Genomic DNA, 192,703 nt, shown 5'->3' on the forward strand with positions numbered 1-192,703 from the left:
CCGGCTCGTTTCCAGCCACCGCCGAGCTGATGAAAGCCGTGCTGAGCTTGGAAAACGGAGCCCTTGTCCTCCCCGCCCTCGATAGGGGCATGGATGAAGAAAGCTGGCAGGCCCTCGGCACCCCGTCAGACCCGCAACGTATTCCCGGTCATCCACAATACAGCCTCCGCCAACTGCTCCTCGCACTGGATATCAAGCGAGAACACGTCACCCCGCTGGGCAAGCCGGAAAGCGAAGCCCTGCGCCTGCGCTGCGAGATCGTCAACGAAGCACTCCGTCCGGCAGAAACAACGGAAGAGTGGCAAAACTTCTTCACCTCCCAGCTGGCAGAGCACAGAGAGACCGCCTTCGCAGGCACGCAGCTGATCACAGCGCGAAACGAATCCGAAGAAGCACTCTCCATCGCCCTGCTGCTGCGTGAAGCAGTGGAAGCAGGCAAAACAACCGCGCTGATCTCACCCGACAGAACACTGGCTCGCCGCGTGGCATCAGAGCTGACCCGCTGGGGCATCATCGTGGATGACACCGCTGGCCGCCCGCTGGAGCAAACACCGCCCATGGTGCTTGCCATCCTCACCGCAAAGCTCGCCCTGCAAGGCCTCGATCCGGTCAACCTGCTGGCCCTGCTCAAACATCCGCTCGCCTTCCTCGGCATGAAGGCCAAGGAAGTCCGCTCCGCCGCCCGCGCTCTGGAACGCGGTGTCCTGCGCGGCCCGCATCCAAGGCCGGGCCTCAGTGGCCTGCGGGAAGCGGTGGCCGCAGCTCATGATCTGGCTATGGAGAAGGCCGACAGACCAGTTTCCCGCTGGCGCAAGCTAGTGGAAGAAGACTGGAACGCCATCAACACCTTGCTGGACCGTCTGGAACAAGCCCTCGGCCCACTGGAAGCCCTGCTGCAAAACCCAAATGAGATCCCGGTCGAAGACATCATCAAAACCCACGTGGATGCAGTCCTGCTGCTTGGGGCTGATGAAAACGGCTCCACGGAAGAGCTGTTCAGCGGCGAAAACGGTAAGGCGCTCGCCGAAACCCTGACGTCCTTGCTGGAAGCTGATGCAGCTGGCCTCTGCGTGCCTGCCAATGAATGGCCCGGCGTGTTCGGCGCTCTCATCACCGGTGGAGCCGTCCGCTCTCGTACACCAGCCGACCCACGCATCCACCTGCTCGGCCCCATGGAAGCCCGTTTGCAGCGCTATGACCTCGTTGTCCTCGGCGGACTGAACGAAGGCACATGGCCGCAGCGCACCCGTAACGACCCATGGCTCAACCGCCCCATGAAAGGCCAGATCGGCCTCGATCCGCCGGAGCGTAAAATAGGTACCTCCGCCCACGATTTCCTCTGGAACCTCGGCGCGCCGGAAGTAGTGCTCTCCCGCTCAGAGCGTGTGGATGGGTCCCCAACTGTGGCCTCCCGCTGGCTCCAGCGCATTGTCACGTTGGCAGGCCAAAGCGTAGAGCAGCAAATGCGCGCCAAAGGCAAGCGCTACACCGAGCTTGCCCTTGTGCTCGACCGCTCAGAAACACCAGTCCGCCCTGCCAAACGCCCTGAGCCAAAGCCTCCAGTGGAAGCTCGTCCGGTTCAGCTCTCCGTGACCGCCATCGAAAACCTGATCCGCGATCCGTACCTCATCTACGCCAAAAACGTCCTGAAGCTGGATGAGGTTGACCCAATCGGCGGCGAACCCGGCGCTGCCGACAAAGGCAACATCATCCACGATGCCCTCGCAAACTTCCTTGAGGATTGGGATGGGCCATTCGACGACAACGCAGTTCGAGCACTAAAAACTGAAGGTGGCCGACTGTTCCGCCCGCTGGATGCTTTCCCTGCCATCCGCGCCCTGTGGTGGCCGCGCTTTGAGCGCATTGCAGAAGAGTTTGTTGCGTACGAAGGTGAAGTCGCACCCAAAATCTATGACCGTTTCCTTGAGGAGTACGGCAAAGTGGAAATGCAACGTCCGGAGCGCAACTTTACGCTCACAGGTCGTGCAGACCGCATCGATCAGATGAAAGACAACAGCTTGCGCGTGGTGGACTACAAAACCGGCCAGCCGCCCTCTGCCAAACAGGTTGAAGCGCTGCTCTCACCACAGTTGCCGCTGGAAGTCGCCATGATCCGCCGTAAGGGCTTTGAGGATTTGCCCCACGACATGCCCATCTCCGACATGCTCTACATCCAGCTTAAAGGTGGCAGCGATGCCGTGAAGCTGGAGAGCCGTGTGCCAAAGGAAAGCACCGCTGAAGAATTGGCAGAAGAAGCATGGAAACGCTTGGAACAGCTCGTCGCCGCCTATGAGAACCCGAGGAAAGGCTATCTCTCAAGAGCACGTGTGCTGAAGGAAAGGGAATGGGCCGCCTCCTATGACCATCTTGCTCGCGTGCAGGAATGGTCCCTTGGAGAAGACGGGGAGGATGCATAATGGATATTCCGGCAAAAACCCTCGACAGCCAGCAACGCGCAGCGCACCCTGAAAATTCCGCATGGGTGAGTGCAAACGCAGGCTCCGGCAAAACCTTCGTGCTCGCCCGCCGCGTGGTTCGCCTGCTGCTGTCCGGCACTGACCCATCCCGCATCCTCTGCCTCACCTTCACCAAGGCAGCCGCGGCAGAGATGGCAACCCGCGTATTCGATTCCCTCGCCAAGTGGACACAGCTGAGCGATGCCGAACTGTCTGCTGAGATTGAGGATATCGAAGGACGTCCAACCTCTACCAAGCAGCTGGCAAACGCCCGCCGCCTCTTCGCCAAAGCACTGGAAACACCGGGCGGTCTGAAGATCCAGACCATCCACGCGTTCTGTGAAGCGCTGCTGCATCAGTTCCCGCTGGAGGCCAACGTTGCAGGCCACTTCTCCGTATTGGATGATCGCCTTGCCGAAGAGCTGCTCAATGAGGCCCGCGCCAGCGTTCTGCACAGTGCAGAGATTGAGCCGGACTCCGACATCGGGTCAGCTCTGTCCCAGCTTATCGAGCTATTACCGGATTCAGGCGTTGAGAAAGCTCTCTCCGAGTTGATCAGCCGCCGCGATGCATTCTATCGCTGGGTTGCTCCTTATGGAGACTTGGAAAGCGCTGTTTCCGCGCTATACGCTGATTTCTCCGTCATGCCGGCTGATGATATATCTGGCTTTGCATCTGCGTTGCGACGGAATTCTTCTCTCAGTGACGACGAAGTAAAAGCGTTTGCAGAAGCCTTACGCGTCGGTTCCAAGACAGATCAGGACCGCGCGGCTGCTCTGGATCAGGCCATCACGCACAAAAACGATGAAGCCTGGCGCATTGCTTGGTTGAAGATCTTCCTCACTGGAACCCTCAGCCCACGCAAGTCTCTCGCCACCAAGAAGGTCCAAACAGCCTTCCCGGAAGTGATCGAACGCTTGTTCGCCGAGCAAATGCGCGTATTGGAGGCTCTGCAGCACCTGAATGCCGTCATAACGGTTTCTGGAACCAAAGCGATCCTCACCCTATCAGATGCGGTTCTACGCTATTACGAGACGGAAAAACTCCGTCGCGGTTACCTCGATTTTGAAGATCTGGTGGTCAAATCTGCGCAGCTCCTCTCCAGAGCTGAAGCCGCTCAATGGGTGCAGTACAAACTGGACCAAGGCCTCGACCACATCCTCGTTGATGAAGCACAAGACACCAGCCCACGCCAGTGGGAGGTAATCCGCGCGCTGGCAGAAGAATTCTTCGCTGGAGACAGTGCGCGAGAGAAAGTCCGCACCATCTTCGCGGTGGGGGATGAGAAGCAATCCATCTACTCCTTCCAGGGCGCTGTTCCGGCCTACTTTGCCGAAATGCGCAAGTTCTTCGCCCGTCGGGCTGAGGAAGCGCAGAAGAATTTCGAGGGCATCGAACTCAACCTCTCCTTCCGCTCCACACCGGATGTGCTGGGCGCGGTCGATAAGGTGTTCGACACACCGGAAACCTACAAAGGTCTGTCACAGGACAACGTAGCGCCCGTGCATGAAGCCATTCGCCACAATGATCCGGGCCGTGTCGAAATCTGGCCTCTGGAAGAAGCCGTAGAAACGCTGGAACCAGACGACTGGACCCAGCCCATTGATGCCATCGGCACCGGCAACCCCATGCTGCGCCTTGCCACCCGCATAGCAGAGCAGATCAAGGACTGGGACCAACGCAAAATCGCAGGCCCGGGGGATGTTCTGGTGCTGGTCCGCAAGCGCGGCCAGTTTGTAGAAGCGCTCAACCGCGAGCTCAAACGCTTGGATGTTCCCGCAGCCGGTTCTGACCGCCTCGTCCTCACAGACCACATCGCCGTCAAAGATCTCGTTGCGCTGGGCCGCTTTATTCTGCTGCCGGAGGATGACCTCTCTCTCGCCTGCGTCCTCAAAAGCCCGCTGTTTGGCTTGGTTGATGACGATCTCTTCGAGATCGCCCACGAAACACCGGGTGTCCCAAGACCGGGTACTCTCTGGCATGAGCTGCTGAGAAAGTCAGAGAACAGCGAGAAGTGGCAGGAAATTCGCAAGCAGCTGGTTGTCTGGCGTGATCGCGCAGACTTCGTTCCACCTTTCGAATTCTTTGCCAAGATCATGGGAACCGACGGCTACCGCCAGAAGTTCCGTGAGCGTCTTGGTACGGAAGTCGATGACGTTCTTGATGAGTTCCTTTCATTGACGCTCACCTATGAAAAGAGCGGCACCCCCGGCATGGAAGGCTTCCTTGCGTGGCTTGCCGAAGCGCCAACTGAGATCAAACGCGAGCTCAACGCCGCCAAAGGCATGGTCCGCATCATGACAGTCCACGGCTCCAAGGGATTGGAAGCGCCCTACGTTATTCTCGCTGATGGCTGCAATGCGCCCGTCTCCAGCCTGCATGCGCCGGTGATGGTTGAAAAACAGCGGGCAGGGGATACGCAGGCAGCCCCCGCTCTCGTCTGGCTGCCCAACAAAGCACAGCGCACCGAATGGCATGAAGAAGCGCTGGAACTGCTGGCGGAAGAGCAGAAAGAAGAATATCGCCGCTTGCTCTATGTAGCGCTCACCCGTGCCAAGGATCGTCTTGTCGTGTGTGGCTGGTCACCCAAGCGTGGCCCGCATGATGAATGCTGGTACACACTCACCCGCAACGGTTTGATTGAGGAAGCACGCGAGCAAACAGATGCCAACGGCGAAGTGTCAGCGTGGATCTGGACCAAGAATGGCATAGAAAAGCCAGAGCCGATCCTGCCGCAATCTGAGAAGATTGAGAGCCGGAAACAGGCTGTTATGCCGGACTGGGTCTCAACAAACGTCAGCACGCCTGAGCGTATCCGCCGCGTAAAACCATCTGCCGCCTTTGAGGAGATGGAAGCAAAAGAGAACATCGAGCAGCAAGATCCGAAAGATGCTCTGGAAGCAGCTCGCCAGCCAGAAGACTGGCCGCTGGTCCGTGGCCGCATCGTTCACAGACTGCTGGAGTTCCTGCCCGATCTGCCAGAAGAACAACGTGTGGCATCTGCAGAAAGGTTCCTTGCCAGTTCCCTGCCAGAACGGTTCGAGGACAAAAAAGAACGTCTGCTGGATGATGTGTTGGGTACGCTGGGCAACCCAGAGTTTGCAGAGTTGTTCAGCGCCAATGGCAGAGCCGAAGTTCCAATTCAGGGTATGCTCACGGGAGAGGATGGCAAGCCGGTTGAAATCTTCGGTCTGATTGACCGTTTGCTGGTCAATGACGAAGAAGTGATTATTCTCGACTTCAAGACAAATGCCTACGTCCCAAGGAGCGTGCACGAAGTCTCCGAAACGTATGTTGCGCAGCTGGCTGTTTATAGAAAATTGCTTTCTGAGCTTTATCCTGATCGGAGAATAAGAGCGCTGCTCCTCTATACGTCAGGTCCCCATTTGGTAGAAATACCAGTGGAACTGATGAAATCTTTTAAATTCTAGTCGAATGTTGAGAATTCGTTCGCTTGACGCTCGGCACTTGCGTTCTTACTTTCAGGGCAACAGAGTTTGCTCAGTTGGGGCGACTCAACCTGCACTATGAAAAGAGGCAAAAATGGCCACTGTGAATGTTGAAGACGGTAACTTCGAAGCTGAAGTACTCCAGAGCTCGACCCCTGTTCTCGTAGACTTCTGGGCGACCTGGTGTGGTCCTTGTAAAATGATTGCGCCGTCCCTAGAAGAAATCTCTGAGGAAATGGCTGGTCAGGTCAAAGTTGCTAAGTTGGATATCGACAGCAACCAGCAGAGCGCAATGAATTACGGCGTTCGCTCTATCCCAACCATGATCCTGTTCAAGGATGGTCAGCCAGCTGCAACCCTCGTAGGCGCACAGCCTAAGGGCAAAATTGCTGATTGGATCAAGCAGTACTCTTAATTTTGAGGGTATCTGCAACGAAATGCTGAGTAAAATCGGGCATTCTGAGGATCTCCGGTCATGGAAGTGGCCGGAGGTCTTTTGTTTTTGTCAAACAGCGACTAAATAAAGACCGGATAGATTTTTGCGCGGGCGCCTTTGGGCAGCCCTTGCAGTGCTTTGCTCCATGGTAAAAAGAGCAAGTTTTAAGAGACGGGATGACGATGAGCGATCAAAATAAAACTCCGCAGGCAGAAGAGCAGGTAAATCCGGAAGCTGTGGTTGACGAAACTGCGAATGGAGCCGAGCAGGCAGAAGTTGCTGCGGAAGTAGATCCAATCGAGGCGCTGAGAGAAGAAAATGCTGCCCTGAAGGACCGCGCTTTGCGCACCATGGCAGAGATGGAAAACTTGCGCCGTCGGACTGAAAAAGAAGTTAAAGACGCCAAAGCCTACGCAGTTGCAGGTTTCGCGCGTGACATGCTGGTGGTCAATGATAACCTTGGCCGTGCAATCGATGCATTGCCAGATGACGCACGTGAAAACGACGAAAACCTGAAGGCGCTGGTTGAAGGCGTTGAAATGGTAGAGCGCGAAATGCTCAACCACCTGGAAAAGCACGGTGTGAAGCGTCTTTCTCCAGAAGGCGATAAGTTCAACCCGCACTTCCATCAGGCGATGTTTGAAGTGCCGAACACAGAAGTTCCAAACAACACTGTGGTTCAGGTTGTTCAGGCTGGCTACGTCATCGGCGAGCGCGTCCTGCGCCCTGCAATGGTCGGCGTCTCCAAAGGCGGCCCAAAAATCGCTCCAGTTGCCGACAAAGCAGCAGAGCCAGGCTCCACAGTAGACAAAGAAGCCTAAACACCAAAGCCCTCAAAACACCGAGGGCTTCTCAAAGAATTTCAAAACGGAGGTCGCTATTCGGCCTCCGTTTTTATGTCAGAATCCGCTTTATAGCTTTACCTTTTGGCGGGTATACACAAGATTACCGCTACCGTTGGAGCCAGTTGTCTCCACCATGATTTCGCTGCTGCCATCTATGCGCTGAAACTCCACAAAGCCAACTCCGCTACGAATGCCGTTCGCGCAGTTTGTCTTCCATGAGACCAGACCGTCACTACGCGCTTCCGAAAAACCTTCAAGCTGTCCACCCTGACATAAAGTACCGAGTAGCCTCCGAACTTGTGCAGAGCTAAAACCTGCAGGGTTATATACGCCGCTAAGCGATCCTTCGCGTTCTTTTGCACCAAAGTAATCAGGATTCTTTTTGGAAATACCGGCACTGCTTGAACAGGCGGTTAATGCGAAAGCAATCGCAATTGGAACAATAACTCGAGCAACCATAATACAACTCGCTATTCTCATAACTATATTATTTCTAGGCACAACTGTTGGCTTTTGGAGATTTCGACACCTGCCTTGTGCTGCGCTTTGTCTTATGCATTCAGAGGAGGTGAAGCAATCTAAAGTTGAAAAAAGGTTCAAGTATACGCTATTGCTTGGCCTTACTGACAGACCACTTTACTCTAGGGCTCCGATCAATTGGAAATCTCTTAGCTCTCAAAGGAAGCGAGGCTTGCTTGCAATCTGATCGGGCTTCGAAGATGCATGTAAATAGTTGTAGTTGAATGTATATTTATCTTTGGTGATCTATGTGGAAATGGCCTGTCTTTTTCTGGTTAGCAGTTATCGCTGCTGTGTTGTGGCTAGCTCCGGTATTTGTAGATCACGTTGTTATAGAAGCCTATTTTCCGATGCAGGCTCGCGGCGATAAACTGTTCTATCCGCGCCAAAATGCAGTGTTTATCCCAATTCTTGCTGCAGTTTTATTGTTCGCCATCTGGTTATGGCGGCGGCCATTTGCACCTTTCATCTATAAGTGCGGGCTTTTGATACTTGCCTTAGCAGCTCTTTCTCCATTTCTGCCTCGAGTTGAAACAGATTTTCAGCAGGTTTATTGGATAGGTAAAGCCAGATATGAAATCCCATGGCAATACGCGCCATCCCGAGGAAGTATCCGTCCGGGAGGTGATCTCTTTCAGGTGCGTGTCTCTTTCCCTGATATGACACCTCTATATGAGAGCCGGCAAAAAACAATCACTATCGGAAGAGCTCTGTATTTTCAGTTTAGTATAAATGCCCTTGGGCCCGCCAAACTGTGTAAACTTCTTTTTGGAAAGCTACAGTGTCAGTGGTTGCGTGGAGAGGTCGTGTACAGTGCTACTGGTGATAAAGATCTGTTTCCAGATGATCCTTCAAGCTTGATGACTCCCGTTGAAAATTTGCTTGATAGCTTTCAAGTTCCAGCATCACCGAGGTAACCGCTTTTGAGCTGTGCCAGTCTAGATTGGCTTAACTGGAGGGCCTGGCCCGGATCATCCTTGAATGAGGGTTTCTCAAATAAATTCAAAACGGAGGTCACTATTCGGCCTCCGTTTTTTGTTGCGGGGATGCCAGAAGCTCTGCAAGAAACGCAGGGCTGATTTGAAGTTCTTGGCGCTGTCCCCAAACCCTTCACAGGATCTAAGGCTATTTAAATCTCACAAATGAAGTAGTGTAGTTCTCCGGTTGCTTTTTTAAGATGGCTGGCTAAAACCACCAGACTTGAAACCAACGAATTTGCGGGCATGACGTAGATGCAATCTGAGATCTGGCAGTATCTGGACTTTTTGGGAGTGGCCGTTTTCGCCGTGACTGGCGGTTTGGTGGCTGCACGTCTGCGTCAGGATTTTATCGCTTTTTTGTTCTTTTGCTCGCTGACCGGAATTGGTGGCGGGACTCTGCGTGACACTCTTCTTGATGTGCCAGTGTTCTGGGTTGAGAACGAGAGCTACCTCTATGTCTGCCTCATCGTCTCTGTCATCATGTGGTTTTACGCGCATAAGGTTGAAGCATGGGGCCGTCCGCTACGCTGGCTGGATGCTGTTGGGGTCGCATCTTACTCAGTCATGGGCGCTGCGAAAGCGATCTCGCTTGGTGACAACGCTGCGGTAGCCGTGCTGATGGGGGTCGCATCGGCAACATTTGGCGGAATCCTGCGCGATATCATTGCTGGTCAACCCTCCGCCTTGCTGCAAAGAGAGATCTATCTGGCAGCTGCGTTTGCTGGGGCGATCACTTACTCCGTCACGCTCATGGCAAGCGGACAAAGCAACCTTGCAGCAGCCCTTGGCTTTGCTATGGCCATGGTACTGCGCGGTGGTGCAATCGCAAAAGACTGGCATTTGCCCAGCTACACACCACCGAAGAAGAAAGACATGGATGAGCTGGACTAAGGTCCTCAGCTGGAGTGTGTTCCCGAAAAGTGGCTCCGATTTGCGGATAAAACCACGCACGCAATAAAGAACTAGAGCTTCATGTGCGAACGTGCCTGCACGCGACACGCTTTAAACACGCAGATAAACGTGTCCGGCAACGGCAAGATCAGCCAGAGCAGTGCCCGTTGACTTAAACAGCGTGATTTGCTCGTAAAAGCGCCGTCCTGCCCGATCCCCCTGACACAACTCCGCCAGATCAGAAGCAATGTCCTGCAGGCTCAAAACGCCATCCGCAAGGGGCTCTTTGAGGTCCCCCGTGGTTGTTGGTGTGTTGTCATAGCTGTCCAGAAACAGCCGCGCCTGCGAGATAACCGTATCATCGCATTCACGCTGATCAGCATGCATGGAGCCAACCAGATCCAGATGCGTGCCTTCTTGTAGCCATTCCCCTTGAATAATTGGCGTGTTCGCACTCGTCGCACAGCACACAATATCTGCGCCTCTGACAGCGCCACCCAGATCCGTTGTCGCTGAAACCTTAAAAGGTTGCCCCTGCATATGCTCCACCAATTGCTGAGCAGCAGCAGGGCTTCGGTTCCAGACCAGAACCTCCTTGATGGGGCGAACAGAAGCATGCGCATCAATCAGATAAGGTGCAAGGTTTCCAGCGCCCACCATGAGCAAGCGGGAAGAGTCTTCGCGCGAAAGATACGAGGAGGCCAGCGCCGATGTTGCAGCTGTGCGCCAGTTGACGAGCGCTTTGCCATCCAGAAGCGCAAGCGGCGTCCCCGTTTTGCCAGACTGCAAAAGATACACACCAGCAACAGCCGGTGCGTCATGCTCCAGTGATGTGGGAAGACAACTCTCCAGACGCGTGCCAATAAAACCGCGCTCAACAGTGTCTTGAGCGGCGAAGTCATGCCATGCAGAGGAGATGGTGAGAGAGCCGTCATCAAGGCCGGTTGGACGTGCAATTCTTTGTGTGTGCGGGGAAGGGGCCACCACACCAACACGAAATGCACGTCTCAGCGTCTCAAGAAGATCGCGAAAGCTCATCACCCCCTCAATGTCCTGAGCTGTGATGATCCGCATTCGCAATCCCCGTGTTAAACGTCAGGGCAGAGTAATAAAGCGGTTAGGCTGCTTTTTTATGGTCTGGTGCAGGCAGGCCGGGTGCAATGTCACCCTGTGCCACCTTACGCAGTGAATCCGCTTCATGTTTCAGTTGGTTCGCTTCGCGTCGTTGAACACGAGCCTCTTTACGAAACCGTCCTTGTCGCATCCAGGTCGCCACTCCGCCAAGCATCACGCCCAGTCCAACAGCGCCAAACAGCAACCAGAAAACCGGAATGTTGAACGTCAACATCGGGTCCTCTGGGTTAAAGGGGTTAAGCGAAATCAGCGTGGAATGCCGGTTCGCAACCGCAAGGACAACAAGTAGAGCTGCTATAGGTATAAGCAGCAAATTCCGAAGGAAACGAGCCAATGTATTACTCCAGGATCAGTCGTCTTCGCCGTGATCCGTACCGTCGTTCAGTCGTTCGCGCATTTCTTTGCCAGTTTTGAAGAACGGAACGAACTTTTCGCCAACTTCAACTTTTTGGCCAGTTCTTGGATTGCGTCCAACGCGTGCCGGGCGGTTCTTCACTGAGAACGCACCAAAGCCACGCAGCTCGACGCGGTCACCGCGCATCAGCGCTTCAGTAACTTCATCAAGAATGGCGTTTACGATATTCTCTACATCGCGTTGATAGAGATGCGGATTACGCTCCGCAATAGTCTGTACTAATTCCGATTTAATCATGCTTTGCCCCCCCAAGTGCTGAGACTGTTGCCGCATCCGGAGCCTGCCAAACAGACACGAGACCGTCAAGCGGTAGGCTTGAATCTACGACACTTTTTGCTGTTTTGAGAAGTGAGATGACCAAATTCTGGTTCTCACTACCCAAAAAGCCTAATAAATTTGCAGGGAACGGGAGTGACCGCTCGTCTGATTCTGGTTTCCAGTCGATTATTTCCAAATCACTGGAAAGTCCTTTTTCGTCAATAAGCCACTGATGCGCGGCCTGCTCGCCACCAATCTCATCGATCAGTTCAAGGTCTTTTGCCTGGTGTCCGGTATAAACCTGACCGTTCGCCAGCTGAAGTGCACGCTCTTTAGAAAGGCCTCTGCGTTCTGCAACAAGTCCAACGAACCACATATAGGTATCGTCAATCAGTTCCTGCAAAGTTTCCTTCACTTCAGGCGTGGCTGGCTCATAAAAGTTTGGCTCAGCTTTCAATGGTGCGCTTTTAATCGCATCCATTTCAACGCCAATCTTCTCAAGCAACCCTTTAGCATTGCCATACTGGAAGAGAACACCGATAGATCCGGTCAAAGAGGTGTATTGAGCAACAAGGTGATCACTGGCAATTGCGGAAAGATAAGCAGCCGAAGCGCCAAGCGTCGTGATGGACGCTGTCAAAGGCTTCTTCTCAGCAATCTTGCGCAGCGCATTGTAAAGCGCTTCACCACCGGAAGTGGTGCCACCGGGAGAATTAATGGAGACGATGACACCTTGCACGGTGTCATCCTTTGCGATTGCTTCAAGCATCTCCAACTGGCGGCGATCATAGGTGATCGGTCCGTTGATTTCGATGCGAGCAATATGCTTTTCAGAACGGGCAAACTCACCAAGGCCAGTTGCCTCAGCGCCTCCCCACAACAGCAAAGCTGCAAGTGCTAAAAAACTAACGACGCGCCAGAACGAAACTTTACGTCTCAGGCGTCTGCGATCAATAAGAACGTCACTGTCTAGACTCATGGGGTCTTCCCGGTCAAACTCATTTAAGCGACTATAGGGAAACAATACCTAAGCTTTTGAATAAGCCAAGTGTTCTTTCTCTGCAGACGGTAAAAACACGACCATAAATTAAGCTTTGTCCCTGCCAAACGGTTAATTTGGGGAAGTAGGCTCTTAATTCTCCGAAAATTTCTGGTTGTAATGCTAGTCGACTAAGATGCCAGAGAAAATGGCGATACTATGTTATTTTGCGTTTTCCTCTGCTTCCATAAGGTCTTCTTCGTGCGCAATCGCACTTTCCATCAGTGCGCGCCACATGGTCTCATAGGTCTGCGCATTCAGGCCATGCGCACGGGCATGGTCTTTTACGTTGCTGGCAACTTCCTCTACCCGGCTTTCAATGCGGGCAGACAGGCCAATTGGTTTTTTGATTTCAGCGGCGCGTGTGATGTAAGTCCAGCGCTCTGCAAACAGGGAAATCAGTTCGGAATCCAGACGATCAATTTCTGCGCGGATCTGAGTCATATCGTGACATTCGCTAGCAGAGTTCTTCATTAGTTTTTTGCTGCCTATCGGATTGAATGACGTGGCTGGGGAGTGCCACCTTTTGAAATGTCATACCCGAAATAAATGCATGGTCGCAACTAGCATATGTTTATCGCATAAAAAATCCGTTCCGTTCATCAGGAGGTGGGGGGGAGCTGAGAACGGAACGGGATCTGTATGGCCATGGGGCCAGTTGGACTTTTCGTCTTTTTTGGGCCACTGTTTTATCGATTGCTCTGAAAACCGATAGGTTCAGTGATCTTAATTCTTGACGCGAGAACTAGGGGCATAGTTCACCGCGCGCTGTTGGAAACCCAAAGCCGATTGCTGCAAGGACGGCGTAAAACGGGTTTCCAGTTAGCCCTGCGGTTTCGGGCGGACCGCTAGGGCATTCCGAAGTCTTGAAGCTGCCGGACCTTATTTTTGTTATTGGCCTCAACGATGTTTCAAGACAAACAGCACAGTGGAGTTTGAGAGAATGGGATACTCTCTTGCTCGCCATGTAAAGTAATATACAGATGTTACTTGAAGATAAATAGAAATCAGAAATAGAAAATTTCAAAAAACGACTCTATCTTAGGTGGTGTATAGCAAATTAAAAGTTGTTATCAAAACTTATCATCAATTTACTATTGCTTATCTATTATGTTTATTTTGATTAAAGTGAATTAATATTTACATTAATTAAAATTGAGCACATGTAAATGCTCCATATCACACAATTTGCTTTGTTTCTTTCTGGTGAGGAGGAGTTGTGGCGTTAAAAAAGGGGCGTTTCCGCCCCTTTCTGATCGTACAGGTTTAAGATCTCTCCGATTAATCGAGAGAGAAGGGCATCCCGCAAATTGCGACAGATGCCTTCGCAAAATTGTCTAGCCTAAATTGAGCGCGTAATTCCGCCATCAATGCGGATATTTTGTCCGGTCATGTAGCTGGAGGTGTCTCCGGCAAGGAAAGCAATCAGATCAGCCACTTCCTGTGAGGTGCCATAACGTCCCATTGGAATACGACCCCGGCGCTCTTCCTTCTCTGGCAAGCTGTCAATAAAGCCCGGCAGCACGTTGTTCATGCGAATATTTGAGGGAGCGTACTTGTCTGCGAACAACTTGGTAAAAGCAGCAAGGCCAGCTCTGAACACGCCGGAAGTCGGGAAAAGCTCCTCAGGTTCAAATAAGGCATAGGTGGAAATATTGACGAAGCTGCCTTTGCCCTGAGCTTCCATGATTGGGGTAACGATGCGGGTGATACGCACCACGTTCATGAGATAGAAGTCCATCCCTCTCGCCCAATCTTCATCGGTGAGCTCAAGGACTGGCCCTTTAGGCCCATGGCCAGCACTGCTGACAACCGTATCAATACGGCCCCACTTGCCCATCGCAACATCAACAAGACGCTGGAGGTCCGCAGTTTCAAGGTTGGAGCCAGTCACGCCGACACCACCAAGTTCCTCAGCCAGCTTCTCGCCTTTGCCAGAGGAAGAGAGGATGGCGACTTTATAACCGTCCCCTGCCAGCTTACGTGCAGCAGCAGCACCCATACCACTGCCACCAGCAACAATCAGCGCAACTTTCAAATCACTCATGAAACCCTCCTGAATTAAATCAGGACTATTCCATTTTCTGCTGGGCAATAAATCAAGTGACGATTTGTCATCACCCTGAGAGAAACCATGCTGAGGAGACAATATTTCTAGAACTGAGGTCCCTAACGGAAATGTGAGAAATTCAAATGCTCAGATTTCTATAAAATACTTCTACTTTTAACTGGTTGAAAATAACTATGTATAAAAATCAGGTGTTAGAGCGTGTTCCGTTTGATTGGATTCAATCAAACGACCAGAATTCGCTCTAACAAAGATTTTAGAGCACGGTGTGTGAATGCGAATGAACGCGACGTGCTCTAGGGCGAGAGCCACGAGATTCAGTCATTTCAAGCATATCGCCGAAAAGTAGACGCCGATTTTCGGATAAAGATACGCAAACTGCTTTAGTTAAAGTCATTTTATGCATCAATAAGGGAGAAGTTTGTTGCAGGCAGATGTTATCACATCAGACGAGCTCGCCTCTGTGCAGCAGAGCTCTGCAACAAAAGCACTTCAAAACCCGTCTGTGTGCGTGTTGCAGTCTGCTGTTGAAGTAGCTGAACTCCAGCAGCAATGGCACCAGCTGGAGCAGGCCTCCAAAGGCAATCCGGTCTTTCAAAGCTATGCCTGGACCATGGCGATGCTTGAAAATCCTGCATCGGTCCAATCAGCCAAAATCTTCGCTGTCTACGACCAGCAAAGCCTGATCGCGGTTCTGCCGTTGCGCATTGAAAAGCAAAAGTCCCTGAAAGCGCTGACTGGTTTAGGAGAGCCTTTTCAGCAGTACTCAGAGATGCTGTTAACTCCCGGCTATAACCCTGCTGCCGTATTGGATTACCTGAAGCCACACCTTCAAAAGGCTGGCGCAGATGTTATCCACCTCCGTCAGATCAGAGAGAGCGGTGCACTCTATGAGTACGCCAGTACTCATTTTACCGAGGTCGGAGAGGCAGATGGCGCTCCATGGCTGGATCTGAACCAGTGGGATAGTTTTGAGGACTATCTGAAGTCCATCTCCGCCCGTTCCCGCAAAACCATCCGCAACCAGCGCAATCGTCTCCACAAATCAGCAGGCCTTTCGCACCGCGTGATCCGGCAGGAAGACCCGGAACTCGAAACCATGCTTCTACGAACTCTAAACGGGCGTGAGAACTGGGTCGAAGCCATGGGCTACTCATCGCGCGCTCTGGAAGGTGATGGCTTGCAGAATGTCCTTCTCTCATTAAGCAAGGGCACGGCCAAAGGCTGCGAACTCATCGCTTTCGAGCTGAAGCATGGTGATCTGCCAATCTCTACCGAATGGGGTTTCCTGTTCGAAGGCTGCTATTCCGCTTACATGGCCGATTGGAACCCGGACTACGAACAATCCAGTCCCGGTAAACTTCACCAGATGGACGTCATCGAGGCGTGTTTTGCGCTTGGGATCGATAAAGTCGATTTCCTGAAACCAGCCTCGCGCTACAAGATGACATGGACCTCACAGGTCGCCAGTGTCTTTGATGCCGTCAGCCCGCTCTCCTTCAAAGGACAGCTCTATGCCAGCCTCTGGCTCAAGAACCTGCGCCCCTTAGCAAAGCGCATCGTACTCGCAATGCCAAAAGGTCCGAGAGCATTCCTGATGAGCTCCCTGAAGAAGATCAGGGGCTAACTCTGCCGAGAGGCAGAACTCCCTGAAACAGGGCGCTCCAAAGCTCTTTTCAAACATAAGCGCGCAAAAGAATGCGAAACAACGCAAATGAACGCACTCATCAACGCAACAAAAAAGCCCACTCAAATGAGCGGGCTTTCTCGCAAAATCTATTGCTAGATCTTATTCGTCGTCGTTCTGCTTCTTCATAGCTGCAGCGAGGATGTCGCCGAGAGAAGAGGAAGCGTCAGAAGAACCGTACTGTGCAACCGCTTCTTTTTCTTCAGCGATTTCAAGTGCCTTGATGGATACACCAACGCGGCGGGTCTTCTTGTCGAACTGAGTGATACGAGCTTCGATCACATCGCCAACGTTGAAGCGGGTAGGATCCTGCTCACCACGTTCACGGGACAAGTCAGCGCGACGGATGAATGCAGAGAGGTCGCCGTCTACGAGTTTAACGTCGAGACCACCGTCTTTGATTTCAGTCACTTCACACTTAACGATTGCGCCCTTACGAACAACATCGCCAGCGGATTCAAACGGATCAGCGTCGAGCTGTTTGATGCCGAGAGAGATACGCTCTTTCTCAACGTCAACGTCAAGAACGACTGCTTTAACAACATCGCCCTTCTTGTACTCTTCGATGACCTGCTCGCCCGGACGGTTCCAGTCCAGATCGGACAGGTGAACCATGCCGTCAACATCGCCTTCAAGACCGATGAACAGACCGAATTCGGTCTTGTTCTTAACTTCACCTTCTACGGTGGCGTTAAGTGGGTACTGCTGTGCGAATGCATCCCATGGGTTCTGCAGAGTCTGCTTGAGGCCCAGGGAGATACGGCGTTTGGAAGCGTCCACTTCAAGGATAACCACTTCAACTTCCTGGGAAGTAGAAACGATTTTGCCTGGGTGTACGTTCTTTTTGGTCCAGGACATTTCGGAGACGTGGATCAGGCCTTCGATGCCTGGCTCCAATTCTACGAATGCACCGTAGTCGGTGATGTTGGTAACACGACCGGAGAACTTGGAATCCAGTGGGTATTTGGCTTCGATGCCATCCCATGGATCGGTTTCCAGCTGCTTCATGCCAAGGCTGATGCGGTGTGTTTCCTGGTTCACACGAACGATCTGCACCTTCACGGTCTGACCGATTGTCAGAACTTCGCTTGGGTGGTTGATACGACGCCATGCAATGTCGGTAACGTGCAGGAGGCCATCGATGCCACCAAGGTCAACGAATGCACCGTAATCGGTGATGTTCTTAACAACACCCTCAACGGTCTGACCTTCTTCCAGGCTCTGAACGAGTTCAGAACGCTGTTCAGCGCGTGTTTCTTCCAGAACGGTACGACGGGATACAACGATGTTACCACGGCGCTTGTCCATTTTCAGGATCTGGAAAGGCTGTGGAGTGTGCATCAGAGGAGTTACGTCGCGTACTGGACGGATGTCGACCTGAGAGCGTGGCAGGAATGCTACTGCGCCGTCCAGATCAACGGTGAAGCCACCTTTAACCTGGTTGAAGATCTGACCAGTAACTTTTTCACCAGCTTCGAAAGCAACTTCAAGGCGAACCCAGCTTTCTTCGCGGCGTGCTTTGTCGCGGGACAGAACAGCTTCACCCATCGCGTTTTCAACGCGCTCAAGGTAAACTTCTACTTCATCGCCAACGGCCATTTCGCCGTCACGGCCTTTAGCGCCGAATTCCTTCATAGGAACGCGACCTTCAACCTTAAGACCTACGTCGATGACTGCGAGGTCTTTTTCGATAGCAACAACGATGCCTTTTACAACGGTGCCTTCAAAAAGGTCGGAAGTCGCAAAGGATTCTTCCAACAGAGCTGCAAAATCTTCAGCAGCAAAGTTTTGATTTTCCATAAAATCTCCTGATGCCATAAGAATGGCGCTCGCCGGCGGGTTTGTGTTAACACTAAAGGACAAGGGCTCCCGGTTTTCAACTCGCGTTGAAAAACAACCACTTACAAGTAAGTGGGCCGGCGAAAGCGGTCACACTTGTCCAAATTCGGTATCGTAACAGTCGCTTGATATAACAAACGCGAACTCCGAAGGCTGTTATGAAACAGCTGAATTCCGGGCGCGTTCGACGATATCCACAGCCGCACGAAATGCGGAGTCTATATCCATTTCTGTCGTATCAAGCAAGTGTGCATTTTCAGCGGGTTTTAATGGAGAGTCTTTTCTGGTGCTATCGCGCTCGTCGCGACGCTCCAGATCCACTAGGATTTCATTAAAATCTGCTGGAATTCCCTTGCCGTTCAACTCGTCTGTTCGGCGCTTTGCACGGGCTGCCGGAGAGGCGGTAATGAACAGTTTCGCGGTCGCGTCCGGGCATACAACAGTCCCGATATCACGGCCATCCAAGACTGCGCCCGGCTCTTGCTCAGCAAACGCACGCTGAAGGCTCACCAGTTCCTCGCGCAAGCCAGAAAGAACCGCAATGCGAGAGGCCGCCTCACCAATTTCATGGGACGAGAGCTGATTGCGATCCAAATTACCCAGATCAAGGTTCTGGGCGACAGAGATTGCAACGTTTTCATCACCAAGTGGCAGGCCGCGCGCAAGCAGCGCAGCGGCGACAGCACGATACGTCAAACCAGTATCCAGATGGCGGAGTCCAAAATGCGCAGCAAGCTGGCGTGCGAGCGTTCCCTTGCCAGATGCCGCTGGTCCATCCAGAGCAATAATCATGCAGCTTCCTCATTTTTATTTTCAAGCTTGCCACCCAGCTCACCAAACATGGAGAGGAAGGTTGGGAAGCTTGTCGCGATTGGCGCTGCATCATCGACCTGAACCGGCTTGTGTGCAGCGAGCCCCAGAATAAGGAAGCTCATTGCGATCCGGTGATCCAGATGTGTTGTAACAGTGCCACCGCCAATATTGTTTGCCCCACCAGTAACAGTCAGACTGTCCTGTTTTTCAACGCACGGAATACCGTTTGCTTCCAAACCACGTGCAACAGCAGCCAGGCGGTCTGACTCTTTGACACGCAGTTCTTCAAGACCAAGCATAACAGTGTCACCTTGAGCAAAAGCAGCAGCAACAGAAAGAATTGGATATTCATCAATCATGGAAGGTGCTCGGTCCGCTGGAACCGTAATACCCTTTAATCGCGAATACTTGGCGTGAATATCGCCAATCTTTTCTCCGCCGCTTTCCCGTTCATTCGAGATGGTAATGTCTGCGCCCATTTCAAGCAGACTAGTAATAAGTCCAATGCGAAGCTCATTCAAAAGCACACCTTCAACGGTGAGATCAGAACCCGGTGTGATCAGGGCAGCAACAATCGGGAAGGCAGCTGAAGACGGGTCACCAGGAACCGTAATATCCTGAGGCTGCAGCTTCGGTTGGCCTTGCAGCGTGATGATACGCTCACCGCTCTCGTTCACTTCAACCTTCAGGTCTGCGCCAAAACCAACCAGCATTTTCTCTGTATGGTCACGTGTCGCAACAGGTTCGATAACAGTTGTTGTACCAGCGGTATTCAAACCAGCCAGCAACACAGCGGATTTCACCTGCGCAGATGCCATTGGCACGCGGTAAGTGATTGGAATTGGTGTGTCACTGCCGCGGATAGAGGCTGGCAGACGGTCGCCGTTACGCGCAACAACCTGAACACCCATCTCACGCAACGGGTTAAGGACGCGGCCCATTGGGCGTCCAGACAGCGAGGCATCGCCAGTCATGGTGACGGCAATCGGGTGGCTCGCAAAAATACCCATTGCCAGACGTACGCCTGTACCCGCGTTTCCAAAGTCAATTGGAGCTTCCGGCTCAAGCAAGCTACCCAGTCCAACACCCTCAACCGTCCATGTGTCATCTTCCTGACGAACACACTTGGCACCAACCGCATTCATAGCATTTGCTGTGCCAATCACATCTTCTGATTCGAGAAGGCCAGAGATGGTGGTTTTGCCAAGCGCCAATGCGCCGAACATCAGAGAACGATGGGAGATAGACTTGTCACCTGGAACTTTGATCTGACCGTTTAGCGGAGAGCCGCTATGAGCGGTCACAATTTGCGGTGACGAATTATGGGACATGTTCATTTCCGGGGTTGCGAGACTTAAAAAACTAGTTCCTCCTAGCACGGAAGAAAAAGACAGTCACCCTAGGGCGCATTGAACTATTGCGAAATTTCGGCAGTGAATGTACGACTTCGGGTAGATTTCTAAGATTTATCTTTGACATGATGGCCAACCTGAGGCTAAGGGGGCCGTCAACGAGATACAAACAAAGGTGAGAACCGTGGCAAGACCGGAACTCGGAACCAAGCGCCTGTGCGCGGCGTGTGGCGCTAAATACTATGATTTGAAACGTAACCCGATCATCTGTCCTAAGTGCGGCGACATGTTTGATCTGGGCATGACAGCAAAAACGGCGAAAGCTATAAAAGCTGTTCAGAAAGAAGAAGCTAAGGAAACATTGGTCAAAGACGATGCGGAGCTGGTTTCTCTGGAAGAAGCAGACGCAGAGGCATCTGGTGAAGACATTCCTGAGCTGGAAGATGAAAATATCAGCGATGATATCAGTAGTGATGACTCCGATGTATTTCTGGACGATGAAGACGACGAAGACTCTTCTGTACCAGGCATCGTTGTGAACCGCGACAACGACGAAGTCTAAAATTTCCACAGCTTGTGAAACAGCTGGCTGTTAAGAGAGTATTCTCTTGAAAAGTGGGGGCGGGCCATCTATGTTCCGCCTCCATCGGCACCCAAACTTCATAGAAGTTTCAGTGCTTAAGGAAGAAGTATGGGGCCTTAGCTCAGCTGGGAGAGCGCTTCGCTGGCAGCGAAGAGGTCAGGAGTTCGATCCTCCTAGGCTCCACCAAAGACATTCTGTTAAGAATGTCTGTCTTTCTTAAAGATACGCAGCAGGACAACCCAAGTCCAACTCATAAGCTGCATGGTATGGGGCCTTAGCTCAGCTGGGAGAGCGCTTCGCTGGCAGCGAAGAGGTCAGGAGTTCGATCCTCCTAGGCTCCACCAAAGACACTCTGTTAAGAGTGTCTGGCTCTTTCCCAAAAAATCCCAACAATGTTTTTAGATTAGACCTGATCGTCCTCTCAGTGTTTTTGTGCTGTCTTTACGTGGCTTTGGAACGTGTTTGACAAACAAAGCCAGTCTCGCGGCAGTGACGTTTTGCGCACTATGAGAATTGAAGCTCTATTGCCATTGATACGCAAGGAAATTGCTATACATCTGCGGCAACTGGTTCTTTTGAGCAGAGGCTATCGATGAGTGCACCCGTTGTGATCCATTGGTTCCGTCAGGATCTTCGCTTGAGCGACAATCCCGCCCTGACTGCAGCTTGCGAGGCGGGCTCAGTTATTCCGCTCTATATCCTGAACGATAGTGAGAAAGGTGCGCGCGAACATGGCGGAGCAGCGCAGAACTGGCTGCACCATTCTTTAAAAGCTCTCAATGAAAGCTTGAAGGGGCACCTGTTGATAATGCGGGGTGACCCGGCTGTGGTCATCAAAAACCTTCTTCAGGAGACAGGAGGGACGGGTGTTTTCTGGAACAGATGCTATGAACCATGGCGCATTGAGCATGATGCCCATTTGAAGTCAGAGCTGGAAGACGCCGGAATAACTGCAAAGAGCTTCAACGGTTCGCTCCTTTGGGAACCATGGCAGGTGTCGAAGCCAGATGGCGACCCTTATAAGGTCTTCACCCCGTTTTATCGCAAAGGCTGTCTGCAGGCTTCCGAGCCACGTAAGCCCTTACCTGTTCCTAAGCCAATGCAACTGCATAAAGTGACTGCGAATGGAGCTCTGTCTGTTGATGAGCTGAAACTGATCGACAACCGTCCATGGTCAGCGCAAGTAAGTAGCTGTTGGAAGCATGGAGAACAAGCGGCGCAAAGCAGGTTTTACTCATTCCTCGAAAACGGCATCTCCAACTATAAGGAGGGGCGAAACTTTCCCGCCCTCACGCACACTTCGCGACTTTCTCCGCACTTGCATTTTGGAGAGATTTCGCCCAATCAAGTCTGGTGGGCGCTCAATATGCACGAAGAGACACATGACATTGACCATTTCCGGAGTGAGTTAGGCTGGCGTGAGTTCTCCTATTCCCTGCTGTTCCATAACCCAACACTTCCTCAAATCAATCTCAATGCCAAATTCGATAGCTTTCCGTGGGTTTCTGACGACCAGCGCTTGCTGGCTTGGCAAAAGGGGCAAACGGGTATCCCGATTGTGGATGCAGGCATGCGCGAGCTGTGGCAAACTGGTTATATGCATAACCGCCTGCGGATGGTCGTTGGCTCGTTCCTCGTAAAGAATTTGCTATTGGATTGGCGCTTAGGCGAGGCGTGGTTTTGGGACTGCCTCGTAGATGCAGATCTCGCCAACAACAGTGCAAGTTGGCAATGGATTGCTGGCTGTGGTGCCGATGCTGCTCCATACTTCCGCATTTTCAACCCCGTGCTACAGGGAGAGAAGTTTGATGGGCATGGCGATTACACCCGCCACTTCCTCCCGGAGTTAAAAGAGTTACCGGACAAATATCTCTACAAACCATGGGAAGCTCCTAAAGATATCCTGCAGGATGCAGGCGTTTTGCTGGGAGAAACGTATCCGCTGCCAATCGTTGATCTCAAAAAATCACGAGATGAAGCATTGCGTGCATTCGAGGAAACAAAATAAAATTCAGGTCAGAGTGATCTGCCTTCAATCCCGGTCAGTATAAGAACTTGTGCGCGGCAGAATGTCGCAGCCGAAACTTATGTAATTCCCTGATTTACATCTCTGGGAAGTGGAGGGTTCTATGCGTTTATCTATGATATCTTTTGTAAGCTCGCTTGTTCTTGCTGGATCAGTAAGTGCTAATGCTGGAACTATTGTAGAGGTAGCTCAAGGGGCAGGGCAGTTTAACACCCTTATTGCTGCAGCTCAGGCCGCTGGTTTGGACGGCGCGTTAGCAGACGGTGAAAACCTGACTGTCTTTGCTCCAACCGATGAAGCGTTTGCTGCTCTTCCAGATGGAACAGTAGAAATGCTGCTGAAGCCCGAGAACAAGGATCAATTGATTGCGGTCCTGAGCTACCACGTTCTGCCACGAAAGCTCGCATCCACTGACCTGCCAGGCCGGACAATCCATGTAAAGACAATCAAGGGCTCTGGAGACAAGACACTGTCCGTCTCAAAAACATCGTCAGGTGTGACAGTCGATAAGGCGAACGTGATCAGCGCCGATATTCCTGCGGATAACGGAATTATCCATGTGGTCGATGCGGTATTGCTACCCTCCAACTAGTCTGAGGCATAGCTAAAATCTGTAGGAGTTCAGCTTGAGGGTGTGGAGCGTAAGTTTCGCGCCCTCAGCGCTGTCACAAAATGCGATTAGATGACTCTATTTGATTGAAACGAATACATTTCATCTTTTCGAGTATGCAAACTTTTGCATTAGAAGTTGCATTCGGTGAGTTGCACACAGTGCGCCTGTGGATAAGTTAGAGCACCTTTCGCATTCGAAAACCTGCGCCTTAAAGCATTAAGACAGCTCATCCGCATAAACGTGCAAAGTGCAAAATTAGAATTCATTCGCCGTCTAGGTATTTATCCTTTATATCAAGTGATTAGCCGACAAATCTTTGCATAGTGCTCAACATTCGGAATCTTTCGTATCGAATTTTTTCGAAACAAAACTTCCAATTTTAGACACTTCATCCATGCTGAATGGCAGAAAATATTGCATAAAAAACAGTTGCCTTAGATCGGTTTCGCTTTTTCGAAACATGACAATCTCATGATAATTATGAAAAAAAACGAAGATCCAATTGCAATTCATCGAAACTTCAAGAAACTGTCATCCTAGTGTGAAACACCTAAGTGATATTGCAGATGAGGCGTAGGGGATGGATCGTCACTGCGATGAATCAGGTGTTAACTCCGCTTCGCATGTTAGATTTTTTCAACTTTCCCACTGGGGGGCAACAAAAATGACTCTTCGTAAAGCAACTGGTGTCGCAACCTTTGCAGCACTCGCAATGTCTTCAACAGCATCTTTCGCTGCGACAGAAATCAACTGGTGGCACGCAATGGGCGGCCGTCTGGGTGAAGTTGTCAACGAAATCTCCACCAAATACAATGCGTCTCAGGACGCGTGTCAGCTGACCCCAGTCTATAAAGGTAACTACGAAGAAACCTTGACTGCTGGTATTGCGGCATTCCGTGCTGGCGAACAGCCAAACATTCTTCAGGTATTTGATGCAGGTTCCGCTACCATCATCGGTGCAAAAGGCGCAGTTGTTCCAGCTGAAGACCTTTTGAAAGACGCTGGTGTTGAATTCAACATCGAAGATTACATTGCTGGTGTTCGTTACTTCTACGCTGACGCAGCTGGCAAAATGATCGGCATGCCGTTCAACTCCTCTACTCCAATCCTCTACTATAACGTAGAAGCACTGGCGAAAGCAGGCGTTGAAGCTCCTAAGACTTGGGAAGAGTTCGAAGCGATCGCTCCAAAGCTGAAAGCTGCTGGTTATATTCCTTTGGCACAGTCACACCTGCCATGGATCTTCACCGAAAACTTCATGTCCCGCCACAACCTGCCATTTGCAACCAACAACAATGGTTACGACGGCGCGAAAGGCACTAAGATCCTCGTGAACAACGATGCGATCAAAATGCACTTCACCAAGGTTAAAGGTTGGCTCGACGCTGAGCTGTTCGGTTATTACGGCACTGGCTGGGGTGACAACCAGAAGGTATTCCAGGACGGTTCCGCTGCAATGTGGCTCGGTTCTTCAGGTTCCTTCGGTGGCCTGACCAAATCCACAGACTTCAAATTCTCCGCAACCTACCTGCCTCATTGGGCTTCTGTTAGCGAAACAGGCACCAACACCTTCATCGGTGGCGCTGCACTCTTCGCAATGTCCGGTAAGCCAAAAGCAGAAAACGACTGTGTTGCGAACTTCTACTCCTTCCTGACTTCCGCAGACATGCAGTACTACTGGCACCAGGAAACTGGTTATGTGCCAATCACCAACGCTGCATATGAGCTGGCAACTAAGGATGGTTACTATGACCGCGTACCAGCTGCTGAAGTTGGCATCAAGCAGCTGACACTGCCAGGTGGCGACAACACCAAAGGTTACCGCATGGGCTTCTACGTTCAGGTGCGTGACGTGATGAACCGTGAATACGGTAAAATCTTCTCCGGTGATAAATCCGTAGACGACGCATTCCAGACCATCGAAGACGAAGCTAATAAGCTTCTGGCTCGCTTTGCTAAGACGTCTAACTAAGACTTAGCATTGAGACTTTCGCTAAGACCGGAGACGCTTTTGAGTGTCTTCGGTCTCAGGTTGTTTTGGAAATAGAATGTTCCCATGCGTCAAAGAGCGCAGTGAGCTTTTCTGAACAAGCGGTCAGGCTTGCTAAGCAACCGGCCACCACAACGAAAACAGCGACCAGGCCAGTCCATGAAACGAGTTCAATTCTCACATCCATTGATGCCATACATGCTGCTGCTTCCGCAGTTGGCCATTGTTGGCGTCTTCTTTCTGTGGCCAGCCGCAGAAGCAATCAGGGCGTCTTTCTATCTTGAAGACCCGTTTGGCTTCGGCTCCACCTTTGTTGGCCTAGATAACTTTAAAGACGTTGTTTCCGCGAGCGAGTACAGCAGAACAGCATGGTTCACGCTGATCTTCTCAGCTGCGGTGACATTCTTTTCTCTCAGCATTGCTCTTTTGCTGGCAGTAAAAGCAGACAACGTTATCAAAGGCGCCTCCACATACCGCACTTTGCTCATGTGGGTTTATGCGATCGCCCCTCCCGTCGCAGGCCTTGTAGGTGTGATGCTGTTTGACCAGCACATTGGTCCACTCAACGATCTTGCCCACGCCCTTGGCTGGAACATGCAGATCGGTGTGAACTATTTTGATACTGCATTTGCTATGACCGTGATTGCGGTTTGGAAGCAAATTCCGATCAACTTCATCTTCTTCCTCTCTGGTCTCCAGAGTGTTCCAAAATCCGTTCAGGAAGCAGCTGCCGTTGATTGTAGGTCTTCTTCACGTCGCTTCTGGACCGTGACCTTCCCACTGCTGGCTCCAACCAGCTTCTTCCTGCTGATCATCAACATCACTTACGCGCTCTTTGATACATTCGGTATTATCGATCTGGTGCTTAAGGGTGAGCCAGGCAACAACCCTGTAACGCTCGTTTATAAGGTGTTCCTTGATGGCTTCCGCGGAAACGACCTTGGTGGGTCCTCAGCACAATCTGTGATTCTTATGGTTCTCGTGTTCGCTCTTACGGTGTTCCAGTTCCGTATGATTGAACGCCGCGTGCACTACAGTTAAGGAGGAATCGATGAAACGCTCACAGTTTTGGGATCACGTAATCCTCGTTCTCGGCGCTCTCTTTATGCTGGTGCCTGTTGTCTACGCACTCATGACGTCCAGTCATGATGCTGTGTCCATTTATAAAGAGGGTCTTCAGCTCTCTCCAGGCGGTCATTTTGTTGATACCTACAAGCAGGTATTGACCGAAGCCGGTGGTTTTACCAAGTCTGTGACTGGTCTGACCATGCTCTGGAACTCATTGGTGCTTGGCCTTGGCTTTGCCATCGGTAAAATCATCATTTCCATGCTTGCGGCATATGCGATTGTGTACTTCCGCTTCCCGCTTGGAACGTTCTTCTTCTGGATCATTTTCTCCACCCTCCTGCTGCCTCTGGAAGTGCGCATTCTGCCTTCCTACGAGATTGTGCAGGGCCTCGGTATGGCGAACACCTATTCAGGCCTGATCATCCCATTGATTGCGTCTGCAACAGGCACTTTCTACTTCCGCCAGTTCTTTAAATCCGTTCCGGATGAGCTGGTTGAAGCAGCGCGTATCGATGGTGCGGGACCGTTGAAGTTCTTCATCGACATTCTTGTTCCACTCTCCAAGACCATGATTGCTGCAATCTTCATCATCATGTTCGTGTTTGGTTGGAACCAATACCTCTGGCCAACACTTATCACCACAGATGAAAGCCTATTCACGCTGGTGCGTGGTATGAAGCAGATTCTTCAGGTGTGGATTGGTGCGCAGATCCCGGATACGAACCAGGCAATGGCACTTGCAGTACTTGCAATGCTTCCACCTGTTCTCATCGTGGTGATCTTCCAGTCTTGGTTTGTTAAAGGGCTCGTGGAAAGCGAGAAATAAAAATGGCAGGCATTCAACTTAATACCCTTCGCAAAATCTACGCAGGCAACGTAGAAGCGGTAAAAGGCATCTCCATCGACATTAAGGATGGTGAGTTCATTGTTCTCGTCGGCCCTTCCGGTTGCGGTAAGTCCACTCTGCTGCGCATGGTGGCAGGTCTGGAAACCATCACGGATGGTGAGCTGTTTATCGGGGACCGCCTGGTCAACAATGTAGAGCCCGCTGATCGTGACATCGCAATGGTGTTCCAGAACTACGCGCTCTATCCGCACATGACCGTTTACGGCAACCTCGCGTATGGCCTGAAAAACCGCAGCATCCCTAAGGATGAGATCGAAAAGCGCGTTCGCAAAGCGGCTGAAATTCTGGAAATCGGAGATTTCCTTGATCGTCGGCCACGTCAACTTTCCGGTGGTCAGCGCCAGCGTGTTGCAATGGGTCGCGCGATTGTTCGCGAACCTGCCGCGTTCCTGTTCGATGAGCCTCTGTCTAACCTTGATGCAAAGCTGCGTGTGCAGATGCGCATGGAGATCAAGAAGCTTCAGAAAGAACTAGGCACCACAAGCCTGTACGTGACCCACGATCAGCTTGAAGCAATGACACTGGCAGATCGCCTCGTTGTTCTCAGCGGCGGTGTTGTAGAGCAGATCGGGTCTCCGATTGATGTCTACGAAAAGCCAGCGTCTACATTCGTTGCGACCTTCATCGGCTCTCCTGCGATGAACCTGCTGCCTCTGGCAAAGAGCGGCAATGAGTGGAAACTCGACAATGGCGCAACCGTTGACGTGAAACTGAACACAGATCTGTCTGACCTGATCCTCGGCGTTCGTCCGGAAGATTTGGTCATTGAAGAGCTGAGCGAGAAGTTCGACTCCGGACTGCACACTGCACTGACCGTGCATGTTGTTGAGCCTGTGGGCGCTGAGAGCTACGTTCACGGCACCATTGGTGAAGGCAGCGTTGATGTTGTTGTTCGTGCTCCTGGTAAGCTGCACTTCGAGCCAGGCCAGATCCTGAAAGTGACAGCAAAGCCAGAAAAGCTGCACACGTTTGACACCAAATCCGGCAAACGTATCGAGCTGGAAGGCGCACTCGAAACAGCTTAAACGCTGCTCAGATAGAACTTTCAAAAGGCCCGGCATCTGCTGGGCCTTTTTTGTGTGGTACACATAGATGCAGTCGAAAACCTGTGCCATTTTATCGCACATGAGCGAACTTCTCTTCTCAAAAACAAAACTTGATGTAAATACTCATATTTAGCCAGCGCATTGCGAGCCAACCAAATTAACAAAGCTAGGTTGACCGATGAAAGCTGCGCTGGAAAAATTCTTCGCTCAGGAAACAGACGATCCTCTCCGCTATGCATTTGAGCGCCGTGGTGCCCATATGCTCGGCTCTGCTGGTGAGGCTGTATCGGAAGAGGAGCACCAGCTTGTTTGGCAGGAAATTCAAAAGCCCAAACGGTCAGGCATGGCCGTCATGTATTTGCATGTCCCATTTTGCGCCAACCATTGCTTGTTCTGCGGGTTCTACCGCAACAAATGGCATGAAGAACACTCAGCCCCATATGCTGATGCATTAATCAAAGAACTTGAGCTGGAGGCATCTTCCACCGCTTCTCAAAGCTCACCAATCAACGCCGTTTATTTTGGCGGCGGCACTCCGACAGCTTTGCATGCCAATGACCTTGCAAGAGTGATACGTCGTATCCGAGAACTTTATCCTCTCTCAGCCGATTGTGAGATCACAGTTGAGGGACGCATCTTTCACTTTGATGATGACAAGATTGATGCCTGTCTGGATGCAGGTGCCAACCGCTTTTCAACTGGAGTTCAATCCTTCAACACCAAAGTCCGCAAGCGGCAGGGTCGTAAGGCGAGCGGATCAGAAGCAATCCGCTTTTTTGAAGGCCTGAGAGACCGTAACCGTGCTGCAATCGTCTGTGACCTGATATTAGGTCTGCCCTATCAAACCGCAGAAATCTGGCGTGATGATTTAAGAACTGTTGTGGATCTGGGCTTGGATGGTGTCGATCTATACACACTCGCAGTCTTTCCCGGCAGTCCCCTTTCAAAAGCGATTGAGAAGGGGGCTTGTGATCCTGCAGCGACCTTACCGCAGCAGGGAGCCATGTACGGCGAGGGTTTAGAGTACATGCACCGCCAAGGTTGGAAACAGATCTCTTCCAGTCATTGGGGCCGACAGACCCGCGAGCGCAATCTTTACAACACATTGATCAAGTCCGGTGCGGACTGCCTAGCCTTCGGTTCCGGGGCAGGCGGCAACATCAACGGATATTCCTACGGCATCCATGGAGGAATCGTGGACTACATGCGGTGTCTGGAGGAGGGGGAGAAGCCATTGTCGCGTTTGCACAGGACCGACCCAATGTCTTCTCCCCTCAATTTCCTGGCTGCTGGAATAGAAGAGATGCGCCTCGACCTCGGGCATCTGGAGCGCACAGAAGTCAGCGCCCGTGGTTTTCGCAAATCCATAGACTCATTGTTGAGTAACTGGCAGCGCTCTGGCCTGATCGCGGGTGAGGAGATTATCTCCCTCACCACTGCAGGGCGCTTCTGGCATCAAACCCTTCTCACCTATCTCAAGGCTGCCTTTAAGTTGCACTCCGCAAGCTTGCAGTCAGAAACAAAAAACTATCAGGAAGAGGCAGCATGAACGCACAAATCACAGAGTTGAAAGAGAAACTTGCAGAAAACCCCGCAGGCATTTTGGAGAGCATTGCCAAGGAGCACGGCCTCTCAATGGCTGACACAATCCGCTGCCTGCCAGAAGAAATGTGGCGTGAACATTCAGGCGAACGTTTTGACGAAGTGATCAAGGCGATCCCTGCTTGGGGCAATGTCACAAGCATTGCAAACACTGGAGACATGATCTTTGAAGTGAAAGGTCCGTTCCCGGAAGGCAGCTATGCGCGCGGGTTCTATAATCTTAAGCAGACAGAAGGCGGCTTCTCCGGCCATATCAAGGCAGATGCGTGCCACTCTATCATGTTCTTGAAGCGCCCATTCTTCTCCAAGCTGGCGGTGTCCATCAATTTCCTGAATGCAGATGGGAACTGTTATCTGAAAATCTTCCTTGGCCGTGATGAGGAAGGTCAGATCAAGCCGGATCAGATTGAAAAGTTTGATGAACTCGCGAGCTGGTGAGGCTGTGAGACATCGAAAATCATAGACCACCGATTTCGCTCACGGTGATCTGTGAAAAGCAGAAGTCGGGGCATTGCCCCGGCTTTTCTGTTTGGACGGTGAGGATCAAACAAACATCGCCATTACGAGATAACTGGCCATCCCATAAAGGCTGAGCAAGCTCAGGCTCATAAACAAGCCTCGTAGGCCGGTTTGGGCTGACAGATAGCTGTAAGTGTAGCCAAGCCGGGCAACGGCAAATCCAACTATCCAAACCTGCACCATAAGAGTGACAGGCGAAACGATAGCCACAACAGTTGCCAACAGCAGAAAGTAGACCATGTTCTCGGTGGTGTTGCGATGAGCATTGTGACGACGTTCCAGCGCGTCACGAGCATCTTGAGCAATTGAAGACGGACGCCCGCCTTTCTGCTCCCACTCTTCTGGTGTTGTCGCCAGATCATACTTAGCGCGCGTGAGCTCAGTGACAGTCATCAGCCAGGTATGATTGCCAAGAAGCAGGACCGCAGCGATGATCAAGGCTTCGATTGCTTCTGGAGAGGGAAGAGTGATGACGAGCGGTTTAATGCCGAAGACGAACAGGTTGATGAGAAGGCTGATAGCGATCAACGCAAACGGATAAGCCTTCACCATCAAAGTGGCACGTGAGTTATCTACCTCAGCAATATCCATTCCTATCACTCCCCTTGAAGCAACTTTCTCCAAAAGCAGACGCTACGATTTCTTAAGGAGGACGTAAACCTGTCATTCCCGGCATGCAACAGAGGAAGCGAACCGAAGGACCAAACAGACCAAAGGCTCAAGGTCGCACTGTTTAAAGTTCTGCAAGTTTACCACCCAAGCTTGTCGTGGGGCCTGAGAATGCCGTTGCGATCCGGGAGAATTAATTGAGTATCATTAAGTTAACTTGAAACCTTCGCCGCTAACCGCCATATTCCAGAGGAAAGACCGAGGGCGAGATGCTCTCACACCGGATGCCTAATGAGGGTCTGGAGCTGGGTCGCTTGAAGAAGGACTTGGATTATGACGCGAGTATCTGCGTTTTCGAGCCCATTTATGTTGGGGTTCGATGATATTGAGCGCGTATTGGACAGGGTGAGCAAAGCAGCCAATGATGGCTACCCGCCCTACAATATTGAACGCCTCGTTGCCACTGAAGAGAAAGGTGAAGTCATCCGCATCACGCTTGCGGTTGCTGGCTTCACACGTGACCAACTGGATGTTTCTGTTGAGGAAAGCCAATTGGTAATCCGTGGTCGCCAACAAGAAGACAAAACTCGCCAATACCTACACAGGGGTATAGCTGCACGACAGTTCCAACGCGCATTTGTGTTGGCCGAAGGCATTGAGATTTTAGGGGCAGACCTGCGAGATGGTCTGTTGTCTATTGATCTTGCTCGTCCTGAGCCAGAGCGTATCGTTCGCCGGATTGAAATCTCGGCGGGGGACTGAATTAAAGGAGCAATCCTTTCTTCGCGCTGATCTGAATATTGAAGCGTATCTCCGGAAAGCGGAAAACCGATTTTTGGGCAAAGATGCGCGCGACAATAAAGACTTAGAGCTTGAAGCGAAAACATGCGCAGCCTGCTCTAGTAACTCTCAAGGAGAAGGCGATGACACGCGCCCCTTCTGTGCTGGCCGACGACCCGTACGAAAATTTTGAAGAACTCGGAGCTGGTGAAGTCGCCTATGTTAGGCGCGTTTCTCCAAATGATCTGAAGAAGATGTTCCCTGATGCAGAGCTGCAGGATGCAGACCTTCCTGCTTGGGCTCTTTTGGCTGCTGACGGAACACCACTGGTTCTGACTGATACACGTAACGCAGCAATTGCAAACGCAATTGAGAATGATCTGGAAGCTTTGAGCGTCCACTAAACCAACTACTGGGAGCTCTCAGAGGGAGTAATAGCGAAGGGCAGCGTTTCAAAGCGTAGAAAAACTCTTCAAACCCAGTGGATTAGGCAAAGAAAAAGCCTGGATTGGAATACGTCCGATCCAGGCTTTTTTGTTTTTGAGCTGACGTGCCTCAGGCTGCGTTAGGCGAAGCCTGTGGGTGGGTCAGAATAGAATAAATTGCAGCAGCATCTGTTGTTGCGCGCAGCTTGCTTGCAACATCAGAATCCCTCAAAAGTCGTGCAACACGTGCCAGAGCTTTCAAGTGGTCCGCTCCAGCGCCTTCTGGCGCAAGCAAAACAAAGATCAAATCAACAGGCTGGTCATCCAAGCTGTCGAACTCGATCGGTTTGTCCAGTCGCGCAAACAGGCCGTGTAACCCGTCAAGGTCCACGATTTTTCCATGCGGAATTGCAATGCCGTTTCCGACACCTGTAGAGCCGAGACGTTCGCGTTGCAGCAGCGTATCAAAGATATCGCGCTCAGTTTCTCCGCAAATCTCAGAGGCCCGTTCTGCAAGTTCCTGCAGGGCTTGTTTCTTGCTGTTTGCCTTGAGGTTGGCAATGACAGCCTCAGGACGAAGAAGTTCGTTCAGATCCATTCCTTGATCCGTGTCCATGCAAAATACAAAGCCGGTGAAAACCGGCTTTGTACAGGGTCGTGATGACCATGATTATCAGTTAGGAGCAGCCCCGTTAGCGAGATTTGGATCAATCCAGCCAACGTTTCCATCGTGACGACGGAATACGACATTTACCTCACCATTACCAGCGTTGCGGAACACTACAACGGGAGCTTCACTTAAATCTAGCTCCATAACTGCCATTCCGACAGTCAGTGTTTTCACTTTCGCTTCAGTTTCTGCAACCACAAGTGGGCTGTAGTCGGCGGGTACCTCTTCTTCCTGCTCAGGATCAGCAAGAACATACGATGTTGCGCCGTATGTTTCCCACTCTGCAGGGAGGCCATTTGTGTGGTGGTCGTTTAACTTTCTGTTGTAGCGCCTTAGCCTTTTCTCAATGCGTTCGGCTGCTTTGTCGAAACTTTGTCGCGGATCCTGACTGTCACCCGAAACCTGAAGCACAACTCCCGTGCTGAGGTGGACTGTGCAGTCGGATCGGAAGCCTGAGCCTTCGCGAGCGATTGTCACATGACCCGTGTATGCTCCTGGGAAATATTTATCCAGTGCATCGGAAATCCGGTCTTCAACGTGTGTCCTGGTTGCGTCACCAATGTCCACGTTCCTCCCCGAAATTCTAATTGTCATGGGAACCTCTTATGTTGTGTCGACTTATTCGCTGACAGGTTCTTCAGCCAAAGAGCAAAGAACCCTTCAACACATGTAGTTTGGACCAGCTAAGTTTAAAGTGCTACTGTTTTCGAGTTCTTAGAAAAATCTATGAGAACAGAGAAACATCCTATAGAGGTTATTAACTGATCGGGACCCTATTATGTCTCATTGAAACCATGAGAAATATCAGTGGGTTAGGTCAGGCTTTTCTTTTCTCTCCGACGCTGAACTGAGCTCGGAATCTTTAATGCTTCCCGATACTTAGCTACAGTTCGTCGCGCTATATCCACACCGTCGTCTTTCAAAATTTTCACAAGAGCGTCATCTGAAAGAATCTTCTTCGGATCTTCGGCGTCAATAAGTTGCTTAACTCGATAGCGTACTGATTCCGCTGAGTGCGATTCACCGCCCTCAGAAGAGGCAATTGCGGCAGAAAAAAAGTATTTCAGCTCGAAAATGCCACGCGGCGTAGCAATGTATTTGTTGGATGTGACGCGGCTGACGGTGGATTCATGCATGCCAATGGCGTCTGCCACAACGCGCAGATTCATCGGTCGAAGATGCTGTACACCATAAGTAAGAAAACCGTCCTGTTGACGAACAATCTCAGAGGACACCTTCAGAATTGTCCGCGCCCGCTGATCAAGGCTTTTGACCAGCCAGTTTGCGGTCTGCAGGCTATCGGTGAAGTATGCCAGTTCCTTATCGTTTCTGGAGCCCTGAGAGATCTCGGAGTAGTAACTCTGGCTCACCAGAACCTTAGGCAGGCTCTCTGTGTTGAGCTCAACGGTCCAGCCTCCATCTGAAGCAGGCCGAACAAATGCATCTGGCACAATCGGCTGGGTAATTTCCGTATTGAATGCAGCGCCAGGCTTCGGATTGAGCTCCTTGATCTCAAGGATCATGTCCTTGAGGTCTTCATCATCCACTTTGCAAATACGTTTGAGCTTTACGAGGTCATGCAAAGCCAGCAACTCAATGTTCTCGACCAGCGCCTGCATGGCAGGGTCGTAGCGGTCTTTTTCTTTGAGTTGCAGTTTTAGGCACTCAGACAAATCACGTGCAAACACACCAACCGGATCAAGCGCCTGCAAAACAAGAATAACCCGCTCCAGATCTCGCTCTGAAACCCCGAGGCGCTCAGACATCTCAGCACCATCAATGCGCAGATAGCCATTTTCATCAATGCAATCGACGAGTTGATGAGCGACCAGAACATCGGCAGGGTTCGTGAGCACAAAACCGAGCTGTTCTTGAAGATGCTCACTCAGGGAGATTTCTGCGGCGACAAACGCTTCAAGATTGTAGTCAGAGGCTCCTGAGGAAGTGCTGTGGCTCGGTGCCTGCCAGTTATCCGCCTTCTGCTGAACCGGATCAAGGGCCTGGTGCTCGCCATTATCATCAGGGAAGACGTTAGAGAGTTCAGAATCCAGATTGCTTGAGATTGCTTCCGGAGTTGTTTCCAGCTCGTTATTGAGCCAATCCCCCTCCTGCATCTCTGCAGGGCTATTGTCAGCTTCTGGAGTACTTTCTGAATTGGAGGTCTCTCCAGCGGGACCAGCGCCATCCGGGCTGTCATCTCGTTCCAGAAAGGGATTACTTTCCAACTCACTATTAACGTGTGCAATCAGGTCCACATTCGACAGCTGCAACAGCTTGATCGCCTGCATCAGTTGCGGCGTCATGACAAGCTGTTGGCTTTGTCTGAATTCTAATTTTGGACCGATTGCCATAGAGTTATTTCGTCCTCCAAGTGCTGCAAGCTAGCCTGCAACACTCTTCTACGCAATTCGGCATAGGTTGGAAATCAAAGAGTGAACTGTTCCCCGAGATACAAACGCCTTACATCCGGATCTGCAACGATCTGATGTGGCTTGCCTTCTGTCAGAACTTCACCTGCCGCGATAATATAAGCGCGGTCAATCAGCCCAAGCGTTTCACGAACGTTGTGGTCTGTAATCAGCACGCCAATACCGCGTTGGGTCAAATGACGTACGAGCTGCTGAATGTCACCCACCGCGATCGGGTCAATACCCGCAAACGGCTCATCAAGCAGCATAAAGGACGGGCGAGTTGCCAAAGCGCGTGCAATCTCAACGCGGCGGCGCTCACCACCACTGAGTGCGATACTTGGCGATTTACGCAGGTGCGTGACACCAAATTCGGTTAGAAGCGAGTCGAGATCTTCTTCACGGCGCTTCTTGTTCGGCTCAACCACTTCCAGAACAGCACGAATGTTGTCTTCAACAGAGAGACCACGGAAAATCGAGGCTTCCTGAGGCAGATAACCAACTCCCAGACGCGCACGGCGATACATTGGCAACTGTGTCATGTCGAAGTTGTCGAGGCGAATTGAACCATGATCCGGACGAATAAGACCGGTGATCATATAAAAGCAGGTTGTCTTACCAGCTCCGTTTGGACCCAGCAGTCCCACAGCTTCGCCACGCCGCACATTCAAGCTGACATGTTTGACAACCTGACGACGTCCGTAACTCTTGCCTATGCCATCAACTTCAAGCACCGCCTCTGATGGGTCGGCGTACTTGATGCCTTCTGGCTGGTGCGTTGGGATCTGAGGATCAATTGGGTGTGCACTCAAGAGCGTGGCCTATTTTGCTTTAGTTCTTATTTTCAAGGCTGTTCGGCTGCAAAAGCATCCGCACACGACCGGTGTTGCCGCCAGTTTCGCTGGAATCCAGATTTGCTTTGCCTGTCTCCAGGTTGATCACAAGGCGCTTGCCAACAATTACGTTAGGTCCCTGACTGAGAACAACGCGCTTACCGGTCATCACAACAACTTGTTTGTCCATATCAAAGCTGGCATCGTCACCGGTTGCGACCTGATCCTTGGAGGAAATCAGAACCTTACCTTTTGCTTCAAGACGGGAAATGGACTGCTGAACGGCCTGACCATCCGCTGTGCCATTGGCCATGGAGCCAGCATAAAATACAATCAAGCGCTGGGTTTCCAGCTTGGTTTCACCTTGGGTAACAACAACATTTCCACTGAAGATAGCGCTTTTGTCTTTGTCACGAACCTGAAGGTTAGTCGCTTCAATCTCAATAGGTTCTTTATTGTTAGAACCAAATCCGGCAAATGAATCGGAGAACGTTTGTGCGTGGGCCATTCCAGCCAGCCCGAATGCCATAAGACAAGATAGAGAGAATATTCTCATCCGGTTAATCATTGACCGTTCTCCAGTGCCCAGGGCAGAAGCTTCATCTTGACGCCCCGGCGAAAATTCAAAACATTGTTTTTCTGATCAAATTCCATAGATCCAGCATCGATATAGCCACCATCAGACATGACATCAACTGTATCGTTGGTCTGGATTGTACCTGTCTTCATATCGATATCGAGATACTCAAATTCTGCGGAATAGCCTTTACTGTACGCGACCGTAATCCCATTGGTGAGATTCAGGGTTTCCATCTCTGTATCAAACGTCCCGTTTCGAGAGGTGATACTAACAGTTTCCCCGGGAGCTATTGTGATTTCGGCCACAATATTCTCCAAATCAATCACTTGCGGGTTTGTGATACGCTGAATAGCCCGATCCGCCTGAACGTTGTATGAACGATCACCATCATTTCCCGACAGATGCGGGTTGGACATGACCAGTCCTTCGGTTGTCAGGCTGATATCTCCAATGCTCAGGCCGGCAAGAATGTTTTGGAAAACGATCATGCCAATCACACCAGCGGCGATCAGTAATCCGCCAGCAGGAAGAGCAAATCGGAGAATGCGAACGAGAATGGAATGTCGACGCGCAGATTTGCGCGCTTTTTCAAGCCGTGTTTGCGCTTCATTCGCAAACTCTTTGGGCATGTTTTCCATTGTTGTCATTCATAGTCCTGGAACATTCTGGGCGCGATACAGACTGGGATCGCTGTCCGGTTGCCATTTTCCGGTCTCTCGTACAGTGAGTAACCAGTATCTTACAGGCACAAGCCGCTTCCGTTGATACGCAAATTTCAGGTAAAAACCCGAAAGGAAGCGGTAAGTACACACTAGCTGCCTAAATGGGGGGGCTTCAACAAATTACAAATGCTGAAGCCCATTAAACCGCAAATATTGGTAGAAAACTCGAGTTTCACTTAAGAATGTGCGAAAATATCGTTCTCAGGCCATCCTGCAAGGTCAAGCTGCGCGCGTGTTGGCAGAAATTCGAAGCACTTCTGTGCAATTTCGGTACGCTCTTCACGTTCCAGCATAAATTCAAGGCGTTCTTTAAGCTTATGAAGGTGCAGAACATCTGATGCAGCATAGGCCAGCTGTGCATCTGTCAGCTTTTCAGCTGCCCAATCAGAGCTCTGCTGCTGTTTGGAAAGGTCAACACCAATCAACTCGCGGCAGAGATCTTTCAGTCCGTGACGGTCTGTGTAGGTGCGCACGAGCTTGGAAGCGATTTTTGTGCACCAGACCGGAGAAACGGAAATGTCCAGATACTCTTTCAATATGGCAACATCAAAGCGGGCAAAGTGAAAAATCTTTGGCTTGCTTTCATCTTCAAACAGCGCTTGCAAATTAGGAGCAACCAGCTGGCCGCGCTCAATCTGCACCACGTCAGCAGTGCCGTCGCCAGAAGAAAGCTGCACAACGCACAACCGATCCCGGTGCGGATTCAGACCTAGAGTTTCAGAGTCTACTGCAACGGCCTCAGCTGAAGCGTAGTTGGAAAGGTCTGGAAGATCGTTCTTGTGATATCTGATTGTCATTGTTGCTCTCGAAGAATAAGCGCGATTTGGTACATGAGACGTGTTTTGTCTCTTCTACACCAAACGGTCAAGTTACTCTGTAATTTTTAGGGAGAGCTTTGTGAAGAAAAGATGGTGCCCAGAAGAGGACTCGAACCTCCACGCCCTTGCGGGCACTAGCACCTGAAGCTAGCGCGTCTACCAATTCCGCCATCTGGGCATATCATCTTTTTCTTTCAGAGGGTTGCTGCTTGGCAGCGCCGCTCTGTGAGGCTGGGTTCTAGTGATCTGGGCTGAGATTGTCAATCACACATTTGCAAAGAGTTTTAATTTCTCCACAGAGTGCCTTCACATCCCAAAACCTTGAGCGTATTAACATCCCATGAATTATAGCTTTTTTGAGGGTTATGCGCGCTAATACGCGTACCTGCAAAACTTTGGCAAAGGTGGATGAAAATGGCGCAAGCGCTTAACGGGAAACTTATAACCGTTTTTGGCGGGTCAGGATTTATTGGTCGTCACGTTATCAGGATCTTAGCAGAGCGCGGATACAGCGTCCGCGCCGCTGTTCGTCATCCTGATCTTGCAGAGCATTTGCAGCCGCTGGGGGCTGTTGGGCAAATCATGCCTGTCGCTGCGAGCGTGCGTAACAAAAAATCTGTCGAGCGCGCTGTTGAAGGCGCCTGCGCAGTCATCAACCTTGTGGGTATTCTCTATGAGAGTGGTGCTCAGAAGTTTGACAGTGTTCAGGCAAAAGGCCCTGCAACAGTGGCTGAGGTCTGCAAAGAGCAGGGCATTGATAATCTGGTGCACGTTTCTGCAATTGGCGCGGATGAAAATAGCCCAGCTGTTTATGCAAGAACAAAAGCTGCAGGCGAAAAGGCCGTTCTGGATGCAATGCCAGATGCCGTCATCTTCCGTCCTTCCATCGTATTCGGTCCAGAAGATGATTTTTTCAACCGTTTCGGCAGTATGGCGCAGCTCTTCCCGGTATTGCCTCTGATCGGCGGTGGTCACACCAAATTCCAGCCTGTTTATGTGGGTGATGTTGCACTCGCTATTGCGAATGCCATCGAGGGCAAGGCTGAAGCTGGCAAAATTTACGAGCTAGGCGGCCCTCAGGTCGCGACCTTTAAGGAATGCTTGCAGCTGCTGATGCAGGTCATTCATCGCAAACGCATGCTGGTTACGTTGCCGTTCCTGATCGCCCGTATTCAGGCAAAGTTCATGCAGATGCTGCCAAAGCCAATGTTGACTGTTGATCAGGTCAATCTGCTGAAGAGCGATAACGTTGTAAGCAAGGAAGCTCAGTCAGAAAAGCGTACTTTTGAAGGGCTTGGCATTGAGCCGCATTCCATGGAAGCAATTCTACCAACGTATCTCGATAAATTCCGCCCACATGGGCAGTACGATGCAAAAAGACCTGCTAAGTCATAGTGATTTTGTAGATTTTAAGCCACAAAGCCCCGCCTCTGGCGGGGTTTTTTCGTGCCTGAAATGACTGTGATTTGCGTAGTCGCAACCTCAATGGAGCGGCTCATTCAATTTTAACCTAAGCTCACAGGTGCTGCATAAGCATATGTTCACCACTAGTTCTAAAAGCCGTCCTGCCTTCATCATACTAGCGCATATTGTTCGATACTAAGTAGTTTCCTTAGCAGTAGAGCTTTCAAAACTGGAATGAGACCATGCCGCTGACCGACTTGACCCCAGAAGAGCATCGATGGACAGAGGATATGTTTAAACTCCTGCGTATCAATGCAGGCGGTGCAGAAGGTGCAGAGACAGGAGAAGCATCAGCTGAAGCTGCCTTACCTGCGGACTTTTCTCAGCTAGAGCATTCTATTTCTGAACTAAATGCTAAAAGTGACATTCTGAGAAATTATAAGGCACTGAATTCATCTTTCAAAAAATGCGATAAAGCGACTCAATCCGCTCTCAAGGCGGCTCTGGCTGCGATCCATGACAAGAATGAGAATGCTGTTATCTCTTCCGTCTCTCTCTTGCAAAAGTGCGTTTCGGAACACTCAGAACTGATCAATGATGCAGAAAGAACGCTCTCTGAACTGTCCGATGAAGTGGGCGGTCTGCGAGAAGAATACAATGAACATGCAGACCGTAAGGGCGAGTTTGTGAAGCGTGCTTATTTTAGTAAGGCCAATGCTAAAAAGCTTAACAAATTCACATCAGCTTGTGAGGATGTAAACAAGGAGCTCGCCCACGCAGAAGCATGCGTTCAGGCCCGCAATATTGATGATGTCAACAAGGCACTGAAGTCAGGCAACAAAGCTCTTCAAAAGCTCCGTAAAGAGATGGATTGGCTGGATTCAGCGGAAGCAAGCAAGCCTGAAAGCAAACGTATGGGCGATGAAAAGCTTCAGGGTAGCCTTACTGCTGACTATGATAAAAAGAAAGAGAGCTGGCGCCCGCAGGTTTGCTACAACGCGGCAATGAAAGTCGGTGTCATAGAGGGCAACCTGCCAGAGTTTTTGCGATCGAGCCTGATGGGGGAGAACAAGGTAAATGGCTACCCGGAAGGATATCCTGAGTTGATGGGCGTATCTCCCGAAACAGTCGAAAAAGAGTTCGACCACACCAAAGTTGAAGAGTCCGGCGTTCTCAATTTTGTTGATGATAAAACGGGCCACATCTCTCATACCGCCTATCTTCAAAAGACGGACAAAGGATCCGTCGAGCTTTATCACACCAACTGTCAAACACTGGACATGGCCTTGCTGCGTAAAGATCAGGATATTCCAAAATCTGGACTGGTTACTCATTACGAGCTCAGCGATCCCGACACACAGAACAGGTTTCAGGAATGGTTGAACAAAGGGTACAGCTTCAAACATACCCCGGCTTCTGATCTGAAATAAAAAAGCGCCGCATGTTTGCGACGCTTTGAAGGTGATTTGTAGCTGCGGTTAGCTCTGAGTGAGGATGAGCCCCAACAGTCCAAGCCCGCCTACAATGATGCGCCACCAGCCGAACAGAGCGAAGCCGTGCCTGGAAACATAATCCAACAAGCTGCGTACAACGAAGAAACCGGCAATGAAGGAAGAGACGAGCCCGATGATAATCAGGGTCCAGTCATCCTGCCCCAAGGCGTCCTTGTTCTTCAGAAAATCAAAAACAAACGCACCAACCATGGTCGGCATTGCAAGGAAGAATGAAAATTCCGCCGCAGACCGCTTGTCCGTGCCCATCAGCAAGGAAGCGACAATCGTAGCGCCACTACGAGATACGCCGGGGATCATAGCCATGCACTGAGCAAAGCCGATCTTGATGTAAAGCGAAAGTGGGTAGTCTTCCACGTTGGTATAGCGCGCTTGCAAAGGCATTTTATCAACCAGCAGCATGATGATGCCACCGAAAATCAGCGTCACGCAGACCAGAGCGGGAGTTTCAAACAAAACCGCTTTGATGAAATCGTAGGCCAGCGCGCCAATCGCTGCAGCAGGCAAAAAAGCAAGGAGTACGCCCAGTGTGAAATGCCGAGCTTTTGCACTTGTTGGCAGTGCAACTGCAATTCTTGTGAGCCGTGTGAAGTAGACAGTCAGGATAGCTGCAATAGCTCCAAGCTGGATCATCACCTCAAAGGCGCGACCTTCACTTTTAAACCCGATAAAATGCCCGATCAGCAGCAGATGCCCTGTGGAGGAAACTGGGATGAATTCAGTCAGGCCTTCAATGATGCCGAGCAGCAATGCGCCGACGATACTTTCAGTTGTCATTAAACGATGGTCTCCACGAATTTTCCCCAGATGACATTGGTGAGGTTGTCCCCGTGTTTTCGTATGGTTTACCGTCTCAAGACTCTTTTGAGACAAATTACGTTTCTATAGCAACCTTTTAGTTACAGGTTTGCTCATAAATCAGAACAATGCTCAAGCTCTATCATCATCCTTTCTCTCCTGAATCGCGCTTCGCACGCTTAGCGCTCGGAGAATATGGAACTCCGTTTGAATGTCAGACGGAGTACCCTTGGGCACGTCGTCACGACTTCCTCATGATGAACCCAGCAGGAACGCTTCCCGTTCTGAAGGAAAATGATGGCCCTGCTGTGTGCGGGCCCATGGTTATCATGGAATACTTGGACGAAACTCGCGGCTATGCGATTCCTAACAGCCGCTTGTTGCCGGATCATCCTGAAGCACGTGCAGAAACGCGTCGTCTCGTCTCTTGGTTTTTGCAAAAATTCCTCGGTGAGGTTATTGGCTACATCGTGCAAGAACGCATTTACAAACAGGAGATGCCGGATAGCCAGGGTGGCGGACAGCCAGACTCAAGCATTCTTCGGATTGCACGGGTCAATATGCTGAACCACTTGCGCTACATCGGATACCTTGCTGCGACACGAAAGTGGCTGGCTGGTGATCGGCTCACATTCGCTGATCTGGCTGCAGCAAGTCTTCTTTCCTGTGCAGACTATCTTGGTGAAGTTCCATGGTCCGAGGACGAAAACGTGAAGAGCTGGTACGCACGAATGAAATCTCGTCCGAGCTTCCGCCCAATTCTGGCGGACAAGATGCTCGGCATGCCAGCGGCAAAGACCTACGCGGATCTGGACTTCTAAAACCTCATTCAGACACTCCGTTGACGGAGAAGCAAGCTGCACGCGTCAAGGCGGATCTGATCAAACGCGCACGTGCAGTCGGGTTCGATGACATCCGCATCACCACAGCGGATGCAATCCCACTTGCGCCAGAGCGCCTACATCACTTCATTGAGCAGGGTTATCACGCCACAATGGAATGGATGCCGGAAACCGAAGTCCGGCGTTCAAGCCCGTTAGAGTTGTGGCCGGAAGCCCGCTCTGTTGTCATGCTGGCGATGAATTATGGGCCTGACATCGACCCGATGGAAATGCGCGACAAGCCAGATAAAGCGCACATTTCAGTCTATGCTCGCAACCGCGATTATCACGACATCGTCAAAGGCAAAATGAAAGAGCTGGCCAGCCTGTTGGTTTCCAAAGGCGGTGGGGATGTTAAGGTGTTTGTGGACACGGCCCCGGTAATGGAAAAACCTCTGGCTCATTCCGCTGGGCTCGGCTGGCAAGGCAAGCACTCAAACCTCGTGTCCAGAGAGCTTGGCTCCTGGTTCTTCCTCGGGGCGATTTTCTCAACACTGGACTTGCCATTGGATGAGCCGGAAGTCGACCATTGTGGCAACTGCAAACGCTGCCTCACAGTTTGCCCGACGAAGGCTTTCCCAGCGCCGTATCAAGTAGATGCTAACCGCTGCATCTCCTATCTGACCATTGAGCACCACGGCCCAATTCCGCTGGAATTCCGCAAACCAATTGGCAACCGCATCTATGGTTGCGATGATTGCCTTTCCGTCTGCCCATGGAACAAGTTTGCCCAGTCCGCCAGTGAGGCCAAATTACAGGCCCGCGAAGACCTGATGGAACCAGCCCTTGCAGAGCTGCTGCAAATGGACGATCCAACCTTCCGCAAGTTCTTCTCTGGTTCTCCGGTTAAGCGCATTGGCCGTAACCGCTTCATCCGCAACTGCCTCATCGCAGCAGGCAACAGCGCAGAAGAAAAACTCATCCCCCACGTGCTAAACCACTTGCAAGACGAAGATGAAACCGTCTGCGTGACAGCCGTCTGGGCTTTGGCCCAACTTGTCTCTGCTGACGAGTACAATAAGCACAAGTCAGCAGCGCTCTCTAATGAGCAGAGCGAAACGGTTAAAGCTGAATGGGATCAGGGCACCTCTTCCTAGTGTGCCACACCCTCAGGCATTTTCGGTGACTTTGGGATACTGAAACTCGGTGAGTTCCTCAGAAACTGCCCAGAGCTTCTCTTGCACCTTTTCGTCAATAGCTAGGCCGGAAAGCTTGATTGGGCTTGGGGCACCCCACATGCCAAAGCGCGGACCGAGGAAGGAGCAGGCGGGAAGGTCAGGGTTTGTGGCCGCCATCATCTGAGGGCGAGCACCAAATGAGACTGGTCGTGCCATCACACGGGACAACCATCCGCCAATGCCAATAGATTGTTGCCGCTCTGTCGCCGCAAGACCGGGATGGGCAGACATAGATTTAGCGGATGAGCCAGCCGCATCAAATCGGCGTTGCAAAGCAGACATGAACAGGAGATTGGCAAGCTTACTCTCTGCGTAGCTGCCAATCCGTGCATATGGGCGGTTCTCCCAATGCAGGTCATCAAAGTTCATTTTTGCAGCTTTGTATGCACCACTGGAAACGGTCACCACGCGTGCATCAGGTGTTGCAACGAGCGTTTCAAACAATAAACCAGTCAAAAGAAAGTGCCCTAGATGGTTGGTTGCGAAGTGCATTTCCCAACCTTCTTTGGTGCGTGCCAGCTCTTTCAGGTTCACGACACCTGCATTGCTGAGCAGAATATCCAGTCGGTCATGCTTGCTGCTGAAAACCTGAGCAAACTGGTGAATGCTGTCCCGGTCGGTCAGATCAAGCGGTATCACCTCTAGCGAAGCAGAGCTCACCTTTTGGTGAATCCTTGCCATTGCTGTCTTGCCTTTTTCAACGGACCGGCAAGCAATCACCACATGTGCACCGCTCTCAGCTAATTCCAAAGCAGATTGAAAACCGAGGCCCACATTACCGCCCGTAACCACAGCCGTTTTGCCTGTAAGGTCTTGACTGTTTTTATTATTTGGCTGTTGTTGCAAAGTATCTCTCCTGAGACTGTCAAAATAACAGAACATCGGTAGTTTATTTGGAGAGTTTGTGAGAGTCAATAACCGACCATTGGTCGTTTATATGATGTGCCGAAGAGTGATTGAGAATATGAGCGAAAAATCAAAGGCTTATAAGCGTGCGCGGACAGCGGAACATTTTGCTGAACGAGAGAAGATGATCCTCACATCAACACGCATCCTGATGGATAGAGAAGGTATTGAAAACACGAGCCTTTCCGCTGTTGCGCGGGAGGTTGGCCTCGCAAAATCCAGTCTCTATCGATACTATGAAAACCGGGAGCAAATTCTTGTCGCGCTGCTTCAGGAAGAGGCAGATCTCATGATTGCCGACTTCGAAAAGTCCCTGAGTGAGCCTAAAAGCCAACGAGATCTCAAAGGTATTGCAAAGCTCTGGGCCAAGGTGTGCTTCACCCATCCACGCCTGTGTTTATTGGTCAGCCAGCTTTCGCCAATTCTGGAGCACAATCTCTCAACAGAGCGCATTATAGAAGCGAAGCTGCAGTTCCTGCATCGCCACCGACAGATGGCAGAGATACTGACCGCTGCCCTTCCACACATGAGTGAGGCAGGAGCTCTTGCAGCAGTCCAGTACGTTTTCACAATTGTTGCAGGGCTTTGGCCGATGAAAGCAGACCGCAAAAATTCGCTGGCAGCGCTGGAGCATCCTGAACTGGCTCATTTGAAGATGAACTTTGAGGATACGCTGGCCAGTGCTATCGAGCTGTGCCTGCTCGGTATTCTGGCGAAAGAGCAGAACTGGGAGCCGGTGTTGGAATAACAGCGGCTACTGCCGCTGCCTCAACCGTTTCTTTATCTGACGCTTTTCCCAATCGCCACCAAAGGGATTGATGACCTCGAACACACTCAAACCATGAGCAACAAGGCCGATGCCAAACCCAAAAGCAACCCACAGGAACCAGAGGTAACCTGGCGATGTGAGCAGGTTCAGCACTGCCAAAGCTGTGATCACAACGGCGTACTGGATCAGGTTCATGTAAAAGCTTCGTATGTCCCGCACATACTCCATAGCTTCTTGTTCTCTGCCGGAAAGCTCGGGCAAAATTCCATTGGATGCTGAGGGCATGTCCTGTTCCTTCCTGAGATCACCAAAATCCGTGTCCAGAGCAGAAGCAATGCATTTCAGGGTTTCGGGGCTCGCATTCGCGCCGCGCTCAATACGCTGCAGTGTCCGCGTGCTGATACCTGCCATGTGTGCGAGCTGTTCCTGAGAGAGCCCTTTTTCGATGCGTAATTTTCTGACAATCACGGAAAAATTCCTGTTCTTCAACTAGGAGCAATCTGGAAGCTTCTTAAATAAAACACCACGACAAACAGCCGACATGACCACGACAGGAGCAGGACATTCAAACCTAACACCCTGTAAAATAACAAAATATATTCAGAGCATCGTCCGAAGCACTTTCACCAGTGTGGTACATTCTTCAGAGGTTCCGATAGAAATACGCAGCCAGTCGTTGATCCGCTCTTTCTTGAAGTATCGAACCAGAATGCCGTGATCTCTCAAATCGGCATGTAACCGCTCCGCGGGAACATGCGCGTGAGAGGCGAAAATGAAGTTTGTCGAAGATGGCAACACCGTAAAGTTGAGCGCCTGAAGGTTCTCGGTGAGCTTCTCTCTATCTACAACAATCTGGTCGCGTGTCTTTTCAAACCACTCCGTGTCCTCCCAGGCAGCAAGCGCGCCTGCAAGTGAAAGCCTGTCGAGGGGATAGGAGTTGAAGCTGTCCTTGACCCTGTGCAATCCCTCAATCAAATGCGGTTGCCCCACGGCAAACCCAACACGCATTCCTGCAAGGCTGCGAGACTTTGAGAAAGTCTGCACCACCAGCAAGTTGTCATAATCTGGCACAAGCTGAACCGCGCTTTGCCCTCCAAAATCGATGTAAGCCTCATCAACAAGAACCACCACATCCGGGTTTGCTTTGAGGATTGCTTCGATATCCTCCAATGGCATGGCAAGACCGGTTGGCGCATTCGGATTTGCGATGACGACACCACCACAAGTCCCGGCAAAGTCGCTGGGATTGATACGGAAGTCACTGCCGAGAGGCATCAGCTGATGTTCAATCGAGTAAAGCTTACAATAGGTTGGGTAGAACGCGTAGGTGATCTCCGGAAAGAGAATTGGCTCTTTCCCGCTGAAGAAGGCATGAAACGCATGTGCCAACACCTCGTCACTGCCATTACCTGCAAAGATATGGTCAGAGGTCAGCTGAAGAGAGGATGCAATACTTGCTCTCAGGTCAGAAGCAGACGGGTCAGGATACAACCGTAAGGCATCGCCTGTGGCCGCAGCAATTGCTTCCAAAGCACGCGGAGAGGGCCCCCATGGGTTCTCATTGGTATTCAGTTTGATAAAGGTCTGTTGCTTCGGTTGTTCCCCTGGGATGTAGGGCTCCAGTTTTTGGACAATCGGGCTCCAGAACCTGCTCATATCTCAATCCAATCTCAGCATACCGCAATCAATCGCGCATCTTTAAACTCGTGGATCCTAAGAGCGCTTGGACAATGCGTCATTCAAAACGCACTGCATGCGATAATAGGTTTCCACCTCTTCCTCGGAAAATACCTTCGCGAACTCTTCTATCCGTTTCATCTCGGCCTTGCGAACTTTTTTAATCAGCGCTTTGCCTGATGGTGTCAAACAATAAAACACGGAGCGCTTGTGCCGCGGATTGCTCACCTGTGCCACTTGCTCCTTGTCCAGCAATTCTTTGAGGACCTTGGCCACAAATTGGCGCTTCAGCTGCAGAAAATCAGTGAGTTGCGGCGCTGTTGCCTGCTCCAAAGCAAGCGTAGCTTCCAGCATAGCACGCTGACCGACAGTAAGGTCGGTTCCTTCAAGATCCGCCTCAACCCGATTGCTGATGGTACGGAGCAACGGTCGGGTCATCTGAATGCCAGCATAAAGCATTTCGGGTTTGGATTCTGGTTTTTTAAGCATTTGATTTACATGTTTTAATTCGTTTTATTGTCAATAAAATTGACAAATATCGCGTTCTGACTTACGTCTACCCTACAGATTTTCAGGTAATCTCAAAGGAAAATGAGTACAGATCATGGGTTTTAAAAATCTTGCAGAGCGGCAAATCCTGAAAGCACAAGCAGAAGGGCAGCTGAATAATCTTGAAGGAGAGGGTAAGCCGCTGCCAGCGCGTGCACCTGGTTCTCTTGATACAGCTGCAGGCATGAGGATCATGGCTGATGCCGGGGCTGTACCGCGCGAGATTGAATTGAAGAAAGAGATAGATGCTCAGCGGCTTGTTGTTCAAAAAGCTGAAGGCACGCCAGACTGGAAATCCGAAATGGCAAAACTAGCAGACCTGCAACTCCGGCATGCGATCGAACAGGAAGCCCGAAAAAAGTTCTTCACGTGAGCTGCTTAGCGCATTCCAAATGTATGCGCTAAGCAAAACCTGATGGTTGCCGATATTCTACGTATTAGAAAACCACACTGGCGAGATGGTACAACATCTCCAAGCCGTATCAGCTTGTGAACTCAGAGAACGCTTCAACCACATCCAGATAGACTTGGTGCTTGAACGGGATCACAAGGCCGGCAAGGTTCTCGGCTTTTTCCCAGCGCCACTCACAAAACTCCTGCGCATGCCCGTCAGGTGGAGTCAGGATGTTGATTTCGCTGTCATCACCATCAAAGCCGAATGCAAACCAGCGTTGTGTTTGGCCGCGATACTTAGCCTTGCGCACTTGGCGTTGAATCTCCTCAGGAAAATCGTAGGAGAACCAGTCAGGCGCTTCAGCCAGCAGTGTGATGGACTTCACAGAGGTCTCTTCATAAAGCTCACGTCTCGCAGCTTCCAGCGGGTCTTCCCCTTTGTCCAGGCCACCCTGTGGCATCTGCCAGGCAAACTCTTCAGGAATAGGCTGTTTGTCACCATAGCGTTTGCCGGCCCAGACAAGCCCATCCCTATTGATAAGCATGATGCCAACACAAGGGCGAAAAGGAAGAGCGCTGTAATCGGTCATGTCTGGTCCAATAAAGAGAGTTGAGTACGTAGTCCCGAAAACCGGAGCTATCTTTCGGGACTACGCGCAGAAGAAAGATTGGAGCATGATGCGTGAGTTCATATGAACGCAACAGGCTCTAGCGTGTGGAATTGATAGCAGAGCTGATTGGAACGAGAGAAAGACCGCGCTCCTCCAGCCGCTGTGACCACGCCTCCAAAGCATTTAACGTAACAGGGAAAGCAGTCGCAGTTGCGACGGCAATGCCGCGTTGACGAGCAATTGTTTCCAATTCCAGCAACTGTGTACCAATGGCTTCGGCGCTCAGGTTCTGGTCCAGAACCAGATCAGCCTGCACAAATGGCACTTTCTGCGTCCCGGCAACCTCGCTTGCTCTTGAGCGGGGAGACGAACCGTCATCAACATACATCAGGCCACGATCACGAACCTTGCTGAGGAACTCACTCATACGGGTCTCGTTAGAGGTGAAACGGTCGCCCATGAAATTGACAAGCCCTACATAATTGCTGGTCTGCCCAAGAACCCAGGAGAGGCGCTCCTCGTTCTGCTTCCTGTCCAGATTGGTCAACAGGCTTTGCGGGCCAGCGTCGTTGTCAGGATAATCAAACGGCTCCATTGGAGCTTGAAGAAGCACTTCATGCCCGGAAAGGCGTGCGGATTTCATCCAGCTGTTGATGTCATCACCATATGGAGAAAGCCCCAAAGAGATGTCAGCCGGGAGATCCTCAATGGCCTTGAGCGTCATATCGGAGTTAAGCCCGATACCATTGATTAAAATAGCAATCCGCGCCTGTGTCAGCGCTGCAGGGTTAGGCCGCCGTGCATAGGCATCAAGCGGTCGAATACCCTCAGCAGAGATCTTGGGAAGGGAGCCGAACTTGTTGGGCTCGAGTAGCTGATCAATTGGGTCGGTAGAAAGCGACTCGCTTGAGAAGCCACCATCCAGCCCCTCATAATCAACACGCCGGGCCAAGTCGACGAGTGATGTAGGTCCACTGGCCTGATCCTGCGCGTTTGCGCCTGCCGGACGAGAGGGACGATAGCTGCCATCCTGTCCAAAACCATTGGCATTAAACTGGTCAGACCCAATCTGGGCCAGTTGAGAACCATCCGGTAGATCAACAATCTCGATATCACTGGGAGCAACACCATCAAGAGCGCTGGAAAGCTCGATAGTCGCCATCGGCTCGCCACCGTTGGGGTCATCAACAATGCCGATCCAGATAAAGCCGGTGGTGAAAATAACAGTCATGATGGCGACACCAATCAGGCCGAGCGGCAATCGCCCGATGCTCCGACGCTTGTTCATTCCAAGCGGAGCTGTCAAATCGCTCCTAACCATTGGTGCCCCCACCCTGTCATAAAATTCCGCCGCGCCAAACGAAGGTTTAGCGCGGCGTCCTTAATCACTTTATAGCATATCCCCGAAATGTGGCTACCGGTTTTCGGAGAGGTATATGCCTGAAAACAAATAGATAGAAATCGAGCGCTCCGGATGAAGCGCTCGATACTCTGAATTATTTGGATTCGTTTGCTGCACTGTCTGCACTTGGTGGGAAGGCTGCATCAGTCTTCTCGCCGCGGAGCAGGGATTTTGCCAGGTTCAGCTGCACATCTTTGTCTTTGTCCTGTGGCACATAAGCCTGACTGCCAGAACCCTCGTCGCCTTCTTCAGCCTGAAGGTGACCACGCAGACCTGCTTCGCCTTTGGTTTCAGCACGGCCTTTCAGCTCATCAGGCAGTTCCTGCAAGGAAATGATGTCAGGGCGGATACCCTTAGCCTGAATGGAGTTGCCAGACGGTGTGTAATAACGAGCAGTTGTCAGACGGATCGCACCATTCGCACCAAGTGGAATGATGGTCTGTACAGAACCTTTACCGAAGGAACGTGTGCCCAGAATAGTTGCGCGGCGATGATCCTGCAGAGCACCAGCTACAATCTCGGAAGCTGACGCAGAACCGCCATTTACCAGAACGATCACAGGCGCGCCTTCAGTCAGGTCACCATTGCGAGCGTTATAGCGCTGGGTCTCTTCAGCATTACGGCCACGGGTAGAAACAATTTCACCACGGTTCAGGAACGCATCAGAAACAGCAATCGCCTGATCCAGCAAACCGCCTGGGTTGTTGCGCAGATCCAGCACAAAGCCCTTCAGGTTATCTTCGCCGATTTCAGCAGTCAGCTCATCAACAGCGTTTTCCAGGCCATCAAAGGTCTGTTCGTTAAACTGCGTGATGCGGATGTAACCGATGTCGTCTTCTTTGTTCCAGCGAACAGAGCGAATGCGGATCACATCACGGGTGATGGTGATATCGGTTGGTTCGTTGATACCTTCACGACGCACTGTAATGACGATGTCTGTGTTCACCAGACCGCGCATTTTTTCGACAGCCTCATTCAAGGTAAGGCCCATAACCTGTTCCCCATCAAGATGGGTAATCAGGTCACCTGCCTGTACGCCTGCTTTGTAAGCCGGAGTGTCGTCGATAGGAGCAACAACCTTCACAAGGCCGTCTTCCATGGTCACTTCAATACCAAGGCCACCAAACTCGCCGCGGGTCTGCACCTGCATATCGCGGAAGCTCTTTGGAGGCAGATAGCTGGAGTGCGGATCAAGGCTGGTGAGCATGCCGTTGATAGCGGTCTCGATCAGCTTGGAGTCAGCTGGCTCCTCTACATAATCAGAGCGCACACGTTCAAACACGTCGCCAAACAGATTAAGCTGATTGTAGGTATCAGGAGACGCAGCAGAAGCTGGTTCAGCAAATCTGAATGGTGCCTGAGAATATGTTACGACCGCCGTAGCCCCCATGACTACGCCAACCAACAAAAGCGATGCTTTCCGTATCATCCGCGAACCTTTTCGTTTTCGGCGCGTGACCACCATGGGTTGGGGTCGATTGCAGTGCCGTCTTTCCTGAATTCTACATATAAAACCGGCTGGTCCAAACTAAAATTAAGGTTATTAGCGCTTGCGAGGCGCGTTTCTCCCATTTTAGCGATTGGCTCTCCAGCTAGAATAAACTGCCCTAACTCCACCATGACATCGTCCAGCCCGGACATAAGGACATGGTATCCGCCGCCTGCATTAACAATTACCATCTGCCCGTAAGAGCGGAAATCCCCTGCATACACCACCCAACCATCAGTGGGGGAGGTGACCTGGGCATTCGGGCGTGTCGCAATGGATTGGCCAGTTGTTACGTTGCCAAAACCATCTGCAACCCCAAAGTCTTGCAGGAGCGTTCCAGACACCGGATCAGGCAAAAGCCCAAGGGTATCCGAAAAAGCAACAACCGGTTTCAATCGGCTCGGATCAGCAAACGGATCACCGGAGGCGATCCGGTTTTGCCGCTCAATGTCCGCAAGTCGCGCTGCTTCTGCCGCACGACGGCTGCTATCCACTTCTCTTTCAAGGTTAGCAAGCAACTCTTTCAAAGAGGTTGCCTTTTCGGCTAGTTCCCTGGCGCGAGCCTTCTCGGCTTCCAGCGCTGCAAGGCTCTCCTGCCGTGCTGCCTTCTTCTTTTCTAAAAGCAATTCAACACGATGACGCTCTTCAGCCATCTGTATTGCACCACTTCGAACCCGGTTGCGCTCTGCTTCAATTTTTGCTCGAAGCCGAGACAATTCAGCAAGATCACTCGCCAGTGCTTCCGCCTCAATCCGCACTTCTGGCATGATTGAGTTGAGCAGGATCGCACTGCGTACCGCACCAAGAGCATCCTGAGGACGCACGACCATTGCTGGCGGCGGGCGATGACCGATCCGTTGCAAAGCGCTTAAAACTTCAGCTAAAACATCTTTACGTTCATTCAATGACGCCCGGACAGATTGCTCATTTTTTCTATGCCGGCCCAAACGCGCTTCAGTGGCTTCCAACTGGTTTTCCAGTTTTTTCATACGCTCACCGGTACGGATCAACTCTCCGCTCAGGCTCTCACCATCACGCTCCAGCGCACGAATGGAGCGTTGAATTTCTTCACGCTTCTCTTTGGATAGAGAGATGTTCTCATTCAGGCTGCGAAGCTCTTTTTCCCGTTCCTTTTTTTGGAGCAGGGCAATCGCTGCCGGATCCTCTGGATCAATCTCGCCATCTTCAATTTTAAAGGAAACGTTCGTCAGTTTTTGCGCAGTACTTTGCAGCGGCAGAACAAGCGCTACCGCAAAAAACAAGGCAAAGCTTGTCACCAATCGGAGGATCAGGTTTCCCCTAAGACGCAACAATTGAACTCCCAAAGTGCAGCGCAGAGCAAAACGCTGACCTTAATACTAAAATATCGACGTAGACCAACCCTGCAAAACAACAGGCACGCAGCCCCAAAGTTAACGCCGAGGATAATGCTCCAGACAGCGTTAAGGAAGTGTCAACCACGTTGAAGGCTTAGCGACTTCCAGTAAAAACATCAATATCTACAGTAGCCATTCGGGCAGGTGAAACCGGAATGGGCAAATACAAAACAGTCTTAGTGGAAGGTTTTGGAATAAGAGCGGCAACCTCCGCACCATTCACGCCCGATGATACGGATGCCCTGTCAGTATGGTGATTGCGCGGTAGATTTGCTCGCCGCACAGGATGCGGACGAGTTGGTGAGGCCATGTCATGGAGCCCAAAGCGAGCTTCAGGTCTGCGCGTTGCAACAGCGCTTGGCCATGGCCGTCGGCACCGCCAATGGCGAGCACCATATCCGAAATACCCTGATCGGCCCAACCGCCAACCTTTTTGGCAAAGGCTTCGCTGGAAAGTGCCTTGCCGTGCTCATCCAGTGCAATCAGGATCGCACCGGAAGGAAGCGCATTGAGCAGCAGTTGCGCTTCTTCGTCTTTTCGATCACTCGTACGGGCAGCCCGACTCTCTGAAAATTCCACCACGGACACAGAAGCAATGCCAACGGAACGGCCAGCTTTGCGGGCTCGGTCCAGATAGCGTTCAAGCATGTCCTTTTCCGCGCCAGCTTTCATTTTGCCGACGCAGGCAATCGTGACTTTCATAAAGTCTCCGGGATTAGATCGTAGTGACCCGCAAAAAGATCTCATGCAGATGGAGCAGCACCTGCATCAGCGGCATTTGCCCAGACTCCCTCATTCCCCCAAAGGGGTAGAGAATTGACTGGCGTAATAGTCAGTGCTTCAAAGAAGCACTGATACTATCCGATGAACTGCGTCGGTGCAGAGCTATCCGCAGACCACATTTTTTCTACATTGTAGAAACTGCGGACTTCTGGGCGGAAAATGTGAATGATTGCATCACCGATATCGATGAGCACCCAGTCACAATGCGGCATGCCCTCAACGCGAGCGTTACCGTAGCCAGCATCTTTCAGATCACGGAGCAGGTAGTCGGCAACAGCACCCACATGGCGATGAGAGCGGCCAGAAGCCACAACCATGTGATCAGCCAGAGCAGATTTGCCTGTAAGATCTAGAGATACGATATCCTCAGCCTTGGAATTCTCCAGGCTGTTGAGGATCAGTGCAAGCACGTCCCCCTCATTGGTGGGATCATGCGGTTGAAGAGGAGCGATGGTGTCCGTCCCTTCATGTTGAGTTGTCATGGTCAGCTTAAGAGCCCTCGCCATGGTTAGAGAAAGCAGTACTCTGCCGGTCGAAAAGCCTGAAATGCACAAACTCAAGCCTTCCGTCAAGAAGAATACTCAGGTCCCTATGGCATTTTCAAGACACTACTTGCCGTAAAAAGCGTAAAGTTACCCTGGGGTGTGTCCTCTATTCCTCAGGAGGGTGGAAGAGGTTTCATCCAGCGGACCACGTAAAATGGTCCAGCACGGGGCTTTGCACTCAGGCAGGTGGTCTGCACTTTTTTCTTTTAATTGAGCAAAGGCATACCTTTGGCAAACTTGAGCGGAAAGAGACGAAAGGGTCGCTTTGGGCCGGTCAACAATTGCCACAGGCACCCCTTCTATAATGCTCTGCCAGTTTTGCCAATGGTGAAAATTGGAGAGATTGTCTGCACCCATAACCCAGACAAAATTCAGATGCGGTCTGCGCAGCTTTAATTGCTCCACCGTACTTGCCGTGTAAGAGGTGCCAAGCACCTTCTCATAGGCCGTCACCTTCATGCGTGGATGTCGTGCCAAAGCCTGCGCGGCGGCAACACGTTCTTCCAGGGGCGCGAGGTTTCGGTGAGACTTCAGCGGGTTTCCGGGCGTGACCAGCCACCAGATCTGATGCAGGTTCAAGCGCCGCAACGCCGTCTCCGCCACCATAAGATGGCCGGGATGTGGGGGATTAAACGACCCGCCAAACAAACCAATGCGATTGCCCGGTGCGGCATAGGGAAGGCGCATCCAGTCTGGTTGCACAATCCCAAGCTTGCCGTGGCTATCGCCCATTGTGGGGTCGGAGTTCGTCATGGACGCGTTTGGCCGTTCCCGCGAACCACGTATTTGAAGCTGGTCAGCTGTTCCACACCAACAGGTCCGCGTGCATGCATGCGGCCAGTTGCGATGCCTATTTCGGCGCCCATGCCAAACTCACCACCATCCGCAAACTGTGTGGATGCATTGTGAAGAACGATAGCCGAGTCCACTTCTGCAAGGAATTTGCGGGCCGCAATCTGGTCTTCTGTGATGATGCAGTCTGTGTGATTGGAACCGTAGATCCCAATATGCTCAATCGCATCTTCCAGACCGCCAACAATCTTCACAGAGATGATCGCATCCAGATATTCAGTCGACCAGTCGTCGTCAGTCGCCTCAGAAGCGGTTGGGCAAAGCATCATAACGTCTTCATCACCGCGTATCTGGCAGCCCTTCTGTTGAAGAGCAGCAAGAATTGGCGGCAAAATGGTTGCTGCCACAGCTTCATCAACCAGCAGCGTCTCAGTAGCACCACAAATGCCCGTCCGGCGCATCTTGGAATTGACGGTGATTTCAATCGCCTTATCCAGATCGGCCTTTTTGTCGATGAAGATATGAACCAGACCTTCCAGATGCGCAAACACAGGCACACGGGCCTCATCCTGAACACGGGCAACAAGGCTCTTGCCACCACGTGGAATGATCACATCAAGATTACCATCCAGACCCTTCAGCATTTCGCCTACAGCAGCACGGTCTTTCACCGGTACAATCTGAATGGCATCTACTGGCAGTCCGGCGTCTGCAAGGCCAGCCTGCAAAGCTTTATAGATAGCAAGGTTGGAGTTGATGGTGTCTGAACCGCCGCGCAGCACAACAGCATTACCAGCCTTCAGGCACAATGCTCCGGCATCCGCAGTCACGTTCGGACGGCTCTCGTAGATTACGCCAATTACACCAAGAGGCGTGCGGACGCGCGAGATATCCAGCCCGTTCGGACGTTTCCAGTCTGCTATCGTAGAACCGACAGGGTCTTCCAGCTTGGCAATGTCTTCCAGTGCGCAGGCAATGGCCTCAATGCGCTCTTCGTTCAATGTGCCGCGATCAATAAAGGATGCCAGCTGACCATTGGCCTGCATGCTCTCCAGATCAATCGCATTCGCTTTGAGGATCTCAGGGGTTGCAGAGCGAACGGCAGCTGCCATCGCTTCCAGGCCTTTGTTCTTCTGGCTTGTGGGGGCAATGGCTAGAGTACGTGCAGCAGCGCGTGCCTTTTTGCCAAGAGTTGCCATCAGGTCGCGAACATCGGTGTTGTCCGCATTTGCCACTTCAGAAGTATTCAGCATCTGCAAAACCCTTAAGTCATCACTGGTTGAACTTGGTCAACCTAAACAGTTTCTATGAATTGTCCAAATCAGATTTAGAGAGCACAAGGTCGTCCGTATGGACCATTTCTGCCCGTCCCGGATAGCCAACAATGGCTTCAATTTCTTTGCTGTTGCGCCCGATGATGAGAGAGGCCTCACCGTAATCATAGGCCACAAGACCGCGACCCACATCATGCCCGTCCGCATCTATAATACGCACAGCATCACCACGTGTGAATGTGCCATCCACTTTGGTCACCCCTGCTGGCAGCAGGCTCTTGCCCGCCTTCACAGCTTTCAGCGCACCTGCATCCAGCTGAATGGTGCCATGCGGCTTCAGGTGACCGCTGATCCACGTTTTGCGGGCACGAGCGGGTGAGGATGGAGCAGGGAACCATGTTGCCCGTGCGCCATTTTCAATTGCGTTAAGCGGGTTCATGGTCTTGCCACTGGCAATGATCATAGACGTACCAGCGCTCTGCGCAATCTTAGCCGCATCAATCTTGGTCTTCATGCCACCGGAGGAGAAGGCCGTTCCCGGCGCACCGGCCATAGCCTCAATCTCCTGTGTCACCTGAGGAACCTCAGGCAGGAAGATAGCATCAGGATCTGTCTGCGGAGCGGCGGTGTAAAGCCCGTCCACATCAGACAGCAGCACAAGAAGATCCGCACTCGCCATAGTCGCCACACGGGCGCCCAGACGGTCGTTATCGCCATAGCGGATCTCAGAGGTCGCAACGCTGTCATTCTCGTTGATGATCGGCACAGCGCCCATCTTCAGCAATGTGCCAATCGTCTCGCGTGCATTCAGGTAACGGCGACGCTCTTCCGTGTCGCCGAGCGTCAGCAGAATCTGACCTGCCGTTAAACCACGCGCACCGAGAATTTCAGAATACGCCTGAGCAAGTGCAATCTGGCCCACAGAAGCGGCGGCTTGCGCCTGCTCCAGTTTGAGCGGACCAGCTGGCAGACCAAGCACACCACGACCAAGAGCAATGGAACCGGAAGAGACCACCAGCACTTCTTTCCGAGCTTCGGAAAGAGCCTGAAGGTCATCTGCCAGCGATTCCAGCCACTCACGTTTCAATCGGCCCTTTTCTACCAGAAGGGCAGAGCCGATTTTAACGGTGATGCGCTTATAGTCGCTCAGACTTCGAGCCATTACGGGCGCCACTCCTCAATTCCATCAGAAGGAATGGCATTGGCCTCGTCTTGCTTATCCTTGTCAATTGCACGAATGATCATGCGCTGAGCAGTGTCGATGTTTTCACCACTGGCAGACGAAATGATCAAAGGCTTCTGACCGCAGGCTTCTTCAAGAGACTTAAAGCGCTCTTCGCGCAACTCGTCTGTCAGTGCATCTGCTTTGGAAAGACAAACAATCTCAGCCTTCTCATCCAAACCATGGCCATAAGCTTCCAGCTCACCGCGAATGGTGCGGTAAGAATCTGCCGGGTCTTCTTCTCCAGAGCCATCCACCAGATGCAACAGAACGCGAGTCCGCTCCACGTGGCCAAGGAAACGGTCGCCAAGACCATGACCTTCGTGTGCACCACGAATGAGTCCCGGAATGTCAGCGAGCACAAAGCCGCGATTGTCGAGTTCACACACACCCAGGTTCGGGTGCAGCGTGGTGAACGGATAATCCGCAATTTTCGGGCGTGCTGCTGATACAGCGGAGAGGAAGGTGGATTTGCCAGCGTTTGGCAGGCCCACAAGTCCAGCATCCGCAATCAGCTTCAGCCGCAGCCAAATCCACTTTTCTTCACCTTCAAGACCAGGGTTCGCATGGCGCGGTGCCTGGTTGGTTGAGGATTTGAAGTGTGCGTTACCGAAACCGCCATTACCACCTTTCAGAAGCAACAAGCGCTGACCAATCTCAGTCATGTCCGCCTGAACGGTCTCGTTGTCTTCTTCAAGAATCTGAGTGCCTACAGGAACACGAAGCACAACATCGTCGCCCTTGGCGCCGGTTCTGTTGCGGCCCATGCCATGCATGCCGATTTTTGCTTTGTAGTGCTGTGCGTAGCGATAGTCGATCAGTGTGTTGAGGCCATCAACGCACTCAACCCATACATCGCCACCACGGCCACCATCACCGCCGTCGGGTCCACCTTCGGCAACATATTTCTCACGGCGGAAGCTGACGCTGCCCGCGCCACCATCACCAGACTTTACAAAGATCTTTGCCTGATCGAGGAATTTCATTTTATTCTCTTTCGTCCACCTGTGACGTTCTTTGGAGGACGTCATAAAGCCCTATTGCGCTCCCGCCAAGGGCGGAACGGCAAATCTGGCTAATTTTATTGCTTAAGCGTGTTCCCGAAAAGTGTCTAGCGCTTTCCGGAAAAGAATAAGCAACCTGATTTATGGTTTACTGCCCTGAACAGCCAAAAGGCTCACGAACATCAATTCGCAAGCCTTTTAAAATTCAGATACGCAAGAACAAATCTCTAAAGACAAGTTGCTTTAGAGACTGGACCGTCAGGCGGCAATCGCCTGCATCGATGTCCATCTGTCCCGGGTCAGCGTAACTGTAGTGTAATCCATTTCGAGATCACCACGTGCGCGGTTCTTCTCTTTAGTCTCACCAGTTACCTCAAACCCGTTCTTCTGAAGCACATTCAGAGACTTCGGATTGATGGTGAACAGGCCGGTGTTCATCGCAGCCGCATTCAGCCGGTTGAACACATAATCGCATACCAGGTTGGTTGCTTCACTGGCATAACCTTTACCCCATTGAGATTTAGCCAGCCAGTAACCGAGGTGCGGTGTTGTTGAGACATTGCGGATGCCGATGACGCCGACAAGGCCTTCGCCATTGTCGATCACCCAGTTGATCTCTTCGCTGTGAGATGTCGTGCGGCAATGGTCAAACCACCAGTCACCATCATCCTTTGTATAAGGATGCGGAACGACAGTCAGCATCTTGCTCACATCGAAATCATTCAAAGACGCATTATGAATATCAAAATCACTCTCGCGAAAATCGCGTAGGATCAAGCGCTCGGATTGTAACTCCGGGAACATGACAATCTCTTCTTATTCTTCTTGGAGCGCTTGGCTTGTTGTCGCTGGCGCTCTTTCTCTTAAGTACACGAAGATAGCGTCAAACCCGTCGAGCCATGTGCTCGCAACGCGCCGGTGCTATCCAACCCTTGCTTTTGGTTCCTGAGATCTCAAGTGAACCCCTGCCACGAGTGCTGGGTACGATCACAAAGGGACGAGGGAGCAAAAGGCTGTTGCCGCAACCTTGCTCAAAGACCCTATCCTGCCATCTGCTGAAAGTCGCGAAACGCATAAACAGGCGCGCCAGCCAGATCAGAGGAGCAGGACCCATCTTCAATTGTCCGATAAACACACACAGATCGGAGAATCAAAGGTGATCGACGCCTGCATCTTTATTCACAGGGGAACAAAGTAAGCAGACAACAGCATCTTGGAGGTTTCAAAATCCGAGAGGAACTTAAAAGCTTGGGGGCGGTCACTATCTCGGACCACTCCCTATTGCAAGCGCTTAGAGCATGTTCATGGAATTTTTTTCACATAGTGAGGAATATTTGCGCGAATATCGGCAAAACCCGCAATGCAACCACAAGGTGACCTAACATCGGGTTTTCCCTCAACTTTTATGCGTTTTGTGAAAACATCAGGGAATAAGTTAGGATTTGACTCAGTAAAAACACAGAGAATTTAAAAAAATTGGTTCTACAGGCATCAAATGGAAAGCTGGATCTTTACTTATCAGTCAATATGTGGAATGCCGTCTCTACGTTAAGACTATCGACACCCTGTCTCCTTTTTAGGCGTCAGTGCACTCGATTTCGCCCTGACGCAACCAAAGCCATCTGCATGTCGCAGCGGCACACTAACTAGGAGATATCACGATGGCTAAAGGCACCGTGAAATGGTTCAACAGCACTAAAGGTTTCGGTTTTATTGCACCTGAAGATGGAAGCAAAGACGTATTTGTTCACATCTCTGCAGTAGAGCGCTCCGGTCTGTCTACTCTGGCTGATGGCCAGGACGTAACTTACGAACTGGAAGCTGGTCGTGATGGCCGTCAGAGCGCTGTAAACCTCGAAACCGTATAATTCGAGCTGTTCAGTGAAAAAGAGCGCAGCAATGCGCTCTTTTTTTTGTCTGGATTTTGGCCCAGACATCAATAAACCTACAATGAGATAGCCATCAGGCTTCCATTCAGCCAAAACGCCTCTCTTACAGTATACCGTCCTCCTTAAATCCGGCTCCCAACATCATGCTTCGCCGTGATGTCAGCTGAACGCCTCCACATTCCAGTCCCTTGCAATCTTGTTTCTCCTCACCAAACTCACTAGAGCTTAGTGTAAGATACGGTATCGTACCCACGTGAGAGACGGAAAACCTGCATGGAATCAGAGAAAAAGGTATCGCGCGGCGAAAAGCGGAAAAATGAGCTTTTAGAAATTGCAGCTGATGCGATCATCGAACTTGGCTATGCCAACACCTCGATGGATGAGATCGTCAGACGCGCCCGCGCCTCCAAAACCACAGTCTACAGACACTTCAAAAACAAAGAAGCAATGTTGGCAGAGATTGTCAGCAACTTGTCTGAAGGGCCTGCCCTCTCCATTAAACCCCTCGACTCAAACGAAGATGGCGGCTCCCGTCAGGAGCTTGAAGAGATTCTCTTTGTTTTTGGCAAGGCTGTCTTGACCCTCATCTATGATGACAGAACTCTGGGCCTTTGGCGCATGTTGATAGGTGAGGGCAGTCGCGCTCCTCATATTACCAAATCATTCTTCCAGCTTGGTCCTAAACGGGCAACCTCCAGCATTGCACAGCAGCTCCAACTGGCGAGCAGTCTGGGCATCGTCGCCATCGAACATCCTGAAAACGCAGCGGCCATCTTCATGGGTATGTTGCGCGAGGACACTCACCTCGCTCTTCTGCTGGGCGTTCAATCCGCACCGACTCTACAGGAAATCTCGGATCATGTTCGCCAATGTGTGCATGATTTCATGAAAGCATATGGCGCCTGATCTCAGCCAGCGCCGACCAGCTGAAAACAGCCATGCTTGACGAAAGTGATTTTTATCTGCTAAGTGTACGGTACAGTATCGTACACTTAAGGAGGTAGAGATGCTTGATAAGAACACTGTGACACATCCCATCGTGACCCGGGCAGCAGCCATGCCAACGCCCCAGCACATCAGCTTAAACAAAATCAAGAAGTCGAAAGACGGCATGGAGCTTGAGGTCGATTTCCTCGCAGAGCTCACAGGCGACGGCTTAGTCAAGACCGGCGTGGTCCAGCCCAATGTCCCCGGCTTTGGCGCTTTTGAAGTTCTCTGCGACGAAGGCTCATCCATTGGCGGCACGGATACAGCTCCCGCACCATTGTCTTACTTGGCCGCGGGTATCGGCTTCTGCCTGCTCACGCATGTGCATGGGTTGGCTCAGTCCCGGAAGCTGAACATCTCCTCCATCAAGCTGGAGCAGAAAATGAAGTTCCAGTCCAGAATTCCGGGAATGACCGCTGAAGAAGGCTCGGACATGCTTGGTGTTTCAAAAGGCGTCGAGACAGTCATCATCATCGAATCGCAAGAAGACCCATCTCTGATTGCCTCTTTGGTGGAGGCGAGTGAGAAAGCCTGCATGGCGCTTCAAACCGTCGTAAATGCAGTCCCGGCATCGACCACCATCATCAACAACGGCCAGAAACTCTGAGCCAGAATTGATGTGTAGGGCAGCCTCTCAAGCAAAATCGTTTGAAACGTTGCCCTCCTCTCCATTTCACCTTCTCAACAATGTCTCCGAGAAGGCGGAGGAAATACAATGACATCCTCTTCCCAACACAACTACTTCCCCACCACCTTTCGCAACCAGCTCATGGCAACAATCGTCTGGGCTCAGGTCTTTGTTCTCTATTGCATTGGCCTGTTGGTTTTCACCGAACAGGACACAAGTCAGATTTTCTGGGCAGATCCGTTCATCAAGATCGTGCCAATTTACGTCTCTACCTGGCTCATCATTTTCACCTCACTGCTCTTGGGCTGGTTTTGCTTTAACAAACTCGGCTGGGCAGGCTTGATAAAGCACACGCCCGGTTTGCAGATCGTGAGCGGTGTAAGCACAGCAATCATCATCACATGCATTATCTGGGCATTTTTTGGGAGTGAACTGCCTGACTTCGTCCCGGCAGAAGAAAGCTCTCGTCCAGGCTATCTCTTTGGCATGGTTGCAGGTTACGGCGAAGAACTCGTCTTCCGCATGTTATTGAGTGCGCTGGTCTTCTTCGGAATGTTTAAACTGCTGGCAGGCGTTGAGCACAGATATCGCGTGTTCTGGTCTGCTGGCACTGCAATCCTCATCGCAGCACTAGCTTTTGTCTTCCTTCATGAGCTTGGAGAACTGGATAGCATCTTATTGTGGAACTTGATCGCCACACGCATTCTCGTTCCCGGCATCATAATGGGGAGCCTGTTTTTTCTGGCCGGTCCGGGTTTTCTCATCTTCATGCACAGCACCATGCACATCATGATACCGCTGCTATTCGACTGATCCCAAAACTTGTCGCGCGCACCCATCGGCACGCGACAAGCAATTCATCTTCAAACCGTCACCGCCCGCATGGCTTCCCATAAATGCCGGGTGAGCTCCACGTTGATAAGAGTGACTTCTTCTTCTCCGCGAGCGCGACTTTTTTCTGGCTCCGAGCCGATTGTCTGGAAGCCGTTCTTCGCCAGCACATTCAGAGACCCGTCATTTTCTTCAAAGGCGCCGGAAGTCACTTTGCTCACACCCAGTTCCTCAAAGCAGTAATTGACCACCGCCTCAGTTGCCTCGCTCATATAGCCTTTGCCCCAGAACGGTTGACCCAGCCAATAACCAATGCGCGGGAAGCCATCTTCTGGAATGCGTATTCCAATGACGCCTGAGAACCCATGTTCGGATTCAATAACCCAGTTCGTTTCTTCGCTTAGCGGTGTCTCCTTGATGTGGTTCAACCACCATTCCCCATCCGCTTTTGTGTAAGGGTGAGGCACCACAGTCAGCATCTTGCTGACTTCAAAATTGCTGATGTACTCGCAGATTGGCTCCAGATCACCCTGCTGAAACTGGCGGAGTGTCAGGCGGTTTGTTTTGAGTTCAGGAAACATCATTAATCCAACTTGTTGCGTTTTGGAGTGCTTGGTCGCTGTGCCGCAAGCACTCTGTAATTCCATGATGGTCGTTAGGCAGGGATATGTCGTGCTGCCCACTGTTCCCGCGTTAAACTGAGAGAAATATTCGGCAGCTTCTCTTCTGGCCGGGAGCGCGGTGTTGAAAAGCCTCTTCCAACCTCCTGAAAACCCAGTTTGGTCAGAACGCGCAGGCTTCCGGGGTTCTCTTCAAGCGCAGAGGTATAAATCGTGGGCAGGCCAAGTGTCTCAAAACCATATGCAGTAACGGCCTGAGCAGCCTCACTCATATAGCCTTTGCCCCACAGATGCTCAGCAAGCCAATACCCAAGAATTGGCTTGCCGCTTTGAAGCTTCATCAGAGTGATCGCGCCGGAAAAGCCAGCTGGCCCCTCAATCACCCTGGCGATTTTCTCTGAGAGTGGAGTGGTCAGGCAGTAGTTGATCCACCATTCTCCGTCTGCCTTGGAATAAGGGTAAAGCACTTCAGAGAGTGTTTTACTAACTGCGAAATTGTCGGTGAACTTGCAAAGTGGCTCCAGATCAGAATGCCTGAACTGGCGCAGTATCAGCCTGTCTGTTTTTAGGTCAGGAAACATTTTGAATACTCACGAATTCACGTCTGAATTAGTCAGCCGAAGAAAGTCATTTCGGGTTATCTGAAGCTGGATTTCATCAAACTCCACATTGCCCCGCGCGCGGCAGGCGTGTTTAGCCTCACCAGTAATCTTGAAACCCATCTTGGTCAGCACCCGCATGGAGGCCGGGTTCTCCTTGAACACTCCGGTCCGCACCACATGCAGCGCCCGCGCTTCAAACAGATAACCAAGAACAACACGCAAAGCCTCACTCATTAGTCCTTTGCCCCAATGCTCGCGCCCAAGCCAGTAACCAACGCTCGCAGCTCCACGCAATTCCTTCGCTTTAAAACCACCACAAAACTGCCCATCAAGCTCAATTGCCCAGGTCACATTCTCAGCTGTGTTGTTGGCAAGCGCCTGCTCAATATAATCCCGCCCATCCGCTTCCAAAAACGGATGCGGTTGACTGCTCAGCGACTTGGAGACCTCAAAATCCCCCAGATACGCACAAAGCCGCTCCAAGTCCTCAGATTGCATCTCTCGCAGAACAAGTCGCTCGCTGCGTAGAATAGGAAAGGTGCTTTGGGTTGTCATGGCGCTCAACCTTCCGCTTCTGCTAGGTCCACAAAATCGGCTTTGGGCAATGCAAGCCGGAGATGTGGAACCATGATATCACCGCGTCCTTTAGAGGGGATAGTTTCTTCGCCCACTTTGCTGAAGCCCATCTTATCCAACAAGTGAGAGGAGGCGGGATTGTCGGCAAACACACCAGCCTCAAAGCTCGTCACAAAGCGCCGCTCAAATCCGAAACGCAGAACTGTGCGCAGCGCTTCGCTCATGTAGCCACGCCCCCAATAAGGCTCACCCATCCAATAACCGGTCCAGCTAGTTACATCCTCAAACTTTGACCAGATGCAACCGACAAGGCCAGTTCCATCATCAATGGCCCATAACACAACACTGGCAGGATCATTGGTTTTGCCGCGATGGATGTAGAACCTGCCAGTCTCTTCTGTAAACGGATGCGGCATGCCAGAGAGCATGCTCGCAATCGCATAAGAGTTCGCCAGCTGGACAAGGCGATCCAGATCACCGTCTTCAAGCATGCGCAATCGAAGACGGTCTGTTTTCAGCTCTGGAAAAGCCATCCTATCTTATCCCCGCCACGGCAAGCTGTGGTTGCTCAGCAGACTGTGCCAGCTTGAGTTCGAAATTTTGGGTCTCAATTTCGTCGGACTCTCTGGAAGCGCAGGAATGCGTGCAGACAGAGGTTGGAACGAAGCCGTTCTTCATAAGAACGCGGAATGACGCAGGATTCTCCAAAAAAACGCACGCATCAACGTTCTCAACGCAACGCTCATTTTGTAGATAGTTTACAACGGCTTGCACGGCTTCACTCATATAACCCCGCCGCCAGTAGTATTTTCCAAGTGCATAGCCCAAAGAAGCAGATTTGCCGATCCGGTGTGCACCAATGGACCCGATGAAGCCGGTACCATTATCAATCGCCCAAACCACATCCGAATTCAGATCATTAGAATGACTACGAGTGATAAACTCATGCGCCCACTCATTAGTGATCGGATGCGGAAAGCTGGCAGTCATCCGCGCCACATCAAAATCAGAAAACAGGAACCGCAGCCGAGGATAATCATCCGGCTGAAGTGCTCTTAAAATCAAACGGTTGGTTTGTAATTCCGGAAAAATCATTGCGCTGCCTCCTGCGCTCTGGACTGCTGTGCACTGATGAAATCAAGCGGGGATATGAGGAACTCTTCTGTCGGATAATTGCCCGCGAGGCGTGCACGACTTCGTCCCTCATTCTGTCCGGTATGAACAAACCCAAGTTTTCGGATCAGTGCCTGAGATCCCGCATTGTCGCTAAAGGCATCGGCAAAGATGGAAGGCAGCTCACGTTCCAGCAGCAAGTAACGGAGAACCTCACTAACTGCCTCATACATAATGCCTTTTTTCCAATGCTCTTCTGCAAGCCAAAAGGCGAGTTCAGGTTTTCTGGAAAGGTGGCCAGCACCAACGCCACCAACCACTTCCCCCTGCAGCTCAACGGCCCAGTTCACTCCATGGCCAAGGTCTCTGGGCATAAACCTTTGCAGAAAGACCTCAGCATCCGCTTTGGTATAAGGATACGGAGCACTCGCCAGCATACGCGTAACATTCTGATTTTGCAGCAATTTAAGAATGCGAGGCGCATCCGTCTCTCTCCACTCCCGCAGTGCCAAGCTGGTCGTTCTCAAACGAGGAAAAGTGGTCATTGTGCTGCCTCCTGCACTCTGAGCTGTTGTGCTGCGATGAAATCAAGCGGGGATATGGCGAACTCTTCTGTAGGATAAGTGCCAGCCAGACGAGCTAGACTGCTCCCCATTCCTTGCCCGGTATTAACAAAACCAAGCTTGCGCATCAGCGCTTGCGATCCCTTGTTATCGCTGAATGCATCCGCAATGATTTTGGGGAGTTCGCGTTCAAGAAGAAGGTAGCGCAAGGCTTCGCTAGCGGCCTCAAACATAATGCCTTTTTGCCAATGTTCTTCAGCAAGCCACCAACCCATGTCTGGTGTTTTATCAAGCGGCCCGGCACCAATACCACCAACCACTTCTCCTTTAAGCTCGACTGCCCAATTCAAAACTTCATTCAGATTGTGAGGCATAACTTTATGCAAAAAGGCTTCGGCATTTGCCTTTGTAAAGGGATGTGGCTTGGAGGTTAGCATGCGTGTAATATTCTGATTTTGAAAGAGTTTTAGCGCGCGAGGTGCATCCGTTTCTCTCCACTCCCGAAGTGTCAGACTGGTCGTTCTTAAGCGAGGAAAAGTGGTCATAGTGCTGCTCCCATCATCACATGCGCATCACCATGCAACGCCTCAAACCGATCCCGCGGCAGATGCATGATGATATTCTCAACGTCTTGTTGCAAAGGTTTAGAGTACCGAAGGCAAACACCAGCAGGCTCAAAGCCTAGCTTTTTCAATACCTTCTGTGAAGGATAGTTCGTCGCAAACACACGAGCGGCGAAGGTGTCACATGCAGCGCGCGCAAAGCCCCAATGCAGCGCAGCAACACATGCTTCAGTGATATACCCTTGGCCATGTGCGGCTTCGGAAAGCCAATAGCCAATGGTTGGTAGCTCCGGGAACTCTTTGAGATCACCGGATTTTTGGACTTCAACGCCGCCTATAAGCTGTCCGTTACAGTCGATGGCAAACGGAAATGAGTCCGTTTTAGCATTTGCAAGGCACGCCTGTTCCACAAAGGCTTCGGCTTCCATCATGGTTGGAGGCCACGTTAACCCGGTGAGCCAGCGTGCTATTTCATAGTTAGAAGGTCCGATCTCCCAAAAGCGAGGGAGATCGTCAGATTGGAACGGGCGCAGCTGCAGCCTTTGGGTATCTATAGTTGTGGTGAGCATTGTAAAAGGCCTTGTAAATCAAACTCATGTTTCTCTAATCGTTCGTTGAAGTAGGTAAGTGAGGGTAAAACGCAGCATGGCCTTAATGACCCGGATTGCAGACAGAGCGACTGCATCAGGATCAGGTAAAAGCCTGCTGGTTTTGTGTGGTTGAGAGTAAGCCGTTACAGCCAAACAACAATCACGCTGCCGAAAGCAGGTTGCTGTCATTGCAACCTGCTGATCTGGCATCACTTAACCAGCAGAGCCCCATCGCGTATTCGCGATCCATTGGCTGCGGGTCAGTGTAAAGCGTGTGGCATCCACCACGGCCATAGCGCCGAGAGAATGCAGCTTTGTCGTTCCGTCCTGCTTAAAGCCGCACTTGGTCAGCACGCGGTGCGAGGCAGGATTGCTCACGCGACAAGAAGCGGAGAGCTCCTTAACGCCGTTAGCAAACGCGAATTCGATAACAGACTGAACAGCTTCTGTCGCATATCCCTGGTTCCAGAATGGCTCGCCCACCCAATAACCCAGGTGCACAGCACCAAAGTCTTCGGCAAGCGGGTTGAAACCGATAGCGCCAATAATACGGCCAGTGTTCTTCATGCGGATCGCGAACGTTGCCTGAGATGGCAACTGCACATCACACCGTTTCACGAGCGCTTTAGCGTCTTCATACGTGAAGGGATGCGGCATGTTCGTCAGCTTCTCAGCGATCCGACGGTTGTTGGCTAAAAACAGGATGTCAGCCAAATCATCCTTGCGCGCTCGGTCGATGACAAGACGCGCGGTGTCCTGCGGCGACCCGGCCGCAACGCAACTGCTTTCTTCTGGGATTTCTTCGTATTCAACTACCATGGTTTTAACTCCGGTCTACTGCCCATCTCACTGGACAAAGAAAAAGGGAAGATGGCATCCCATCTCCCCTTTTTCTGATCTTTCGATCTGAACCGGATTTTTCCAAATCCGTCGGGGTCTGATGAGACGCCGACGATTTGGATTATCACGTCAGCGTTACTCGGCGGCGAGTGCCACCGGCATCACATTAATAAATGTTCGGCCATTGCGTTTTTCTTCGAATGCAACTTTGCCTTCGACGGTCGCAAAGATGGTGTGATCTTTACCAATGCCAACACCTGCGCCTGGGTGCCACTTAGTGCCACGCTGACGTGCAATGATGTTGCCAGGAATCACGGCTTCGCCACCGAACTTCTTGATACCAAGGCGACGACCAGCTGAGTCGCGGCCGTTGCGGGATGAACCGCCAGCTTTTTTATGAGCCATAACGAAGTACTCCTCGTTTAATCTCTAGGACAGAAACTTGCGCGAATTACTTCGCTGCGAGTTCCTTAGCCTGTGCAACCCAGTTATCACGTTCGAAGCGGCCTTTAGTGCCAGTTTCTTCTTCAACGCGGGCGATGTCTTCAGCAGAAAGAGCTGCGATCTGTGCGTAGGTAGAGATACCTGCAGCATTCAGCTTTTTCTCAATTGCTGGGCCAAGACCCTGCAATTTTTTCAGATCGTCGGAGCCTTCAGCAGCTGGTGCAGCGGCAGCTTTCTTAGGAGCAGCGGCTTTTTTAGCTGGCTTAGCGCCACTGGTCAGGATGTCGGTGATTTTCACAGTAGTGAAAGCCTGACGGTGACCATTACGACGACGGGAGTTCTGACGACGACGTTTTTTGAAGATGATGATCTTACGATCACGACCCTGCTCAACAACCTCAGCTACAACAGAAGCGCCTTCAACGGTTGGTGCACCAATGGTGGTTTCAGCATCTGAACCAACCATGAGAACTTCGTCAAAAGTTACTGTTTCACCAGCTTCGGCAGAAACTTTTTCGATCTTCAGAAGATCGTCAGCAGCAACAGTGTACTGTTTACCGCCTGTTTTGATGACTGCGAACATGCGCATGTCCTTCTTATCTAAGCGCACCCTTTGGCGTCGCAGCAAACTGCGAACTTTGTCGACCGTTTCCTTTATGCTCTAGGAACGTCCCGTTTTGGGGAGATCGACCGCAAACTCTGGAAAAAACCAGAAGGCGGTTTCGATGTCTTGCCTCGGACAGCGCGAAAACACGGGTTTCCCCGCAATTTATGAGCTGCTGGAATATACGCAGGCATTCTGGAATGTCAACGCAGAATCTCGCCAATTATATTAGAAATACGAGAGGTGAGATTTATGTCACGAATACTCAACTGTCAAAGAACGCTCCTGTATTGGAGTGATTCGCGCTATGGTTGCGCTGTCAGATTTATACCTACGATCTAATTGTTACGTCCAAATACCTATTACGCTGCGTTTTAAGGTTCATTCTATGATTGTTTTAAGGATCGATAAACCTTCGCCAGCCAACAATAGCGCAAAGAGATTTGTGCATGTTCCATACAAGTGCTTAGGGGAGAAATGAGCGCCGAATATGGAATGTATGTGACAATCTCGCGATCATTATCATCCAATGAATTAAACCGCATACGTGCGGGGGGCATAAAATGCGCATTCCAAAGTTTGCCTGGATATACTCCGTCGTAACTAGAGTTACAGCTCTTGGGTTGTTGCCGATACTTGTGCTGGGTGGGGCGTTGATTTCCCTCTCCCAAATGAACAGCCAGAATGCTGAATTTCAAAGAAATACGCAGACCTATAACCAGCTGATGCAAAATGCACAGGCGATCAGTGCTGCAGTTGATCGTATGCGCGCAATTGGTGGAGAGTTTCTACTTCACCCGAAAGTAGAGGCATCTGACATTGCAGCAAACGCACGCGAACGCGTTGTTGTACTGGTTGAAGAAACACGCGCACTAAGCGTTCCGGGCATTGAAGACGAGCTCTATGATAATCTGGAAGGCTATGCCTACGGATTTTCTGAGACATTTGGCGCTGTGGTTGAAGCGACACTAGAGCGTGGAACTAGCTCAGATGGAGGTCTCATTTCAGTCCTCCAGGGTGCTAGTTCCACAATGCAGCTCGAAATCAACAAGGCTCGTCGGCAACTGAACGTCAGCAAAGACACGCATCGTGTTGCTGGTTTGCTAAAAGATCTTCAGGCCATGGAATGGACCATTGGCGTTGACGGATATGAAATTGAAAAGAGCACCTTCAAAAGTCGCATTGAGCAGTTTGGCATGGTCATTCAAACAGCGAAAATGCCAGAAGAAACGTCCCAGGTAGTAAGCGAACTCTGGGCAACCTACACAGAGACGCTGGAGCAGATTGAAACTCTGAATGCTGACATTCAGGAGGAAATGGTCTTCGCTCTGGAGCAGTTGGACGAAATGATCCCAGCTGCGAAACAGCTTAATGATATTGGTGTAGCGGGTGAGACCGAAGCAAGGGCACTTCACAACGATGCATCAGCTGCAAGTATGCAGCGCTTCTTGTTGCAGGCTGCTGCGATGGGGATTGTCGGCCTGATGATTGCTGGCTACATCGCGTGGCGTATCTCCCGCCCTCTCGCAAACCTGCATACAGCCATGGGCGTGTTGGCAAACGGGGATGTCTCAATCAACATTGAAGGCACCAAAGGCCGGGATGAATTCGCGAAAATGGCGAAGATCCTCGAAGTGTTTCGTGCCAACGCCATTGAGCGAAATCAGCTGAACGATGAACGTGATGAAGACAACAAGCGCCGCCAGGAGCGTGAGCAAAAAGTTGCGCTTCTTGTGCGTGAGTTCGAGAAAGCAGCAACGGCTGCAGGTGACGGTTTCAACTCCGCAATCCAGTCATTGCATGAAGCCTCCTTCGCTCTGAACGTCACTGTCGAAAGCGTCTCTGACAAAGCTGGTAAAGCAGGTGATGCGGTAAGCCACGCATCTACATCAGTGGCAACTGTTGCATCTGCCAGTGAGGAAATGTCTCTTTCCATTAAGGAAGTCGCGTCTGAAGCGGTAAATTCCAAAGACGTTGCCGATGAAGTTGGTGGGCTTGTTATCAACACGTCCAAGACAATTCAGGAGCTGGCTGAAACTGCATCCCGTATTGGAAAAGTTGTTAGTCTAATTAAGGATATTGCAGACCAGACCAACCTTCTTGCTCTCAATGCCACCATTGAGGCCGCACGTGCTGGCGAGATGGGCAAAGGCTTTGCGGTTGTGGCCTCCGAGGTGAAACATCTTGCAAACCAGACCACCACGGCGACGGAAGAAATCTCGCAGCAGATCCATGCGATCCAGCAGGTGTCTACTGATGCCGTTGGCTCCATCGAAAAAGTGACGAGCATGATGGAGAAGCTATCCACCAGCTCTTCAGCAGTGGCAGCAGCTGTAGAACAGCAGTCTGTAACTGTTGGCGAAATCGCGCGTTCTGTGACCGATGCTTCTGATCAGTCTCGTATTGGTGAGTCCGAAATGGGGGAAGTTGCCAGCACTATTGAAAACTCCACCAAAACGGCAGAAGACATCAACAACCAGGCCGACAGCATCTCTGAAGAAGCTGATCAGTTTAACCGCTCGATCAAAGCCTTCCTTGAAAACGTTCAAGCCGCATAACTCTCCAGAAATGGACAGTCATTTCAACGCAGTGGGTTCGCTCACTGCGTTTTTTATTGGGAGGTGACGCGTGAGCTGTGAGTTATCTGCGGCATAGCGGTCGCAGGGCTTGCCGAAGGGAAAGCTTCTTTATATTGTCCCGCAATCCTCACCACGAGGATCAATTAGGAGAGTTGCCGGAGTGGTCGAACGGGGCGGTCTCGAAAACCGTTGAGCACGCAAGTGTTCCGAGGGTTCGAATCCCTCACTCTCCGCCATTTGTTCTTTAACCTACTTTTTCAATGATCATCGTAAGCCACTTCTCGTGAGGGCTGTAGGGCTTATTACTCAGCGTAATGCGGGCATCTTGAAGCTGTAGGTTCGGGACCTGCTGCAGGATGTTGCTGAAGCGGGCTTCGGTCATCATGGAAAAGCGACGCCCGTCATCGCGGTTTACTTCTCCTTCTCCCAATTTGAAAGAAGCAAACAAGGTCCCGCCATTCTTGAGGGCATTGCAGAGATTGGTGAGTGCGAGAGGAAGTTCAGAATAAGGAACGTGAAGCAATGAGGCATAGGCCCAGATAGCATCGTAAACCTGCTCGCTGTTAAATTCCTGAAATGTGTTTTGCTGGACATCTATACCGATCAGTTTACTAGCCGATTTCACCATTTCAGCAGATGCATCGAAGGCGTCAACTTCAAAGCCAAGCTGCTTGAAAGCATAGGCATCACGCCCGGACCCGCATCCCGCATCGAGAACTCGCCCACCTGGCGGTACTCTCATGAGGAACCGTTGGTAGTGCTCCTCCATGTCCAGATGCAGTGTGCGCTCGATAAAGCTCTCTGCATTCTTCTCGTAATAGGCTCGGGTGGTCTCTGATGAGTTCGGCATAAGACCTTCTGCTCTCCCTTAAGTCAGCAATAGTTCAGTCTGGATTTTGAAACAGTTTCTCTGAAATGACCAACACTTTTGCAAAAGAGCATTTGCAATTACCGATCTCAGACTTGATGATCCTACAGGTTCAGGTGGTGCTGTTGCGCTAACCGATATCTGCACCTGAGAAATATGGAGAATGCATAATGACCGTCGAAGCTGCTGAGCCACAACAAGTGTTGAATATTCCGAAAAAATTGGGACGTAGGCTGCGTCTGGGAATGGTCGGCGGTGGTCAGGGTGCATTCATCGGCGCAGTTCACCGCATCGCATCGCGTTTGGATGATCGCTATGAACTTGTTGCTGGTGCCCTTTCTTCTGATCCAACGCGGGCAAAAGCTTCAGCTGAAGAACTCTATATCTCATCTGATCGTGCCTATACCTCCTTCGAAGAAATGGCAGAAAAAGAACCGCTTCGGGATGATCCGGTTGATGTAGTTGCCATTGTGACGCCTAACCATATGCACTATCCGGCAGCTCGCGCGATGCTCGAGGCTGGTATCCATGTCATCTGCGATAAGCCGATGACAACGACGAGTGAAGAAAGCGAAAAGCTTGTTCAACTGGTTGAGGAAACTGGCAAACTGTTCCTGTTGACGCATAATTACACCGGCTACCCAATGATCCGGCAGGCAAAAGCTATGATTGAGGCAGGCGAACTCGGGAGAATTCGTCTGATTCAAGTAGAGTACCCGCAAGATTGGCTGACTGAGCCGATTGAGCAATCAGGCCAAAAGCAAGCCAGCTGGCGTACGGATCCAAAACGATCCGGAGCAGGCGGCTGTATCGGAGATATCGGCACGCACGCCTACAATCTTGCCACCTTCGTATCCGGCATGAAAGCAACGGAAGTTTTGGCGGAGCTGACAAGCTTCGTAGAGGGCAGAGTGCTGGATGATGATGTGCAGATGCTGCTGCGCTACGAAAATGGTGCCAAAGGAATGCTGTGGGCGTCTCAGGTTGCTCCGGGCAACGAAAATGGGCTGAGACTGCGCGTTTATGGAGACAAAGGCGGTATTGAGTGGGTGCAAGCTGACCCGAACCATCTGGTTTACTCACCCTATGGGAAGTCAAGCTACCGCATTACACGTGGCGGCCCCGATGCAATAGAGGCCGCAAATGCAGTCTCTCGCATTCCAGGTGGTCATCCGGAAGGGTATCTGGAAGCCTTCGCAACAATCTATAACGAGTTTGCTGATGTTTTGGCTGCGCGCATTTTAGGTCAGTCAGAACCCGAGTGCAGCAAACTGCTTCCGACTGTATCTGATGGGTTGGATGGGCTGAACTTCATTGAAACAGCCGTGAAAAGCTCTCAGAACGGCGGTGCATGGCAGAAACTATAAGAGAAGCTCCCCTCGCCATAGCAAAACGGCGAGGGGAGTTTCTTTAGGCTTGGGAGCCTGCTGGTTTTAGTGGTGCATCCTCTTGTGAGGCCATGCCGCCTGAAACTTCTTCCGTTGCTTCGGCAGTAAGCTCTTCTGGCAATACAAGATTGAGCACAATCGCGATCAGAGCTGCAGGAAGCAAGCCACTTGTCATCAATATGCGCAGCGTGTCAGGCAGATACTGAACAGCTTTTGGATCAAGCTGCAAACCAAGGCCGATTGATAACGCAATCGCGAAGATCACCATGTTTCGGCGGTTCCAGTTGACGTCGGAGAGCATGGAGACGCCAGCGGCAACCACCATTCCAAACATAACGATCACACCTCCGCCGAGCACTTCGATGGGAATTGTGCGAATGATCGCTCCAACCTTGGGTATCAGTCCGCACACGATGAGGAACAAGGCGCCTATCGTCACCACGTGGCGGCTCATCACACCTGTCATGGCAATCAGCCCCACATTCTGGCTGAAGGATGTGTTCGGCAAACCACCAAAAACACCGGCTATGGCTGTGCCAAAACCATCAGCGTAGGTTGCCCCCTGGATCTCCTTGTCGGTCGCCTCACGTCCTGCACCGCCTTTGGTGATGCCAGAGACATCGCCAACAGTTTCAACAGCACTCACAAACGCCATGAGACAAAAGCCAACCACAGCAGCAAGGCTGAAATCAAAACCATAGGCGAATGGCATCGGCAGGGCGAAAGATGCAGAGCGACCAATGCTTGTAGCAATCCCATCCACAGTCACCATGCCGACCATCATCGCGTAAAGATATCCTGCAAGGATGCCAATCACCACGGCAGATACTGCTAGGATTCCGCGGGCATAGAACTTCAAGCCAAGCGTGACGAGAATAACAATGAGCGCAGCAGACCAGTTGAGCATACTTCCATACTCAGGCTTGCTAATAGCAGGCACACCACCAGCAGCATACTGAATGCCCACTTTCACCAGCGCCAGACCGATCATGGTTACGACAAGACCAGTCACCAGCGGTGGTAAGGCAAAGCGAATGCGGCCAATGAACATCCCTAGAATGGCATGGAACAAACCACCAATAAGCACGCCTCCAAACAGAGCAGGCAAAGCTTCAACACCTTTACCTGCAACGAGTGGGATCATGATGGGGATGAAAGCAAAGCTGGTACCTTGCACAATCGGTAAGCGGGCTCCAACTGCTCCCATTCCAATTGTTTGAAAAAGCGTCGCTATTCCGGCAAACAGCATGGACATCTGGATCATGTATGTCATGTCCGGGAAGCCCTGCGCCCCTGCATCAGAGCCAAACCCAAATCCGGCAGCTCCGGCAATAATGATCGCCGGAGTAACGTTTGAGACGAACATGGCAAGCACATGCTGAATGCCAAGTGGAACCGCCTTATGTAAGGCAGGTGTGTAGTTCGGATCACGCAGTTGTTCTGGTGTCCCGATGGAATTGCTGGTCATTTAGTCCCCTCCTACTAATGACGCACAGTGTTATTCCGTTATTAAGTAGGCCTCCTTCAGCCAGTGTTCTTCTAGGTTGTTTCCGTCCCCAATCCGGTCGACAACAGCGAACAGTCCTGACCCGTTGATGGGAGTCAGAACGCCGTGCCATGTGTTCCGTTTGATATTGATGGACTGGGTTGAACTCGCCATAAACGCACGAGGTGATGAAGGCCGTCCACCTTCATCTTCGGCGACTATGACAAGATATTCTGACTGGTTCATCGGAATGAAGCATTGCGAGCCCAATGGATGGCGCTCCAACATCGTCAGCGTGTGCGGCAGGTTGCGAAGCTCTGCCTGAAACAGGCTGACACCAGCGCGGCCACCAATAAACTCAACACCAGCCAGATCAGAAAAACGCTCACATCGGCCTTCGTTGATTAGGATAGGTGATGTCCCGCCGGTCTCAATCAGTTCACCAAACGGCATAAATACCGCAGAGGTGAGCTTCTCAATCCGTATGGTGCGCTCTGTTGTGACCTGATTACCCATATCTGATCACCTTTGAAACGAGCAGAGCTGGGCATGTCGATTGACGTCTTTGTAAAGCAAGTACCGGAAACGGCCTGGACCGCCAGCGTAGCAAGCTTGCGGACAAAAAGCGCGCAGCCACATAAAGTCACCGGCTTCCACTTCAACCCAATCGTTATTCAGCCGATAGACTGCTTTCCCTTCCAAAACATACAAGCCATGTTCCATCACGTGGGTCTCAGCAAACGGAATGCAGCCACCGGGCTCAAAGTTCACGATGTTGACGTGCATGTCGTGGCGCATATCACCGGGGTCTACAAAGCGCGTCGTCGACCAGGCTCCATTGGTATCTGGCATGGGAGCAACAACAGCATTCTTTTCATGGGTAAACAGCGCGTCGGGTCTCGCAATGCCTTCGACAGCCTCATAGCGCTTTCGAACCCAATGGAAAGTGGCAGCTAGAGAGCTATCGTTGCGCACTTCATATTGGGCTCCAGCAGGCAGATAGGCGTAGCCACCTTCGGTAAGCGTGAAAGCCTCATTGCTCATTGTGATCGTAATCTCACCTTGAACAACGAACATCACGCCCTGCGCTTCAGGGTCTGGTTCAGGTTTAAGGGAGCCACCATCTGGCTGAACTTCCATGATGTACTGCGAAAACGTCTCAGCAAACCCAGAGAGTGGTCGGGCAATAATCCAGGCACGCGTCTTTTCCCAGAAAGGCAGATTTGAGGTCACGATGTCCCTCATCACGCCTTTGGGAATAACGGCATACGCATTAGTAAACACTGCCCGGTCTGTCATGACTTGTGTTTGCGGAGGCAAGCCTCCCGAAGGTGCGTAGAAAGAAGAAGGTGATATGCCCTCAGAAGAGGCATCAAAGGTGCGGGGTGGCAGTGTTTGGGTACTCATATGTAAGTTTACTTCCTTGTACGACACTCACGCTATGGCAGTCCGCGTAAGTGCAGCAACCCGAATTAAGTTGAATTCCTTGCCGGGGAGGTGCACTCGTCGAATTAGGGATCGACGAGGCACTGTTCGAAGCACTGGGCAAATGTGCTGGTATCAACCGTGTCCATTAAGCTCGTCAGCTGGCAGGGCCACCAAACTCCTCCCATCTATCAGTTTAGCCTAATAAATGAGTTGGATTATCAAAATTATTTTGAAAGTATTTCGCGGATAGCCGGAAAAAGAAATAGATACATAAACGACTTTTCAATCAAGAATTACTTATTCAGAAGATGAGTAGAGTACTGATAACTCTTGTCTTTTAGATACGTCTTCAATCGCTCACTGATGAAATTAAGAAAGAGCCGGATTTTAGGATCTTGATAGCGCTTGTGCGGAAATAGACATGCCAAATGCACATCAGCAGGAGGGGTAGCAGTGCAGACGGCGATAAGGTCTCCGCTGAGCAAATGATCGACAACATCAAACAAGGGGGCATTGATGAGGCCGTGATGGCCGAGTGCCCAGTTCACCAACACATCGCCGTCATCAGAGGTGAACGGGCCGCCAACTGTGAAGCTCTGTAAGCCCTCAGGAGTTTGAAGCGTCCATCGGCTTTCAGAGGAACCGGGAAACTGGAGCAGTAGGCAATCATGCTTTCCGTTTTGGAGATCTGCCCCTTGCAGTGGCTCACCACGCTGATCAAGATAGGTAGGGGAGGCGCACAGTACCCGAGGACAGTCCAACAGGTTTTTCAGCCGCATTTCAGAGTTTGGTAACTGTCCCAGAATGAATGCCAGATCCAAACCTTCTCCAGTAATGTTAAGAGGACGGTCCGAGAGCCTGAGGCGAACATGAATTTCAGGATAAGCATCGTGGAATTCAGGAATAAGCGGTGCGATCAAACGCCGCCCTATGCCGAGTGGAGCAGAAACAAAGATTGAGCCGCGTGGAGTGTGTGTCACCTCCTGAACAGCCGCTTCAGCCTCTTCCATTGCTTCCAGCATTTTACGGGCGCCAGGATAAAAAATGCTACCTTGCTCAGTGGGTTGGATGGTGCGGGTGGTGCGGTTAAACAAGCGAATGCCCAGGTGCTTCTCAAGCTCTCCAATACGGGAGGACGCAACTGCAGGAGAAACATGCATGTCCCTTGCCGCAGCAGACATGCTGCCAAGCTCAAACACGCGCACAAACATCCTGACATTGTTGATGTAAGACATTGCTTTAACTTTGAAATCCCCGCTTCTAAACGAAACATACCAGCATCAGTGTAGACTGGATAGGTGTTTTTCATTGTGCCGTGAGTTGGAAATAAAACATAGTTTTACTCCAAGTTGTATTTCAATTTTACTCGTTTAATCCTGTTCTTTCTATGAGTTGCTCTACTTTTGGGTGCTAAAGCTCCTGAGATTCTATGTGGATTGTTTTACCTGCTAGAATTCAGGAACAAATACTATGCATTCACTTGAGGGTGTTACTCGCTCCGATCAATATAGGGCATTGGGTCTCAGTACCTTTGCTTTTACTATCTGTTTTGCAGTTTGGACCATTTTTTCCATCATTGGCGTGCGCATTAAAGGCGAATTGGGGTTGTCCGATACTCAGTTCGGCTTATTGGTTGCCACACCAGTGCTCACCGGTTCTGTGAGCCGCATTTTCCTTGGAGTATGGACAGAGCAGTTCGGTGGACGGATTATGTTCCCACTGCAGATGCTCATTACAGCAGTCTGTGTCTGGTTGCTCACCTCAGTACAAACCTATGAAGTGTTTCTGTTAGCCGCCTTGGGCCTTGGATTGGCCGGCGGCTCTTTTATTATCGGCGTAGCCTATGTCTCCCAGTGGTTTGAAAAAGAGAAACAAGGCACTGCACTTGGCATTTTTGGTGCCGGTAATGTCGGCGCAGCAGTTACCAACTTCGTAGCACCATTTCTGGTCGTTGCAGTTGGCTGGGAAGGTACAGCCCGTGTTTACGCAATTGTTTTGGCAGTCACAGCCGTTCTGTTTTATCTGTTCAGTAAAGATGATCCGTCTCAGCAGGAGCGCAAGAAAGAAGGCAAGCGGGCGGTTTCGGCAGCAGAGCAGCTTGCACCTTTAAAGAACCTGCAGGTCTGGCGTTTTGCAACCTATTATTTCTTCGTGTTTGGTGCCTTTGTCGCGCTCGCGTCATTCCTCCCGCGGTACTACACCGGGGCTTACGGATTGGAGCTGACGACGGCTGGCATTTTCGCTGGTCTCTATTCATTACCTGGGTCAGTATTTCGAGCGCTTGGCGGATGGATGTCAGATAAGTGGGGTGCACGTTTTGTCATGTACCTCACATTTATCGTCTCCCTCTTTTGCCTCTTCCTGCTGAGCTATCCAGAAACCTCATATGTTGTCAGCGGTATTGACGGTCCCATTGAGTTTAACTTCGGTCTCGGTGTTGGTGCCTTCGTCTCTGTGACCGTCGTTCTTGGTTTTGTCATGAGCCTTGGTAAAGCAGCGGTCTACAAGCACATACCGGTTTACTACCCCTACCATGTTGGTGCTGTCGGAGGCCTCGTAGGCATGATCGGCGGCCTTGGTGGCTTCTTCTTGCCAATCGCCTTTGGAGTTCTGCTCGACTGGACTGGCGTTTGGACGGCACCCTTCATGCTTCTCTTCATCATTGTTGCGGTCTCAACTGTGTGGATGCACGTCGCCATCCGCAGGATGGAGCGCAAGCGTTATCCCGAATTGCAAGACGAAACAGATCTGTCTGATCTTCCGGACGAGCCGGTTGAAGGTCCGGACGGACCTGCAGGCGTAGAAAAGTATCCGTAACCAGCGAAACCCTTTCTGGACATTCGGTCTGGGGAGGGCATGTAGCCAAAAGGAATGAATGTATGTCTGATAACAACACTCAACAAGGGCACACACTAATTGAATGGCGGCCGGATGATCCGGAGTTCTGGGAAACCAAAGGGAAGGTGATTGCCTCTCGAAACCTTTGGATCTCTATTCCGGCACTTTTGCTTGCCTTCTCAGTGTGGCTCGTTTGGAGTGTTGTTGTCGCAAGGCTACCCGCCATCGGTTTTGATTATACGACAGACCAGCTCTTCCTGCTGGCTGCTCTGCCAGGCCTTTCTGGCGCGACACTCAGGATCTTTTATTCCTTTATGGTCCCTATCTTTGGTGGTCGCCTTTGGACAACGCTAACCACAGCATCGCTGCTTCTTCCGGCTCTGGGTATCGGGTACGCAGTTCAGGACCCCACCACGCCTTATAGCATCTTCCTTCTGTTAGCCCTGCTTTGCGGTTTCGGGGGTGGTAACTTCGCCTCTTCAATGGCAAATATCGCGTTCTTCTATCCAAAGAAGGAAAAAGGAAACGCGCTTGCGCTCAATGCAGGCCTCGGAAACCTTGGCGTTTCCGTCATGCAGTTTGTGGTGCCGCTTGTCATCACAGCTGGTGTCTTCGGTGCGATCGGTGGCGCTCCTCAAATCCTTGAGGATGGATCCCAACTCTGGATCCAGAATGCTGGCTTTATCTGGGTTCCATTCCTCATCATCGCGACGCTGGCTGCATGGTTTGGCATGAATGATATCGCCGATGCCAAAGCGAGCTTTAAAGAGCAATCCATCATCTTCTCAAGAGCGCACAACTGGATCATGTGCATTCTCTACACGGGAACCTTCGGCAGCTTTATCGGCTATTCCGCAGGCTTCCCGCTGCTCATGAAGACACAGTTCCCAGAGGTGAACGCACTCACCTTCGCATTCCTTGGCCCTCTCGTTGGTGCGCTCTCCCGAGCCGGTACAGGTTGGGTCTCTGATAAGTACGGCGGTGGCCGTGTAACCTTCTGGACCTTCCTGTTCATGGCGGTTGCTGTTGGTGGCGTGCTGTTCTTCCTGTCCATCAAAACAGAGCCGGGAGCTTTCTGGGGCTTCTTTGCCTGCTTCATGGCACTGTTTTTCCTGACAGGCGTAGGCAACGCCTCCACCTTCCAGATGATCCCAACCATCATGCGCCAACAGGTCGGCCTCTTGATGCCAGAGCTGGATGCAACAGCTCACCTGCGCCAGTCAGAACGTGAAAGTGCAGCCATCATCGCCTTTACCTCTGCAATTGCAGCCTACGGTGCCTTCTTCATCCCCAAAGCCTACGGAACATCCATCGCCTACACAGGTGGTCCGGATGCCGCGCTTTGGGCCTTTGGCATCTTCTACGTGATCTGTCTGGTGATTACGTGGTTCTTCTACACCCGCAAGGGTGCCTCCGTTCCGTGCTAAGCAAATAACGTGAAGGGCATTTCAGATGTCTCTACTACTCGATAAACTGAACTTCTTCGCAAAACAGGACACTGGTACCTTTGCAAACGGGCACGGTGTTACAACCAATGAGAACCGAAATTGGGAAGACAGCTATCGAAAGCGATGGCAATACGACAAAATCGTACGCTCGACCCATGGTGTGAATTGCACCGGTTCCTGTTCCTGGAAGATCTACGTCAAAGGCGGGATTGTCACCTGGGAAACCCAGCAGACGGATTATCCGCGTACCCGCCCGGACCTGCCAAACCATGAGCCACGGGGTTGTTCTCGTGGTGCCAGCTATAGTTGGTACATGTATTCCGCAAACCGGGTGAAGCATCCACTCATTCGCTCCCGCCTCCTCAAGTTATGGCGCAACGAGCGAACAGTGAAATCACCGGTCGCTGCGTGGGCAGCCATTCAGGATGATCCTGCAAAGCGCGCAGATTACCTGAAAGTGCGCGGACACGGCGGTTTTGTGCGAGCCACTTGGGAAGAGGTCAACGAAATCATCGCAGCAGCAAATGCTTACACCGCGAAGAAATGGGGACCTGACCGCGTCGTTGGCTTCTCTCCAATTCCGGCTATGTCCATGATTTCTTACGCAGCAGGTACCCGCTATCTGTCTTTGCTCGGTGGCACATGCATGTCGTTCTACGACTGGTACTGCGATTTGCCTCCTGCCTCACCACAAACATGGGGTGAGCAAACCGATGTGCCTGAATCCGCTGATTGGTACAATGCGGGCTTCCTGATGTTGTGGGGCTCTAACGTTCCACAAACGCGCACACCGGATGCGCACTTCTACACCGAGGTTCGCTACAAAGGCACCAAGTCAGTTGTGGTCTGCCCAGATTACTCGGAAGCGGCCAAGTTCTCAGATCTCTGGCTCCATCCAAAGCAAGGCACTGATGCAGCTCTGGCGATGGCCATGGGTCATGTCATCCTTCGTGAATATCATTTAGACAGGCAGGCAAAATACTTCGAGGACTACTGCCGTAAGTACTCCGACATGCCGCTGCTGGTTCGCCTCGTCAAAAAAGACGGCAAATACATCCCGGAACGCCTCCTGCGTGCTTCCGAATTTGCGGACAAGCTGGGGGAAGAAAACAATCCGGAATGGAAAACCGTTGCCCTGGACCGCAAATCGAAGAAGATAGTGGTTCCGCATGGCTCCATCGGCTTTCGCTGGGGGGAGAAAGGCAAATGGAATCTTGAAGAAAGAGACGGCGCTGGCAAAGACACGGACCTCGCCATGTCTTTCATTGACAAAGCTGATCATGATGAAGTCGCTGACGTGGCTTTCCCATACTTCGGCAATCGCGAGCATGACCACTTTGCGGGAACCAACCATGAAAGCGTGATGGTGCGCAAAGTCCCCGCAAAGAAAGTGAAGCTGGCGGAAGGTGAAGCGCTTGTAGCGTCCGTTTTCGACCTCTTCATTGCCAACTACGGTCTGGATCGCGGATTGGATGATCCAAACTCTGCCAAGTCCTATGATGAGGAACTGCCTTACACGCCTACATGGGCAGAGAAAATCACAGGCGTTCCCAAAGATCATATCATCACAACGGCTCGCGAGTTCGCGACAAACGCTGAGAAGACCAACGGACGTTCCATGGTCATCCTCGGTGCTGGTCTAAACCACTGGTACCACATGGATATGAACTACCGCGGTATTATCAATCTGCTGGTGATGTGCGGCTGCGTTGGTCAATCTGGTGGTGGCTGGAGCCACTATGTGGGGCAGGAAAAACTTCGCCCGCAAACCGGGTGGACAGCACTCGCCTTTGCATTGGATTGGACACGCCCACCACGGCATATGAACTCAACATCCTTCTTCTATGCGCATACAGATCAATGGCGCTATGAAACGCTCAAGGTGGATGAGATCTTATCGCCAACAGCCCCAGATGGGGATTGGGATGCGTCGCTGATCGATTACAACATCCGTGCAGAGCGTATGGGGTGGTTGCCGTCAGCTCCACAACTTGAGGCCAACTCACTTCAGGTTGCTAAAGCGATAGAAGAGAGCGGCAAAGAAGCAAAAGACTATATTGCTCAGGAGCTAAAATCAGGCAGTCTCAAATTGTCCTGTGAAGACCCCGACAACGAGGCCAACTGGCCACGTAACTTGTTTGTCTGGCGCTCCAATCTGCTCGGTTCTTCCGGTAAAGGTCACGAATACTTCCTCCGTCATCTGCTCGGCACTGAGCATGGTGTGCTGGGCAAGGATCTGGGAGAGGAAGGCCGCCAGCGGGCGAAAGAAGCCGTCTGGCATGACAACGCACCGGAAGGCAAACTGGACCTGTTGGTCACGCTGGACTTCCGTATGTCCACCACCTGCGTCTATTCGGATATCGTTCTGCCAACAGCCACATGGTACGAGAAAAACGACCTCAATACCTCGGATATGCACCCCTTCATTCATCCACTTTCCAGTGCAGCTGATCCTGCATGGGAAGCCCGCAGTGACTGGGAGATCTTCAAGGGTATTGCCAAGTCCTTCTCTGAGGTCTCACAAGAAGTTCTCGGCAAGGAAAAGGACGTCGTCCTTGTCCCGATCCTGCACGACACAGCTGGTGAAATCGCCCAGCCATTCGACGTAGCGGATTGGAAGAAGGGGGATATTGATCCGCAACCCGGCAAGACTATGCCAAACGTTGTGGTTGTCGAACGAGACTATCCAAACATCTACAAGCGCTTCACGGCTCTTGGCCCACTGATGAGCAAACTCGGCAACGGTGGCAAAGGCATCAGCTGGAACACCGAACACGAGGTAGACCTCCTCAAAGGCCTAAATGGTGAGGTATTGGAAGACGGGCCAACCAAAGGCTTGGCTAAGATCGAAACGGATATCGATGCAAGTGAAGTTGTCCTGTCTCTGGCCCCGGAAACCAATGGTGAAGTGGCTGTCAAAGCATGGGCTGCTCTCTCTGAGTTCACTGGCAGAGACCACACCCATCTGGCATTGCCGAAGGAAGAAGAGAAAATCCGCTTCCGCGATATCGTCGCTCAGCCACGTAAGATAATCTCTTCGCCGACATGGTCCGGCATTGAATCTGAGCATGTTTGCTACAACGCAGGCTACACCAACGTGCATGAGCTGATCCCGTGGCGAACGATCTCCGGTCGTCAGCAACTCTATCAGGATCACCTCTGGATGCGTGCGTTTGGCGAAGGCTTCTGCGTGTACAGGCCGCCGATAGACACCAAAGGCGTCAAACCGGTGATCGACGATAAATCTCTCGGCAGAAAGCAATTGGTCCTCAACTTCATCACCCCGCACCAGAAGTGGGGCATCCACTCCACATACACCGACAACCTGTTGATGCTCACGCTCAACCGTGGTGGTCCGGTGGTCTGGATCTCAGAGGTTGATGCGCAAAAAGCTGACATTGAAGACAATGACTGGGTCGAAGTCTTCAACATCAACGGTGCGCTTGTGGCGCGTGCGGTGGTCTCTCAGCGCATGAAGGAAGGCACGATCTACATGTATCACGCTCAGGAAAAGATCGTGAATACACCGGGATCTGAGCTCACCGGACAACGCGGCGGTATCCATAACTCGGTGACCAGAACCGTCACCAAACCAACACACATGATTGGTGGGTACGCGCAGCAATCCTACGGCTTCAACTACTATGGAACGGTTGGCTCCAACCGCGATGAGTTCGTTGTGGTTCACAAACTGGAAAAAGTGAACTGGATGGAAGAACCACTGGATGACAGTGGTCAGGAGGCAGCAGAATGAAAGTCCGCGCACAAGTCGGAATGGTGCTGAATCTGGATAAATGCATTGGCTGCCACACCTGTTCAGTGACCTGTAAAAATGTTTGGACCAACCGAGAAGGCGTTGAATACGCCTGGTTCAACAACGTGGAAACCAAACCCGGTATTGGTTACCCCAAAGACTGGGAAAACCAAAAGAAATGGAACGGTGGCTGGGTTCGCAAACGCAATGGCAAGATCATTCCCAAGATGGGTGCCAAATGGCGCATTCTGGCGAAGATCTTCGCGAACCCTGACTTGCCAGAAATCGACGACTACTACGAGCCGTTTGATTATGACTACGAGCACCTGCAGGGTGCTCCTGAAAGTGCTCAGTTCCCAACAGCCCGCCCAAAATCAGCAATCACCGGCGAGCGGATCGAAAAAATTGAATGGGGACCAAACTGGGAAGAAATTCTCGGTGGTGAGTTCTCCAAGCGCTCAAAAGATTACAACTTTGAGGGTATTGAGAAGGAAATCTATGGCGAGTTCGAAAACACTTTCATGATGTACCTGCCACGTCTGTGTGAGCACTGCCTCAACCCAACATGTGTTGCTGCGTGTCCATCAGGTGCCATCTACAAGCGTGAAGATGACGGTATCGTCCTGATTGATCAGGAAAAATGCCGTGGTTGGCGTATGTGCGTTTCTGGCTGCCCTTACAAGAAGATCTACTTCAACTGGTCCTCCGGCAAATCAGAAAAATGCATCTTCTGTTATCCGCGCATTGAATCCGGACAACCAACAGTCTGTTCCGAAACCTGCGTAGGTCGCATCCGATATCTGGGTGTCATCCTGTACGATGCGGATAAGATCGAAGAAGCAGCTTCAACCAAGGATGAGAAAGACCTCTACGAAGAGCAACTGAAGGTCTTCCTTGATCCGCATGATCCAAAGGTAATCGAACAAGCCCGCAAAGATGGTGTTCCTGAGGATTGGCTCAAGGCTGCCAAGGCATCGCCGATCTATAAGATGGCAATCGACTGGAAAGTAGCCTTCCCACTTCACCCGGAATACCGCACACTTCCGATGGTTTGGTACATTCCACCTCTCTCCCCAATCCAATCGGCCGCAGAAGCTGGCAAGATCGGCTGGGATGGTGACCTGCCGGATGTCCGGAGCATGCGTATTCCGGTCCGTTACCTCTCCAACCTCCTCACAGCAGGCAAAGACGAGCCTGTCGTCACGGCGTTGGAGCGGATGCTCGCCATGCGCTCCTACATGCGCTCCAAGTCAGTTGATGGCGTAGTCAACGAAGCTATTGCTGAACGAGTGGGTCTGACTTCTGAGTTGATTGAAGACATGTACAAGATCATGGCGATAGCCAACTATGAGGATCGCTTCGTCATCCCAACCACACACCGTGAAGTGTCCGAGGATGCCTACGATGTCCGCGGCTCCTGCGGCTTCTCCTTCGGCAATGGTTGCTCTGGCGGCAGTGATGGAACTGACCTGTTCGGTGGTTCACGCAAGAAAACCGTCGAAACACCAACGGATATATTTAAGGAGATGCGCGGATGATCGTCTCTTTAAAAATCCTCTCGCTCTTGCTCAACTACCCGAGGCAAGAACTGCTGGATGACCTGCCAGCACTGAAAAAAGCGGTAAACTCAGATCGCTTGCTCTCTGCAAAAGGCCAGAAAATGATCTGCACTCTTTGCGATGATCTGGCTACTAAAGATCTCTATGAGGTGCAGGAAAGATACGTGTTCCTGTTTGATCGGACCCGCTCACATTCACTACACCTGTTTGAGCATGTGCATGGTGAGAGCAGAGACCGCGGTCAAGCTCTCGTCGATCTGCGTGAGATGTACCTGACAAACGGTTTCGCGGTAGAGACCACGGAACTACCGGACTACATCCCGCTGTTCCTCGAGTACCTGGCGCATCAACCATTTACAGAAGCACAGGAACTGCTTGGCCAGACAGCTCATATCTTCGAGGCCCTTCGTTTGCGTCTCAAAAAGAAGGGCTCGATCTACGCCAATGCGTTTGGTGCTGTTGCTGAAATCAGCAAAGCGTCACCTTCCAAGGAGCTGCTTTCCAATATTCTTGCAGAGCCCGAAGATGATCCAAATGATCTCGAAGCCATGGATCGCATTTGGCAGGAAGAGGTCGTCAAGTTTGGTGGCAATGCAGGAGAGGGCAGTTGCGGCCCTGATCGCTTGAGAATGCAAATGAGAGCTGCGGACAGACGTCCGCCTGATGCCACGACCCAGAACATTCAAGGGGAGAACTAGAAATGTCTGGCTTCTTCAACACGTTGTTCTTCGGAATATATCCATACATCGCCCTCTCGGTTTTGATTGTAGGCACAATCATCCGTTATGACCGTGAGCCTTATAGTTGGCGTGCTGGTTCAAGCCAGCTCCTGCGCCGCAAGCAGTTGGTCTGGGGTTCAGTGCTCTTTCATGTAGGCGTGCTGATCATCTTCTTTGGCCACTTGGTTGGATTGCTGACCCCAATAGTCCTGTTCGACCTGGTGGGCATCAGTCACGGTGCTAAGCAGGTTCTTGCTGTCGTCGTCGGCGGTATTGCTGGCCTGATGGCGATTGTTGGTGCAGGGATGCTCATTCATCGTCGCTTGTATGATGCGCGTGTACGAGCAGTCTCCAGCACAATGGACACCTTCATTATATGTCTGCTGGGCTTCCAGTTGCTTCTGGGGCTTGGAACTATACCTGTTTCCCTCATGCATCTGGACGGTGAGGAAATGGTCAAATTCATGAGCTGGGCACAAGGCATCTTTACATTCCGTGGTGATGCAGCAAGCTATGTCGTTGATGCTTCATGGATCTTCAAATTGCACCTGTTCGTGGGGCTGACGATCTTGCTTATCTTCCCGTTCACACGCCTGGTGCATATGCTCAGCGTTCCGGCAAGATACTTGTGGCGTCCCGGTTACCAGATCGTGCGTGAGCGCAACTCCACCAATCCACGCCATCCTGCTGAGTGAGGTGAAATGGCCAATCTCTACACCAACCCAAACCTAAGTGAGGGTGCTCAGGCAGACGTGGATCTGCCGAGCACCAAAGTGCCGCCCAAGAGCAAACCGATCATTACCGATGTATCGGTCAACGGGGTCCAAATCTCAGAGCAAAACATTCTGGCAGAAGCCCAAAACCATCCGGCTGAGAACCCAGGTCAGGCAGTGCAAGCTGCTGCGAGAGCGTTAGTCGTCCGCGAACTGTTGTTGCAGCAAGCCAAGGCCTTGAACATTGAGGCTGCACCAGAACAGATGGATGACGGAAGTGAGACACCTGAAGATGCAGCGATCAGAGAACTGATTGAGCAGGAGGTCGAGATCCCGACAGCTTCCAAGGATGAGTGCCAGCGTTACTACGAAAACAACAGGACTCGCTTCAGTTCAGAGCCAATCTATGAAGCCAGCCATATCTTGTTTGCGGCTGGGTCAGAGCAACACACTGCTCGCAGCATAGCCAAGGCCCGTGCCCACGATGTCATTAAACTGCTTCAGGACAAACCAGAAGCCTTTGCAGATCTGGCGCTGGAGTACTCCGCTTGCCCTTCAAAAGAAACGGGCGGAAATCTGGGCCAATTGACCAAGGGAAGCACAGTTTCGGAGTTTGAAAAAGCGCTCCAATCGATGCATGCAGGACAGATGACAGGCGAACCTGTTGAGACCAAGTTCGGCTACCACATCATTTTCCTGAACAGGAAGATTGAGGGAAATACCCTGCCATTCGAGCATGTTGAGGAAACCATCAGAGCATGGTTGGAAGCCGCAAGCTGGTCCAAAGCAGTGTCTCAATACATCACTATCCTGGCAGGGTCTGCTGAGATAAAAGGTATTGATTTACTTGGTTCTGACAGCCCGTTGGTTCAGTAAAATTGTAAGTACTCAGCGATGAGTACCTGCTCTTTTATCGATAAACTTGGATAAGCAGTAAGCTATTGATCTCTGGTATTTTCTCCTTCCTTAAATGTGATTAGGGTTATTTCCGGAGTTCTTCCCGTGATGTTCTCGGGATCCTGTGTTCTGGAGAAAAACAATGTCGAAACTGAACTGGGGCTTTCTCGGAACAAGCTTCATCTCGCTGACAATGGCAGACGCTATACAAGCGGAAGGATCGACGCGGATACATTCCGTGGCAGGTCGGTCAGAAGTGCCTCTGAAAGTCTTCGCAGAAAAGTACGATGTTGAGCATACCTTTGATGACTTCAACGAGCTGATTGAAGACGAAGCCGTTGATATCATTTACATCGCTCTCCCAAACCACATTCACCACGAGTACGTGGTCAAGGCAGCAAATGCGGGGAAAGCAATCCTCTGCGAAAAGTCGCTGTCTATCGACATGGAAAAAACCGATCAGGCGCTGAAAGCGGTTGCCGAGAACGGTGTATTCTTCGTGGAAGGGTTGATGTATCTGAACCACCCGTTTGCAGCTACTATTCGTGATGTGGTTGCTTCTGGTGAGTTGGGTGAGATCCAGTCGATTACAGCTCAGTACTGCGCGTCAATTGCCAGGTTCGTGAACCCACACAGCAAGGGGGCACTTTATAACCTTGGTTGCTATCCAACCTCGCTGATGCATCTTCTATTACAGACTGCATTCCCGACCCATATCTTTGATAATTATAACATATCGGCAATGGGCCGACGTGGTGCAGATGGGAACATCTGCGAGTCTGCAGCAACGTTGCGGTTGAATAACGGTGTTGTTTGCCAGCTTCACACGGCAGAAGACTACGGTCTCCATGCTGGTTTCACAGTGCTTGGCTCCAAGGCAAGTCTGGTGTTGAATTCCAACCCATGGCTACCGGAAGCTGAGGGGAATATCTACACAGTTACCCCATACGAAAAGCCGGGCGACACGCGCACAGTTATGGCAGACGGCAACGCCTTTATTTATCAGGTCAGAGCGATCCGTAAAGCGATCGAAGCTGGCAACAAGGCGCTGGAAAGCCCGGCTCCGAGTGTTGAGGACAGCCGTCAGATCATGCAGATCCTGACCGACTGGGAAGCAGCAACCGTGACTGCCTGAGCGACATGATATTGCAATGTGAGGGGTGCGATTGCACTCCTCTGTGCAGCCTGCGAGGGTTGCCAAAATACTCGCGACTACAACAATTCCCAAATTTTTCTCAGTGATCCGTTGAGGCTCGTATTGCCTGCTCCATGAGCAGCAAGCGTCAATTCCTGCATGAAATCAGCTTGCTACGTGGATGCAATTTAGGCAGTCAGAGCAAAAATTAGACGTTGTGTGCTATTTTTCAATCCATGGAAAATATTGCAAAATAATATTGATTGAAATTATTTGACCGAAAAGTAAAATTTCATAATGTTGCTTCGATTCGAGTGTTTTATCGTCATTTAGCTAAATCCACAGCTATATAGTGGTCCAATAATATTTATACAGTCGATAAATAGCTGAATACCATAAGAAAAGTACTGTGTGATCTGCATTAATTTACGTGCCGTCATGCAAAAAATACTTCTGAGGCATCTAGTCATTAGCCGCTTTGTCTCGTATACAGCCATTTTTAATGCCTTCGTCCTGATCAGGACATTTTCACTTTCACTACGAGATAGGGCAGATTGCGGCTGCAGTCTGATCTGCAGTCCTGCACAATTATTGATTTCAGGGGGTGTGCATGTTTGCGACACGTTTGAACGGTTTGGTGAGACGCCATGTTCTCGCAGCCGTAGCTGCTTTTGCGGCCATAATCGCGGTTTATTCACCAGCAAAAGTTTTAGCTGCCGAACCTCTCAAGGTCGCAGCGATTTACACCGTTCCTGTTGAGCAGCAATGGGTTGGACGTATCCACCAAGCGCTCAATGCAGCGGCAGAACGCGGTGACATCACCTATGTCTATTCCGAAAACACAGCCAACACCGACTATGAGCGCGTTATGCGTGAGTACGCCGAAGCTGGTCATCAGCTCATTGTTGGCGAGGCGTTTGCAGTAGAACGCGCAGCGCGCAACGTGGCTGCAGAATACCCGGAAACAGCTTTCCTCATGGGCTCGTCCTTCCCGGCAGCTGAGCCAAACTTCGCGGTATTCGACAACTTCATTCACGAACCATCCTACCTGTCCGGTATGATCGCAGGTGCGAAGTCCAAGTCTGGCAAAATCGGCATGATCGGTGGCTTTGCTATTCCGGAAGTGAACCGTCTCATGCACGCATTCATGAATGGTGCTAAGGCAACCAATCCAGAGGTGACTTTCACTGTCAACTTCATCAACTCCTGGTACGATCCGCCAAAAGCGAAAGAAACCGCTTACGCCATGATCGATGCTGGTGCGGATGTTTTGTATGCAGAACGCTTCGGTGTGTCTGATGCGGCGATGGAAAAAGGCATCTTCGCGATTGGCAATGTGATCGATACCGCTGCTGACTATCCAAACACCATCCTCGCCTCTGCCATCTGGCATATGGAGCCAACAATCGACACTGCGATTGCGGCTGTAAAGGCGAATAACTTCAAGGCTGAAGACTACGGCAAGTACTCCTTCATGGGCCATGCTGGTGGTTCGCTGGTGGTTGATGAAACGCTGGTGGATGCGGACCTTCTTGGCAAGGTTAAAGCTGTTGAAGCGAGCATTCTGAATGGGGCTTTTACCGTTGAGATCAACGACGAAGAGCCAAAATCCTCCAAGTAACGCTGATCGGGTCGGGGGGATATCCCGGCCCGTCTTCTCCGCCTGCTACGCGCATAACCTCGTCAGTCCAAGGGTATCCCATGCCAGAAACTGAGAGCGGGCATCCGCTTTTATCTCTTCAAAACATAACCAAGATCTTCGGTGATCTGGTTGCCAACGGAAACGTCAATCTGGACCTGCATGCCGGGGAAATCGTTGCGTTGCTGGGTGAGAACGGAGCGGGGAAAACCACGCTCATGAATATCCTGTTTGGTCATTATGTGGCTGACCAAGGACGTGTCATGGTACGCCACTCCTCCGGTATTTTGGTAGATTTGGAGCCGGGAGCTCCTCAGGCGGCCCTTGAAGCGGGGATAGGTATGGTTCACCAGCACTTCACGCTGGCTGAGAACCTGACGGGGCTTGAGAACATCGTTTTGGGCACTGAGAGCCTGTTCTCACGCCGCTTCAGCCGCTCCAAAGCGCGGGTAAAACTGCAGGAGCTGATGCAGAGCTCCGGCCTAGACGTTGATCTGGATCTGCGCGTCTCCAAGCTTGCTGTTGGCGAAAGACAGCGCGTCGAAATCCTCAAAGCGCTCTACCGGGACGCCCGCATTCTGGTGCTGGACGAACCCACAGCGGTTCTCACACCTCAGGAATCCGACAGTCTTTTCAAAACCTTGAAGCTGCTCGCCGCCAAAGGCATGGCGATCATCTTCATCTCCCACAAGATGGCTGAAGTGCTGGGCGCGTCTGATCGTGTTGCGGTTCTCAGAGGGGGCCGGATGGTTGCTGACCTGCCGACATCGCAGTGTGATCGCCACCAACTGGCTGAGGTGATGGTCGGGCATTCCGTCCAAACTGCAGAACGCAAACCCGGCTATCCGGAAGACGAAACGCTGGTTTTTGCTGGCGTCAGTGCAGGAGAGGGCCGCGAGCAGATCGAGAACGTCAATCTTGCCCTCCGTAAGGGGGAAATCATCGGCCTCGCAGGCGTCTCCGGCAACGGCCAAAGCACCCTTGCTAAGGTCATCTCTGGGCTGGAAATCCCTGCCATTGGCTCCGTCCAACTCAACGGCAAACCGCTCAAGGCCAGTGCTGCGGCTGCCATCAAATCCGGCGTGGCCCGCATCCCGGAAGACCGTCATCACGACGGCATCGTTGGCGCCATGTCGGTAGAGGAAAACCTCGTTCTGGAGGAAATTCGTGGGGCCGCCTACCAACGCTTCGGCCTTCTTCGCTTCAACGAAATTCGCAAGCGCGCTCAGGAGGCTATCAAGGCCTATGACATCCGCTGTTCTGGCCCGCTTGCTGTCTCCCGTCTGCTTTCCGGCGGGAACATCCAAAAAATCGTCCTCGCCAGAACGCTGGACCAGCAACCCGATATCGTCCTTGCCGCCCAGCCCTCCCGCGGGTTGGATGTTGGCGCAACGGCTGATGTGCACCGCCGCCTGCAAGAGGCGCGAGACAGAGGCGCTGGCGTCCTTCTCATCTCTGAAGATCTGGACGAACTCTTCCAGTTATCCGACAGGATTGCCGTGATCCATCGCGGGCATATCTGCGAGCCAATGGAGACGGAAAAGTTGGATAAGAAACAGGTTGGCCTGATGATGGCAGGACATTCCGCAAAAGGGGAACAAGCAGCATGATCCGGTTTGAACCTCGTACCAATGTTTCTTCGCTCTTCGCGTTTGCCCTGCCAATTATCGCAGGAATCACCGCGCTCGTGCTTGCCGCGATCCCCATTGCAGCGGCAGGGGGAGAAGTTTTCGCCGCCTACGGGCACATCTTCAAAGGCGCATTCGGCTCCAAGTTTGCATTCTCTGAGCTTTTGGCCCGCGCAACGCCGCTCATTTTCACGGGTCTGGCCGTAAGTGTCGCCTTTCGTGCCAAGCTCTGGAACATTGGCGCAGAAGGCCAGCTCTATGTGGGCGCACTCGCAGCAGTCGCCATTGGCACCGGCGCAATCTCCGCGCCCGCCTACATCATGATCCCGCTGATTATACTGGCAGGCATGATTGCTGGCGGCACCTTGATGCTCGTCCCAACCCTGCTGAAAACGAAGCTGGGCGCGGATGAAGTGGTCACCACACTGCTACTCAACTTCGTCGTGCTGCTGTTTGTGCAGATGATGCTGGAAGGGCCCATGAAAGATCCCATGGGTATGGGCTGGCCACAGTCAGAACCCATGACCAGCGCCGCCACACTGCCCAAGATGTTCGCCCGCATGCGCATCCACTGGGGCCTCGTGATCGCACTGGCATCAGCCCTGATCATCTACATCATGATGAAGCGTAGCGTCTGGGGTTTTGAAATCCGCGCAACGGGAGAAAATGTCTCTGCCGCAAAACATGCTGGCATTCCGGTCACCTCCACGTTCATCAAAGTCGGCCTGATCTCCGGTGCATTGGCAGGCCTTGCTGGCGTCAGCGAAGTGGCTGGCCTCAAAGGGTACTTGACTGCCGATATCTCCCCGGGCTTCGGTTACACCGGCGTTGTCGTTGCGATGCTTGCAGGTCTCTCACCCGTTGGTGTGGTCGTGGCCGCCATCTTCATTGCAGCAGTCTTTGTGGGGGCAGATAGCATGAGCCGTGCCATGGGCGTGTCCAGCTATATTGCTGATCTTGTAGTCGCCATGTCTTTGATCTGCGTATTGATTTCCAGCCTCTTTGTGCGCTTCAAAATACGCTTTGTCAGGCCTAAAAAGACACCACTTGTCGCCAAAGGGGAGGCATAAGCCATGGAATACATTGATATTCTTCTCTCCGCCAATTTCTGGGCCGCTGCCATCCGCATCGCAACCCCGCTCATCTTTGGTGTATTAGGTGCCTTGGTCTGCGAGCGGGCAGGGGTGCTCAACCTCGGTATTGAGGGCATCTTTGTCGTTGGTGCCATGTGTGGCTGGATGGCTGTTTGGCTCGGCGCGGGCCTCTGGGGCGGCATCCTTATCGCGGCACTGGCCGGGGCCTTCTTCGGCTTGCTTCATGGCATCCTCACGGTGCCGCTGGGCCTATCGCAGCACGTCTCCGGCCTTGGCATAACCATGTTTGCAACCTCGGTCAGCTACTTCACCTACCGTACAGCCCTGCCAAAGGTGTCTAGTCCACCTCGTATTGAGGCGTTCCAACCGCTTGATATTCCGGTTCTTTCAGACCTGCCCTTCATCGGTCCAGCCCTCTTCCAGCAAACATCTATGACCTTTCTGGCGCTCGCCATGGTCTTACTGGTCAGCTACGTCCTCTATCGCACCCCGCTTGGCCTCGCCATCCGTGCAGTAGGCGACAACCCATCCGCCGTTGAAGCACAAGGCCTCTCGGTTTTCGCATTGCGTATCGGGGCAATCATGGCCGGGTCTGCGTTGATGGCGCTGGGTGGTGCATTCCTCACCATGTCCGCGTTTGATGCTTTCTTCTTCGGCATGATCAACGGACGCGGCTGGATCTGCATTGCTCTGGTGGTGTTTGCAAGCTGGAGACCGGGCAAAGCTCTGCTGGGGGCACTGCTGTTTGGAGCGTTTGATGCCTTCCAGATCCGCCTGCAAAACGAGGTTGGCGCGGTAATCCCGTCTCAGGTCTTCCTGATGATCCCATACCTGCTTTCCATCATTGCGCTGGTATTGGTCGCTCGCAAAGCAGACTACCCACGCGCCCTGCTGCAACCTTATTTCCGTGGTCAGCGTTAAGCTGGAAAAGCAAGAAAGGCACCACTCATGTCTCTGGATCTCCTTGTCAAAAACGCCGTTCTGACCACAGGTGAAACTGGCGTAGATGTCGCGGTGAAAAACGGCACAATCACCGCGATTGAAAAGGACATCACCGCAGAAGCGGGGCGTGTGATTGATGCTCAGGGCCAGCTGGTCTCAGCGCCATTTGTTGACCCGCACTTCCATATGGATGCCACCCTTTCCCTCGGCCTGCCAAGAATGAACGAGAGCGGCACCCTGCTGGAAGGCATCAGCCTCTGGGGAGAGCTGAAACCTCTACTCACCATTGATGCGGTTGTCGAATGTGCTCTGCGCTACTGCGATCTTGCAGTCTCTCAGGGCTTGTTGGCCATCAGAAGCCACGTAGATGTGTGTGATGATCGTCTGCTCGGCGTGGAAGCCCTGCTGGATGTAAAGCAACGCATTGCGCCTTATATCGATTTGCAGCTGGTCGCCTTTCCGCAGGATGGCTTCTACCGTTCACCAACGGCGGAAAACAACCTGCTCCGCGCACTGGATATGGGCGTGGATGTGGTCGGCGGCATCCCGCACTTTGAGCGCACTATGGAAGACGGTGCCCGCTCCGTGAAGGCCCTCATGGAAATTGCAGCACAACGCGGCCTGCGGGTGGACGTGCACTGCGATGAATCCGATGATCCTCTCTCACGCCACATTGAGGCACTGACTTACGAGACACGGCGCTTGGGCATGCAGGGCAGGGTGACTGGATCACATCTCACCTCCATGCATTCCATGGACAATTACTACGTCTCCAAGTTGCTGCCTTTGATGGCGGAAGCCGATGTCTGTGCCATTGCCAACCCGCTGATCAACATCATGCTTCAGGGCCGTCACGACACCTACCCAAAACGCCGTGGCCAAACCCGCGTGCGCGAAATGCGCGAACTCGGCATCACCGTCGGCTTCGGTCATGACTGTGTGATGGATCCCTGGTACTCGCTGGGCAACGCAGACATGCTGGAAGTCGCCAGCATGGGCCTGCATGTAGGCCAGCTCTCCAGTCGTGATGACCTCCGCTATTGCTATGAGGCCGTCACAACAAACTCTGCAAAGATCATGGGGCTGGAAGGCTACGGCGTCAAAGTCGGTGGCAACGCAGACTTCGTGTTGCTTCAGGCACAAGGTGCCATTGAAGCCCTCCGCATGAAGGCAACTCGCCTCACTGTTGTTCGCCGCGGCAAGGTCATCGCCGAAACTGCCCCACGCATCACCAGCCTCTCGCTGGAAGGTCGCCCAAAAACTGTGAATGCCGCGGATTACTCCCCAAGCAGCAACGCCTAAAACGGGGACAACCCCGCAAAACCGAGCTTGCGTTGCTATGTGCGTTCATTTGCGTTCTTTCCGTTTTTCCTGAGTTCCTCCGTCCCGCAGCATTTTGCGGGGCGAAATAACTCCCACCAAATAAAGTTATCCCCCTGCACACCAGAGCTGGCTATGATGGACTTCTCTGATCAAGCAGGAGGGATGAGCGGTGGAACGCATTCCGGCCCAGAAGTGGTATCGCACCACGAAACTGGCAGATGACATAACGCTGATTGATGAGCCCTACATCAAGCAGTTCTACCGCTGCAACATCTGGCATGTGCGTGGACGCCACAAGGATCTGTTGGTGGACAGTGGCATGGGCGTTGTCAGCCTGCGGCAGCATGTGGCGCTCACCGCTGAAAAGTCCGTCATGGCCGTCGCCAGTCACACCCACTTTGACCATATCGGCTGCCACCACGAGTTCCCGCATCGCTTGATCCATATCGCAGAAGCTGACCTGCTGGCCCATCCAACCCGTCAGAACACGCTGGCTGATCCTTACGCAACTGACGATATCTTCGACGCGCTTCCGCCAGAGCCCTACAAGTCCTCCGAATACGCCGTCAAACCAGCCCCTGCCAGCCACCTGCTGGAAGATGGCGAAGTGCTCACCACCGGAGATCGGCACTTCGAGGTCATCCATACACCCGGCCATTCCCCCGGCGGTATCGCCTTATGGGAAAAAGCGACAGAAACCCTGATCGCAGGAGACATCGTCTATGACGGCCCGCTGGTGACAGACTGCTACCACTCCAACATGGCGGACTACATCGCCAGTATGAAGCGCCTGCTGGACATCCCCGTCCGTACCATCCACGGCGGTCACTTTCCCAGCTTCGACGGCGAACGCCTCCACGAAATCATCTATGCCTTCCTGAAGGAGCATGACAAATAGTGCCAACTACGCAGTCTTCCCTATGAAATCCCACTGTTCCCTGTGACGCTCAGAACAGCAACTAGCAAATGCATTGCTTACTCTGGAAGGTGGGAGGGCAGCATGCCCGGGCCGCTGACATCATGGGAGTTGGACAATGACAGCGATTGGTTTGAACAGTTTTGTCTCCGCCGCACACACCATCCCGCAGGATGGCAAGCTCTCGGTTGCTGAGGGACAGGTGAAGACCCACTCCAGCACCGCAATCGCTGGCCGGCTCGTCACATGGGTCAAGCAACAGGCCGAAGGCGCTGAGCAAAAGCAAGCAGATCAGGGCGCCTTCCGTCTGGCGCTCACCAACCACTACGGCAAAACGCTGGGCGAGAAAGCCTATCAGGCCGCCTGTCGGGCTTGCGACCAGAATCCTGGCACAAGCCACAGCCTGACATCCCGGCAAGTGCAGGAAGGCGTCAACTTTGCAGAACATCAGGTGCTGAGAAACGAAAGCTCAGCAGTGCGCATCAAGGCCCTCTCTGAAGATGTGAAGCACGATCCGATCAACAATCTGGTTCAGAACAAGGCTCATCAGACGGTTCCTTCGTTCCAAAGTGAGATCATTGAGACCCCGGAGACAAACACCGAACTTCTCGCTGCTCGCGCAGATGGCAAATACACGGAGCGGAACCCCTTCCACGTAGAACGGGAACTGATGGCCCGCCTCAGCACAGAAATTGCCGGGAAGTATGACCCACTGCTGGCTGAAAATGCCACCTCCAAAGCATGGGGCAATGAACTGCTGCAGAGTATCTACCGTAATGTGCTGCGAGACCAAAGACCTGTCGAGAAAGGGGAGGCCCTGAGAGTTTCCGAAACACCTAACCCGATGAAGATCGCCGTTGAGCGCTTTGAAAAGCAGGTCTGGAAATACGCAGAACAAAGCTTCCTGCACTCTCTGCCAGAAAATGCAGAAGTCGCCATCCATGACCTGTCGCGACAGCTGAACTGGGAGAATTTCCCCGCACTGGCCGAGCAGCACGGCGTCCCTGGCATCGGCTGGGACAGCGAGGCGACAGGCACCTACTTTACGGCCAACATCCCGCCAATCCGCGATCTCGCTATTGAGCGGCTCATTGAGAAGCGGGAGGATGAGACGTTCCTGAGCTCCGTCACGGTCGAGAGCTTCAACGATATCATTGAGGATGCGTTGAGCGAGCTGAAATCACCACAACAAAAACACGCCAGCCCATCAACAGCCGACCACACCAGCAACACCACAAAGCACGTCCGCTGGGTCTAAGCCGATAAGCTCAGCCTGAGGAGCTCGTCTCCTCAGGTACCCACGAGATGACATAGCGTGGCAGATCCGGAAACGGTCCTTCACCACGGTCCTCAGAGGATAACTGCTCAAACCGCCCCGCCTTGCCAAGCGCCTCACACCCGCATTCCCAGTTCGCCAACCAGATCCCCAAGGCGACCATGGCGTAGTACCGTGAATGCGTCGCCGCACAAAAATCCACCCGCCGTATCCTCGCATTCTCCGCAAGCACGACACCCCGTGTCGGCTGTGCATTGTAGGAGGAGGGCGACCACTGGCACACCTCATAACATCGCCCAAACTCCCGATAGGGCCGTGCGTTCGTGTTCAGCGGCTTGGCAAAACCAGCATCCGCAAAGAACAAGTCCTGCACATCCAGCCGATGCCGCTGTGCCTTCTGGATGAGGCGGATCGCCAACGGGGTGTAGCGGGAGCGATACCCAAACCCGCAAACGCAGATGATGTGATCCTTCTCAGGATCAAACCGTGCGCCCAGATGTTTGATGATGCTCTTGTGGTCCGCTCCCGGCCCAATCCAGCAGGTTGCCAGCCCTTGCCGTGTGGCCTCGATCACCACCTTCTGCAAACTACGCCCCACATCCACCACCGCCATCTCATGATACGCACGCGGTGCAATAGCAACCAAAAACTCATGCGTCCCAACCGCAGGCCAAACCACAAGCGGATTGTCAACATACTCAAAGCGAATGGGGTGAGGGCTCAGACAATGCTCTGGCCTGCTAGTTCGCTCTGCCAATGAAAGCACCATTTGGCGATGCTCTTCGCTCATAAGCCGCTTTTGAAAGGACCGGCACGAGACCCGCGTCCGCAGCAACTCAAAGGCATCCAGATGCTCAAGGCTGGTTGGCAGTGGCTCTTCCGGGTGAAAGCCATACCGAACTGTAACCACATCGAAAATCAGATTGAGAAACAGCAGTCCAGCAAGAACAAGCGGCAAATCCACCAACAGAAATGGCCAGCACCCAATCAGCGCACCGATCCCAGACAACACCAGCAACAGCACCACAACCACCAGATTGGGCAAGTACTGCAGCCAGCTGGTCCACTGCAGCCACATCTTCACCCGCCACCACCACCTGGTTTCAAACCAGGCCTCGTTAGGGGTGCGCGTCTCTTGAGGAGGTGTTTCGTTCATGCACGTGTTCCGCAATCAGACCAGAGGAGGCTCACTGCGAAACATCTTAAGCGAGGCGTGTTCCTGAAATGTAACCAAGCATCAGGAACAGGATAGAGTATCAGCCAACCGCCTTGGCTGTTTTCGCTGGGCGGTAAAGGAACCGGTTGAATGCGTCCTCCGGCATCATCTGGATCAAGCGACCAATCAGCGCCATGGCTGCAACGCAGAACACAAAGCGCCCAACCAGTGCGCCGGACCAGTGCGCGCCAAACGCCATCATCACCAGCGGATCCTCAATCAACCCATGGCAGATGCCCATGAAAGAAAGCGACAGCACCACATCGCGAGAGGATAACTTGCCTTCCTGCGCTTCTTTGATGATGAGACCACCACCGTAAGAAAGCCCAAGCAAAACACCAACCATGGTGATCGGCGTTGCGGCCTTGCTGATGCCCATGAGACGCAGCAATGGAGAGAGCAGCCAGCCAATCAGGTCGGTGATCTTCATCAGTTCCAGCAGTTTCAGGAAGATGATCAGCCCCATGATAATCCAGAACATGGTGAAGAGCAGAGACGCACTGGAATAGCCCCACTGCAGCCATGTCTCTTCAATCGTTGGCGCGAAAGGCAGCCAGTCAAGCTGGATCGGCTGCTGCAGCCAGCCACCCGCAGAGTAAAACAGGTTCAGTACCATGCCGTAGGTGATGCCCACCACGAAACGCAGGCTGGAGGAAAACACAAAGCTGATCCCGGCACGGCGGGAGATACTCTGCTCCAGAGGCAATGCATGGGCGATCAGCACCACAGAAAGCAGCACGGTCACATCAGCAACACTCAGCGACACCAGTGGCAAAATAGTCAGCATCACAGCCACGGCAGAATAAGTGCTCACCAGCAGGCCAACAGCAAGCACAAGCCCCGTTGCAGCAGGCAGTCCCATCAGTCCCATCAGCGGTTCAAGCGCAACGCCAAGATAATCAACCAGCCCTAATTCCATCAGAATGCGCACAAGGATCATCACGGGAACCATGGTCTTGACCATAATCCAGAACAGACCGACGGAGTCTTTTGCAATCTTTTGACAAGCGGCGGTGAAGCTTTTCATTTTTTGACAAACCAATGCTGCGCGCGCTTCGTCTTGCTCAAAGCACTGCGAGTGAACGGAGGTTGGGAAAATCAAAAGGGTCGGCCCTTGCTGCATTGCCCAGCAAAACTACTAGGATATTTCAGGTTTTGAGGAAATAGTATTTTACTCAACCCACCCACTTTAAATTCTCAAAGGAACGTTTGTACGCGGGGGAAGACCGGTACAGTTTCCGGCTTAGTCTTTCAGACAGGCCAATGCGAATTGTCTCGCTGTAACTCTTGCTTTTGTCACCTCCGGTTCTGCTTTGCTTAACTAACGAAAGACCTCTTACTTTTGAGCCCGACCGTTTTGCATTAGCGTTTTTCTGAACAAAAGCAGGTGAGAAAAATGGCCGGAAAAACCCTGAAGACCTTTAAGAACCTTTCTGATTTCCGCAGTGGCTTCTCTGATCTCAAACAGAAGATGGACCACAAACACGGCATCCATCTGCTGGACATTACCAAGTTTGACAAGGAGTTGGGCAATAAGACCTTCCTTGAAAAAAGCTATGAGGCAGCCGTTGAGGATTCCCCAAAAGTCTCCAAAATCTCTGAAGCGCATGGAAAGCTGACACGGCTCAAAAACTCACTGGAGCGCGAAAGCAGCGGTTTTGAAGACCTCGATAAACTCTACAACAAGCTGGTCGCTCAGCTGAATGAGGCAAGCAAGAAAAACAAAGGCGACGTCAAAAAGCTCAGTGAAGACAAAGAGTATGATGAAGCCCAAGCCAACCTTCTAAAGCTTGCCCCTCATTGGAAAAAAGATAGCAAAACGCGGAATGACTTCCGGAAAGCCGAACGCGAACTCGCCGCCCTCGACAAAAAACTCACGGAAATCAAAGCCGAAGCCTCCAAGAAATGCCCCTTTGAAGTAAAACGGGACTCCAAGAAACTCCTCTTGCTTATCGCAGGCGACAAGGTGGTCGAATACTCTTTGAAACATACAAAGTAAATAATGGTTCAATTGCTAATTCATACGACATAATAATTGGTTACAAATATCAATAACATGATTCTAACGCTATAGTTGTTTTCCTCCGGCGTTGCTGTTTTTCAACTGCCTATCAGCTATGTTGCAGCGACCTTAAGAGATAGCGATCTTTCTCATTGGAGAAAAGATTTTAGAGTTTTAAGTAATTGATATTTTTAATATATTTTTGTTCAACCTTGGAGGGTAGGGGTGTTTGAAAGACACTCTAACAAATAGGATGAACGTGATTAAGCACGTTGGAGTGATACATTGACCAAAGCAAAATATTCGATTTCTTCAATCCGGAGCATGATAAGTTCTTTTGATAAATTGCTTAGAAATGCTGATGTTGAAGGTTTCTCAAAATCTAAGAAAGATGTTATTTTAAATGAGTTTTCTGCTATTCGCGAATTCTCTGAAGTATTTCCCAAGCACTACCTCAAACGGACGGATGCTATTGATCGGATTGATTATCTGCGTACTCTCTCGACCAATCCCAGAACAATCATCGATGTCGGCGTAAACAAAGGTACTCCTAAACTCTATCGAGCATTTGCGGAGCTCCCGTTCGTATTGATCGATCCTGCCTTCGAGGGAGAAGAGCGGCTCACGGTGAAACCTGAGAATTATACGTATGTGAACAAGGCAGTTGGAGATCACCAGGACACACAAATATTGCATGACAACTCCGGTAAATCATCGCTTCTAGAGCCTAAGGGAGAGTTCAAAATATGGGAGGCACATAGCAAATATGAGGTTCAGATAGATAGGCTTGATACTATTCTCACTGAGGTTGAAGCAGAGCCACCTTATGGTGTGAAGCTTGATGTTCAAGGATATGAGTTGAAAGCGGTCCGTGGAATGACCAAAATAATGCCTAAGATTGATTTCTTGATCTGCGAGACAAACATAAGAAATACGGCAGAAGGGACTTATCAGTTTTCAGAGCTTGTTGCAGAGCTGCTTAAACACGACTTCCTATTTTTTAATTTCCTCAACAATTTCAAATCAAACGCCCGCTACTATGATGTTGTTTTCCTGCATCGTAGCAACGTGAAATTTAATCGTTTGGATTGATAAAACTCGATTTGACTATTGGTCCATGTGTTACTCTTTGCTTGCACTTTTCGAACAGCGCATCGCACATTATTTGCATTCATGCACCGTGGTTTTGGCTAACCAAATATATAAACAAATGCTTGCTATATGGGGAGACACGCTTACTAATCCTGCCATTTGAAAGAGTTGAATACGACTGCTTCTCATCCCCCGTCTGACAGAGTTGTTACTCAGGTGTCATGAGCGCTGTGATGAACAGGACACTGGCTCTTTTGACTTAGCGTTAGCCTGATCCCATTACAAAAGAAACCAGAAGAATGGGATGGACACTATGACTTCAGTTAGCTTGAGCAATTTTCAGAATATCGCGGTCGATTCAGCGCCTTCTCAAAAGTTGACGGTTGCGGATGGGAATGTGCAAACCCGTCAGGCAAGCACGTCTATTCAGGGTCGTTTTGTCTCCTGGCTGGCTCTGCAAGGCAATTTAGATACTCAAAAAGCAGCAGATCAGGGGGCGTTCCGCACTGCACTCCTGGACAAATATGGTGAAACGCTTGGAACACAAGCCTACGATCAGGCCTGCAACGCCTGCGGTTTCTCAGCTGGCCAAAACCACAGCCTGACATCAAAGCAGGTCGTAACCGGTGTTCACTATGCAGACGAAAAGTTGAATAGCGATCCACTTGCGCCATTCGTTTCAAAAGTCGAAGTAAAAGCAGCAGAACCGGAAAACCATGACGTGGCCTCTGTGCTTCCGGCAAACTTGCTGGAGGGAGACTTCTCTGTCCCGGACATTGAGATCAGGCAGGCAGCCGTGGATACACTTGATGTGATCACCGAGTTCATCGCACAAAAGTACACCCCTGAGATTGCAGAGACCGTGGAAGGCCGAATTGTGGAGGCGGAAGTGTTTGATAAGCTCCTTGCCGAACAGGTCGATCCAAACAACAGTGTTGAGCTACGTGAAACCATCAGCCTCTTTATTGATGAAATCTGGCTTGAAGCAAAGAAAGTTCACATCGAGTCTATCCTGTAAATGATCAGGAAAAGTGTCGAGCTTCGGTTTTCAGCATTGCTCTGCCGCCCCTAAGCCAATCAAGCAAAAAAGAAGCGCCTGCTAGGTGGGCAGGCGCTTACAAACCCCGGGCAAGGGATAGTTTAACGATGACCGCTGCTCTTACTCGGCAGCTTGTTTAACTTCTAAAAGGCCAAAGAGATTGCGCGGATCAGCCGGTTCAGCAATCATCTCCAGGTCCTGAGTTGTTTCGTCCTGCTTCACAAGATCATAGATGTAGCGCAAGCCGGAAAAGTCCTCGATGGCAAAGCCAACAGAGTCGAACAAGGTAATATCGCGCTCGGTGGTGCGGCCCTCAGCAGCTCCTGTAATCACTTCCCAAAGCTCAACAACCGGATAGTCATCATCCAGCTGCTGGATCTCGCCTTCAATGAGGGTCTGTTCCGGGTATTCAACGAAGATCTTGGAGCGCAGCAAAATGTCCTTGTGCAGCTCGGTCTTGCCAGGGCAGTCGCCACCAATCGCGTTGATGTGCACACCGGCGCCAACCATGTTGTCGGTCAGGATGGTGGCTTGCTGCTTATCCGCCGTCACCGTGGTGATGATATCAGCACCCGTGATTGCTTCTTCAGAGCTGCGGCAGATGGTGATGGTAAAGCCTTTGCCATCAAGGTTTGCAGCACACTTCTCAGTCGCTTCCGCATCCGTATCAAACAGGCGCAAGTTGGTAATGCCCATCACCGCCTTAAACGCCAGCGCCTGAAACTCGGACTGAGCCCCATTGCCGATGATTGCCATCGTCTTGGAATCTGCTCGCGCCAGATGCTTGGCCGCCATAACGGAGGTCGCAGCAGTGCGCAGGGCAGTCAGAACAGTCATCTCGGACAGGAAGAACGGGTAGCCGGTGTCCACATCAGCAAGCATGCCAAATGCAGTCACAGTCTGCTTACCTTCCTTGGTGTTTTTCGGATGACCGTTCACATATTTGAAGCTGTAGAGCTCCCCATCGCTGGTCGGCATCAGTTCGATTACGCCAACTTTGGAGTGGCTTGCAACACGAGGTGTTTTGTCAAACAGAGACCAGCGGCGGTAATCTTCCTCCACATACTCGGTCATGCCCTTCAAAACAGTCTCGACACCGTGTTTGTTGACCAAATCCAAAATTTTAGAAACGCTTACGAACTGGACCATATGGGGATACCTATCTTTTATTGTGTTGCTTGCGATCAGGCGCGGTTTGGATGGTCCAGCACCTGCTTGCCAAACAAGCTGGAAACCAGATCCGCCATCAAAGTCGCCGTCCGGCCACGCACATCCAGGAATGGGTTCAGCTCAACCAGATCCACAGAAGTGACCAGCTGACTGTCGCAGAGCATTTCCATGATCAGATGCGCTTCACGGAACGTCGCACCGCCGGGAACAGTCGTGCCCACTGCTGGCGCAATGTCCGGGTCCAGAAAGTCCACATCAAAGCTCAGGTGTAGGCGACCATTCGCAGCCTTCACGCGCTCCAGAAACTCATTGATTGGCTTGACGACACCGTTCTCATCAATCCGGCGCATGTCGTAGGTCTCAATGCCGGTTTTCTGCAGGGCAGCCCGCTCCGCATTGTCGACGGACCGCAAGCCCATCATGCAGATATTCTCTGGCTTGATCGTTGTGTTCAGCTCCGGATAATACCCCTCAAAACCGGAGAGACCACAAAAGTAAGCCGCGGGCGTGCCGTGCAGATTGCCGCTGGTCGTTGTGCTGAGATTATGGAAATCAGGATGCGCATCCAGCCAGAGCACAAACTGCTCTTCGCCAGCTTCTGCCGCCGCACGGGCAATACCGCTGACAGTTCCCGCTGCCATGGAGTGATCACCACCGAGGAAGACGGGCAGATGACCTTCACGAATTTCCGCTAAAGCAACGTCATGGAGCTTCTCAGTCCAGCTGATTGTCTCACTCAAATGGTGGACAGCGCTGTTGGAATGAACCCGATCCCGACTTGCCTCTGGTAAAATGTTGCCTCGGTCTATAACGGAGTAGCCCAGTGCTTCCAGGGAGTCTTGCAGTCCGGCAGTTCGCAGAGCATCCGGGCCCATCAAGCAGCCCTGAATGTTGGTTCCTGTCTGTACAGGTGCCCCGACGAGCACAACGGTATTCTTCATTCCCAATTCCCGATTAAATCCGATATGGGGTATTATCCTTGTGGAAGTGGCGGTAAAAAGCTGGCATTGTGATCAAAATGGTGGTCGCATTGGCCAGATTGGTAAGTAAGGTTACGCACTTTGGATGATATAGATCAAAAAATCATCGCGACACTACGTAGAAATGCGCGTGCGAGCGTTTCTGATCTAGCCCTTGAGCTGAAGATTTCTCGCTCGACTGTGCGCTCACGTATGGAGCGTTTGAAGTCTGTTGGTGATATTCTCGGCTACACGGTCGTGCTGCGGGGCGATGTCTTTGAACAACCTGTTCGTGGCATTATGATGATCAAGATCGAGGGCAAAGGCACCCAGCGCATCGTCGATCACCTCAACAAGATGACCGAGGTCACTGCCTTGCACACAACAAACGGCAAGTGGGACCTGATCATGGAGCTGGGAACCGATACGCTCGTCCACTTCGATGATGTGCTGCGCCGCATCCGTTTGATTGATGGCATTTCAGCCAGCGAGACCAACCTCCTCCTCTCCACCAAACGCACCAACGAAGCCCGCCGCAACGTGATGCTGGATTAGGTCACTCAACGCTTGAGATGAAACCGCCAGCACAAGAAATACGCACTGGCGGTCGCTTAAGCTAACTAAGCTTCTGCGTGGAAGCCATCCATGACAACCTTGCCAACCGCAGCGCCGGATTGAAGTCGGTCATGAGCCTTTGCCACATCTGTTATTGAGAACTCAGTCCCGTCCAGCAGAGGCGTGATCTTGCCATCGTCAACCAGCTTGGCAATCTGCTCCAAAATCTCACCATGCACACGCCGGCTCTTGCCCGTCACCATCGGGATTAACATGAGCACACTGTGGAAGCTGAGGCCTTTCAATGCCACCTGCAAAACATCTGCAATCGGCAGGATCGTAGCAACTGCGCCATTCATGCGAGCAGCTTCAAAGCTCTTCTGAATATGATCCCCGGCAATGGTGTCTAAGACAGCATCAAATCCTTCGCCTCCGGTGTGCTGAGCAACGTACTCGGCGACGGATGTCTCGTCCGCATTCACCACATGGTCTGCACCAAGCTTCTGAGCTGCTGTGAGTTTCTTGGAACGTGAAGTCGTTGTCACCTCACTCCCTAAAGCCTTGGCAAGCTGCACTGCAATGTGACCAACCCCACCGGTTGCACCATGCACCAGCACTTTATCACCCGTAGAAATCCTCAATTTCTGCACCAATGCTTCCCAAGCGGTGATGGAGACCAATGGCAGTGCCGCTGCCTGGCGCATGGTCAACGAAGTGGGCTTTTGGGCCATCAGGTCTGCATCAACCAGCATGTACTCACTCAGCGCACCATTAATGCCTGCTACACCACCAGCACAGCCATAAACCCGGTCTCCAACTTTAAACCGCGTAACGTCCGCACCAACCTCTTCAACAATGCCTGCAACATCCCCGTGCAGAACCTGAGGCAGGTTTTCAGACCACGGTGTCTCAGTGGATCGCAACATTGTGTCCAGAGGGTTCACACTGGTCGCGCATACCTTTACGACCAGATGCCCGGCACAAACCGTTGGTTTTTCAATCTCAGCCAGCTCAAACACATCGCTCGCGCCCAGCCCGTTCAAAATCATCGCTTTCATGGGAAGCCTCATTTGTTATTCGTGAGGCAAACTTATTTTTGCAATTAGCGCAGAACAATACGGCACTAAACAAATCATTTTTGCGTATAAAGCAATAATAGGAGCCGAGGAGGACGCTGTTATGATGAAACGGATCGCTTATTTCAACGCGGTGATGGAAGCGCACAGCATCACGGAGGCCAGCCGCCGTTTTGACCTGCAGCCCTCCTCAATCTCTCGGCAAATTGTGAGCCTTGAGGAAGAACTTGGCGTTCGGTTGCTGAACCGGAACACAAGAAAAGTCTCACCAACTGAGGCTGGACTGCGCTTTTACAGCTATTCACGGCAAATCCTCTCGGACCTTGACGAAGCCAAACGCGCAATCAGCGACCTGCAACAGGAGCCTCAGGGCACCCTCACAATCAGCTCCACCGTTGGCTTTGGCGAAACCGTCATCCTGCCGCTTGTGCCAAAGTTCCTTGCAGATCATCCCAAACTGAACATCAAAGTGGAGCTTACCGAGCGTGTTGTGGACTTGATTGAGGAAGGAGTCGACGTTGCAATCCGAAGCGGAAAACTGTCAGATTCCTCACTCATTGCCCGGCATCTGCTGCCCAACAACTTCATCATTTGTGCCAGTCCAACCTATCTTCAACATGCAGGAACACCAGAAACCGCAGATGATCTTTCACATCACTGCTGCATCAAATACGGTTATGCAGGATGGGCCAACTGGTTTCAAATCTCGGAGAAAATTGAAAGACTGACATTGGGCGATGCGCTTGAAACAAACAGCGTCAACGGACAAAAGCAGCTGATCCTCAATCATGGGGGACTGGCACTTATCCCTCACTGGGCCGTACGCCCCGAGCTTGATAAAGGCGATCTCGCTCAGGTGCTGCCCAATCTGACCTTCAGTCCCCACGGCCAGCAAACCTCGACCTACGCGATCTACCTGAAACGCGAACTGGTTTCTCCCAAGATCAAGGTCTTCACGGACTTCATAATCAGGCAAATCAAGGCATCGGATTAATACTGGAATTGACAAGAGAACAGCGTTCACTTAATTGGAGCGACGATAACTCTTCGAGGTGCCAAATGGACTTCATTCACTACACCCTGCAATGGTGCAAGGGCGAGATTCTGGAAGCGTCGCTCTTCGGCGCGTTTGGCCTGACATTATTGCTCTCAGGCATTGCCTTTGGCTGGTTTGGCACCACACCACATGCCAAGGCTATGATGATCCCGCTCATTGTGCTGGGTCTCATCGGTGTTTCAACAAGTGTCTTTGGTGTCGTCAACAACACCCAGCGGATGACCACGTTCGCCGAGAAGTATGAGGCTGATCCTGTTGGCTTCATTGCAGAAGAAAAACAGCGCGTGGAAGGATTTGAGCAAATCTTCCGTATCACCTATCCGCTTGCAATTGCGTTTGCTCTGGGCGGCCTCGCGCTCTTCTTCCTGTTTAGCAACGCGCACCTTCAGGCAATTGGAATAGCGCTCCTGATCCTCTCTGTGCAGACCCTCACCATCGACATGTTCGCCGCAGAGCGTGGTGAGATCTATTACAAGCACATCCTGCAAGCGCAGCAGCCTGGCTGATAGCGGCAATCGGACGGCGGATAGAAAAAGAGCCCTGAGCGCGTCTTGGAGGACGCTCAGGGCTCTTGAGTTTACAATTACCTTGGCTTGATGGGGGGCGAGTGCCTTACGCTTCTGCTGGCGTAAGTGCTTGTTGTTGTTGCTTTCTCAATTTTGCCAAGTGGTAAATGTTGATGAACACGCACATGCCGTTGAGCAAAACAACCGGGTAAGCATCAACTGCAACACCGTAGATGGTGAACAGGATACAACCGACCATATTGATCACACGAAGCCACAGGACGTTGCCCATCAGGAGGGAAGTCATCACAGTGATTGAGGCCAGATAGCCTACAAGTTCCATATTCATTATGCCGCAGCCATTTCTGGTGTTGTTGCATATGCAGTTTCCAGAGCCAGTTCCATCATCTGGTTAAAGCTGGTCTGGCGTTCTTCAGAGGAAGTTTCCTCTGCCGTGATCAGGTGATCGGACACGGTCAGCACGCACAGCGCTTTCACACGGAATTCTGCAGCAATTGCAAACAGAGCCGCAGCTTCCATTTCAACTGCGAGAACGCCCATTTTCTGCATCGCTGGCAGCAGTGCAGGATTGGAGCCATAGAAAAGATCACCTGAGAGGATGTTACCAAAGCGCGGCGACAGACCCAGCCCGCCAGCTGCATCAGAACAGGCCTTCAGCAATTCAAAATCAGGTGCAGCAGCATAATCGTAACCAGCAAAGCGATCACGGATCATTGCGGAGTTGGTGCTGGCACTTGTTGCGACAATCAGATCGCGCAGTTTCAGCTCTTCATCAACACCGCCACAGCTGCCCACGCGAATGATTTGTTTCACGCCGTAAAAGTTGATCAGCTCATGCGCATAGATAGAGATGGATGGCATACCCATACCATGTGCCATAACTGAAATTGGCTTACCCTTGTATTCACCAGTAAAACCAAGCACATTACGCACGTTTGTTACTTCGCGTACATTTTCCAGATAGGTTTCTGCAATATACTTTGCGCGAAGCGGATCACCCGGCATGAGGACTGTTTCAGCAAAGTCTCCAGTCTGGGCGTTGATATGCGGTGTCATCAGATTCTCCTATGCAGCTTGCAAGGAGAAAGGTAGAAATATCTCCGATTCAAAAACAGGACAATTGTCCGCATCTCTGAACTAAATAATGCAAAAATGACAATTAAATCGCTCGCAGACATTGGACATAAGGAAGTATTAGAATGGGTCAAAACTGGCCCGTTTCTTCTACGCCATATGGAGCCCGGAGATTACCTCCTCCGGCAAGGCCAAAACCTTGAACACCTGTATTGGATAGACGATGGCTTCTGCACGGTCAGTTACACCGCAGCCAATGGGCGACGCTTCAGTCACGGCAGATTCAATATCGAAGATCGCCTTTACGGTGAGATCGAGTTTCTGACGGGAAAACCAATTCAGTTCGACATCCGCTGCGATGGTCCGGTCAGCGTGCGCGTCATCCCGATTGCAGAGCTGGAAGCCCTGTTGGTGCAACACCCTCATGTGGGCATCTGGCTCAGCCAATGTCTGGCCGACACCTATCAGGGTGTTATGGACCGGGTCACCTCGCACTTCATGTACCCGCTGGCCTATAACATTGCCAAAGACCTGCTCCTCCGTGAGCGCGGCAACAAACCGCCAATCCAGTTCGAGCGCGTCTTCCGAGAGGCCGAACGCTTCGGCTGCTCAGAACGCGTCTACCGCCGCGCCGTCAGCCAACTGATCGAACTCGGCTTGGTCGAAAAACGCGGCCGCGAACTCAAAGTCGCCAACCACACCAAACTGGAACGCTATCTGGCCGAAGAAGAAGAGCGGTAAGCTATTCAATGTCGCAGTGCTTCGCTGAATTTAACGTTGAACGAGGCGGAGTCCCATGGGTCCAGAATGATACGGACAATGTTGACACCTTTGGGCTTATCTAGATTGTCTAGCAGTTCAGCCATGTCTTTTTCGGTGCGGACTACGAAACTGTTACAGGTTTGGCCCTCTACACCGCCAAATGCTGAGCCTAACTCCTCGTAGTTCCAGACGGGTGTGTTGTTATAGGAGCGTTCCTTACCAGGATAGATCTGCCGCTCAGCCCCATAACCTTTGTTATCCAGAACAAAGAGAACGCAGTCAGTTTCATATTTGATCAGCGTTGAAAGCTCTTGTGCAGTCATATGGAAGGCACCATCGCCAGTGATCATATAACACCGTCGTCCTGATGCTTCCTTTGCAAAAATACCTCCGCAAAACAAAGCGAAGCCGGCTCCCAGTGATCCATAGTTTCCGCAACCATGAATATCGACACCAACAGGATACTCTGCCTGAGAGGCATTAATGTACCCGCCTGTATCTCCAAACATGACATCACCAGCTTTGGCATAATTTGCGAGCTGAACAAACAGACGGTCGATTGTCAGGTTTTTGTCCGTTGGATCAAACCTGTCGCTTCTTTGAAAGCTAAAGCGCCGCACAGTCTTGGAAATTTCGAGTGTTCCAGCCTGATCATTTTTTGCCTCTTTGAGCAGGGCCGGCAAAAAGTCTCGCAAATAGACTTTATCATAGACATGATTGTTGATGAGGACTTGGTCAAAATCCATCCAGATGCAATCCTGCTCTTCGCCAAGCTTGCTGGTGAAAACACCGGTGTCGAATTCGTTAAGTGTCATGCCCGCGACAAGGGCCAAATCTGCCGTTTCAACAGTCGTCTTTGTCGCGTCGCAGCTCATGGCACCCATATACATGCCTGCCGCATTCGGATGACCTTCAAAAGCGGGAATTTTGCCAACAAATGTTGTCGCGACACTGGCATTGAGGCATTCAACAAGGCTCTTGGTTTCTTCAATCAGCTTCTCTCGCTGTAGTAGATGTCCCGTCACAACACTGCGGGTCTGTGAGCTGTTGAGCAAGCCAACTGTATGACACAAGGCAGCTTTCAGGTTCACCTGTGAGGATTGATTGAGCCAAAGATCAAGAGGTTCTGTTGGCTTTTCTACTTCAGCCAGTTGAAGATCGTAAGGAATTTCAAGATAAACAGGCTTTTTCCTTTGCATTGCTGTGCGGCTGAGATCATCAATCTCAGCCGAAGCAGTCTCCAGCCGGGTTAATCGATGAGAAGCGGCTGTAATCGGACGAAAAGCCTCCAGACAAGCATCGAAATTAGTATCTATAACGTGGTGCAATTTGCGTGGTGTAGGCGTGGTCAGAACTTCAATTGTCGGGGTGCCTGCAATCACAATCATTGGTGTGCTGTCTGCGAATGATCCACCCACCGCATTGGCAGTGCTAAGCGAACCAACACCGTAAGTCACGGCAACAGCACCAAAGCCAGACATCTTGGAATAACCATCCGCTGCATACGCACCATTAAGTTCATTACAAACTAGAATATGCTCCACGCCATGATCTTGGTCGATCAGCTCATCAAATAAAGGCAGAACATAATCGCCGGGAATCCCAAAGACATGGTTGGCACCAACCTCTTTCAAACGAAGAAAGAGATAGGTAGAAACAGACACTTTCGTTGATTGAGATGACATGGAAACGCTCCTCTTAAGCAGTTTCTTTCATTCTCGCATGAGATCTGAGTAAACCGCCTACTGGCTTGCATTTAGCGATACTGAGCGTTTCCATCCGCTTTAAAAAATTACTGCATTTCAGTCACTGAAATAACTTATTCGGCAATAAACAACAGCACTTCATGCGGTGTATTCATGGTGCCGTTGTGTTCTTCCAAACACCTGGTGATCTCAGCCATGAGCTAACCAATCTTTGCAATTACAATTGAAGGAACACAGGCAGCATACTATGAATGAAGGAAGGCACCACCAAGCAAACAGGGGAGGGAATGTTTGCAGCACAATCACACATGCGCGTCTCTGCCTGAAACGCTTGCTCAGGCCTGGCATCATTCAGGCGAACTCGGGGTCTCCGGCCCAATCTTGCCGGATGGGTGCAGGGATCTGATCGTCACGGAAGTAGAAGGCAAACGCCCGTCGTGGCACGTGTCAGAGCTGTTCGATGAGCCGCACCAAACTGAACGAATAACTGTTAAGCGCATGATCGGCTTTCGCCTGAAGCCGGGCACGCAGGTGAACGAACACGACCTGATCAAAGCGCTGAGCGTGCTGGGCTCCTGGGATGAAGCCACCATCTGTAAATTGCTTGCAGACCACACCCGCCTCAACACCAGAGTATCCGAAGCGCTGGGCTGTATCGCGGAGGAGCAACTGTCCATTGCCGCCTCCGCTGGAGCGTTGGGGGTGACGCTCAAAACCTTGCAGCGCACCTTGGCACGCCACACCAGCCGCTCGCCTGTCTACTGGCGCCAGCTCGCCCGCATTCGCAAAACCGCGCGTGCTATTGAAACCGCAGAAGGTTGGGCCGACTTTGCCCTCGACAACGGCTTCTCCGACCAGGCGCATATGACCCGCGAGTTCCAGCGCTGGTTCGGCACCTCACCCATGCAATTTGCCGCAAACTCCGGCTTCAAGCAGCAGGCTCAGTCCATCGCGTTTGGGTGAGCCTCAGTCTCAGGCCGGGGCCGTCACTGGCGAGCAAATCTCAATCAGAAAGCCGTTCATGTCCTTCACGTAGGATGTTGTCTGCCCCCATGGCTCGTCTTTGACCTTCTGCACAAGCTCAGCACCGGCTGCCAATGCTTTTTCAAGGTTGCCAGCCACATCGTCAGTCTGGAATGCAATCTCAAAGCACGGATTGCTCGCATCTGCCTGCGATGGATTTTTGCCAAGGTTCTTCATCAACTCGAAGGAGGAGAAGGACAGCGTCGTCTCGCCAGTTTTCACCTCGCCATAATCCCCTCCCTCAGTAATCAGACCCGCCTCCACATCAAACGCCTTGCAATAAAAGTCGATGGTCTCACGAGGGCTCTCAACGTACAGAATAACGTATTTCAAATGCATGGATTTCCTCCTGTTTTCATGAGGATGACCCTAGTCAGGCACGGTGCCTACGTATTGAAAAAAAGCGACACTTTCATCGGCAGAACTCTGGTCAAACTTGAATGCAAAGCGGAAGGAATCTGCTAGTCTCCCTCAGGTTCCTGCCAGCGAGGCTGTCTCATGCGCAATTTCCGCAAAGTTCTGTACGTGCTCATCACCTGCTTCATCAGCATCTACGGCGCCTACTTCGCCTACACTTCGTTTTATGAAGGCACGCTGTTCAACGTCATCGCGGGCCTGCTGATTTGCATGGTTGGCATCATAGGCCTCTACGGCACATTTAGCGGCAAAGCGCAGGACACAGAGTAAGGGGAGGGATGATGCACGACTTATCAGAATACAAGGCAAAATCAGGCCGTTTCGAACCAGTTTGGACAATCGAAATCCAAACGCTGGAAGAGGACACTGACCGCATATTAGACGCCGTCATGCAAGTGCACCCGCTCAGCTTTGGGCGCTACCAACGCAACGCCAGCATCTCTGCCGTCGGCAAGGAAACAGCACAGCCCGAACCAAACTCAACCACCACAACCCACATTGAGGGCTTTCAGGCTGGCATGACAGAGACCTACCCCATGGTAGAGCTGAAAATCTCCATTGAGCGCGACCCGAAAGTGCTCGAAAAAGTCATGGACGCCATAATCTACGCCCACCACTACGAAGAACCCGTCATCTTCCTGCGCGAAGACTGGGCCAGCCGCGCCGCCTACAACCCCAACAGCACCAACCCAAACCGCTGGTGGAACAACGGCAAAGGCATGCCGGAAAAGGTGGGGTAACTGGGGAAGCCTACTTTGGAACGCATCCACCACACAGAAGTGATTGTTGGAACGACCTCTGGGTAGCGAGAGAATAAATTGTGCGGGAAATGCAGTTCGGACTTGATGCTAAGAGAGATGAGCCTAAGCTTTTTTAGTGAGCCTGACGTCTTCCATATATGGCTGCGGTAACTGTGCAGAGGTTAGAGACCATACAGATTGCCTGACATGGGTGTCAGCTCCTGTTCCGACTTCTTGTCAATGGGTTTGCTCCTTACATTTCAGGGCGGCATAACCCTCATGGGCACCAGAGCCCAGAGAAGCATGAAACAGCCAAGTAGCTTAGGAAGGTGCCCACTTTCACTGACTCATATAACCTTGATGACAGGTTTGCACTGAGCAGTAGAGCACCCAAGCAAGCACTCAATGTGGTCCTCTGTATGAAACACCAATAATTGGAGGTGTTTGAAAATGAGCAAGTACGACGATACGATCAAACTTATTGAAACACGTTGCGGAAACAACAAAGAAGTGGTTATTGCCCTCGCGACAATATCCTTATCTGAAAAGGAAGCCGGTAAACCCCGCCCCTCAACCCGCATGGTTTGCGCCTATTATGAAAGTGGTACGTTTTATGTTTCCACTGACGCAAGAAAAAATAAGACCTTACAGATAGAGCAGAACAACGAAGTTTCTGTTTGCGGTATGGAAGGCTTTTCTTTCCAGGGAACAGCTGAAAATCTCGGCTGGGTGAAAGCTGAAAAGAACTCAGAAATTAGAGCGAAGTTCAAAGATATCTTCAATTGGTTTGATGAAGAAGGCGATGAGGATAACCCCAACTCAATCGTTCTGCGCATTACCCTTTCTGAAGGTACGATCCTTGATGGTGAACAGGCCTACGGTATCGATCTGGTCAATAAGGTCGTCCATTAAAGGCTATCCGTTGGGGAGCCCAGAACAAGCTTTGGCTTTGATTTAACAAGCATAGAAAGTGAGCAGAGGCCTGACCTCTGCTGAACTTGCCTGAGAGGCAATGCGCTTCTCAGGCTTTTCAGTGTATCTCCGAAAAGTGGAAACCGGTTTTCGGATAAAGATACGCAAGCACAACAGCTAAAGCAGTTCAGCTTAAATGCGAACTGCTTTATCTAAGGTCCGCTTAAAACTGCACCGGTACAGTCTCGCCAGTAGAAATCTTACACTCGCCAACGCCGCCATCTGAAAAACCAGAGCTTGGGTTGCTCAGAGTAATCTGGCACTGCATGGAGCGAGCAGCGCTGAACAGCACGCCTTTGGCTCTTGAGTTGTACGTGGTGGAAGAGCTGGAGGAGAAGAAATCATCGTCGTCATCGTCATAGAAGAACCCGTCTTCAACGCTCTCGGTCTGCTTTTTCTCTGTCACCAGCTTACCGGTGAAAAACTCGCCGCTGGAAAGCGTAGCCACAGCGGAGGCCGCGCCATCATCGAGGAATTCTTCCGTCACCTGAAAAGTCACGCTCTGTGCGTTCTTGCCGTCTTTGCTGACAACACGTCCCTGTCCGGTTGTGGTGGACTGACAACCCGCCAGAACTGCAACAGCAGCAACGCACACACCGATCTTGAAAATAGTCTTCATTGTAATTCACCAATCCCGAATAGTTAAATGTCGGTTTTGGCTGTCTGGAAGTCGTTTCAAATAACGCAGTCACCACAGCCAAAAGCCCCTGAACCGGCTGTAGGTCAAGGGCAACTTGGTCGGCAATCACAAAAAGCACAGTGTGAGAAAAATTTCGCTCCCTAAAACTCGACTGGGAACGACCCTCCAGTGGAGAGCTTACACTGCCCAACACCACCATCAGAGAAACCATCAGCCGGATTGGAAAGCGTTACAACACAGCGCATGCTCCGCTTTGCGCTGAACAAAACACCGCGGGCATAAGGGCTGTATGTGGTTGAGAAGGTGGAGACGAAGAACGGCCCGTCGTCAAAGCCGTCAAAATCATCGAAGTCGTCGAAATCATCAAACCCATCATCGAAGTCGCTTTCTCCAATGTTGGTGGTCTGGCTCTTCGCAGTAATGAGCTTACCGGTAAACACCTCGCCATCAGGCAATGTGGCCGTCGTCGCTGCTCCGCCACTGCCAAAGAAATTCTCGGTCACTTCAAAGTTAACCGCTTTACCGCCCAGACGACCTTGCCCGGGCGTTGTTGTTTGGCAACCCACCAAACCAGCAATGGCGACCAGGCACAAACCTGTCGTGAAAAAGCGTCTCATTCTGCGTTCCAATCCCGAATTAAAATGCAAACAACTCAGGGCAGAATTACAGAAAAATGTTGCCAAACGTATTCAAACGTCGCTTGCAACAAATGCTGAAACATCAGCGAAAATGTACACCGGCAGACTACTTTTTCTTGCCGTGGCGCACAGCTCCACGACGCTTGAAAATGGCTTTACGTTTCTTGATTGTCTGCTGCTTCAGCTTCCGCTCCATATTGGCGATAATGGTATTAAGGAAGCCAAATTGCACCTCTGCTTCCATAACCCTGCCTTTGCTCAGGAAACTCTCAATCTTGTAAGCTGCCTCACTGGCTGTTTCGTTGTTGTCTATAAAGAGGGCCAGATCGTCATCATCCTGAATAGCACTGCGTTGGCCGAAAAGTTTGTTGACGGTATCAGTCAGCTCCTCAACTTTGATCTGATATTCGTCAATTTTCGCAGCAGTACGTTGCCCACGTTCAAACGCAATTCGCACGCTCTCCATAGCAATCTGGGCATTCTCAAGAGCGTCCCTGGCTTCATCTATCTGGGCGAGATCTTCTGCCTGGCTGAGATAAGCTTCGGCATTCTTGACCATGCTCTCAAATTTAGCGAGCTCCTCGGAGTTCTTAAAGAGGTCCTTGCTTCTGTCATAGGACTTGAGTTCGCGATAGATTTGCTCAATGCCAATCTTAACATCTTCCTTGGCATCAAGATCCGGTGTCTGGTCTTTGCTTTCTTCTTCAACAGCTGGCGCAGGAGCCTGCTGCAACATCTCTTGTAAGATCGATGCGCATTCATTGAACTTGTCGAACTGCTTCTCCGCCTCCTTCCCTTCATCTATTTTCAGATGATCCAGCATGATCTGGATGCAAACCAATGCCCTTGCGTGATGTGTCGCAAAGCGCTCAAGAAGCGCTTCATTTCCGTCAAAGCGATACTGCTCGGCATACAGCTTTGACAATAAGGATTGTCTGTCACCGACTTCCAGGATCATTTCAGAGCGCAGATTATCCCGATCGATGCGTGTTGCTTCATAGGCTTCCTCAAAAGCTCGCCGGTCATCCTCAATCTTGTCCATCATGGTTTTGGCAAAGTCGACGAGTTGATCTTTGATCGCTTTGCGAAGATTAGTCAGCGTTTCCTGAGAGGTTTTGTAAGAGCTATCAAATGAAGTCAGGTCGATGTTCCAGGCATCAAACTCAGCGCGTTTTTGATGAATTCCGGCAATAATGTTCTCATAGTATGCCGCACCTTCAGACAAACCATTCAACAATGAGCTCAGGATCTGTCGGCTGTTGTCCTGTATCTTTTGCAGGATGATCAGATCTTTCTTTGCTTCAGAAAGAGATGCACGTGCGCTTTCCAGATCATCTCCGGCAAGTGCCGTACTACCTTCTTCATGCTGCTGCATCGCGTCAACATAGGCAGCTTCCAGATCAGTCACATACTCATCAACACAATGCGGTCGTGCTTGACTGAAAATCGTATTGATAGCTGCGCGGACCTGATATAACTGCTGCGCCAGTTCAGCCTGCTCCGCACTACGTGGATCAACAGGTTCTTCATCTGTTGCTTGTTGTTGCGTTGGGCTCGGTGCGGGTTCAGCTTTTCTTTTCTTTTTCTTCGGCGGCTTCTGCGTAACACAACGTTCCAGATTTGCCAGAGCGACCTTGAGATTGCTCAAAATAGCCCGTGCATCCCTCACTTTACCTTCTGCAATCAACCCTTCCACCTGGAAGGCGAAATCCGTTGCAATGCTGTTGTAGCTCAGGAAGCCGTTTTTATGGTCAGGGTCTTGCAGAGCAATCCCTTGGTCATACACAGCGTTGATCCGGTCTTTCGCAGCTTCGGCATCTGCAAAATAACCCTCAACTTTTGCGGCAGTATCTGCACCGCGCTCATAGGCAATTTCCATCGAATCGAGCGTGATCCGGGCATTATCGAGAGCATCCTCTGAAGCTTGGAATCTCTTCCGCTCCAGCAAGATGGAGGCTTGCTCTGCAAAATCCGCAGCCTTGTCATGTAAGTTAGCGTAGATCAGTCGCTCTTCATTGTCTTTGAAGACACTGCGCATGCTGTCGTAATCTTCAAGTTCCACAGTGATGCGTGCAATCGCCTTTTGCAGCATCTCCCGTGCTTCAGCTTCCGTCGCAGCAGTGTTGACCTTTGGCATCCATTGGAGGCTACGAGTTTCCTTCTCCAGTTTTTTCAAGCCGTTGCGCGAGTTTCCAATCGCCTGATCAGCTTCTTCAACCCGCTGGCCTTCCCTGCATGCCTCTGCATATTCAATGAGTGCATTCACCTCACCGCAAAGAGCATCAAACCGAGTCAATTGCTTTTTGCCAAACTTCTCGTCCGCTTGCGCATATCTCTCAAAGTCTTTGCGCGTGTCTGCAAGTGGCTCAAGTGCGCGGCGAAGATCTGCAATCTGCTCCGCCTGAATCTGAAGCATTGCTTCCGCTTCAGTTATGTAGTCCTGCATGTCCGCTGCACTATCGCGAATGTCCCTGATGCTTTCTTGGGCGCTATACGCATTCTTGGCCAGCAGGGCTGTCTGCGCACTCAAAATGTCTGTACGAGCTGATTGATATGCCGCTTCAAAAGAGGGAAAGTTGACACCGTGGTTCTTCACGAGATCCCGTTGATCATTAAGCCCCTCAACAGAACTTTCGAGAGCAGTGACATCACCGGTAAGCCGTTTGATCTCCTCCTCATCAAAACCCTCTGGTGGTGATATCTCAAGCTCAGAAGTTCCAACAACCGCCTGCAACAACACCTGCTGCGCTTGCGCGATGAGCTTCTCTGTTTCCTGCAATGCCTTCTCACAGTCCTTACCGCGATTGCTAAGGACAGCGTCATTTGCTTTCTTTGCCGCATCAGCTGCTTCGCCACAGGCTTTATCGAAAGCACTTTGCTGGTCTGGGGTGTTATCTAATGTCTCGCGCTGACCAGCCAAATCCTGAATTTCTCGCTGAGCGATCGACACCTTGAGTAAGAGTGTTGTGCCAGCTGCATCCGCATAACGCTTAGCGCTGTCCATTGCCTCCCTGAGAACCGCATATCTCTCTTTTGCAACCAATAGAGTTCTGTCGACCTCTGACACCACATAACCAGAGATCGCTCTGTTCATCTCCGTGAAGTTGTCTTGCGCAGCGTCGTAAGCCTTGTCGACCGCAGACAAATCCACATTCCAAAGCAAGATTGGTTCACGTTCTTTGTAGACATCCTCAACGCGTTTTTGTTGTAATGCCGCGGTTTTCTTAAGCTCGACCAGCTCCTCAACCGCATTACCGCGCCCTTTTTGATAAGCAGCTTGCATTGTTTTCAGATATTGATCTGCTTTGTCTACATGAGCTTTGATCCCACCAAGATCCGTGAAACCATTCTCATCTTCTTTTCTAACCAAATTTTGAGTCCGCTCAATCTGCTCTTCTCCCAGCTCCTTAGCTGCTTCAAAGAGATCCTGGCTCTCATCGTCTTCGGTGAAAACAGGTTTCCGTTTTCCGACAACCCTGATGGACTTGGCAATATTTCTCATGCGCTTGTAGAGAGTGCCGAGCTCCGCATCATGAGCTTTTTTGCGTGCAGTCAGCTCATCATCTGGTTCCGTTTCGGTCTGCGGAGTGACGTCCTCGTTGCTTTCAGTTGTTGCATCAAGGGAAACATCGTCGAGCGGGACATCCTCAAACTCATCTTCCTCAGTGGGATCTCCTTCCACCAAGGGGAATTTCCATTGCAAATGCCTGAAGACCTTTTGAGCCCACTGGTGTTGTTCTGGTGAGAGTTTGTTGTCTGGCATAGGAAACTCCACAACGAGATGATTTTGTTGGCTCTAACTTAGTCGCTGTTGCTTCCTGATTTGACGCTTATTCGGGAGCATCCTGAGAGATTTGAGTGATCTGGTGAAGATAGAATTGTGCGGGATTACAGTTTTTGAAATAAATGGGAGAGTTACTTGCCTTCGCCGAGTATCTCACCTAGTAAAGCCTCGTAATTTGCAAGCAAGGCTGCCACATGTCTGAGAAACAACCCATTATCGTTATTGACCGCGAAACTGGCCGAGAGTTTGAAGAAACGGTTCTGGGGGAGACGTGGATCCGTTGGGCCTACCAGGATTCCAGCTCAAGCATGATTGAGAAGCTGCTGTTCCGCTCCGCCGCATTGAGCAAGGCCATGGGCTGGTACTATGACAGCCCGCTTTCTAAAGGCAAAATTCAAAGTGCCATTGATGAGTTGAACATCGACACTGATGAGTTCGCAGACCCGCTGGAGAGCTTCGCTTCTTTCAATGAGTTCTTCATCCGCCATCTGAAAGAGGGAACTCGCCCGTTTGACACTGGCGCAAACACCATTGTCAGCCCAGCTGACGGCCGCGTATTGGTCTTCCCGAAGTTGGATGAAGATACCTTTACTCCGGTCAAGGGCCATCCATTCTCCATCCGCAAAATGCTACCAGACATCGCTGATCGTTATATCGGCGGTTCACTGGCAATCGTGCGTTTGTGTCCGGCAGATTACCACCGTTATCACTTCCCTTGTGCGGGCGAAATTGTTGATGCAAGAGATTTTCAGGGTGCCTATCACTCTGTAAACCCAATAGCTCTGGGTGCGGGTCCAGATGTGTTCGGCGAAAACAAGCGCAGCTACACACTGCTAAAAACCGAAAATGCAGGCACCATGTGCTATGTGGAAGTTGGAGCGTTCGGCGTAGGCAGCATCGTAAACACAAAGCCTTCCGGCCACGTCGCTAAGATGGATGAAAAAGGCTACTTCAAGTTTGGCGGCTCAACGGTTGTTGTGGTGTTTGAGCCGGGTGCAGTGAACTTTAGCGAGGATCTTGTCGCCAATAGCGCAGCAGGCAAGGAAACGCTGGTAAAGGTTGGTCAGCCCTTCGCAACGGTTGCCTGAGAAAATCTCCAGATCGCCTAGCATAAGTTGTATTTATCCAGCGTGACTCTTCGTCCAGACTGTCGGCTTTGCTAACAGACTGGACGGGGCTATGCCATCTTCACTTATCACTCAGGACCACATCGATACCTACCAGCGCGAAGGTGTTGTACTGATCAAGGGCCTCTTTAAGGATCATGTAGATCTGATCAGGGCTGGTATTGAGCGGAACATGGCAGAGCCGGGAGAATATGCAGCAGAAAACCTGAAGGAAGGCGAGGGCGGTCGCTTCTTTGATGACTACTGCAACTGGCAGCGTATTCCTGAGTTTGTCGAGGTGGTGAACAACTCACCAGCGGCAGAAGCAGCAGCAGACCTGATGCAATCCCAAACCGTTCAGATGTTCCACGACCACGTACTCGTCAAAGAACCGGGAACCTCCAAAGCAACGCCATGGCATCAGGATGGACCCTACTACTTTGTTGAGGGACAGCAAACCGTCAGCTTCTGGTCGCCAATGGACGCGGTAACCGGCGCCACCTTGCGCAGTGTTGCTGGCTCTCATCTTTGGGAAAAGCCCGTGCTGCCAATTCGCTGGCTGTCCGAGCAGAACTTTTATGGCGACAGCGACGAGTATATGCCAATCCCGGACCCTGATGCAGAAGGCATGCCGATCCGCGAATGGGAGATGGAACCGGGTGATGCAGTCGCGTTCAACTATTACACGCTGCACGGCGCACGCGGTAATACCACTGAACAGCGCCGCCGCGCATTCTCACTGCGTCTGCTGGGCGACGATGCCCGTTATATCGAACGCCCGGGGCGCACATCTCCGCCATTCCCGGGTCATGATATGAAGCCTGGGCAAATCCTGCGAGAAGACTGGTTCCCAATCATCTACAAGCGCTGACAATTAAAGGTCAGGAGTGCAGTCAGTTGACCGCACTCCCCAAGCTTTAGCTCCTACCAGCATTCAGAGCGTCCGGCTTGAACTCCAGCACCCAACACGTTTTCAGATGACCTTTCCGGAAGACGTTCCTGGTTTCGCTGTGATACTGAACCTCACGCAACTCCAGAAAATCTGGCAACTCATCCTGAGCATGGCTGTTCTTGGCGAGCAGCTCACCCCACTCACGTGCCAGTTTGCTTGGCTTATCAACAATCTCTGCACCCAAGCTGATTTCACCTGTTGGCGTCAGGATCAATTGCGCCCGCGTTTCCGGTTGTAATAAAGCCCGCAAGGAACCTGTCAGGCCCGGAAATTCATCAGGCGTCTCCTGAGCTGTTGCGCCTGTTTCCTGCGTTTCCGGATCTTCAACCGTAACTGTTGTGTAATCTGGTTTGGCAGGTTCTGGAGCGGTCTTCTGCTTAACAGAAATCAGATACTCGCTCTTCTTGCCTCCTTCAGGACGCGTGATGGAAACATCAAACAAAGCGACCCAAGGCTGTTCTGAAATCCATTTCTGGATCTTCTTCAGGCTCCCACCAGATTTTTCAATCCGCGCATGAACGTCATCACGAACATGCTCCATCAGCTTATCCAGCGCAAAGTGTGCCTTTCCAAAGCTCATCAGCAGGCCATTGCCCTTGGTACTCAAGAAATTATCCAAACGCTCTCTCATGGAAGAAAGCTCGTCAAATTGTTTGGTTTGACTGTCTTTCAACTCATTCAGGTTGACAGTCAGAGCAGCCAGATTCTTAGCAGCAGCTTGCGGCAACGCTCTCATCTTGCCGATTTCTGACATAGTATGAGAGGTCGGCTTGTATTCAACCACCCAGGCTGGCTCAAGCATATCGTTCTCAATCAGGAAGCCTTCAATCTTGTGATAGCGAACCTGCTTCAGAATGAAGTAGTCTGGCAACATGGCCGAGATGTTATCGCCCCGTTGCTTAGCCGCTACGAGCGTACTGCCCCAAGCCATCGCCAGATCACTTGGCTTTTCAACAATCGGCAGTTCATCGACGCCATCCTCTCCAGTCGGCACCAGTTTCAGGGCTTCCATCATCTCCTTGGAGCGCAGGCCATTCAAAACCAGTTGAGGTTTATCGCGCAATTCACTCTTCGTCAGTCCCTGCTGCGGAACCACATCACTGTTGTCGAAGAATGTACTGTTGCCTACTGTTCTTGGAGCTGGGTCGTGACGCAGCTCCGTTTTGATGTCGTAATATCCGCCATCTTTCTGAATGGAAACGGAGATCAGCGCCGCCCACGGCTGCTTAGCGATCCATGCCTCAGTCTTCTTGGTGCTGTGATGGTCCGCCAGATGCTGCTCAGTCAGCTGTGATGCCACCTCACGCAGGCTGGCCAATGCGTACTGCGCCCGGCCATTCTCATGTGAGAGGCTTTCTGTGCTAGAAAGGATCGCATCTCCAAAACTCATGGCAGCCAGCAAATCATTGCTGGCATTCAGTGCTTCGCCCAGTTGCTTGGAAGTTGCCATCCGATAAGCAACAATATCTTTCTCGATATCATTCAGATAACGCACATCCTGCTCGGTCACAGCATTTGCTCTGGCAGTATCGACTGCTTCACTCAAGCCCTTGCTAAAAGCATTCTGGCGCAAGAGCGTGTTGACATCGCCAACAACTTCTTTGTTCAGGGCTTTCAGGTTCTGGCTCAGGAACACCAGCAGCTCTTTGTGATTACTGGATAAATCCTCTGGTGCAGCCAGTGCTGCGACCTTCAGGAAGGCAAGGAAGCGAGGATCATGAGCGGCATCTTCAAAGATTTGCTTGGCCAACGCACGTGCATCATTGTCCAGCCCAGTTCTGAACTGCATACGCAGATATGTGTCAGCCTTGTCTTGAGCCATACCCAACAGACCTGTGATCAGTCGTTGCTTTTTTGCTGCTTCCGGTCCTTCATGTGCAGTGCCTGTCGGGTCATTGATAAAGGCCGTTTTCTTTTCCTGATACGCTTGGAATTGCTGCTCAAGCTCTGGGCTCACCGCCAAATCTAACTCATGCATAGCCAGCATTGCCGGATGTGGTTTTAACTCCAATGGTTCGCTGCGTGGCTGAGGTGCAGATGGTTGCTCAACAGTCTCCAACTTAGGCTGCCCAACAGCTTGGCACGTGCCGTTGACAGCAACCGTCTGGCTTCCCTCAGGCTTGGGAGTGTCAACAATAACGTAATCGCTCAGATCAGGATCAGATGTCATGTGATCAAGCGTGTTCGCATGTGCAGTGAGCGGGGATTCTGCTTTGGTTGGAACTGGCTTTGCACTCTGCTGTGAGGACGTCGCAGTATTACTTGCACCGTGCCCCATCAACTTCTCTGGAGGTATCCGGTAGCCTTCATAGCGAAGCTTCTTTGCTGCGCGTGACATTCCATCCGTAGGGTTAGATGGCTCACCCTCCGGTTTATGATGCTTGTGGTAAGCGAGTGGGCGCAAATGAGGGTCTTTTGCCCCGGCCTTTGCTGGAGGGCTGTGCTTTGTAGATTTTCCGTTCAGCTCATCCAGCTGGTCCAGCAAGCGATGCACATTCTTTGGCTCGGCATGGCCCAGCTTATGCCCTTTATGAGAACTGGTTGTTTTCTTGGGTGTAGCCCCTTGTTGGTCTGGATTGACCTGAGGCTGCGAAACTTTTGAATGAATTGGAGAACGACCCATGGGACACCTCATAAATTCCCGGTGTTGGCCTCCATTGTTCAGGAGTGCCGGAACACCAACGTGAAAACAGTAAATTCTATTGATTTGTCAGAGTGGTCAGGAACCAATGATCACCATGTCTGAGCCGTACTTGGGCAAAGGCACATGGATTACATCGTCTGCGCTCTCGTCAGCAGAAGGCTGCGCGCGCTCCAGTCGTGCGTTTGCATCAAGCAGCAGATCAAACGCCTTGCGCATAAGCTCGACGCCACCACCCGTAGAAACCTCAGTCCAGTGAGAAACGCGCTGTCCGGTGATCGACGCGATGATATGTGGCTGAGTGAATGCGTTGCCGTTGCTTTTCAAAAGCATGAGAGCTTGGTCAGCAGAAAGGTCAACTTTGCGCAGACCACTCGTCAGCGCCATCATGATAAAATCCTCATGATGTTGGCACAAAATCAGATGACTGCGCTCATCGACGCAGAAAAAATAGGCACCACTACACGATTCTGGCAGGTCCAGATCAAAACTGGACGAAAACGCCCGAACCAACTCATCAAATGCAGTCGTCTCAGCCATGGCATACTCCTCACCATGAGTGGAAGAGATCTTGGAATGAAGATCTCAATGCAGTTGAGATTGGCACTTCTACAGAGGAGCTACTGTGCTGATCGGAACAGTTACTTTCAGAAAATGTAGAAAAACGGAGGCAGGTTGAGAGCTAAGGTAAAATATAGGTTGAATTACTTATTTTCATCTATCGCTCTCATGGGAACGGTGTATGCTGGCTAAGTTAAGTTCCTACCTTTCCTCCGGTAATCCATACTTCGATGATTTCGTTTAAGCATATGTATTTGCGGGCATTACCGCTCTTCCTCACTGGCAGCGCTGCCTTGTTCACCAACTGGACAGACACTTACGTCTCCAGCTATTTCGGTGCATCCGCTGTTGCCGCAGTCGGCATCTGCGGCATGATGTTTTATGTCCTGTTTTCATTCTCCAACGGCTTTTCCATCGCAATCCAATCCTTCACTGCTGGATTTCTGACCAGTCGAGAAAACAACGAAGTGCTGGACGCGTTTGTGATCTGTCTGATCTTGGGCGTAAGCTTTGGCCTCTTGTTAACAGCAGCTTCAATCTATTTTCTCGAAGACATACTCATTTTCATGAATCCAGACGCTGAGGTTAGAGAAGCCTCAAGGCGATACCTGGAGTTTCTCCTCTATGCGACGCCGTTTTATTATATGTGCGGTGCCTCCCGCGGCTTGCTTATTGCTGTCGGTAAGGCGTGGACAGTCTCCTACATCGGCATTGGAACGCAGATCGTGAATGCCGTTGCAACTGTCATACTGGCATTTGGTTGGGCTGGAGCTCCTAAACTGGGAATTTCAGGAGTTGGGTTTGGCACCTTCATCGCATTCGCGCTTGCAGCGGTGTTCTATGTGTCAGCAGCCCTACAAGCGATCTCGCAGCAAAAACTCAGGCTTGGCGTACTATCTCTGCCTCTGATTGCTGAGATTTTGAAGAAGGCATTCCTGTCAGCCTCCCAAAGCACAATCTATGCTCTTGGCATTTTCTCAAGCTATTGGATTGTCGGGCATCTCAGTGTTTTAGCTTTGGCCGTCTATCAGGTTATCACGCAAGCAACACTCATCCCGATTTATATGGCAAATGCCTTGGGAAGTGTGGCGATCAGTCAGGTAGGTCAGGCAGTTGGGGCTAAAGACCTGTCGAGAGCTCAACAAGTTGGCCTGAAGATGATCTCAGGTGCTGCATATCCCATAGTCATCTATGCTCTGCTCGTCATGGTGCTCTCTGAGGACGTCCTGCTCCTTTTGCTGGGAGAAGCATTGGATGAACCACAACTCATTATGGTGTTCACTCTCTCCTGCTTAATCTTGCCAATCAACATTGCAGGAGCAGTGATGAACTATGTTCTGCAAGGGGCCCAACTGTTCGGGCGAGCCTGGACAGTTTCAGCAATCACACAATGGCTTATATTCTTACCGCTGGCCTATGTATTCGGCGTCTCAATGAGTTACGGATTGGCAGGTGTAATCTTCGCGGACTTTATTTATCGCGTTGGCTTGTTCTTGACGCAATACAGTTTCTGGAAAGTCTATTCGGAACCTGCATTGGCAAGAGCTTCAGCAAAAACAGGATAAACCGCAGGCCTCTTTCAGACACCTGCGGTTTATTGGCTGGGCAAGCAGTGGAGGGCTTTGCCTCAAGCCGTTGCCATCTCAGTCTCTGGTTTGTGCAAGCTCACAACAATCGCAACCGCTAAGCCGTTTGCGAAGTAGTAAGCAGCGTCCAGGCCAGTAAAGCCGAAGAGGAAGGGAGCCAATAGGAATAACGCTCCAACCGCTCCATCAACGGCCAGATGTAAACTGTAAGGCAGCACACGGAGCACACCGAACTGATGATCTGTCAGAAGCGTCAAGATCAACGCTGCTGTGCCTGTGCCAACAGATAGCCAAAGCGCCAATGGGTTGGCTGCTCCAAGACCAAGAATGAAGGGCAAACCGATCAACGCAAAGGCAACGGGATAATCCAGATAAGCATGGATGCTTTTTGTAACGAAACGGAGGGACATGACAGGGTTCCTTTTTGACTGTGTCGGTCTTTCGTTTTGGGCACAGTCAGATTAGGAGAAGCTCCCGTTTTGCTCAATTTCAGGACGTTCAAAGAAATATGCAGATCGTTCAGAATGGATATCAATATGGAACAATTGAGCTGATTTCTCTCAATGAGATGTGCGATACGCCGCTGGTGTTAAACCCACTTCCTTCTTGAAAACCCGCGTAAATGCAGATTCGGAAGCATACCCGGCAAGCGCGGCCACTTCAGACACGCTCATCTGATCATCGACCAAGCCCTGCTGAGCAATCTGCATGCGCCAACTGGTCAGGTATTGCATGGGCGTAAGGCCCATCTTGCTGGAAAACTGCGTCGCAAACCCTGTTCGCGAAAGACCGGCCTCCCGCGCCAAACCCTCTACGCTCCACTCGCGTGCAGGCGCCTTATGAAAGGCTGCCAGCGCTCTACTCAACTGCGGATCAGCAAACCCGGCAAGCCCGAGGTGTTTTTCACCTTCCTGCTCAATGAAACTGCGCAGCGCCTGAGCAAACAAAACCTCGGTCATTTTTAGTGCGATCAGGTCACCGCCAAGGCGCGTGCTATGTGTTTCATCTCCGATCAGCCGCAGTGTAGCCTCCATCCAACGCCCAGCAGCTTCCCCATAGTTTGATATATGGATGTAATCAGGCAGCTGATCAAAGATGAGATGGCGAGCATTGCGAGCTAGCGAGATGTGACCACAAATTAATTGCGTCTCACGTTCATCCTGCTCCCCGCCGTAAACCAACACACCTTCGCCGTTATAACCGGAAAGCTCCAGAACACGATCCAGCGGCAGGATGACTTCCTCTTCAGAGCGCCCGCAATAGATGTCATGCGCGGCACCATGAGGAACGATCAGCAAATCACCTTGAGCAAGCAATACCTTCTTGCCCGTCTCTTTCACCCGCACCATACAATCCCCACGATGGGCAAAATGAAAACGTGCCACATTCTCAAAGGACGGCACGGCAACACCCCACGGCACCGTAAAGGAGGTGCGGAAGTAAAGCGTGCCTTTGACGGAAAGGCGGGTGAGGATGTCACTGAGCGTATCAAGCATCATCCAATTATGAATGAGAGGTGCTTAAACGTCTACTGCCCTGAACGATCTGATCGAAATTGCGAATGATCTACATTAGCTGAAATCATATTGGCGTGTTGCAAACTTTTTTAGTTTCACAAAAGTCAACGGTGTTCGTCTTAGCTTGCGAAGCAAAATGCTTCTGCCTGTTAAACAGAATAAAGAAGAAAAAAATGAAACTAAGACAGTATTGCTACATTACAGCGCTGATTGTTGTAACTGGGCTGACAGCGATGCCAACAACACCTGCGTATGCTGCATCCGATCACGTACTTGAATTCCGATTTGGTGGCAGGGGGCGTAACCCAGTTGTAGACACCATGCGCAACTATATCTTGGGATGTCTGCCCAACAGAACACGGATTGAAGGTGAGAACCCTGTAGCGGCGGCAGGTCCATGGACTGTTAGAGTTCCTGCGATTCAAGGTCGTGAATATTCGAATGCAGATGTTGAACGTATCCTTATGAGTCAGGGATGTGCTCGCGTTCGTCCAATAAAAGTTGAGGGCGTTAGAGCCTGGGGTCCTTAATTTGTTGCCCGAGGTTCGCAGAGACTTAAAGAGCTTCGGGCACTATCTTATCAAGATCGCACGAAAGTCGTTCACGTTCGTCAGTGTCGGGCCGGTGATAACATTGTCGCCAATCGCCTCAAAGAACCCATGCCCATCGTTGTCAGCAAGGGACCGCCGCGGATTGATCTCCTTGCTCCAGGCTCTTTCTAGAGTGGAAGGATCACAGTAAGCCCCTGCAATCTCCTCAATCCCGTCAACGCCGTCTGTATCTCCAGCAAGGGCGTAGACACCTTGCTGGCTGTCTAAAGCAACTGCCAGTGAGAGCAAGAACTCCACATTCCGCCCTCCACGACCATTGCCCTTGAGTGTGACTGTCGTCTCACCACCAGAAAGCAACACACAAGGGGCTTTAAACGGCTGTCCGTGCGAGGCAACTTGCTTGGCAATCCCGGCCATCACAACGCCTACATCCGTAGCTTCGCCCTCGATGCTGTCACCCAGTATGTAAGCTGGAACCCCTTGTTTCTCGGCAGCAGATGCTGCGGCTTCCAGAGCCAACTGCGGCGTCGCGATCATATGCGTCTCAACAGATCCGAGGCGCAGGTCGCTTTCATCCGGCGTTTCACCAACGCCACTTTCAAGAACTGCCAATGCTCTTGCAGGGAGCTCAATCTTATACCGCTCCACTATCGCCAGAGCATCGGCACAGGTGGTCGGGTCAGCAACCGTCGGACCAGATGCAATATTGATCGGATCATCACCGGGAACGTCGGAGATCAGCAGGTTGATCACTTTGGCAGGATGGCACGCAGCAGCCAGACGTCCCCCTTTAATCTGCGAGAGATGTCGCCGTACGCAGTTCATCTCGCTGATCGTAGCGCCACACCGCAGCAGCTCTTTATTGATGCACTGCTTGTCTTCCAACGAAAGTCCGTCAAACGGCAAAGGCAGGAGTGAGGAACCGCCGCCAGAAATGAGACAGAGAACTCTGTCCTCAGCGGAAAGATCGGAAACAAGCTTCAACATGCGCTTGGCACCAGCCAATCCCGCGTCATCAGGCACTGGATGCGCAGCTTCAATAATTTCGATGGACTTGCAGGGAACGTTATAGCCATAACGAGTGATTACGAGACCGCTGAGATCTCCTTGCCAGTTACCTTCTACGGCCCGTGCCATGGCTGCAGAGGCCTTCCCTGCACCAATAACGATGAGCCGTCCTTTGGGAGTGTCAGGTAAGAACTTCGGGATACATTTCTCAGGTTGAGCGGATTCAATGGCCGCATGAAACAGGCCACTCAGAAAACGCTTAGGATCAACTGCCATTGCTGATCACCCCCGATTGCTACCGAAAAGTTTCGGTTATCTTTTTGAATTTCTTCGTATTTTCTAGCTTTAACCCGCAGGCATTTCCAGCAAAAAATAACAGGCTCCGCTCTCTGGTGAGAAAGCGGAGCCTGTTATTTTTCGAAACTTCATCGAAACCTGAAAAACTACAGAGAGTTATCTCAGCAGGAAGCCGTTACCAACAGGGTCATCATTTTCCCGCCAGAAGGTTGCTTCTCCGCTGTAATGTGCTTTGCCTGCTACCTGCGCGATGATCGCATCATGTGGTCCGCATTTGGCATCCGCGAAATAAGTGCCTTCAAAACCCGTTGAAATCAGGCTCTCAAATCGTCGCGTCTGCCCTTTGCTAATCAGACCCTTAGCAGCTTGCGCGGCCAATCGTGCGGTTACGCCGGAGCCTGTTGGGCTGCGGTCTACCTGGCTGTCAGCAAACACGCAGATGTTCGCCGTTGGGTCAGCGCTATAAGCGTCATTTCCATCTGTCAGGATCGTGCCATACAGGAATGCAAGATCTGCATCATCCGGGTGCTGAAGCGTCACTGCTGAACGAATAGCATCGCTTACAGCGTTTGCAGCATCAACCAGATCACGTGCCCGGGATTTCTGTACATCCAAGCCAAATGCAGAAGCAGGCGCTAGACCATAAAATGCGCCTCCATAGGAGACATCGACGGTCAGCTCACCCAGGCCTTTCACATCAACCGTCACATCGCGGGAGTGAAGGAATGCTGGCACGGAATGGAAGGAGACTGCACCAGGAACACCGTTATCGACTTCGACGGAAGCAACAACCAACCCACAAGGACATTCAATGCACACTTCAGTGATGGGCGACTTGGCCTCAACCAGCCCATGATCAATTGCGTATCGCCCCAGAGCGATCACCGCATGACCACACATGGTGCTGTAACCTTCATTGTGAACGAAGAGCACTCCAAAATGAGCATCCGGGTGAGACGGTTCAACGAGGATCGCGCCGTACATATCGAAATGACCACGAGGCTCAAACATCAAAAAATGTCGGAGGTGGTCAAGGTTATCTCGTGCATAGCGACGCTTTGCCAAAATGGTGTCGCCGGGGATCTCCGGATAGCCGTCGGTTACAATACGAAGCGGCTCGCCGCCTGTATGCATGTCGACAACACTTATTTTCTGTTGTTTATCCATGTTCTCCACCAGAACTAGTCGGAATGCCTTATTTCCGAACTGTTTGTCTTAGCATAGAGCTCCTTCAGCGCGTTCCGTTTAATTAGTTGCAATTGATCGGAAAAATGCGCTTAAGCAAAACGAGCCCCTTCATAGCGTGCACAGGGAGATGGCTCAATATGCTGTGAAATATTACTACTCAAGTGATTTGGAGTTTTTCTTAAGATGCTCGTGGCTCTTGGTGTATATGGCGGCTTGTTTGCGTTTTCATTTCTAGCTGCCACGCTAGCTCCGGGCTCATCAGAGGCAGTCCTCAGCGGCTTGTTACTAGCGGGAGGCTGGGATCCGGTGATCTTGATTGCATCGGCTTCGCTGGGCAATGTGGCCGGCTCAGTGTTCAACTGGTATTGCGGACGTTTTCTGTCTCACTATAAAGACCGGTCGTGGTTCCCGGTAAAAGAGCATCAATTCAAGCAAGCTGTGCGCTGGTTTAAGCGTTACGGACAAGCCTCAATGTTGCTCGCATGGGTGCCAATTATTGGCGACCCACTCACACTCATTGCCGGCACTTTGCGCATGAAATTCATGAACTTTCTGGTGCTGGTCGCAATCGGCAAAGTGGCCCGATATCTGTTTGTGTATTACGCAGTCACGTTTTGGCAGGGATAACCCACGGATTAAGCGCGGTTTTAAATAATCAATTCTGATTAGAGTAAATGGCCGAACTCTATGGGTTTTATAGATAAAATTAATTTTATATGTGCAATGCAATTTATCATGACTTAGCGGAAATATCGACAATGCAGAAGGGGGGTGATAGAGAAAAACGATCTTTACTCGAACTCACCTTTTGGAAATGCCTTCGTCCACGTCTAACGTCTCCATCGCTTATCGCAAACTGAAGCAAGCAATCCTCGAAAACCGGCTCGGTCCGGGTATGCAGGTGCTTGAGCAGGAAGCGGCTACCCAGCTGGAAATGAGCCGTACGCCAGTGCGTGAGGCCATGCTAATGCTGCAGAAGGACGGGCTCGTGGAAATGCGCCCGCGTCAGGGTATGCGCGTTCTTCCAATCACTGTCGGCGATATCTCGGAGATCTACGAGATCCTTGAAGTTGTTGAAGGGCTTGCCATTCGCAAACTTGCTGAAAAGCCAATTAGCGAAAAGCAAGCACGTGCACTGGAGGACTCTGTTACCTTGATGGATCTTTCACTTGAACGTGGAGATCTCAGCGTTTGGACATCTGCTGACAAGAAGTTTCACGAGGATGTCGTCAAGTTTAGCGGCAACGTGCATCTGGAAACTGTCTTCCTACAGCTCTGGGATAGATCGCAACGCGCACGCAACATGCTGCTGAAGGCGCATGGTGCCCCAGTCAACTCCGCGCAGGAGCATTGGGAGCTTTTGAAGTTCATCAAAGAAGGCAAAGCAGCGGAAGCTGTCGAATTTCAGAAAAGCTTGCGTGCTGAGGCAGCAGAGCAAATCTGTAAAATGATCTTTGACGTGATGAGCGGAATGGTTCCGTCAAACTAAAAGCGGGACCGAAGCCCCGCCTTTCCTGAAATATTAGTCTGCTTCCCAGAGGTGTCCGGGTTTTCCAGTCACATATCCATTTGCCAGCGCACCTGGCAGCTGTTGTGTCTGCAGACGTGCTACGGCCTCGGCACTTTCAATCTTTCCGTCAACAAGATCACGATAGATCTCGGCAATCGCAATCATATCAATATCATGCGGTGAAAGACGCAAGCGGCCAACGCCTTTTGTCAAAAGCTCGTCGCGGCCAAGCGTGATGGCTTGAACACTGTGAGACAGTGTCTGAATACCATTCGCTGCAAGAAACTTCTGATCATCCAGTGTCGTCACATCCATGCCGTCAAGATCACGGTCACAGATGAACTGGCAGTTATCTTTATGCAGCTTGTGAGCGCGTGCATGGTAGCAGCGACCAGAGACGGCCAGTGGCAGACGACCAAATGCAAACAGCTCGATGGTCAGGTCTGGCAGAGCCTGTGCAATCGCTTCAACAGACTTGATCGGCAGTTCAACGGGTGGACAGAACGTCTCCATACCCAGGTTTATGAGAACCTTCGCTGTCTGCTCATTGTAGATGTTGAGGAACGGCCCACCAACGAAAGGCTCGCCCGAACGTTTGTGGACACTCGCAATATCGTTAGCTTCGACCAGCTCGCAATCTGCTGAAAGGGCATTGATGGACTTACGATCACGCATGGTGACAGGCAGCGCAATTGTTGAGAAGACAACCGTTTTACCTGCATTAGTGAGGCGCTCATAAATCTCAGGCCACACCTTGTCGTTGAACGGCATGCGTTTGCCACAAATAACTTCGCCAATGTAAACGCGCTCAACAGGAGCTTCATCTGCTACACGCGCATAAAAGTCGACGAGTTTTTCGTTGGACCAGTTGAAAAAGTTAGGACCAATGGAAAGTTCGATCTTGCTCATGATTGGTCCTTATCTCCAGATCTTTTTGTAGGCGCCGGTGGTTTCGCGTCCACCTTCTGTCATTGCGCTCAACATGGCTGAAACTTCTTCTTCCGCATTGCCGCCTGCATCCATGGCATCAACAGCTGCACGGAAGGCTTTCACTACCTGTGAAATGTAGGCTTTACCGCGCTGGCGACCTTCAATCTTAACTGCGGTCACACCTGCTTTTTGAAGGCGCGGCAACAAGCTTGCAGCATTCAGGCTAACAGGGTCTTCAAACAGGTAGGAGGTCTCTCCCTCTGCTTTAAAGCGTCCCTTACAAAGCGTTGGGTATCCAGCAGTTTCGCCTTCACCAAAACCATCAATGGTAAAGCCGCCCAGACGGGCATAAAGATTGCTGCCGTCCTCGTCGTAAGAAACATCGCCTGGAGGGGAGCAAACGCCAGTCAGGTTTGGAGACTTGCCTGTAGCGTATGAAGACAAAGCGCAGCGCCCTTCCGTCATCACGCATAGGCCGCCAAACACAAAGACTTCAGTCTCGACCGTGACCTCTTTATTGAGCTTGACGATTTCTTCAACGGACATGACACGTGGAAGAACCACACGCTGCACGCCAAAGGTGTCCTGATAAAAGCTTATGGACTCTGGTGTTGCCGCAGCAGCTTGAACGGAAAGGTGCAGACGCAGGTTCGGATGCTTCTCTTGTGCGTAGTCAAGCACTGCAATATCGGCAGCAATGATCGCATCAGCACCAGACGCAGAAACAGCATCAACCGCGCGCTTCCAGATGTGTGTGTCACCCGCCCGGGCAAACGTGTTCACAGCAACAAGAACGTGCGAACCGTGCTTGTGAGCGAGGCGAACCCCGGCATTTAGCTCTTTTTCAGAGAAATTCAGACCGGGGAAATTTCGAGCGTTGGTTTCGTTGCGCAAACCGCAGTAAATGCTGTGTGCGCCCGCTTCTGCGGCGGCTTTAAGAGCAGCTGGTGTACCGGCTGGGCAAACAAGCTCCAGTGACGGATTATTATCGTTGCGCTGTCCAAGCATAAAACACCTTCCAGAAAATAACAGAGTGAACCACTTGGTTCGCGCAGGGCGCCTTCACCCTGCAGCGGCAATCAGGAAGTGGCAGTTGGTGCGTCGAGTAGTCGGCGCAGATGATCTAATGTCTTGTTGGTCGCTCCATCCACGACTTCACGTGGGCGACCATTGAAACCAAGGAACTCAGCAGGGGAGAGGTCGGCTTCTTCCATGGTGTTGCGAAGCGCAAGCACAGCGTCCGTGTCACCCTCGATCACCAGATCGCGGGTAAAGAAAACGGCATCACCATCGTAGGTGCCATCAACCAATCCCAGCAGGACGATGAGTGGTCCAGAAATACGCGCCGCACCTTCAGGCGCATCTTTACGCTTGAACATCTCAACCGTCGCATGTTCACCATTTGGGATCATGCGGAAGACATGCGGGATATCAATCGGGTCGATTATGAAATGCGTGCGTTTGTATGTGTCCAAACGCTCGAAGAGGTCTGGGCGATTACGGGCAAGCCGACGCACAGCTCGGGTCAGAGCAAAGCCAAGCGGAGGAACCGGCAATATGCCGAGAGCTTTTTGCAGGGCAGGAGGAAACAGGCCTCGGTCCGGTTTAAAGAACATACTTTAATCTCCACTGATCAGTATCCTCTCCTATTAATCCTAGCGGAACTCATCATTGATGGAGGTCAAGGACCAGAGCGACAACACCCTTCAAATGTGTGTTAACCCAGCGAACAGATCCCGAGTTTGCCTAGTAATCTGGAAATGGCATGTATTGGCGTACCGAAAAGAAGTTCGAGACACTCTCCAGCTTTCTCAATGTATTGGAAGCAAAGCAGGAGCTTGTGAAAGTAAAGGCGCCGGTCTCAGCTCAGTTTGAAGCGACAGAAATCCATCGTCAGGTGATTGAGCAGGGCGGTCCCGTGCTTCAGTTTGATAATGCGATCACATGTTCGGGAACGCACAGCAATATGCCGCTTCTGACCAATGTGTTCGGCACGCGAGAGCGCGTCGCTCTAGGGCTCGGCTGTGCACCAGATGAGCTTCCGGCCCTAGGTGAACTTCTGGCCTATCTTCGCTCGCCGCAACCGCCAAAGGGCCTAAAAGGCTTCATCGATGCGCTACCTGTTGCTAAGGCAGCTTGGGCAGCTCGTCCAAAACGCTTACGATCATCTCCACTGATAGACATGTCGGTTGATCTGGAACAGTTCCCCGTGCAGATGTGTTGGCCAAACGATGCTGGCCCGCTGATCACATGGGGCATTGTCATCACGCGCCCACCGGGGAAAGATGATCCCTCTCAGTACAATCTGGGTATCTATCGTGCGCAGGTCATCGGCAAAGACAAAGCAATCCTGCGCTGGCTCGCCATGCGCGGTGGAGCTGCCCACCATCGCCTCTGGCAGGCACGTGGCGAGCGTATGCCGGTTGCCGTTGTCATCGGTGCAGATCCTGCAACAATCTTGTCAGCCGTCATACCAACACCCTCCGATGTCAGCGAACTGATGATTTCCGGTGTCTTGTCCGGCGGACGACCAGAGCTGATCCCATGTAAGCACGTTGACCTGCATGTGCCAGCATCCTCCGAGATCGTTCTGGAAGGCTTTACGGAGCCATTAGAAACAGCTGAGGAAGGCCCATTCGGGGACCATACCGGCTACTACAACGACCCTGATCAGTTTCCAGTTTTCAAAGTATCGGGTATCCGCGCCCGCAAGGATCCAGTCTACATGAGCACCTTCACCGGCAGAGCGCCAGACGAACCTGCAGTCCTGTCCGAAACCATGAACGATGTTTTCTTGCCATTGCTGAAACAACAAATTCCAGAGGTCGTCGATCTATGGCTCCCGCCTGAGGCCTGTTCCTATCGAATTGCAGTTCTCAAGATCAAGAAAAGCTATCCCGGTCAGGCACGCCGCGTGATGATGGGCATGTGGTCCTTGTTGCCTCAGTTCACCATGACAAAGCTGATCATCACCGTTGATGAAGACATAGACTGCAGAAGCTGGAGCGATGTGATGTGGGCCGTTGCAACCCGCATGGACCCATCTCGTGATCTCGTTGTTCTGGATCGCACACCCGTCGACACGTTGGATTTTGCATCTGGTATGGAAGGTCTGGGTGGCAAACTCGGTATTGATGCAACAACCAAAATCGGTTCTGAAACGCGCACTGACTGGCCGGAAGTGATGCGTATGCCGGAAGAGCTGACCAGGAAGGTTGAAGATCGCTGGGATGAACTGTTCCCCGGCGGCCTGCCAAAAAAACAAAACCGGGATCAACCAAAGGATGCTATCACCCCTTCAGAGATAAAGAATTCTCCTGAAGGAAGTGAGTAGGCTGCATGACGAAGCGTATCATTGTCGGAGTATCGGGCGCATCCGGAGCTCAACTTGCTCTGAAAACGCTGGAAATCCTGAAAGCGCTGAGTGTCGAAACGCATCTGGTGCATTCAAAAGGAGCTGTCGCTTCTGTCCAACATGAGCTTGGCAAGGATGGTGTTGAGCAGCTCAAAGCGCTTGCATCCATCACCTACGCACCTGATGAAATGACAGCCGCTATTGCAAGCGGCTCGTTCCACACTGACGGTATGATCATCACGCCATGCTCCATGCGTACACTATCAGGTGTGGCCTATTCTTTCTCAGACAACCTGCTCACACGTGCTGCTGATGTTGTGCTCAAAGAGCGCTGCAAGTTGGTTCTCGTCCCGCGTGAGACACCTTTGCATGAGGGACATTTGGAGGCGATGCTCAAGGTGACTCGGATGGGTGGAATTATCGCACCGCCGGTGCCTCCATTTTATGCAGATATGCAAAACAAAGCGGATATGCTCAAAGAAATTGCTGCCCGCGGCATTAATACACTAGGAATTGATCCCGGCGTGAACATGACTAAGTGGCAATAGAATTATCCTAGGTTACTTTACTGTAATCTTATGAAAATTCATCGTCCACTTTGCGGCTTAAGTTTACCGGCGATAGCTACCTTTACCTCGGAATTGAATAGGTAATTTCTATTCAATTTTAATAGAAAAATACTAAAGGTGAAGATAATGTCCCTGTGTTTTAAGCGCCCCCTCTGGTTTGGCCTCTTCGTATTTTCGGCTCTTTTCCTAGTGTTAGCGCTAGGTCAGAAAGCGAATGCGACATCTATCACTCTGGATACCACTGATACCGAACTCTGCGAAGTTCAGGTCACAATTGGACCGGAGGCTCCCAACGGACCCATTCATAGATTTACTGATATCGATGCGGATGATCGCTACACCTTCCAGACGAATAAGCTCTGCAATCGCCGCTCTGTAGGTGGTGAGGCATGCCTGGAAGATTACACCGAATGGTCATGTTGTGAAGCGAAAGACGGCGAGGACATCACCTGCAGAGTGCCTTAAATTAGGTCTCCCAGCTCAATTGCACAAAAAACGACCTTCTCTAAGTCGGCGCAATTTGCCAACATAGTTCCTACGACGAGTATTGTATGTCGAGGAATATATGAAAACGATTGGCTTATTAGGAGGAATGAGCTGGGAGAGCACTGCTACTTATTACAGACTGATTAATCAGCAAACACGTTTACGGCTTGGCGGACTCCACTCTGCTGAGTTGGTTTTATGGTCTTTTGATTTTTCTCAGATCGAGTTGCTTCTTGCACACGGAGAGTGGGAAGAAGCGGGTAACCTGCTAAAACAGGCGGCGCTGAAATTAGAAGGTGCCGGTGCTGATTGCATTGTGATCTGTGCGAACACAATGCACAAAGTCGCCTCCTACATCCAGGATGGTTTGACGATCCCATTCATTCATATTGCTGAAACAACTGCGAATGCCATTCAAAAGGTAAAACGCAGGAAACCACTTTTGCTTGCAACGCGTTACATTATGGAACAGGATTTTTACATCAGAAGATTGCAGGATAACTACGGATTATCGGTAGTGATCCCTGACAATGGAGGGCAAGCCGTCGTCCATGACATCGCCTATAATGAGTTGTGCCGGGGCCAGATTAATGAGGATTCTCGCCGCACACTCTTGCAGATTGTCAGAAAAGCACAGGACCAGGGTGCAGATAGTGTCATTCTGGGGTGCACAGAGCTTGGACTGTTGGTGGGGCAGGAGGATATTTCAGCTCCGGTCGTTGATAGCACCACGGAACATGTGCGTGGAATTTTGGATTTTGCATTGAAGAATGAAAGTGAATTTGAAGAGCTAGTCTAATCAGCGGGAATTTGCCCGCTTCAGGAGGGGAAATAATGAAGAAACTATGGGTCTCTGCCGTACTGGCAGCAGGGCTTGCTTTACCTGCGCAAGCGCAGGAGGCGGCGGACAGTATTGCGCCGGAAATGGCAAGCGGAATCTCCGACAAGCAAATGGTAACCGCGCAGAAGTTTATGGTGGTTGCTGCAAACCCTCATGCATCAAAAGCGGGTTTTGATGTTTTGAAAGCTGGCGGAAACGCCATTGATGCAATGGTTGCTGTGCAGCTCATGTTGGGATTGGTTGAACCTCAATCCTCCGGGATCGGCGGTGGTGCCTTCCTCGTTTATTACGACGCAGAAGCGGGCGAGCTGACCACATATGACGGTCGTGAAACAGCGCCTGTATCCGCAACGCCAGAATTGTTTCAAAACGAAAACGGCGAACCACTCAAATTCTATGATGCAGTTGTTGGCGGCCTATCTGTAGGAACGCCAGGCACAGTAAAGCTGCTGTATGATACTCATGCGAAATTGGGCTCTCTGCCATGGGCAGATCTGGTTGCTCCTGCCATCAAACTCGCAACAGACGGCTTTGAAGTTTCGCCACGCCTGAACGCTTTGATCACCAATGATCAAGAGCGCCTCTCTCGTTTCGAAACAACGAAAAACTACTTCCTGCCGGGTGGCACTCCTTTGCCAGTTGGGCACCTGCTCAAAAACCCAGAGTATGCAGCGACACTGACTGCAATTTCTCAAAATGGAGCGGACGGTTTCTATTCCGGAGATATTGCAAAGTCCATCGTTGAGACTGTTCAGTCTGCTAAGGGCAATCCGGGTAAACTGGCTCTTGAGGATCTGGCAAACTACCAAATCAAAGAGCGTGCCGCTGTTTGTGCAGAGTACCGCGCCTTTGAAGTTTGTGGCATGGGCCCACCATCCTCTGGCGCTCTGACTGTTGGCCAAATCCTCGGTCAGCTCAATAGCTATGACCTGCCTTCCATGAACTCAGGCGATCCGAATGCATGGCGCTTGATTGGTGATGCATCCCGTCTCGCCTTCTCTGATCGCGGTCGTTACATGGCGGACAGTGATTATGTGCCAATGCCAACCAAAGGCCTTGTTGCGCCTGCTTATCTCAAAGAGCGCGCTGAGCTGCTGAGTGGCGACAAAGCATTGTCAAAAGAGCAGGTAGTACCGGGGAATCCAACCTGGGATCACGCCATGTTGTTGGCTGACGATGAGAGCATTGAACTGCCATCAACCAGTCATTTCTCAATCGTAGATGCAAACGGCAATGCTGTTTCCATGACGACCACAATTGAGAACGGCTTTGGCTCACGTCTGATGACAAATGGTTTCCTGCTCAACAACGAGTTGACGGACTTCTCGTTCCGTACGCATCGTGACGGTGTGCCGATTGCGAACCGCGTTGAGCCGGGCAAACGTCCACGTTCATCTATGTCTCCGACAATCGTGATGAAGGACGACAAGCCATTCGTTGTTGTTGGGTCTCCGGGCGGCAGCCGCATCATTGGCTATGTTGCAACAACACTGGTTGCGAACCTGGATTGGGGTATGAACATTCAGGAGGCGATCTCTATGCCGCATCTGGTCAATCGCTTTGGTACCTATGACCTCGAGAAGGGCACCGCCGCTGAAAAGCTGCAACCAGCTCTGGATGCTATGGGTTACAAAACCAATATTCGCGACCTCAATTCCGGCCTTCATGGAATTGTGATCACGGCAGATGGCCTGCAAGGTGGCGTAGATCCACGCCGCGAAGGTCTTGCTCTGGGTGAATAAAAACCAGAATTAACGAAGCTGAGGCTCGAGAGATCGGCATAATTGTCTCTTGAGTCTTAGCACCCTGCTAAGCGTGTACCAAAGTACGCTCTTAGGTGTCTTCCTTCCTCTGTGATAGCTAGAAACTCTTGAAATTGGCTGTGCCTGTCGGCTCTGGCCTGCGAGGTGCTAGTGCCAATGACGGAGCTACTCCAACATCCCCCCAAAGATACTTGCATGCCATCCGTTGTGCATCGGTGGGTGCTGCTGGCTGCAATGAGTTTCATCCTTGGGCTCGCTTTGTTGGATGAAACAGTCGTCAGTCTGGCTCTGCCAACCATCTCAGAAGAGTTTGGGATGACGCTCACTCAAGCCCATTGGGTGGTAAATTCCTATCTGCTGATGTTCGCAGCTTTGGTGGCTTTGGGTGGCAAACTTGCTGATCTGGTGAACATCAACTACCTCATCCTCTCTGGCATGATCATCTTCGGCCTGGCGTCGCTGGCCTGTGGTTTTGCGCCAAATGGAGGCTTCCTCGTAGGCGCGCGTGTCGTACAGGGGATTGGCGCTGCGATCATGTTCCCTCTGCCCATTGTCACTATTTCACGCATATTCCCACCTGAACGCAGAGGTTTTGCATTAGGCGTGTTCGGCTCAATCGCCACTATCTTTCTGTCTTCGGGGCCACTAGTGAGCGGCTACTTCACGAGTTATTTCTCTTGGCGATGGATTTTCTGGATCAACCCACCCTTTGTCTTGATCGTCTGCTTGGTTATCGCATTTGCTCCGTTGAAAGGGCGCATTGCTCACGGACAGGATAAAAGCCTTTCGGATTACTCATTTGACTGGCTCGGCATCATCACATTGCTTGTGGGGCTTTTCTTCTTCGTTCTGGCCATCATGCAAGCGCCGGAATGGGGTTGGACATCAAGAGATATCGTCTTGTCATTCGTTGTTGGGGTGTCGGCGCTAGCCATCTTCCTCTGGAATGAACTGCATATAAAAGCACCGCTCATTCAAGTGCGTTTCTTCAAAAAGCCTTCCTTCGCAGTCGCGGCATTCGTAGTCTTTCAGGCGCAATATTCCAAGATTGCAATGTTCATTTTTGGAGCTTTGTACTTTCAGGATAAACTCGGCTTTGCTCCGTTCTTCGCAGGTTTGGCATTGATGTCGGCAGTCGTGATGAATGCAGCAACAGCTGGGTTGAGTGGTGTTTGCGTCGATAAGTTTGGCGTTCGCGCGCCGGCCATGTGGGGCCTATTGGTGCTGTCCAGTTCAACGCTCTGGCTAACTGCCTTTATTGCCGAAGATAACTATTGGTTGCTGCTCCCCGCACTTCTTGCATGGGGAGCGGCTATGCCATTGTTGTTTCTGCCATCAATGAAGTCATCGGTGGACTCAGTTGAGCTAACGAAGAAGGGACAGGCGAGTGGTGTGATGATCACATCTCAAATGCTGGGTGGCACAATAGGAATGTCCATCTCCAGCTCGATCTTCCTTTTCACGGAAAGCTATGAATACGTATTCGGCACCGCAGCAGCTGTCACTCTGCTCTGCTACCTGCTGTCTTTTATGTACTTCGGAAAAGAGGCAGGTGCTCTCGACAGTGAAAAACAGAGCTGATGTGCTTACCAGCTCTTATCATAGCGTTATCCTGCTTGAGAATAGACCCGCTTGCCGTCCACATAAGTCGCTGCAATCGCACGATCATCGCCAAGGATCATCTGAATAAACAGCTGCTCAATCACATTATTGGCGTAAGCCATACGGTGGCGGATCAGTGGTGTTGAGAGCGGGTCAATAATGGCGAAATCCGCTTCCATACCCACTTTGATGTTACCGATCCGGTTTTCCTGATAGAGCGCTTTGGCGGAACCAACCGTCGCCAGATAATAGGCCTGTACCGGGTGCAATGAGTAGCCCTGCAACTGGGCAACCTCATAGGCCGTCCGCATTGTGGTCAACATGGAGAAGCTGGAGCCACCACCCACATCTGTTGCCAGCCCTACAGTGATTGGCTCGTGTGTAAAATGCGAACCGCGCACATCAAACAAGCCAGAACCAATAAAAGTGTTTGAGGTTGGACAATGCGCAATTGATGTCCCGGTTTCATGAATAAGCGCTTTTTCACGGTCATTCAGATAAATCCCATGCCCAAGCACACAGCCCTTTCCCAGCAAGCCAAAGTGCTCGTAAACGCCAACGTAATCAGGATGCTCAGGATATAGCTCTCCCACCCATTCCAGTTCCTGGCGGTTCTCAGAAGTATGGGTCTGTAGCAAAACTTCAGGATGCTCTTTCCAGAGCGCTCCGGTTGCTTCCATCTGCTCAGGAGTAGACGTTGGTGCAAAGCGGGGAGTTATGGAATAGAGCGCACGACCCTGCCCATGCCATTTCTCCAACAGCGCTTTGGATTGATCATAACCTGTCTGCGCCGTATCACGCAGGTTTTCTGGCGCGTTGCGGTCCATCATGACTTTACCGGCAGCGATGCGCATGTTGTATCGCGCAGCCTGCTCAAACAGCGCATCCACGGACTCAGGATGAATGGTGCAGTAAACGGAAGCACTGGTGATGCCGTTTGAAAAGCTTTGCTGCAAGTAAACGTCGGCAGCACGGCGCGCGTAGTCAATGTCGCCAAATTTGGCTTCAGCAGGGAAGGTATAGGTGTTTAACCACTCGATCAGCTGAGCGCCGTAGGAAGCAATAACCTCTGTCTGCGGATAATGAACATGGCAATCCACAAAGCCCGGTAGAATGAATTTGCCGCTGTGATCATGAACAACAGCATCACTTGGCAGCGTCTTAATCAGCTCTGCCGCGTCGCCAACTGCGGTAATCCTACCGTTTTCTGTAACAACCAGCCCATCAGACCAGTCTGTCAGTGCCTCTGCCGGATTATCGCAGAACGGATCGCCGCTAAATTGGAATACATGGCCGCGAAGCGCTGTAATCGTCCGAACAGTGTCTTGCATCAGATCTTCCCCGGGAATTGAACCAAACAGCCATATCTAGCGTAAATCCCGGTAGGGATCGAGGGTAAATACGTAATTACCCGGGAGAGATCTGAGAACAACGTGATGCGTGTAAGAGATCAGTCCTCTTCTACTGCTGCCTCATTGAGTTCAACGTCAATCATCAGATCAGCCGCAATACCTTCCAATGCTTCAGAGACTTCTGCCGGCGACAGATGTGGCGGAATAATAATGCGAGCATTTGCGCGGAACATAAGATCACCACTCATGGAACCCGGTTCAACCAGTGACTCCAGAGTTTCGATGCTCACATGAAGATCTGCCAGCACGCTGGAGACACGACTGATCATGCCGGGTTGATCTTGTCCCAGAATATGAAGAAGCGCATGAGCACCTGCTGGCGCATCACCCGTGTTGTGAACGTGAATGCCAATGGTAAGCCCCACAGACTCAAGCTTGGTCAGAGCTGCTGAAAGGTCTGCTGCCTGTGCTTTTTCAACATGCACACGAACAATCCCCGCAAACTGGCCTCCCAGACGCGAGAGGGAACTGTCGATCCAGTTCGCTTTGTGATCAGCAACCACCTTGGAGATTTCACCAACCAGACCTGGGCGGTCATCGGCAACAACGGTGAGGACAAGCTCTTTTTTCATAACGCATTCTCCACAAAAGCGACCCCTGTGATAGGCTAGGGCCCTGCCTATAATAGCAATGCCAGATGTAGGTGTAAGTCAAACACTTCGATCAAGTTACCCGTATTTTTGCACCTAAGAAAACCTCTGGTATCGACCAATTGCGCAAATTATCATCTTGCTATCTCCAGGGTCGCCAACTAGCTTGCTCCTCGTAAAACTATGGACGGCGTCCCGTGACGGACTGAAATGGATTTCGGGGGCGGTCGACCCACATCGGGGGCCAGAATCGAAGCTGTCTGACGAAATAATGTGTGAAGCTGCGGACTTATAGTGCGCGGTCGATGTTCTATTTCGTTGGTCCATCTATTGTCTTTGCGACGTCTCCTTAAATGACAGCGATAAACCCCTGTTGCCAGTGGCAATGGAAGGCACCGCTGCATGTTGGAGATAGAACATGTCTTATTTTTTGAAGCCCGCGCTCCTCGCAGGAGTGATGGGGCTTTCCTCGTCTGCTGCCTTTGCACATGCGGGACATTTGGGTGAGCTTGCTGGCCACAGCCATTGGATTGGCGTAGCCGCAGTCACCGGCGCTGCAATCATCGCTGGTTTGGCTGCCAAAGCAAAAAAACGATCCTCTTCCTCTGAGGAGAACTCGCCTGAAAATGCTGAGAGCGATGGTGCTCTCTCCCCAGATGGTACAGAAGCAGAGCCAGCATAATGACAATAAAAACAGAAGAAAAACTCGGCGTCATGATCTGCGGACATGGCAGTCGAAACAAAGGTGCAGTCGCCGAATTTGCTCGCCTTGCAAAAGGTATGCGTGAGAGATTTCCGGATCTTCCAGTGGACTATGGATACCTTGAGTTCGCAAATCCAGTGATCCATTCAGGCCTGGACAATCTGCGCGAGCAGGGGTGCACCCGCATTCTTGCAGTTCCAGGCATGCTGTTTGCTGCTGGACACGCTAAAAACGATATTCCATCTGTGCTCAACACCTATCAGGCCAAACATCCTGAAGTGTCCATCGAATATGGCCGCGAACTGGCCGTCGATACACGCATGGTACAGGCTGCAGGCGCACGCATTCAGGAAGCCATCGATGCAGCTGGTCCTGAGGTGAAGCCGGAAGAAACCCTGCTTATGGTGGTTGGTCGTGGTGCATCAGATCCGGATGCAAACTCTAATGTTGCCAAAATCACCCGCATGTTGTGGGAAGGCTTCGGCTTCGGTTGGGCGGAAACCTGCTATTCTGGCGTAACCTTCCCGCTCGTTGAGCCGGGGTTGGAGCACGCTGTTAAGCTTGGTTACAAGCGTATCGTCGTGTTCCCATACTTCCTGTTCACTGGCGTTCTTGTACAGCGTATTTACAACTTCACCGATGAAGTTGCTGCACGCCACCCGGATGTTGAGTTTATCAAAGCAGGCTATCTGAACGATCACCCGAAGGTCATCGACACTATGCAAGAGCGTGTGACGGAGATTGTTCAGGGTTCAAACAACATGAACTGCCAGCTTTGTAAGTACAGAGAGCAAGTTCTTGGGTTTGAGGCTGAGATCGGTTTGCCACAGGAGAGCCACCACCATCACGTGGAAGGCTTGGGTGATGAAGCTGAATGCAAGCTGTGTGATGTGACGTGTACTGGAGAGTGTGACAGCAAGGGCGCGGATGCTCACGATCATGCGCATAGTCACTCCCATGACCACAGCCACGGGCATGGACACCACCATCATCACGGTGATGACCACGGACATGATCACCATCATCATCCGTATCCTCATGCAGATCACCCGCTTGGGCCAAAATCCATGTTGAAGGACGATGCCTGAGAATGGGTCGGAACGTGAATCCAGAAGTTCTGGCGCCCTACGATTACATTAAGGATCCTGCCGAAATCTATCGGCAGTCCTTTTCAATCGTACGGACAGAGGCTGACTTAAAATGCCTGCCAGATAACTTGAGGCCTGTTGCAGTCCGCCTGATCCATTCCTGTGGGATGACTGACATTCCGCAGGATTTGTCATATTCTGAGGATGTAGTTGCCAAAGCAAATGAGGCTCTGCGAAACGGCGCCCCGGTACTGACCGATGTCGAGATGGTTGCACATGGCATCATCCGCAAATACCTGCCAGCAGACAATCAAGTCATATGCACTTTAAACCAACCAGATGTGCCCGAGCTTGTAAAACAGCTCGGCACAACAAGGTCGGCTGCAGCCGTTGAGCATTGGAGACCGCATTTGGAAGGTGCTGTCATCGCCATTGGCAATGCCCCAACGGCGCTATTTCATCTTCTTGAGATAGTGGCAAATGGTGCCCCAAAGCCAGCAGCTATTCTCGGCTTCCCCGTTGGGTTCGTGGGAGCCGCAGAATCCAAGCAAGCGCTGGCGACAAGTTCACTTAGCATACCGTTTCTAACACTTCAGGGACGCAGAGGTGGCTCTGCAATTGCAGCTGCGGCAGTCAATGCAATGGCAGCAGGCTTGCCTGAAGAAAAGGTGCAGGAGACATCAAAATGAGCAGTCAAACAGCACCTTGGCTCACAATCATCGGCATTGGTGAGGATGGCTTTAACGGCCTGTCTGAAACAGCCAAATCAGCGCTGAAAGCTGCCTCTCTCATCTATGGTGGAGCACGGCATCTGGAACTTTTGCAAGATGGTGCAAGCAACATCAGTTGTGAGATGAAAGCATGGCCATCTCCACTTTCTAAAGGCATTGAAGAACTTGCGGTAAACCGTGGTCAAAACACAGTGGTGTTGGCGACGGGTGATCCGCAATGGTTTGGTATCGGAGCAACACTTCATCGTCAGTTCAGTGCTGAGGAGATCGAGGTCATCCCGCATCTCTCAGCATTCGCTTTGGCTACAAGCCGCTTAGGCTGGCCTCTGCAAAATGTCGAAACCCTCAGCTTGCATGGTCGCCCTCTGGATACCCTGCGCGGTTTCCTCTATCCCGGCGCCCGTATCATCGCACTCACGTCTAATGGTGCAGCCCCAGGTGAGATTGCAGATCTACTCGCTGATGAAGGGTATGGAGCAAGTACCCTTACGATACTTGAACATCTCGGTGGTCCGCAGGAAAAAGTAATAAGCCGCGAGGCTGAAGAGTATTCTGATCAAGCTGCCGAGCTGAACACGATTGCGATTGAAGCCAAACCAATCCCAAACACGCCTGTTTTGTCACGCACACCCGGACTACCGGATTCTGCGTTCCGTCATGATGGAAAAATGACCAAACAGGAAGTACGGGCTGTTACGCTTGCCAAACTTGCTCCTATTCCGGGGCAGCTCCTGTGGGACATTGGCGCTGGCAGTGGATCCATCGGTATCGAATGGCTGCGGGCTGCAAAGGACACCAAGGCTCTTGCCATTGAGCCGTTGGAAAAACGGCATGTGTTCATTCGTGGAAATGCAGCAGCTCTTGGGACTCCTACGCTTCAGCTGATTGAGGGCAAAGCCCCCGAGGCACTTGATAATTTGCCGCAGCCAAATGCGATTTTTGTTGGAGGTGGCCTCACATCAGCGGATATACTCAAAACATGCTTTGAAGCGCTGCCATCAGGAGGTCGCTTGGTTGCCAATGCTGTTACTCTGGAAGGAGAGCAAGTGCTGGCGGAGGGCTGGAAGAAGTACGGTGGAGATCTAAGCCGTATAGCAATCTCAAGAGCCGATCCCATTGGCGGTCTCACGGGTTGGCGTCCATTGATGCCGGTAACACAATGGAGCTTGGTAAAGTCATGACTGGTACGCTCTATGGCGTTGGTCTTGGACCAGGAGATCCTGAGCTTTTGACGCTAAAAGCTCACCGGCTCATTTGTTCTGCAAAAACAATCGCATACCCAGCGGCAGTTGGAGTGCCCAGTTTCGCTCGGCAAATTGCAGCACCGTATATTCAAGAGGGAACAACAGAAGTCCCGATTGAAATGCCGATGAAGGTCGAACGGTTCCCCGCGAAGGAAATCTACGATCAGGCAGCAGAAACGATCTCAGAGAAATTGAAAGCCGGAGAAGATGTTGTCGTCTTGTGTGAGGGCGATCCATTTCTCTATGGCTCGTTCATGTACCTCTACGAGCGTTTGCGCGGTAACTTTGCCTGCGAAATTGTGCCGGGCGTATCATCAGTCAATGCCTGCGCTGCTGCGCTCGGCAGGCCTCTCGCTGCGCGCAATGAAGTGCTGACAATCATTCCCGGCCCGCTGGAAGATGAGCAACTTCAACACCGCATTGAGCAGTCCGACGCTTTCGTCATCATGAAGGTCGGGCGCCATCTACCGCGCGTCAAGGCTCTGCTTGAAAAACTGGGATTACTTGGTGCTGCGGGATACGTCGAACGGGCGACCTTGCCGGAAATGGTCGTGGCCCGTCTGGCTGACTATCCAAATGAAACTGCACCGTATTTTTCAATGATAATTGTATATAAGGGAGAAGAGGCATGGACGTTGCACCCGCAATCGTTGTGATCAGCCCGGTCGCTCTGAAAACCGCTCAGAAGCTCTCCACTGTACTGGATGAAAGCTTCATTCACGGCTTTGCAAGAAACGGTTCAAAGCCGAATGTAGATTATCATCTGTCCTTCTCTGAACCGATGGATCATCTGCGGTCCTTGTTTCAGTCAGGTACACCGATCATCGGTATTTGTGCCGCGGGAATTCTCATCCGCGCGCTCGCGCCTGTCTTGGCAGAAAAGCGAAATGAACCACCTGTCATTGCAGTGTCAGAAGATGGATCAAGCGTCGTTCCGCTGCTTGGCGGCCATCGCGGTGCCAACGCCTTAGCTCATGAAATTGCAGAGGTCCTGCAAGGTCATGCTGCGATCACGACCGCAGGCGACACTGTCTTTGGTGTTGCGCTTGATGATCCACCAGAAGGTTGGACGCTCGCCAATCCATTAGATGCCAAGTCTGTTATGGCACATATGCTGGCAGGCGACACCGTAAAGCTCTCCGGTCAGGCAGACTGGTTGGAGGCGGCGACTCTTCCTGTTGCGGATGATGCCGAACTGGAAATTGTTGCAACCGAGCGACCTCATGATGGACACAGCGGAAAGCTCGTGTTCCACCCTCAAACTCACGTGGTCGGTCTTGGCTGTTCCCGAGGGTGCTCTCTTGAGGAGCTGGATGAGCTTCTCCAAAGAGGCTTGGAACAGGCAAACGTCTCAATGGGAGCCGTAGCAGCTTTCGCGAGTATCGACCTTAAGGCTGATGAAGTGGCAATGAACAAGCTCGCTGCCCGCTACAACAAGCCCTTCCGCCTGTTCACAGCTGGTGAGCTCAACGAACACAAAGATCGCCTGCAAAATCCCTCTGATGTTGTCTTTGCCGAGGTTGGCTGCCATGGCGTGAGTGAAGGCTCTGCATTGGCTGGTGTTGGTACATCCGGTGAACTCGTGCTGGAAAAGCAGAAAACCGCAAACGCCACAGTTGCTATGGCCAGAGCGCCGGTTCCGGTGAAACACGAGAAACTCGGCAGAGCCAGAGGTCGCCTGCATGTCATCGGCATTGGGCCGGGACAGGAGGCATGGCGTACGCCAGAAGCCTCCAGTTGGTTGGCAGAGGCAGATGAAGTCGTCGGCTACGGCCTCTATCTCGACCTCGTCTCATCCCTGATCAGAGGCAAGCAACGCCATGCGTTCCCACTGGGAGCAGAAGAAGAGCGCGTTCGCTTCGCACTCGAAAGAGCTGGACAAGGCCACAACGTTGCATTGGTCTGTTCAGGAGACTCCGGTGTTTATGCCATGGGAGCCCTGGTCTTCGAACTACTAGACCGCGCACAGGATAACGGCGGTGTCAGCGATGCTGCCCGTCGCGTCGAAATTGCATCTGCACCGGGCATCTCCGCAATGATCGCTCTCAGCAACCGCATCGGAGCGCCGCTGGGACATGACTTCTGCGCCATTTCTCTGTCAGACCTTCTCACCCCATGGGAAACAATTCAGCAGCGCCTGGAAGGTGCAGCAATCGGTGACTTCGTGATTGGGTTCTATAACCCAGTCTCCAAGCGCCGCCGTACGCAATTGGCTTGGGCACGGGAGAAGCTGCTGGAACATCGTCCTGAAATTACACCGGTTATACTCGGCGCAAACATCGGGCGAGAGAATGAGGTCATCACCACAACAACGCTGAAGGATCTACAAGTCGATGATGTCGACATGCTGACCACGGTTATCGTGGGGTGTAGTCAAACTTGCTTGGGAGGCAACGGCCAATCCCTGCATTTTGTCTACACGCCACGGGGTTATGCCAAAAAGATCGATGCACCAGAGAAAGAAACGGAGACAGCAGCGTGACGGTTCATTTCATTGGAGCAGGGCCGGGTGACCCCGAACTGATTACGGTACGCGGGCTAAAGCTCATCGAAAAATGTAAAGTCTGCCTCTACGCAGGCTCATTGGTACCGCCTGCTATTGTTGAGGCAGCGCCAGACGATGCATTGGTCATGGATACAGCTTCCATGACCCTTGATGAAATCATCGACGAAATTGCAAAGGCTCACGAAAAAGATCTGGATGTGGCACGGGTCCACTCCGGCGATCCATCCATTTATGGTGCCACTGCGGAGCAGATGCGCAGACTGGATGATCTGGGCATTGAGTACGATGTAACTCCGGGTGTACCCGCATTCGCTGCGGCTGCTGCGGCCTTGAAAACCGAGTTGACGATCCCTGAAATTGCACAGAGCATCATTGTAACCAGAACCTCGATGAAGTCCTCAGGCATGCCTGAGGGGGAGGATCTAGAAACGCTTGGCCGCTCTGGCGCTACATTGGCAATCCATCTCAGTGTCAGAAATCTGGGAGAGATCTATCGGAAACTAGCTCCGCTCTACGGTGAAGACTGCCCGGTGATAATCGCCTACCGCGTTGGCTGGCCGGATGAGGCATTCATTCACGGAACACTGGCGGATATCCGAGAAAAAGCAAAGGCTTCCAAGATCACAAGAACGGCTCTCATCTTCGTCGGGCCAGCCTTGAAGGCTGGGAAAGAGTTTCGTGACAGTGCGCTTTATGATGCCAACCACGTTCACGTTCTTCGTCCAAAGAAGAAAGCAAAAGTGACTGCGTAGCCAATCAGATCAGAAAGAAGCGGACCACCATTCTTCGCTTCTTTCTGCCACCACATGCGCGAAAGACCCCATGACGCGCCCATTGATATGGCCCAGAGGGTCCAGATCGTGATGCTCCGCATCCTGAGCATCAAAAAGTGACGGTGCTTCTGATTTGACCGTCAGCGTCGAATAGTGGAACTCATGCGCACCCAACGGGTTCATCCAAGGAAAGCCAGCAGACCTTGCGGCCTCTGTTGCCTTCAGCTTCCGATAGCCTAAATGCAGCTTTCTCTTCGCAAAGCTGGTTTCAATCGGTAGCAGACCAAGCATCTCGTGTGACTGCCCACTTTTATCTGTCAGCGCTTCACCAAGTACCATGTAGCCGCCACACTCACCATAAATGAGCTTGTCTGCAGCTGCTGCAGATTTTATTCCGCGCTTAAAGATGTCTGCTTGAGATAACTGTTCTGCATGAAGTTCCGGATATCCGCCACTCAGGAAGATTGCGTCAGCATTTTCTGATGGGCCTTCGTTTGCCAACGGAGAGAAGAAGGAAAGGGTAACGCCTTGCTTTTGCCAGTCACTAAGCAGATGCTCATAGTTGAATGCAAAGGCAATATCCTTAGCAATTGCGATATGTTGCCCAAGCGGGGGTAAATGAGAAATACCCGTCAGCTCTTTGTTTTCCCGGGCAGGAATAGCAAGCACTTTCGCAAGGCGCATCAAGGCGGGCACATCCACACTTTCAGCAGCCACCTCACCAGCTGCATTCAGAAACTCTTCCAAATCCTCACGCTCACTGGCTTGCACAAGCCCCAAATGGCGCTCAGGCAACTCCAATCTCTTTGAGCGATAAAACGCGCCTAAGACAATGACATCCAAAGGCTCTAGCGCACGCCGCAAAATGCGCTCATGACGCGGAGACCCGACCCGGTTGAGAATGACGCCATTGATGTGGCAGTGCGGATGGTATGTAAGAAATCCATGGACAAGGGCAGCGACCGATTGAGCCTGAGACTTGCAATCAACCACCAGAATAACCGGCAGACCCAAATGAACCGCAAGCTCTGCAACAGATCCAGAACCATCAGCAGCACCGTCAAAAAGCCCCATAGCTCCTTCAACAACCACAACGTCAGTGTGTTTTTCCTGCTCCGTGGCATTGAGTGAAAGTTGTGCCAATGACATCGCCCAAGCGTCATAGTTCAGGCACGGCCGCCCGGAAGCCGCACTATGGAAAGCCGGGTCAATGTAATCTGGTCCCGATTTGCCGGAGGCAATACGAAGCCCGGTATCACGAAGAGCACGCAGCAGCGCCAATGTAATCGTTGTTTTGCCAGACCCGGAAGACGGCGCTGCAATAACGAAACCCTTCGCAATGGTCATAGGGCAGGCTCTTCTTTCAATTGAGAGGTTTGCGAGGTACGCGCAAGAGCTGGCTCAATCCAGTTCAGTTGCTCACGCAAATTCACCACATCACCAACGACAACAATCGCAGGTGGCTTAAGGCCGCTACTTTCAATATCCTCAGCGCAAGAAGCAAGCGTTGTTTCCAGAACTTGTTGGTTCTGCTGTGTGGCATTGCAGATGACAGCAACAGGTTCAGCTGCACGTCGACCACCACTCATAAGCTTCTGAGTAATGAGAGAAATATGCTTCATCGCCATATACATCACGATCACAGGTGATCCTTTGGCAAGAGCATCCCAGTCAAGCTCATCAGGCGCAACCCCATTCTGGTCATGACCTGTGAGGAACGTAACTGCTTGATTAATCCCTCGGTGAGTAGATGGAATTCCAGCATATGCCAGCCCGCCAACGCCAGCTGTGATACCTGGAATGATACGGAAGGGAACGCCAGCATCCACCAGTGCAAGAGCTTCCTCCCCACCGCGGCCAAATACAAACGGATCTCCACCTTTGAGGCGGATGACACGCTTGCCGGATTTTGCGAGCTCCACCAGCTTGATCGAAATACTGGACTGCTTGGGGGACGGTTTGCCACCGCGCTTGCCAGCATAAATGATTTCAGCACCTTCAGCTGCAAATTGAAGAATGCGTTCATCCACCAATGCGTCATAGACAATGACATCTGCTTGCCGCAAGCCATTCAAGGCATGCAGGCTCAGCAGACCGGGGTCTCCGGGGCCGGCACCAGCAAGCCAAACCCATCCAGCTTCAAGCACCGGAAATTCAAAGTGGGGGAGGGAGATATCAAACAAGTGGTTCTCATGATTTATGTGATTTTGCGTAGCAATTTAATTGGAAACCAATTGGAAGTCCAAAGCCTTCTGCTTGGTATATCCCGCTAAATCTGTATAGTCGCCGGATGGCTGAAACTGGGCAAAAAAAACTGAGAACAGGCTGGACAACAGGCGCGTGTGCAACCGCTGCGGCAAAGGCAGCGTATACAGCTTTGTTGTCTGGAGATTTTTCGGATCCGATCAGCATCACCTTGCCTCGTGGTGATACGCCATCCTTCGCACTCGCCTTCGAAAAACTGACTGAAAACTCTGCATCAGCTGCCATCATCAAGGATGCTGGTGATGACCCTGATGTAACCCACGGAGCGCTCATTCAGGTCAGAGTGTCCCCAAATCCAATGATTTCCGGAACTCGCTTTCTCGCTGGTCCTGGCGTTGGAACGGTCACGAAACCCGGGCTGCCGATCCCGGTTGGTGAGCCCGCCATTAATCCTGTGCCTCGCCAAATGATGACCCGTGAGCTGCAACAAGTGGCAGATGAGCACGGCGTAACTCTAGCTATAGATGTTGAGATATCCATCCAAAACGGTGAAGAGCTGGCTCAAAAGACCATGAACCCGCGGCTCGGTATTATCGGCGGCCTCTCTGTACTCGGCACAACAGGTATTGTCCGGCCATTTTCGTGTGCTGCCTGGATAGCATCTATTCATCGAGGTGTTGACGTTGCGCGTGCCACTGGCTTGGCCCATGTCGCAGCTGCAACAGGAGCAACCTCAGAAGATGTGTTGCGTGCCCACTACCCTGATTTATCCGAGCAGGCTTATCTTGATATGGGAGACTTCGCGGGTGGCCTGCTCAAGTATCTGCGCGCCCATCCTGTTCGGAAACTAACCATCTCCGGCGGAATTGCAAAGCTGACGAAGCTTGCACAAGGGGCTATGGACCTGCATTCGGCTCGCTCAGCAGTCGATTTTGATGCACTGGCAGATGTATTGGATCATGCTGGAGCTTCGAAAGAACTCCTCGCGGAAACAAGAGAGGCAAATCTAGTCTCTTATGTTGCTCAAAGAGCTGCTGCAGAAAATATTCGTATGGGCGAGGTCGTTGCGCAGGGAGCCCAACGTGCGGCTTTAAGCATCCTTCGTGGGGCTGCTGTAAGCGTTGAGATTATCGTGGTGGATCGGCAAGGTAAGGTATTGGGTCATGTCCCGGCTGAAGAGCCTGCAAAACTGGAGCAGTTTTGATGCCAGAGAAGCCCAAAATCCTTGTGCTCGCAGGTACACGAGAAGCTAGAAAGCTGATTGCTGCACTGGCTGTGAATGCCGAATTCAAAGTCATTGCTTCACTCGCTGGAGTAACCAAAAACCCAGCAGACCTTGCGGTGATGACACGTACCGGAGGCTTTGGTGGTGTCGATGGCCTCTCGAACTACCTCCAAACTCAGGGCATTGCTGCCGTTATCGATGCAACCCACCCGTATGCTACTCAAATATCCTGTAATGCGGCCAAAGCAACAAGGCACCTCGCGATTCCGTTGCTCCGGTTTGAACGAGCCGCTTGGGAGCAAGCCAATGATGATATTTGGTATTCTGCAGATAACGTAGAAGCAGCACTGAATCTGATTCCACCCAGAGCGAAGGTCTTTTTTGCTGCCAGTGCCAAGATTGCTGCACCGCTGAAACAACGCCCGGACCTTACATTTGTAATCCGTACCTTAAATCGCCCGAGTGGGAGTGAAGTGCTTCAAAACGCGGAGTACATTGAAGGATTGCCAAATGAGAGCTGGTCCGAAGAATCCGAGCTTTTCAAGGTGCGGCAAGTAGACTGGCTCATCAGCAAAAACAGTGGCGGATCAGCATCCTACGGCAAAATCAGAGCCGCTCGTGAACTACAGATGCCTGTTGCGATGCTTAAGCGCCCAAAGCCATCCGACGGCATTTTATGCGCGTCGATTGATGAGGTCTTGAAGACCTTAAAGGCTTGCGTGAAAAATACGCAACACTGCCAAGCTAATCTTTAGGTTTCTGATAGGGCGCCGTTGTCATCCGTTCGATAATCCCATCTTTAGCGATGAGCCAGTGATAGAGCGCGCCTAAAATGTGCAGCGTGATCAGCCATGCAAACACAACACCAACAGTTGCGTGGAAATCCAGAACGCTTTCTGAAACTGGACGATTTTGCGAAACGATACTCGGCAGATCAAACAAGCCAAAAAATGGCATTGGTGCTCCGTAAAGGGAGAGGCCCACCCAGCCTAATATCGGATTTACGATCAGCACGAGATAGAGCAACCCGTGTACTGAACGTGAGACGATCCGCAGAGCTGGTGAAAGAGAGGCTGGCGGCGGTGGAGCAGGCGTAATCCAATGCTGAAGAAGGCGCAAAACCACGAGCAGGAAGAGCAGGATACCGATGCTCTTGTGATAGAAGTAGAGCGTATTCTGAAGGGCTCCAGGCCCCAGATCTGTCATCACCAGTCCCATTGGAACCATGATTAAGACTAGAATGGCGACGATCCAGTGATACGTCTTCGCCATGGCTGAATACCCGGCAACTTTATAGGCCATGCTCTATTCTCCTGATAATCCCAGAGGTTCCTGAAGAGCCCCTGCAATCTCCTGATCGACAGATTAATCAAGGTTCGTTACCACTAGGCTAACCTTAGGTGAGGTGAGCTGTGAACTCGGTAAAACAAGGGGGCTTGATGGACAGGGGCCACACAACACCAATACATCAACAAGATCATCCGAATAATTCTCAGTTGACCTGCGAAAAACCGCTAGAACAGTCCTCTGGATATTTGTCTCCTGATGAATGGCAGGAGGTCTTAGCAGCGTCGGTGGAGAGGCGTGCACCAGACCTGCAAGGCTATGGCAGTGTGTTCGCACCTCTTTGCATGGCGCAAAAGCAGTTTGTTATTGGTCAGCTTGGACAGTCAGTTGATGGCCGCATTGCAACGGTCACAGGAGACTCCAATTATGTGAGTTGCTCTGAAGCATTGATCCATCTTCACCGGCTCCGGGCACTTTGTGATGCTGTCGTGGTGGGAGTGGGAACAGCGGTTGCGGACAACCCTCAACTCACTGTCAGGCATGTCAGCGGACGGCACCCGGCACGCATTGTCATCGACCCTTATGGCCGTATGCCTCGCGACAGTACACTCCTGCAGGATACAAATGCCCGCCGCATTGTGATTACGCGAACAGATGCCCATGCGCGTTATCCTGATGGAGTGGAATGCTTTCAGCTACAACCGAATGCAAAAGGTCGTCTGTCCTGTGCTGAAATCCGGCATGCACTGCGAGAGTTTCGATGCATCCTCGTTGAAGGTGGTGCTTGGACGCTGTCTCGCTTTATCGAGCTGAAAATGATCGATCGTCTTCACTTGATGATCGCCCCGCTCATCATCGGATCAGGACCAAGAGGACTTCAGTTGCCTGCGATTGATTATCTCGCACAGGCTATCCGCCCCAATGTCACTTGGCACCCTTTGGGTGTTGATATGCTGGCAGATCTGAGCCTGAACAATTAACTTTTCCAAAGGGTTGAAGAGCATTTCCTTTCGCTGGCAAGTGCCCGTATAAATTTGCGTGAATTTCCGAATAAGGACACACGCATGCCAGAGCTCATCAGACGCACGACCCTTTGGGAAGCTAAAGGGCGGATTGAGGAAGTCGAAGTGCGTGTTGTTCACGAAGATGGACGCGAGCACATCACGACAGATCCGGTATGGGTTTACGGCGATTCAATTGCTGTGCTGGCTTATGACCCTCAAGCGAAAACAGTCCTGATCGTTAAGCAACTCCGAGTCGCGCCCTACATTATGGAGGAAGAGATTATCTTGGAGGCATGCGCTGGCGGAATCGAGATCAGCGATCTGTCCATAGAAGAAGCATGTGTACGCGAAGCTCAGGAAGAGCTTGGGTGCCAGCTTACCAATCTTACCAAGGTCGCGAATGTCTTCATCAACCCTGCACGTCTTGCTGAGCGGGCGCATTTCTTCCTTGCCGAGTACACATCCGGCGACCTGAATATTGAAGGGCGCGATCTGGACGAAGACGAAGATATTGAAGTTGTCGAGCTGTCATTCCATGAACTGCGAAGCCTTTACGAGAAACAGGAAATCCGCTGCCCACGCCTATTCATGCTCACACAGGCATTGATCTTGAAGAACATAGGCCTCTAATTCAGAGTGCTGGAAGCAAAGGTCTTCATAGCCTCATTGAGGCGGAAGGCCAACAATATCAACATGCCCGACCTGCAGTTGTGATTTACCTTTGCCAAGTGCTGCTAAACGAAATTCCAGCCAATCATCCACGATTGTATCCGATACCCCAACTTCGCGTGCCGCTTGGGCCCACCCCTTAATCAGCTCCAGCTGCAAAGCATCGTCTTCAGGTGCGCACACCCAGTCAGAGCGTCCGGTAAAGCAAGTATACCCCGCCTTAAGCAATCGCTCACGAGCATGGAACCCACCAAGCGGCCCTAATGCAGACCCAAACCCTTTATCTGTGGCTTGGTGCTGATTGAATGCGCGCTGAATAAGCCGGTCTGTCGGGTGGTGTGGTTTGCTCAGTAGGATACCGTTGTACGAAAGCCCTGCAAGAAACGGGAGTTTCAGCTGACGCATACGTGCAACAAAGCTATCCAGCCAGTTTGCACTCACAAGATCCAGAAAGGCCGAGGTAACAACCCCATGATGCCCTTCCAGAATATCCAGTGAGCCGGCATCAGTCAGTTCGCAAACATCTGTTTTCGTTCTCGTATGAGGCAAGGGAGGAGAGATGCGTTTTGCAACTTTGAGAAGTTCAGGGTCGTTATCGATCAGTAACCACACCTGCTCCCTGTTTGACTCAATGTGTTCTGCCAGATCCTGCAGAAAGGAACCGGTTCCAGCGCCCACATCTATGAGCCGGAGTGGGCCACCCTTGGGGGCATGCTCGACCAACCAGCTACAAAATTTTTTCATGACGTCTTTGTTGCGCGCTCGCCGGTCTGCTTTACGACGTAATGAGAGCCATTCAGAGGAAAATCCACTCACCTGTGAGCCTCCAATGTGCAAGCAAAGGCCTTTGCGCTGTCATTCCAATTTGGCAATGCACGAGCAGCAGCAAGGGCTCCAGTTGAAAGTTGAGAGCGTAACTCTTTGTTTTGAAGAAGTGTTTCGATGGCTTTGCCCAGAGCTAGAGGATCGCCTGCACCAACATGAAAGCCAGCTGTAGGCGGAACCGTCGATGCAACAGCGCCTTCACCACTTGCAATAATCGGGAGCCCAAAACTCATAGCCTCCGCAAAAGCCATCCCGTATCCCTCATAGTATGTTGGGAGCACAAAGAGGTCGGCTGATTGATAGAAACCCGTTAATTCAGCTTTGGGAATACCTCCATGAACGCGAATACGCTCAGTGAGGTCATGCTTTTTGATCTGAGATCGCACTTGGCTCGCATATTTTGGATCAAACCGCGTTTCTCCAATGAGATCTAGATGCCAGTCCATATGCTTCAGTTGCCCCAGCGCTTCAACTAAATGCAATTGTCCTTTTCGCGGTACCAACGACCCAACACAAAGCAACTTTGGGGTTGCCAGAGTATCGTTCGAGGTTGCAGCACTCTCCAAGACAGTTGGCCGATCAATACCGGGCAGAACAATACTGATCTTCTCCGCAGGAACGTTCATTTGAGAGACAAGCGTCTTTTGTGTCGAAGGACTGGTCACAATCACATGCTTTGCAAACGTGAGAGCTTGCGTCTCAGCCGCGCGGAGCACCTTTGCCAGCTTAGGGTCAATCCCACTTTCCAGAAACAGTGGGTGATGAACCAGCGCAATGAGATTGGAACGCTCAGCGATACTCTGCGCCAAATCAGATGAAGCCCCAAGCACCAAACCATCCACGATGATCAAAGCTGAGGGCTCTATCTCTTCAATGACTTCAAACGCCAACTTTTTGTCGGCATCAGATGGGACCGGGTAGGTGCCTTCAAGGCTAATGAGTGAGACATTCCAGCCGTGTTTCTGCAGCCCCCGAATGATCTCACGATCATATCGATAACCACCTGTAGGCGTGTTCAGATCACCCGGAAAGACAAAATAGCAAGATCTGGCAGGTGCTTCTGCTGTCTGGCCTAAAGAAGGATGTAAGTTACTCATGAGCCTCGGATGCAGTCAACGGCGCCTCATAAGACGCACGCGCATTAGGGTTCTCGGAAATTGAAACGCGCACCTTGCTAAGTTCGCTCGGTTCGCGGCCCAGTTTATGTAGATAAGCAGCATCGCACACGCGCTGGTAAATGTAGCTACAGAGAAAATCGACCGTGGTGTTCCGCCCCTTGAACTGAGGAAGGTCATCAAGATTCTTGTAGTTGAACGGATGCAGAATTTCTGCCAGCACATCAAGCGCATTGCCAATGTCGATGACAATCCCGTTCTCATCTAGTTCCTCTGCAAATATAGCGACGTGGACGTGTGCAGTAAGGCCATGAAGCTGAGAGGCAGGACCAAACACCTCCCCCTTCAGGCTGTGCGCGATCATAATGTGATTGCTGATTTCGACTGAATACATCTCAAAATCCTCATAAAATTAAGTGTAAACAATGGGTTGGCATAAAGTATCTTTCTTGCCTGAAAGAACGTCTTTCAAATCCTTCGGCGCTTTTTCAAATTCGATGGGAGGTGCGAGCAAAGTATCGAGTACGTCATCTTTCAGTAGAGAGATTGCTGCCTCCATTCGCCTGCGGTGTGTCCAGCGCGGCCTCATGATGGGGGCAACCTGACCGACTTGAGACGAGATAAGGCTGAGCCGCTGACTGTGAAAACTCCCGCCAAGAACAAGACCGGAAGGGCGCGAGCCATACCAGGACGCCTCCACAATTCTGGCTTCTCTCCCTGCAATTCGGATCGCAGTGTTCAAGCCAGCTTCAGAGGCGCTGCAATGCACGACAACATCTTGATTTTCGGGAGCAACTTCCGGCAAGGAAAATGCGCAGGAAAACTCGTCTGCAATGTCCTGCCGCTTCGGGTTGACGTCAATCATAGTCACGTGCGCACCTGCGATGCGAGCGCAAAGATAGCCAACCAGCGAGCCAACAGTGCCAGCGCCAACCACGGCAACGTTGGAGCATGGCAGAATAGCTGCATCCCACATGATGTTCAGCGCTGTTTCCATGTTTGCTGCCAAAGTGGCTCGGGTGCTCGGTAAATCACAAGGAATAAGATAGAGCGCATCTGCGGAGAGCAGAAAGTTGTTCTGGTGCGGAAAAAGAGAAAAAACGCGTTGGCCCGCTTTTAAATCATCTTTTGTTTCAATCACTTCAGAAACGTTTGCGTAGCCGTATTTAACAGGAAATGGAAAGGTCCCTTCCTGAAATGGAGCAATCATCCGCTCTCGCTCGCTCACTGGCACATCGCCACGATAGACAATGGCCTCTGTACCACGGCTGATCGCGGAAGCATGAGTTTTTAAGTAAACACGGTTACCAGATGATTTAGAGAGTTTTTCCTCTCTTATTTCAATGGTTTGAGGCGCAGTGTACCAAAGCGCTCTGGCTAACTCAGACAAGAAACGCGCTCCCCGGATCGCTAAGTTTTCACAAATATACTCTAGGGAAACGTGAACAAAGGAAACTAGCAGAAATGTAGGTGCCTCTAAAAACAATAATAATTTGGGTAGGACATGACAAAACAATCACGGGTTCCTGAAGAGAACGCCCGCACTAGTCTTGTTGACCAGCTGCTCTCCACCAACATCATCGACAAGCATCAGGAAAATAAGCGCTTATTCAGGCGCAGACTGATCTTTGGAGGGCTCGTTCTAACCTCTTTAGCAGTGTTGACCACCATCATGTCACTCACACTGTTCCTCAACGGCTTTGCCCTTTCAAAAGTCGTGATGCTTCTCGCATTTCTGGTAACCTTACCATGGCTTGTCATCGGCTTCTGGCATGCTGTCATAGGCTTAATGCTCATGAGGTTTTCTTCAAACTCTACTGCACAGGTGTATGCTGGCACGCCGCTGGGTACACTTGACCTAAAAAAGCCTTTGCAGAATAAGCAAACCGCATTGCTTTCCTGCGTGCGAAACGAAGACTCGCCTGAAGTGGCTGCCAAGCTGGAAGCGATGCTTCAAGATCTGGATCGTCTGGAAAAACTCAACGGCTTCTCTCTCTATATCCTGAGTGACAGCAATGATCCTGAGCATATCCGGCAAGAAATGCGGGAGTTCTCCCTGCTGCGGGCACGATGGCAAAATCGGATTGAAGTGCTTTATCGTAGACGTGAAAAGAATACCGGCTTCAAAGCAGGAAATGTCGAAGATTTCTGCCGCAACTGGGGGACACGGCATGAATATGCGATCACGCTGGATGTTGATAGCTTCCTCTCAGCAGAATCCCTATGCCACCTTGTAAGCAAAATGAATGCAAATCCGCGTCTGGGTATTTTGCAAACACTTGTTCTGGGACTTTCAACCAACTCGTTCTTCACCCGTGTTTTCCAGTGGGGCATGCGCTTGGGAATGCGCTCCTACACTCTTGGCGCGGCGTGGTGGCAAGGCTCGTCAGGTCCGTATTGGGGACATAACGCGATTTTTCGCATAAAGCCCTTCACGCAGTTCTGCATGTTAGAGCCTCTGCCAGGAAATGACGCATTGAGCGGCCCGATCCTCAGTCATGATCAGGTTGAAGCTGCGATGATGGCAGACGCGGGCTATGAGGTGCGCGTATGGCCGGTAGAAGGTGGCAGCTATGAAGAAAACCCACCTCATTTAATCGAGTTTATCCGCAGAGATCTGCGCTGGTGTCACGGAAACCTTCAGTACATTAAATTGCTCAGAGAGCCCGGGTTTAAGCTGTTGGGACGAATCCAACTTGGCCTTGCAATCCTCATGTTTGCTGGCTCTCCGGCATGGCTTGTTTTTATCGCAATGGCGATTTTAACCGCATCCGTTTCAGCGCCCGAGACGATAACATTCGACCCGTTTTACGGCACGATCCTGATTGTGGCCATCATGAGTATGGTCTTTGCACCCAAACTTGCGACGCTTGCCCATGTCCTGACGGTTCGGAACGAACGCCGGGAGTATGGCGGCTCTTTCTCGGTGTTTATCAGCGCATTCTTCGAACTGGTCTATTCCATGTTGCTAGCACCAGTCATGGCAATTGCGCACAGCATCTTTATTGCACAACTGTTCGCAGGACGAAAAACGCAATGGGGAGGGCAGGAAAGACAACCCCATGGTATTCCGTTCATTTTGGCAGTGAAGAAGTTCTGGCCCCAAACTCTTTTCGGCCTTTGCGGTGTGATTTGGATGATGGATTATACCTTTGCAGATACGTGGCTTCTGCTTCCGGTAATCCTTGGACCATTGCTAACAATACCGTTTGCAATGATCACCTCAAAACCAGCGCTCGGTATGTACTTTAAACACTCCGGGCTTTGGGTGTTGCCTGAAGAAAAGAAAACACCGCTTGAACTGCAAGGCCTCAATAAAGAGCAGCGCCGTGTAGAGTTGGAGCTTGCCAAGGCAAACCGAGCTGCGGCCACGCGATAAAAGAGTAAGCTGAAGGTGGTGAGAGCCCTCAGGTTTCCAGGAAAAAGCCGGTTGCGTAAATGGCACGCAACCGGCTTTCTGATTTCTTGGTTTCTATTGAACTGGCAAAGCTACAGCGTATCTCCGAAAAGTGGAAGCCGGTTTTCGGATAAAGATACGCAAAAACAAAGACTAAAGCAGTTCAGGTGTTTCAACTTAAATGCGAACTGCTTTAGGAAGATGGCTTTTCCTTTGGCTTTCTCCATGGCTCACCTTTAAACCATGCCACGGTATAGGCGACGGCAATTAAGCCTGCAAAACCAAGCAAGTTTGCCATGATTCCACCTGTGACCGTGCCTCTCAAACCGAGCTCATCCCGGAAGATTGCAATGCCCTGCGCAAGAATGAGGCTCGCAAGGAAAACAGCGAGAGACTGTTGGCCTACCTTCTTGATGACCCGGACAACTTTGCCACCAAAACCGCCCATGAGCAGTCGTTGCCCGCCTTCTCCAACAGCCACCCAAGCCACATAAGCAAGGGCAAGGAAGTGGATGTAGCGCAGGAGGCCCATCTCGGATTTTACGGTGAGATCGCTGATATCATTTGCAATTCTGCGGAGCTCAGGCACTTCGTTGAGAATGCGGAAGTAAGCAAACGGAATCGTGAGAATGATAATCGAGGCACTCAGGAACAAGAGACGTTTCTTGACTGGAGGAGCCGGAATCCAGCCCTTGATGAAGGCAAATCCGGTAAAGAACAGCAACTGCCATGCAAACGGATTGAAGAACCAACGACGATCGGACCATGGTTCAGCAGGGAAGTCCACCAGTCGGAAGGTTGCGATCAGCCAGAAGGCGATGATGATTGCTGCAACGGCACCTCGTCCGGCCTTGTAATAGGCAATCATGATCACTGGCAACATCGCCAGGATCACCAGATACATCGGCAGAATATCGAAGTAGTTCGGCACATAGGTAAGGGTCAGCAAACCCGGCAGCTGGAAGATTGGATCCTCGAAGAAGTGCCAAAGGTTCAGCTTCCCGACATAGTCGTCGCTGGTCCAGCCGTTGATTTGCAGGAAGGCAAGCATGCCCGCAACGGCGAGAAACAGGCAGATATGGGCCCAGTAAACTTGCCAGACGCGGTAAAGAACACGCGCGCTGCCCATGACCAGGCCATGCAGTTCAAAGACGCGCCCGAAGGCAATTGCGGAGGCCATGCCAGAGCAAAACACAAATATCTCGGTTGCATCGGAGAACCCGAAACGCGCCGGAATCCAAAGAGCCCACCCGTTTGCAGGAAGGTGGGCTATGAAGATGATGAACATTGCGATCCCTCGAAAAAAATCGAGGCGCGGATCTCTTGGTCGGCTGGCCGTTTTCATAGGGGTCGGCGGTATACTGTGCTGGTTCACGATGTCTCTGAAACTAAAAACTATAGATGATGAAATGCAGCTCCGAAATCCCCCGAAGCTGCACCTCCATTTATCCCATACGGAATCGTAGGTGTTCACTTTGCATGAGGTCGGTGGCTTCCGTCATGCGGGTTGCTTGAGCCATGCGGGTTTCACCATAGGTGTCTGATCCGCCTCTCAAGCGTGTGCGCTCATCAATCATCCGTTTTGCTTCCTGGCAAAGGCCAGCGCGCAAAGCGGCTTCAATGGTGAGGCGTTCAAATACATCACGCTGAGCATGACTGCCACCAACGGTACGCAACAACGGACGTGCTTCTGCGAGGTGGTGGTAAGCGCTGAAGTAATTGCCGTTCTTGAACTGCATCAAGCCAGATGCTGTTGGAGAACCTGCTGTTTTGGTCACGAGACCCATCTCGTTGGTGTCTTGTTCGCCAAATGTGCGCATTCGTGTCAAAAGGCGGTCAGAGGACTGACGACGGTTGTCTCCCAGCAGAGCAAGCATGTAGTGCAAGTCTGCGAAAACATTACAGGAATCGTCGACACGCTTTTCGCTGATGCTCGCCAGCTCTTCCCAGCGGTTACCTACCTTGATGCCCTCAAGCTCAAGGCGAACCAGCATGGAAGCTGCGTTGGAAATATCGCGATAATCGTCTGTATGGTCTTTGCGGAACTTTTGGTCATAGAGCTCGAAAACACGCTCAACATTGCCGCGATCAAGGTGCAGCAGCGCAAGGTGCCACCAAACATGATAGCCAAAGTTGTTGCAGTGTTCCCAAGCCTTTGGCTGGTCATCAAGCCATTTGATGCCTTCTTCGGTCTGGCCGGTCATGTCCAGCACGTGGGCAACTGCATGCAGGCCCCAGGCATCATCATGTTGAAATGCAACGGCTTCTTTGCCGATCCGTTCAGCCCGGTCAAAATCACCAGTCTCTTCCAGCGCAAAGGAGTAACAACCGTGTACATAGCCTTTTGCGATATGGTCGTCTTCGTAAGACGAGATCACCCCTTCAATCGAGGAGCGCATGCGGGATGGCTGGCCAAGAACGAAGCGAATAGCGTGGACGAGCTTCAGAAGGAATGCATCGCGCGGGTATTTAAGAAGCAGTTCGTCAAGGCGATCAGCAGACTTGGTCGGCGTACCCTGAAGCCAGTCATTCAAAGCCTCAACAACAGCGTCTTCACGGTCTGTAATCTGTGTATCTCTGCGGCATTTATCAGCAATTGCATAAGCTTCAAAAGCAGTTGCTGTCATTTCACGTCTGCCAAGCAGTAGGCAGAACAGGCCACGCGCGGCTTGAGCCAGAGCGAAGTCTGGATCGGCCTCCAGTGTTTTCGCAAGATGCTCCGGCGTTGCAGCACTATGTGCCAAAAACGCAAGAATAGTGTTGTTCCAGTGTGTTAATGCACTCTTATCGGAGAGTGTTACCGTGTATTCGAACTGGTCATCAATGCGCATGGATGCGACCCGTGGTTGAGGCGACCGGTATTTCGTGCAATGTGCAATCGCTTATGAGATAAGCCATTGGGTTTACATTACTAACGACACAGGTCTGCCAGGAAATCTGTTGATCAGAACCCTTTCAAAACTGGCGATGACGTTCAACACACAAAATGGTGTTTAATATCAGCAAGCTTTGTTTATGTAGAAAATATAGTTCAACCTCATGAAGAAATAGAAAACACTATTCTATTCACTAAGAAAAAATATGCGTCAAATAGAAGCTTACCTGTAAAAACCTACTATTATTAATAGTGATAATAAGTAAGATTTTAGATATTAAGTTCTATTATGCCAGTATTTATTACCTTGTGATAATCTTCTGTTTGTCGGATGAAATAGTGTTCACTGCTTCTTGATTTTCTAGTTAGTCCCCACTGTGTAATGTCCTTACTCCAATTGAGACTAAGTACGTGGCGAATTCATGGCGAATACGAGTAGCTATCAACAAACAAAAATCGATCAACAGATTCAATCACCGCAATCTGTGATCGTCATCGGAGCGCTGGTCGCGTTGGCCGGTGTTGCTCTATTGGGACTCCAGAACAACGGCTGGCGTGTTTTTGGCGGTGCTTTGATCGGTGCTCTGGCAGGCGTTGCGCTGTACCATACGAGCTTCGGATTTACGGCAGCGTGGCGCCGTATTGTCACCCAGCGAAGAGGGCAGGGCCTTCGTGCTCAATTCCTGCTTATCTCATTGGTTTGTCTAATAAGTTTCCCACTCCTTCAATACGGGCCAGACATTGGCATCCGCACCGGTGGCTTTGTGTTTCCATTCGGTGTTGGAGCAGCTGTCGGAGCCTTCATTTTTGGCATCGGAATGCAGCTCGGCGGAGGTTGTGGATCAGGCACATTGTTCACTGTCGGAGGCGGTTCATCACGCATGGTGATCACTCTTGTCTTCTTCATTTTGGGCAGCGTAATTGCAACAGCGCATCTTTCATTCTGGAATTCTCTTCCAAGATTACCGGCATTTTCGCTTGTGCGTGGCTATGGGGTCGTCCCTGCGCTACTGATCACCATTGTGCCACTGGTCGCCTTTGCGATATTCTCGGTGTTTATCGAGAAAAAACAATGGGGTGAACTAGAGAAATCCCGCAAAACCACCGGGTTCTTTCAGGGTCAATGGGGGTATGTTCTGGGTGCGTTGATGTTGGCGTTGGTTTGCGTTCTTACGTTCATTGTGCTGCAGCGCCCGTGGGGCGTGACATCCGGCTTCGCACTCTGGGGCGCAAAGTTTTTCTATGCCATTGGTATCCCGGTAGAGACCTGGCCTTACTGGCAATGGCAGGTCGGCGCGATCAAAAGATCTGTCTTTGCCGATTCCACATCCGTCATGAACTTCGGCATTGTGCTCGGGGCTCTGATTGCAGCTGGACTGGCCGGAAAGTTCAATCCGATGAAAAAAATTAATCTTAGAGATGCTGGAACTGCAGTGGTCGGAGGCCTCTTGCTCGGGTACGGCGCGCGCCTTGCTTACGGATGCAACATTGGGGCGTATCTCGGGGGTATAACCTCTGGCTCCATACATGGATGGCTATGGCTCGTCTTCGCCTTTGCCGGGTCCATGGTTGGGACCCGTGTCCGTCATTTGATCGGAATGGATCCTGCATCTGTTACCGCGAAATAGAAGCCAGCTGCCGGAAACGACTAAAACTTGGCCAATTAAAATCAAGGGAGCTTGAACAACAGCCTGTTCAACTCCCGCTTTTAAACTCATTTCATTACGAAAAGGATTGAACCATGAAACTCCTAACGGGGATGCTTGGCTTTGTTGGAACATTGATGTTCGTTATGGCCGCTTTTCAACCATCCCAGGCCCAAATCACTACAGAGCAGGCACAGCAGGGCAAGGTGCTGCCGCGCAATGGCTGGCGGGTTGTCGAAACCTCCATGGCGATTGATGAACTGCTGGGCTCCCTGAAAAAAGCCATTCGCGAAGAAGACATGCTGCTCGTCAGCATGGCAAGTGCTTCTCGAGGCGCTAAAGCAAACGGTTTCGAGATCCCTGGCAACTACGTGATTGGTGTGTTCCGCAATGACTTTGCACGTCGTATGCTGGCAGCAAGTGTGCAGGCAGGTATTGAGGCGCCAGTTCGCTTCTATCTGTCGGAAAATCCGGATGGCACTGGAACGCTGTCATGGAAGACGCCGAGCTTTGTCTTCCAGCCTTACCGAGCCACGGCTTCTGAGGATTTGGTCTCACTGAGCGAGGAACTGGATGTGATCTTCCAGCGCATTGCGGACCGTGCCACAGGTAACACCTGAGGCACTCTTTAACAACGAATTTAGAGAGTGTGTCACCTTTCCCGCGACACACTCGAAATGCAAATATCTCTACAGCTTACCTTCGTAGGCTCTGCGGTCAATACGGCAAGCAAGAACAGTGAAGGTATCGCGCTCCAGTGCTGCCTTCGCTTCTTTCTTCAGGCTCTCTGCATCATCCACCCAAACACCATGCCCGCCATAAGCGTCAGCAAGTGCAGGGAAGTTGGTTGCAGAGAAGTCCACGCCCAGATTAGGGTTCTGGTTCGCGCGCTGCTTCAGCTCAATCAGAGACAAGCTCTCGTCGACCAGCACACAGACAATAAACGGCACCTGCATATCTCGCAGAACCGCGAGATCACCAAGACCCATCTCCAGACCGGCATCACCTACAAACACAACAACCGGATCTTCCGGTTTTGCCATCTTATGCCCGATGCCAAGCGGCAAGGCACATGCCATCGTACAAAGCGCAGAACTCTGCAGCATTGTGCGCGGGTAGTGGCTCTCCCAGATTTGGCTTACCAGAATGCGGTGCGCACCACTGTCCGCAGTTGCAACAGTGGTCTCCGGCAGGGCTTCCCGAAGGCCGTGGAACACAGTGGCTGGGCCCCAACCACTTTCTTCCGCAGTAAAGTCGGCCTTCAGCTTTTCCTTGGCGGGCGCAATACGATCACGAAGCCAATCGCTCTCTTCTGGAACAATTCCGGCTTCATCTTCTGGTGTCAGAGCCATCAGGGTCGGCTTCACATCGCCTTCCAGTGTATGGCTCACATGGTGCATGCCATGGCTACGCAGCACTGGTGTCAGCTCAATAACTGATGTCTCTTCACTCCACGGATTACGCCAGTTCACGCGCATTTCAATGGGGTCATAGCCGATCAGCACAACAAGGTCCGCATCAGCCAGCAAAGGCATCAGGTTCTTGTCAGCTTTGGGTGACAAACCTGCTCCACCAAGCGAGAGCTTATGGCCTTCAGGAATGAGCCCCTTGCCCTTGTAGCTGGTGATCAGCGGAATCTGGTAGGCCTCGCAGAACGCCTCAATCTCATTGCCTGCATCCACATTGACGGCATCAACACCAGCAATTGCGATTGGGCGCTGAGCAGAGCCCAGCAAATCACGCGCTTGCTCCAGCACATCACCAAATGGCAGCTGCGCAGCACGAACACCATAGTTCGGTGTTTTCTGTGTTTCGTCGCTTTCACCTTCGGCAACGGAGATCGGCACATCAATGTGCACGGGTCCCGGTTGGCCAGACATGGCAATGGAAATTGCCTTATCCATCATGGCATTCAGCGCACCCGGAGCTGCTTTGAAGCTGGCTTTCACAATAGGACGCAGCAGTTGCTGATGGTCCATCACCTGGTGAGTGTAGGTCTCAGCCTCAGCAGTATCTACGCAACCTGTCAGGAAGATCAGCGGAACGCGATCCTGAAAGGCATTGGCAATCACGTTGACGGCGTTGGTCACACCCGGCCCAAGTGTTGCCAGCAAAACAACAGGAGCATCCGTGCCTTGGCGTGCAAGGCCATGCCATGCGCCTTCAGCCATAAAGCCACCAGCATTCTCGTGCTTCACCAGATTGAATTTTAAGCCAGCAAGGTTCAGGGCATCCATAAGGGCCAGCACTTCGCCGCCCGGAATCCCGAAGGCATACTGACTGCCAGCCTGATGCAGTTTTTGAGCGATAAGATCAGCGCCGCGCATAATTATGAATCTCCCAGTGACACGACACCGCGAGCAGCGAGATCGTCAATTTCTTCTTTGGTTTTTTGTAGATACTTGGTCAGCACTTCAAGGCTGTCCTCGCCAAGGGTCGGCGGTGCCTTCCGGTATGTAACAGGCGTCTTGCTGTAATTGATCGGGTTACCAATCAGGCTTACCTGACCATCATCAGACTGTTTGTGTGGCAGAGAAATCTTCATACCCCGATGCAGAATCTGCGGATCGCTGAACACGCCAGCCAGATCATTCACCGGACCACACGGAACGCCAACAGCCTCAAGTTCATCCGTCCAATGCTGGGCACCTTGTTTGATTGTGAACTGACGCAGCAAAGGCACCAGTTCAGCACGATTGCGCACGCGGTCAGCGTTGGTTGCAAAGCGAGGATCAGTGTTCAGTTCAGGACAACCTAGAATCTCACAGAAACGCTGGTACTGCGCATCGTTGCCAACAGCCACCATGAAGTCCTTGTCAGAGGCCGGGAAGGTCTCATAAGGCACGATGGTTGGGTGCGCATTGCCAAGCCGTTTTGGGATGTTGCCGTCAGTTAGATAGGAAAGGCCTTGATTGATCAGCCATGCCACCTGACAATCCAGCAAGGAGATGTCGATGTGCTGACCTTCACTGCTTTTCTCACGGTGGTGCAGAGCTGCCAAAATAGCGTTGCAGGCATACATCCCGCACATCACATCAGCAATGCCGACACCAATTTTGGTCGGGCTGCCACCTTCCTCCTCAGGAAGGCCCGTGATGCTCATGATCCCGCCCATGGCCTGAATCAGCGCATCATAGCCCGCTCTATGTGAGTAAGGGCCAGTTTGGCCAAAACCGGTAATGGAGCAGTAGATCAGGCGATCATTCTTCGCACGCAGGTCGTCATAACCGAGGCCCTTGCGGGCAAGGTCACCAACCTTGAAGTTCTCGATAACGATGTCAGCGGTCGCCGCCAGCTCTTTGAGCATCTCCACGCCTTCTTCAGAACGCATGTCGATGCCGAGAGAATGTTTGTTGCGGTTGGAGCTGAGATAATACGCGCTTTCGCCAGTGTCCGCGCCGCCTTTGCCTTTCAGGAAGGGAGGCCCCCATTTGCGGGTGTCATCCCCGCGTGTTGGGTGTTCAATCTTGATGATTTCAGCGCCCATATCACCCAGCAGCTGGGTGCAGGTTGGGCCTGCCAGAATGCGCGAAAGGTCAAGCACCACAAGGCCATCCAAAGGTCCTTTGGTGGTAGAGGACTGGTGCTGTTCACCGTCTACTAGAGAATTCAAACCGTCTAATCCATTGGTTTTGAGGCAAGATTGACCGCAAATGGAGGGTGACTGACCCTGTCATGTACAGCAATCCAGCAGATTTTGGAGAGACGTTAGAGCACTCAGAAAAGGCCCACCACAACAATCTGAAAAATCACACAGTATCGTGATGGCCCGTGAAATTTGAAGTTTCTACCGTGATGGACCTGTGGGTTTTACCAGTGCTTTGTGTTGGCAAGATCAAGCCATGCACGCCGGATCCAGTTGGCCTTCATGGAGTGTCCGCCATCATGTAGGCAAAGCTCAAGCTTCTCGCCTTTGGCAGACCACACATCACACTGCAACTCGCCAGCACTGATGGATGTCGGCTCAGTATCATAGAGACCAGCTTGCCGCTTCCAGACATCCAGACTGTCAAACACATCGGACTGACGCCAGTTCGCGCCAATAGCACGGCCCACCATCGGAACGGTTTTATCTTCAACCCCGTGGGTGTGGTAAAGGTTGGTCAAAGGAGAAGGGCAGGCTGCTGGGATTGGATCCCAGAAGGCACCGGCAATCGGCGCGAAGCCAGCATAGTTCTCACCCTTGTAGCAGGCTAGATTCCAAACCATGGAACCACCCATGGAAAAGCCTGAGAGCAGGATCTTCTCACGATCAATCGGGAAGCGGTCAGAAACGTCTGTCAGCATCTCATCAAAGAACTTGAACTCGTCACGATCCTGACTTGGGGAGCCTGGATAGGACCAGGAACCGCCAATGCCCTGCGGGACAATGAGAGCAACGCCAAGCTCGTTTGCAAGATTACGCAAAGCTTTATTCTCGATGGCGCGATCAGCTTTGCCCTTCCACCCGTGCAGGTAGATTATGGCGCCAATCTGTTCGTCATCAGCAGGAGAATCCGGAAGTGCAACATAGTATTCACCGCTCTCAACGTCACAGGGAGCAGTCACACCACAGGTCGCTTCCTCTGCCATTGTCGCATTGGGAACCAACCCGGAAATAACCACGGTAGCAAACGTAATCGCACTTGTAAGAAGGCTCATGCCCATTCCACTTCTTGCCGCTCTCTCGGATTAAACCTATTGAAACTCATGGATAAATCCAGGAATTGCCGAGATTAATTTTGTTTATGCTAACATACGCCTCAAGGGCGGTCTTACTCTCAAAATTGATGCCGTCATTTACAGCTTACCGCGAGAGGGCCTACTGCCATTCCCCTTCCGTGGGAATGTGCAAAGTATTGCCGCAATGCTTGCAGTGAACGGCGTCATTATCGTGACGATTAAGGCCACAATCAGGACAGGCATATTTTACTTTAGACGGACGGAAAATGGTCTGGATCAGCCGCAAAAACAGCGCCACGCCAAACACCATGATGACGATTGTAATCCCGCGACCCATCGTATCCGTCATGGTGATGTCGCCATAACCAGTCGTCGTCAGCGTTGTGACGGTAAAGTACAGCGCATCCATGTAGGAGTTGATGTCCGGGTTCAGGTGCGCCTCAATCACATAAACAACCGCGCTCACCATAAACACGAAGACCAGCAGGTTCATCGCCGAGTTGATGATCTCTTCACGCTCCTTGAACCACGAGAACGTCTCCCGCAGATCCTTCACCACATGGTAGGAGCGTAACAACCGCAACATGCGGATTACGCGCAAGAAACCGAGGTTTTCGATAAGAGCTTCAGCAAACAAAGACAGGATTACAATAAGGTCTGCAATGGCCGTGCTGTCAAATGCAGCTTTGAAGGGCCGCAGTGCAATGGTGAGGCGGAATCCGTAGTCAATCAGCAGAATGAACCCGATGGCCCAGTCCAGCCGCGGATAGCCTTCCAGCTGGGGAAGCGTTGCAGAAAGCACGAAGTAGAGGATCGTGACCACATCAAACATCAGCAAGCCGATACGCCAAGAACGTCCAGCAGTGGTCTGCCCGAAATACAGACGTCGCAAAGCGCCCCTGAAATCGGTTATTGCTTCCTGCATTAAATTAGATCCCTCAATCCCGATAGCGCGCCCAGATAAAATCTACTAGCAAATGTGGGCACTTCTGCAAAGTCACTCAAGCTCGTCACGCATAAACTTTCGTGTGAGCGGCGCTATCTTGACCCCGCAAAAAAACTTACGCTTTCCCTCAGTGAGTTTATCGAAAAATTCTGCAACTGATTAAAAGGTTTCTGCTCTACTTCTGGCATGAAGAAAGCCAAAGCCATTCCGGTGCCACCACCTCCCGGGTATTTGGAGGAATGGCGGGCAACCAACAACACCTGTCTGGTAACGGGCGCGACGGATGGCATCGGCAGAGCGCTTGCGATCCGTTTGTCAGACGCTGGGCAAACCATTGTAGTTGTGGGCCGTTCTAAGGAGAAAGTGAGTGCCGTTCTCAAGGATGTCGGCGACGCTGGCCCCAATCGCTCCCACCGTGGCTTTGTGGCAGACCTCTCCCTCATTTCAGAGGTAGATCGTCTCGCCGATGAGATCTCGCAAAAGCTGCCGGACCTGACCCGTATCGTCCTCTGCGCTGCCGAAACGCCGGGGTTTCGCGGCATCACAGGAGAGGGGATTGAGGCTGGGTTTGCAGTCAACTATCTCAGTAGGTTTCTGCTGCTGAATAAGATCACACCGTTGCTCAAAGACCAAATAGCGCCAAGGGTCGTCTCGTTCGCAAGCCCGGTGACAAAGTTCGAACTACCCGACCTGAACATCCTCAACGATCCTGACTGTGAGCTAGATAGTTGGGACCGAGGAAGAGCACACACCAACTGCAATCTGCTCTTCTTGATGGAACTGGCTGATCAGCTGAAGGACACAGACATCTGCATCAACGCGTTTGGACCCGGCCTTGTGCTGACCAAACAAATGCAGGGCTACAGCGCCATGAGGCGGTTCTGGCTAGGCATGAAAAGCTCGCTGGTCGGCAAATCTGCCCCCTATGCGGCCTTACCAGCTATGCACATGCTGCTCTCTCCGGACTTTGCGGGCAAAACCGGTGGGTTCTACGAATGCGGAACAAAAATCCCGCCGGACACGCAAATCCTGAGCAAAGAAATCCGCCAGCAATTCTGGACAGAAACCACTCAGCTTGTGCACCTGGCACAGGCGAACAAGGGGTAAAAATTTCCAGAAACCGCTTTTTGTGACACCAGTCACGGGCTTTCCCTCACGAAAGTGGGAGGACAAATGCACTTCTCAGTCTGACTTGATTTGAACGTTGCCAGGGGACCTTGGCAGCAAAAGATAGAGCTGTGCCCAACGCCATCAAGGATTGAGTTACTTCCCTAAGGTAATGTTAGGCAAGTGCTGCCAGCAATTCTCAATGTGTAAGAGTAAAAAATGAACAATAAAATGGAATTCCCTGCCGGCCGGAATGGAAATCTGCTTTCATCAACGCGCAAAGCCGCCCTCGCATTTCTGGGGGTGTCTCTTGGCACATTTCTTTTCTCCTCGGCAGTCTTTGCTCAGGAAGCTCCCCCCCCTCCAGGTGTTATTGTTGAACCTGCACGCGAAGAAGTTATTGAAGAAGAACGCGTTTTTTCTGGCCGTACCGAAGCAATCAGTCAGGTCGCGCTCATTGCCCGTGTCGGCGGGTTTCTGGAGCCGCTGGAATTTAAAGAAGGCCAGACAGTTCAGCAAGGCGACTTGCTCTTTGTGATCCAGCAGGAGCCCTATGAGTTCTCAGTAGAGCAATCCCAAGCCAATCTGGAAAGTGCTCAGGCAAAGGTCGATTTGGCAAAAGTTGACTTTGACCGCAAGGAGCAGCTCGTCAACCGAGATACGATCTCTGTCTCCGAACTCGATACAGCCCGCGCGAACCTGAAAGAGGCCAATGCCGCACTGGCTCTGCGTCAGGCAGACCTGAAGCTCTCCGAGTTAGATCTGAGCTACACCGAAATCCGCGCTCCGCTGGATGGTCAGATCGGAACCGCTGCCTTTAAAGAAGGGGCCTACGTCAATGCCAACAGCGGAACTCTGGCAACCATCACGTCTTTGAACCCCATTCGCGTGGCGTTCCCGGTTCCACAAGCACTGATCTTGCAATCTCAGCGCGCCAACAACTTCGTCACCAATAACATACTCATTCGAATTCGCCTGTCAGACGGCAAGTTCTACCAGCACAACGGAAAGCTGGACTTCCTTGAAGCAGAAGCCAACCCGGGCACAGACACCGTCACCGCTTATGCAATCTTTGAAAACCCTGACCACTTGCTGTTTGACCACCAGCTGGTTGATGTCGTTGCCAACGCCAAAGATGCCACGCCTGTGCTGGTTGTCTCTCAATCCGCACTGCTGCTGGATCAGGAAGGCCCGTATGTGCTGAAGGTGAATGACGAAGACGTGGTTGAGCAACAGCGCATCGCCGTCGTCGATCAGATCAACGGTCTTGTTATTGTTGGAAGTGGCCTCAAAAAAGGTGATCTGGTGATCACATCCGGAATCCAGAAAGTTCGCCCGGGAATTAAAGTCAACGCACAGCTGGCAGGTCAATAAACCATGATCTATGACATGTTTATTCGCCGGCCTCGGCTGGCGATGGTGATTTCGATTCTCATAGTCGTGGTCGGTGCGATCTCGATTTACTCAATTCCGGTATCACAATACCCGACCATTGCTCCCCCAACCGTGCAGGTAAATGCCACTTACATCGGTGCGGATGCGCTAACGGTGGAAGAGAGTGTTGGCCAGCTTGTTGAAGGGGCAGTCAACGGCGTAGACGGCATGCGCTATATGAAGTCGTCGTCTTCCAGTGATGGCACCTACTCGCTAACGGTCTACTTCGATCTGACAACAGACCCCGATATCAATGCGGTGAACGTTCAGAACCGAATAAGCACCATTGAGAGCAAGCTACCGCAGGAAGTCCGGGATCAGGGTGTCAACGTTACCAAAAAGGCCGGTGATCTCCTGCAGGCGATTTCCTTCTATTCGCCCGATGAGACACATGATGGCCTCTTCATTTCCAACTACGTCACCATCAACATCGTAGACGAACTGAAGCGTATTCCAGGTGTGGGTGATGCCAGTGTGTTCGGCGCGCAGGATTACTCCATGCGCATCTGGCTGGATCCGGTCAAACTAAGAGCCCTCAATCTGACAGCAGAAGATGTGATCTCTGCAGTTCAATCACAAAACAAACAAGCTGCTGTCGGTCGTATCGGTGCAGCTCCTCTGGCGGCTGATCAGCAGCTCCAGCTCACCGTCACAGCAAAAGGCCGCTTGAACACCGTTGAAGAGTTCCAGAACATCGTTCTGCGTGCGAACCCTGATGGTTCTGTGGTTCACCTGAGAAACGTGGCCCGCGTAGAACTCAGCAGCGCCTCCTATGACATATTGGCAGAATACAACCAGCAACCAACAGCGATGGTGGGGATTTACCTGTCTCCGGGTGCAAACGCTGTGGCTGTGTCAGAAGCGGTCAACGAGCGTATCGCATTTCTGGCAGAGCGCTTCCCGGAAGACCTCACATACATCTCCATCTTCGATACCTCCCTCTTCGTGAATGAGATGATTTCGAAGGTGATCCACACGCTGCTGGAAGCCTTCGTGCTTGTGACCATCGTGGTCTACGTCTTCCTCGGCAAGTTCCGCGCAACCCTCATTCCGCTGATAGCGGTCCCCGTATCCATCATCGGTGCTGTCGCAGTGGCCTTCATGATGGGCTACACGGCCAACACCATCTCGCTGCTGGCCTTGGTGCTTGCCATCGGGATCGTGGTGGATGATGCGATCATCGTGGTTGAGAACGTTGAACGCATTATGCATGAGCACCCTGATCTCACACCGGCTCAGGCAACATCAAAAGCGGTCAGCGAAATTGCAGCCCCCGTGCTCGCAACTACGCTGGTGCTACTCTCCGTGTTTGTGCCAGTGGCCTTCCTGCCAGGCTCATCCGGTGTGCTCTTTAGAGAGTTTGCGGTCTCTATCTCCGCTGCAATGGTGATCTCCACCATCAACGCATTGTCACTGTCTCCAGCTCTTTGCGCCATCTTGATGAAGTCAGAAGATCTGACAGGCGTCATGGCCAAGGTTTCCAAAAAGATTGATGACGTCGGCCATGGTTATGCTGGCTTAATAAAGCGCATCGCAAAAATGTCGCTGCTTTCGCTTCCTGTCGTAGTGGGCTTCGCGCTCTTTGGTTTCCTGGTTGTTTCCAACACCCCGGATGGCTTCGTCCCGGATGAAGACAAAGGCTACGCCATGGTGCTGGTCAATCTGCCACCGGGTGCGTCTCGCAACCGTACTGAAGCGGTCATGCGCAAAGCGGACGATATCATCCGCAAAGACCCGGCAGTCAACTCCACCACAATGATCATCGGGCTCGACCTTTTGGCAGGTGGCGGCTCATCACCAAACGCAGGCGTTTTCTTCGTCAAACTCAAGGATTATGAGGAACGTCCATCACGTGAACTGTCTTCTTTCGCCTTCGTTTACAGAACATACGGAGCTTTGGCAGGTATTCCCGAAGCAACCTTCTTCCCGGTCAATCCAGCCGCAATCGATGGTCTCGGCACGGTAGGCGGCTTTGAGTTCATCATGGAGGCACTGGAAGGTCAGGATCCAACGGTTCTTGCGCAAATCTCCCGCTCCCTGATTGTCGCAGCCAACGAAGCGCCGGATATCGCCTCCTTCTTCACCACCTTCAATGCAAACACCCCGCAATTGAATGTGAAGCTGGATCGCGAGCGTGCTCAGGTGCTTGGCCTGAATGTGGCAAGTGTTTACAACGCATTGCAAGCCACGCTGGGCGGTTATTACATCAACGATTTCAACCTCTATGGTCGCACATGGACCGTCCGCCTGCAGGCAGAGCAGAAGTATCGCTCTGGTGTTGAGGACATCGGCTCCATCTTTGTCCGTTCAGACACAGGTGAGATGGTTGAACTGTCCTCCGTCGTGCACACTGAGCTGTCACGCGGGGCAAACACCATCACCCGCTACAACAATTACCGCGCAGTCGCGTTCAACGGCAATGCAGCCCCCGGTGCAGGCTTGGGTGAAGCTTTGGCGGCGATGGATGGTGTCGCGGCCAAAGCCCTGCCAAAAGGCTATGCCTATGAGTGGACGGGGCTGGCATTGGAACAGAAAGAAGCTGCGGGGCAAACTGCACTGGTACTGGGGCTAGCCTTCCTGTTTGCCTATCTGTTCCTTGTGGCGCTTTATGAAAGTTGGAACACACCAATCCCCGTTCTGCTTTCGGTCGCTCCGGCCTTGGCAGGTGCCTTGTTAAGCCTCTGGATCTTCGGTCTGGCGTTCGACCTGTATGCACAAATCGGTATGGTCATTCTGATCGCGCTGGCGGGTAAAAATGCGATCCTGATGAACGAGTTCTCACTCGAAAAACGCATTGATGGCATGGGGATCTATGAGTCCGCAATTGAAGGTGCTCGCTTGCGCTTCCGCCCGGTGATGATGACATCACTTGCCTTCTCCGCAGGTCTTGTACCCTTGGTCATTGCATCCGGCCCAGGTGCTGGAGCCATGGTTGCGGTGGGTGTGCCGGTGCTGGCAGGTATGCTGTTCTCAGCAACTATCGGTATCTTCCTCATCCCGACCCTTTACGTCAGCTTCCAATGGATGCGTGAAAGGGCTGGTTGGACCATTGAAGAAGGCCGTGCGGCAAGAGGGTCCGGTGGTGAACTGGCCATTGATGCCAAGGAAGACAAACCATCTGAAAATTGATCTGAAAATGATCCTGATGACAATGAAGAAGGCGCCTCTGGCGCCTTTTTTGTTAGGCTACACGCAGCAAGGCGAACCAATAAAATGCTGCAAGCCCGGCAATCGCGTGGCTGGTGGAAACCGCCACCCATGACCGGCGATACTGGAACATTACGCCCCAATAAAAACTCACCATAAACGTCAGCAAAACGGCCAGTTTGGAATAGGGCAGATGGATGATGGAAAAGGCAACAGAAGCTGCAAAATTGCCCCAGAACACAGAGGAAAGCTTATGTGGCCCCAGCGCGGCTGTCACAGGAACCTGCATGCCACACCGCACAATGAACTGCTGAATAGGGCACATCACCAGTGCATAAAAAATCGCAAACGCCACCTCTGGCCACCCCATGAATGGCCCCTGTACCTGATGCGCGAGAAAGTAGAAGGAAAACGACTCTTCTGAGGGGTGCACAATGTACCGGATAACTGCCATCACCAAAATAATCGGAACAGTCATAACCACCCCATAACCAAACTGGCTTGGGAGATGACTGAACTCAAGCCCGAAGATGCGTGGCGGCAAATAGAGGTTTTTCATGATGTAAAACAGAATAGCCGCGAGAATAAAGTTCAGGCTCAAACTGTAAACCGTCATCGCAATGAAGCCGTAACCGTAATCATCAAACGTATTTTTGTAGAGGCTGATGAACAACGCAAACGACGACATGGCGATCATATTCGCCACCAGCAAAACCGCATAGGCCTGCAATCGACGGGATCGGATCTTGATCTCTTCGAGCACGCGGGAGCTGCTTTGTTCCAGCTGATGCGCCGCCTGCCGGGCAAAATAACGAAACAGCATGGAGTTGGTTTCAGTCGAGGTCGGCAAGGTGCCATACCGGTTCCAGCTCAATGCAGCGACAACCGTATCCCGCTTGGCCCGCACGCTCGCGATGTAACTTTGTGGTCCTACATGGGCGCGAATATAAGCCAGTTCTCCTGCCACATCACCGGCTTTCAGGTGTCCAAGAACAGTATCGGCTCCATCCTGATCCTCTTTGATAACCTCCAGATCCCCCTCAAGAATGATGAAAAACCGGTCCGCACTTTGCCCTTGTACCAGCAAATCCTCATGGGCTTTGAGGGAGTAGTACTGGGCACAATCCAGCACCTCACGAATAACAGGCTGTGTCGGCAAGCCCAGGTCGAGAAGACGCTGATGCAACTGCGTGCGATGGCGCGGAATATTGCCATAGCTCACCTCGAGCTGTGATTTGTTTTTTTTAGGAGACTGTTCCTCATCGCGCTGGGACAGGAAGCGCATCTATGGGCCTTCTTTCAGTAAAATCCTTGGCTGAAAAGCACTGCAATGGATTTTAGCGTGCCAGTTCCATCCTGCATGCACTTTGGTAAATCATGGTAATCCTGCACCAATGGGATCTCTCAAATTCCATTCAACTCTATAGCGTATTCCCTAAAACTGGCCGCGGTGTCTGGCCAAGAATACGCACCAAGCTCTATGGGGATAGGGAGTTCTCTGGAAATAGTGGGAAAGATTTCAGAGTGGCGCCAAACAACAGTGCACGCTTAGATATCGGAAAGCGCAGGAGGGTTGGTTGGTCTTTTCATTGCTGCAATACAAATCCTATCAGTGGATGCCGCGAGACAGAGAGGAACACCACTGCAAGTTTATCTCCAGCAGAGGCCTTGCCAAAACCTGCCAAAGCCGGAACCAGAAGCTGAAATCCTCGGTACCTGACCTCGATGATGAGTTGCTGGAGCATCACCATGAAGGTGCCACGCTTTACATCACCACGGATGCCCTGCCGCATTTCGTCCAAACCAAACTACTGCACATTCGCCAGCCATTCGTCCTGCTCAGCGGTGACAGTGATCTGCCCGTTGGGCCGGACACGACCCTGCCGAACACGCTGTCCTCACTCGATCTGAAGAACCTGCTCTCCCATCCGCTGCTGGTTGCATGGTATGCGCAGAACCTGGCAATCGAGCACGAAAAGGTCTTCAACCTGCCCATTGGTTTGGATTACCACACCATGACAGCCCGCAAATCTCACGCTTGGGGGGACTTCCAGACACCGCTTGAGCAGGAAGAGTGCCTGCGCGTCGTAGCTACCGATGCCGCGCCGTTGGAGGCTCGGGAAGCCCGAGGCTACTGCAACTGGCACCATGCAGCCCATCGTGGAGACAGGGCGGAGGTGATGGAGATTGCGGATAACTCTACTGCTTACTTCGAAGGTGATCATCTTCCCCGAGAGCAATCCTGGCGTAAGAACGCGCAGTTCCTTTTCACAATCAGTCCTTTTGGGGATGGAATGGACTGCCATCGGACATGGGAAGCGCTGTTTCTTGGGGCGATTCCCATCGTCAAATCCTCAAGCCTGAACCCGTTATTCGAGGACTTGCCAGTCGTGGTTCTCGAAGATTGGAGTGAGTTGACCAGTGAACGTCTGCTTGAAGAGAAACAACGTATTCTGGCAGAAACCTTTGACTTCTCCAGCCTCTACCTGAGTTTCTGGCAAGACCGCTTTCTGGGTCATGAACCTGCACGCCAAGGTCCTCTGACCTATCAGCAGTTCTTAGATACTCTTTGAAAAATGATGCCCCGAAAAAGAAAAAGACCAGAGGAACGAATCCTCTGGCTCAGGTAAAGGGTCAATAGCCCTTGGGGGAACTTGATCGGGATTTCTGAACATGCTGAAAAATGCTCAGAGACACCCTGCAAAATAAAGCAAGTTGCAGACTCAGAACTAACGCAACCTGCTTTTGCGGAGCTGACGCGCAAGCAAAAACGTCAGATCGCCAGATAGGTTTGTCGAAGCTCTTCGTTGTCGAGCACATCCTGCGCCGTGCCATCAAACACCACTTCGCCCATGTCCAGAATCACCGCACGGTCCGCAAGGTGCAGGGCCGCCACAGCGTTCTGCTCCACGATAATCGTCGTGATGCCCAGCTCCTTCACGTTCTCAAGAATGCGCTCAATCTCTTGAACAATCACCGGAGCAAGGCCCTCGTACGGCTCATCCAGCAACAGCAGTTTCACATCACGAGCCAGTGCACGGGCCACAGCCAGCATCTGCTGTTCACCGCCAGACATGGTCACCGCTTCCTGCTTGGCACGCTCGGCAAGGCGAGGGAAGTGATCGTAAAGACGCTCAATCGACCACCCGTGCGGTTCCGAAATCTGCGCCAGTTGAAGGTTTTCCTCCACGGTCAGCCCCGGAATGATCCGGCGATCTTCCTGCACCAATTGGATCCCGTTCTGGGCTGCCAGATAATTTGGCATCTCATGAATAGGCTTATGATCCAACCAGATCTCACCATGTGTCAGTTGCGGGTCGCTGGCACGGGCAATCGCGCGAAGAGTGGACGTCTTCCCAGCCCCATTTCGTCCCAGCAACGCAAGGATCTCACCTTCGCGAATATCAAAGCTAACACCCTGAACGATATAGCTTTCGCCGTAGTAGGCGTGCAGGTCCCAAGCTGAGAAATAAGCCGGGGCACCACCTTTGGAGCGCACAGGCGTAACACCCGGCGCGGTCGCGCCTTTGAATTGATCTTCGAGAATGGTCATACGTGCGCCCCTCCCAGATATGCTTCCTGAACACGTGGATCGCCCTTGATGTCTTCCGGCTGCCCTTCAGCGATCACAGTGCCCTGCGCCAAAACGCTGATCTTGCTGGCGAGGGAGAACACTACATGCATGTCATGCTCGATAACGATCTTGGTGATGCCGCGCTCGCCAATACGCTTCAGCAAATCAATGGTGTTGTTGGTATCAGCCCGCGACATGCCAGCAGTTGGCTCATCCAGCAGCAGCAGTTTTGGGTCCTGAACCAGACACATCGCCAGTTCCAGACGCCGCTTGTCGCCGCGAGAAAGCGAGTCCGCCCTCATGTCTTTCTTCTCGGCAAGGCCAACATCCTCAAGCATATGCATGGCTTTGTCGCGAATTTCGCCCTGACCATCCACACGAGCCCAGGCGTTCATAGTGAATGCTCCATCTCGCTTGGCCAGCGTTGGGATCATCACGTTTTCCTGCAAGGTCAGATCACCAAAGATCTCCGGTGTCTGAAACACGCGGGAAACACCCGCCTGATTGATCTCATGCGGCTTAGCGCCAATGAGATCCTTGCCCAGAAAGGTCACAGAGCCCGTATCAGGGATCAGACGCCCTACAAAACAATTGAGCAATGTGGATTTGCCTGCACCGTTTGGCCCGATGATGGCGTGCACATGCCCTTGCTCGATGGAAAGGTTCACGTCATCGAGAGCTTTCAGGCCACCAAAGCGCTTGTTCACGCCCTTAACACTAAGAATTTCCATGGTTGCCTCTCTCTATTCCGCTGCATTGGCTGATGCTGGAGAATGCGAATGGCCTGCTCTCTTGCCAACACGCGAAGGTCTCCGGCGGAACAGCTTGGTTATCCGGTTGAAGCCTTCCATGATGCCGCCCGGCAGGAAGATCACGATCACCATGAACAACAAACCAAGCGTCAAATGCCAGCCTTCGCCCACAAACAAGCTTGCAAGGCTCACCACAGCGCCCTCCATGAAGTCAGGCAGGAAGGAGAAAATGGCATGCAGTGTCTGCTCGTTGTATGCAGAGAAGATGTTCTCGAAGTACTTGATGAGACCTGCACCTAGGATCGGCCCAAGCAGTGTGCCAGCACCACCCAGGATAGTCATCAAAACCACCTCACCAGATGCCGTCCACTGCATGCGCTCAGCACCCGCAAGCGGATCTGTCACGGCCAGCAGGCTACCTGCAACACCAGCAAACGTGCCGGAAATGACGAAAGCAGCAAGGGTGTAAGGCCGTGTATTGAGGCCGGTATAACTCATTCGGTTCTGGTTGGATTTCACCGCACGCAGCATCATCCCAAAGGGGCTGCGGAAAATGCGTTGTGAAATGTAAAATCCGATGATGAGCAGAACGGCACAGAAGTAGAAACCCGAGTACCCGGTCATCTCAATCCCAAACAGATTGGAAATCAACGGACCGGACGCTTCTGAAGTGCTGTCAAATAACCGTGGGTCAGATTGCAGCACCCGCAAGCCAGTCTCACCATTGGTGATTGGGGTTAGCACAGAGTACGCCAGATTATAGCTCATCTGCGCAAACGCCAGCGTCAGAATGGAAAAGTAAATGCCTGACCGGCGCAGCGAGATATACCCAATGGCTACCGCAAACAGGCTGGAAAACACCACGGAAAAGAGCAGTGCTGGAATAGGGTTCATTCCCAGCAGTTTGAAGCTCCAGACCGCGGCGTAAGACCCGATACCCAGAAAAGCTGCATGACCAAAGCTGAGATAGCCAGTCAGGCCAAACAGCAGGTTGAAGCCCAGAGCAAACAGGCCGAAAATTGCAAACTTTTGCAAGAGGTCTGGATACCCGGCACCAATCGGTGCCAGCCAGATCGGCATTGTCAGGATTGCAGCTGTAAACAGCACAAGCATGAGCAGGTCGGAGCGTGGAGAAATCTTGGTCATCATTGGCTCAGGTCTCCATCACACCTTTACGGCCCATAAGTCCACGTGGACGAACCAGAAGGATAATAACTGCAACAAGATAGATAATGATCTGGTCGATACCCGGCAGAATGGTCTTCACCTCATTCATACTCGCAAAGCTTTGCAAGATGCCCAGCAGAAAGCCAGCAGATACCGCACCGGGCAAAGAGCCCATGCCCCCCACGACCACCACCACGAAGGACAGCACAAGGAAGTCCATACCCATGTGATAATCTGGTGGAAGGATCGGCGTGTACATAACGCCAGCAAGACCTGCGACGACGGCAGCAACAGCAAAGACCAGCGTAAAGCGACGCTCAATGTTGATGCCAAGAAGGCCAACAGTTTCGCGGTCAGCCATGCCAGCGCGAACGACCATGCCAAAGGTGGTGAACTGCAGGAAGGCAAAGACCCCGCCAATCACGCTAAGCGAGAAGAACAGATACACAATGCGCCACTGCGGATAGACGACAGTTCCCGGATCAAAGCCGATCCAAATGCCCAGGTCCATCGCGCCGCGCACCATGTCCGGTGCAGATTGCGGAATAGGGTTCGCCCCGAAATAAGTTTTGATGATCTCTTGCAAAACAATGGCCAGACCAAAGGTCACAAGGATCTGCTCAGCATGTGGGCGCTTGTAGAAGTGGCGGATCAAACCACGTTCCATCACATACCCAACCAGCAGCATGACCGGAATGGCAAATGCGATAGACAATGGAACGGAGTAGTTGAGCATCGTCGTGCCAGTGTCACCCAGCCAAACCTCAATGTAAGGCACACGGGTTTCCAAAGGCGTACCCCAGGCTGTGGTCTTGGTAGGATCGACGACAACCTGCTCAAGGCCGATCAGTTTATTGAAAGCTACGGCACAAAATGCGCCAAGCATAAACAAGGCCCCATGGGCGAAGTTCACAACTCCAAGCGTACCGAAGATAAGCGTTAGCCCAAGCGCAATCAAAGCATAGGCACCGCCCTTATCAAGGCCATTGAGAATTTGAAGAACGATGGCGTCCATCCGCTCTTCTCCCTTTAAATTTGTGAGAAGGTGCAAGGCATCCAATGCGGAACATCAGTGGTTCAAGCAGGAGCCATTGCCCGGCTGCAAAAAACTGCAGCCGGGCAAACGGTGCTGTTAGACCTTGTAAGGTCCAAGCTCGCCACCAAAGATCTCTGGGTCATACGTGACCTGAGAAGCAGGTGTCACTTCAACAACTTCCAGAAGGTCAAACTGGGAAGTCGCGTTCTCGTTACCTTTCACAACCAGCACATCCTTGAAGCACTGGTGATCAGAACCGCGGTAAAGAGTTGGGCCGTTACCCATACCGTCGAACTGGTGATCTTCCAGAGCCTTGATAACCTCTGCTGGATTGAAGGTGCCCGCACGTTCACACGCATCTGCATAAAGCAGTGTCTGAACGTAGCAGGTGTGTGCAGCCTGGGATGGTGGGAAGCCATATTCCTGGCCGAACGACTTAACAAAGGCCTTGGAACCTTCGTCCTGCAAGGACCAGTTCCAGTTGGTTGTGCCGTAAATGCCTTTGATGTTTTCGCCTGCACCCTGAGCCATAAGGCGAGAGTACAGCGGAACGATGATTTCAAAGTTCTTGCCATTGACAAGCTTGTCACGCAGACCAAACTGAACAGCCTGTGTCAGCGAGTTGATCATGTCCTTACCGTAGTGGTTCAGGATCAACACATCAGCACCAGAGTTCAGAACAGGTGCGATGTACTGAGAGAAGTCACCAGCACCCAATGGAGTGCGGACTTTGTTGACGGTTTCCCAGCCAAGGCCTTCTGTAGTGTTGGCAATGGACTCTTCCTGTGTCCAACCCCACGTATAGTCAGCTGTCAGGTGATAAGCACGACGGTCTTTGCCCATTTCTTTGTCAAGCACAGGGCCAAGTGCTGCACCGGACATATAAGCGTTGAAGAAGTGGCGGAAGCCATAACGCCGCTTGTCCTTGCCTGTGGTGTCGTTGGAGTGGGTCAGACCGCACATAAACACAACGCCCATTTCCTGCGCCAGAGACTGCTGTGCAATCGCCACGCCGGAAGAAGAGCCGCCAGACCACATGACAACGCCGTCTTTCTCGATCATGCGCTTTGCAGAGGCGCGAGCCGCATCAGACTTTGTTTGAGTATCACCGGTGACGTAGTCAACTTTCTTGCCGAGAACGCCGTTACCATTGAGCGAAAGCGGCTTCATGGTGCTCAGCATACCGCCGTCACCTTCACCGTTCAGGTGCTTGACGGCCAGCTGATAAGCACGCAGCTCGTCAGCGCCTTCGTCAGCATAGGCGCCTGTTTGTGGCACGTTGAAACCGAAAGTGACTGTTTTGGAATTGGTTGGGTCATTACGGAAATTGGTTTCAGCCCAGGCGCTGCGGCTGATAATAGTTGGGGTCGCCAGAACCAGACCACTGGCTGCTCCCGCCTTCAATAGGCTACGCCGATTCATCGGCCTACGAATAATGCTCATGAAATCCTCCCGAAAGGCAAAATGCCCGAATTGACGTGATAGAGGTCCCGTCCTCCTAAGAACCTGCCGCGTTCACCATTCCTTGTTCACCAGAAACAGTTACGTCAGCTCACGCAAAGGAAAGCCTAGTTCGGTAGTATAATGAATCGCAATTCGACTTATGGTTTTTAAACCAAAGGTTAATATAAAGTAAGATTCTATTATATGTTGTAAATCTTTTGTCCTATTTAGTTTTAAGGAAGTGTTGCACTGCAAATGTGACCTGAATGAAATAAATGCATTTTACGTAAGGTATCCGTTAAAACTGTAAAATACTGAATTCATGAAGAATGTCGTTTAAATTTCTCAGGGTATGCAGAGCACTGGTGTTTGTCTTTTGGTTGAAGGACAAACACCAGTTTTTCGTAGTGCAGCTAACGCAAGTGCGAAGGCTTTCTACCTCAAGTTGCCGAGGAACGTGCCAACCGACGAACGCAGGTCAGCAGCCTGATTGGATAAAATTTGTGCAGCATCTAGCACGCCTGAAGCGGTTTTGTCGGTTTCATCCGCTGCTTTTTGTACCTGGCCGATGCTATCTGACACCTGCGTGGTTCCCAATGCAGCATCTTTGATGTTCACTGCAATGGATTGCGTTGCGATGCCTTGTTGTTCAACCGCACTGGCAATGGCATTTGCACTGTCATTCATCTCTTCAATGATCTCTTTAATCTCAGAGATCGCCTCTTTGGACTCGCTTGTGCTCTCCTGAATCCCAGAGATTTGATCGCTGATCTGCACAGTTGCATTTGCTGTTTGCTGAGCAAGCGACTTCACCTCGTGTGCAACCACAGCAAAGCCTTTGCCCAACTCACCGGCACGCGCCGCTTCAATGGTTGCGTTGAGGGCGAGCAGATTGGTTTGCTCCGATATTTGAGTAATTAAGTCAATAATATCACCAATCTCGATTGCCACTTGGGACAGATGATTGACCTGCTGGAAGGCCTTTGTGGATGCGAGTGTCGCGTTGGAGGCTGTAATCGTTGTCTTGTGAACCTGCTCAGCAATCTCCGAAATGGCAGTCCCCAGTTCCTCGGTTGCAGAGCGCACCGCCTCCACATTTTGAGAGGCATCCAGAGACGCTGCTGCCACGCTGGAGCTGATCTCGTTGGTGTGCTCTGAGTTACCGGAAAGAGAAACTGCAGACCCATGCAGCTGATCTGCAGCGCTGGCAATGGAAGACGTGACTTGGCCCACAGATCCCTCAAAATGCTCTGCAAGGTCCGTCAGAAACTCTTGACGCGCCTCTTCCCCGGTCTGGTCATAAACCGCCAGTGCAAGGTCCATATCAAGCAAGATGACCTTGTTGAGGATGCCAGGCAGGTTCTTGCTTGGCCGGCTGGAACGGGAGAATAAGCCGCCACCAGACTGCTCAAGAAGAGCTGCGCTGAGCAACGTTCCCAACCTGCTGTAAGCTCCGATATACCATTGCGGTGTCAGGCCGAGTCGCTGATGCGTTCTGCCGATCCGCTGCACAGACTGTGCATAGTCATCATCCAGCTTTCCACTGCATATGAGCCGCCAATGCTCATGCTGCTTCTCCCGCGCATGACGCATGTGCTCTTCATTCTTGAAAAACTTCATGGTCTCAGGAAAGTTTCGAATGTGTCTATAAAACTCATCCAAGACCTCCGGCATGATCGCCATGATGATATCCTGGGAGTTTCCAAGTTCTTCCAACTCCGCTGAAGATATACAGTGATACGTCAATCGATCATCGATAGTTTCGCTCATTAAAAATCCATGCTTAATAAATCATAGTTTTCGTTTCTTTCAGTTATTACGTAAGGAAATATTGGGGTCACGAAAGAAAAAAACGCAAAAAAAGTTATTTACGCTAAGTATAGAATGTAGATTCTAATTGACCCAGCGTAATGGTTTGGATGTGTGTAGTTGGTAATTGTATTTATATTTTGATAACTTTTGATGGAGATCAATGTTCCCATGTGAGTACTGCTCTTTTGTAGTATATGACCGGCGTCAATCAATAAAAATAATACCCCAAATGTTTTTATTAACTGTAATTCGATGAAGCAATTTCAGCTTTAGAGTAAGGTCGAGGTACCTATGAAATTAACTGGGATGACAGATGTAGCGGTACGCATACTGATGCTCATGGCTGTCAACCGGAGCGACAAGTGGACAATTGACCGCTTGTCTGAGGCAACCAACAGCGGGCGTCCTCAGGTCGCCAAGGTCGTGCAGATCTTAAACCGGAAGGGCTACATCAAATCCAGACGAGGGCGATTGGGTGGTCTGATGCTTGCTCATGCGCCAGCTTCTATCAACATCGGTAAACTCATCCGGAATGTTGAAGACAACTTCGCACTGGTGGAGTGCTTTGCATGCAATCCTGCCAAACCATGCCCACTATCGGGTGTCTGCCGTTTCAAAGGCAAGTTGAAGCATGCGCTGAATTCTTTCATGGAAGAGCTGGATGCAATCAACTTGACGCAGATTATTGAAAACGCAGACGAAATTAGGACAAGCGTTGAAGTAAACGCTGAGCGAAAACTAGAGCTCTCTGCCTAGTACGATGCAATTAAAGTGCATTTAACCAACCTGCTTTCGTGAGCATTAACCGACAAAACTCATAGTTTGGTAGTGCTCACGCCTGCTTAAGACAGTTTCGCGACAATCAGGCCTTGTTCATGAGACCTCTGTGCCCTCACGCACGAGGTTTTTGTTCATTTGGCGAATAGCAAACTGTTCGGCGCAGGCAATTTCTATGAGACGAGTCCGGCACTCAATTTCTTTTAAACTAGCAATCATCTCTGTTGTCGCCATTGCTCTATCTTATTTCGCGCTAACATTTCTCGTTGTAATTCAATGGAAAAGAACGCTTCAACTCCAAAGTGAGCAACTCTCTCAAATCGCTGTAAACCAGTTTTCCACCACGCTTGAACGCGATGTTGCGTTGATAAGACACCGTATCCAGTCTCAGCTATCCGAAACCGCAGCCAGCCTTTCTGCCATTGGCGAGCGCGGCGACATCGTAAAAGCCGCAGAAACCCGCGTCTGGGCAGGTGATGTGAACATCCTGTCACTGGTGCAGGAAGGCACGCCGCTTGATGCTATTATCCTGCTGAACTACCGCGGCCAGATCGTCGGAGCATCCAAGCGGGCCGATCCAGGGTTGATCCAGAAACAGCTCCTCAAAGTTCATCTGAAACAGTCGCTTAGTACTGTCTGGACGCCGTCCACGGGTACAGGCCCAGCCGTCAGATACACGCTTCTTCCAGCCACTCAATTTGGTCCGTTACTGCCGGGGGAGCCTGATGCAGGCGTCTCTCAGGTCCTTTATTCCTCACTCATCGACCCAGGTACCCAGTGGCGCGGAGCCTTGGTGGCGCAGCGTTGGTTTCCCTTCAACTCCGGCGTGATCGACGAATACAGCAAGATCTCAGGTGCCGAGATTGCGATCTTCTATCAGGACAAGCTGGTTGGCGCCTCACCAAATGCACCGGTTGAAGCGCTGCAAATGCCTGAAAACTTGCGTAAACTTAAGATCCTGAACACCGCATTCGAGTTCTGTGACAACGGTCCATCCCCGCTCGTGATTTGCGCCTTCAAGCCACTGGAAGTCTTGCTGGACGCACAGGAACGCCTACGCAATGTGGGCGAAGAGACCAGCGCTCAGACTTTCCAGCGGCTTATTGTGTTGGGCTTTACCGCCTGTCTTATCATCTTCATCGTAGCCTTGTTTGTTTCCCGCAAAATGTCCCAGCCACTGCAGCGTATCGCGGATGCCCTCTCTGATGTGGCGGG

The 192,703-nt window shown here is 51.6% G+C and carries 180 protein-coding genes, 4 tRNA genes and 1 pseudogene; 91 read left to right on the forward strand and 94 right to left on the reverse strand.

Annotated features, from left to right (window positions below; all coding sequences use genetic code 11):
• The 4 genes from addB to grpE all read left to right on the forward strand — a co-directional run.
• Positions 1 to 2,417, forward strand: a 2,417-nt coding sequence (gene addB / locus PsW64_RS16535) for a double-strand break repair protein AddB (RefSeq protein WP_208980844.1), incomplete at its 5' end; no start/stop codon positions are given.
• The gene (gene addA, locus PsW64_RS16540) at positions 2,417 to 5,887 is read left to right on the forward strand and encodes a double-strand break repair helicase AddA (protein ID WP_063304294.1); all 3,471 of its coding nucleotides are present in this window, start codon (positions 2,417 to 2,419) and stop codon (positions 5,885 to 5,887) included. The genes addB and addA, both read left to right, overlap by 1 nt.
• A gap of 112 nt (positions 5,888 to 5,999) precedes the next feature.
• On the forward strand, positions 6,000 to 6,320 hold the full coding sequence (gene trxA / locus PsW64_RS16545; protein ID WP_063286502.1) for a thioredoxin: 321 nt from the start codon (positions 6,000 to 6,002) through the stop codon (positions 6,318 to 6,320).
• A 203-nt stretch (positions 6,321 to 6,523) separates the two neighbouring features.
• Positions 6,524 to 7,162 (forward strand): nucleotide exchange factor GrpE, encoded by a 639-nt coding sequence (gene grpE / locus PsW64_RS16550; protein ID WP_057462754.1) that lies wholly within the window; start codon positions 6,524 to 6,526, stop codon positions 7,160 to 7,162.
• 90 nt (positions 7,163 to 7,252) lie between these two features.
• On the opposite strand, the gene PsW64_RS16555 is transcribed toward grpE, so the two are convergent.
• On the reverse strand, positions 7,253 to 7,645 hold the full coding sequence (locus PsW64_RS16555; RefSeq protein ID WP_057462710.1) for a hypothetical protein: 393 nt from the start codon (positions 7,643 to 7,645) through the stop codon (positions 7,253 to 7,255).
• 308 nt (positions 7,646 to 7,953) lie between these two features.
• On the opposite strand from PsW64_RS16555, the gene PsW64_RS16560 reads away from it, so the two are divergent.
• Both PsW64_RS16560 and PsW64_RS16565 read left to right on the forward strand, forming a co-directional pair.
• A complete protein-coding gene (locus tag PsW64_RS16560; protein WP_063304295.1) occupies positions 7,954 to 8,622 on the forward strand; it encodes a hypothetical protein in 669 nt (222 codons plus the stop codon).
• A gap of 315 nt (positions 8,623 to 8,937) precedes the next feature.
• Positions 8,938 to 9,576: a trimeric intracellular cation channel family protein gene (locus tag PsW64_RS16565; protein ID WP_063294225.1), complete on the forward strand. Its 639-nt coding sequence runs from the start codon at positions 8,938 to 8,940 to the stop codon at positions 9,574 to 9,576.
• 111 nt (positions 9,577 to 9,687) lie between these two features.
• Here PsW64_RS16565 and PsW64_RS16570 read toward each other — a convergent pair whose 3' ends face one another.
• From PsW64_RS16570 to PsW64_RS16595, 6 genes are all read right to left on the reverse strand, one after another.
• On the reverse strand, positions 9,688 to 10,650 hold the full coding sequence (locus tag PsW64_RS16570) for an ornithine cyclodeaminase family protein (protein ID WP_063299474.1): 963 nt from the start codon (positions 10,648 to 10,650) through the stop codon (positions 9,688 to 9,690).
• A 43-nt stretch (positions 10,651 to 10,693) separates the two neighbouring features.
• Complete coding sequence (locus PsW64_RS16575) at positions 10,694 to 10,924, reverse strand: LapA family protein (RefSeq protein WP_063304296.1); 231 nt, start codon at positions 10,922 to 10,924, stop codon at positions 10,694 to 10,696.
• A 135-nt stretch (positions 10,925 to 11,059) separates the two neighbouring features.
• Positions 11,060 to 11,362, reverse strand: coding sequence for an integration host factor subunit beta (locus PsW64_RS16580; protein ID WP_057462715.1), 303 nt, complete (start codon positions 11,360 to 11,362; stop codon positions 11,060 to 11,062).
• A complete protein-coding gene (gene sppA / locus PsW64_RS16585; RefSeq protein ID WP_063294889.1) occupies positions 11,355 to 12,362 on the reverse strand; it encodes a signal peptide peptidase SppA in 1,008 nt (335 codons plus the stop codon). Before sppA ends, PsW64_RS16580 begins: the two co-directional genes overlap by 8 nt.
• A gap of 222 nt (positions 12,363 to 12,584) precedes the next feature.
• Entirely contained in the window at positions 12,585 to 12,866 is a 282-nt protein-coding gene (locus tag PsW64_RS16590) for a chorismate mutase (protein WP_446737471.1), read from the reverse strand.
• A gap of 898 nt (positions 12,867 to 13,764) precedes the next feature.
• A complete protein-coding gene (locus tag PsW64_RS16595; RefSeq protein ID WP_063304298.1) occupies positions 13,765 to 14,469 on the reverse strand; it encodes an SDR family oxidoreductase in 705 nt (234 codons plus the stop codon).
• A 445-nt stretch (positions 14,470 to 14,914) separates the two neighbouring features.
• Here PsW64_RS16595 and PsW64_RS16600 point away from each other — a divergent pair, with 445 nt between their 5' ends.
• On the forward strand, positions 14,915 to 16,117 hold the full coding sequence (locus tag PsW64_RS16600) for a GNAT family N-acetyltransferase (protein ID WP_208980845.1): 1,203 nt from the start codon (positions 14,915 to 14,917) through the stop codon (positions 16,115 to 16,117).
• Positions 16,118 to 16,279: 162 nt separating this feature from the next.
• Here the strand turns inward: PsW64_RS16600 and rpsA are convergent, their stop codons facing one another.
• The 3 genes from rpsA to aroA form a co-directional block, all read right to left on the reverse strand.
• Entirely contained in the window at positions 16,280 to 17,977 is a 1,698-nt protein-coding gene (gene rpsA, locus PsW64_RS16605) for a 30S ribosomal protein S1 (RefSeq protein WP_063286510.1), read from the reverse strand.
• Positions 17,978 to 18,172: 195 nt separating this feature from the next.
• On the reverse strand, positions 18,173 to 18,808 hold the full coding sequence (gene cmk / locus PsW64_RS16610) for a (d)CMP kinase (protein ID WP_063286511.1): 636 nt from the start codon (positions 18,806 to 18,808) through the stop codon (positions 18,173 to 18,175).
• Positions 18,805 to 20,160 carry a 3-phosphoshikimate 1-carboxyvinyltransferase gene (gene aroA / locus PsW64_RS16615; RefSeq protein WP_193757816.1) on the reverse strand — a complete coding sequence of 452 codons (1,356 nt, stop codon included), beginning with the start codon at positions 20,158 to 20,160 and terminating at the stop codon, positions 18,805 to 18,807. Before aroA ends, cmk begins: the two co-directional genes overlap by 4 nt.
• Before the next feature lie 205 nt (positions 20,161 to 20,365).
• Here aroA and PsW64_RS16620 point away from each other — a divergent pair, with 205 nt between their 5' ends.
• The 11 genes from PsW64_RS16620 to hutX all read left to right on the forward strand — a co-directional run bounded on the left by PsW64_RS16620 (position 20,366) and on the right by hutX (position 30,454).
• A complete protein-coding gene (locus PsW64_RS16620; RefSeq protein WP_063304300.1) occupies positions 20,366 to 20,743 on the forward strand; it encodes a TIGR02300 family protein in 378 nt (125 codons plus the stop codon).
• Between the two features lie 131 nt (positions 20,744 to 20,874).
• Positions 20,875 to 20,950 (forward strand) — tRNA-Ala (locus PsW64_RS16625).
• An 82-nt stretch (positions 20,951 to 21,032) separates the two neighbouring features.
• Positions 21,033 to 21,108: transfer RNA gene (locus PsW64_RS16630), tRNA-Ala, on the forward strand.
• Positions 21,109 to 21,356: 248 nt separating this feature from the next.
• Positions 21,357 to 22,772, forward strand: a complete 1,416-nt coding sequence (locus PsW64_RS16635) for a cryptochrome/photolyase family protein (protein WP_063304301.1) — start codon at positions 21,357 to 21,359, stop codon at positions 22,770 to 22,772.
• A gap of 121 nt (positions 22,773 to 22,893) precedes the next feature.
• A complete protein-coding gene (locus PsW64_RS16640; protein ID WP_063304302.1) occupies positions 22,894 to 23,382 on the forward strand; it encodes a fasciclin domain-containing protein in 489 nt (162 codons plus the stop codon).
• A gap of 685 nt (positions 23,383 to 24,067) precedes the next feature.
• Positions 24,068 to 25,375: an extracellular solute-binding protein gene (locus PsW64_RS16650; protein WP_063304304.1), complete on the forward strand. Its 1,308-nt coding sequence runs from the start codon at positions 24,068 to 24,070 to the stop codon at positions 25,373 to 25,375.
• 177 nt (positions 25,376 to 25,552) lie between these two features.
• Complete coding sequence (locus tag PsW64_RS16655) at positions 25,553 to 26,434, forward strand: ABC transporter permease subunit (RefSeq protein ID WP_063304305.1); 882 nt, start codon at positions 25,553 to 25,555, stop codon at positions 26,432 to 26,434.
• Between the two features lie 10 nt (positions 26,435 to 26,444).
• Positions 26,445 to 27,287 carry a sn-glycerol-3-phosphate ABC transporter permease UgpE gene (gene ugpE, locus PsW64_RS16660; RefSeq protein ID WP_063304306.1) on the forward strand — a complete coding sequence of 281 codons (843 nt, stop codon included), beginning with the start codon at positions 26,445 to 26,447 and terminating at the stop codon, positions 27,285 to 27,287.
• A gap of 2 nt (positions 27,288 to 27,289) precedes the next feature.
• Complete coding sequence (locus PsW64_RS16665; protein ID WP_057462727.1) at positions 27,290 to 28,393, forward strand: sn-glycerol-3-phosphate import ATP-binding protein UgpC; 1,104 nt, start codon at positions 27,290 to 27,292, stop codon at positions 28,391 to 28,393.
• A 199-nt stretch (positions 28,394 to 28,592) separates the two neighbouring features.
• Positions 28,593 to 29,963 carry a heme anaerobic degradation radical SAM methyltransferase ChuW/HutW gene (hutW, locus tag PsW64_RS16670; RefSeq protein WP_063304307.1) on the forward strand — a complete coding sequence of 457 codons (1,371 nt, stop codon included), beginning with the start codon at positions 28,593 to 28,595 and terminating at the stop codon, positions 29,961 to 29,963.
• Positions 29,960 to 30,454, forward strand: coding sequence for a heme utilization cystosolic carrier protein HutX (gene hutX, locus PsW64_RS16675; protein WP_063286518.1), 495 nt, complete (start codon positions 29,960 to 29,962; stop codon positions 30,452 to 30,454). Before hutW ends, hutX begins: the two co-directional genes overlap by 4 nt.
• A 105-nt stretch (positions 30,455 to 30,559) precedes the next feature.
• On the opposite strand, the gene PsW64_RS16680 is transcribed toward hutX, so the two are convergent.
• Complete coding sequence (locus tag PsW64_RS16680) at positions 30,560 to 31,126, reverse strand: MAPEG family protein (protein WP_063304308.1); 567 nt, start codon at positions 31,124 to 31,126, stop codon at positions 30,560 to 30,562.
• Positions 31,127 to 31,477: 351 nt separating this feature from the next.
• On the opposite strand from PsW64_RS16680, the gene PsW64_RS16685 reads away from it, so the two are divergent.
• Both PsW64_RS16685 and PsW64_RS16690 read left to right on the forward strand, forming a co-directional pair.
• Positions 31,478 to 31,906, forward strand: coding sequence for an Hsp20 family protein (locus PsW64_RS16685; protein WP_057462731.1), 429 nt, complete (start codon positions 31,478 to 31,480; stop codon positions 31,904 to 31,906).
• A gap of 161 nt (positions 31,907 to 32,067) precedes the next feature.
• A complete protein-coding gene (locus PsW64_RS16690; RefSeq protein WP_008548441.1) occupies positions 32,068 to 32,328 on the forward strand; it encodes a BQ00720 family protein in 261 nt (86 codons plus the stop codon).
• Between the two features lie 151 nt (positions 32,329 to 32,479).
• Here PsW64_RS16690 and ptsN read toward each other — a convergent pair whose 3' ends face one another.
• From ptsN to PsW64_RS16730, 8 genes are all read right to left on the reverse strand, one after another.
• Positions 32,480 to 32,947 (reverse strand): PTS IIA-like nitrogen regulatory protein PtsN, encoded by a 468-nt coding sequence (ptsN, locus tag PsW64_RS16695; RefSeq protein WP_057462732.1) that lies wholly within the window; start codon positions 32,945 to 32,947, stop codon positions 32,480 to 32,482.
• Positions 32,948 to 33,022: 75 nt separating this feature from the next.
• The gene (gene hpf, locus PsW64_RS16700; protein ID WP_082596743.1) at positions 33,023 to 33,613 is read right to left on the reverse strand and encodes a ribosome hibernation-promoting factor, HPF/YfiA family; all 591 of its coding nucleotides are present in this window, start codon (positions 33,611 to 33,613) and stop codon (positions 33,023 to 33,025) included.
• A gap of 218 nt (positions 33,614 to 33,831) precedes the next feature.
• The gene (gene rpoN / locus PsW64_RS16705; protein WP_063304309.1) at positions 33,832 to 35,370 is read right to left on the reverse strand and encodes an RNA polymerase factor sigma-54; all 1,539 of its coding nucleotides are present in this window, start codon (positions 35,368 to 35,370) and stop codon (positions 33,832 to 33,834) included.
• Between the two features lie 74 nt (positions 35,371 to 35,444).
• Positions 35,445 to 36,188, reverse strand: coding sequence for an LPS export ABC transporter ATP-binding protein (lptB, locus tag PsW64_RS16710; RefSeq protein WP_244271713.1), 744 nt, complete (start codon positions 36,186 to 36,188; stop codon positions 35,445 to 35,447).
• Between the two features lie 70 nt (positions 36,189 to 36,258).
• A complete protein-coding gene (gene lptA, locus PsW64_RS16715; protein ID WP_208860021.1) occupies positions 36,259 to 36,768 on the reverse strand; it encodes a lipopolysaccharide transport periplasmic protein LptA in 510 nt (169 codons plus the stop codon).
• Between the two features lie 56 nt (positions 36,769 to 36,824).
• Entirely contained in the window at positions 36,825 to 37,487 is a 663-nt protein-coding gene (gene lptC / locus PsW64_RS16720; protein WP_208980846.1) for an LPS export ABC transporter periplasmic protein LptC, read from the reverse strand.
• Positions 37,488 to 37,738: 251 nt separating this feature from the next.
• Positions 37,739 to 38,359 carry a ribonuclease D gene (locus tag PsW64_RS16725; protein ID WP_063304310.1) on the reverse strand — a complete coding sequence of 207 codons (621 nt, stop codon included), beginning with the start codon at positions 38,357 to 38,359 and terminating at the stop codon, positions 37,739 to 37,741.
• A gap of 112 nt (positions 38,360 to 38,471) precedes the next feature.
• Positions 38,472 to 38,558 (reverse strand) — tRNA-Leu (locus PsW64_RS16730).
• Positions 38,559 to 38,788: 230 nt separating this feature from the next.
• Between PsW64_RS16730 and PsW64_RS16735 the strand changes: the two genes are divergently transcribed.
• Both PsW64_RS16735 and PsW64_RS16740 read left to right on the forward strand, forming a co-directional pair.
• Positions 38,789 to 39,775, forward strand: coding sequence for a complex I NDUFA9 subunit family protein (locus tag PsW64_RS16735; RefSeq protein ID WP_082830549.1), 987 nt, complete (start codon positions 38,789 to 38,791; stop codon positions 39,773 to 39,775).
• 251 nt (positions 39,776 to 40,026) lie between these two features.
• Positions 40,027 to 41,214 (forward strand): hypothetical protein, encoded by a 1,188-nt coding sequence (locus PsW64_RS16740; RefSeq protein WP_063304311.1) that lies wholly within the window; start codon positions 40,027 to 40,029, stop codon positions 41,212 to 41,214.
• A gap of 48 nt (positions 41,215 to 41,262) precedes the next feature.
• Here PsW64_RS16740 and PsW64_RS16745 read toward each other — a convergent pair whose 3' ends face one another.
• Positions 41,263 to 42,072, reverse strand: a complete 810-nt coding sequence (locus PsW64_RS16745) for an undecaprenyl-diphosphate phosphatase (protein ID WP_057462739.1) — start codon at positions 42,070 to 42,072, stop codon at positions 41,263 to 41,265.
• 149 nt (positions 42,073 to 42,221) lie between these two features.
• On the opposite strand from PsW64_RS16745, the gene PsW64_RS16750 reads away from it, so the two are divergent.
• Positions 42,222 to 42,914 (forward strand): glutathione S-transferase family protein, encoded by a 693-nt coding sequence (locus tag PsW64_RS16750; protein WP_057462740.1) that lies wholly within the window; start codon positions 42,222 to 42,224, stop codon positions 42,912 to 42,914.
• Between the two features lie 20 nt (positions 42,915 to 42,934).
• Positions 42,935 to 44,071, forward strand: coding sequence for a tRNA epoxyqueuosine(34) reductase QueG (gene queG, locus PsW64_RS16755; protein WP_063304312.1), 1,137 nt, complete (start codon positions 42,935 to 42,937; stop codon positions 44,069 to 44,071).
• A 12-nt stretch (positions 44,072 to 44,083) separates the two neighbouring features.
• Here the strand turns inward: queG and PsW64_RS16760 are convergent, their stop codons facing one another.
• On the reverse strand, positions 44,084 to 44,998 hold the full coding sequence (locus tag PsW64_RS16760; RefSeq protein ID WP_063304313.1) for an oxidoreductase: 915 nt from the start codon (positions 44,996 to 44,998) through the stop codon (positions 44,084 to 44,086).
• Positions 44,999 to 45,116: 118 nt separating this feature from the next.
• On the opposite strand from PsW64_RS16760, the gene PsW64_RS16765 reads away from it, so the two are divergent.
• Entirely contained in the window at positions 45,117 to 45,806 is a 690-nt protein-coding gene (locus tag PsW64_RS16765; protein WP_063304314.1) for a TetR/AcrR family transcriptional regulator, read from the forward strand.
• Between the two features lie 6 nt (positions 45,807 to 45,812).
• On the opposite strand, the gene PsW64_RS16770 is transcribed toward PsW64_RS16765, so the two are convergent.
• The 3 genes from PsW64_RS16770 to PsW64_RS16780 all read right to left on the reverse strand — a co-directional run bounded on the left by PsW64_RS16770 (position 45,813) and on the right by PsW64_RS16780 (position 47,993).
• On the reverse strand, positions 45,813 to 46,295 hold the full coding sequence (locus PsW64_RS16770; RefSeq protein ID WP_063294209.1) for a helix-turn-helix domain-containing protein: 483 nt from the start codon (positions 46,293 to 46,295) through the stop codon (positions 45,813 to 45,815).
• A gap of 132 nt (positions 46,296 to 46,427) precedes the next feature.
• Entirely contained in the window at positions 46,428 to 47,483 is a 1,056-nt protein-coding gene (gene hisC / locus PsW64_RS16775; protein ID WP_063286527.1) for a histidinol-phosphate transaminase, read from the reverse strand.
• A gap of 57 nt (positions 47,484 to 47,540) precedes the next feature.
• The gene (locus PsW64_RS16780; protein WP_063286528.1) at positions 47,541 to 47,993 is read right to left on the reverse strand and encodes a MarR family winged helix-turn-helix transcriptional regulator; all 453 of its coding nucleotides are present in this window, start codon (positions 47,991 to 47,993) and stop codon (positions 47,541 to 47,543) included.
• Positions 47,994 to 48,108: 115 nt separating this feature from the next.
• On the opposite strand from PsW64_RS16780, the gene PsW64_RS16785 reads away from it, so the two are divergent.
• Positions 48,109 to 48,426 (forward strand): DnaJ family domain-containing protein, encoded by a 318-nt coding sequence (locus PsW64_RS16785; RefSeq protein WP_063286529.1) that lies wholly within the window; start codon positions 48,109 to 48,111, stop codon positions 48,424 to 48,426.
• A 109-nt stretch (positions 48,427 to 48,535) separates the two neighbouring features.
• On the opposite strand, the gene PsW64_RS16790 is transcribed toward PsW64_RS16785, so the two are convergent.
• The 11 genes from PsW64_RS16790 to PsW64_RS16840 all read right to left on the reverse strand — a co-directional run bounded on the left by PsW64_RS16790 (position 48,536) and on the right by PsW64_RS16840 (position 59,748).
• On the reverse strand, positions 48,536 to 49,036 hold the full coding sequence (locus PsW64_RS16790) for an RNA pyrophosphohydrolase (RefSeq protein ID WP_063286530.1): 501 nt from the start codon (positions 49,034 to 49,036) through the stop codon (positions 48,536 to 48,538).
• A gap of 118 nt (positions 49,037 to 49,154) precedes the next feature.
• Positions 49,155 to 50,378 carry a divergent polysaccharide deacetylase family protein gene (locus tag PsW64_RS16795; protein ID WP_208980847.1) on the reverse strand — a complete coding sequence of 408 codons (1,224 nt, stop codon included), beginning with the start codon at positions 50,376 to 50,378 and terminating at the stop codon, positions 49,155 to 49,157.
• A 175-nt stretch (positions 50,379 to 50,553) separates the two neighbouring features.
• Positions 50,554 to 51,888 (reverse strand): S41 family peptidase, encoded by a 1,335-nt coding sequence (locus PsW64_RS16800; RefSeq protein WP_057462750.1) that lies wholly within the window; start codon positions 51,886 to 51,888, stop codon positions 50,554 to 50,556.
• Positions 51,885 to 53,261, reverse strand: a complete 1,377-nt coding sequence (locus tag PsW64_RS16805; RefSeq protein WP_208980848.1) for a murein hydrolase activator EnvC family protein — start codon at positions 53,259 to 53,261, stop codon at positions 51,885 to 51,887. The genes PsW64_RS16800 and PsW64_RS16805 overlap by 4 nt, the downstream gene beginning before the upstream one ends.
• Positions 53,262 to 53,543: 282 nt before the next feature.
• Positions 53,544 to 54,026, reverse strand: a complete 483-nt coding sequence (gene rlmH, locus PsW64_RS16810; protein ID WP_063304316.1) for a 23S rRNA (pseudouridine(1915)-N(3))-methyltransferase RlmH — start codon at positions 54,024 to 54,026, stop codon at positions 53,544 to 53,546.
• Between the two features lie 155 nt (positions 54,027 to 54,181).
• A complete protein-coding gene (gene rsfS, locus PsW64_RS16815; protein ID WP_208860027.1) occupies positions 54,182 to 54,613 on the reverse strand; it encodes a ribosome silencing factor in 432 nt (143 codons plus the stop codon).
• A gap of 126 nt (positions 54,614 to 54,739) precedes the next feature.
• The gene (locus PsW64_RS16820; RefSeq protein WP_082831142.1) at positions 54,740 to 55,405 is read right to left on the reverse strand and encodes a nicotinate-nucleotide adenylyltransferase; all 666 of its coding nucleotides are present in this window, start codon (positions 55,403 to 55,405) and stop codon (positions 54,740 to 54,742) included.
• Positions 55,402 to 56,697, reverse strand: coding sequence for a glutamate-5-semialdehyde dehydrogenase (locus tag PsW64_RS16825; RefSeq protein ID WP_063304317.1), 1,296 nt, complete (start codon positions 56,695 to 56,697; stop codon positions 55,402 to 55,404). The genes PsW64_RS16820 and PsW64_RS16825 overlap by 4 nt, the downstream gene beginning before the upstream one ends.
• Positions 56,698 to 56,749: 52 nt before the next feature.
• Positions 56,750 to 57,880 carry a glutamate 5-kinase gene (proB, locus tag PsW64_RS16830; protein WP_063299453.1) on the reverse strand — a complete coding sequence of 377 codons (1,131 nt, stop codon included), beginning with the start codon at positions 57,878 to 57,880 and terminating at the stop codon, positions 56,750 to 56,752.
• A complete protein-coding gene (gene obgE, locus PsW64_RS16835) occupies positions 57,880 to 58,926 on the reverse strand; it encodes a GTPase ObgE (protein WP_063299452.1) in 1,047 nt (348 codons plus the stop codon). The genes proB and obgE overlap by 1 nt, the downstream gene beginning before the upstream one ends.
• Before the next feature lie 276 nt (positions 58,927 to 59,202).
• Complete coding sequence (locus PsW64_RS16840) at positions 59,203 to 59,748, reverse strand: GNAT family N-acetyltransferase (RefSeq protein WP_057461562.1); 546 nt, start codon at positions 59,746 to 59,748, stop codon at positions 59,203 to 59,205.
• Positions 59,749 to 60,605: 857 nt separating this feature from the next.
• On the opposite strand from PsW64_RS16840, the gene PsW64_RS16845 reads away from it, so the two are divergent.
• The 4 genes from PsW64_RS16845 to PsW64_RS16860 all read left to right on the forward strand — a co-directional run bounded on the left by PsW64_RS16845 (position 60,606) and on the right by PsW64_RS16860 (position 63,261).
• Complete coding sequence (locus PsW64_RS16845) at positions 60,606 to 60,812, forward strand: cold-shock protein (protein WP_057461563.1); 207 nt, start codon at positions 60,606 to 60,608, stop codon at positions 60,810 to 60,812.
• 294 nt (positions 60,813 to 61,106) lie between these two features.
• Positions 61,107 to 61,739 (forward strand): TetR/AcrR family transcriptional regulator, encoded by a 633-nt coding sequence (locus tag PsW64_RS16850; RefSeq protein ID WP_063304318.1) that lies wholly within the window; start codon positions 61,107 to 61,109, stop codon positions 61,737 to 61,739.
• A 100-nt stretch (positions 61,740 to 61,839) separates the two neighbouring features.
• A complete protein-coding gene (locus PsW64_RS16855; RefSeq protein ID WP_063304319.1) occupies positions 61,840 to 62,427 on the forward strand; it encodes an OsmC family protein in 588 nt (195 codons plus the stop codon).
• Positions 62,428 to 62,535: 108 nt separating this feature from the next.
• Complete coding sequence (locus tag PsW64_RS16860) at positions 62,536 to 63,261, forward strand: hypothetical protein (protein WP_063304320.1); 726 nt, start codon at positions 62,536 to 62,538, stop codon at positions 63,259 to 63,261.
• A gap of 50 nt (positions 63,262 to 63,311) precedes the next feature.
• Here the strand turns inward: PsW64_RS16860 and PsW64_RS16865 are convergent, their stop codons facing one another.
• From PsW64_RS16865 to rplU, 11 genes are all read right to left on the reverse strand, one after another.
• Complete coding sequence (locus PsW64_RS16865) at positions 63,312 to 63,863, reverse strand: GNAT family N-acetyltransferase (RefSeq protein ID WP_208980849.1); 552 nt, start codon at positions 63,861 to 63,863, stop codon at positions 63,312 to 63,314.
• Positions 63,864 to 63,934: 71 nt separating this feature from the next.
• Positions 63,935 to 64,480 (reverse strand): GNAT family N-acetyltransferase, encoded by a 546-nt coding sequence (locus PsW64_RS16870; RefSeq protein ID WP_063304321.1) that lies wholly within the window; start codon positions 64,478 to 64,480, stop codon positions 63,935 to 63,937.
• A 9-nt stretch (positions 64,481 to 64,489) separates the two neighbouring features.
• Positions 64,490 to 65,056: a GNAT family N-acetyltransferase gene (locus PsW64_RS16875; protein WP_063304322.1), complete on the reverse strand. Its 567-nt coding sequence runs from the start codon at positions 65,054 to 65,056 to the stop codon at positions 64,490 to 64,492.
• A gap of 5 nt (positions 65,057 to 65,061) precedes the next feature.
• The gene (locus tag PsW64_RS16880) at positions 65,062 to 65,610 is read right to left on the reverse strand and encodes a GNAT family N-acetyltransferase (RefSeq protein ID WP_063304323.1); all 549 of its coding nucleotides are present in this window, start codon (positions 65,608 to 65,610) and stop codon (positions 65,062 to 65,064) included.
• 1 nt (position 65,611) lies between these two features.
• On the reverse strand, positions 65,612 to 66,172 hold the full coding sequence (locus PsW64_RS16885; RefSeq protein WP_063299444.1) for a GNAT family N-acetyltransferase: 561 nt from the start codon (positions 66,170 to 66,172) through the stop codon (positions 65,612 to 65,614).
• A complete protein-coding gene (locus PsW64_RS16890) occupies positions 66,169 to 66,735 on the reverse strand; it encodes a GNAT family N-acetyltransferase (protein ID WP_063304324.1) in 567 nt (188 codons plus the stop codon). The genes PsW64_RS16885 and PsW64_RS16890 overlap by 4 nt, the downstream gene beginning before the upstream one ends.
• Entirely contained in the window at positions 66,732 to 67,298 is a 567-nt protein-coding gene (locus PsW64_RS16895; RefSeq protein WP_063299442.1) for a GNAT family N-acetyltransferase, read from the reverse strand. The genes PsW64_RS16890 and PsW64_RS16895 overlap by 4 nt, the downstream gene beginning before the upstream one ends.
• Positions 67,295 to 67,885: a GNAT family N-acetyltransferase gene (locus PsW64_RS16900; protein WP_082826886.1), complete on the reverse strand. Its 591-nt coding sequence runs from the start codon at positions 67,883 to 67,885 to the stop codon at positions 67,295 to 67,297. The genes PsW64_RS16895 and PsW64_RS16900 overlap by 4 nt, the downstream gene beginning before the upstream one ends.
• Before the next feature lie 234 nt (positions 67,886 to 68,119).
• Entirely contained in the window at positions 68,120 to 68,725 is a 606-nt protein-coding gene (locus PsW64_RS16905) for a GNAT family N-acetyltransferase (RefSeq protein ID WP_057461575.1), read from the reverse strand.
• 156 nt (positions 68,726 to 68,881) lie between these two features.
• Positions 68,882 to 69,151, reverse strand: coding sequence for a 50S ribosomal protein L27 (gene rpmA, locus PsW64_RS16910; protein ID WP_057461576.1), 270 nt, complete (start codon positions 69,149 to 69,151; stop codon positions 68,882 to 68,884).
• A 46-nt stretch (positions 69,152 to 69,197) separates the two neighbouring features.
• Complete coding sequence (gene rplU / locus PsW64_RS16915) at positions 69,198 to 69,773, reverse strand: 50S ribosomal protein L21 (RefSeq protein WP_057461735.1); 576 nt, start codon at positions 69,771 to 69,773, stop codon at positions 69,198 to 69,200.
• A 584-nt stretch (positions 69,774 to 70,357) separates the two neighbouring features.
• Between rplU and PsW64_RS16920 the strand changes: the two genes are divergently transcribed.
• Both PsW64_RS16920 and PsW64_RS16925 read left to right on the forward strand, forming a co-directional pair.
• A complete protein-coding gene (locus PsW64_RS16920; protein WP_208980850.1) occupies positions 70,358 to 72,352 on the forward strand; it encodes a methyl-accepting chemotaxis protein in 1,995 nt (664 codons plus the stop codon).
• A gap of 167 nt (positions 72,353 to 72,519) precedes the next feature.
• Positions 72,520 to 72,609 (forward strand) — tRNA-Ser (locus PsW64_RS16925).
• An 8-nt stretch (positions 72,610 to 72,617) separates the two neighbouring features.
• On the opposite strand, the gene PsW64_RS16930 is transcribed toward PsW64_RS16925, so the two are convergent.
• Complete coding sequence (locus PsW64_RS16930) at positions 72,618 to 73,223, reverse strand: class I SAM-dependent methyltransferase (RefSeq protein ID WP_208980851.1); 606 nt, start codon at positions 73,221 to 73,223, stop codon at positions 72,618 to 72,620.
• 188 nt (positions 73,224 to 73,411) lie between these two features.
• On the opposite strand from PsW64_RS16930, the gene PsW64_RS16935 reads away from it, so the two are divergent.
• Positions 73,412 to 74,608 (forward strand): Gfo/Idh/MocA family protein, encoded by a 1,197-nt coding sequence (locus PsW64_RS16935; RefSeq protein ID WP_063304325.1) that lies wholly within the window; start codon positions 73,412 to 73,414, stop codon positions 74,606 to 74,608.
• A gap of 43 nt (positions 74,609 to 74,651) precedes the next feature.
• Here PsW64_RS16935 and PsW64_RS16940 read toward each other — a convergent pair whose 3' ends face one another.
• The 4 genes from PsW64_RS16940 to PsW64_RS16955 form a co-directional block, all read right to left on the reverse strand.
• Positions 74,652 to 76,097: a uracil-xanthine permease family protein gene (locus PsW64_RS16940; protein ID WP_063286546.1), complete on the reverse strand. Its 1,446-nt coding sequence runs from the start codon at positions 76,095 to 76,097 to the stop codon at positions 74,652 to 74,654.
• Between the two features lie 30 nt (positions 76,098 to 76,127).
• Positions 76,128 to 76,631, reverse strand: a complete 504-nt coding sequence (locus tag PsW64_RS16945; protein WP_063304326.1) for an ureidoglycolate lyase — start codon at positions 76,629 to 76,631, stop codon at positions 76,128 to 76,130.
• A gap of 6 nt (positions 76,632 to 76,637) precedes the next feature.
• Positions 76,638 to 77,522 (reverse strand): bifunctional allantoicase/(S)-ureidoglycine aminohydrolase, encoded by an 885-nt coding sequence (locus PsW64_RS16950; RefSeq protein ID WP_063304327.1) that lies wholly within the window; start codon positions 77,520 to 77,522, stop codon positions 76,638 to 76,640.
• 314 nt (positions 77,523 to 77,836) lie between these two features.
• Positions 77,837 to 78,778 carry a LysR family transcriptional regulator gene (locus tag PsW64_RS16955; RefSeq protein WP_063304328.1) on the reverse strand — a complete coding sequence of 314 codons (942 nt, stop codon included), beginning with the start codon at positions 78,776 to 78,778 and terminating at the stop codon, positions 77,837 to 77,839.
• 235 nt (positions 78,779 to 79,013) lie between these two features.
• On the opposite strand from PsW64_RS16955, the gene PsW64_RS16960 reads away from it, so the two are divergent.
• The 15 genes from PsW64_RS16960 to PsW64_RS17030 all read left to right on the forward strand — a co-directional run bounded on the left by PsW64_RS16960 (position 79,014) and on the right by PsW64_RS17030 (position 99,406).
• Positions 79,014 to 80,360 carry an MFS transporter gene (locus PsW64_RS16960; protein WP_063304329.1) on the forward strand — a complete coding sequence of 449 codons (1,347 nt, stop codon included), beginning with the start codon at positions 79,014 to 79,016 and terminating at the stop codon, positions 80,358 to 80,360.
• Positions 80,361 to 80,422: 62 nt separating this feature from the next.
• Entirely contained in the window at positions 80,423 to 81,808 is a 1,386-nt protein-coding gene (locus tag PsW64_RS16965) for a NarK family nitrate/nitrite MFS transporter (RefSeq protein WP_063304330.1), read from the forward strand.
• Between the two features lie 25 nt (positions 81,809 to 81,833).
• On the forward strand, positions 81,834 to 85,583 hold the full coding sequence (locus tag PsW64_RS16970; protein WP_063304331.1) for a nitrate reductase subunit alpha: 3,750 nt from the start codon (positions 81,834 to 81,836) through the stop codon (positions 85,581 to 85,583).
• Complete coding sequence (narH, locus tag PsW64_RS16975) at positions 85,580 to 87,121, forward strand: nitrate reductase subunit beta (RefSeq protein WP_057461585.1); 1,542 nt, start codon at positions 85,580 to 85,582, stop codon at positions 87,119 to 87,121. The genes PsW64_RS16970 and narH overlap by 4 nt, the downstream gene beginning before the upstream one ends.
• Positions 87,118 to 87,840, forward strand: a complete 723-nt coding sequence (gene narJ / locus PsW64_RS16980; RefSeq protein ID WP_063304332.1) for a nitrate reductase molybdenum cofactor assembly chaperone — start codon at positions 87,118 to 87,120, stop codon at positions 87,838 to 87,840. Before narH ends, narJ begins: the two co-directional genes overlap by 4 nt.
• Before the next feature lie 2 nt (positions 87,841 to 87,842).
• Complete coding sequence (gene narI / locus PsW64_RS16985) at positions 87,843 to 88,556, forward strand: respiratory nitrate reductase subunit gamma (protein WP_063304333.1); 714 nt, start codon at positions 87,843 to 87,845, stop codon at positions 88,554 to 88,556.
• Positions 88,557 to 88,562: 6 nt separating this feature from the next.
• The gene (locus PsW64_RS16990) at positions 88,563 to 89,450 is read left to right on the forward strand and encodes a peptidylprolyl isomerase (RefSeq protein ID WP_063304334.1); all 888 of its coding nucleotides are present in this window, start codon (positions 88,563 to 88,565) and stop codon (positions 89,448 to 89,450) included.
• A 163-nt stretch (positions 89,451 to 89,613) separates the two neighbouring features.
• Positions 89,614 to 90,606 carry a Gfo/Idh/MocA family protein gene (locus PsW64_RS16995; protein ID WP_082831143.1) on the forward strand — a complete coding sequence of 331 codons (993 nt, stop codon included), beginning with the start codon at positions 89,614 to 89,616 and terminating at the stop codon, positions 90,604 to 90,606.
• Positions 90,607 to 91,216: 610 nt separating this feature from the next.
• A complete protein-coding gene (locus PsW64_RS17000) occupies positions 91,217 to 92,227 on the forward strand; it encodes a BMP family protein (RefSeq protein WP_063304335.1) in 1,011 nt (336 codons plus the stop codon).
• A gap of 80 nt (positions 92,228 to 92,307) precedes the next feature.
• Positions 92,308 to 93,855, forward strand: coding sequence for an ABC transporter ATP-binding protein (locus PsW64_RS17005; protein ID WP_063304336.1), 1,548 nt, complete (start codon positions 92,308 to 92,310; stop codon positions 93,853 to 93,855).
• Positions 93,852 to 94,943, forward strand: a complete 1,092-nt coding sequence (locus tag PsW64_RS17010) for an ABC transporter permease (protein WP_063304337.1) — start codon at positions 93,852 to 93,854, stop codon at positions 94,941 to 94,943. Before PsW64_RS17005 ends, PsW64_RS17010 begins: the two co-directional genes overlap by 4 nt.
• Before the next feature lie 3 nt (positions 94,944 to 94,946).
• Positions 94,947 to 95,888, forward strand: coding sequence for an ABC transporter permease (locus tag PsW64_RS17015; RefSeq protein WP_063304338.1), 942 nt, complete (start codon positions 94,947 to 94,949; stop codon positions 95,886 to 95,888).
• A gap of 27 nt (positions 95,889 to 95,915) precedes the next feature.
• A complete protein-coding gene (locus tag PsW64_RS17020; protein WP_063304339.1) occupies positions 95,916 to 97,211 on the forward strand; it encodes an amidohydrolase family protein in 1,296 nt (431 codons plus the stop codon).
• 190 nt (positions 97,212 to 97,401) lie between these two features.
• Entirely contained in the window at positions 97,402 to 98,130 is a 729-nt protein-coding gene (locus tag PsW64_RS17025; protein WP_063304340.1) for an MBL fold metallo-hydrolase, read from the forward strand.
• 136 nt (positions 98,131 to 98,266) lie between these two features.
• The gene (locus PsW64_RS17030; RefSeq protein ID WP_082831144.1) at positions 98,267 to 99,406 is read left to right on the forward strand and encodes a hypothetical protein; all 1,140 of its coding nucleotides are present in this window, start codon (positions 98,267 to 98,269) and stop codon (positions 99,404 to 99,406) included.
• Positions 99,407 to 99,416: 10 nt separating this feature from the next.
• Here PsW64_RS17030 and PsW64_RS17035 read toward each other — a convergent pair whose 3' ends face one another.
• Both PsW64_RS17035 and PsW64_RS17040 read right to left on the reverse strand, forming a co-directional pair.
• Positions 99,417 to 100,580 carry a nitroreductase family protein gene (locus PsW64_RS17035; protein ID WP_063304341.1) on the reverse strand — a complete coding sequence of 388 codons (1,164 nt, stop codon included), beginning with the start codon at positions 100,578 to 100,580 and terminating at the stop codon, positions 99,417 to 99,419.
• Between the two features lie 100 nt (positions 100,581 to 100,680).
• Positions 100,681 to 101,667 (reverse strand): nucleoside recognition protein, encoded by a 987-nt coding sequence (locus PsW64_RS17040; protein ID WP_208980852.1) that lies wholly within the window; start codon positions 101,665 to 101,667, stop codon positions 100,681 to 100,683.
• Positions 101,668 to 102,036: 369 nt separating this feature from the next.
• On the opposite strand from PsW64_RS17040, the gene PsW64_RS17045 reads away from it, so the two are divergent.
• The 3 genes from PsW64_RS17045 (at position 102,037) to PsW64_RS17055 (ending at position 104,752) form a co-directional block, all read left to right on the forward strand.
• Positions 102,037 to 102,639: a hypothetical protein gene (locus PsW64_RS17045; RefSeq protein WP_063304342.1), complete on the forward strand. Its 603-nt coding sequence runs from the start codon at positions 102,037 to 102,039 to the stop codon at positions 102,637 to 102,639.
• Between the two features lie 288 nt (positions 102,640 to 102,927).
• Positions 102,928 to 103,734, forward strand: coding sequence for an FkbM family methyltransferase (locus PsW64_RS17050; protein WP_153042388.1), 807 nt, complete (start codon positions 102,928 to 102,930; stop codon positions 103,732 to 103,734).
• 313 nt (positions 103,735 to 104,047) lie between these two features.
• Positions 104,048 to 104,752, forward strand: coding sequence for a hypothetical protein (locus tag PsW64_RS17055; RefSeq protein WP_063304956.1), 705 nt, complete (start codon positions 104,048 to 104,050; stop codon positions 104,750 to 104,752).
• 141 nt (positions 104,753 to 104,893) lie between these two features.
• On the opposite strand, the gene PsW64_RS17060 is transcribed toward PsW64_RS17055, so the two are convergent.
• Both PsW64_RS17060 and rocF read right to left on the reverse strand, forming a co-directional pair.
• The gene (locus PsW64_RS17060; RefSeq protein ID WP_063304344.1) at positions 104,894 to 105,922 is read right to left on the reverse strand and encodes an ornithine cyclodeaminase; all 1,029 of its coding nucleotides are present in this window, start codon (positions 105,920 to 105,922) and stop codon (positions 104,894 to 104,896) included.
• A 35-nt stretch (positions 105,923 to 105,957) separates the two neighbouring features.
• Positions 105,958 to 106,884: an arginase gene (gene rocF / locus PsW64_RS17065; RefSeq protein WP_063304345.1), complete on the reverse strand. Its 927-nt coding sequence runs from the start codon at positions 106,882 to 106,884 to the stop codon at positions 105,958 to 105,960.
• Between the two features lie 120 nt (positions 106,885 to 107,004).
• Here rocF and PsW64_RS17070 point away from each other — a divergent pair, with 120 nt between their 5' ends.
• The gene (locus PsW64_RS17070; protein ID WP_063304346.1) at positions 107,005 to 107,457 is read left to right on the forward strand and encodes an Lrp/AsnC family transcriptional regulator; all 453 of its coding nucleotides are present in this window, start codon (positions 107,005 to 107,007) and stop codon (positions 107,455 to 107,457) included.
• Positions 107,458 to 107,522: 65 nt separating this feature from the next.
• Here PsW64_RS17070 and PsW64_RS17075 read toward each other — a convergent pair whose 3' ends face one another.
• On the reverse strand, positions 107,523 to 108,515 hold the full coding sequence (locus PsW64_RS17075; RefSeq protein WP_063304347.1) for a zinc-dependent alcohol dehydrogenase family protein: 993 nt from the start codon (positions 108,513 to 108,515) through the stop codon (positions 107,523 to 107,525).
• A gap of 121 nt (positions 108,516 to 108,636) precedes the next feature.
• On the opposite strand from PsW64_RS17075, the gene PsW64_RS17080 reads away from it, so the two are divergent.
• Entirely contained in the window at positions 108,637 to 109,527 is an 891-nt protein-coding gene (locus PsW64_RS17080; RefSeq protein WP_063304348.1) for a LysR family transcriptional regulator, read from the forward strand.
• A gap of 65 nt (positions 109,528 to 109,592) precedes the next feature.
• On the forward strand, positions 109,593 to 110,096 hold the full coding sequence (locus PsW64_RS17085) for a hypothetical protein (RefSeq protein ID WP_063304349.1): 504 nt from the start codon (positions 109,593 to 109,595) through the stop codon (positions 110,094 to 110,096).
• Between the two features lie 106 nt (positions 110,097 to 110,202).
• On the opposite strand, the gene PsW64_RS17090 is transcribed toward PsW64_RS17085, so the two are convergent.
• Positions 110,203 to 110,445, reverse strand: coding sequence for a YgjV family protein (locus tag PsW64_RS17090; RefSeq protein WP_057461608.1), 243 nt, complete (start codon positions 110,443 to 110,445; stop codon positions 110,203 to 110,205).
• Positions 110,445 to 111,173, reverse strand: a complete 729-nt coding sequence (deoD, locus tag PsW64_RS17095; protein ID WP_082826957.1) for a purine-nucleoside phosphorylase — start codon at positions 111,171 to 111,173, stop codon at positions 110,445 to 110,447. The genes PsW64_RS17090 and deoD overlap by 1 nt, the downstream gene beginning before the upstream one ends.
• 96 nt (positions 111,174 to 111,269) lie before the next feature.
• Between deoD and PsW64_RS17100 the strand changes: the two genes are divergently transcribed.
• A complete protein-coding gene (locus PsW64_RS17100; RefSeq protein WP_082831145.1) occupies positions 111,270 to 111,932 on the forward strand; it encodes a Crp/Fnr family transcriptional regulator in 663 nt (220 codons plus the stop codon).
• Positions 111,933 to 111,937: 5 nt separating this feature from the next.
• Here PsW64_RS17100 and PsW64_RS17105 read toward each other — a convergent pair whose 3' ends face one another.
• Entirely contained in the window at positions 111,938 to 113,638 is a 1,701-nt protein-coding gene (locus PsW64_RS17105; protein ID WP_063304351.1) for a thiamine pyrophosphate-binding protein, read from the reverse strand.
• A 312-nt stretch (positions 113,639 to 113,950) separates the two neighbouring features.
• Between PsW64_RS17105 and PsW64_RS17110 the strand changes: the two genes are divergently transcribed.
• Positions 113,951 to 114,622, forward strand: a complete 672-nt coding sequence (locus PsW64_RS17110) for a helix-turn-helix domain-containing protein (RefSeq protein ID WP_063304352.1) — start codon at positions 113,951 to 113,953, stop codon at positions 114,620 to 114,622.
• Between the two features lie 9 nt (positions 114,623 to 114,631).
• On the opposite strand, the gene PsW64_RS17115 is transcribed toward PsW64_RS17110, so the two are convergent.
• Positions 114,632 to 115,021: a VOC family protein gene (locus PsW64_RS17115; protein ID WP_063304353.1), complete on the reverse strand. Its 390-nt coding sequence runs from the start codon at positions 115,019 to 115,021 to the stop codon at positions 114,632 to 114,634.
• Positions 115,022 to 115,180: 159 nt separating this feature from the next.
• On the opposite strand from PsW64_RS17115, the gene PsW64_RS17120 reads away from it, so the two are divergent.
• The 3 genes from PsW64_RS17120 (at position 115,181) to PsW64_RS17130 (ending at position 116,751) form a co-directional block, all read left to right on the forward strand.
• On the forward strand, positions 115,181 to 115,369 hold the full coding sequence (locus PsW64_RS17120; RefSeq protein ID WP_063304354.1) for a hypothetical protein: 189 nt from the start codon (positions 115,181 to 115,183) through the stop codon (positions 115,367 to 115,369).
• Positions 115,370 to 115,380: 11 nt separating this feature from the next.
• The gene (locus PsW64_RS17125; protein WP_208980853.1) at positions 115,381 to 115,839 is read left to right on the forward strand and encodes a hypothetical protein; all 459 of its coding nucleotides are present in this window, start codon (positions 115,381 to 115,383) and stop codon (positions 115,837 to 115,839) included.
• A 450-nt stretch (positions 115,840 to 116,289) separates the two neighbouring features.
• Entirely contained in the window at positions 116,290 to 116,751 is a 462-nt protein-coding gene (locus PsW64_RS17130; protein ID WP_063304355.1) for a pyridoxamine 5'-phosphate oxidase family protein, read from the forward strand.
• Between the two features lie 223 nt (positions 116,752 to 116,974).
• Here PsW64_RS17130 and PsW64_RS17135 read toward each other — a convergent pair whose 3' ends face one another.
• The 3 genes from PsW64_RS17135 to PsW64_RS17145 form a co-directional block, all read right to left on the reverse strand.
• Complete coding sequence (locus PsW64_RS17135) at positions 116,975 to 117,430, reverse strand: hypothetical protein (RefSeq protein ID WP_057461624.1); 456 nt, start codon at positions 117,428 to 117,430, stop codon at positions 116,975 to 116,977.
• A gap of 161 nt (positions 117,431 to 117,591) precedes the next feature.
• A complete protein-coding gene (locus tag PsW64_RS17140) occupies positions 117,592 to 118,068 on the reverse strand; it encodes a hypothetical protein (protein ID WP_063304356.1) in 477 nt (158 codons plus the stop codon).
• 127 nt (positions 118,069 to 118,195) lie between these two features.
• Positions 118,196 to 121,852, reverse strand: coding sequence for a hypothetical protein (locus PsW64_RS17145; protein WP_063304357.1), 3,657 nt, complete (start codon positions 121,850 to 121,852; stop codon positions 118,196 to 118,198).
• 215 nt (positions 121,853 to 122,067) lie between these two features.
• Here PsW64_RS17145 and asd point away from each other — a divergent pair, with 215 nt between their 5' ends.
• Both asd and PsW64_RS17155 read left to right on the forward strand, forming a co-directional pair.
• Positions 122,068 to 122,961, forward strand: a complete 894-nt coding sequence (gene asd, locus PsW64_RS17150) for an archaetidylserine decarboxylase (RefSeq protein WP_063304358.1) — start codon at positions 122,068 to 122,070, stop codon at positions 122,959 to 122,961.
• 91 nt (positions 122,962 to 123,052) lie between these two features.
• A complete protein-coding gene (locus PsW64_RS17155; RefSeq protein ID WP_057461629.1) occupies positions 123,053 to 123,850 on the forward strand; it encodes a phytanoyl-CoA dioxygenase family protein in 798 nt (265 codons plus the stop codon).
• 46 nt (positions 123,851 to 123,896) lie between these two features.
• On the opposite strand, the gene PsW64_RS17160 is transcribed toward PsW64_RS17155, so the two are convergent.
• Together PsW64_RS17160 and PsW64_RS17165 are read right to left on the reverse strand one after the other, a co-directional pair.
• Positions 123,897 to 126,554 carry a hypothetical protein gene (locus tag PsW64_RS17160; protein WP_063304359.1) on the reverse strand — a complete coding sequence of 886 codons (2,658 nt, stop codon included), beginning with the start codon at positions 126,552 to 126,554 and terminating at the stop codon, positions 123,897 to 123,899.
• 96 nt (positions 126,555 to 126,650) lie between these two features.
• Positions 126,651 to 127,112, reverse strand: coding sequence for a hypothetical protein (locus PsW64_RS17165; RefSeq protein ID WP_063294167.1), 462 nt, complete (start codon positions 127,110 to 127,112; stop codon positions 126,651 to 126,653).
• Positions 127,113 to 127,363: 251 nt separating this feature from the next.
• On the opposite strand from PsW64_RS17165, the gene PsW64_RS17170 reads away from it, so the two are divergent.
• A complete protein-coding gene (locus PsW64_RS17170) occupies positions 127,364 to 128,698 on the forward strand; it encodes an MATE family efflux transporter (protein ID WP_063304360.1) in 1,335 nt (444 codons plus the stop codon).
• A gap of 62 nt (positions 128,699 to 128,760) precedes the next feature.
• Here the strand turns inward: PsW64_RS17170 and PsW64_RS17175 are convergent, their stop codons facing one another.
• Entirely contained in the window at positions 128,761 to 129,129 is a 369-nt protein-coding gene (locus PsW64_RS17175) for a hypothetical protein (protein WP_063304361.1), read from the reverse strand.
• Positions 129,130 to 129,279: 150 nt separating this feature from the next.
• Positions 129,280 to 130,215 (reverse strand): AraC family transcriptional regulator, encoded by a 936-nt coding sequence (locus PsW64_RS17180; protein ID WP_063304958.1) that lies wholly within the window; start codon positions 130,213 to 130,215, stop codon positions 129,280 to 129,282.
• 194 nt (positions 130,216 to 130,409) lie between these two features.
• Between PsW64_RS17180 and PsW64_RS27400 the strand changes: the two genes are divergently transcribed.
• A complete protein-coding gene (locus tag PsW64_RS27400; RefSeq protein ID WP_153042389.1) occupies positions 130,410 to 130,766 on the forward strand; it encodes a hypothetical protein in 357 nt (118 codons plus the stop codon).
• 42 nt (positions 130,767 to 130,808) lie between these two features.
• Here the strand turns inward: PsW64_RS27400 and PsW64_RS17185 are convergent, their stop codons facing one another.
• Together PsW64_RS17185 and PsW64_RS17190 are read right to left on the reverse strand one after the other, a co-directional pair.
• Complete coding sequence (locus PsW64_RS17185; protein ID WP_063304362.1) at positions 130,809 to 132,071, reverse strand: glycerate kinase type-2 family protein; 1,263 nt, start codon at positions 132,069 to 132,071, stop codon at positions 130,809 to 130,811.
• Between the two features lie 177 nt (positions 132,072 to 132,248).
• Positions 132,249 to 133,259: a proline racemase family protein gene (locus tag PsW64_RS17190; protein WP_063304363.1), complete on the reverse strand. Its 1,011-nt coding sequence runs from the start codon at positions 133,257 to 133,259 to the stop codon at positions 132,249 to 132,251.
• Between the two features lie 204 nt (positions 133,260 to 133,463).
• Between PsW64_RS17190 and PsW64_RS17195 the strand changes: the two genes are divergently transcribed.
• Together PsW64_RS17195 and PsW64_RS17200 are read left to right on the forward strand one after the other, a co-directional pair.
• Positions 133,464 to 133,907, forward strand: a complete 444-nt coding sequence (locus PsW64_RS17195; RefSeq protein WP_063286598.1) for a YqaA family protein — start codon at positions 133,464 to 133,466, stop codon at positions 133,905 to 133,907.
• 187 nt (positions 133,908 to 134,094) lie between these two features.
• The gene (locus PsW64_RS17200; protein WP_063304364.1) at positions 134,095 to 134,769 is read left to right on the forward strand and encodes a GntR family transcriptional regulator; all 675 of its coding nucleotides are present in this window, start codon (positions 134,095 to 134,097) and stop codon (positions 134,767 to 134,769) included.
• Between the two features lie 33 nt (positions 134,770 to 134,802).
• Here PsW64_RS17200 and ubiV read toward each other — a convergent pair whose 3' ends face one another.
• The 3 genes from ubiV to ubiT all read right to left on the reverse strand — a co-directional run bounded on the left by ubiV (position 134,803) and on the right by ubiT (position 137,336).
• A complete protein-coding gene (gene ubiV / locus PsW64_RS17205) occupies positions 134,803 to 135,699 on the reverse strand; it encodes a ubiquinone anaerobic biosynthesis protein UbiV (protein ID WP_063304365.1) in 897 nt (298 codons plus the stop codon).
• Between the two features lie 9 nt (positions 135,700 to 135,708).
• Positions 135,709 to 136,728, reverse strand: coding sequence for a ubiquinone anaerobic biosynthesis protein UbiU (gene ubiU, locus PsW64_RS17210; protein WP_057461646.1), 1,020 nt, complete (start codon positions 136,726 to 136,728; stop codon positions 135,709 to 135,711).
• 71 nt (positions 136,729 to 136,799) lie between these two features.
• On the reverse strand, positions 136,800 to 137,336 hold the full coding sequence (gene ubiT, locus PsW64_RS17215; RefSeq protein ID WP_063304366.1) for a ubiquinone anaerobic biosynthesis accessory factor UbiT: 537 nt from the start codon (positions 137,334 to 137,336) through the stop codon (positions 136,800 to 136,802).
• A 149-nt stretch (positions 137,337 to 137,485) separates the two neighbouring features.
• On the opposite strand from ubiT, the gene PsW64_RS17220 reads away from it, so the two are divergent.
• The 6 genes from PsW64_RS17220 (at position 137,486) to PsW64_RS17245 (ending at position 144,315) form a co-directional block, all read left to right on the forward strand.
• Positions 137,486 to 139,054, forward strand: a complete 1,569-nt coding sequence (locus tag PsW64_RS17220) for a UbiD family decarboxylase (RefSeq protein WP_063304367.1) — start codon at positions 137,486 to 137,488, stop codon at positions 139,052 to 139,054.
• 5 nt (positions 139,055 to 139,059) lie between these two features.
• Positions 139,060 to 139,623: a UbiX family flavin prenyltransferase gene (locus PsW64_RS17225; RefSeq protein ID WP_063304368.1), complete on the forward strand. Its 564-nt coding sequence runs from the start codon at positions 139,060 to 139,062 to the stop codon at positions 139,621 to 139,623.
• Between the two features lie 147 nt (positions 139,624 to 139,770).
• Positions 139,771 to 140,109, forward strand: a complete 339-nt coding sequence (locus PsW64_RS17230) for a hypothetical protein (protein ID WP_057461653.1) — start codon at positions 139,771 to 139,773, stop codon at positions 140,107 to 140,109.
• Between the two features lie 100 nt (positions 140,110 to 140,209).
• Positions 140,210 to 140,929, forward strand: coding sequence for an aspartate/glutamate racemase family protein (locus tag PsW64_RS17235; RefSeq protein WP_063286603.1), 720 nt, complete (start codon positions 140,210 to 140,212; stop codon positions 140,927 to 140,929).
• Positions 140,930 to 140,964: 35 nt separating this feature from the next.
• Positions 140,965 to 142,713, forward strand: a complete 1,749-nt coding sequence (gene ggt / locus PsW64_RS17240) for a gamma-glutamyltransferase (RefSeq protein WP_063286604.1) — start codon at positions 140,965 to 140,967, stop codon at positions 142,711 to 142,713.
• Positions 142,714 to 142,929: 216 nt separating this feature from the next.
• Positions 142,930 to 144,315 (forward strand): MFS transporter, encoded by a 1,386-nt coding sequence (locus PsW64_RS17245; RefSeq protein ID WP_208980854.1) that lies wholly within the window; start codon positions 142,930 to 142,932, stop codon positions 144,313 to 144,315.
• 26 nt (positions 144,316 to 144,341) lie between these two features.
• Here PsW64_RS17245 and guaD read toward each other — a convergent pair whose 3' ends face one another.
• Entirely contained in the window at positions 144,342 to 145,667 is a 1,326-nt protein-coding gene (gene guaD / locus PsW64_RS17250) for a guanine deaminase (RefSeq protein ID WP_063304369.1), read from the reverse strand.
• A 119-nt stretch (positions 145,668 to 145,786) separates the two neighbouring features.
• On the reverse strand, positions 145,787 to 146,320 hold the full coding sequence (locus PsW64_RS17255; protein ID WP_057461659.1) for a glycine cleavage system protein R: 534 nt from the start codon (positions 146,318 to 146,320) through the stop codon (positions 145,787 to 145,789).
• A 436-nt stretch (positions 146,321 to 146,756) separates the two neighbouring features.
• Between PsW64_RS17255 and PsW64_RS17260 the strand changes: the two genes are divergently transcribed.
• Genes PsW64_RS17260 through cobM form a run of 7 tightly spaced genes read left to right on the forward strand, consistent with a single transcriptional unit; the run spans position 146,757 to position 153,362 of the window.
• Positions 146,757 to 147,020: a DUF6732 family protein gene (locus PsW64_RS17260; RefSeq protein WP_063286606.1), complete on the forward strand. Its 264-nt coding sequence runs from the start codon at positions 146,757 to 146,759 to the stop codon at positions 147,018 to 147,020.
• Positions 147,020 to 148,129: a sirohydrochlorin chelatase gene (locus tag PsW64_RS17265; protein ID WP_063304370.1), complete on the forward strand. Its 1,110-nt coding sequence runs from the start codon at positions 147,020 to 147,022 to the stop codon at positions 148,127 to 148,129. Before PsW64_RS17260 ends, PsW64_RS17265 begins: the two co-directional genes overlap by 1 nt.
• Positions 148,130 to 148,131: 2 nt before the next feature.
• On the forward strand, positions 148,132 to 148,818 hold the full coding sequence (locus PsW64_RS17270) for a precorrin-8X methylmutase (RefSeq protein ID WP_063304371.1): 687 nt from the start codon (positions 148,132 to 148,134) through the stop codon (positions 148,816 to 148,818).
• Positions 148,815 to 150,041 carry a bifunctional cobalt-precorrin-7 (C(5))-methyltransferase/cobalt-precorrin-6B (C(15))-methyltransferase gene (locus PsW64_RS17275; RefSeq protein ID WP_063304372.1) on the forward strand — a complete coding sequence of 409 codons (1,227 nt, stop codon included), beginning with the start codon at positions 148,815 to 148,817 and terminating at the stop codon, positions 150,039 to 150,041. Before PsW64_RS17270 ends, PsW64_RS17275 begins: the two co-directional genes overlap by 4 nt.
• Positions 150,038 to 150,760: a precorrin-2 C(20)-methyltransferase gene (gene cobI, locus PsW64_RS17280; RefSeq protein WP_208980855.1), complete on the forward strand. Its 723-nt coding sequence runs from the start codon at positions 150,038 to 150,040 to the stop codon at positions 150,758 to 150,760. Before PsW64_RS17275 ends, cobI begins: the two co-directional genes overlap by 4 nt.
• Positions 150,733 to 152,586 carry a precorrin-3B C(17)-methyltransferase gene (gene cobJ / locus PsW64_RS17285; protein WP_063304374.1) on the forward strand — a complete coding sequence of 618 codons (1,854 nt, stop codon included), beginning with the start codon at positions 150,733 to 150,735 and terminating at the stop codon, positions 152,584 to 152,586. The genes cobI and cobJ overlap by 28 nt, the downstream gene beginning before the upstream one ends.
• A complete protein-coding gene (gene cobM, locus PsW64_RS17290; protein WP_063294154.1) occupies positions 152,583 to 153,362 on the forward strand; it encodes a precorrin-4 C(11)-methyltransferase in 780 nt (259 codons plus the stop codon). Before cobJ ends, cobM begins: the two co-directional genes overlap by 4 nt.
• A 9-nt stretch (positions 153,363 to 153,371) precedes the next feature.
• Here cobM and PsW64_RS17295 read toward each other — a convergent pair whose 3' ends face one another.
• Both PsW64_RS17295 and cobA read right to left on the reverse strand, forming a co-directional pair.
• The gene (locus PsW64_RS17295; RefSeq protein WP_063304375.1) at positions 153,372 to 154,730 is read right to left on the reverse strand and encodes a cobyrinate a,c-diamide synthase; all 1,359 of its coding nucleotides are present in this window, start codon (positions 154,728 to 154,730) and stop codon (positions 153,372 to 153,374) included.
• Positions 154,727 to 155,566 carry a uroporphyrinogen-III C-methyltransferase gene (gene cobA, locus PsW64_RS17300; RefSeq protein ID WP_063304376.1) on the reverse strand — a complete coding sequence of 280 codons (840 nt, stop codon included), beginning with the start codon at positions 155,564 to 155,566 and terminating at the stop codon, positions 154,727 to 154,729. Before cobA ends, PsW64_RS17295 begins: the two co-directional genes overlap by 4 nt.
• A gap of 107 nt (positions 155,567 to 155,673) precedes the next feature.
• On the opposite strand from cobA, the gene PsW64_RS17305 reads away from it, so the two are divergent.
• Complete coding sequence (locus PsW64_RS17305; protein ID WP_063304377.1) at positions 155,674 to 156,792, forward strand: cobalt-precorrin-5B (C(1))-methyltransferase; 1,119 nt, start codon at positions 155,674 to 155,676, stop codon at positions 156,790 to 156,792.
• Positions 156,792 to 157,568, forward strand: a complete 777-nt coding sequence (locus PsW64_RS17310; RefSeq protein ID WP_063304378.1) for a precorrin-6A/cobalt-precorrin-6A reductase — start codon at positions 156,792 to 156,794, stop codon at positions 157,566 to 157,568. The genes PsW64_RS17305 and PsW64_RS17310 overlap by 1 nt, the downstream gene beginning before the upstream one ends.
• On the opposite strand, the gene PsW64_RS17315 is transcribed toward PsW64_RS17310, so the two are convergent.
• A complete protein-coding gene (locus tag PsW64_RS17315) occupies positions 157,558 to 158,115 on the reverse strand; it encodes a cytochrome b (RefSeq protein WP_057461680.1) in 558 nt (185 codons plus the stop codon). The two genes, PsW64_RS17310 and PsW64_RS17315, sit on opposite strands and share 11 nt — an antisense overlap.
• 137 nt (positions 158,116 to 158,252) lie before the next feature.
• Between PsW64_RS17315 and PsW64_RS17320 the strand changes: the two genes are divergently transcribed.
• Both PsW64_RS17320 and PsW64_RS17325 read left to right on the forward strand, forming a co-directional pair.
• Positions 158,253 to 159,080, forward strand: coding sequence for a RibD family protein (locus tag PsW64_RS17320; protein WP_063304379.1), 828 nt, complete (start codon positions 158,253 to 158,255; stop codon positions 159,078 to 159,080).
• Positions 159,081 to 159,164: 84 nt separating this feature from the next.
• On the forward strand, positions 159,165 to 159,734 hold the full coding sequence (locus PsW64_RS17325; RefSeq protein WP_063304380.1) for an NUDIX domain-containing protein: 570 nt from the start codon (positions 159,165 to 159,167) through the stop codon (positions 159,732 to 159,734).
• Positions 159,735 to 159,767: 33 nt separating this feature from the next.
• Here PsW64_RS17325 and PsW64_RS17330 read toward each other — a convergent pair whose 3' ends face one another.
• Genes PsW64_RS17330 through PsW64_RS17345 form a run of 4 tightly spaced genes read right to left on the reverse strand, consistent with a single transcriptional unit; the run spans position 159,768 to position 163,103 of the window.
• Positions 159,768 to 160,589, reverse strand: a complete 822-nt coding sequence (locus PsW64_RS17330; protein WP_063294148.1) for a hypothetical protein — start codon at positions 160,587 to 160,589, stop codon at positions 159,768 to 159,770.
• Positions 160,586 to 161,695, reverse strand: coding sequence for a glycosyltransferase family 4 protein (locus PsW64_RS17335; protein WP_063304381.1), 1,110 nt, complete (start codon positions 161,693 to 161,695; stop codon positions 160,586 to 160,588). Before PsW64_RS17335 ends, PsW64_RS17330 begins: the two co-directional genes overlap by 4 nt.
• Entirely contained in the window at positions 161,688 to 162,107 is a 420-nt protein-coding gene (locus PsW64_RS17340; protein WP_057461690.1) for a 6-pyruvoyl trahydropterin synthase family protein, read from the reverse strand. The genes PsW64_RS17335 and PsW64_RS17340 overlap by 8 nt, the downstream gene beginning before the upstream one ends.
• Positions 162,108 to 162,125: 18 nt before the next feature.
• Positions 162,126 to 163,103, reverse strand: coding sequence for a zinc-dependent alcohol dehydrogenase (locus PsW64_RS17345; RefSeq protein WP_063304382.1), 978 nt, complete (start codon positions 163,101 to 163,103; stop codon positions 162,126 to 162,128).
• Between the two features lie 114 nt (positions 163,104 to 163,217).
• On the opposite strand from PsW64_RS17345, the gene mdoH reads away from it, so the two are divergent.
• Positions 163,218 to 165,092: a glucans biosynthesis glucosyltransferase MdoH gene (mdoH, locus tag PsW64_RS17350; protein WP_063304383.1), complete on the forward strand. Its 1,875-nt coding sequence runs from the start codon at positions 163,218 to 163,220 to the stop codon at positions 165,090 to 165,092.
• A 211-nt stretch (positions 165,093 to 165,303) separates the two neighbouring features.
• Here the strand turns inward: mdoH and PsW64_RS17355 are convergent, their stop codons facing one another.
• Both PsW64_RS17355 and PsW64_RS17360 read right to left on the reverse strand, forming a co-directional pair.
• Positions 165,304 to 166,455, reverse strand: coding sequence for an OpgC family protein (locus tag PsW64_RS17355; RefSeq protein WP_063304384.1), 1,152 nt, complete (start codon positions 166,453 to 166,455; stop codon positions 165,304 to 165,306).
• A 100-nt stretch (positions 166,456 to 166,555) separates the two neighbouring features.
• Positions 166,556 to 167,941, reverse strand: a complete 1,386-nt coding sequence (locus PsW64_RS17360) for a tetratricopeptide repeat protein (RefSeq protein WP_063294144.1) — start codon at positions 167,939 to 167,941, stop codon at positions 166,556 to 166,558.
• Between the two features lie 466 nt (positions 167,942 to 168,407).
• Here PsW64_RS17360 and PsW64_RS17365 point away from each other — a divergent pair, with 466 nt between their 5' ends.
• Both PsW64_RS17365 and PsW64_RS17370 read left to right on the forward strand, forming a co-directional pair.
• The gene (locus PsW64_RS17365; protein ID WP_063304385.1) at positions 168,408 to 169,613 is read left to right on the forward strand and encodes a YeeE/YedE family protein; all 1,206 of its coding nucleotides are present in this window, start codon (positions 168,408 to 168,410) and stop codon (positions 169,611 to 169,613) included.
• A gap of 113 nt (positions 169,614 to 169,726) precedes the next feature.
• Positions 169,727 to 170,251, forward strand: coding sequence for a DUF302 domain-containing protein (locus PsW64_RS17370; protein WP_063304386.1), 525 nt, complete (start codon positions 169,727 to 169,729; stop codon positions 170,249 to 170,251).
• Between the two features lie 69 nt (positions 170,252 to 170,320).
• Here PsW64_RS17370 and PsW64_RS17375 read toward each other — a convergent pair whose 3' ends face one another.
• The 4 genes from PsW64_RS17375 to PsW64_RS17390 form a co-directional block, all read right to left on the reverse strand.
• On the reverse strand, positions 170,321 to 171,958 hold the full coding sequence (locus PsW64_RS17375; RefSeq protein WP_063304387.1) for a thiamine pyrophosphate-binding protein: 1,638 nt from the start codon (positions 171,956 to 171,958) through the stop codon (positions 170,321 to 170,323).
• Positions 171,959 to 171,960: 2 nt separating this feature from the next.
• Entirely contained in the window at positions 171,961 to 173,244 is a 1,284-nt protein-coding gene (locus PsW64_RS17380) for a CaiB/BaiF CoA transferase family protein (protein WP_063304388.1), read from the reverse strand.
• 197 nt (positions 173,245 to 173,441) lie between these two features.
• Complete coding sequence (locus PsW64_RS17385; RefSeq protein WP_208980856.1) at positions 173,442 to 174,272, reverse strand: alpha/beta hydrolase family esterase; 831 nt, start codon at positions 174,270 to 174,272, stop codon at positions 173,442 to 173,444.
• Positions 174,273 to 174,432: 160 nt separating this feature from the next.
• Positions 174,433 to 175,218, reverse strand: coding sequence for a potassium channel family protein (locus PsW64_RS17390; RefSeq protein WP_063286629.1), 786 nt, complete (start codon positions 175,216 to 175,218; stop codon positions 174,433 to 174,435).
• A 207-nt stretch (positions 175,219 to 175,425) separates the two neighbouring features.
• Between PsW64_RS17390 and PsW64_RS17395 the strand changes: the two genes are divergently transcribed.
• The 3 genes from PsW64_RS17395 to PsW64_RS17405 all read left to right on the forward strand — a co-directional run bounded on the left by PsW64_RS17395 (position 175,426) and on the right by PsW64_RS17405 (position 180,909).
• Entirely contained in the window at positions 175,426 to 176,346 is a 921-nt protein-coding gene (locus PsW64_RS17395; RefSeq protein WP_063286630.1) for an SDR family NAD(P)-dependent oxidoreductase, read from the forward strand.
• A 219-nt stretch (positions 176,347 to 176,565) separates the two neighbouring features.
• Positions 176,566 to 177,720: an efflux RND transporter periplasmic adaptor subunit gene (locus tag PsW64_RS17400; protein WP_208980857.1), complete on the forward strand. Its 1,155-nt coding sequence runs from the start codon at positions 176,566 to 176,568 to the stop codon at positions 177,718 to 177,720.
• A gap of 3 nt (positions 177,721 to 177,723) precedes the next feature.
• Positions 177,724 to 180,909, forward strand: coding sequence for an efflux RND transporter permease subunit (locus PsW64_RS17405; protein ID WP_063304389.1), 3,186 nt, complete (start codon positions 177,724 to 177,726; stop codon positions 180,907 to 180,909).
• Between the two features lie 52 nt (positions 180,910 to 180,961).
• On the opposite strand, the gene PsW64_RS17410 is transcribed toward PsW64_RS17405, so the two are convergent.
• Entirely contained in the window at positions 180,962 to 182,212 is a 1,251-nt protein-coding gene (locus PsW64_RS17410) for a cyclic nucleotide-binding domain-containing protein (protein WP_057461710.1), read from the reverse strand.
• A 292-nt stretch (positions 182,213 to 182,504) separates the two neighbouring features.
• On the opposite strand from PsW64_RS17410, the gene PsW64_RS17415 reads away from it, so the two are divergent.
• Positions 182,505 to 183,500, forward strand: coding sequence for a hypothetical protein (locus PsW64_RS17415; RefSeq protein ID WP_208980858.1), 996 nt, complete (start codon positions 182,505 to 182,507; stop codon positions 183,498 to 183,500).
• 200 nt (positions 183,501 to 183,700) lie between these two features.
• Here PsW64_RS17415 and PsW64_RS17420 read toward each other — a convergent pair whose 3' ends face one another.
• The 6 genes from PsW64_RS17420 to PsW64_RS17445 form a co-directional block, all read right to left on the reverse strand.
• Entirely contained in the window at positions 183,701 to 184,480 is a 780-nt protein-coding gene (locus PsW64_RS17420) for an ABC transporter ATP-binding protein (RefSeq protein ID WP_063294136.1), read from the reverse strand.
• Positions 184,477 to 185,232 (reverse strand): ABC transporter ATP-binding protein, encoded by a 756-nt coding sequence (locus tag PsW64_RS17425; protein ID WP_057461712.1) that lies wholly within the window; start codon positions 185,230 to 185,232, stop codon positions 184,477 to 184,479. The genes PsW64_RS17420 and PsW64_RS17425 overlap by 4 nt, the downstream gene beginning before the upstream one ends.
• A gap of 12 nt (positions 185,233 to 185,244) precedes the next feature.
• The gene (locus PsW64_RS17430; RefSeq protein WP_446737472.1) at positions 185,245 to 186,399 is read right to left on the reverse strand and encodes a branched-chain amino acid ABC transporter permease; all 1,155 of its coding nucleotides are present in this window, start codon (positions 186,397 to 186,399) and stop codon (positions 185,245 to 185,247) included.
• Positions 186,400 to 186,406: 7 nt separating this feature from the next.
• Positions 186,407 to 187,435 (reverse strand): branched-chain amino acid ABC transporter permease, encoded by a 1,029-nt coding sequence (locus tag PsW64_RS17435; RefSeq protein WP_057461714.1) that lies wholly within the window; start codon positions 187,433 to 187,435, stop codon positions 186,407 to 186,409.
• A 117-nt stretch (positions 187,436 to 187,552) separates the two neighbouring features.
• Entirely contained in the window at positions 187,553 to 188,899 is a 1,347-nt protein-coding gene (locus tag PsW64_RS17440; protein ID WP_193757817.1) for a substrate-binding protein, read from the reverse strand.
• Positions 188,900 to 189,334: 435 nt separating this feature from the next.
• Positions 189,335 to 190,669, reverse strand: coding sequence for a globin-coupled sensor protein (locus PsW64_RS17445; protein WP_082830560.1), 1,335 nt, complete (start codon positions 190,667 to 190,669; stop codon positions 189,335 to 189,337).
• 333 nt (positions 190,670 to 191,002) lie between these two features.
• On the opposite strand from PsW64_RS17445, the gene PsW64_RS17450 reads away from it, so the two are divergent.
• On the forward strand, positions 191,003 to 191,467 hold the full coding sequence (locus PsW64_RS17450) for an RrF2 family transcriptional regulator (protein ID WP_208860038.1): 465 nt from the start codon (positions 191,003 to 191,005) through the stop codon (positions 191,465 to 191,467).
• Between the two features lie 196 nt (positions 191,468 to 191,663).
• Positions 191,664 to 192,703, forward strand: a pseudogene (locus PsW64_RS27975) (putative bifunctional diguanylate cyclase/phosphodiesterase); the annotation flags it as partial.

The organism is Pseudovibrio sp. W64 (genome assembly GCF_001623145.1).
GTDB lineage: Bacteria > Pseudomonadota > Alphaproteobacteria > Rhizobiales > Stappiaceae > Pseudovibrio.

Excerpts from the sequence above, each read along its gene's own strand:
- addA (WP_063304294.1), top strand. The coding sequence starts at position 2,417 with ATGGATATTCCGGCAAAAACCCTCGACAGCCAGCAACGCGCAGCGCAC.
- trxA (WP_063286502.1), top strand. The coding sequence starts at position 6,000 with ATGGCCACTGTGAATGTTGAAGACGGTAACTTCGAAGCTGAAGTACTC.
- grpE (WP_057462754.1), top strand. The coding sequence starts at position 6,524 with ATGAGCGATCAAAATAAAACTCCGCAGGCAGAAGAGCAGGTAAATCCG.
- PsW64_RS16555 (WP_057462710.1), bottom strand. The coding sequence starts at position 7,645 with ATGGTTGCTCGAGTTATTGTTCCAATTGCGATTGCTTTCGCATTAACC.
- PsW64_RS16560 (WP_063304295.1), top strand. The coding sequence starts at position 7,954 with ATGTGGAAATGGCCTGTCTTTTTCTGGTTAGCAGTTATCGCTGCTGTG.
- PsW64_RS16565 (WP_063294225.1), top strand. The coding sequence starts at position 8,938 with ATGCAATCTGAGATCTGGCAGTATCTGGACTTTTTGGGAGTGGCCGTT.
- PsW64_RS16570 (WP_063299474.1), bottom strand. The coding sequence starts at position 10,650 with ATGCGGATCATCACAGCTCAGGACATTGAGGGGGTGATGAGCTTTCGC.
- PsW64_RS16575 (WP_063304296.1), bottom strand. The coding sequence starts at position 10,924 with ATGTTGACGTTCAACATTCCGGTTTTCTGGTTGCTGTTTGGCGCTGTT.
- PsW64_RS16580 (WP_057462715.1), bottom strand. The coding sequence starts at position 11,362 with ATGATTAAATCGGAATTAGTACAGACTATTGCGGAGCGTAATCCGCAT.
- sppA (WP_063294889.1), bottom strand. The coding sequence starts at position 12,362 with ATGAGTCTAGACAGTGACGTTCTTATTGATCGCAGACGCCTGAGACGT.
- PsW64_RS16590 (WP_446737471.1), bottom strand. The coding sequence starts at position 12,866 with ATGACTCAGATCCGCGCAGAAATTGATCGTCTGGATTCCGAACTGATT.
- PsW64_RS16595 (WP_063304298.1), bottom strand. The coding sequence starts at position 14,469 with ATGAGTGATTTGAAAGTTGCGCTGATTGTTGCTGGTGGCAGTGGTATG.
- rpsA (WP_063286510.1), bottom strand. The coding sequence starts at position 17,977 with ATGGAAAATCAAAACTTTGCTGCTGAAGATTTTGCAGCTCTGTTGGAA.
- cmk (WP_063286511.1), bottom strand. The coding sequence starts at position 18,808 with ATGATTATTGCTCTGGATGGACCAGCGGCATCTGGCAAGGGAACGCTC.
- aroA (WP_193757816.1), bottom strand. The coding sequence starts at position 20,160 with ATGTCCCATAATTCGTCACCGCAAATTGTGACCGCTCATAGCGGCTCT.
- PsW64_RS16635 (WP_063304301.1), top strand. The coding sequence starts at position 21,357 with ATGAGTGCACCCGTTGTGATCCATTGGTTCCGTCAGGATCTTCGCTTG.
- PsW64_RS16640 (WP_063304302.1), top strand. The coding sequence starts at position 22,894 with ATGCGTTTATCTATGATATCTTTTGTAAGCTCGCTTGTTCTTGCTGGA.
- PsW64_RS16650 (WP_063304304.1), top strand. The coding sequence starts at position 24,068 with ATGACTCTTCGTAAAGCAACTGGTGTCGCAACCTTTGCAGCACTCGCA.
- PsW64_RS16655 (WP_063304305.1), top strand. The coding sequence starts at position 25,553 with ATGAAACGAGTTCAATTCTCACATCCATTGATGCCATACATGCTGCTG.
- ugpE (WP_063304306.1), top strand. The coding sequence starts at position 26,445 with ATGAAACGCTCACAGTTTTGGGATCACGTAATCCTCGTTCTCGGCGCT.
- PsW64_RS16665 (WP_057462727.1), top strand. The coding sequence starts at position 27,290 with ATGGCAGGCATTCAACTTAATACCCTTCGCAAAATCTACGCAGGCAAC.
- hutW (WP_063304307.1), top strand. The coding sequence starts at position 28,593 with ATGAAAGCTGCGCTGGAAAAATTCTTCGCTCAGGAAACAGACGATCCT.
- hutX (WP_063286518.1), top strand. The coding sequence starts at position 29,960 with ATGAACGCACAAATCACAGAGTTGAAAGAGAAACTTGCAGAAAACCCC.
- PsW64_RS16680 (WP_063304308.1), bottom strand. The coding sequence starts at position 31,126 with ATGGATATTGCTGAGGTAGATAACTCACGTGCCACTTTGATGGTGAAG.
- PsW64_RS16685 (WP_057462731.1), top strand. The coding sequence starts at position 31,478 with ATGACGCGAGTATCTGCGTTTTCGAGCCCATTTATGTTGGGGTTCGAT.
- PsW64_RS16690 (WP_008548441.1), top strand. The coding sequence starts at position 32,068 with ATGACACGCGCCCCTTCTGTGCTGGCCGACGACCCGTACGAAAATTTT.
- ptsN (WP_057462732.1), bottom strand. The coding sequence starts at position 32,947 with ATGGATCTGAACGAACTTCTTCGTCCTGAGGCTGTCATTGCCAACCTC.
- hpf (WP_082596743.1), bottom strand. The coding sequence starts at position 33,613 with ATGACAATTAGAATTTCGGGGAGGAACGTGGACATTGGTGACGCAACC.
- rpoN (WP_063304309.1), bottom strand. The coding sequence starts at position 35,370 with ATGGCAATCGGTCCAAAATTAGAATTCAGACAAAGCCAACAGCTTGTC.
- lptA (WP_208860021.1), bottom strand. The coding sequence starts at position 36,768 with ATGGCCCACGCACAAACGTTCTCCGATTCATTTGCCGGATTTGGTTCT.
- lptC (WP_208980846.1), bottom strand. The coding sequence starts at position 37,487 with ATGACAACAATGGAAAACATGCCCAAAGAGTTTGCGAATGAAGCGCAA.
- PsW64_RS16725 (WP_063304310.1), bottom strand. The coding sequence starts at position 38,359 with ATGACAATCAGATATCACAAGAACGATCTTCCAGACCTTTCCAACTAC.
- PsW64_RS16735 (WP_082830549.1), top strand. The coding sequence starts at position 38,789 with ATGAAAATGGCGCAAGCGCTTAACGGGAAACTTATAACCGTTTTTGGC.
- PsW64_RS16740 (WP_063304311.1), top strand. The coding sequence starts at position 40,027 with ATGCCGCTGACCGACTTGACCCCAGAAGAGCATCGATGGACAGAGGAT.
- PsW64_RS16745 (WP_057462739.1), bottom strand. The coding sequence starts at position 42,072 with ATGACAACTGAAAGTATCGTCGGCGCATTGCTGCTCGGCATCATTGAA.
- PsW64_RS16750 (WP_057462740.1), top strand. The coding sequence starts at position 42,222 with ATGCTCAAGCTCTATCATCATCCTTTCTCTCCTGAATCGCGCTTCGCA.
- PsW64_RS16765 (WP_063304314.1), top strand. The coding sequence starts at position 45,117 with ATGAGCGAAAAATCAAAGGCTTATAAGCGTGCGCGGACAGCGGAACAT.
- hisC (WP_063286527.1), bottom strand. The coding sequence starts at position 47,483 with ATGAGCAGGTTCTGGAGCCCGATTGTCCAAAAACTGGAGCCCTACATC.
- PsW64_RS16780 (WP_063286528.1), bottom strand. The coding sequence starts at position 47,993 with ATGCTTAAAAAACCAGAATCCAAACCCGAAATGCTTTATGCTGGCATT.
- PsW64_RS16785 (WP_063286529.1), top strand. The coding sequence starts at position 48,109 with ATGGGTTTTAAAAATCTTGCAGAGCGGCAAATCCTGAAAGCACAAGCA.
- PsW64_RS16790 (WP_063286530.1), bottom strand. The coding sequence starts at position 49,036 with ATGACCGATTACAGCGCTCTTCCTTTTCGCCCTTGTGTTGGCATCATG.
- PsW64_RS16795 (WP_208980847.1), bottom strand. The coding sequence starts at position 50,378 with ATGGTTAGGAGCGATTTGACAGCTCCGCTTGGAATGAACAAGCGTCGG.
- PsW64_RS16800 (WP_057462750.1), bottom strand. The coding sequence starts at position 51,888 with ATGATACGGAAAGCATCGCTTTTGTTGGTTGGCGTAGTCATGGGGGCT.
- rlmH (WP_063304316.1), bottom strand. The coding sequence starts at position 54,026 with ATGAAAGTCACGATTGCCTGCGTCGGCAAAATGAAAGCTGGCGCGGAA.
- rsfS (WP_208860027.1), bottom strand. The coding sequence starts at position 54,613 with ATGGCGAGGGCTCTTAAGCTGACCATGACAACTCAACATGAAGGGACG.
- PsW64_RS16820 (WP_082831142.1), bottom strand. The coding sequence starts at position 55,405 with ATGACGAACTCCGACCCCACAATGGGCGATAGCCACGGCAAGCTTGGG.
- PsW64_RS16825 (WP_063304317.1), bottom strand. The coding sequence starts at position 56,697 with ATGCTGAATACTTCTGAAGTGGCAAATGCGGACAACACCGATGTTCGC.
- proB (WP_063299453.1), bottom strand. The coding sequence starts at position 57,880 with ATGGCTCGAAGTCTGAGCGACTATAAGCGCATCACCGTTAAAATCGGC.
- obgE (WP_063299452.1), bottom strand. The coding sequence starts at position 58,926 with ATGAAATTCCTCGATCAGGCAAAGATCTTTGTAAAGTCTGGTGATGGT.
- PsW64_RS16840 (WP_057461562.1), bottom strand. The coding sequence starts at position 59,748 with ATGTTCCCGGAGTTACAATCCGAGCGCTTGATCCTACGCGATTTTCGC.
- PsW64_RS16845 (WP_057461563.1), top strand. The coding sequence starts at position 60,606 with ATGGCTAAAGGCACCGTGAAATGGTTCAACAGCACTAAAGGTTTCGGT.
- PsW64_RS16850 (WP_063304318.1), top strand. The coding sequence starts at position 61,107 with ATGGAATCAGAGAAAAAGGTATCGCGCGGCGAAAAGCGGAAAAATGAG.
- PsW64_RS16855 (WP_063304319.1), top strand. The coding sequence starts at position 61,840 with ATGCTTGATAAGAACACTGTGACACATCCCATCGTGACCCGGGCAGCA.
- PsW64_RS16860 (WP_063304320.1), top strand. The coding sequence starts at position 62,536 with ATGACATCCTCTTCCCAACACAACTACTTCCCCACCACCTTTCGCAAC.
- PsW64_RS16865 (WP_208980849.1), bottom strand. The coding sequence starts at position 63,863 with ATGATGTTTCCTGAACTCAAAACAAACCGCCTGACACTCCGCCAGTTT.
- PsW64_RS16870 (WP_063304321.1), bottom strand. The coding sequence starts at position 64,480 with ATGTTTCCTGACCTAAAAACAGACAGGCTGATACTGCGCCAGTTCAGG.
- PsW64_RS16875 (WP_063304322.1), bottom strand. The coding sequence starts at position 65,056 with ATGACAACCCAAAGCACCTTTCCTATTCTACGCAGCGAGCGACTTGTT.
- PsW64_RS16880 (WP_063304323.1), bottom strand. The coding sequence starts at position 65,610 with ATGGCTTTTCCAGAGCTGAAAACAGACCGTCTTCGATTGCGCATGCTT.
- PsW64_RS16885 (WP_063299444.1), bottom strand. The coding sequence starts at position 66,172 with ATGATTTTTCCGGAATTACAAACCAACCGTTTGATTTTAAGAGCACTT.
- PsW64_RS16890 (WP_063304324.1), bottom strand. The coding sequence starts at position 66,735 with ATGACCACTTTTCCTCGTTTGAGAACGACCAGCTTGGCACTGCGGGAG.
- PsW64_RS16895 (WP_063299442.1), bottom strand. The coding sequence starts at position 67,298 with ATGACCACTTTTCCTCGCTTAAGAACGACCAGTCTGACACTTCGGGAG.
- PsW64_RS16900 (WP_082826886.1), bottom strand. The coding sequence starts at position 67,885 with ATGCTCACCACAACTATAGATACCCAAAGGCTGCAGCTGCGCCCGTTC.
- PsW64_RS16905 (WP_057461575.1), bottom strand. The coding sequence starts at position 68,725 with ATGGTAGTTGAATACGAAGAAATCCCAGAAGAAAGCAGTTGCGTTGCG.
- rpmA (WP_057461576.1), bottom strand. The coding sequence starts at position 69,151 with ATGGCTCATAAAAAAGCTGGCGGTTCATCCCGCAACGGCCGCGACTCA.
- rplU (WP_057461735.1), bottom strand. The coding sequence starts at position 69,773 with ATGTTCGCAGTCATCAAAACAGGCGGTAAACAGTACACTGTTGCTGCT.
- PsW64_RS16920 (WP_208980850.1), top strand. The coding sequence starts at position 70,358 with ATGCGCATTCCAAAGTTTGCCTGGATATACTCCGTCGTAACTAGAGTT.
- PsW64_RS16930 (WP_208980851.1), bottom strand. The coding sequence starts at position 73,223 with ATGCCGAACTCATCAGAGACCACCCGAGCCTATTACGAGAAGAATGCA.
- PsW64_RS16935 (WP_063304325.1), top strand. The coding sequence starts at position 73,412 with ATGACCGTCGAAGCTGCTGAGCCACAACAAGTGTTGAATATTCCGAAA.
- PsW64_RS16940 (WP_063286546.1), bottom strand. The coding sequence starts at position 76,097 with ATGACCAGCAATTCCATCGGGACACCAGAACAACTGCGTGATCCGAAC.
- PsW64_RS16945 (WP_063304326.1), bottom strand. The coding sequence starts at position 76,631 with ATGGGTAATCAGGTCACAACAGAGCGCACCATACGGATTGAGAAGCTC.
- PsW64_RS16950 (WP_063304327.1), bottom strand. The coding sequence starts at position 77,522 with ATGAGTACCCAAACACTGCCACCCCGCACCTTTGATGCCTCTTCTGAG.
- PsW64_RS16955 (WP_063304328.1), bottom strand. The coding sequence starts at position 78,778 with ATGTCTTACATCAACAATGTCAGGATGTTTGTGCGCGTGTTTGAGCTT.
- PsW64_RS16960 (WP_063304329.1), top strand. The coding sequence starts at position 79,014 with ATGCATTCACTTGAGGGTGTTACTCGCTCCGATCAATATAGGGCATTG.
- PsW64_RS16965 (WP_063304330.1), top strand. The coding sequence starts at position 80,423 with ATGTCTGATAACAACACTCAACAAGGGCACACACTAATTGAATGGCGG.
- PsW64_RS16970 (WP_063304331.1), top strand. The coding sequence starts at position 81,834 with ATGTCTCTACTACTCGATAAACTGAACTTCTTCGCAAAACAGGACACT.
- narH (WP_057461585.1), top strand. The coding sequence starts at position 85,580 with ATGAAAGTCCGCGCACAAGTCGGAATGGTGCTGAATCTGGATAAATGC.
- narJ (WP_063304332.1), top strand. The coding sequence starts at position 87,118 with ATGATCGTCTCTTTAAAAATCCTCTCGCTCTTGCTCAACTACCCGAGG.
- narI (WP_063304333.1), top strand. The coding sequence starts at position 87,843 with ATGTCTGGCTTCTTCAACACGTTGTTCTTCGGAATATATCCATACATC.
- PsW64_RS16990 (WP_063304334.1), top strand. The coding sequence starts at position 88,563 with ATGGCCAATCTCTACACCAACCCAAACCTAAGTGAGGGTGCTCAGGCA.
- PsW64_RS16995 (WP_082831143.1), top strand. The coding sequence starts at position 89,614 with ATGTCGAAACTGAACTGGGGCTTTCTCGGAACAAGCTTCATCTCGCTG.
- PsW64_RS17000 (WP_063304335.1), top strand. The coding sequence starts at position 91,217 with ATGTTTGCGACACGTTTGAACGGTTTGGTGAGACGCCATGTTCTCGCA.
- PsW64_RS17005 (WP_063304336.1), top strand. The coding sequence starts at position 92,308 with ATGCCAGAAACTGAGAGCGGGCATCCGCTTTTATCTCTTCAAAACATA.
- PsW64_RS17010 (WP_063304337.1), top strand. The coding sequence starts at position 93,852 with ATGATCCGGTTTGAACCTCGTACCAATGTTTCTTCGCTCTTCGCGTTT.
- PsW64_RS17015 (WP_063304338.1), top strand. The coding sequence starts at position 94,947 with ATGGAATACATTGATATTCTTCTCTCCGCCAATTTCTGGGCCGCTGCC.
- PsW64_RS17020 (WP_063304339.1), top strand. The coding sequence starts at position 95,916 with ATGTCTCTGGATCTCCTTGTCAAAAACGCCGTTCTGACCACAGGTGAA.
- PsW64_RS17030 (WP_082831144.1), top strand. The coding sequence starts at position 98,267 with ATGACAGCGATTGGTTTGAACAGTTTTGTCTCCGCCGCACACACCATC.
- PsW64_RS17035 (WP_063304341.1), bottom strand. The coding sequence starts at position 100,580 with ATGAACGAAACACCTCCTCAAGAGACGCGCACCCCTAACGAGGCCTGG.
- PsW64_RS17040 (WP_208980852.1), bottom strand. The coding sequence starts at position 101,667 with ATGAAAAGCTTCACCGCCGCTTGTCAAAAGATTGCAAAAGACTCCGTC.
- PsW64_RS17045 (WP_063304342.1), top strand. The coding sequence starts at position 102,037 with ATGGCCGGAAAAACCCTGAAGACCTTTAAGAACCTTTCTGATTTCCGC.
- PsW64_RS17055 (WP_063304956.1), top strand. The coding sequence starts at position 104,048 with ATGACTTCAGTTAGCTTGAGCAATTTTCAGAATATCGCGGTCGATTCA.
- PsW64_RS17060 (WP_063304344.1), bottom strand. The coding sequence starts at position 105,922 with ATGGTCCAGTTCGTAAGCGTTTCTAAAATTTTGGATTTGGTCAACAAA.
- rocF (WP_063304345.1), bottom strand. The coding sequence starts at position 106,884 with ATGAAGAATACCGTTGTGCTCGTCGGGGCACCTGTACAGACAGGAACC.
- PsW64_RS17075 (WP_063304347.1), bottom strand. The coding sequence starts at position 108,515 with ATGAAAGCGATGATTTTGAACGGGCTGGGCGCGAGCGATGTGTTTGAG.
- PsW64_RS17080 (WP_063304348.1), top strand. The coding sequence starts at position 108,637 with ATGATGAAACGGATCGCTTATTTCAACGCGGTGATGGAAGCGCACAGC.
- PsW64_RS17085 (WP_063304349.1), top strand. The coding sequence starts at position 109,593 with ATGGACTTCATTCACTACACCCTGCAATGGTGCAAGGGCGAGATTCTG.
- PsW64_RS17090 (WP_057461608.1), bottom strand. The coding sequence starts at position 110,445 with ATGAATATGGAACTTGTAGGCTATCTGGCCTCAATCACTGTGATGACT.
- deoD (WP_082826957.1), bottom strand. The coding sequence starts at position 111,173 with ATGACACCGCATATCAACGCCCAGACTGGAGACTTTGCTGAAACAGTC.
- PsW64_RS17100 (WP_082831145.1), top strand. The coding sequence starts at position 111,270 with ATGACAATTAAATCGCTCGCAGACATTGGACATAAGGAAGTATTAGAA.
- PsW64_RS17105 (WP_063304351.1), bottom strand. The coding sequence starts at position 113,638 with ATGTCATCTCAATCAACGAAAGTGTCTGTTTCTACCTATCTCTTTCTT.
- PsW64_RS17115 (WP_063304353.1), bottom strand. The coding sequence starts at position 115,021 with ATGCATTTGAAATACGTTATTCTGTACGTTGAGAGCCCTCGTGAGACC.
- PsW64_RS17120 (WP_063304354.1), top strand. The coding sequence starts at position 115,181 with ATGCGCAATTTCCGCAAAGTTCTGTACGTGCTCATCACCTGCTTCATC.
- PsW64_RS17125 (WP_208980853.1), top strand. The coding sequence starts at position 115,381 with ATGCACGACTTATCAGAATACAAGGCAAAATCAGGCCGTTTCGAACCA.
- PsW64_RS17130 (WP_063304355.1), top strand. The coding sequence starts at position 116,290 with ATGAGCAAGTACGACGATACGATCAAACTTATTGAAACACGTTGCGGA.
- PsW64_RS17135 (WP_057461624.1), bottom strand. The coding sequence starts at position 117,430 with ATGAAGACTATTTTCAAGATCGGTGTGTGCGTTGCTGCTGTTGCAGTT.
- PsW64_RS17140 (WP_063304356.1), bottom strand. The coding sequence starts at position 118,068 with ATGAGACGCTTTTTCACGACAGGTTTGTGCCTGGTCGCCATTGCTGGT.
- PsW64_RS17145 (WP_063304357.1), bottom strand. The coding sequence starts at position 121,852 with ATGCCAGACAACAAACTCTCACCAGAACAACACCAGTGGGCTCAAAAG.
- asd (WP_063304358.1), top strand. The coding sequence starts at position 122,068 with ATGTCTGAGAAACAACCCATTATCGTTATTGACCGCGAAACTGGCCGA.
- PsW64_RS17155 (WP_057461629.1), top strand. The coding sequence starts at position 123,053 with ATGCCATCTTCACTTATCACTCAGGACCACATCGATACCTACCAGCGC.
- PsW64_RS17160 (WP_063304359.1), bottom strand. The coding sequence starts at position 126,554 with ATGGGTCGTTCTCCAATTCATTCAAAAGTTTCGCAGCCTCAGGTCAAT.
- PsW64_RS17165 (WP_063294167.1), bottom strand. The coding sequence starts at position 127,112 with ATGGCTGAGACGACTGCATTTGATGAGTTGGTTCGGGCGTTTTCGTCC.
- PsW64_RS17170 (WP_063304360.1), top strand. The coding sequence starts at position 127,364 with ATGATTTCGTTTAAGCATATGTATTTGCGGGCATTACCGCTCTTCCTC.
- PsW64_RS17175 (WP_063304361.1), bottom strand. The coding sequence starts at position 129,129 with ATGTCCCTCCGTTTCGTTACAAAAAGCATCCATGCTTATCTGGATTAT.
- PsW64_RS17180 (WP_063304958.1), bottom strand. The coding sequence starts at position 130,215 with ATGCTTGATACGCTCAGTGACATCCTCACCCGCCTTTCCGTCAAAGGC.
- PsW64_RS27400 (WP_153042389.1), top strand. The coding sequence starts at position 130,410 with ATGAAACTAAGACAGTATTGCTACATTACAGCGCTGATTGTTGTAACT.
- PsW64_RS17185 (WP_063304362.1), bottom strand. The coding sequence starts at position 132,071 with ATGGCAGTTGATCCTAAGCGTTTTCTGAGTGGCCTGTTTCATGCGGCC.
- PsW64_RS17190 (WP_063304363.1), bottom strand. The coding sequence starts at position 133,259 with ATGGATAAACAACAGAAAATAAGTGTTGTCGACATGCATACAGGCGGC.
- PsW64_RS17195 (WP_063286598.1), top strand. The coding sequence starts at position 133,464 with ATGCTCGTGGCTCTTGGTGTATATGGCGGCTTGTTTGCGTTTTCATTT.
- PsW64_RS17200 (WP_063304364.1), top strand. The coding sequence starts at position 134,095 with ATGCCTTCGTCCACGTCTAACGTCTCCATCGCTTATCGCAAACTGAAG.
- ubiV (WP_063304365.1), bottom strand. The coding sequence starts at position 135,699 with ATGAGCAAGATCGAACTTTCCATTGGTCCTAACTTTTTCAACTGGTCC.
- ubiU (WP_057461646.1), bottom strand. The coding sequence starts at position 136,728 with ATGCTTGGACAGCGCAACGATAATAATCCGTCACTGGAGCTTGTTTGC.
- ubiT (WP_063304366.1), bottom strand. The coding sequence starts at position 137,336 with ATGTTCTTTAAACCGGACCGAGGCCTGTTTCCTCCTGCCCTGCAAAAA.
- PsW64_RS17220 (WP_063304367.1), top strand. The coding sequence starts at position 137,486 with ATGTATTGGCGTACCGAAAAGAAGTTCGAGACACTCTCCAGCTTTCTC.
- PsW64_RS17225 (WP_063304368.1), top strand. The coding sequence starts at position 139,060 with ATGACGAAGCGTATCATTGTCGGAGTATCGGGCGCATCCGGAGCTCAA.
- PsW64_RS17230 (WP_057461653.1), top strand. The coding sequence starts at position 139,771 with ATGTCCCTGTGTTTTAAGCGCCCCCTCTGGTTTGGCCTCTTCGTATTT.
- PsW64_RS17235 (WP_063286603.1), top strand. The coding sequence starts at position 140,210 with ATGAAAACGATTGGCTTATTAGGAGGAATGAGCTGGGAGAGCACTGCT.
- ggt (WP_063286604.1), top strand. The coding sequence starts at position 140,965 with ATGAAGAAACTATGGGTCTCTGCCGTACTGGCAGCAGGGCTTGCTTTA.
- PsW64_RS17245 (WP_208980854.1), top strand. The coding sequence starts at position 142,930 with ATGCCATCCGTTGTGCATCGGTGGGTGCTGCTGGCTGCAATGAGTTTC.
- guaD (WP_063304369.1), bottom strand. The coding sequence starts at position 145,667 with ATGCAAGACACTGTTCGGACGATTACAGCGCTTCGCGGCCATGTATTC.
- PsW64_RS17255 (WP_057461659.1), bottom strand. The coding sequence starts at position 146,320 with ATGAAAAAAGAGCTTGTCCTCACCGTTGTTGCCGATGACCGCCCAGGT.
- PsW64_RS17260 (WP_063286606.1), top strand. The coding sequence starts at position 146,757 with ATGTCTTATTTTTTGAAGCCCGCGCTCCTCGCAGGAGTGATGGGGCTT.
- PsW64_RS17265 (WP_063304370.1), top strand. The coding sequence starts at position 147,020 with ATGACAATAAAAACAGAAGAAAAACTCGGCGTCATGATCTGCGGACAT.
- PsW64_RS17270 (WP_063304371.1), top strand. The coding sequence starts at position 148,132 with ATGGGTCGGAACGTGAATCCAGAAGTTCTGGCGCCCTACGATTACATT.
- PsW64_RS17275 (WP_063304372.1), top strand. The coding sequence starts at position 148,815 with ATGAGCAGTCAAACAGCACCTTGGCTCACAATCATCGGCATTGGTGAG.
- cobI (WP_208980855.1), top strand. The coding sequence starts at position 150,038 with ATGACTGGTACGCTCTATGGCGTTGGTCTTGGACCAGGAGATCCTGAG.
- cobJ (WP_063304374.1), top strand. The coding sequence starts at position 150,733 with ATGGACGTTGCACCCGCAATCGTTGTGATCAGCCCGGTCGCTCTGAAA.
- PsW64_RS17295 (WP_063304375.1), bottom strand. The coding sequence starts at position 154,730 with ATGACCATTGCGAAGGGTTTCGTTATTGCAGCGCCGTCTTCCGGGTCT.
- PsW64_RS17305 (WP_063304377.1), top strand. The coding sequence starts at position 155,674 with ATGGCTGAAACTGGGCAAAAAAAACTGAGAACAGGCTGGACAACAGGC.
- PsW64_RS17310 (WP_063304378.1), top strand. The coding sequence starts at position 156,792 with ATGCCAGAGAAGCCCAAAATCCTTGTGCTCGCAGGTACACGAGAAGCT.
- PsW64_RS17315 (WP_057461680.1), bottom strand. The coding sequence starts at position 158,115 with ATGGCCTATAAAGTTGCCGGGTATTCAGCCATGGCGAAGACGTATCAC.
- PsW64_RS17320 (WP_063304379.1), top strand. The coding sequence starts at position 158,253 with ATGGACAGGGGCCACACAACACCAATACATCAACAAGATCATCCGAAT.
- PsW64_RS17325 (WP_063304380.1), top strand. The coding sequence starts at position 159,165 with ATGCCAGAGCTCATCAGACGCACGACCCTTTGGGAAGCTAAAGGGCGG.
- PsW64_RS17335 (WP_063304381.1), bottom strand. The coding sequence starts at position 161,695 with ATGAGTAACTTACATCCTTCTTTAGGCCAGACAGCAGAAGCACCTGCC.
- PsW64_RS17340 (WP_057461690.1), bottom strand. The coding sequence starts at position 162,107 with ATGTATTCAGTCGAAATCAGCAATCACATTATGATCGCGCACAGCCTG.
- mdoH (WP_063304383.1), top strand. The coding sequence starts at position 163,218 with ATGACAAAACAATCACGGGTTCCTGAAGAGAACGCCCGCACTAGTCTT.
- PsW64_RS17355 (WP_063304384.1), bottom strand. The coding sequence starts at position 166,455 with ATGAAAACGGCCAGCCGACCAAGAGATCCGCGCCTCGATTTTTTTCGA.
- PsW64_RS17360 (WP_063294144.1), bottom strand. The coding sequence starts at position 167,941 with ATGCGCATTGATGACCAGTTCGAATACACGGTAACACTCTCCGATAAG.
- PsW64_RS17365 (WP_063304385.1), top strand. The coding sequence starts at position 168,408 with ATGGCGAATACGAGTAGCTATCAACAAACAAAAATCGATCAACAGATT.
- PsW64_RS17370 (WP_063304386.1), top strand. The coding sequence starts at position 169,727 with ATGAAACTCCTAACGGGGATGCTTGGCTTTGTTGGAACATTGATGTTC.
- PsW64_RS17375 (WP_063304387.1), bottom strand. The coding sequence starts at position 171,958 with ATGCGCGGCGCTGATCTTATCGCTCAAAAACTGCATCAGGCTGGCAGT.
- PsW64_RS17385 (WP_208980856.1), bottom strand. The coding sequence starts at position 174,272 with ATGAGCCTTCTTACAAGTGCGATTACGTTTGCTACCGTGGTTATTTCC.
- PsW64_RS17390 (WP_063286629.1), bottom strand. The coding sequence starts at position 175,218 with ATGCAGGAAGCAATAACCGATTTCAGGGGCGCTTTGCGACGTCTGTAT.
- PsW64_RS17395 (WP_063286630.1), top strand. The coding sequence starts at position 175,426 with ATGAAGAAAGCCAAAGCCATTCCGGTGCCACCACCTCCCGGGTATTTG.
- PsW64_RS17400 (WP_208980857.1), top strand. The coding sequence starts at position 176,566 with ATGAACAATAAAATGGAATTCCCTGCCGGCCGGAATGGAAATCTGCTT.
- PsW64_RS17405 (WP_063304389.1), top strand. The coding sequence starts at position 177,724 with ATGATCTATGACATGTTTATTCGCCGGCCTCGGCTGGCGATGGTGATT.
- PsW64_RS17410 (WP_057461710.1), bottom strand. The coding sequence starts at position 182,212 with ATGCGCTTCCTGTCCCAGCGCGATGAGGAACAGTCTCCTAAAAAAAAC.
- PsW64_RS17420 (WP_063294136.1), bottom strand. The coding sequence starts at position 184,480 with ATGACCATTCTCGAAGATCAATTCAAAGGCGCGACCGCGCCGGGTGTT.
- PsW64_RS17425 (WP_057461712.1), bottom strand. The coding sequence starts at position 185,232 with ATGGAAATTCTTAGTGTTAAGGGCGTGAACAAGCGCTTTGGTGGCCTG.
- PsW64_RS17430 (WP_446737472.1), bottom strand. The coding sequence starts at position 186,399 with ATGACCAAGATTTCTCCACGCTCCGACCTGCTCATGCTTGTGCTGTTT.
- PsW64_RS17435 (WP_057461714.1), bottom strand. The coding sequence starts at position 187,435 with ATGGACGCCATCGTTCTTCAAATTCTCAATGGCCTTGATAAGGGCGGT.
- PsW64_RS17440 (WP_193757817.1), bottom strand. The coding sequence starts at position 188,899 with ATGAGCATTATTCGTAGGCCGATGAATCGGCGTAGCCTATTGAAGGCG.
- PsW64_RS17445 (WP_082830560.1), bottom strand. The coding sequence starts at position 190,669 with ATGAGCGAAACTATCGATGATCGATTGACGTATCACTGTATATCTTCA.
- PsW64_RS17450 (WP_208860038.1), top strand. The coding sequence starts at position 191,003 with ATGAAATTAACTGGGATGACAGATGTAGCGGTACGCATACTGATGCTC.